Source organism: Planomicrobium sp. CPCC 101079 (assembly GCF_007859275.1).
In the GTDB taxonomy this organism is placed as follows: domain Bacteria; phylum Bacillota; class Bacilli; order Bacillales_A; family Planococcaceae; genus Planococcus.
In genome coordinates, this window is record NZ_VOHC01000030.1 from 57,672 (window position 1) to 244,363 (window position 186,692).

The window sequence follows — 186,692 nt, forward strand, 5'->3', positions numbered from 1 at the left end:
TTTGATAAATGGCAAAACCATTGCTTATTTGGAGGAGATTGTTTGAACGCAAAAGCTTTTTCACTGGCATTATTTTCGATTGTTATATGGGGATCTTCATTTGCAGCCATCCGCGTTAGTTTACAAGGCGGATATGACGCGGGCCAGAACGTGCTTGTCCGCTTTTCGGTTGCCTCCCTTCTTTTTCTTATATATGCGCTGTGGCCCGGGACAAAATTCCGCTTGCCGCAAACAGGTGATGCCGTTCGGATTCTCCTACTGGGCTGGATCGGAATCAGCGTCTATCATATTTGCGTCACGTTTGGCATGGAAACTATCTCAGCCGGAACTGCAGGTATGCTGGTCGGTTCAGGTCCAATCTTCACAGCATTAATCGCAGCGTTCGTATTAAAAGAGCGCTTGACTGGACTTGGCTGGCTCGGACTTGGCATTGGCTTTATCGGCATTCTCTTTATCGCCTTTGGCTCTGCAGGTGCTTCATTGACTTTAACAAGCGGCGCATTGCTCGTGCTAGTCGCCGCTTTTGCCACGTCTGTTTTTTTCGTTTTCCAAAAACCATTGTTCGCCCGCTATTCAGCTATTGAATTGACCGCCTATTTCACTTGGGCCGGCACGTTGCCATTTTTTATTTTTTCACCAGGAATTTTTACAGCACTTCAGAATGCAACGATGGAAGCCCATTTGTCCGCTCTGTACGTCGGAGTTTTTCCAGCGGCTGTTGCATATGTCACTTGGTCGACCGCACTGTCGATGGAAAATGCAAGCTCGGTTTCAAGTCTTATTTATTTGGAGCCGGCAGTCGCCATTATCGTCGCTTGGCTATGGCTTCATGAATTGCCGACCTCACTGGCACTTGTAGGCGGCGTCATCGCTATTGCTGGCGTGATCATCGTCAATGCGCTCGGCAGAAAAAGCCGAAGCGTTTCGAGGAAGACCGCGGAATCTTCTATCTAAGAAGCAACCCAAAAGACAAGCCCCCGAATATACAGGGGGCTTGTCTTTTTAGGTAGTGATTAAATTTACGTTTAAACTGAGGTTAGCCCACTCATGCCAAGGTCTCAACAGAATTCAAATCTTTTGTCGAACTTCTTACTATAAGTTCCGGTTCATACACTTTTGAACTGGCGCTGAAACTGGTTGTTTTCTTATTTTTTGCCTTAACCAAATCGACAATCGCTCCGGCAGCCAGTTCTCCCATTTCGCTTTTCGGATGGGCAATGGAGGTTAATTTCACTTCTGAAATTTCGGCCAGCATTGAATCATCATGACCGACCATTGAAATTTCTTCAGGAACACGGATATTTTTGACGCGCAGCAATTCCAGCAATCTCATAGCCAGTTCGTCGTTATAACAAACCAAGCCTGTTATTGAATGGTTGTTCGAAGCAAGAAGCTTCTCCAATTCCTCGATAGGTTTTGAGTTTTTTTCCTCTGTTTTGTAGGTGATGATGTGAGACGGCTTAATAGGGATATTGTATTGCCTATGGGCTTTTAAAAAACCTTTCATCCGTCTTACCCCTTGTGTATCGTCTGTTTTAAAACAGCCGACAATATTGCTGTGCCCCAGTTTAATCAAATGCTCCGTCTGCAAAAACCCACCTTTTTCATCATCCATGACGATGCTTATCGGCTCTAGTTCGTCATAGTAAGCATTGATCATAATGTAGGGAATCGAAAGTTGTTCCAATTTTAAGTAGTAGGCGATATTCGGATTTGAATAGGCACTCTTTGTCGGCTCGACAATGACGCCATCGAACTGTTGGGAAAGAATTTTCTCCAAAACTGTCCGCTCTATTTCATGGTCGTTGTTTGTACTAAATATACTGACCTGATAACCTTCTTCACTGAGTTTCATTTCCGCACCCCTGATAATTGATGGAAAAATATAATCTGAAAGATACGTAGTTACAATCGCAATGTTTTTCTGGGCATTCGAACTTTGAGTAGTTTCAAACATGCTGCGGTCTGCGCAAAACGTCCCCGATCCCTGCTGCCGGTAAAGCCAGCCAGTCGACACTAAATCGCCAATTGCCAATCTAACCGTATGGCGGCTCACGCCAAACTCTTTCATCAATTCACTTTCCGAACTTATTTTTTCGTTCGGTTTATAGATTCCATCTAAAATCTTTGCTTTTATCGCTTGTTTTACCATATTGTATTTGGTCGTCATAATTATTACCTCAATTCGCAAGAGTTTAAATGGAAGCCGCAAACTCATTCGTACATGTTAAACATACCATATCTTATCGCTAAAGCACATTAATGCATTTCTCCATATGCATAAAGACTTGCCGGTTACTTTACGGCAAGCCTTTTTGCACAAAGTGTTCTTATCGCCAAACAGCTTCGCTCAATTTCAATTCGTTTCTCAGCTGTTTAACGTTCGTATCCTTATCAATAATTACGCATTCAATGTTGACCATGTTAGCGAATTCAAACAGTTGATCAGCTGACACAGCATTTGAAAATACCGTATGGTGGGCTCCTCCTGCGTAAATCCAAGACTCAATCGCTTCACCTAAAGACGGTTCCGGTTTCCAGAGCACTTTGGCAACCGGCAAATTTGGCGTTTCTTCCAACTGATGTTCCGCTTGAACTTCGTTTACCACAAGACGGTACCTGCCGCCCAATTCGATCAAAGAAGCTACTACCGCTTGGCCGCCCTGGCCATCAAAAACCAAACGGGCTGGGTCAGCTTTTTGACCCATAACAAGCGGCTGTACAACCACCTTAGGCTTTGTAGCTGCAATAGTAGGGCAAATTTCCAGCATATGCGATCCCAATACCATTTCATTTTCAGGGTCTAAGTGGTACGTATAATCTTCCATAAAAGAAGTCCCTTTGTTTTCGGCTATTATTTTCATCATTCGCAGTAAAGCCGCCGTTCTCCAGTCGCCTTCACCGGCAAAACCGTAGCCTTCTGCCATAAGACGCTGCGCGGCTAAGCCCGGAAGCTGCTTCATGCCATGCAGATCTTCAAAGTTTGTTGTAAATGCATTGTAATTTCGCTCGGATAAAAATCTCTTCAAGCCTAATTCAATACGGGCCTGTTCCAAAATAGCGTCCCTAATTTCACCTGGCTCCTCAGCTTCTTGAGGCAGATCATACTGCTCTTCATATTCCTTATACAACTTCTCTATTTCTTCCTGAGGCACTTTTTCTATTTCTTCTACTAAATCGCCAATTCCATAATAGTCTACTGTCCAGCCAAATTTAATCTGCGCTTCCACTTTGTCGCCATCTGTGACAGCGACATTGCGCATATTATCGCCGAAGCGCGCTACTCGGATATTCGCTCCTTCTGTAACTGCTATTGACGTCTTCATCCAAGCATCGATTTTTTTTGTGACACCGTCATTCTTCCAATGGCCTGCAACTACTTTTCGGGCAATTCCCATTCGAGTGCCCATAAACCCGTATTCACGGTCTCCGTGAGCAGACTGATTCAAATTCATAAAATCCATGTCAATTTCCTTCCACGGAATATCCCGGTTAAATTGAGTATTCAAATGGAGCAGTGGCTTTTGCAATACCGTAAGGCCTGAAATCCACAGTTTAGCCGGAGAAAATGTGTGCATCCACGTGATGACCCCTGCACAATTTTCATCGCTATTTGCCTCTAACATAACTTTCCTGACATCAGCTGCGTTGGTTAAGATGGATTTGAAAATAATGTTTGAGGTGATATTTTGATTTTTGTTCAATTCTTCGCAAATAATTTTCGAATTGTTTTCAACTTCTTTAAGAACTTCTTCACCGTAAAGGTGCTGGCTTCCTGTCAGAAACCAAAATTCATAAGGTTTAATTTCAATCATGCAATCTCCTCCGATAATTAGACTAGTATGTTCACTTTTTGACTATTTGACCGTATGGCTCGCAATCGCTTCATCACATCGTTCTCGCCGCGGCCGAAATAATCGTGCAGCTTTGTGTATTCAGCATAAAGCTTATCGTAAATAGCGGCATTTTCCGGTATTGGCCGAATGACTTCATCTTTTACTCGCGCCATTTTTCTCGTCGCGTCCAAAATCGAGTCAAAGCCTCCGTTTGCTGAGCCTGCCGCTACAGCACCAAACATGGCAGCTCCCAATGCCGGAGTCTGGTAAGAATCCGCGACTTTTATGACCCGATTGGTTACATCTGCGTATATTTGCATCAGCAATCGGTTTTTATGCGGCAAGCCGCCGCAAACATATAATTCATCGACGGCCAATCCATTCGTTGTAAATGCTTCTACAATTTTCCGGGTTCCGAACGCAGTCGACTCGAGAAGGGTCCGGTAGATTTCTTCCGGCTTCGTCTTTAAAGACATCCCTAAAATTAAGCCGCTTAAATCTGTATCCACCAATACCGACCGGTTGCCGTTCCACCAATCAAGTGCAAGCAACCCCGTTTCACCCGGTTTGTAGATAGAGGCTTTCTGTTCCAGCCATTGGTGGACATTCACGCCTGCGGCTTCCGCTTCTTCTTCAACATAACCCGGTACTGCATTCTTCACATACCAGGCAAAAAGATCGCCGACAGCAGCTTGCCCTGCCTCATAGCCGTAAAAACCAGGAATGATCCCGTCTTCAACGACTCCGCACATGCCCTCCACTTGCTTTTCCTCTTCGCCCAGAAGCAAGGAACAAATCGAAGTGCCCATCGCCATCACCATTTTTCCAGGTCCGGTGACTCCCATCGCTGGCACAGAAACATGCGCGTCCACATTCCCGACCGCTACTGCAATGCCGGCATTCAATCCAGTTGCCTTTGCCATTTCTGCCGTGAGTTCACCTGCTTTGGTGCCGACAGGGACAATATCGCCGCGAAGTTTCGTTTCCGCCAAATTTTCCAGCCGTGGATCGAGCGCCTTGAAAAAATCCTTGCTAGGGTAGCCGTCTTTTTTATGCCAGATCGATTTATAGCCAGCCGTGCAGCTATTGCGGACTAATTCGCCGGTCAGTTGAGAAGTGACCCAATCAGTCGCTTCGACAAAGCGGTCTGTCTTTCCATAAATGTCTGGTGCTTCGTTTAAAATTTGCCAGATTTTTGCTATCATCCATTCCGACGAAATTTTGCCGCCATATCTTGGCAAGAATCGTTCTCCTCTTTGTTCAGCAATTGCGTTCAACCGGTTTGCTTCTTCTTGAGCCGCGTGGTGCTTCCATAATTTGATCCAGCTATGCGGATTTTCCTGCAATTCCGGATGATTGGACAAAGGCTGTCCTGCCTCATCGATAGGCAACATCGTGCAAGAAGTAAAATCTATGCCGATGCCAATCACATCATCCGGATGCACTTTGGCTTGTTCCAACACTTTCGGAATCGAATTATGCAATACTTCTATATAATCGCCCGGATGCTGCAGCGCCCATTCGTGGCCTAAATGAATCGAGGTGCCCGGAAGTTCTTTATCAATAACTCCATGTCGATAAAGTGTGACATGATCGGCAATTTCTCTGCCATCTTCCAAAGAAACAAGCACCGCCCGTCCGGATTCAGTGCCATAATCCACTCCAATTGCATACTTTTTGCCCATCTACTTCACCCCTTCTTTGCTTTGTCCGTAATAGGCGCCCGCGCCATGTTTTCTCAAGTAATGCTTATCCAATAACTGCTGGTCCATGCTGGTTAAAGCGTTGTTGAGCTGATATGTCTGAAGCGCCATTTCGGCCACTTTTTCCAGTACAACCGCATTATGTACGGCCTCTTCCGGATTCTTCCCCCACGAAAATGGTGCATGGCTATGCACCAGTACACTTGGTATTTCATATGGATTGAGGTCTTCGAAAGTTTCAACAATCACTTTTCCGGTTTCTTCTTCATAAGCACCAGCAATCTCCTCTTTGCGCATTTCTCTCGTACACGGAATCGTTCCATAAAAATAATCTGCATGAGTAGTCCCAAGAGCCGGAATGCCTTTTCCAGCTTGTGCCCAACTTGTAGAGAAAGGTGCATGGGTATGGACAATTCCGCCGATCCCTGGAAAATTTTGATACAGAAATATATGAGTTGGCGTGTCAGAAGACGGCTTTAGATTTCCTTCAACCACATTGCCCGAAAAATCAACAACTACCATGTCTTCTTTTTTCAAGTCGGCATAAGCAACTCCACTTGGTTTGATGACGATAAGCCCCAGCTCCCGATTGATACCGCTTACATTTCCCCATGTAAAAGTGACTAAATTATGTTCAGGCAAAGCTAAGTTGGCCTCTAGTACTTGTTGCTTCAAGTCCTCTAACATCCTTGACGCCCCTTCCTTTTGTACGTATATGTTATGATAATAAATTAATCATAATACAAAATGTACGTACATGCAATAAGTGTTGTTTAATTATTTCAATAGTTTTGATAGTTGTTGTGAAAGAAAAATTAAAGCGCAGTAAAACTCTACCTTTCTCGTTGTTCAGACTGATTCATTACAAGTTTAAAAAGCAGCCCAGCTTCTAAAACGTATAACTTCAGTGCAAGCTGTTATTAAAGTTGTATGTTTTAGTGCGAAAAATGCAGCTAACCAGTTAGCTGCATTTCTCATACTTTTTAACTTTTCATAGATAACTTTTACTCAACGCTATTCTTTGCAGGATGGATTCACTTAGCATTGATCAATAATTTGGCACGAATTTTTAAGGACGTAAGCGCATCTTCCGTCACTTGGTCCGCCTTCGCTTTGTCTAAATGCTTCACAAAATCCTCCAAATGCTTGGCAGCCTGGGCGCTGTTTCCTTTCGCCTTGTGGTGCTGCGCTTGTGCGAGGCTGTTTTCCAGCTTTTTCACCAGCGGACCGTTGACGTCACCGCTTTCCACAAGCTCTGCCAATTTTTCTTCAAGCAGCTCGAGACTTGTCGATGTGGTCACCTTCACCGGTTCGCTCGCGTCCGATACGTTGCCTGCAGCGTCAAACGCCCGAACGCTGTATTCGTACGTTTGCGCGTCTGAAAGTTCCGCGTCGCTGTAAGATGTCGACTCGGTTGTGCCTACTTCTTCACCGTCTCGGTAGACTTTATAGCCCGCCACTTCCACGTTGTCGGTCGAAGCGGTCCAGCTCAACTCCACACTGTCGGTCGAAGCTTCCGCTTTCAGATCGCTCGGCGCTGTCGGAGCCGTTTCGTCTGCCGGATCCATCAAACCGACAATTTCTTCGGATGACAGTGCACGATTGAAAATCTTAAAGTCATCGAACTTGCCATCAAATAGATTATGGCCGTCTCTGCTGGACTTGCCCAGATTGTTCATGGTAGTTTCCAAAAGCATTCTTGGCTCCATATTGAAAGTGGAGCTATTGGCTACTTTTTCGCCATCCACATATAAAGCAGCGTCAAAGTCGTTTACCGACACCGCAACGTGATGCCATTCGCCAGTGGAGATGCCAGGTGCTCTAAGTGCGTATTTGTAATTGGCGCCAAGCAGAGTAGAAGCACTGCCAAATTTTTCACTAAAAGGAGTAACGATTGCAAACTCCAATTTTCCAGTGTCTCCTTGTGTACTCAAATACATCGTATTCCGGTTGGCAACTCTGCCCGTATCAGAAGAAAAGTCGAAAATCCGCTGATTTGCTTGCCCTTTATCCACTTGCACCCAAGTCGACATGGTCATGTTTTTAAGATTTAAATCTTGGATCAAGTTTTCAGGCATTTTCACGTAGCCGGTTGAACCATCCAAGTCAACAGCTTCTGTCTTGCCTTCTACAAAATCTGATTCATTGATGGCTGCTCCGCCTACAAGTTCAGCGTCATGCCCGTTGCCGGATGCGTCTTTCACTGTCGTACCCTCTACATCATCTTTATCGAAGGTATAATGGACGACCGGCTTTTTAGCAGGTTCTGGTGCCGGCATGCCATATTTTTCTTGAAGCGCATCATATTCCCCGGTTGTAATCGGAATTACGGTACCGTGGCGTGGTCCTGGCGGCAGCGCATATTCTGACTCCGGCAAAACGTTATTGACCAGCTGCTGGCCGTCTTCCAGATCCGTTGTCCACCGCACATGATACGGCCACGAATCAAGGAATAAATACCATTTTTCTTCTTTCAAATCTTTGAAGATCGTTTGTCCTTCATTGTTTCCGCCATGGCCGATCAAACCACGGTTGCCGCTTTTCGTGCCGGCAATCGGTTCGAATTGGAACCCGTTTTCTTCGATGCCGTCAAGATCGTCAAAAAAGTTCAATGCTTTTTCATAATAGACTTTGTAATTCACTTCGGATTTTGTGAATCGGTATAGCGTATTTCCGTCTTGTACAAAACTTGTGTCGATTGTCGGGAACGATTCATCAATCATGACTTTCGGTTCCGAGAATTCGTAGAAGTCTCTTGTAGTTGCATAGTACATAACATTGTACTGACCGTTCGGGCGTCCGTTCGGATAACTTCCGTAAGTGTCTTTGTCAGGAATAGAAGACGCCCAAAACACCACGTACTCTCCAGTCTTTTCATTATAGATCGCTTCCGGAGCCCACGTATTGCCGCCATTTTCGGGAGCTACTTCGACCATCCGCTGTTCACTCCAGTTTACAAGGTCGTCCGATTCCCAAACCATCAGGGAATGGCTTCCGGTAATCTGAGCCTGGTCAAAGTTCGTGCTTTCCCCCATTTTCAAATCAGTCGCAATCATATAGAATTTGTCGCCTTCTGGGGATCTCATTACAAATGGATCGCGCAACCCTTTTTCACCCATATCGGATTGAATAACAGACTGGCCATTATTCAAAGCATTCCAGCGCAATGGGTCTTTGGCTGTTGCGAAAGAGATTTCCTCCCCGCCTTCATATTCCCCTGTAAAGTAAGAAAAGAAGTAGGCGTCATATTCTTTCTTTCCGGGATCTGCCACTACCGTGACTTCGAATGTTTTTTCAACTTCAGCATCGCCTTTTGAAACGACGGCCGTCAATGTTACAGCCGTATCCGCCTCCGGACGGATTAACCGGCCAACTTCTTTTGCATCCCCGCCGGCTTGTTCTGTCCCTTTGATAATTTCCGGATGGGAAGATTCCCAAGCGATTGATGAACCGTTTTCTCCAGATTCAGCCAATCGAATATTTCCTTTAATATTTTCTTGATTGTAGATGGTGATTGCATCAGCATCCTGTTCCGCGCTTTGCTGGTTAGACAATTCATTTAAGACGGTTACACCGAAAGTTTTAGTTGCAGTCAAGTTTTTGTATGAAAGCGTCGCTGTTAGTTCGACGTTGCCTGCAGGGCCATCTGCAGCTGGGCGGGTAACTTTACCGTCTGCTGCAAGTATTTCAGGATTGTTTGAAGACCAAGTGATCTTCACTCCATGTTTTCCTATTGCGGGAAGCGTTAAATCTTCAGTGATTTTATCTGTTGATGCATCGCTTTCCGCCAAATAATCTGAGACGTCCAAAGATTCATGCGCATCATTTAACACAAGTTTATCGATTTGATCGATTTTGCCTGTTGTTTGAGCAGCTAAATCAGCTACTTGCCCAGCAGTAAGGGCATTGTCGTAAACACGGAAATCACTGATCATCCCTTTATAGTAAGGGTCATTCTGGAAAATCGATTTTCCGATAAAGCCGGAAAAACTTGACGAAGAATCTATAATGTCAGCCAGTTTCTTTCCGCCGGCAGAACCGGACGCCACTCTCTGGCCGTTCACATAAATGGTTATGGTATTGGCTGCACCTGAAAATACCGTTGTGACTACTTGCCAGTCCGAATCTTTCAACCCTTGGCTTCCTCTGACCAACGCTTCATTTCTCCAGCCGGCATTCGATATTCCCGAAGCAATTACGTTGCTGTTGTTGATGCCATGCCGGGGCGTTGTGAAAAAGTAAGCGTTGCCATTTTCAATATCGTTTGACACTTTGCCGAAACCGTAAATCCATCGGTTTTGCCCGTCGTTGCTCCAATTGACCAATGCTGAGACCGTCACATCTTTTAACCCTGACAGTAGATCGGCCCCGTCTTTGCTTTTAGGAATTTCAATGTATCCGCTTTTAGAACTGGAACTGCCGCCATTGAATGCGGCATACCCCACTTCTTCATTTTTTACGACTTGGCCATTTTCCGGATTTTTAAAAATCCCGTCAAACCCCAACCCACTTCCGGAAATATCCGGAACAACCACTTTGTCGCCATCTTTGTATATCGAACTCATATCATAATGCAAAATCAACCCATTGCCTTCTGCCGCATAACTCTGCGGCTGGAAGACAGGAGGAATCGTACTTAGGATCAGAAGGACAATTAAAGAGATTGATAAATAAAATTTATTTTTCATCTATTCACTTTCCTTTCTTAGAAACCAATATAATTTTTATCACCTGCCGGCAGTAGCTCCGGGTTTTGCATTCGATTCAAGATTGAGCGCTTTTTTCTCAGCATCACTTTTCGGTTTAATCGTTTTCTTGTTTTCACTAAGCGTGATGAATACACGCTGGAAAACGATGAACGCCAGCAATAAGACGCCGATTGCAATTTTTGTCCACCATGAACTTAGTGTCCCTTCAAATACAATGAGCGTTTGAATAACGCCTAGAATGAGCACGCCAAATACGCTGCCTGCTACATAGCCCATTCCGCCTGTCAGCAACGTGCCTCCAATCACTACAGCTGCAATGACGTCCAATTCCAGGCCATTGGCGTGCAGAGCATAACCCGACAGCATATAAAACGTGAATACTAAACCAGCTAGAGATGCACAAAAACCGCTTAACGTATAAATCAGTATTTTTGTCCGGCCAACAGGCAAGCCCATGAGAAGTGCAGATTGTTCATTCCCGCCGATTGCATAAATGTTACGCCCGAACTTTGTAGACTTGGCGACAAAGATGCCGATCGCCACCACGACCAAGGAAATAATTACGCTGATTGAGATGAATCCATCGAAAATAGGGAATCTTGCACTAGCCATATAGCTGAAAAACGGATTGGTGATGGAAATGGTTTCAATGCTGACCAAGTAAGCAAGGCCGCGCGCTAAAAACAACCCCGCCAATGTGACGATAAAAGGTTGCAGATTGAAAAAATGAATAAAGCAGCCCATGATAAACCCTAAAGTTGTACCGACCATCAAGGAAATTGGAATAACAATCAAAGCGGATAATTGTCCATCTTGCAGTAAAGATGCCGCCACCATACTTGTTAAAGCAATCACAGATCCGACAGAAAGATCGATACCCCCAGATAAAATGACAAACGTCATTCCCACTGCAGCAATAATCAAAAAAGCATTGTTGACAAACAAATTCAAGAATACTTGAGTCGAGAAAAAGTTATCGTATCGCAAAGACCCAAAAGCATACATGGCCACAAACAAGACCAGAGTGACCAGTACAGGTATATGCTGGGATTTTAGTTTAAGTGATTTCACGGCTGAGCCACTCCTTCTTTTTTAGCCGGCTTTTTAACCATAAATCCGCCCGTAATTTTTTTTCTGAATTCTGGGGATTGCAAAAGGCAAACCACTAGCACGACAACCGCTTTAACGACCAAGTTAACTTCCGGTGGAATTCCGATCGAGTAAATCGTAGTTGTCAGTGATTGAATGATCAGCGCCCCGATAACGGTGCCAGTCAAGAAAAAGCGTCCACCCATAAGAGTAGTACCGCCAATAACCACAGCGAGTATCGCATCTAGCTCATAATAGAGACCAGCATTATTGCCATCTGCTGCAGCTACGTTCGAACTTAAGATAAGTCCGCCAATACCGGCACATACCCCTGAAAATGCATATACCATCAACATGATGTTCTTTGAATTGAGACCCGCTAAACGGCTAGCTTCGGGATTTGATCCAACCGATTCAATAAACAGCCCTAGCGATGTTTTTCGGGTTAGCAGAAGAGCCAAGATATAAACAGCCACTGCTATGTAAATCGAAAACGGAATCATGAACAAATAGCCAGCTCCAATGAACGAGTATGGCTCATAATAGATAGTTGTAATTTGTCCGTTAGTGATCAACTGGGCAATTCCACGGCCAGCAATCATGAGGATCAGGGTTGCCACAATTGGTTGGACGCCTATACGTGAAACCAGTACGCCGTTCCATAAGCCGACCAATAAGGCCAAACCGACCGAAAGCGCGATAGCAAGAAATAGCGGTGCCAAACTATCGTCTGAAATGCCGGGGCGTCCGACAACAAAAGCTGCCATAGCGCCGGACATGGCAATTACCGATCCTACAGACAAGTCGATTCCTTTAGTCGCAATAACTAAGGTCATCCCTATCGAAATCAATAGCAGCGGAGTAACGCGATTCGCGATATCCACTAAACTTCCTGTCAAATGGCCGCCTCTGACTTCAATAGAAAAGAAACTAGGATCAAAAATCAAATTTATGCCTAAAATACAAGCCAACACAAGGAGTGGCCAGAATAATTTAGATTTCATCATGTTACATCCCTCCGGCCATTTTCTTCATGATGCTTTGCTGTGTAACGCTGGCGTCATTATGAATTTCCGATACTTTTTCATGATCCCTCATCACTGCGATTTTTTGGCATGTTCTAAGTATTTCTTCCAGCTCCGCCGAAATGAACACAATCGACATTCCTTCTTCGCTCAAAGAAAGCATCAATTTTTGAATTTCGCCTTTAGCACCAATATCAATTCCCCTAGTCGGTTCATCAAGAATCAGTAAGTCTGGATTGGTAATTAGCCACCGGGCCAAAAGCACTTTTTGCTGATTACCGCCACTTAAATTTTTGATAAGTTGTTCGGGATTCGGTGGGTTGATATTCAATAATTGGATGTAATTGTTTATAAGTTCATTTTGTTTTTTCTTCGGCATGTAATTAAACCAACCTTTTCTTGCCTGTATCGCCAACACCATATTTTCACGGATGCTCAGATCTGCAATAATGCCTTCTTTTTTTCTGTTTTCCGAACAAAAGGCGATGCCATTTGAAATGGCTTTTTTAGGAGAACTTAGAGAAACTTTGCGGCCGTTGACTTTAATTTCTCCGCTGTCAGCCTTATCGGCCCCAAACAGAAGACGGGCAAGCTCGGTTCTGCCTGAACCCAACAATCCAGCAAATCCAAAAATTTCACCTCGGCGGATTTTCAAGTCAAAAGGCTCAACACTTCCTTTTTTGAAAACATTGTTCGCCTCGAGCAAAATATCCCCATCATCTTCTTTTTCTTCAGTTTTATGAGCAATCGACTCAAATTCATTTAGCTCTTTGCCGATCATTTTAGAAACGAGTTCCAATCGCGGAAGATCTTTTGTCATATATTCGCCGACCCATTCTCCGTTTCTTAACACCGTAATACGATCTGTTATTTCGTAAATCTGCTCAAGAAAATGGCTGATGAATATAAGGGCAAGCCCTTCATCCCTAAGCTTTCTCATCACTGCAAACAACTGCTTCACTTCGTTCGCATCCAAACTCGAAGTCGGTTCATCCAATATAAGCACCTTAGCTGAGACATTAAGAGAACGGGCAATAGCCACCATTTGTTGGATAGCCACCGAGTACGAGGAAACTTGCTTCGTCACATCAATATCAAGATTCAGCCTGGCTAGAACTTCCTTTGCACGCTTGTTCATTTCTTTCCAATCGATTCTTCCTTTTTTCATGATTTCACGGCCGATAAAGATGTTTTCAACCACTGAAAGGTTAGGACATAAATTCACTTCTTGGTAGACCGTGTTTATTCCTAATTCCTGAGCGTCTAAAGGCGTTGCTACTTTAAAAGGCTGGCCCTCAAGCTCCGTAGTCCCTTCATCATATGGATAAACCCCAGTCAAGACCTTAACCAATGTGGATTTTCCGGCACCGTTCTCGCCCATCAACGCATGAATTTCACCTGCATATAACTTCAAATTCACATTTGACAGTGCTTTTACCCCTGGAAACTCTTTTGAAATCCCTTTCATTTCTATTACCAGCTTTTTCTCTGGCATAAGTCACGCCTCCCACTTTGTGATGTCAAATAAAATAGAGCTCCCCAAATCCAGAGGCGTCATGTTAGTTAATTGCTATAACATAATTCGGCTCTGGCTTTGAAGCAGCTCCATTCCTTTGTAACTATTTATTAATACTTACGATCCGGCAACAGTTCTGCTGCTTGATCCATTGTATAAACACTTTCTTCTACTGCAATTCTCTTCTCAACTTCCTCGCCCGCCAAATGAGATTCAATAATTTCAACGAGCTGTTCGCCGAATAACGGATTACATTCAACCGTAACGTTCATTTTTCCATCAGCCATTGCTTCGAAAGCTCCCTTAACGCCATCAACACCGATAATCTTGATGTCTTCTGCAGGCTTCAAACCATACTCTTCAATCGCTTGGATTGCGCCGATAGCCATATCATCATTATGTGAGAACAATACGTCGATATTTTCCCCTTCGTCTTTCAAGAAAGCTTCCATAACTTCTTTTCCTTTAGATCGTGTGAAATCACCTGTTTGCGTTTTGATGATTTTGAATTTAGGATGGTCTGCCAACACTTCTTCAAAACCTTCTTTGCGGTCAATCGCCGGAGCAGACCCAACAGTTCCTTGCAATTCCGCAATATTTACATCGCCTTCATGGTCTTTGTACTCTTCAACTAGCCAGTTTGCCGCTTTACGTCCTTCTTCAACAAAATCAGAACCAATAAATGCTGTCCATAGCGAGTCATCTTCAATATCTACTGCGCGGTCAGCTAAAAACACTGGAATCCCTGCTGTTTTCGCTTCTTGCAAAACCGTTTCAAAACCTGTTTCTACCACTGGCGAGAAAACAATTGCATCAACATCTTGAGCGATAAAATCGCGGATTGCCTTTAGTTGGTTTTCTTGCTTTTGCTGAGCATCGGAGAATTTCAGTTCATGTCCAGCTCCTGTAATTGCGCTTTTTACAGATTCCGTATTCGCTGTTCGCCATTCACTCTCAGCACCGACTTGGGAAAACCCAATAGTAAGTTTGTCCGAACCCCCAGAACCCGCTTTCGCTTCACTTGAACTTGAACTTGATCCACAGGCAGATAACAGCATCATTACCGCTACAATTAGCAATACCAATAATCTTGACTTGAACATGTTTTGCATTTCTTTTCCCCCTCTTGTTTTCGTGAATTCCCTTAAGCCAGAGACCGCAATAAAAGTTACAAAATTGATTTTATAGAAAAATCTGGATAAAAGGCTAAAAAATATAACTGTGACCCGTTGGAGCGTTTCTGCGTTTTCTACTTGCGCAGCAAACTGCCCACTCACCCCCTTATGAATACTTAGAATTTTCAAAACAATTTGTACGTACGTTTATCATAAAGCAAACGCTTTCATAATGCAATAAGCAATTTTGTTTTTTCTAAAAAATTGGTTTATTTTTAAAACAAGCTCAATAGCCGCTTTGCATCAAGCTTTCTAACATTAGTGACGAATTAACTTATACGTATGTATTTTATTTATATTAAAATATCTTTAAACCTATACGTATATATCGGCATTGGTTTCCGTTTTTCTTTTCATTAATAATTCCTGCCGTTCGCATTAAAACTTTTGCAATTAAGCTTATAATTTTTCTTATGTTGCTATGTATAATTCAGCCTTTCTTAAAGCTAAACCATTCTCAAGCATTTCTTGTGCAAGACTTTTTTATAGTATAATAGAAGATGGAAGAAATAGGTGCGTTATTACAGAATTTTCTTTTAATTAACTGTAATTTCCTTGTAGATAAGAAATTTCATATCAAAGCATTGTGCGTTACGAAGTAATTTGGCTTCATTGTTTTAGACTTTGTTTTTCCTTTGATAAAACATAAAAAACCACCTTAATGAAGGTGGTTGTTGTTATACCTGTTAATATTTGTCCCCTGTATTTTCCACTCGAGTTTCTTCACCTGTCTTGCGATTTTTAATGATTTTGTCCCCTTTTGGCACATCAGATTCATCTTCATCCGGCGCATTTTGATATGGAGCATCTAAATCCTCATCTTGGCCGCCATCAACTCCCATGAACTTTTGTGCTCTATCCACCACTTTATCCGCTGCAGTTTCATCTTCTTTCGGGCTTTTGGTTGCATCATATTCATCTGAGGCGTTTGATTTCATTGCAAATCCCTCCTTGTTTCTAAATTTTGCGGCAAACTATTTTCTCATTTCACCATTCCCATTCCACCGGTTCTATAATCATTCTATTTACAGAATAGTTAATTTATTAGCACACAAAAAGTTGAATTTTTGTTACACTAAGAATGTAAGGCTACTGCTAATTTTTCAGGAAAATTATCTAAGGAGCTGGGACAATGAATCAAGAACAATTCGATTTAGTGAAGAATGGAAAAGGATTTATCGCTGCACTCGACCAGAGCGGCGGCAGTACACCAAAAGCATTAAAGCTTTACGGGATTTCCGAAGACCAATATTCCAATGAAGACGAAATGTACGACTTGATCCATGAAATGCGGACGCGGGTCATGACTGCCCCTTCCTTCAACTCCGACTCAATTCTTGGAGCCATCTTGTTTGAGCAGACGATGGACCGCGAAGTGGAAGGCAAATACACACCTGACTATCTTTGGGAAGAAAAAGGCGTCGTTCCTTTCCTGAAAGTCGACAAAGGGCTGGCGGACGAAAACAATGGCGTTCAATTGATGAAGCCCATTCCAAATTTAGACGAACTTCTGCAGCGGGCAAACGAGCGGCATATTTTCGGGACGAAAATGCGTTCTGTCATCAACGAACCAAATCAAGACGGCATCCGGCAAGTGGTCGACCAGCAATTTGAAGTCGCTAAGCAAATCCTTGCAGCGGGGCTTGTGCCGATTATTGAACCGGAAGTGAACATCCATAGTGAAAACAAAGAAAAATGCGAAGAGATATTGAAACAAGAGCTTCTCGCTAGCTTGGATCAGCTGGACGAAGACCAAAACGTCATGCTGAAGCTGTCCATTCCAACGGTCAACAACTTCTACCGCGAATTGATTGAACATCCACGAGTCGTGCGGGTCGTCGCCCTCTCCGGAGGATATTCCCGGAAAGAAGCGAATGAAAAACTGGCAGCCAACCACGGCCTGATTGCCAGCTTCTCCCGTGGCCTGTCCGAAGGGGTAAGCGCGAGCCAGTCGGATGATGAATTCAATGCAGCAATCGAAGATTCGATCCAGACAATTTACGAGGCTTCGGTTACTTGATCTTCGTAAGCAGTTTCATGAAATAACTTTTAGCATCGAGATAATAAGAGACAAAACTAAAGGCGTTTCCAGCACCTTATCAGGTTGCTGGAAACGCCTTTTCGATTTCATTTCGGAGCTAGCGCTTTTTGAACTACTTCGCCCAGCAACCGAATTCCTTGGACAATCTCTTCTTCACTTGCGTAACTGAACGACAACCTCAAAAATTCTGTTCCTTCTTCTGGATTTAAGAAGAAGTATTTGCCTGGCACAAATGACATCCCTGCAGCTAATGCCTTTGGCAATAGCTCGACTGTATCGATTCCCGGAACTTTGGCCCAAATAAAATAGCCGCCCTCAGGCACGTACCAGGAAACCGACGGCGGCAAGAACTCCTGCAAAGCCTGAAGCATCGTCTCGCATTTTGACTGATATGAAGCCGCCAGGTGTTTCAAACGTTCGTCAAAATCAATAGTTTCAAGAAATGTCGCCATTGTTGATTGGGCAAACGGATGATGCAAATCTTTCTTGAACCAATTGAGTGTCGTGATTAGTTCCTCAGCACCCGCTACCCAACCAATTCGCATGCCTGGCGCCACTACTTTTGAAAAAGATCCGATATGGAGTACGGAGTTGTGCCGATCCAGTTCTTTTATGAGACGCGGATTCTCTTTAAATCCGAGTTCCCCATAAGCATCGTCTTCTAAAATAAGGAAACCGTATTCTTCGGCAAGTGCTAAGACATGCTCTCTGCGTTCCTGTGACATCGTAGTCCCTGTTGGGTTCTGTGAAGTTGGAATGGTGTACAGGATGCGCGGCAAAGGCAAACCTTGCCTTTTTCTATCCTTCAGCATTTCTGCAAAGATTTCTGTTTGCAGCCCATCCTCGTCCACCGGCACATCCATAAACCGTTCTGTGTAATTCCGGAAAACTTCCAATGCCTCCATATAGGTCGGCGATTCTAACGCAACAAGTGCTTCATCATCCAACAGAACACGCGCAATCAGATCAATCGCCTGGCAAGCACCTGAAGTGACCAAAAGCTCCTCGTCCGAAACCATCACCCCCCGCGCTGCCAACCGCTCCTGGATAATTTTTTTCAGCTCTGGGATCTTTGGGCTTCCAATATATTGAAGCGGCAAATCACCTTCTGCATCAAGCAGATTGGCCACTGACTCCTTTAACTCTTTTGAAGGCACGAGCGCGGGTTCCGGATATCCTGAACTAAGTCGGATACAGCCTTTCGGAAGAACCGATAGCCATTGGCCTGGCGGATCGTTTTTAAAAGCTAACTCGATATCTTTTGAAAAAGGAATTTGTTGTTTCACAGTTGTCGTGCCCCTTTCGCGATTCAGATGTAATATGCCATCTTATATGTCTATACTACATGTTATTCGCAATTTTGAATAATACAATAACTTTAATGCACAGCTTTCACTAGTATAAGTATTGGCTTTGCATTTCAGGACTTTAGAATTTTAATAGTCTCCTCTATTTAGCCTTCCGGATTGATTGCATAAAGAGTATAGTCGAACTGTAACTTTTAGCAGCTTATAACGTTCTCATCTTAAACAGCAATGCGATACCCAAGGAGGATTGACTATGAAGCAAAAAACATGGCTTCGAGCATTGATATTTCTGGCGTTCCTGCTGCTTCTAGCCGCTTGTGGAACGAGCGAGGATGAGACAACAAATGAACCGCCAGCAGAAGAACCTGAGTCTACCGAAGGTTCTTCGGGAGGAATACTTGCCGGTGCAGTGAACCCGACAATTGAACAGGTAGATGAAGACACGTATCGCTATACGTTGAAAAATCAAACGGAACAAGTGAAAACTTTTACATTCACAAGCGGCCAACGATTTGATTTTTCCTTGACAACAAAAGATGGCGAGCAAGCTTTCCTCTTTTCTTCCGTTGCTTCGTTCACACAGAATATGGGCGAAGAATCGATCAAGCAAGCCGAAGAGTTGAACTATGAATTCGACGTTCCTGAAGCGGATCTCGAACCAGGCACTTACACATTGGAAGTTTGGCTGACGCCGGAAGAAGGCCCGGCCTTTGAAGCACAAGCGGAGCATGTAGTCGAGTAATGGTTTCCATGCGTTAAGAAACATTGCGGCAACAATTCAGAATTGAGGTTAATTCTACTAACTTCCGGGAAAAATAAGCAAAACGCAGAAAGGATGATGAGGATGAAAAGCAAATTAGCAGCAGGGCTTCTCGGCATTTTCCTAGGAGATTTTGGAGCCCATAAATTCTACTTAGGCAAAACCAAGACTGGACTTTTGTATTTGGCATTTTGTTGGACAGCCATCCCTGCGATTCTCGGATTTATCGAAGGCGTTTCTTATTTACTCCAATCTGAAGAAAAGTTTCAGGCCAAGCATGGCAGATACTAAAAAGGAATTCGGCATAGTGCCGAATTCCTTTTTCTTTAGAGCTATTTCACGATTCCATAATACACCTTCGAAGTGACTCGGTAAATCATCCAATAAATCGCTGCAAAGGCGATGACAACACCGATAAATGACAAGAGCCAGGTCTTTTCATTGGTGATGCCGAAGATCAGCAGCAATTTCCGGACAATCGGATAAGCAAAAACCACATGGATTGTCGCGATGACGATCGGCAACAGGAACATCCAGACAATCTGCGAACGCGTCGACTCTTGAATCATCTCTTTATCAAGGCCGACTTTCTGCATGATCTGGAATTTCCCACGATCGTCAAAACCTTCGGATACTTGCTTGAAGTACGTGATCAGCACCGTACCGATGGTGAACAGCAAGCCCAGGAAAATGCCGAGGAACAAAAAGCCGCCGTTCATGCTGTACCATTCTACACGCTGGTTTTCCCGCGACTCGTAATGGCCATCCGAAGCCCAACTATATCCTTCGCTCAATTGATCGGCAAGTTTTTTCTTATCTTCCTCGGTGCCAGTCGTATTCCAGCCGATTTTTGCATTGATCGCCATATAACTGTCTCCTGGCACCTCTTTTTCAAAATCCGCTTTGATTTGCTCAATTTGCGAAATGTTTGGCACGACAAGTGCCAGCGATTCCGTCAACGCCATCTCCTCGCTGAATTCGTTTTCGATCGGAGTCAATTGGAAAGTCTGCTCTCCAATAGCCAATTCTTCTTCTTTATACGTTCCGGTCGAGTGGTAGTAAAGTGCTTCATCGTCTGCCAGTGAATACGATTTCCCGGTCATTTTATTGAAATCTTCAAGAGGCAGGACATCCATGAAAACAGGCAGTTCTGTTCCTGGACTGCTTTTTTCAAATACAAATCGATTGCCGTTCAGCCTGCCAAACAGGTTTTGATAGCGATAAGTCTCCATTTCCGTCACTTCAAGGCCCAGTTTTTTTGTATCTTCACGGAACTGGTCTTGAAGCTCGAAAAAGCGTGTATTTATGGCATCGGCGTTTTCAGGGTCTCCGTGAAGCGTCATATTGTTTTCATACGGAAAACGGTTCTCCAATGTTTCTTCTGACCCGATAAAAATAGTCACAGTAGTGGAAACCGCAATGATGACCATTGATGCCAAAATACAAATATTCGCCAGGCCCACCGCATTTTGTTTCATGCGGTACAGCATGCCCGAGATGGAGATAAAAGCGCCAGGACGATAGTAGATGCGCTTGTTTTTCTTCATTGCCTTTAAAATGAAAATCGATCCGGACACAAACAAGAGATAAGTTCCGATGATGACTAGCAGCACAGCCAAAAAGAATTTGGATATCGCGCTAAGAGGATCTGGGATCGTCAGTGATATCCCGTAGCCCCAGCCAAGAAAAATCAGGGAAAGAAGAAAAAGAATGATTGAGCCTTTCGGTTCTTTCTCGCCTTCCTGCTTCCCTTTCAGTAATTTGATCGGGTTCGCAAACGTGAATTGGCTGACGTTATAAAGATAGGTGATTCCAAAGATGCCAACGAATAATGCAACTGTTGCCGCAGCGGTCATCAGCGAAGTCGAATAGCCGATATTCGAAGGCAAGCGCAGCAAATAATTCAACAGCATGAAGACCAGGCGGCCAAAAACCAGTCCCGCCACTAAGCCTGCGGCAATGCTTAAAATGCTTGTAAAAAAGGTTTCGAAAAACAGAATTTTCGCGACGTGTTTCTTCTCGAGCCCCAAGATGCCGTAAAGGCCGATTTCCTTTTTTCTTCTCTTTATGAGAAAGCTGTTTGTATACAAGATGAAAATAACCGAAAAGATGCCAATGACAATTACCCCAATGCCAAACAATGTCGGCAACGAACTCGAACGCTCCTGCACAAACTTATTTGTCATTAAAGAAGCCATCAAATAAAACATCATAATAATCGCAGTTGAGGACAGCAGGTAGGGAATGTACAATTGCTTGTTCGACCGGATATTGCGCAGCGCCAATGAAGAGAAGAAGCGGCTATTCATTCCGCTCACCCCGGCTGGACAAGACGGTCAATGACTGCGAGATGCGGTCCATGAACTCGTCAGCTGATGCATCCCCCCGGTAAATTTCATGGTACACCGCGCCATCCCGAATAAAGAGGACGCGATTTGAAAAACTTGCAGCCCGCGTACTGTGGGTCACCATTAAAATCGTCTGTCCGGTTTCATTGATGCCTTTAAGGATTTCCATCAAGTTTTGAGACGCTTTCGAGTCAAGGGCGCCTGTCGGTTCATCCGCCAAAATGATTTTCGGCTGCGTGATGAGGGCCCGCGCTACAGCAACCCGCTGCTTTTGCCCGCCTGAAACCTCGTATGGGAATTTGTTGATATGGGCTTCGATTCCAAGGTTTTTGACAATGGGTATCAACCGACGCTCCATTTCCTCAATCGGCGTTTTTGACAGCACCAAAGGCAAAAGGATGTTGTCTTTGATCGTGAAATTATCCAGTAAGTTAAAATCTTGAAAAACAAAGCCAAGCGTATTTCTGCGGAAAGCGGAAATTTCCTTGTCTTTGATTTTGGATAATGGCTCGCCGTCCAAATAGACTTCGCCGGAAGTCGCATCATCAAGCGTTGAGATAATATTCAAGAGCGTCGTCTTTCCCGAACCGGATTCCCCCATGATCGAAACAAACTCCCCTGCTTTCACTGAAAAATTGACGGCTGCCAGCGCTTCTGTCTGCTGGTTTGAGAATCTCGCTGTGTATACTTTTTTAAGATTTTTAATTTCTAATAAGGTCATTGCTAACCCCTCCTTGCTCTCAATGATACGACAGGAAAAAACGGGCTGCCTGTACCTAGCCTTACAATCAGATACGCAATCTTACGGTTTCGTAAGATTGCCGATTTTTGGCTAATTCATGTAAAAAGTTCCATAGGTCATGTAAGAAATGCGTTAGTTCATGAAAGAATCTCAAAAGTTCATGTTAAAAGTCGATCAGTTCATGTAAAAGCTCCATTAGTTCACATAAACGATCGCTTCCATCAATCTATTTAATAAAATCGAGTGATTCAGCAAAAAATGCTCCGAATTTCTTCAGGAGCATTTCTTCTTCAGTCAAAAACCGCTAATTCTTTTCTCGACATGTCGATCGACACGCGGGTGCCTCGACCGAATTCCGACTGGATATCGAGCGTGTGGCCCAGCCGCTGGCATATTTTTTTACTGAGAAAGAGTCCGAGGCCCGTCGATTTTTCATGAAGCCGGCCATTTAGTCCTGAATAGCCTTTATTGAAAACCTTTGGCAAATCTTCGGTGCGGATGCCTAGGCCGGTATCTTCAATAACGAGAACATGCGCATTCTTCGGGTCTTTGAAAATAGAAATTGTGCCATGCGGCGTATATTTTAAACTGTTCGACAAAATTTGTTCCAGCAGATTCTGCAGCCATTTTCCGTCGGACAATGCCCGGATTCCGAGCGGCTCGTAATCGAGCTTGATGCCTTTATAGATGAAGAGGATCGAATATTTCTTGATCGCTTTTTTTATAATGTCATCAAGATCCACCTCGGCAAGATCCATTTCTGCCCCGGGTTCTTCGAGCTTTATGTAATTTAGCGCCATATGGGTGTAATCTTCAAGCCGCACCAATTCCTGAGAAATCTGCTTTGCCTCTTTTGCTTGAGAACTTTGGTTCAGTAAACTGATGGCGGAAATCGGTGTCTTGATCTGGTGGAGCCAAAGCGTGAAATAATCAAGCTGGTCAGCTTGCCGATCTTTATGCAAGTTCTCAAGCTCACGCAAGTCGAGAAGCAGCTCCTCGAGTTTTTCAATATATAACCGCTCTGCAGGGTCAGCGTTTTCAGCAACCTCTTTTATATTCGACGCACTTACAGTCTGCAGGCTTTGAAGCAGCAAATAACGTTTGTTAAAACGGATATACTGGACGATTAAGTATGCGAGAAAGAAAAAAGCCGCTAATTCCGTACAATATAAAAAGAGATCAAAAGGCAGCCTTCCCAATACAAAAACCAGCCCGAAAATTCCAATGGTGCCGAAAAATACGAAAAACTGCGCGCGCACTGCCAGCAAAAAGCTTTTCAATACTTCACTTTTTGAGGGTTTATTCATGGGCTGCCTCCTTGTTCAGGGCATAGCCGATCCCTTTTTTGGTCACGATGAAATCCAGCAGCTCGGCTTTTGCAAGTTTTTTGCGCAGCCTTGTAATGTTGACTGCCAAGGTGTTGTCGTCGATGAACGATTCGTCTTCCCATAATTTGACCATGATTTCTTCCCGTGTGACGTATTCGCCTTTTTCCAAAAACAGCAGTTCAAGAATTTTCAACTCCGTCCGCGTCAAATCCACTTCCTGCTGTTCATAGTAGAGTTTAGATTCACCGGGCTTCAGGACCGTTCGGTTGAAGTTCAGGAAATTATCCGATTCGTTAAAATCGTAAGTCCTTCTTAACAGCGCTTGTGTTTTCGCAACCGCTACCGTAAGATCAAACGGCTTGGAGATGAAGTCATCTGCCCCCATCTGGATGGCCATGACAATATCCATATTCTCATTCCGGGAAGAGATGAAAATGATTGGCACTTGTGATGCCTTGCGAATTTCCTGGCACCAATAATAGCCGTTGAACGAGGGAAGCGAAATGTCCATCAGCACAAGCTGTGGCGCATTGTCTTTGAATTCCTCCATTACCCGGCTGAAATCTTCCACTAGGAACGCTTCATAATTCCATTTTTGCAGCTCTTCTTTCAACACACCGGCAATCGTCAAATCGTCTTCCACTATCATAATTTTGAACATCGTCTCATTCCAATCATTCATCAGATTCTTGTTTGCCTGTTTTATGTGCGTTATTCCTTCTCTCAGTTTATCGAATTTCTGCTGGGCTCACCATCAAAAACAAAACCACCCCTGGTTGTGGCTGAAACTCCACAATCAGGGGTGGTCGGGCCTGCTCGCCTCAACTATTCGTCTTCATGAAGTCATGGAAACCTTGCTTGAAAAAGCCATACCATTCCTCTATCTTCTCTTCGGGCGCCGCCTCCAGTGCCTGCAGCACTTCTTTTCCAAACTCTAAAAATGCAGTACCGTTGGCTGTGATGACTTGTCCGCTCCGGACTGCCTGCTGCTGGAGATAGCCGGCTTCGTTGCTGTAGTTTTCGCCGCCTATTTCCTTCAAGTTTTCCAGGAAGTTGCCGGTGTGTTCGATGTTATTCAATAGCCCGTTCTTGCTTAAAAAGACCGTCGCGTCACAAATCGCGCCTACTACCACTTCCCGCTCCATCGCCTTTTCGACAAGCTCCATCACCCGCTGGCTCGCTTCTTTCCGCCAGGAAGTTCCGCCGATCAAAATCAAACCGGCAAAATCCTCAGGAGCTTCCTCAATTGCGTAATCCGGAAGAACAGTAAAACCGCCCATCGACTTTATAGGTTCTTTGGTCAAAGATACCGTTTTCACATTATACTCGCCTACTTCTTCCAGCTCTCCCATCAACGCTGCAGCAAGCGGCGCACCTTCCCAGTCTGCATATCCGTCCAATACCACAAATAAAATCGTCCGCATAACCAGCCAGCCTCCTTTTGAATTTTAACTTTTCCGACTTTTTGACTTTGTTGTATTATAACATAGAAACACTTGTTCGTTGCGCTAGAACTTAAAAATGCCGCACCCGTTTTTTTGGGGGGCGGCATTGGTTATTTTTTAGCTATCCATCCTTTTCACCGGAATCCAAATCTCGCTCGAGACTTTCTGCAAATCCGCCATGTCGCCATTAAACGAAATTTCCGGTCCGTCAACGAGTTCGCAATTGGATGAAGGCAGCCATTCGGAAAAAATTTTCGCCCAAGTCTCCTGCAGCTTTTGCGGGAATGACCCTTCCATACGGAATACCGCCCATTTCCCAGCAGGAACAGCCACGACATCGAACCCTTCAAAACTTTCTTCCAGCGTTGTGATGGAGCCGATCAAGTGGTCAAGCTGCCCTTGCTCTTTATAGCGGCCTTCGTCAAAGTTCATAGACGCATTGACAACGGTTTTAACATCCGTATTGCGCCAGCTTTGCAGCTTCTCACGCTGCTCACTGGTAATAGACTGAGCCATCTTCAATATTACCGGATTTTGCCCTTCAAAAACGATCGGCACGCGTTTTTTGAGTCCTACAAGCTTGAATGCAGCTTTTTCTTCAATTCGGTATTCCATGTCCATTCCTCCTCGGATAGTTAATTGGAAAGTCAGACGCGGAAACAGTTTGAAAGCTGTACTGTTTTTCATATCCGATGGATTCACTCCCGACCATTCCCGGAACGCCCGGCTAAAACCGTCCGCCGAATCGTAGCCATACTTCACCGCCACATCCAGAACCCGTTCCCCTTCTTGCAAATCGAGCGCTGCTTGCGATAACCGGCGGCTGCGGATATAGCCGCTCAAAGTCATGCCCGATAAATAAGAGAAAAGCTTGCGGAAATGGTATTCTGAAACACCCGCTATCGCAGCCACTTCGTCAAAATCGATCTTTTCATCCAAGTGCTCCTCAATATAATGCATTGCTTCGTTCATGTCTTTCAGCATATCCATGCGCTGACCTCCTTTCACATTCCATTGTAAACAGAACAGAAGACACTCATCCGATTTGTAAAGTATAGGAAAAGTCGTTTTGAATTATAATTGTATTTTAATAAAAAGATTTGAAAAGCGCGCGAGGAATTCCTTTGGCGCTTCGTTGTATGAAGTAACAAGGCAAGGAGGGATTCCAGTGGAGGATTTTATCGGACGGTTGAAGCGGCAAGACGAGGAAGCGCTCAATTTTATGATTGATACATATATGCCTTTTTTAAAAGGGATCTGCCAGCATATTTTAGCGAAAAGCTGCGGCCAGCAAGCAGCCGAAGAATGCTTGAATGATGTGTTTTTGACGATTTGGCAGAAAGCTTGCCAATTTGAAGGCGATGTTGCAGATTTCCGGAAATGGGCTGGCATGCTGGCAAAATACAAAGCAATCGACCGTTACCGACGCCTTACAAAACAGCAGAACCGGGAAACCATGAGCGATGAAATCAGAAATGACGGCCATAATCACGATACGGAAGATGAGGTACTGCAAAATGAATCCCGAGAAGAAATGCTGGTCCGGCTGCATGAATTGCCGGAAGCGGACCGGGAACTGTTTTTGATGAAGTATTACCTGGATTTATCGAACCGGGACATCGCCGATGCTCTCTGTGTTACGATTTCAGCAGTTGAAAACCGGCTGTACCGAGGAAAGCGAAAATTAGTGCATTTATTCGAGCGAAAGGAGCGGTTCATATGAGCGAGCTGAACAAGTTTCTGATGACAGACATTGAAGAAATCCCGGAAGCTGACGTTTCAAACTTCGAGAAAAAAGAAATGAAAAAGCGCCTGCTTCGCCCAAAAACGAAACCTCGTTGGATTAAGAAAATGGCGATTGCCGCTAGCATTTTCATAGCCGCTTCAGCGATGACTGCCATTGCCTTCCCTTCTGTGGCTTCACAAATTCCGATTTTGCAGAACATCGTCTCTCATTTTGATGAGGACGAGCTCATGTTTAACCATTTCAGCGAAGTTGCCCAGCCGCTTGGTTTGACTGAAACGAGCAACGGCTCGACCGTATCGATCGAAGAAGCCGTATATGATGGAACGTCCGTTACAATCAGTTTTGCATTGAGAACAGAGGAGAATTTGGGAGAATTCCCGTTAGCCAGCGGTCTTCTTGAAGCTTCCGGCGCGAACGGTTCAGGTTCCTCTATCGCGATGAATAAAGTCAACGACACGACTTACGCCGGAATGATTACAATGGCACCGGATTTTCTGTTCGGTTCGCCCAACACATTGAAAGTCTCATGGGAGCCCGAATCATTCGAAGACTTTGATACCCAAACAAAATTGGTTGGTGACTGGTCATTCGACTTCAAACTCAAAGCGCTCGACAGCAAAGCCGTAAAAGTCGGTGAAACGATTCCGCTTGAAGGTGGCCGCTACAAATTGAACGAACTTCTGCTGACCAAGCTTTCGACAGTCTTAACATTGAACAAACAGGACATCGATGCGGCTTACGTGGCCAATTGGCAATTGGAAGACAATTTAGGAAATACCTATCCGATGCAGTTTGGGACAGGTGATCCAACCAACGAACAATTCACATTTGAAGCGCTCGACCCAGAAGCAACTTCCGTCATCATCAAGCCGCAATTTACAAAAGCCAACCATTCTAACGACGAAGGAAAACCCGTCGATTTACCGCCGATAACCGTAAAGCTGCAATAATAAAAACTCCCCTTGGATTGGCTCTGTCCCTGGGGAGTTTCTCTTTTACACCGTCTCGTTCCGCATCGGATGCGGCTGTGTGATATCCACTGCGTATACTTTGATGCGGTTGACCATCAAATCACGGATGCCGTAGATTGGCCGTTCGTTTCGCTGAATTTCATCGATATACGCGTTCACCTGCTCTTGGATAAACACGCCCACTGGTTTTGTTTTGTAGTCTTCAGCTAAACTACCCGCTGAATACTGGAATGATGTTTCAAAATACAGGTTCGACACTTCAAGAACTTTCAGTGTGTCTTCTTCGGTATGGATCCCCACCACCTTGTAGTAATTCCCGTATTCATCTCGCACCAAGTCGTTTTCCCTGATGTGCTGCATGCTCATATATTTCCAGCTCCTTTCCTGAATCACCTTAAGGCAAATTATGTACCACCTTCTTTTATATACACTTAAAAAGAAGCCGGCAAACCGATTCTTACGGTCTCATCTTTAGCCGCTTTACATATTGATTCGCCAGTTCATTCACCTTAGGCATGAAGGGACTCAAAAAAAAGACAGGTGGTGTTTTAAAAACACTCACCTGTCTGCTTTATACGCATATTTTTGAGAAAAATCGTCCGCCCAATCCCCTCTCTGCCTTGCAATTGAGTTGCTCCACATTTTAAGGTAATCGGTATAAATGATGTTCATTTTTTCAACTTCTTCGTTTGACCAAGCAAGCCCTTCGTTGATGCGCTCAATCTTTTTTGTCATTTCTGAAGAAGTTTTCGAACCTCCTGATTCCAATGATGCCAGCACATGCTGGACTGCTTGGATTCTGTAATGGATTGCAAGATCCCCAAAAAATGCAAACTCTTCTTGAAATCCAGCCGATTCGCTGGAACCTCCAGAAACAGAGGATTGAAGGACTCGCCGAAGCCCTTCGTACTCCACTATTAAAGCTTTCAGATTACGGGTATCGTTTAAAGTGAAGTAATCCTCTTTTACCCAGAGAGCCACCCAATAGACGTCCCACAAGCGATTAAAATCACGCATAAAATAAACGATGGCTGAATCTTCAGGGATGACATAGCCATTAGCGCCGTTGTATGCGAGCTGCAATTGCGCTTTTGATGATGCGCCCATGTCTACCTTCAATCTTTTTGAAGAAAGGACAACATTCTTTTCTTCATCAACCAAAACGGGTACTATTCCTACTGATTCGTTCGGTGCCTGATCGGCTGTATTCGTTTCCTGTGACTCCACTTCTGAAGATGCTGGTTTCGGAATTTCAGAAGGTATTTCTGTGCCGCACCCACTGAGCGCCAATACACCAAGGATTATGAGAATGAAAAGACATAACTTGTCTGCCTCCATTTGCTTGGCTGGCATGACAACCCCTTCTTCCCTATTGTTTCCTTTTAATGCATACAGGAGTGTTCTTCTTTTTTAGCTTTTCACTTTAAAATGCCCTGCTTTTTTTTCTATTCAAATCTCTGGAAAGTGCATAGCGAAAACCTTTGGAATGGCATCAGAAAAATAAGGTATATCAAAGATGACAGGCATTTGGTCTATTAGGTCGTAAGCTTGGTACCAATTAGCTACTAACGCCATCACCGCAACTAAAGTGAGCATCAACCAATTCTCTTTCGTTTTAACAAACATTTCGAACCCTTCCTTCTAATGATTTATGTACGTTGAAATCCGGTTCAGAATATGTGATTTGGCACCTCCATTATATTCCTGAAGTACAATATAGGCAATACAAGAAGTCTGAATTTTCAAATATATTTATCATTCAAATCAAATATTTATGTAAAACATGGTTTGTTTTGTATCTCTATAAATGCTGATATAAGAAAGAGATAAAAAAGAATGAATTTCCTTCATTGGCGCACCCTTCTAACTGATTCTTCGGAACAACTGCGCTAATCAACTAACCTTGAACAGCATTTAAGTTTTTGTTTCAAGCGGGCTTCTGCATCTCCTACAAAATCCGGCTCTTTTCACGCCAAAACCGCCCCCTTCTCCCCTAAGCGCTGAATCTGCTCTTGAAAAAACGGTCGCCGATAAGCGGCTATATCCAAACCTCTTGCCTCCATTTATAGAAAACCATTCTTTAAATACAATTGGTGGAGACAACTCTTTAATATTTCCTATGGTAATTTTCCATTAATATTCACTTGAGCTGAAACCCACATGATTGAATTGCCGTACTATTTAGAAAGACATTACTCAACAGGGGGAACTTGCATGAAACTGAAAATCTTACATACGAACGATGTCCACAGCAATTACGAGAACTTTGCTCGAGCCGCTACGCTGATCAAGCAGCTGAAAGACGACAACACCATCCTTCTTGACGGCGGTGATTTCGCAGACTTTAAAAGTATTGAACTTCAAGGAACAAAAGGCATGGCAGCGCTTGAGTTATTGGAGGCTGCAGGTTATGACGCATTGACCATCGGCAATAACGAAATGTTCAATGGCATCGGAACACTTGAGCATATGGCGACAAACAGCCCATTTCCATTCATCAGCAACAACCTCGCCAAAAAAGACCAAACCGATATCCAGGGAGTCGTAAAGAGCATCGTTTTACAAAAAAACGGTCTGCGGATTCTGATTACCGGCTCTTCGCCGGATCTTGATGTCTTCAATGCGGGACTTGGCGTCCATGTTTACGAGTATAAGAAAATGGTTGTGGATGAAATCAGCCGGAACAAAGGCAAGTTTGATATATGCATACTCCTCAGCCATATCGGAACGGCAGCTGATGAACTGCTTACGGCTTCCGTCCCTGAAATTGACGTCATTATTTCAGCGCATGACCACCAGCTGTATCCGGAAGTGAAAACCGCCAATGGCACCCTTATGAACAGCGCCGGCAATTACGCCGAACACGTCGGCGTTGTCGAACTCGATGTGGCAAACGGCGAAATCAAACTGATCCACTCCGAAACCATATCGACTAGAGACGTTCCGATGGATCCGCAAATACTGCAGATTCTTAAGGACAACAAGGCAAAAGCAATCACCGTATTAAGCGAACCGCTCTATGAGTTAGAGCAGCCTCTTTGGCATGATGTTATCGAAGAAAATCCAATCACCAACCTCATTGCAGATGGCTTGCGGGATATGTTGAATTGCGACATCGGCCTCATGAATAGCGGCATTGTCAATGCCGGCGCATTTGATTTTCTGTCGCATAAAAAATTGATTGAAATCTGTCCTTCCCCGCTTAATCCGACTTCTTTTGAAGTTCAAGGGAAAGATTTAAGTGAAGCAATCAAACAATCGCTTGATGCGCAAGTGTGCTTAGCAGACGGCAAAGGACCTGGATTCCGAGGAAAATTTGTCGGCAGGCTGCATGTCTCCGGAGCAAAAGTTATCCATGACGGAAAAAACGTCCAGGAAATCTTGATTAACGAAGAACCGCTCGCTGAAGATCGCTGGTATACGGTGGCAAGTTCCGATTATCTGCAGCGCGGGTCCGGCTATCCCTCTCTTGCGAACAACCGGAATGCTGCATACCGTGCCGAGGAAATCCGGGATGTACTGCGGCTCTATGGCAATAAAGAAAAATTCGTGGACAAAGCTTTAGAAAACCGCTGGAAGTTTTCTTCAAATATTTTTATATAGATTTTCCAATAAATCCTTGTGATAGTAACCGATCAACTATAAAACCTAAAAAGCAATGCGCTATTTCTTTTGAAAAATGGCGCATTGCTTTTTTAAAGTTTCCTCTATTCCAAAATGGAATTCAATCGCCGCATGTTGAGATTTTTAACTTCCGAAATTTGGGTATACAGTATAAGCGATATTAAAGATATACATATGAGGTGATTTGCAGTTGGGCATAGAAACGATTTTTCAAAATCAGCACACAGAGAAGCTGACTGAGCATAAAAGAACTGATACTGGAAGCTATGGAATGGCCGCCAGTGCAGTGAAAGAAGCAACCGACGCTGGAACGAAAGTCCTTGAAGAAGGCGGCAATGCGATTGATGCCATCGTTGCAATACAGCTGGCCTTGGCCGCAGTTGAAGGCATGAATACGGGAATTGGGGCAGGAGGCTATATTGTTTATTACAACAATGAGGAGAATAAAACCGAAGTGATTCAGGGCCACTCAAAAGCTCCTGCTGCCGTCACTCCCCGCTTGTTCATGGATGAAAAAGGAGAAATTATTCCAGCTGATGAACGCTCGGTCCACGCAAGGGCCGTCGCTGTACCTGGGATGATGAAAGCTCTTGAAGTTGCCCTTGAACGGCATGGCACAATGCCGCTTGAACGCTTGATTGAGCCTGCCATCCAATTAGCAGAGGAAGAATACCGAGTGAATTTCCTTTGGGAACAGACACTTGATTTGTTTAAAGACCGCTTGAATGAAGACACGAAAAAAGTGTTTGTGCCAAACTGCAAACCGTTAAGAGAAGGCGACCGAATCCGACAGCCAGATCTTGCAAAAACGCTGCGGATCATCCGCGATAAAGGGTTCAAGTCGCTATACGAAGGCGAACTTGCCGATGCAGTCGTTGAAACGGTTCAACAAAACGGCGGCTTGTTATCTAAAAAAGACTTAAAGAACTACGAAGTTAAAATTGAAGAACCATTATGGGGCAGCTATAAAGAATATGACCTTGCATTTCCGGCTCCGCCAAATGGCGGCGGATTTACCGTGGCACAGATGTTGAAATTGCTGGAACCTTATAACTTGAGCCAATACGATCGGGATTCATGGCAGAAATACCACTTGATCGCGGAATTCATGCGCCTAGCAATGGAAGACCGGCTAAACTATATCGAAGATCCGGATGTTACGAAAATACCGATGACTGGCCTTTTGCATCCAGATTATTTGGAAGAACGCCGCGAGCTCTTCTCTTTTGAGCGCCGCCTTGATGATGTGAAATGCGGAGACCCTTGGCAATATGAAGACCGGGAAGCTGCAGCACCCCAAAAAGCATCAGCGCTTGAAGCCGGCTTTGAAACCACACACTTTACAGCGGTCGACCGTTGGGGCAATATCGCTTCCTGCACATCGTCGATTGAACGTATTTTCGGATCAGGCATTATGTTACCGGGATACGGTTTCATACTCAATAACGACCTTACGGATTTTAATCCGGAACCCGGCTCAGTCAATGAGCCGAATGCCAACAAGTACCCGGTCAGCTCTAAAACGCCGACCATCGTTTTTCATGAAGGCAAACCTTTCTTTACGCTCGGCTCGCCGGGTGGCCCTACTATTATCGCATCCGTCCTTCAAGTCTTGATTAATGTCTTGGAATACGAAATGGATTTAGAGGAGGCCATCGCCGCACCCCGGATTTACAACTCGCCGAAACTTACCACAGAATGGGAAGACGGCATCAAGAAAGAGACGCTGGAAATCCTGGCACGCATGGGCTACAACCCAGATTACGGCTTTAATAGCGAATCGTCTGATAATCGGATTGGCGACGTTCAGGCTATTTTGATTGATCCACTTACCGGCGATATGTACGGTGCGGCAGATTCTCCACGCCCTGGTGGCGCGGAAGGCCTCGACGAACCGCCGAAAGATTGATCCATATTGTTATCTGTTATAAGAGTGTACTAATTTAACTAAAAATTTATATTTATTTCTTTTACAAGGATTTTCACACTATAGAGCCTTCCTGAAATCACTTAATTTCAGGAAGGCTCTATAGTGTTTTTTTATTTATTTTTCATAAAGTTTATAACAAAAAATAAAATACAAGAATTAATAATATATGTTCCACGAACATCTTACAAATCAATATTTTGGAAAAAAATATAATTTACTTAAGAAGTATAGCCTGTTTTAAATAAAACAAGCTATACTAAAAAAAGAAGACGAGAAAATATTAATTGGAGGATTTATGGAAAAAATAAAAAATTTTATTTTGATATCCCTGTCATTACTTCTGTTTTTCAGCACATCTAATTTTGCAACATGGACGGTTTCTGCTGAAGAAGATGTAACAAAAGTTAATCGCTTTTACTCTGCTGATGAAGTTGTCTCCGGTACAACAATACCAAATGCGCGCGTAACATACGAAGGACCAAACAAACGTGGAGAAAAACAGGAAGTTTTTAGTGCATTAGCAAATAAAGAGGGAGTTTTTAAACTTTTTGTAGAAAGCCATCGACCAGACACCACTTTTAAGATCCATACTTACGATTCTACTGGAAAATATATTGAATCTGATGAAGTCTTTGTATTAAGAGCTTCTCTTAATGCTGCTTTTTCAATATATTATGTGGATGATGAGCCTACATATGTACAAGGCCCAACAAAGAGAATATTGCCAGTTCTTAGATACAATGCAAGTCCAGGTTCAAAAATCGAAATAATAATCGATAACAAGGTCATTAAGAGTTTTATAGTTGAAAGAGCAGGGATTCTTAGGCCGACTGAAGTTGAGCTAGGAGACTTCGTGAAAATGAGGGTCTCAAAAGGGGATATAGTAAAAACTTATGAATCAATGGCCACCCCTCTCAATACATGGGATTATCTTTTTCTTCCATATCCTATTTTCACTTCGAGAGTTACGACATGGTCCGATTCAATCAGCATCTATCTTCCGCCAAATTTAAAATATAGTGGTTTATTTAACAAAACCAATAGCGATTATCCAGCTGAACCTCCAACTCTTTTTACAACAGGAGAAACGGGAATTGTCAAACAATTTTTCAATGAAAACACAACTTTAAAAGATTTAAAGCCTCTTACTTTATACGAAGACGAATTTGAAAACGTAGTTTATAACTATTTTTTCACATTAAAAACTTCAACAAAACCAGAAATTGATCCAGTTTCACAAATTACAAAAGAAATAACTGGATTTGCAACTGCTAGTAGTATAATCACTGTCTTTGATGAACAAAAGAACAAATTAGGAGAAAGTACTGCTGATGAAAATGGCAAATTTGCTGTACCTGTTAGTAATTTAACTCCTGATACAGTAATTAAAATAGAAACAACGATGCCAAATACAGACAAATCCGATTACATTTATACTTCTGTTGAAGAAGTTTACATCGAAGAGCTTTCTGATAACAATGCTTATATTACTGGTCAGAGCTCCTTTGGTACAACCGCTGAAGTCTTTCTTTTAGAACCGGCTTCTCTTTCAAGCAATGCGACCAAAGCTATTGCGGGTTCCACTGCTTTAGCTACAAACTCAAAGAAAAGTATCGGAACATTTACCCTTTCTAATAACTCAACATTTAAATTAAATATTGGAAAACAGAAAGCAAATTCTATTGTTCAAGTAGTATTGAAGGAAGGCGGAAAGTCACTCACTCTCCCTTCAAAAACTGTCAAAGATAAAACAGCACCAGTGATTTCGGGTGCTGCAAATAAATCCATTCCTATTAACTCAACATTTAACGCTAAAACAAATGTGAGTGCAAAAGATAATGTCAACGGCACTCTTACAAGTGCTATAAAAGTAAGTGGTACAGTCAATACAAAGAAAAAAGGCACTTACAATTTAATTTATACAGTCACTGACAAATCAGGAAATCAAACAAAAATCACCAGAAAAATTACAGTAGTCGATAATGTTAAACCTGTAATCTCAGGGGCTGCGAATAAAACAATTCGTTTAAATTCTTCATTTAACCCAAAAACAAGTGTTACTGCTAAAGATAATATTGACGGCAGTTTGACTAGTAAAATTAAGGTGACTGGCACTGTTAATACAAAGAAAAAAGGTACTTATACTTTGAAGTACACAGTCACTGATAGTTCAAAAAACGTAACCACCGTTACAAGAAAGATTACGGTCGATAGCACTAAACCAGTCATTTCTGGTGCTAAGAGTAAAACTATTAAGTTGCGATCTTCGTTTAGTTCGAAAACAGGCGTTACAGCAAAAGATAATTTAGATGGTAATTTGACAAGTAAGATTAAAGTAACCGGAACTGTTAATACAAAGGCGAAAGGTTCATATACCTTGACTTATACTGTTACTGATAAATCCAATAACAAAGCAGTTGTAAAAAGAAAAATTACAGTTAAGTAGTTACACTAAAAAAGAGCTTCTAAGTTATTAGAAGCTCTTTTTAATAATTCCTTCAAACATATCCTGCTAATAATATAATGTTTTACATAACATAGGCGCCCTAAAATTACAATATTTTTTCCAATCATGTTTTAATAATTAATAATAAGAATAATTCAATATCTAGTACTTTATTGTATTACTAAACGACTTTCCTAAAGCACTGTTAATATCTCATTCATTGAAAAAATGATAAGGAGGAACCTTTTTGTATTTACAACCAATATCCGATCATCTTCAAGAAGGTTTAGCAATCCTATTTGTCGGCTTCAATCCAAGCATCCGTTCTTCCGAAACGGGCTATCATTACGCCAACCCAAATAACCGGTTCTGGAAAATCCTGTTTGAAGCGGGACTGACACCGCGGAAATATCTCCCGGAAGAAAATCTCGAACTGCTTTCACTCGGATACGGGCTGACGAACATCGTTTCCCGCCCTACGAAAGAAGCAGCGGAAATTTCCAAAGCGGAATACGCGGAAGGAGCCGCCCTTCTCGAGCAGAAAATAAAACAATACCGTCCGAAAGCCGTTTGTTTTGTTGGCAAAGGCGTCTATCAGCAATTCAGCAAAAAACGCACCATCAAGTGGGGTGTCCAGGAAGAACCGGTCGTACCGGGCGTCATCGAATATGTCGCTCCTTCGTCTAGCGGTTTGGTGCGAATGAAGCAAGGCGAAATCGTTGATATTTATAAAGGGCTGAAAAATTATCTATGAGATTGCGCTAAAGAAGCATAAAATCATGTAACGAAAATAACAGTAAAAAACGATGGATCAAACTTTTAACGGTTTGATTCATCGTAAATAATTCGAAAAATTCAGTTATTTGCAGTTAGAAATATAGGTAGGACTGATTAACTTCCCGTCATTGTTTTTTGTAAAGGACTTTGTGATTCTGACACCAATTCCAAAACCAACTCTGGCAGAATTTCAGGCTTTTCTTTAAAAGACAAAGCTGGATTTTTTTCAGCGGCAAATTCCATAGTTGCTTCCTGCAATGGCAAGGCAGTAGTCAGCAATGCAGGCTTTTTAATGCCCATTTCATTGGTATAGATTGATACCAGGCCACTTCTTTCCATCTTGTTCCATTGATGATTTCTCTGGAAGATAAACATGATAGACCCGTACATGAAGAAATACATATCCAATACACGGTATGTAACAAGTTCTAGAGCTGAGAAGAAGAGTATTCTTATGTAGTCCGGTTTGCTGTATGCGTGCCCATATTTTTTTGAGACAGCGTAAGCACATACTCTCTGCGTAATTTGTAATATCGCTGTAGCTGCTAGCAACATTACCGTCAAAGTCATCAGGTTCCAAGTAATAATCGACCACGCAAAAAGAAACGTTGTTAGTATGCCAATATACCCTGGCAGCAATGAATCGATGAAGACAAAAAAGACGAGCTTGAATCCGAGATCTCTCTTTCTTCTTTTCCGATAAATCATTAATGAGTCTAAAAATCCTTTTTGCCAGCGGATTCTTTGTTTCTGCAAATTCCTAAAGTTATCAGGGACTTCTGTATAACATTCTGCTTTTGGAATAAACACCAATTTCCCTTTGGTATAGACATTTTTAATCAGCTTCTGTACATTGAGCGTGATTTCCATATCTTCCCCAATGGTTTTCTTATATCCTCCAATTTCGTATAATGCAAAAGCTCGAAATGCGCCAAACGCTCCTGATACTACGGATACAACCCCAAATTTTGATTGAACAAATCTTTTCACATAAAACGACAACATATAATCAGATAATTGATATCTTAAAAGCCCTTTTCCTTTAAAGGAAGGTTTTGAGTCTTGGTACATCTGTCCAACATGGACTACCCCGCCTCCGGCGAGAACATTCGGATCTTCCATCGCTTCATTTACATGAGTCAACGCATTTTTCTGCAAAATACTATCCGCATCCAAAGTAATGATGATTTCTCCAAGCGCATAGTCTGCTCCAGCATTCAACGCATCTGCTTTACCGCCGTTTAGCTTATCCAAAACTTTTACATTCGGATAAATGGTTGATACAAAGGTACGAGTGATTGAGTTATACGCCAATTTATTTTTCGGCTGCAGATTCACTTCTTTCAATCCCAATAAATCATGCATCAACTTCATCGAATTATCATTTGAACCGTCATTAATAATAATAAGTTCGAAGTTCTTGTAATCCAAGTTTTGAAATCCAGTAAAACAGCCTGCTAATACCCTTTCCTCATTATACGCAGGGACCAGTATCGACATATATTTCTCTGAAAGATCTTTCCGAACTGTTGTATCTTTTTTCGTTTCCCTTAAACCGATAACCAGGTACATAACTTGAATTGAAAAGAAAACCGCCCATAATATAAACGCCAACACATATATAACTTCCACTCAGCCATCTCCTTATTCCTCTTTAATTTGGTAATATCGAATCCAGTCCACATTCATTTGGGCAGGAAAGACCGTCGTATGGTCAGGTTCTCCAACCCAGTTCCCTCCTACTCCCGTATTGATGAACAGATACATATCTTCTTGCGGCACATAAACCGTACTTGTATGAGTGGGAACACCATCGACAAAATACACAATCTTTTCAGGTGTCCACTCAATGCCATACGTATGGAAATCCGTGGTCAAATCGGGAAACTGTGTCATAGCGTAATCTTTTCCATAAATGCCGTTCACATCATAATGGAGCGTGTTCCAGACTTGTCCGGGCTCTTGTCCGAGAATCTCGACCATGTCAATTTCTGGGTAAGTGTGGATTTGATTGTTCCAAAACCAAATGGCTGGCAGCAAACCTGTCCCAGATGGCAACTTCGCTCTCACTTCCACTTTTCCGTACTTAAACAACACTTTTCCTCTTGTCGTAATTGCACCGGATGTGTAAGGCATTCCTTGCGACATTTCTTCTTTAATATGGATTTTCAACTGTCCTTCGCTTACTTCCACATTTTCTGGTTTGTAATGCTGGCTTCTTGCACCATATCCAAAAGCATCGTCCAGCACGTTCCAGCGCTGAGGATCTAAAGCGTCACCTTCGAATTCTTCGCTCCAAACGATTTTCCACGGCTGTTCAAATTCATTTTCTTCAACTTCTTCAGCCTTTCCATTGTTGAAGTGAGATTCTAAGAACCCATCTCTCAAATTCGCTTCCCCTCCATTCATGCAGACCAACATTGCTGCTGTACAAACCATTTTTCCTGTCGCATTCATTCAACTGGTCAACTCCGCATAAAATTTTTATGTCATTCTTTGTACAACCCCTGAAAGTAGATATTTATAACTACTAAAATTAAATAATTATAAGAACTTTTTCATTTTGTAGGTACAAAGTTAAATTCAGGTTAAATTAATTTAAAATTATAAAAATTACATAATTATTTTTACCTATTAATAATAAGAGAACCTAATTCTAAAGACGAAAGATAACAAAAAAAGCCGGCTTACGAGATTTCACTCCTCGTAAGCCGGCTTTTTCATGGTTCTAATTTTTTCTTTTCTATGGATTCACATATATCCTCCACTTTAACGCTTTTATTTTTTATTCAGCAACAACCTCATTTACAATGGCAGATCGACTCCTTTTCTCACTCTGTCTATGGAGGGAAATACAAGCAAAAAGCTCTCTAGCCAACGGAGTGTCCTGAAAGAACCGATCATCCCAGGAGTTGTTGAAAATATCGCTATTTACAGAGGGTTAAAAAATACATAAAAAAACACAGCCTCATATAAATTGAGGCTGTGTTTTTGATGCCAGTATAGCAAACTTATTAAAACTGCTTTTTCCGTAAACCAACGAGCCAAGACGCTTCATCGTATTCCCAGTTCTTCAAAATCATCTTGGCTAATTAACGAATAGTTGAAAATCCGATTGCCGCTCATTGCCAGTCCTCCTGAAATCCAGTCTCCCTCATAATCATCCCATAGGCGCGTCCTGCCACGTTTTTTTTCAAATCATCCAATAACCGTTCAAGTTCGCCTTTAAATACTTCGTATTCTTCCTTGGCTAAAAGCAACTCGAGCAGGCTCACAACCGAAAATACCGTTCCCCTGCTTAAACTTCCTTTCGGCATTTCCAGCATAATTTCCACTTCACGAAGCTCTACTGGATGGTCGAGGCGAAAATGGTACAGCACTTCCTCGTGTGCGGATTTGTTTCGGTATGGAAACACGACACCAAGAATCGCGTCGAGTTCACTTGCTTTCAAACGGACCGGCCAATGCTCTTCGCTGAATTCTTCGGCAAAGTCTTGGGCAATCTGCTCTCTCAGTTCTTCGTCGATGACTTGATAGAAATTAATAGTTTGCCCGAGCGACAGAAAGTTGACGAGCACCCAAAGCGGTACGTTCCGATGCTTGTCAAAAAACTCCCGAATGGCTGGATATCTGACACGGTCGCGTTTCTTATGGCTTTTGATGAGATTGTAAAGCGTTGAAATGATGCGGTCGCGCTCATGATGGTGCCGAGTATCCAGACTGTAATTTTGGGGTTCGAGAAAACTGTCTGTCTCTCTAAATTTCTCCGAAAATCGGTACGCAATCTTCGATTTGATGTTCTTTTCAAACTTCAATAATTCATTCAACAGCAGCATCCGCAGCTCACGGTCGAAGCGGTACAGTGCATAAATATGGCCAAACTCGGTTCCCGCCCGGTACTGTTCCAGGCCGTAGGGATTAACACGCTCGTCTCGCTCAAGGAAGGGCTCTTTATAGCCATCAATTAATGCATAATAATTCTCGCGCGATAAGATCCGTTTCGCCGCCGCTTTGTCTGGCACTGTCAAGCCCCGATTTTGGAGTATGGTAAGTTGTTCGTCGTGGGAAGCAAAAGCTTTCAAATTCCTCAATCCTTTTTGTTTTCTTCTATCTCTTCACTCTAAATTACCCCGGCCGATTAATAAACCATTAAAATGCTAATCGTCAAATATAGTCTTTTTGTAAACCAATTAAAAATCCCTCTGCCCAAAGGCAGAGGGATTCATGGAAGGAACATAAACTGGAGGATGGTCGTCGACCGCCGTTCGCTCTTGGTTGGTTATCGGTAAAAGGTAAAGTTGTAATGGGGAATGGATTATTGGTTTGCCATTAGCCATCAGAACAATTGCACCGAAGTACAAAGAGGTTTTCCTTCCATGCCTTGGAGAGGAGTCTCACCGCTCCAAGGATCAGAAATATTTCTCGCTGTCGAAATCAAGTTCGATGGAATAATTTTTACTATTAATAGCGTTCGATAGCCGGTTCGCCTGCCGTTCCAAGTCGACCGCCTTCAAGCGATACTCTTCGGGATCAAACATTGCCCGCCGTATGACTGGAATTCCTTCTCCGTAGCCGTATTGAAGCTCCTCCTCGGCAGCAGCTCCAAACTCTTTGTACTTTCTCGCTTTAGCACGCAGCTGAGTCGCTAGTTCAAGTGCTTCGACAATCGCCATTGCCTCGCCGTTGAAATCAATTTCATTATCAATATTGGACCGGTACATTAGTTTATCCAATAACCGAAAGTCTTTTCGAATCTCGTCCATTTCCTGTTCCACCTTAGCAAGTGAACGGACCTGTTTCGGCACTTTACTGCCTTTTTCAACTTCAACGAACGCTACGCGATCCATTTCCTCCTCTAATTCATGAATGCGTTTTGCTAATACACTTTTCAATTTCACGGCTTCTGCAAGCGAAAGATTCGACATGGACAAGTCTCCTTAAACTCGTAATTGTTCTACTTGGTACTAGCGTAGCAGATCGCCTATATATTTACAATTAGGCGAAAATTTTTTCATTATTAGCAGCAAAAATTTTCGGATTCCGCAGTCTTTTATTATCTTTTCCTTCTAAAAAAGCACCGCTCCCTTAAAGGAAACGGTGCTTCTAATTTATTTGCGTCGCGGTCGGACTTCTGTCTGAATATCCTTTAAAAAGGAGATGCCCATCATAATAATAACAAGCGCAAAAGGCAGAGCGGCAATGATCAGCATATTCTGTAAACCTTGCGTTCCGCCAAAGTAAACAACGACTGCAGCAACGGATGACTGAATCAGCCCCCATGTGATTTTTACAGAATTACTTGGATTCAAAAGTCCATTTGTGCTCAACATGCCAAGCACGAATGTTGCCGAATCTGCCGACGTGATAAAGAAAATGGCGATGACGATAATGGTCAGCATGGACATGAACGTTCCAAGCGGGTATTCCGCAAGCACACCAAACGTCGATGTCTCTAGGGTAAAACTTGAGATGGTCGCAATTCCAAGCTGTTCGAGCTGCAGGGCAGAAACCCCAAATACCGAGAAGAAGATGAAACAGACGAGTGCAGGCAGCAGCAAGACACTGAACATAAACTCTTTTACTGTGCGCCCTTTGGAAATCCGGGCGATGAAAATTCCGACAAACGGTGCCCACGAAACCCACCAAGCCCAGTAGAAAATTGTCCAGCCGTTGATCCAGCTTCGGCTTTCTTCATCGAGCGGAGCCAGCCGCAAACTCATTCTAAAAAAGTCGGTAATATAACTGCCGAGTGTATGTGTGAACATGTTGACAATATACATCGTCGGACCCACGATGAACAAAAGAATCATCAATACTGCGGCCAGCACCATATTGATATTACTCAAATACTTGATGCCTCGGCCGATTCCCGACCACGCCGACCAGATGAACAGCACTGTCGCAATAGCAAGCACAATCAGTTGGACAGTGAAGTTATTTGGCGTACCGAACAGAAAAGACAGACCGCCGGTGATTTGTGCGGAACCAAAGCCCAGTGTGGCTGCTACGCCGACTACTGTTGCAAAGACCGCAAGCACATCAACCGCTCTTCCAAGTCCTCCATGCATGAGCTTTTCCCCAAACAATGGAATCAGTGTCGCACTGATGAGCCCGGGCCGTCCACGGTTGAACTTAAAATAAGCAAGAATCAAGCCGACGATTCCATAAACCGCCCAAGCGTGTATCCCCCAATGGAAAAAAGAATACTTCAATGCGTCTTGTATTGCTTGATTGCTTCCTTCTTCTGCCACCGGGCTATTGGTGAAAGCGTGGGAAATTGGTTCAGCGGTTGTCCAGAAAACCAGCCCCATTCCCATACCGGCGCTAAAGAGCATTGCAAACCATGACAACCGGCTGAATTCGGGCTCGTCATCCTTCTTTCCCAGTTTCACATTACCGAAGCGGGAAAACATCATATAAACACAGAAAAGAAGAATGGCGATAACTAGCAATAGGTAGAACCAGCCGAATTTCGCCGTCAATTGGCTTGTCACGTTAGTCGTAAACGATTCCAAGTTTTCAGGAGCAATTGCTCCCCAAAGAACAACAATGAGCGATATTATGATCGAATACCAAAATACTTGTGTCGCTTTTTTCATATTTCACCTCTCAAATAAAATAAATTAAACAATAACTTCAATAATTTTAACATACTTATTAATAGTATAAAAACGAACCTCTTTCTTCCGCTCCCAAGATCTTGTATTTCCAAAGGATATGTATATAGTTGCCCTCAGAAAAATAAACTACTGAAACAGCACCTCAATCCGCAATCCAAGGCTGTAGAACCTTGCGAATCAGGGTGCTGCTTCATTAATTTCCTTCGTCCCTTTACTGATTGTCAAAATCCACTGTATCGTTCAATTCGTTGTCATCTTTATCCAATCTTTCATTGGTCGTGAGTTTTTTTGCGAATTTCGTTATCGTCTTTAATGGATTGCCCGACTCCCAGTATTCGGCTGAATCCGCTGCCACTTTGATCAAGACGACGTTCGGATCATCGTAAGAGGTTTCTAACAGCTTGTCGAAAACCGGATTCCAGTATTGCTTTTTCCGTTCCAAATCTTCACTGAATTCAGCCGTACCGCTGACCGAAACATAGGATTTACCTGAGTACGCCACATTGACTGACGGGTTTGCCAAAATCTCCTGATACTTGGCTGTGTCTTTCATCGTTACAAACCAAAGGTCCCCGTCAAATTCCGCTTCTTGGGTCTGCATCGGACGGGATACCGCCTTGTTATCTGAGATCGTCGTCAACATGGCCACTTCGATGCCTTTTATCAGTTTGTTGACCTTTTCCATTGCCTCTTGAGATGATGAAGCGTTTCCATCCATCCGGGTTTTCCTCCTTTAGAAAAATTGCTATTTTCCTCAATTGCCGGACAACTATATTTCAAAAGATTTCCCTATTCACCAGATTACTAAACGCCTCTGCGCTGAACCGAAAGAAAAATCCTGCAGCCTTTCTCGTCCGCCCACTCCTGCTCTCCCTTCAATTATCAAAATAATTGTAATACAATAAAAATATGTAAAAATGCTGCCAAATAGGAATGTTCAAAAAAAGGAGGAAGTTAATGTGGAAAACTCACTAATCAAACCGGACGACCTTATTACACTTTGGGGAATCATTGTCATAGTTGCGGCCATGAGCATTGTGCTGGAGCAGAAATACAGCTGGGCCGGGAAAATTTCCGGCGCCATCATTGCACTCGTTTCAGCCATTATTTTATCCAATACAGGAATTATTCCGACCGCTTCGCCGGTTTACGACGCAGTCTGGTCGTTTATTATCCCACTCGCGATTCCGTTGCTGCTATTTCATGTGAACTTCAAGAAAATTTGGCAAGAAAGCGGACGGATGCTGCTTATTTTTCTCATTAGTTCTATCGGGACAATCGCCGGAACAATTATTAGTTTCTTCTTATTGAAAGACTATATCCCGTTTCTTGATAGAATCGGTGCGATGATGAGTGCATCCTATGTCGGGGGCGGCGTCAACTTTGCCGCAATGACCGCTAAGTTCGAAGCTCCAGAAGATATGGTGTCGGCCGCCATCGTCGCTGATAACTTGATGATGGCGACATTCTTTGTTATCTTAATGGCCATTCCGACACTCGGTTTCTTCAGAAGTCGCTTTCCGCATCCGCATGTGCAGCAAGTCGAAAAAGAATCGGAAACAGCCGGCGGGAAAACAAATGCAGAAAGCTTTTGGAAACGCCAAGATATTTCTCTAAAAGATATCGCATTATCTATTGGAACGGCCTTTTTCCTCGTAATCATTTCATTTAAAATCGCCGGTTTTTTTGCAGAACTCATCCCTTCCGGAGACGGCGTATCATTTGGCTGGAACCTGCTTAACGGCTTGTTCGGGGACAACTACCTGATTTTGACCACTTTGACGTTTTTGGCTTTGGCATTTTTCCCGCGCTATTTTGACAGCATCAACGGGAGCCAGGAAATCGGCACGTTCTTGATCTACCTCTTTTTCGTTGTCATCGGGATACCCGCTTCCATCCCGCTCATTATCCAGAATGCGCCGTTACTATTGATATTTGTCGCTATTATTGTAACGTTCAACTTGCTGTTGTCTTTAACGGCCGGAAAGCTTTTCAAATATGATTTGGAAGAAATTTTGCTTGTCACCAACGCCAATATTGGCGGACCTACGACCGCTGCAGCCATGGCAATAGCCAAAGGCTGGAAAGAGTTGATCGGGCCTATCCTTGTGGTCGGGACCATCGGCTACATTATCGGCAATTATATCGGCACAACGCTCGGCCTATGGTTTGGAACGATGATGTGATTTCAGCAGCAGGCGTTTTAAAAAGAGAGAAACGTTAATTAGAAACTCCATAAGCCAGCAATAAAGATTATGTATTTTTATACAGATTTCACAAATACCATTTTACTGTCTTGAATTTTTACTTCTTAAAAAGTAATAAAATCCTTTATTATCGAACAAATAACCGTTCATATTTTAGATCCCTATAAATTCTCCTTGTATTCACATTGCATATTAATGTATATTTTATACATTAATGATTAAGGAGGAGAATATATGGCCATGCTTCAGCATGACAACAAAAAGATTTCCCCTTCCGATACATGGAAGTTTTTAATTCCTTCCATTATCGGAGCGTTGCTGTTCTTATGTCCGCTCCCTTATAACGGAGAAGTGAACATTGGCGTCGGGATTTTAGCATCTTTTCTATTATCCGTTTTCGGCGAAACGATTCCCGCATTCATCTTATTCCTACTCGGATTTTCAGCGATCGCCAGTCTAATGGCCACCATTCTGAAACCTGCCTTTGTGAAAAACTCGCCTTTTCTGCGAGCCACTTTCATAATCGGGCCGTTCGGGCTCGCTGTACGGGTGCTCGGTTTTCTCTTCGGCATCATGGCTTTCTATGAAATCGGGCCTGAAGCAATCGCTTCCCGCGCAACAGGCGGGGTCGTCCTGTATGATTTAGCCCCAGTCCTGTTGACTTGGTTCTTGTTCGCCGGTTTCTTATTGCCATTGCTGGTGGAATTCGGGTTGATGGAATTTGTCGGTGCTCTCGTCAATAAGTTCATGCGTCCTGTCTTCACCTTGCCGGGCCGTTCCTCGATCGACGCCATGGCCTCGTGGATGGGCGCGGCGCCGGTCGGTGTTTTGGTGACAATGAAGCAATACGATGAAGGCTATTACACGCAGCGTGAAGCTTCAGTTATTGCGACAACTTTCTCGATTGCATCTGTCGCTTTCAGTTTGGTTGTGGCGAATGTTGTGGGCATCGGGCATTTGTTCCTGCCGTTTTATCTTGCCGTATCGGTCGCTTGTTTTATAGCTGCCATCATCATGCCACGCATTCCCCCGTTATCCCGTAAAAAGGATGATTATTATGCGCCGGTCGGCAAACAGATCGACGACACCATTCCAGAAGGTGTGTCATTGGTCAAATGGGGTTTTGATGAGGCCCGCCTCAAAGCAAGCCGTACTGCAAGCCCGAAAAAATTAATGCAGTCAGGCGTTGAAACTGTACTCGACATCTGGCTGGCGCTGATTCCGTTAGTCATGGCGCTTGGCACAGTGGCTTTGGTGGTCGCAGAATATACACCCTTGTTCAATATCATTTCCTATCCATTGATTCCGGTGCTGACATTGCTTGGATTGCCGGAAGCTGCTGAAGCCGCACCAACTTTCCTCGTCGGTTTTGCCGACATGTTTCTGCCGGCTGTTCTTGGCAGCGGCATTGAAAGTGAATTGACCCGTTTTGTCCTCGCGGGTGTCTCACTGACGCAAATCATTTACATGTCCGAAATCGGCATCTTGATCCTTCGTTCAAATATACCTGTTAAGTTTTGGGAACTTGCTGCCATTTTTATCTTGCGCACAGTGATCACCTTGCCGATCCTTGTTGTGTTCGCCCATCTGTTCCTGTGAACAATCAAAAATCCGCTTTCGAGAAACTAAGGTTTCTCGAAAGCGGATTTTTTGTTTTTTATTTTGCTGACTGAAAATCTATCTTAGTTCGAAACTAGCACTTTTTCCGGTCTCACCGCTTTTTTCAAGCCGACTGTCACTTCATCGCCGACATAGAACCGAGGCGAATACACCGATTCATGGACTGTCCATGTTTCGCCTAAAATTTCTACGGTATAGTGAATTTCATGGCCCTGATACTGCACGAACGTTACACGGCCATGCACTCCGTTCAAAGCTACCATTGACAGCTGCAACTGTTCAGGGCGTACTGGGTAAATGCCATTCTTTTTAAAAGCTTTGGCGACACCCATATCTGACCACAGGCACCGTGGATTGATTTTCGGGATAAAGTTGCCGTCTTGCCATTGCCCCTTAACCAAGTTGCATTTTCCGACAAACGTCGCGACAAATTCTGTTTCCGGCCGCGTATAAATCATTTCCGGAGAAGCGATTTGTTCAATCCGCCCTTTGTTCATGACTACAATCCGGTCAGCAATGGCCAGCGCCTCGCTTTGGTCGTGAGTGACAAACACAATAGAAGCACCGGTTTCCCGATGAAGCTTTTGGATCTCTTTGCGCATTTCCATCCGGAGCTCCACATCAAGCGCACTGAACGGTTCATCCATCAACATCAAGTTTGGCCTCGGTGCAATCGCCCTTGCAAGCGCCACCCGCTGTTTTTGTCCGCCTGACAGCTCGGAAGGATAGCGCTCCGAAAAACTGTCCAAGCCGACAAGTTTCAGCACTTCGCCAATTCGCGCCTGTACTTCCTGCTTGCTTTCCTTTTTCCTGTTCTGGTGATGATTCAGCGGAAATTCAACATGCTCCGCAATCGTCATATGCGGCCACAGTGCAAACGATTGAAAAACCATGCCGATGTTGCGCTTCTCAGGCGGCGTGACTCGTTTTGCTGATGCTACAGTGGAGTCATCCATGACGATGAATCCATCCGTCGGCCCCATAAATCCGGCAAGCAATTTCAATAATGTCGTTTTCCCGCAGCCTGACGGTCCGAGAATTGCGATGAATTCACCGCGTTCAATTTCCAAGTCCACTTCATGCAACGCCGTAAACGAACCGTATCTTTTGGAAACACCCACTAATTCGATCATTTTGTCTTCAGCACCTTTCTATCCCATAGTTTACCAAGCACCATAAACAGCAGTCCCCCAAGCAATATCCCAAGCACCAGAACCGTCGAAAAGGCGGTCGAATAGGTGGAATAGCCCGCCTGCTCATAGCCGAAGATGACAACCCCGACCGTCTCTGTGCCGCTTGACCACAAAAGGCTCGATACCGTCAATTCGGTCAGCGCCATCAAAAACACGAGAAGCGCGCCGCTTAAAATCCCCGGGAACAACAGCGGCAATAATACTTTTCGCCACCTGGCCAAAGCTCTTGCACCAGAAGTTCTAGCGGCTTCGTCCATCGAGGGATCAATTTGCAAAAAAGCGGTATAGCTGCCCCTGATTTGCAGCACCATAAACCTTGTGGCATATGCGATGAATAAAATCAGCGCAGTGCCGTAAATGCCCGGATTCCATCCTGGAACCGGCTCCATCCACATGAAAATCATGCAAAGCGCGAACACTGTTCCCGGCAGTGCATACGGAATTGTGATAAAGAGCTCCGCTGTCTTTGTGCTCCATTCCGGAAATTTAAAGCGGAGATACGCGAGAATTGTTCCTAGGACCAAACAAATAACCATTGTCACTATCGCTAACTGTAGGCTATTCGACAAAGCGGCCAGCGGCTTCATATCGGTGAAAAAAACATATTCGTAATTTTTCAGAGATAGATTTTCTAACGTAAACGGCACGCCGTAAGCGGAAATTAGCGACAAGGCCCCCATTGCGACAAGCGGCATTAAACTAGTTACAAGCAAGAATATCCATAGCACGCTTTCTAAAAATGCTTGCCGAACAGGTTTTAAGAAAATGCGCGGGTTCATATCGCCGCGCACCGTTTCAGTAACCCGGCTGCGCCGCAGCAAGAACCATTGAAGCAAAGTGCCAAACAGTGCAATGACACCGAGCATGACGGATAAAACCGCTGCCCGTGAAAAAGCTTGCGGCCCAAAGCCCACAACTTGTTCGTAAATATATGTGCTAAGAACCCGGATATTTGACGGTGTCCCTAAGAAGGCTGGAATCCCGAAATTATCCAGATTTGATAAAAAGGCAATCAGCCCGCCGCTTGCTATTCCAGGAAGCGCCAGCGGCAGCACGACTTTTCGAAATGCCTGCTTTTTCGACAAGCCGGACGTCGCCGCCGCTTCTTCCAAATCACGCGGAATTTTCCGGAACACATTAACCGTGAACAAATAGACGAGCGGATAATGCGACAGACCGAGCAGCAAGATGATGCCGCCGGTGCTGTAAAGGTTCGGTGCCTGCAGATTTCCTGGCAATAAAGCCAGAAGCGCGGAGACTGGTCCGGATCCGCCGAAAAATTGGGTCCATGCCAATGTTGTAATATAGGAAGGAATGATGAACGGCAGGAAGATGAACAGTTGCATCGCCCGTTTTCCTCTTATATGCACATACGCTACGATATAGGAAAATGCCACACCTAAGACGAGCGCTAAAACCGTCGAGCCCAGCACAATAACCATTGTGTTCTGGACAGTCGACCATGTCGCCTGTTCTTTAAGGATTTCCGTGTAATAATCGAAAGTCAATGAACCTTCATCTACAAAACTGAGCCAGACGAGCCGGAGAACCGGCAGCAAAAATAGCAGAAACACTGCCAGCAAGCCGAGCCCTTTATAGATGTTTTTGTTTTGAAAAAAAAGAGAGAAAGGGGGCAAACCCTTTCTTCTCTCTTCATCCATTTGCTGTTTAATGATCATGGCGTTAGCTCCTTGTAGCCAAATCCGGAGGCGCGGTCATTGGCCGAAAATTTCCCCGAATTTTACTTTGTCGTCTTCACGCGTTTTCAAAAGTTCGCCTGTGTCCGCTTCTAAAACTGTCATTTCATCTAAGGTTTTCAAGCCTTCTGGCGCTTCGATGCCTTCACGGATCGGTGTATACCCCAGCTCCGACGCCAACTCCTGGCCCTCTTCAGACAAGATGAAATCGACAAACGCTTTCGCCGCTTCTTCATTATCGGTATTCTCCATGATGCCTACCGGTTCTGTGATGACCGGCACGCCTTCTTTCGGATACACCAGTTCAACGGGGCTACCATCGCTTTCCGCCCGTGCAGCCAGGTAATCAACAATCATGCCGTAGTTCTGTTCGCCCATCGCAACACCTTCAAGTACTGCGCCATTGCCTTGTGTAATGGTGATGTCGTTCGAACGCAGGCTTTCATACAATTCCCATCCCATTCCCTCTTGTTTTGTCATGACGCCAAGGTTGTATGCCGCAGCGCCAGAGTAAAGCGGGCTCGGCATGGCCGACTGGCCTTTTGTTGCATCGTCAGTCAACACTGCCCAGCTGTCTGGAAGCTCTTTAACGTTTTTCGTGTTAACCACAAGGCCCGTTGCCATAACTTTTGTTCCTGTATAAGCACCGTCCGGATCCACGAAAGCTTCATCGATCGCTTCAGCTTCCGGCGACTTGTATCCCATCAACAAGTCTTCTTCTTTAAAGTTCTCAAACGTTACTGAATCCGCCACCAACAAGACATCCGCCTGGATATCGCCCGCCTGGTTTTCCGCCTGGATTTTCGAAACGACTTCTTCAGTGCCGGAACGGAACGTATTCACTTTCACATCCGGATTTTTTTCAACAAACGCGTTAACAAGCGCCTGCGCATCTGCGTCCGGCTGAGAAGTATAAAAATCAAGAGAACCGGCAACCGCCGAACCGCTTACTGCCTCTGCGCTATTGCCCACTTCTTCTTGCCCGCTTCCACACGCTGCTAAAAGCGCGGTCATCGTAAGAATTCCAACGCCTGAAAAAATCTTGTTCATGTAATTTCCTCCTCTTATATTCCTGGTTTACTGTAATTCCAGTGTAAACTTCGATTGTGTAGGTATTGTTAAGGAAACATTAAGAAGTGTGAGGATTGTGCAAAGAATAATACATTTTTGCTATTCCGCAAAACTGCTGTGCATCGTCTGAAGATGAAAAAGCTGCCTTTAACCAATTAAAAAACCGCACTACCTGGATTGCTCCAAGCGTGCGGCATTGCCTTCTATTCGGTTTTCATCATCCCATAGAGCTTGCGTACAGTATTGACGTTCCGGATAGTAACAAGTTTATAAAGAGGGGTGCCGATGATCTTTGACATTCCGCTCCTCGTGACTTTTTCCCGGTCCACTGACCAGAGAATGGCACCCGGAACATAGTGAACGGCATCGATTTCCGGTTTGATGAACAACTTTTCCATCACGGATTCCGAGTCAACTTCTTCCCACAGAAACAGGACATCACTTTTCATCGCGGTATCGTTGGTCCACTTCACAGGTATTGATTCCGCAATCTTTGAGAACTCATCAAAGTTGTAGACCAGCACTTTGATCTGTAAAGCGAAATGCGCGAAAATCGCCGACTCCAAAATGGTTGTTATGTCATTTTTCGTGCGGCTGGCATCGGTGAAGATGATGTTGCCGGAATTGATGTACGTTTTGACCGCAGACATGCCCGCTTCTTCAAACACTCGCTTCAGCGTTTTCATGTCTATTTTGTTGTTTCCGCCGACGTTGATGCCCCGCAGCAATGCAACATAAACCACAAAATCCCCTCCTTTTTCAACAGCTGGTTTTCATATCTCAACCAGACACAAAATAGACACTTACGAGCAAAGCATCCACTTTGCTATAGTAGCCTCTAGACCCAACTGACTACCGCCTTTAGTTTGAGTTTACACCTCTTCTATCGGTTCGCAACAGTGTATTTCATAGCACTTACCTGTAGGTTGATTTCGTGTATAAACAAGGTCGAGTATACGTATTTTGAAAGGAAGAAAAACATGCACCAAGAAAAAAGACTGCCGCAAAACGGCAAAGAGGGCTTCCTGTATGGCGCCATCATCTGTACATTGACCGTTATACTGATGGTATCATTCAATGCCATTTACTTTGCCGGCACATTCAACAAAGAAATAGCGTTTGCCATTTTGAAAATCATACCGCTTGCTTGGGTGATTGTTATGGTCCTTGAACCGGTTGTAATCGGCCGCATTGCAGAAGCATTGACCGCAAAATTCACTGAGCCGACAGACAGCTTCAACTCCAAAGTCCTGTTCCGCATCCTCTTTACGGTTCTAGGAATGTCGATTGTTATGACATTTATCGGCGATGTCATCAGCAACGGCTTCCATGCTGAAATCTTTGGCAACTGGCTGCGCAATTGGCCGCGGAATTTCGTAATTGCCTTGATTGCCGAAAGTATTGTCATTCAGCCGCTCGCCCGTTTTGCAATGGTAAAACTGCACGAAGCACAAGAGAAAAAAACAACTCCCGCAGCTAACACTCAAATACATGGTCAAAACAGTCTTTGAAGCCAATGCAGCAATCGGTATTCCACAGAAGCGCCTTGGCATTCCCGAAGAAGTTGCTGAAATCATCGCATTCTTATTGACGCCTAAAGCCCAATACATCAATGGCGAAGTGATTGGGATTGATGGCGGATTTACAAACAACAAGTAAATTAAAAGAGCGTTACAAGCAAACCCCTTCTTTCGGCGGTTTGCTTTTTTGGTGTACTCGCTCATTTTCTTGTCGCCGATTCTCCCCTTCCACATATGGTATTATTACCAAAGCAGATATTCATTAAGGAGCTTCTTATTATGATTCAATTCGATAGAACCGATATCCAGAAACAGCTCAATCAGCCAAGCAATGCGTTGAACTTAAAAGCGACCATGATTTTATTGATCGGATCGTTGATTTTGGCTATCGTCCTTGTGATGGGGGTTTTTCTCGATTACTTTATGACAGATACTTTGGAAACCCAATTAGGTGAGCGGGCTTTGAGTGTAGCGGAGAGCATAGCGCTCAATCCAGCCATTGCCCAGGCATTTTCGGAAGATGATCCGGCGGCCATTATCCAGCCGCTCATTTCGCCAATTCAGCAGTCAATTGACGCTGAATTTATCGTAGTCGGCAATATGGACGAAATCCGCTATTCGCATCCGAATCTGGAACAGATTGGCCGAAAGATGGTCGGTGAAGACAACGAACGGGCGCTTCTAAAAGGCGAAACCTACCTTTCCAAAGCGACCGGTTCGCTCGGCAGCTCTCTGCGAGCCAAAGTGCCGATCTACTCGGAAAACAAAATCATCGGCGTTGTCTCTGTCGGTTTTCTGGCGGATGACATCCAAACGCTGATCAGCAACTACAACAAAGAATTGTGGCTGATGCTGCTGGCGATTGGATTGGTCGCGGCCATAGCAGCCATCGGCATTGCATCCTACCTCAAGCACAAGCTGCACGGTCTGGAGCCTGAAGAAATCTCGCGGCTGTTGCTTCAAAAAGAAACGATTTTGCAATCGACCCACGAAGGTATCATCGCGGTCAATTCCAAAGGACAAATCACCCTCCTTAATCACATGGCGCAGCAATTGCTGTTCGGCAGGGATGTCTCGGCTGACAAATTGATTGGAGAACCCATCAGCCAAGTCTTGCCCACTTCCGATCTGCCTGAAATTCTTGCCACTCAAAAAAGCCATTACGATAAGGAACGCCGATATGGCAGCCATGCTGTTTATGTCAATTCGGGCCCGATCTTCTACGAAAACACATTGGTTGGCGCAGTTTCAACTTTCCGGAACAAAACCGAAATTGATCAGCTGACCAAGGAATTATCCCAAGTAAAACAATATGCTAACGCGCTGCGGGCACAGACACATGAATTTTCAAATAAGCTATATACCATCTCCGGGCTTGTTCATCTGAACAAAAAACAAGAAGTGCTTGAGTTTATCCGCATGGAAAATGACATTCAGCAGGAATGGATCCGGCAATTGATCGGCAAAGTTTCAGATCCATTGATCAGCGGCATTTTGCTGGGCAAACTCAATCAGGCAAGCGAACAACAAGTCCAACTGGCCATCGATCCAGACAGCCGCCTTAAAACGCCGTTGAGTGATTTGCAGAAAGATGCCCTCCTTGCGGCAATCGGCAACTTGATTGACAATGCACTCGACGCCGTGAAAGAAAAACCGGCCGAGAACCGGTGCATTTCGTTGTATTTCACTGATGTCGGCACCGATATTTTGTTGGAAATTGACGATTCAGGACCTGGTATTCCAAGTGAATCCGAAAGCAGAATGTTTGATGAAGGCTTCTCATCAAAAACCGGAAGAGACCGGGGCTATGGCTTGAGCACCACGAAGCGCTTGGCCGAGCTTGCCGGCGGTGAACTGCATGCAGAAGAAAGCGATCTTGGCGGTGCCTGCTTTATTGTGTCATTACCGAAAAGGAGTAGAGAAGATGAACGAGAAATTGCACGTTTTGATCATAGAAGATGATTTCCGTGTCGCGGAGATTAACCGCCAATTGGTTGAACAAGTTGAGGGCTATCAAGTGGCTGCTGTTGCAAAAACAGGAGATGAAGCCATGGAATTTTTGAATAGCGGCGGCCGGTTGCCGGATTTGATTTTGCTGGATGTTTTTATTCCGGACCGCAGAGGACTTGAACTGTTTTGGGAAATCCGTAATTCATTTCACCAGATTGGCATCATCATGCTGTCGGCCGCAAAAGAAACGTCCACTGTCGAGGAAGTGCTGCACGGCGGCATTTACGATTACCTTGTGAAACCGGTCGATTTTGAGCGTTTCGAAAAGGCCTTGATTCGTTACCGTGAGCAAAAATTCATGCTTGCTTCAAGCCAGGAACTGGAACAGGCGGATATCGACCGCTTGATCGGCATGCAGCCCGCTTTCCCACTTTCAGCGCCTCCCCATCCGGATGGCTCGTTGCCTAAAGGCATCGACCAATTGACCTTGCTCGGTGTGTTGAACATTTTAAAAGAGTCAGAGCCAGATGGCGTCAATGCTATGGAAACCGGCAAAGCGGTCGGCGTTAGCCGCTCCACTGCCCGCCGCTACCTCGAACACTTGGTTTCCATCGGCGAGGCAAAACCCCAATTGAATTACGGAGAAATCGGCCGTCCTGAAAGACGTTACATTCCGTGGACAAAATGAACAAAACACCCAGAACGATCATTAGTTTTCTTAGTTGAATAATCTTATTTTTCAAATCCCTCTGTGATAAGTTAAATTCTATAACTTTGAAACAAAGGGATTTTAAAATGAAAACTCTTTTGTATGCGTTTTCATTTTTCCCTTGACTTAATTTTTATTTAAAGGGAGGAACTTCTATGTTAAGCATCATTGGTTTAATGACCATTGTAGTCATCGTCGCTTTGCTTATCAGCAACAAGATCACACCGATTATTGCACTTGTTCTTGTGCCGATCGCTGCAGCCTTTGCAGCAGGTTTTAACTTTTCCGAAATCGGCGGCTTTTTCAACAGCGGCATCGAGTCCGTTATGAGTGTTGTTATCATGTTCATCTTTGCCATCTTGTTTTTCGGCATCATGCAGGATGTCGGCTTGTTTGATCCTTTGATCAATAAAATGATTGCGGTTTCACGCGGCAATGTCATCGCGGTGGCTATCGGAACCGTATTGATCGCTGCTGTCGCGCAACTTGACGGCTCCGGCGCCTCTACATTCCTGATCACGATTCCCGCTTTGCTGCCGCTTTACAAACGGTTGAAAATGAATCCTTATTTGCTGTTGTTACTGGTCGGAACTTCTGCAAGCATCATGAACATGCTGCCATGGGGCGGGCCGCTTGGACGGACTGCGGCCGTTCTTGGCGTCGATGTCACAGAGCTGTGGCGTCCGCTTATCAAAATCCAGGTGATCGGACTCGTGCTGCTGGTTGGGCTTGCAATCTTGCTGGCAATCCGCGAAAAGCGCATAATCGCCAAACGCGGTGATTTCAATGAAGAACTTTTCGAAGAAGCCGCTCCACGGGCAAAAGATGCTCAAGACGAGGCATCATTAAAAGCCGCAGCTCTGCGCCGTCCAAAATTGCTGTGGGCTAACACGATTTTGGCGCTAGCCGTAATCGGCGTGCTTGTCTGGGGCATCATTCCTGCAGGATTTGCCTTCATGATCGGAGTCAGCCTTGCCTTGCCATTGAATTACCCGAATATGAAAGATCAAATGGACCGGATCAAAGATCACGCGCCGAACGCCTTGCTTATGGCGGCTATCATCTTGGCAGCAGGTTCGTTCCTTGGAATCCTAAACGGCACCTTGATGCTCGATTCAATCGCCAACGATTTGGTCAAAATCTTACCAGCTTTTGTTGTTCCTTATCTTCACATCATTATCGGATTCTTCGGTGTGCCGTTTGATTTACTGCTCAGTACAGATGCCTATTATTTCGCCCTGTTCCCAATCGTCGAACAAGTCGTGACCGGATTTGGCGTTTCGTCTTTATCCGTCGCCTACACGATGATCATCGGGAATATCATCGGTACATTCATCAGCCCATTCTCGCCAGCCCTTTGGCTTGCACTAGGTTTGGCCGGCCTTGAAATGGGCCGCCACATCCGCTACTCGCTTGCGATCATGTGGACATTCAGTATTGTACTGCTTGGCATTTCTCTCTTAATAGGAATCGCCTAAGCAACAACCCCCGTTCCGGTTTAGTGCCGGAACGGGGGTTGTTTTGTTTGTTATGCTATATGATTAGTCCGGCGGATTTAGAACTGCAAGACCTGCACCCGCCTCCCTGCTCTAGTTCTTCACTTGCGCTACCCAATGCCCTTCAGACACTTCGACAAGATGCGAATTCAACAAATTGTATCGATCCGCTGTCGTTTGTTCAGCCATTAAAGTCCGCTTTTTCTTCGACTCAATTTTCGGATCAGGAATCGGAATCGCGGACAACAGCGATTTTGTATATTCGTGCTGCGGGTTAGCATACAGCTCTTCGCTTTCCGCAAGCTCGACAATTTTCCCGGCATACATAACAGCTACTCGGTCGCTGATGTGTTTGACCATCGACAAGTCATGCGCGATAAACAAATACGTCAATCCCAGCCTGTGCTGCAGATCTTCCAACAGCTCGACAATTTGCGATTGAATCGATACATCAAGTGCGGACAAGGGTTCATCACAGACGATAAAATTCGGCTCAACCGCCAGCGCCCGGGCGATGCCAATGCGCTGGCGCTGCCCTCCTGAAAATTCATGCGGATACCGGAGAGCATGTGAAGCGTCGAGGCCAACCATTTCGAGCAGCTCTTCCACCCGTCTTTTCCGCTCTTCTTTGGACGCGCTAAGCTTATGGAGGTCCAGCGCTTGTCCGATAATATCCAGCACTTTCAACCTTGGATTAAGCGAAGAATACGGATCTTGGAAAATCATCTGCATATGGCGCCGCATCATCTTCATTTCTTTTTTCGACAGCCGGTTGACCGACATGCCTTCGTATAAGACATTGCCGTCTGTCGGCTCATGGAGGCGCAGAATGGCACGACCCGTCGTCGACTTGCCGGAACCTGATTCCCCTACCAGGCCAAGCGTTTCACCGCGCCGGATGAAAAACGAAATATCATCAACGGCTTTAACGGTATTGCCTTTGCCCATATCGAAATGCTGCTTGAGTGATTCCACGTGGAGCAGCGGCTTTACCGAATCATCGCCGATTGCCGCGAGCGGAGTCCGCTTTGCTTTTTTCTTTTCATCAAGGCGCGGCAAAGCGTTCAATAGCTTTTGGGTATACGGGTGCTTTGGACTTTCAAAAATCTCTTCGGTTGTTCCGGTCTCAACAATTTCCCCGTCTTTCATGACCGCTACCCGGTCGCACATTCCTGCGACAACACCAAGGTCGTGCGTGATCAAAATAATGGATGTACCCATTTTCTGCTGGATGTCTTTCATAACATTTAAAATTTGCGCTTGAATCGTCACATCCAGTGCCGTAGTTGGCTCGTCGGCGATCAGTAAGGTCGGGCGGCAAGCAAGGGCGATGGCAATCATGACCCGTTGCCGCATGCCGCCCGAAAATTCGTGCGGGTATTGGTTATAGCGCACCGCACTGTCCCGGATTCCCACTAGCTTCAAAATGTCAATCGCCTGGGCTTTCGCTTCAGCTTTCCCTATCCTTTGGTGCTTCATCAGGCTTTCTGCGATTTGATCCCCGATTCGGATGGTCGGATTTAGTGAAGTCATGGGATCCTGGAAAATCATGCCGATATCGCGCCCGCGGATTTCTTCCATTTCCTTTTCTGTTTTATGGGCAAGGTTTTCTCCCAGAAAAGTAACTTCCCCTTCTTTTATAAAGGAAGGAGGCGATGGCAATAAACGCATGATTGTGCGGGCAGTGACACTTTTGCCGCTCCCCGACTCGCCTACAATTCCCAAGGTCTCCCCTTTTTTAACATCGAAACTTACACCCCGCACTGCTTCGAACTCTTTTTCTCCTGTTTGAAAGGAGACACGGAGATTTTTAACTTCTAAAATAGCTTCCATTTTTCGCACCTGCCAGTATGTAGTAAATAATTGCATTTCCTTGTAATGAACCGTTGACTTCCATTTATATGTAACTTAAACTATACTATACCACTCGGAATTATGCAATTTAGCTGGAAAGGGCGTTATTTTGTTGATAAAAGCTGAAAAAGCACTAACTCGCAACAACGATAGTACTGATTTAATTCGCCTTACATATGAAAAAATGAGCCTGCGCTCTTCCTATAATTTATTGCTGCTCTTACTGGGGCTGCCCGTAACGATAGTTGTTTTTTTCTTCTACTTGTATCGAAAAAATAACGATGCTTTCTATCTCTTGTTAAAAGAGAAGAAGGAATTTCTTCTTGATACGGGTTATCGCGAGCGGCTGAAGCAGGACTTTCGGGAGCAGCTCGTGCAAAAGCATCTTTTCTTCAACAAGCCGATCGATGAACAGGGCCTTGATCAACAGGCAGACAAATGGGCAGACGAAGAACTCGACAAGAAAGTTTTGGAAACTGCACAAGCTGCATACGCCGACCAAGGGAAAAAGCGCGTTACTTTCCAAGGAACATTTCAGGATTTTCTGAAGAGACCCGAGTTTTTACTCTTTTCTTTTGTTCCCGGAATTTTAATGTACGGGCTCATCCTGCTGTACAGCAACTTCTACCTGAAGTACATATTCGAACGCCTCATCATGAGCATCTTCGTCATCTTTGGCGTCGTCGTCCTGGTGTTCACCATTCTGTATCTGTCGCCATTCGATCCGGCGGCAAACTTACTCGGCGAATCGGCCACCCAGCAGCAAATCGATAATTTCAACCGGATTTACGGACTTGATCAATCTTATTTCGCTCAGTTGTGGGATGCTGTCAAAGGCATTGTGACATTTGATCTTGGTTCATCTTATGAAGGAAATGAAGATGTCGCGGCGACTATCGCCGGCAAGTTTCCTGTGACGTTCACGTTGACTATTTTTGCGCTGTTAATGGCGATCCTAATTGCCATTCCCGTCGGAATCATTTCGGCAACGCGCCCGAATTCGTTTCTGGACTATACATTGATGTTTATCGCTCTGATTGGTTTATCGATTCCAAACTTTTGGCAAGGGCTGATTTTTATCCTAGGCTTCTCCATCAATTTGGAATGGCTGCCGGCAACTTACAATCCGTCGAACTGGCTGTCGATGGTCATGCCGGTCGTTGTTTTAGGCACGGCATTGACCGCTTCTGTCGCGCGGATGACGCGGTCTTCCATGCTTGAAGTGATCAATGAAGACTATATCATCACCGCGAAAGCGAAAGGCCTAAGCGAACGCTATGTATTGTGGAAGCACGCATTCGGCAATGCCATGATCCCCATCATTACCGTCATCGGTTTGTTGTTCGGCGGCATGCTTGGCGGCGCTGCTGTCACTGAAAAAGTATTCAATATCAGCGGAATTGGCAGTTATATCGTTGATAAGCAATTCGTTCCCGATATTCCAAGTATTTTAGGCGGTGTTGTTTATATCGCCATAACCATTTCATTAGTCAACGTTATCATCGACCTATTGTATGCATTTTTCGATCCACGCATCCGGTCCAAGATGAAAAAATATTAAAGCAGGTGTCATGATGTCGGTCATCCAGGAAATAGAAAAAACAAATACCGTTAAACGCGTGCTGAAAATGTCGTCCGAATACACACAGTCGAGTTTCACGTCGGTTGTTTCGCTTGCATTGACGCTCGTTCTGCTGGCCAATAGCTTTGACTACAGCACCGGCGGCATCAAACCGGCCTTCTTTGCAATAACAATCGCTTACGCAATTTTTACAGCGATCCAATTTGGCGTCACGCTGCTGATCAAACGGGACCTCATAAAGCTCGGATCTGTCCAAGAAAAGACGCGGCGCTTAGGCTATATCCAATTGCTCAGCATCCTGACTGCAAATGTTTTCACTGCTATTTTTGCGTTTAATCTTCTTAAAAAACAAAAAACACCTGAATACACATTTGCAGTCTATATGGTGATGGCCCAACTTTTCATCATCGCTGTTTCAGCATTGAATTTGTTTAAACCATATGTCGCGGACTTGTTCCCAATCGGAATGCTCGCCTTGCTGATTGTCGTGGCGCTCTACATCGCAGCGCTGCTCCTTGTCGCAAAATATGTAACCGCCGATAGCGCGCATTCGCGATTGATGTTCCTAGCTATTCCGCTAATCGTTACCGCATTAACAGGAAATTTATTCGCTCTCGTGCTCGGATTAAGCCTGATTTTCAAAATCCGGAATCAGAATCGCCCGGGCGTCGGGCAATGGCATCTTGTCTGGGATAAAATCACCCGCAATATGACGGCCATGCTCGGCATGTTTTTCATTGTTTTCATCTTCTCTATTTCCATCTGCAGCTACTTGACGTTCGATTATGCGTTGGCGGTTGAAAACAATTATGAAGCTTTGCTCGAATCGCCGAGCCTGGCGTATCCGCTCGGGACCGATGACTTTGGCCGCGACTTGTTTTCGCGAATTGTATTTGGCGCACGAATTTCACTCACCGTCGGAATCATCTCCACACTTATCCCGGTCGTCATCGGCGGAATCTTAGGTGCTTTCGCTGGCTATTACGGGCGGCGTACCGATAACGTCATCATGCGGCTGCTCGATGTGCTGTATGCCATTCCCGGAATACTTCTTGCCATCGCCATCATCGCCGCGTTCGGCGCGAGCACAACCAACTTGATCATCGCGCTTAGTGTGGGTTCCATTCCTACATATGCCAGAACGATGCGTGCTAACGTCTTGATGGTATCCAATCTGGAATATGTCGACTCTGCCCGCGCACTTGGCGCTGGTGACGCGGAAATTATTTTCAAGCATATCGTCCCTAATTCCCTGGCGCCGATGATCGTTAAAGCCACATTGACAATCGGCGGCGCTGTTATCGCGACGAGCAGTTTGAGCTATCTTGGTCTTGGCGTGGAACCTCATATTCCCGAATGGGGCAATATCTTGAAAATCGGCAGCACTTACCTGGAGTCGCATTCTTACCTGGCCATCTTCCCCGGCCTTGCGATCATCCTGCTGGTTTTATCGTTTAACTTTTTAGGGGACGGATTACGTGATGCCCTCGATCCTAAAATGGATTGAGTTTATTCAAATAAAAGAAGAAATTTAGGAGGAACTTATTGTGAAGAAAAGTTTATTATCACTCTTGCTTGCCCTTGTGTTAATCTTGGCAGGCTGCGTGAACACAAAATCCGATGTTGCCGAAGAAAAGGCAAGCGACGGAGTAACTGAAGGCGAAAAGCCGGTCATCGAAATCTTGAGCCAAAGCGCCAATGAAGACGATGTGAACATTGTCCGTGACCAATTGGTCAAAAACGGCTTCGACGTTAAATTGAACATCCAGCCGGATTACGGCAGCTTCACGGCACAAAAAGAAGCCGGAAACTATGATTTGGCTGTCTCAAGCTGGACAACAGTTACCGGGAACCCGGACTACGCGGTCCGTGCACTTTTCAAATCGGACGGCGCCAACAGCATCATGGCTGACGAAGAAATCGATAACTTGATCGACAAGGCCAGCACACAGACGGCTGACGAATACCAGGAAACCTATAAAGAGCTTGAGCAGCTTTTAGTGCTGGACCGCGCGTACATCGCCCCTCTTTATATCTCTTATAAAACCCAAGGCATCAACACTGAAATTTTAAATGAGGATTCTGTCCGCTTGTCAAAATCACGTGCCCTTGCATGGGAACCGATTGACTTTGTCGACCAATCAAAACGTGAAACTGATCCGTTTATCGTGTCACAGGAAATTTCAACTTTGACATCTCTTGACCCGATCAAAGGAAATGACGGTTCCATCAACCAATTGAACACAAATATGTATGTCCGACTCGTCAACTTAACTGATGACGATCAAATTACAGCTGAAGGTTCTTTGTCCCACAACTTTGCAATGGCGGAAGGAAATTCCGAATACTACTTCTTGCTACGTGACGATATCAACTTTGCTAAAATCGAAGATCAGCAAGCAGTTGACACAGGCGAACGCGTCGGCGGCGATGATGTGATCTTCTCGCTTGACCGTGCATCAAACCCGGATTCCGTTCCGGATCACCGCACATACAGCTTGCATGAACATATCGCCTCAACCGAAACGGTTACAGATCTTGCAGAGCTTGACACACCAACCATTGACGGCGGAACTGTAAGAGAAGCTTTGGAAGCAAATCTGGAAACTGGCATTTCGGAACTGGTTGAAGCTAAAGAAGAGGCCAACAATGCTGAAGGAAAATACCAAGTGGTCAAATTGACGACTACTGAACCATTCCCGCAAGTGTTAAATTACTTGGCCCACCAATCCGCAGGGATTGTATCTAAAAAACAAGTGGAAAACATCAACACATACGATGTTGAATCGTTCGACATCAACAAGGATATCCCTTACGGCGACCAAAACACTGTGACGGAAGGCGACCAGTACGATAACCACCTCTATGCGAGCGGCCCGTACATCCTTTCACACAAAAATGACTACGAAGCTGTATTCCGCAAAAATCCGGCTTATATGCCGGGCACAGAAAACGAAGCGAAAATCTCGAACGTGACTGTCCGCTTTATTGCAGATCCGGACAGCGCCCTTTCAGCACTGCGAAACGGCGAAATCCATTTGAATTACGTGATTCCTGAAACGAAATACAGTGTTGTTGAAGATGATCCGAACTTAGCTCTTCAAAAAATGGAAAGCAACGGCGTGCGCTATATGCTCTTCAATACGAAAGGCCGCGAAGTAGCTGAAAGCGAAGACTTGAGAAAAGCAGTGCTTTACTCCATCAACCAGGACGAATTCATCAACTATTACCAAGGCAATAAAATCAAAGCCGTTTCTACTGTAAGCCCGCTTGTTGATACAGGCAACGAACTTGTAGCAGCCCCTGCAAAAGTTAAGGAATACTTGAGCAGCTATCAGGAAAGCAAAAAATAAACAGCAAAAAACCGCCGGCGGAAGAAGTTTTCGCCGGCGGTTTTTATTTTGTTCTGTTCATTAATTTCTCCAAATCAACTATATCTCATCGTTCTTGTGTTTCTTTTGGCACCGAAGCTTGAACGCCAGTTTTATAATGATGATCAAAACAATGGCCGAAACTACAATTATTAGCATGATTGCCCAATACGGCCAATCGGTTATACTCTTAAGGATCATCCCCGAACTGGCACCCAGAAATGAAAAAACAAAAACAAGAAAACGGTCTGCCTTCGGTGAAATAATTGGTTCTGTAATAAAGTTTTTTGATTTGATCTCATAGCGAGCCATTTTATCCCCCCAGCAGAGCCGATATACTAAACCCCAATATATTCCTCTATACCACTAGCTGAAGGGCAAAAACAATAAGTTGAAATCTTTACTAAAAAGCGAAACGCCTCCTGAAAAAAAAGAGGCGCTTTTCATGCAATATTTTTTACAACGGTCCGTAGTCAATAATTTGAGCGATAATCAGTGAAATGATCGCCACTGAATACCAAACAATCAGCAGAGGGAAGATAAACTTTAGCCATTTCTCCCACCGTACCCCGCCGACTGCAAGCGTAGCCATGAAATAACCGGATGTCGGGTAGAAGATATTGGTGAATCCATCTCCCATTAGAAATGCCAAGACAGCTGTCTGGCGTGTAACTCCGCTGATGTCGGAAAGCCCGCTCATAATCGGCATCGTCACCATGGCTTGTCCGCTTCCGGATGGAATGAGGAAGTTCAAGGCTGCTTGGACAACAAGCATGAATACCGCCGTGACCGAATCCGGCATGATGCCGACGAATTCGCCCAGCGCATAGATGATCGTATCCATGATATCCCCTGCATCAAGAACCACCGCAATCCCGCGCGCAATCCCGACGACAATGGCACCAAGCAGGATTTTCTTAAAACCCTCATTGAACGCATCGGCGATTTCCGAAGATTTTAACCCGGCAACAAGGCCAGCCACAATTCCAATCAGCGCATAAAGCCCCGTCAGTTCCCGGAAATACCAGCCGTAATTCAACAGCCCGAACAACAGGATACCGAAAGCCACGAGCAACGTCAAAGCTGTCCACAGTTGGCGCTTTGTCGCTTTTACAACCGGTAAATCGCCCATTTCGGCATGGTCGTCCTCTTCATCGAAAACAATGCTTAGCGCCGGGTTCTCTTTGACCTTTTTTGCATAGCGCCATACGTACGCCATCCCGACTGATAGCACAACCGCTAAGAGGATGATGCGGTACCACATCCCTGAGTACAGCGGCAGTTCGGCAATATCCTGCGCCACACCTAAGTTGGCCGGGACTGTCAGCGCCAAGGAAAATCCGGCAATGGTTGAAACGAGAACGATTGCTGTCGCCGTAATTCTATCGAAACCCAATTTCAGCACGAGCGGCAAAATCGCCGGCAGATAAATCAGTGACATTTCCACTTGCCCGGTGAACGTCGTAAACAAGGCAAATGGAATCATCAATGTCGGGATAATCCACATTCCACGGTTCGCGAATTTGCTCGCCAACTTGTTTACGGCAAGGCTGATGACGCCAGTCCGCTCAATAACCGAGAACATCCCGCCAATCATGATGATCCCGAAAATAATTTCTGCTGTCTGGATAAAGCCGTCCGGAATCGCAAACATGAATTCGAAGAACGTTACCGGAGATGCTTCTATGTACTGGAACGTCCCCGGTTGAATCACCTCCGCACCGCTTTCGTTCGCCACCCTCTCGAATTGGCCCGCCGGAATGATGTAACTGACCAGTGACGCCAACGCAATCATCAAGAATAAAATAACGAAAATATGAGGCACTTTGAAATTTTTTCTTTTTTCTTTCGGTTCGGCAGTCTGATTTTTGCTAACCACCCAATCCCTCCCTTGTTTTCTGAGTTGTCACTTTTATTGTAACATGCGAAAAGGGGGACCTTTTTTCCTAAATTTCCGCCTTCATCTTTCTCAGGTTATCGAAATTGCACAACACTTCAGCCAACACAAAATTTTCCCGGCGAATAAATACCTGCCCTTCATCTTGTTCTAAAGCAACTCTGTTTTCACGGATCGCTTGATCAGGTTCAACCCATACGGCCGCAGTTCCCGGTTCCCACTCATAATCTTCAGGCTGCTGGCTGGCCTTTGAATCATCCAGCAGATCACACAGGTAATAATGAGAAACCATTTGAAAATATGTGTTCTCTTCGAAGCGGTCTTTCCGCCTTTCGGTAACAACCCCAATTTTGTTTTTAACCTCACAGTTTATGTATCCCGTTTCTTCCGCCACTTCCCGGAGGAGTGCCTCCGCATAGCTTTCGCCTTCTTCCACGCCTCCTCCCGGCAAACCATACGTGCCTCGAGCCGAACGGACAAGCAGGATTTTTCCATTGCGGGTGATCACTGCCCTGGCTGCTGTTCTATGGACTGTTTTTCCAACGCCTTCCGTTTTTTCTTCACTGCTTAGTAATTTTTCAAAATACATAATGCCTCCATAGATAGTTATAGATTTTTACTGGACTATTAAAGCGTATACTGCTTTGCACACCACTATTCTTCCAGTTATTGTTAGTTTATTATATACCTACTCAAACCCTTTATGAAGCCCCCGGAATCATGCAACAAATGCCTAGTGCTTATCTATACAAAATCATTCCGATTTCTTGAAACTTTTTTCTGCAAACCTTGTGAAATCTGTATATCAGTCAAGAATCGGAGGCTTTCATGGAAGAAAACAGAATGATACCTACCTATCAAGGACCAAAATATGATGGATTTTGGCGAACCGCGTTTGTCATCCTCTTACTTGCCGGTGCCCTTATTGGGGTTGCTCTCGTGGCAGCTCCAATTTACTTTTACATGAAGTTTCGAATTGCCTGGCTGTTGATTTTCTTCATCTTCATTCCGTTCGGTGACTGGATCGCCCGCAGTGCGCTTCGGTATCGGAATGGGTTGAAGCGTACAGCAAATCACCGATTCAACGGGTGGTTCCGTTCAAAGCTGTATCGACGGTCATTGCTTCTTCCTATATCATTAGGCAAAGCATCAGGCAGAATGGGTTTAGCCAAAAAATCATGTTCGGGCGGATTGCCAGGCACTGAAGCCGCCTTGGCCATAGGGATTTGCCTTTCATCTTTCGCTTAGCCTGCGCTGGTGTGGATTCCGTATTTTACTGTCAAGACATTAAGAACCCGGCACAAAGCCAGTAAACCAATAGCAACAAGTTCAACCCTCAAATAAAACGCCACCGGGATAGGCTCCCGGCAGCGGTTTTTTGCTTTTCACTATTCTTGTTACGCCAGCTTCTGCCCGCAATTTGGACAGAACTTCGCACCGCTCACCTTCTCGCCGCAGTTTGGGCAGAAATTTGGCGCTTTGCCACTGCCAGTTTGTGCGTCTTGTCCGTTCCCGCCGGCATTTTGCGCATCGCCTGAGCTTTTTTGCCCTTCCATCATTTCCTTCGCGATGTTCATGCCCATCATCATTCCTGCCATATCGGAGGCAGTGTTGGAACCCGAGGATTTGCCCATGGCATCAGCAACCGAAATCTGCTGGTATTTCGAGACGTCGCCCACCATGCCGATAGACGCGTTTTTGTTGATCATGTCTTGGATTTCCTGCGGGTAGTTGAAGCTCATTATCTGGAAACCGGTGACTTTCATGCCGTCGTCCATCATTTCCATGTTGAGGTCATCCAGTATCCCTTTGCCGATTTCGTGGGCATTCGCCTGCAGGTTGAACATGTTCTGTCCTTCTTTGGAAATCCATTTCATCAAAAGCTGATCGAGTACCGCCGTGAGCCGGATTTTCACTTCGTCCACGAGATAGCTGTCGCGGATACCCGCGATTTTATCGATAAAGGTGGTATAATCGGTAACCTTGAACTGGAAAGTGCCGTTTGCCCGGATCGGCATACCGCCTGGCATTCCAGGCGCCGGGATGTTGATCGGATTTTTCGTACCCCATCGGACGACAAACTCTTTCGTGTTAACAAAGAGCACTTCCACTCGCATGCCGCTGTTGAAACCGAAACGGAACCCTTTTAATGTCGATAAGAAAGGCACGATTTCCGATTCGATATCGTAATCGCCATCGTCTTCAAAAATCCCTTCAATTCTGCCGTTGTTCAGGAAGATGGCATCTTGTCCGGGACGAATGATGAGCCGGCTGCCTTTTTTGATTTCCTGATTGGTCCACTTCCAAAATATCATGTCTTCCCTGAACTCATCCCACTCCACTACATCTGAAAATTGATTTCCGAAAAACGCCATATCATTCATTCCTTTCTGTCATTCGAATGGCCGTTAAAAGCTGCGGCCGCCTCCGCTATAGGAACGTCCGCCGGCAGAAGTTCCACCTCCGCCGAAACCGCCGCCCCCTCCTTGTTTCTGAGGAATTCTGCGCCGTGACACGGTTTTGTTCCGGAAGCGGTCCATCTCGCTTCTTACCCGGGTACGATCGTGGTCAACATATGTAGACGGCGTGGTGGTCACACGTCCTCCAGCATTAAAGAGCATCGAACCAACTACCAAACCGCCCAAAAGCAGCGACACTGCAAGCTGGAACCAAGTCCTCAGGAAAATGCTTTCCGGATTGACGCCGGGCCGGTACTCCATATAGCGGCTTGAAGTCGCTACCGTCTCCCGGAAAGCGCCGCCGTAGTCGCCGGCCTGCAAATATGGCACAATCCGGTCAAGAACCATGTCGACCCGGCTATCGTCAAGCCGTGCTTCCGCAGTTCCGAAACCCGCCAAATACACTTCCCGGCTTCCCATGTCGATCGTCAAAAGAACGGCATTTTCCTGGTTGTTCTCAGCCGCCCACTGATCAAAATAATCAGCCATATATGGCTCAATCGCCTTGCCTTCCGTACTGGTCGTCGTCAAAAACAGAAAGTCGGCTCCCTCTTCGCGGCTATGTTCTGCGGCAAAAGCTTCCAGTTCCGTTATTTCCGATTCGGTCAGAAGTCCAGCATTATCATATATGTGCTGATCGGTCGCGGCAGACGTCTCAACACCGCCGATGGCAATAAAAAACAGCATCAAAAATAATGCAACCGCTGTTTTAACGTTCACTCTTCTCACCATAGAACACCTCCTACCGCATACGAGATGGCTTTCATCACCGCAAATGCGGAAGCGGCAATGCCGGTGAACCAGGCAAAAACTTTGGCCCTGCTGATCGGCGGTTTGCCGACCACTTTCCCGGTCTGGCCGTTCATCGCAAAAGTGTGTTCTTTGTTTTCGAAATCATAATAGACCATCCACACCGGAAATAAGGTATAGTACACCTTGCTTTTATTTGCCTCAATTCTTTTATTCGTATAGCTGACAGTTGAGTAGCCCGAAATCGTCGTATTGATAAAGGCATCAATGAACGGCACAATTTTCGATTCCACCCGTGAAAACAGTGCCTCGTCGTCGTAATCGTATTTCTCCGCAAGAAAACCGGCGAGGTAGGGCATCCGGAAGTCTTTGAGCTCTCCATAATCGTAAGGCTCAAGCTTGTCCATCAGCTCGTCGTCCATTTTTTCAGACGCGTCCGCTGGCACTTTGAGGTAGCTGAGGTCAATTTCCCGGCGGACATCGTAAAAATCGGTCTCCGTGTAGATCGTGTCACCCCGTTGATACTGGTGCACTCTTGTCGCGACCGCCGCCACTTCTGCGCTTCCTCCGATATCATACAGCCAGAACGGCACATACATGCCGGTCATCTTTTTGATCCGGTCGCCATGCATAAAGCCGCTCGGGGTCAAGCGCCCATTTCTTGTCCATTTCCGGAAAGCGGCGACAGCTTCTTCTTTGCTGACGGTGAACGGGATCACTTTTGCAGGGGCGAGGTCGCCCGTCAGCCGTTCCGCCAATACAACCGGTGCCCCGCAGAAGCTGCAATGGGTCGCAGCCGTATTGGCTTCTGTCAGGATTACGGCGCCGCAGTTCGGGCAATTGTATTCTTTCACTTCCTCTGGATCGAGTTTCCGCTGGATGTTCTCTTCCGGAAATGTCTCAATATTGTCCTGCCTGCCGCAGTTCGGACAGGACAGCTTGCCCGAATCGCTGTCAAATGCCATATCCGATCCGCAGTTCGGGCATTTATATTGAATGACCATTCCAACTCCCTCCCCTCAAGCTGCAATGAGAAATTGTCCATTCGCTTATCATTGTTCGCCTTTGCCTATCTGGCTTTTTAGCGCCTCCAGCTCATCATCCACGTTGATGCCTGCTTTGAGCGAGTTCAGTTCATCTTCCACTCCCGAATCCGTTTCGTACTTTGCAGCCAGGTCCTTAATATCCGTTCCTGTACTTTTGTTGAGCTCTTGCATCGCCATTGCCTCGTCAAGCTCCTGATTGATCTTCTCTTCCATCTTGTCAAAGGCAGAGATGCGTTCGCCTGCACCATTCACCGACGAGTGGAGGTCGTTCATCTTCTTCTGCGTCTTCGCGATAGCTGCTTTCCCTTTCAGTTCCGCACGGCGCGATTCAAGTTCCCCTATATCCGACTCCAGCTTATCGTGCATCTGGCGCATCTGTGACGTATTCGTGGATGCCAGCTCAACAGCTGTCTTCCGGTCCTTTTCCTTCTCCGCCAATTCAGCTTTGCGCTGCAGGAATTTCCGTGCGTCGTCCTCATTTCCTGCTTCTAGCGCCTTTACCGCATAGCGCTGCATATCGCCAATTTCTGACTGCAGCTCGTCAAGCTCCCGGCGCTCGCGCTTTTCAGCTGCCATGATTGCAGCCGTCTCGGCTTTCACTTTTCCAAGGTCGCTATTTAAATCCCGCAAATACTGGTCGATCATTTTTTCCGGATCCTCTGCTTTATCCAGCATCGCATTGATATTGCTCGCCATTATGTCTCTGAACCGTTTTAAGATTTCCATCAATCATTCTCCTTTTTGTCAGTTTTGCGAAACTGCCTAGCAGTTCCTTATATAATGAAAGATTACCCTTTCCCGTTTCCGGCTAATCATGTAAAAAATCCGCATGGCCATCATGCGGCTTTTTTAGTCGAACTCCTTATTTTGCCCAGTGGTGCAAGAAGAAATACATCAGGATGATAAGAATGGGCACGAGCCCAAAGGTGGCCTCCATCTTAACTCCTCCTCCTTTTGCCTCCATCATATACCTATTTTCAGGAAAAGAGGACATAAAATCTGACTATTCAGTCTTTTGTTTTCCACATGATAAATCCCTCCAAACGGTGAAGTCTCGAGGGATTCTGCAAATTAGCTTTAATTTTGTTCAGTAGAGTTCGCCGTAGTATTGTATACAGCGCCCTTCGCCCGAGGCGGTTTTTTGAAGCTATTGTCCTTGCGGAAATTGCCCATTACTTCCATGGTTTCACTGATGCTGACAAAAGCGTTCGGATCGATCGATTTGATGAGCGGGCGAACAAATGCAAGTTCATAGCGTGAAATGACACTGTACAGCACTTTAACTTTGTTCCCTGAATAAGCGCCTTCGCCATCCGTTACCGTAATGCCCCGGTATAGGTTTTCAAGCAATTCTTTTTTGACAGCTTCCCCCTTGCTCGTAACCACCATGAGGCTGAGCTTATGGTGGCGCGTGTGGATGCGGTCAACGACAAGACCTGTGATGTAAATCGAAGCCATCGTATACATCGCAAGCTCCCATGAAAAGATGAATCCCGATGCAAAAATAACAAGGCTGTTCAAGCTGAACACCAAAAAGCCGAGCGGAATGTCGCGCTTCATCGTCAGCAGCAGGCCGATAACATCAAATCCGCCCCCTGAACCGTAGAAGCGGATGATAATGCCAGCGCCAGCACCGACCAGCACTCCTCCGAACACTGATGACAACAGGACATCCTCCGTCACTTTCATGACCGGGATATAGAGCATTGAAACCGATGTCACGGCAACCGAGAAGATGCTGTTGAAGATAAATACCTTGCCAAGTTTCATCCAGCCCACCACAAAAATCGGGATGTTGAGGATAATCAGCCAAACGCCGGCATTAATTGGCGAAATCAAACCAAAAATCATGGCCAGCCCTGTGACCCCGCCTGATAAAATTTCATGCGGCAATAAAAACAAATTGAACGCAAAACCAAGCAGCACTGATGCCGCGAAAATGACTAATATGCCATATACTTTGTTCACCCATCATTCTCCATTCTTCAATAAATTCACAGCAAGCAAAAACGGAAAAATCAAAGCCGTTCCTGTTTGCCTCGGCCTCTTTTGGCCTTAGCGCAATGTTTCAAATTATAGAATACAAAATAACCTAATTGCAAGCTTTGTCTTCAAGGTTTAACAAATTTCTTAAAAGGCGTATAAAAGGCGTTTCTGCTAATCATAAGCTTAGCGGAAACGCCTTTTCCTGCACGAATTTTCAGGTGGCCCTTCTGTCTTCGCGGCTGTTTTTATAGGTTTACAAATTTCAACCTTGGTTGACCTTAAAATACTTCTGCTTTCTTTATATCCAGTTCATCACCCATCGGTTCTTCATACTGCCCTATCCAGAATTCAGCATCTTCAAAGCCCAATTTTTCAGCATCGAAAACAGGGTCTTTGCCCTCATTCTTCTGTTTTTCGTAGTCCCGCAAAACTTTTAAGGCAGGCTTCGTGAGGAACAAAATGGCGACAAAGTTTAACCAAGCCATACTTCCCATGCCAAGATCCCCTAGAGCCCACGCAAACTCAGCGCTGACGACACTGCCATAGAAAATCATTCCCAACAATACAATTTTCAATACATGAGTTGGCCACTTTAGCTTGACTGCTCGATTCCGGTTGAGAAAGACTAGGCAAGTTTCCGCTTTATAGTAATACGACATAACCGTAGTAAAGCAGAAGAAGAACAATGCAATCGCTAGAAATGCTGCACCAAAGCCAGGCATCACTGATCCTATTGCCATTTGTGTATACGCCGAAGGAGAAGAACCGGGAACATTATTGACAATCGCCTCCCCGCCCGCCGGCATTACATTGTACATGCCTGTAAACAAAATCATAAAGGCAGTTGCCGAACAAATTAGCAACGTATCGATGTAAACCGAAAAAGCTTGCACCAAACCTTGTTTTGCTGGATGTGACACCTCCGCGGCACCTGCATCATAAGTTTCACTGCCGATTCCTGCAGCGTTTGAGAAAGCGCCTCTTTGGACACCTAAAGCGATAGCTGAACCCACAAGTCCGCCGAAAGCGGCATTGGTGCCGAAAGCACTAGAGAATATGAGTGAGACGACGCTCGGCAACTCGGTGATGTTTATCAGCAGAATAATGAGGCACATCACAATATAGATGATGGCCATAACCGGCACGACAATTTCAGCGGCTTTCGCGATTCGCTTGACTCCACCGAAAATAATGATGCCAAGAATAACGACTAGCATACCTCCAGTTATAAGTGGTTCTATGCCAAATGCATTCTCCATTGAAATGGCGATCGTGTTTGCTTGAAGCCCCGGCCATAACACACCCATTACGATCAATGTAATAAGGGCAAAAACAACTGCGTACCACTTGATCTTCAAACCTTTTTCAATGTAATACGGCACACCTCCGCGGTATTGTCCATCTAATTTTCTTTTGTATACTTGCGTCATCGTAATTTCGATAAACGATGTAGCTCCGCCCAAAAGAGCCATGACCCACATCCAAAAGACCGCTCCCGGTCCACCAAACGCAATCGCGGTAGCAACCCCAGCGATATTCCCGGTTCCGACCCTGCTTCCAAGCGACATTGAAAAGGCTTGGAAAGAAGAGACGCCCGCTTTCGATCTATCACGGTTGAACGTTAGTTTCAACATATCCTTCAAAAGCCTTACTTGCAGAAAACGTGTTGCAATGGAGTAAAACAACCCTACTCCTAAAAACAGATAAACCAATGCTGAACTCCAAACGATTCCATTTAACCAATCTACAAAATTCTCCATGTATCCTCCTTTACGCACCGGATCTTCGGTGATGCACTCTAAAAATTTAGTGCATTAACTCCATCTATGAACGCCCTAGTCAGCGTTCCACTCTATACCGCTTGCTGCAGGCACTTTTCAGCCCTCTTTGTCGATAAGGTCAAAATCCACCTTCTTGAAAAACTATTGGTACGTTTGGATAACTTCTATGTATTGCTCCAACTGCTAAGCCTCATCACTTTCATTCATCAGCTTCTGACTGCAGTTCTAAAAACTAAATTTCTTATGTAGTGAAGCACGCATCGCTAAAAGCTCCGGGCCTGGCAGTTTCCGGGAAACACGAGTATTCTTCCAACTGGATCCTCCCTTTCTTAGCACCGGCACGCTCTACCCAATGTTTTGTCAGACTGACTTAATAATTGCAACGTATTCTTAACAAGGGCCCAGGAGTCTTGATAAGTCAGCATTTTTATTTTCCCCAAATAACTTTTTATAAACGCTTCCCTTCAAGTTTTAAGCCAATTGTAACTCGCGGCTTGGTTCATTTAGTAAATAAGGCTCTTTCCGTAAAGCTTGTTACTTCCAATAAACCAGTTGTTGCAGTTCCGGAATATAGAAAAGTGATGAGACTTTCATATAATTAGGTCACTTTGCAAAAAGGGCTGACAATAAATTAAAGAAGTTTTCTTTAACCATCGTGTTAAATGCTTTTTCAAGATATCTATGGACTGTTTTATGTATAGTCGGATCATCCCGCCCATATAAAAGTAGCTTCACTAAAAACCGGCCATGCAAGGAAATCTCGCATGGCCGGTTAATCGGCTGGTTACATTTTGTTTTCAGTTCTGCCATTTTCCCATTTAAAGCGCCTGCTGCTTCCACTTTTCCAGTACCGCTTTTTCTTTCTCTTGGTCCAAGCCCGCTTTTCGTTCGGTTTCAAGGCGCGCGGATTCCCACTCGAGCGTGTCCCGAATGGTTTCATGCAGCGGCCGGAATGCCAGGCCTGCTCGAAGCGCTTTTCTAATATCTACCGTCAGAAAACCCGCCATATTTTCCCGGTCTGGGATCCACAGCGGCATTTCCGACCAATACTGGACAGCGTTCGAAAGAAGGAACTCTTCATCCACCCACACCAATTCGGCATCGCTTCCGGAGGCTGCTTTACACTCTTCTAAAAACTGCGCCATCGTCAAAGGCGATTCCGGACCAGTCGCGTTAAACGTTCCAGTGCTGTCATCTTCAACCATATTGATGATCCACTCAGCCAAATCCCGGACATCGATAAACTGGACTTCCTTGTCCTTTCTCCCGGGTGCCAGCACCTCCCCGCCTTTCGCTATCCGGCTTACCCAATAGTTAAAGCGATCTGAATAATCATACGGCCCGACAATGAGCCCGGCCCGGACGATTAAGTTGCGTTCAGGAAAAGCATGCTCCACTTCTTTCTCGCATAAAAACTTCAACTCACCGTAGTATTCGTAGGAAGCGGGGACAGCTGCTTCCTTCTCCAGTTCTTCCAGTTTTCCCGGCGGCAGCTGGCTGACTGTATGATTTTCATCAATCCCCGGGTTCTCTAATCCCTTATAGACAGAGCCGCTTGAGATGAAGGTATAATGCCCGGCTGCGCCGGCAAGCAGTTTTGCCGATTCCCTGACAGTCCACGGGGCAAAGCCGCACGTATCAATTACCGCATCCCATGTCCGCCCCTCCAGTGCTTTCAAATCCCCGTTCCGGTCCCCTATCAGCTTTTCCGCTTCCGGAAACAACTCTGGATTTTCTTTTCCCCGGTTAAACAAAGTCACATCGTGCCCTTTTTTCAGCGCCGTCTCCGTCAAAAAGCGCCCCAAAAACCGGGTGCCTCCAAGAATCAATAACTTCATCGCCATTCCCCTTTCTTTTCTTCAAGCGGTTTATTGATATTTTTTTGTCATTTCTATTAGTGCATATTCGCTATTGGCTTTCTAAAGTCCTTTTATCTTCCTAGGTGAAATTCTTTCCCTGCTTTGATTAGAGTGTGCGAATAAGTCCTGATTGAAGTTTTCTGGTTTTGTGGATTTACTTTCCGAAATGGCTAGAATACTTTCCGTTCTTTGCGAAATACTTAACGTTTTGACCAAAATACTTTCCACACGCTAAAATCCAAGCAATAAAAAATGCACAATGCTGTTTGGCTTAGCCCTGACAGCATTGTGCGTTTTCAGTTCCCATCTTCACTTCAACTGTTGACACTTTCCTCTTTCAAAGTTAGGCTCTTCAAGTCACTCGGATATTCCGTAATGAGCTGGGTGCCTTCTTTCGTCAGGCAGACAGTGTCGGAGTGGCGGAAGCCGCCGACGCCTGGAATATAGATGCCTGGCTCTACGCAGAAAACCATACCCTCCTGAAGAACAAGATCATTATCATAACGGAGCGACGGTTCTTCGTGAAGGCCAATGCCGATGCCGTGGCCAGTCCGGTGATTGATGTATTCTTCCAGCCCTGCTTCAGCAATAATCGTACGTGCTGCTTCATTGACTTCTTTGGCTGTCACGCCGACTTTTATGAAATCGAGAGCTGCAGCCTGAGCTTTTCGCATGACTTCAAATGCATGGGCCTGTTCTTCTGTCGGTTCACCGATAAAGAAGGTCCGTTCGCATTCAGCCCGGTATCCCTTCAGCCCGACTTGCCGGCTATGGATGACAATTTCTTTCTCTTCGAATTCCCTTGTGTTCGAGAACACATGCGGCATATTCGTGCGGGCAAGACCGGAAGGCGACATCGCAAAATAATCGAGCGTTGCATCTGGATGATGCTCTGCTACTTCCGTGAATAATGCATGTGTGCCGACTTGGTCAAATTCCATTTCAGACATGCCTACTCGTGCATTTTCAATGGATGCTTTAAGCGCGAGACTCACAAGACGCCCGGATTCTTTGATCAGCTCAAGTTCTTCTTCATCCTTAATCGAGCGCATATCGGCAATCTCTTTATCGAGACTGACTGCCTCAAGCCCTTTTTCAACCAGAATGCGTTCTAACTTCACTGGCAATGATGAAAATTCTACTCCGATCTTCGCTCCTTCTGCATACCCTGACATGGCAGTGGCCAAATGCTCCAAGTGCGATTTCCCTTCACCTGAGTGGTGCTTCGTTTCGTGATAAACGTATAGTTTATCTGCTGTAGACTTATCCTTTGCGTGTTCTTCTTCAAGTGATGGGATGATCAAAGCCGTTTCTTTCGGCTCCACTATCAAGACAATCGGACGAGAATAGGTAATAGCTTTCAACCCGCTGAAGTAATACTGGTTTTCGAAATTCATCACAATGGCCGCGTCCAGTTCTTTTTCTTCCAAAATACTCCGTAATTTTTGAATGCGTTTTGCAGTGTTCAATTTAAAACCGCCTTTCCTTTTTCTTGAGTTGATGTAACCAATGTCACAATAATCAAGACACCAATTGCAACCGGAATTGAAATGAGTGCGCTATTGATTCCGAACGGCACGCCGCTGAACTCCCATGCAAGCGTCGTAATGACCCCTGCGGCCATAGAGCAAAGTCCGCCTGCTTTTGTGACGCGCGGCCATAAGAAAACCGCAAGCAAGGCAGGCGTGATGCCCGCTCCGTAAACCGTATACGAGTACATCTGCATGGCCAACACAGTCGGGAAGAACATCGTCAAAACAAAAGCGATAATCCCAAGCACAGGAATCAGCAACTTCGTGAAGATAAGCTTTTGCCTGTCCGTGGCATTCTTATTGACGAAGTTTCCGTAAATATCGTAAGTGACATTCGTTGCGGCAGATAGGAGGTAGGAGTTTCCGGTTGTAACAATAAATGCCGTTACAGCCGCAATCAATAACCCTCCAACAACAGTCGGGACTACGGAAGTCGTGGCGATTAGCGCCATGCCCGGATCGATGTCCGGAAACATTGATCTTGACGCATATGCCAGAATCGCCACTGCCGGTGTAGCAATAAGCATGCCAATAACCCAGCCGGCAGTGCCGATTTTGGTCGTTTTGTCGCTTTTAGAGGCCGAAATTCGCTGATACATGTTCTGGTCCCCGAGCAGCAGAAACAGCACCGGCACATAATAGCCCAGAAACTGGAGAAACGTCAGGCTCCCAATCACTCCGTTGTTTTCAGTCGGCACGTTTGCGGCAATCTGATTCCAGCCGCCGCCGGCACTTATCACAATCGGCAACGCCACCAAGAGACCTATAAGAATCAGGAAAGCGCTAAAAGCGTCAGTAGGTGCAACAGACATCAAGCCGCCAATAGTTGCCAAGAAGATAATGATGACAGCACCGATAATCGTTCCGGTTTCAACCGATACGCCTGTCGCCATATGAAGCACAAAGCCGATTCCTTTATATTGGTAAGACACAATCCCAACATACGCAAGAATGATGATGACGGCAGCCAGCATCCGGGCAGCCGGACCGTATTTCATGCCAAGGATTTCCGAGACGGTGTATTTGCCATAACGCCGAATCTTTGCTGAAATCAGCATAATAATGGCAATCCCGATTATGCTCGGGACCACATAACCGACAGCCGGCCATATACCAAAAGAATAGGCAATCGAATTCGGCCCGCCTGTAACGGTTCCGCTCCCTACCCATGTCGCAAGGAGTGTTCCCATAAGCACCACCGGCCCTAGCGATTTGCCAGCCAATATAAAATCATCGCTGCTTGAAACTTTTCGTGAATAGAAAATCCCCAGAATGATCATGAATACCCCGTATCCAATAACATACCAAAGCAGATTTGGATTGAACGTTAGTTCCATTCCTTTCTCCCCTTTCAGTGACTGATTTTCTTCTGATGGGATTTCCGGTGTCCGAAATTCCACCTTTACTTCCCGCTTATCCTTGGCCCATGCCAATACAGACACTGCACAAATCAGCAAATTGAAGAAAGTTCAAAGCCCGGTTTCTCTACACTGTATGTACTCTTTCTCGTGCCTGCTCTGTCGCCTTATCCTCCTTTCTTGTTGTGCATAATGGTCCAATGATTTCATTATATGATTGAGTTTTATCTAAAGTAAACAATATTCTGATAATTTAATATAAAAGGATTAGGCGGCATTCTTGCCTTTCTTCTTATTCGGATTGTTTCTATTAAAAAAAGGTGCCTGAAAGCCGGAATATATGGCTTTCAAGACACCTCGTTTTTACATCAATTATTCAGTTTCATCAATCGGAGTTGCCTGGTAATTATAATCGGCTGGATTGATTGGCGTAAATCCTTCAGGTGTATAGAACCTTAGCAAGTCTCCATTGACTACCTGATCCGACAGATACAGTTCGTAATTTACACGCTGCTTTAACTTTTCAGCTTCTTCCAGCTGGTCCTCTTCAATCGGCAAGCCGGTTTCGGGATTATAGAAAGTATCATTGATCGCGTAAATTTCCGGACTGACGTAATCGCCATTTCTGAATGCGACCAGTTCCTCATGTTCGTCGGACAATAGGTCCGTGCCGAAATGGACATAGTCTTGCGTTTTAACTCCAAGCAAGTGCATCACAGTCGGCAGAAGGTCGATTTGGCCGCCATACGTATGATTGATGCCGCCTTCGATGCCTGGAACATGGATGAACAGCGGCACGCGCTGCAGCTTGGCGTTTTCAACCGGGGTGATTTCTTTCGAAAGCACTTGTTCCATCGCCTGATTGTGGTTGCTTGAAATTCCGTAATGATCACCATACATCACGACCATCGTGTTGTCAGCCAAACCGGATTCTTCCAAACTCTCAAAGAACTGCTCGATTGCCTCGTCTGCATAGCGGGCAGTCTGGAAATAGTCATCGACACTCGGATCGCCCGTCGTGCCTTTTCCGATGGTCGTCAACTCTTGATCGATATGATAAGGGAAATGGTGAGCCACCGTGATGAACTTCGAATAAAAAGGTTCCGGCAGCGATTCCAGAAGATCCATCGATTGTTCAAAGAATGGCTTATCAAGCACTCCGTACTCTGCCATATCCCCTTCTTCGAGGTCGGTATAAGACTCGATATCAAAGAAATGATCAAAGCCGAACGATTTATAGATCTCAGACCGGTTCCAAAACGTTGCATTGTTTCCGTGGAAAACAGCTGATTCATAGCCTTTGTCTTTTAAGATGGCCGGAGCCGCCTGGTACGTATTTTTGCCTTTAGTAATATAAGCCGAGCCTTTTGGCAGGCCAAAAAGCGAATTTTCAAGCATGAATTCCGCATCTGCGGTTTTGCCTTGCGCCGTCTGATGGAAGAAATTATCAAAATACATTGTATTTTCATCTTCAATCATCGAGTTCAAAAACGGCGTCACTTCTTCCCCATTCAATTCGTAATTCATCAAAAACGTCTGGAACGATTCCAAGTGCAAGTAGACGACATTCATTCCTTCTGCCGCACCAAAATACGCTTCATTTGCGTCCGCGTAGTTGGATTTGGTGTAATTCAGCACTTCGGTAGTATCATCGCTATCCGCCATTACTCGTTGCGAAGAAGACTTCAAGCTTTCCACTGTGTCGTAAATAGCGTAATTATACATCCCTAAATACTTCACAATATAATTTCTGTCAAAACCGCGTGTTAATAATTGCGGACGGTCCCCTTCAGCCATGGCCAAGTTGAAGAACGAAATTGCCAAAGCCGCCGTAACGATCGAAAGGACGGCTTTGTTGCCGAAGTTCCGGCTTTCTTTCTTGATTCTCTTCGAGAACACTAAAAGCGCAAGGAACATCACGTCCACGAAAAACAGGATATCGGATGGCTGGATTAACGTTAAAACACTGCCTCCTAAATCGCCGAAATTCTGTGTCTGGAACAATGTCGGCAACGTAATAAAATCACTGAAAAATCGATAGTAAACCACATTTGAATAAAGAAGAATAGACATTAACGTGTAAATTCCGAGAAGCGATATGTACTTTCGCGTTCCTTTAAAAAAGAGCGACAAGCTTAAAAACAATAGGGCAGAGCCAAGCGGATTAATGAACAGCAGGAACTCCTGAAGCACCCCGTCGACATCCAATTTAAATTGCGTTTTCTGGGATACATATGTCTTCATCCAGAGCATCACAACAGCTAATAGAAAAAGAGGCATGTACTGGTTAAAATTCTCTTTATTCATCAGTTTGATTTTTTTCATATTACACCTTCTCATTATTGAACTTCACAAGACACTTTGGGACATTGAATTTAAAAAAACTTGAAGCCAGATAACTCCAAGCACAGTTTATATAAATAATAACAATTTCCATTTTACTAGAATACGACGCAAAATGACAGTTTAAGGTTCCCTCAAATTATTTATTTTGCGGGATGTACGCTTCACGCCAACCCACAATTTCCTTTTCTTCAATTTGCTTCTCCAGCGTTTCATCCCAGCTGCCCGTCATTCCATTCCAGACGCGGGCATAAAAAACATCCTGCTTCCGGTCGTATAATTGGAATTCGATACACGGAACAAATTCCGTGCCGCTCTCTTCGCAATTTATAATGTCCGTCACGACGATCTGAAAACTCTCTTCAGCACCTAAACTTTCTTCTAAAAGAAGTTCATGCAGCCGGTCCCAGTCCACGGCTCCTTCCGCTGCATAGCGGTAAGGCGAAAGCATTTCTTTGCTCTCTTCACTCTCGTTGCCAGCCGCTGATCGGTAAGCGTCATGCACGGCACTGTATGAGATTAGCGTTCTCCCCTCTTCCATATCTTCTTCGAAAATGCCTTTCTCCAAGTATTCATGGCCTTTTGCCGTAAGCTTATAGCCTGTTTTTTCAACCCCGATCAAGTCCGTGCGCTCCATTTTCTCGATCAAGTCGCGGATAAACAGCTCTTCCACCATCAGCATTTCCGCTAAAGTGGCAGCCCTCCTGATATCCGTTTCCTGAAAAGCCAGGAGCAGCATTTTCATCAAAATGTCCATCTTAAACCGTTTCACTTGGCTGTAAGACACCTCGTATGAAACAACCGGCAATTGCCACCGCTCATTCTTGAGGATCGATACATCCGGGTTCACCAGCAAATTCGACCGCAGTTCCTTCATGAGTTTATCCATGCATTCACCCCCTCGTGCCCGCCAATGCCTTCAAGCCGTTTTTCTGTTTAACAACTTTCAATACATGCCGATACATTTGTTTGGTTTCTTCTTTTTTCGCGCGCACTGTAAACATCTTGGAACTGCCGATCAATACCAACAATTCCTTTGCACGCGATAAAGCCACGTTCAACCGGCGGTAGTCTTTCGCAAACCCGATATCGCCGTGCTTGTTTTGATTGTTGCGCACCATACTGAGCAAGATGATTTCCATTTCGCTGCCTTGGAACCGGTCGACCGTCCCTGTCCGGATCGTCAAATGCGGCAAACGCAGTTCCTGGTCGATCATCCGCTGCAGCCGTTTGACTTGTTCCCCGTAGAAAGAGATGACGCCGACACTTTTCAGATGGTCCGCCGCTATCCTTCCTTCTTGCTTCGCTTCCGCCACCGCATCATTCATTTCCACCAATAGCGCACTGATTTCTTTGAGTTCCGATGGATTATAGAGGCTTTTTCCGCCGCTCATGCGTTCTTCAAAATACGCCGGTTCATTCGGCAGATCAAGCCACATAAGATGATTGCTGCGTTTTACTGAATCCGATTCCAACAAGTGATCCCGATCCCGGTCGGAATCGGGAAGTCCGCATTGCAATTGCTTGTTCTCAAATTTGTAGAACGGCGAGATCGTTTCCATGATATCCGCATGCATCCGGTATTGAATTGCAAGCATCGTTTTGTTTGCCTCGGGCAAGTTCTTATACAGCCGCTCGAATAACGACTCTTCCAAGAGTTTCTCCAACTCCCGCTTTTCTTCAAATCCGCTGTTGTCTTTGATCATTTCCTCAAGCGTTTCCTCCAATGTGTCATTGCCAAGAAGCGGCGGCAATTGGTGGTGATCCCCGACCAAAATGACCTTCTTGCCTTTCAACATCGGCAGCAGCAGTTCCGGCGGTGTCGCTTTTGACACTTCGTCGATAATGACCACATCGAATACCGGGTAGTTGTCGATAAAATCCTTGCGTGCCGAAGCAACGCATGTTGTCCCGATCACATTGGCATGTTTGATGTACAGTTTGCGGATCTCGTCCAAATCATGGTCGTTCGCTTCTTCCAGTAAATCGAGCCATTTTTTCTGGATCGTCTGAAGCAAAGGCAAATGTTTCTGTTCCTGTTTAAAGGATTCCTTTGAAAATGACAGACTGGCCATCTGTTTGGCCGCTTCTTCGTATTCGGGTTCCGGATGTGAAGAAAGGATTTCCTTTAAACGGCCTGATTCTTGTTCTTTGTTCGAAACACTTTCTTGCAGCCGAGCCATGTCCATATCGAGTTCAGTGATCCTTGTTTGATTTTTCTCTGATGCCATCCGTTCTTTGGCTTGTTCAGCTTGATAGTCCTTCAACCGCTGCTCTGCCTGTTCAAAGGAGGCTTTCTCTTTTTCGAGTTCGCTGAGTTCGGCTTGCTGTTCATGAATGGCAGCTTCGATATTGACGGAAACATGCGCTGCATCAGAGAGCTGCCGAACTTGGCGTTCAAGCGGAATCCTTTCAAGCCGCCTTGTTTCCAATTCCTCCAGCCATTTCTGGTCCAAAGCGAAGTAATGCTGTTGCTGTTTCAGAAGCTCCCCGCATAGAACTTTTTTCAATTCCTGAAACGTCCGCTTTGATTCTTCTATATATTCGTCAGCGGTTTTTAGCTTCGCGCCTCTTCTCCATAAATCATTTTGACGCTTGTACAAGCCGGTGAGCGCTTTTGCCAAAACGGCCGGATCGTTCCGCTGCCGGCTTTTCAATACCGCCCTTAACTTTTCCAAGAAACGATCGAGGTCAGAAGAATTGAAGGCTTCTGTTGTTGTACTTGCCTGTAGTTTCAACTCATCAACAGAAATGCTAAAAGGCGCTGTCAACGGTTCAACGTACGAAATCGCAGCAGAAATCAGTTCATTGTATTTCTTCAATTTCCCCCACGCGTCGATTTTTTCACGGGTCACTTCTAATTTATTGATCAAATAAGTGATAGCAGGGATTTCCTCAATCTTTTGCTCAGCCATCACCCGCAACAAGCCGTCGACTTTTTTGAGGCTTTCGGCTTCAAAAAGCACAGCTTTCTTTTCTTCGATAACAGCCGCCGCTTGGTTTCGCTTATCCGAAATCATAGCCATCTCGCGATTTTTGCTTGCCAGTTCTTCTTCGAGCTGTTGCAGCAGGCGTGCACGTTCAAGCTGCTGGATTTTATCCGAGATTCGCATTTGCTCTTCCTGGAACCACTCGATGGTCTTGCTTCCGAGCATTGTTAGAGCCTCGTTGATCAACGCATCAATTGTCTGCAGCTTTTGGGCAAGTTCTTGTTTCTCGTGTACCGCCTTTTCTTTCAGGAGCCCGAATGACATTAGCTTGTTTTGTTCTTTTTCCAAGAGCAGCTGAAGTTCCCGGCTTCGTTCCTGTGCGGCCTTTTTCGCTTTAATTGCTTGCGCTAAACTTTCGTAGACCGGCTGCAGGTCCTGATAAGCTTGTTCAGCAGCTTCCAGTTCCCTTTCCAGCTCAGCTTCGCGGTTTTTACGCGTTTCGTATTGGGACGATATCTCTTTCAGCGTATTTTCTTTCCAATATTGGCCGACATTTTCTTCAATAAACTTCTTGCCTTCTTCTTCGATGCTTTCGGTCCGTCCGACGCGAAGAATACGGATGTCTTTATTGGCCAACAAGCGGCCGAGGGCATTATCAACCGCTAAATTCGACTGCGAAGCAACAAGCGTCTTCAGTCCCTTTTTCGCATTTTGGAGACAAATCTCCGCAATAACCGTTGTCTTCCCCGTTCCAGGAGGCCCTTGAATCACATACAAATCTTCAGCCGATACAGCGCCTGAAACCGCCTGCTGCTGGAACTCATTCAGCCGGTTATGAAAGGCCAGCTTCTCCATTTGCTTGAGCGGTTTGACGGGCGGTTTTTCTTCAAACAGCAGCCGATCGAGATTTGGATTCACCGCGAGGCCTTTTTCCAGGTTCGTGAAGCCTTGCCGCAGCCTTCTGATTTGGCTTAACGCCGCGAAATTACTGAAAACGACTTCTTTTTTATGGAGCGCATGCCCTTTCTCGCGAAGCTGTTTGACGATGCCATTTTGAAGTTCGATCTCCACCATGCGATTGGCAGCTTTTATCACGGTTCCGACATCCCCGTCAATTCCCGTAAGCCGCACGCTTAAGTTTTTCAGCGTTTTCCACTCATTGTCTTTCATTTGGCAGCCGGTCAATGTAATGCGGCTGAAATCATGGCTGAACGCCAGTTTCGAATACGTTGTCTTGATGTCCGGAATGTCCATGCCTTGTTCTTGGATTTTCAAATACCCTTCCCAGCTGCCGATCCGCTTTTTCACATAATCGGAACGTTCTTTTGCCGGCGTCATCCGGTTGATCAAATTGATGAGTGCTACTGGAGCCGGGTCGCGGGAGTTGTCAAAAAAGAGGTGTTCTTCCCGCTGCCAGTTCGTCCCGAGCGCTCCGTACGCTTTCCGGAGCGTCACATTCGTCACAAGCATTTGATGGTTCGAGAAGATGCAGTGAAGGACAATTAGCTGATTCAGTTCTTTTGCTGCCAGCCGGCTGTTCTCGGCCTGGCCGAAAATCAACGCAACCGAAAGCCCGCCATCCGCACTTGAAGGATAGCGTTCGATGAAAACCTTAAAAGGGTTGCCCCCAACAAAAAACGAGCGTTCGTCGATGCCGAACCCTCTCATTTTTTCCGAAGCGGTCTTTGTCATTCTTATGGAAGTTTTATATGCGCTACTATTTGCGTTAAGCATTCTATCACCTGTTCTAAAAACTGAAGAAATTTCTTATCGAATCATTCCATCTGATACGTTTTCCATCTCATCATCATACCATTTTTTTGAGGGATTTATCTTTCGAACTTGTGAATTTTATATCGTGCAATTTCTTCAAGCCACATTAAACACCTATTCCCACTTAACACGAACCCACAAAAAAAGCAGGCCTCTTCGGCTCTGCTTTTCCTATGTATACAATTTAGATTTCCTTTTTTATTCAACGCTTCCTTCTTTCTGCTCCGCAAAAAGATTCTCAGCCGCATGTTTAAATGAGCTCATCAGAAATTCCGTCGCCTCTTGGCTTATCTTCGCTTGTGGATGGATAATATCAAAGCCGTGGTAAGCACCTTTGAACATTTTAAAATCGACCGAAACTCTAGCATTCCGCAAGTTTTCCACATATCGAATTGTTTCATCTCTAAAAGGTTCGATGTCGCCCACGAACGTGACCGTTGGCGGCAAATTGCGATAGTCGGTTTCCCGTGCAGCGGCGGCGTAGGCCGGCACTTCTTTTCCAGATAACGCTCCAAGATAAAGCTTCCAAGCCCAGCGGTTGGTGTCCGAGTTCCAGACATAGGCGTTATTTTCCCTTGCCGATTCCGTCAGCATCCGGTCATCGATCATGGGATACAACGGCATTTGAAACGCAATGTTCACTTCGCCTTTGTCTCGTGCATACAGCGTAAGCGCAGCAGTCAAGCCGCCGCCGGCACTTTCCCCGCCGGCCATGAGCTGGCTGTCCCGAATGCCCAGCTCTTTCGCATGGGTTTTCATCCACAACAACACCTCATAGCAATCCTCGAATGCTGCCGGATAAGGCGCGTCAATCGACAGCCGGTAATCAGGCGCGACTATGACGCATTCGCTCGTTTCAATCAGTTTCTTATACATTTTCCCGCTCATCTCGGGAACCCCTTGCGCGTAGCCTCCACCATGAATCCACAATATGCCGGGGACCTCTTTTTCCAGATGAAGCGGCTTGTAGATGCGTACGCGAATTTTGGAAGCATCTTTCCGGCTGATCCACACTTCGCTGCACTCCAGCCCTTCGACATCTTTCCCTTTAAACGTTTTATCCATCTGCTTTTTGGAATTCTGCATCGATTGAATGAATTTTTCTTCGGTCGATTTCTGCACCAACCGGCTTAATAGCATTCCTCTGAACCGTAACTGCTTATCAACCATTTTGCGTGATACTCTCAAGACATGCCCTCCTATAAAATAAGCTGTACTTATCCAAAGTATAAATTGTCTTTAGAATAATTTCTAACGCTGAGCGGGTATACTACACTACACACAGAACAGGAGGCTGTCTATCATGACCAATCCATCCAGCAACAGAATAGATTCCACTTCAAGAGTGATTGAGGCAACGCCAAAAGCCATTTATCAGGCGTTCATGAATCCCGAAGATTTGGCTGTATGGCTGCCGCCAGAAGGGATGTCGGCCCATGTGGATGTATTTGAACCTCACGAAGGCGGAACTTATAAGATCACCCTTACGTATGAAACCGATGAGGTACATCTTGGGAAGACTTCTGAGAATACGGACGTGACCCAAGGCAGGTTCCTGGAGCTGGTCCCGGACACAAAAATTGTGCTAGCAGGTCAGTTCGATTCCGAGGACGAGGCGTTTTCAGGCGAGATGGTTCAGACCTGGTATTTGGAAGCAGTTGAAGAAGGAACAAAAGTGACCATCATTTGCGAAAACGTGCCGACCGGAATCCGAAAAGAAGATCATGACGAAGGTATGAATTCCACGTTGGAGAATCTCGCTAACTTCATGGGACAATAGAGAGGAATTATTTTGCTGCACAATCCGCTTTGGATGCCTTGAAATCCCAAAAGAGGCGGAAACAGAACCCTAATCCGGTTCTGTTTCCGCCTTCCATCTTTCCTTACACTTTTCTAATCGAGATACCAACTTTCTCCGTTCTGGAAGAAAATTCGATCCTGCGCTTCTTTACCAATTGTTTCTTTAACAAGTTTTATGTCATCATATGAGAATCGATATTTCGCTCGGGTTGAAGGCAAATCACTGCCGAATATAAGGCTGCTTGGGTTTTCACTATACAGTATGGGAATTAATTCCTTTATTTCATCACGTTCATATCCAATCCGGCCAAAGCCTGTTAAACGAATAGGGATATCTGCATTGACAATTTTTTTCAGCTTATCGGTTGGACACTCGTGCATTCCCAGATGATCGATCGATACCTTAGGCAGTGCAAAAATTAATTTTTCCAGATCCTCATCAATTGCCTGCAAATTAAGATAAAGCTCTGTCTTCCAACCGCACAATTTATATACTCTCTCTGATAGCTCTTTGATTTCCTGCGGCGAAGAAGACAAGCCTCTGTATAGATTAAATCTTATTCCTTTTATTCCGACGTTATTTAATTTTAAAATGTCTTCATCTGTTGTATCGATTGGAAGTTGAGTGATCCCTACAAAATTATTGCCTAATTCCGAAATCGCCTCTTTAAAATATTCTTGATAATACCCTTGATATGAGCCTGACACAACGGCTCCACCCGTTACTTCAACTGACATTTCTTTTAATTCTTTTAAATAATCATCCACTGTAAAATAATCTGGAATAAATCCTTGATTTTCTTTAAGAGGAAATTCGGGATCAATAATATGAAAATGAGAGTCAAATATTTTCTGCATAACTACCTCCTAAAGAATAAATGTCAAGATCACTGTTGCAATAATAGCAAATCCCAAACCTATAGGCGTGGCTTTATAAAGCAGATCACTATAGAATTTCTTCGAACTTTCTTCGCTTAAGCCACTGTTGCCGAGTATTAAACTGCCTCCTGTAGAAAATGGCGCTAAAGCTGTCGATTGGGCACCAATGATGATAGCAACCGCAATCAACGAAGGACTAAAGCCTGTTGGAGCTGCTATACCAGCAATCATCGGGAACATAAGCGGCGCAACCACACCCAGCGTACTGCTGAAGATTGACATGATACCTGCAATGATGGTCACAGCAATCGGCACAATAAAGGCCGGCATATTATTGATCATAGAAGCCAATAAATCGATTGTACCTGCTTCAACGGCAACATCAATCAACATGCCTACCCCTGAAACAAGCCATAACGTTCCCCACGGTATTCTTGTCATTATTTCTTTCGGCTTGTCTCCTGCCAGTTTCAATAAGTAAGCTGCTATCGCGAATACAACCGCCAGTAAAGTAATATCTGTACGTGAATTAATAAACTGGATAATTTCATTCTCTGGCATGAAATTAGCGAGCATCGGTATTCCTAAAACCGTTACCATCAGAAGAAAGATCAGTAAAATGTTTGTTTTTTGTATTTTTGTAAACCTTTCCGCTTTTTCAATATTTAATTTAGCGACCTGATTGTTTTTTCGATCAAAAAACATCAATACCAACATGATAAATATCGGATAGATAAATGAAACAATAAAGATATCCGTTGTCAGAAGGTTTGCTTGATCAGCGACTTCGGTTTCACTGAGCAAAGAGTTGAAGAGCACCCCATGTGCACTATACATAAAATTCGCGCCGGACAGCGCCCCCAACGAAACTGCGAATGAAGCATGCAACTTGTTCACTCCTGATGTTTTACACAATGCCATTGCAATAGCACCCATGACTGCCACCGAGGTGAAGAAACCGGCCCCCATCCCTGAAACTAATGCTGTAACAAAATACAAAATCAAAGGCAGCCATTTCGTTTGCTTTCGGAATTTATAAAGCAGTAAATGAGCAATTTTTTCTAAAGTGCCGTTTACTACGGCAAAATTAAAGAAAAGTGCCAAGGTGAAAATGACTAAGAACAATTTGGTCGGAAAGGTTGCCAATAACTCATCAATGGACATTCCCAAAACAAAGCAACCGATTAAATAAGCGAATGCTAGAGCAACTAAACCCGTATTTATATCGAGTTTTTCACCTAGATAAATCGCTAAAACAATAGCCAGTAGAATTAATATAGAATAAAACATATTTTCCTCCTTCATATATTTCTATTTTTTATTGAGTGAGAGTATTTCAAAATCAAGGTGGAAATGCTTTAAATCTCCGCTATACTCTTAAGAACCTGCACGCAATTTTGCATCAGCATTTTTGTCTTGCCCTAAAATGGAAGCCCTTACAAAAAAATGAAACTTTGAACCAGCTTAATAATGGTTGCTTTTACCTATGCATTTTTCATTATAAGCTCAGCACCGATTTATATTTGTACATGTCTCCACGGTAAGAAGAAGCACCGGTCAGAACACAGCCTTCCTTGACCTTCAAGTCAACACTTCTATATAAAATAGGAGAGCCTACAGAAACTTCAAGAACTTCCGAAATTTTTTGATCCGCAAGAACCGCTTCTATTTCGATTTCCCCTTCGGAAAGGGACATATTGAACTTGTTGAAGAATAGATGCGAGAAAGAATAATTGATATATTCTTCATCAGTAATTTGTTCACCATACTTTTTCAAAAGATAACGGTCGTCAAGAACAACTGGGATATCCTTTGAAAGGCGTAATCGTTTTACTCGATAGACTTCATCTCCAGGTTTTACCCCTAATTTTACGTCTATTCCTTCTGGGCATGGCACAGATCCCCTGTATAGCAACTCCACTTTGAAGTTTTTTTCAAAGTACCACCCTTGAAAAAAAGTATCCAATTTAGCGATATCTGTTTTTAACTTGTCTTTTCGAACGATAAAGGTGCCTTTTCCTTGGATTCGTTTTAAAAGACCTTCTTCCACAAGCACTTGAACTGCCTGGCGAATGGTCATTCTGGAAACGCCGAACATTTTTATCAGTTCATCGTCGCTTAAAAATCTTTCTTTTCCTCCTTTGTGCATTTCATCTGCTTTTTCTCTTAAGCTATCTGCAATTTGAACATACTTTGGAATCTGAGTATTGTAATTGCCCATGCGCACCCTCCTCAGGGTTATATCGATTGACTCAATTTCAATTCATCTATACATCTAGATGTCTTGTTTTTTTATTTTAAGGCACCACAAAGCCCGAGTCAATGAAATTTTCTGAATTTTACTCTTTTGTACTGCCGCTGCTCTTCCAAAGCCAATTTTATTAAACATCTTTTAAGTAATATGAGAAATGCCTCTGCTTTCTTTCTTTAACTCTTTTCTTGAAATGTTTTATTCCGTCTACTAGCAGGAATAATCTGGATAAGCCCAGAAACAGTTTAGAATGAATCAACTAATGAAAATTGGAGGGTCAAACTAATATGCCAGTAAATTCGAAAATCCAATATTTTCTAGACCAGCTGAACACCATGCCCGCTATACCAATGGACCAAATAACGCCTGAAGCCATGCGCCGCTCAGAAGCTTCGCAATTGGCTGCACAGCCGAAAGAGCCGGTGGAAAAAGTGGAAGACCGCACCATTCCACTGGCCGGGCGCAGCCTTCCGATTCGTGTCTATACTCCAAAAGGAGAAGCCCCTTATCCCGCTCTTGTTTTTTATCATGGAGGAGGATGGGTGCTCGGCAGCATTGAAAGCCATGACGCCATTTGCCGCGAGCTTGCGAACTTGGCATCGTGTGTAGTGATTTCTGTTGAATACCGCTTGGCGCCGGAACATAAATTTCCTGCGGCTGTGGATGATGCGTACGAATCGCTGGAGTGGATCGCGTCCCATGCGGCAGACTTCGAGATCGACCCTGGCCGGATTGCCGTCGGCGGCGATAGTGCCGGAGGAAACCTGGCGACGGTCGCTTGCCTGATTGCAAAAGAGCGAAAAGGCCCGAATATCGTCCATCAGCTCCTGCTGTATCCATCCGCTGGTCCGGCTGCCGATTACCCTTCCATGGCTGAGAATGCCAAAGGCTATTTGCTGACAGGGGAAATGATGGGCTGGTTCCAAACGCATTACTTGCAGGGCGACGAGGACCGGGCCCACCCTTACTTGTCCCCGATTCTTTCCGAGAATTTGGAAGGATTGCCCCCGGCGACCATCCTTACAGCACAGTACGATCCTTTGCGCGACGTCGGAATCGCTTATGCCGAAAAACTGCAAGCCCAGGGCGTGAAGGTGTTCCACAAGAACTACGCGGATTTGATCCATGGATTTGCGAACTTCTCGGGCTTTGTCCCTGAAGCGCGCCAAGCAGTAGCCGATGGTGCCGAAGAACTGAAAAAATCGTTTGTACAATAAGAAACAATCGATTAGAAAAGCATAAAATCCTAAAAGCCGGAGTCTCTTAAACAGAGGAGACTCCGGCTTTTTTGAATTCCACTTTAGTAGGGAGCCTTCCCAAAACCATGTATCGTACACAATGAGGCAAAACAAAAAATCCCTCAGCGAAACAATATCGCCCGGGACCTGTTTTGTTTTTGAATGATTAACTGCTCCAAGCGCGGCCGGTTATACCGTTGAGCTAATATGAATGGGAGATTGAACAGAACCGCATACACCGCATTTTTCCAAAATGCCCCAATCGGATTCCAAAGCAAGAATAGCGGCGCCGGCAGCATCGCCAGCCAATGTGTCAATTCAGCTCTTCTGGATTCGATGACGAATTGGGTCAAAGATGCGGTATCGAATCCGTGAAGTGCCTGCTTGTTATAGGCACTCTTGAAAAATATGGTTCCCTCCGGGAGACGCCCTTTCCACCCTTTTATCCGAAAAAGCCGCTGCCACAAATCACCATTCAATTCAAAATGGAAGGAGCGAAACAGCCGGTTCTGGCGGACAAACCAGTGAGAAGGAATTTTAAAAGCACAATAAGAAATGCCGAGCTGGAAAATTGTCCATGCAACGGCATCTGCCAACACAAGCCATCCAAGGGATAATTCGATTAAAGGCATTTCCCAATCACCTCGGCACGCTGATTAGATTTGGATATTGCGTCCACACCAATTCCTTATTGGTTCCTTGCCACTTCACGCTCCATAATCTTATCGCTCACTTGCTGGCCGCTGAGTGTGACCATCGGCATGCCTCCGCCAGGGTTTACCGTTCCTCCGACAAAATACAAATTGTCGTAAAGTTCGCTCTGTTTTTGGTGCTTGAAGCCTTTGTTTGCCTTTTTATCAGATACGGTCCCGTAAATAGCGCCGCGGTCGGATCCATAGGTGCGTTCAATATCATGGGGTGTCCAGACATCGCGTGTCACGATATTCTCCCGCAGCCCATGCAGGCCCATGCGCTCCAACTTTTCAAGAACACGTTCTTCAAACTTTATATACTCCTCCGGTGTGAATGGATTCTTTTGGATATACGGAATATGCGGCAAGATTTTTAAGTTCTCGTGTCCGGGAGGTGCTTGTGATGAATCGGTTTTGTTGGTATTGACAACATAAATAGTTGGATCATCCGGCAGCTCATGCTTTTTGAACACTTTCTCCATCTGTTCATGCAGGTTTTCTGAAAAGAAGAAGTTGTGGTGGTTTAAGAAAGGATATTCCTTCTTCACCCCAAGATGCAAGACAAGGCCGGAGCTGGCCGGTTCAAATTTCTTTTCCAGCTTCTGCACAAATTTTTTATCAGCAGCCACCATTTTTTTATAAAACGGGATCACTTCCATATTCGACACGTAGTAATCGGCCGTCTTCACAGATCCGTCTTCAAGTTCAACACCTGTGATTTCCTTGTTGGTGTTTGTGAACACTTGCATCACACCGAGGCCCGTATGGAGCTGGACGCCTTCTTCTTTGGCAAGCTTCGTCAAGCCTTCCGCCAGTTTATGCATCCCGCCCGGCACATACCAGCAGCCTTGGGCATGCTGCATGTAAATCATCATATTCAGTACCGCAGGAGCGCTATAGGGAGAAGAGCCGACATATTTGATGAAATAAGAAAGCATATCCCGCAGATGGGGGTTGCTGATCCTTTTCGAAATCGCCCCATGCATCGTTGAAGTCAGGTCAAATCCTTTTAACGACGGCAGGATTCCTTGCTTGGCAATGACCTCTTTTGTCGTATCCAGGCCCTTTTCAAAGTAGCCCGCTTCCGTCGTGTCATAAAGCCGCTTCGCGTATTTCAAGAAGGCATAATACTCTTTCATATCCTGCCGGCTTAGCCAAGGATTCTCCCGTTCCATCAAACGAAGGTCTCCGTATAAATCCAACACCGTGCCATCCGGAAAGAAAGAGCGCCACTCGCGGTTCAGCCGCTTCATGGGTACGTAATCGGCCATCCGCTTCCCGCTGCCGCGGAAAAGCTTATCGAAAATATGCGGCATCGTCAAAATGGACGGGCCGAGGTCGAAACCGAAGCCATCCTGTTCAAGCCGGTTCAGTTTCCCGCCCAAATGCTCGTTCTTTTCATACAAAGAAACAGCGTACCCGTTTTGAGCAAGAGAAATAGCGGCAGATAGGCCACCGAGCCCTCCACCAATAACGAGTACGGATTTATTAGGATTCGCCATACATGCACCGGCCTTCTGTTCAGTATCGTTTTCTTCTATATAAGTTGAATTAAGGAAATTCATTTTTGCAGATATTCCGCGAAACAGCTGCGCTAAGGAGTTATGCTCCTGCATCGCTTCGCTGGCTTCGTCGCGGGAGCCAAGGACGTGCCATTAATTTTGGCGCCGCCTTGGCGCAGGAGCAATTGTCTTTGCTTTTCCCAAAGCGGCCGAAACGGTGTATAAAAGTGAACGGTCGTTTTACTTATCTGGCCGACTCCGTCAATATGCGGATCATTTCACGTTTAGTCACAAAGTTTTTCTGGGCAAAACAGTCGTAATTGTTTTGGCGGACACTCGCCAGGATTCCTCGATAGACTTGCGCGGAGACTTGAACGGGCATCCGGCTGTCTTTGTCAAAATTTGAAACGCATTCAAGAAACTCGTCATACAGGCCTTCAGCACGATTGGCCAGCCCTTCCCACACTTGGATAAAACTATCGGTGATTTCCGCATTGGCCAACTGGCCAACGCGATAGCCGGCTCGTTGAAGTTCCTCGGCAGGTAGATAGATTCTTCCTTTCTCACGGTAGTCTTCTCCTACATCCCGTAAAATATTCGTCAATTGCATCGCAACACCGAGACTGACCGCTGCGTCCGTGCAATCCACTTTGGAACCGGAAGCGATGATCGGCAAAAGCATGCGGCCGACTGAACCGGCCACGTAATAGCTGTACGTTTCAACATCCTCCAGCGTTTTAGGCGCAGAAAAAGAGATGTCCATCCGCTGCCCTTTGATTTGGTCATAAAAAGGCTCGAGGTCCATTTCGTATGTGTTGAATACCACGCGCAAAGCCCGCCACAGCGGATGGTTGATTTCCTGTTTTTGGCCAAAGCGATCCAGTTCATCTGTTAATTTGTCCAAGGCCGTTAACTGAGCTGCACTTCCAAGGTTTTCATCAACACTATCATCAGCTGTCCGGCAAAATGCGTAAATGGCATAGACAGCCCGGGCTTTTTCCTCGGGAAGCCTTGAAAAGGCATAGTAAAAACTTTTCGAGTGCCGTTTGATGATTTCTTCACAAAATGCGAAGTCGTCTAGGACAGACATTTGAGCAGTCATAGAAAGCTCCCCTTTCAGCGGGTGTGGAATAGGATTCCTTTGTCGTCATGCAAAAGTTCTTCCGTAGCGATTCGTGCGGATAATAAGACAATCGGAACACCAGCTCCTGGGTGTGTGCTGCTTCCTGTAAAGTAAAGGTTTTCGCAATGAGTGGCTTTACTTTGAGGACGCAAATGATTGCTCTGTGCAAGTGTTGGCTGAAGACCGAAAGTAGCTCCGTTATAGGCATTAAAGCGCCGTTCAAAATCAGGCGGCGTCATATACGATTCCGAGACGATCTCCTGTTTAACATTTTCGAAGCCTTTGATTTTTTCCAAGGCATCCAATATATTGCCGCGGTAATGTTGGATCGTTTCATCATTCCATTCATATTGGGAACACGATTTATCAGATACAGGAACAAGAATGTATAATCCGTCTTTCCCTTCAGGCGCCAGGCTCGGATCTAGCTTAGAACCAATATAGACATAAAATGACGCTGTGTCGAGACGCTTTCCTGAAAAGATATCATTTAAATTCCGTTCAAGTTCTTCATTGAAGATAAAGTTGTGGGCATTCGGCACTTCCTCGTACTTTTTGTCCATTCCAAGGTACATCAGGAAGCAAGAACACGAATATTTCATGCTGTCGATTTTCTTATCGGTGTATTTCCCTTTGGCCTTCGGTTCCGTGACCAGATTTTTCATGGCATAAGGGAAGTCGGCATTGCACATCACAAAATCTGAAGGATGGAATTCACCGTTCACCTGAATGCCTATCGCTTGGCCATTGTCGATGACAATCTCGTCCACCGGGGAATTGTAATGGACCGTGCCACCCTTTTCTAAGAACAATCGTTCAAGTGATTGTGCCAGCGTATACATTCCGCCTTTGATGAACCAGACACCATAAAGGAATTCGATCATCGGAATCATTGTGTAGAGAGATGGACCGCTATAAGGAGAAACGCCAATGTATAAGGTTTGGAAGCTGATCATTTGCTTCAGACGTTCGTTTTTAATGTATTTGCTGATGAATGTATCCGCGTTGTCGAACGTCTTCAATTTTAATCCTTGGCGCAGCACCGTCGGATTATAGAAATCTGATGGCTTACGGAAAGGTTTTTGAAGGAAATGCTCTTTTGCGACGACGAAACGGCTGTAAATCTCTTGTATATATTTAAAAAAGCCTTGCGCATCCTCTTCACCAAATGATTCGAGTGTTTTTGTTAACTTAATGAGATCTGAGCTGATTTCGTAATGCTCGTCCCTCTCGCCTTCAAAAAATACGCTGTACATAGGGTCCAGACGTTCCATCGGAATATAGTCATCCGGGTCGACGCCGCATACTTCAAACACTTCACGATAAAGTTCAGGCATCATCACAATGGTCGGCCCTAAGTCAAACTGGTAGCCATCCTGTTGGATTCTATGCATTTTTCCGCCAGGCAGCGCTTCTTTTTCATATAGCGTGACTTCATATCCAGCACATTGCAGCCGGCAAGCACTCGCAAGTCCAGCAACGCCCGCCCCGATAACACTAACTTTCTTTTTCACATGGATCTCCTCAATTCTCACTTTTAGTTGAATGCCTTGTTTGTACAAAGTTTCGCCGAAACATTTTACAACTGATCCTAGAAGACACTTTGATAATGCTTTTAATTCCCCTAACAGAAGATATGAAACCTTATTGTGCGTAATTTTTGTATAATGTTTATATATCATCAGTATAAGGTAATAGAAGTAAAAACACTAGGATCTCATTAAGGAAAGAGGCCAGGCCTAATGAAAACATACCAAGAACATGGTCTCCTTGTAAAAGAAGTAGCCGAACTGACCGGTTTGTCCCGGCAAGTCATCCGCAAATGGGAAGAGCGCTATGGAGTGATCTGCCCGAAACGGCACGAGAATGGCTATAGGTTGTACACATCCCAAGACGTCGGAGTTTTGATGGAAATCTGCAGATTGCGGAACCAGGGCCATTCGATGAAAGAAGCGCTGCACTTGCTCCAGTCGCAGCAGACTCCAGCCCCTGCTCCCCACATGCCATTAAGCGAAGAGGTCCTTGCCCTTTTAAAAAAAGGGGCTATGTACGATGAGGCCGGTTTGTTTCTCTTATTGAAACAAGCACATCACCGCCATGGATTGGAAAAGTTTTTAAGCAGCACCATCCAGCCATTGATGCTGGAAATCGGGAAACTGTGGGCAAGCGGAGAATGGGACGAAAGCCAAGAGACTATCACGAGCCTGGTCGTCCGCGATTTCTTAGTGCAGATCCGGAGAAACTTTGAGCTCGCAGAAGGTTCACCACTCATGCTTGGCTGTTGTTTGCCGTACGAAACGCACGAAATTCCCTTGCACATCATTTTGCTGCAAGCGATGTTGCACGGCTGGCAAACGATTGCCGCCGGCCCTTCCCCAAAGCTGTCATCCATTGAGTACCTGGTAGAACGGCTGCAGCCACAGAAATTATTATTGTCAGCAACGACGACCATGCCGTTCGAACGGAATCCCCGGTTGTTCGACCAGTTGGAGACCATTGCAGAAAAGAACCAATCCACAGAATTCTTTATAGGCGGCCATGGTGTTTTCGACCAAGCGGTTTTTTGGAAGCCGCACAGAATACGGATTGCTTATTCGTTGGGGGAGATTTTTGATGAAGATGGCGATTGATATCGATTTTGTTGATAAAGAGCGAAATTAACCTAAAAAGCCTGTGAAGAAAGCAATGCTTTTCTTCACAGGCTTTTTAGTTAGTAATTAGGTTCACTTCTCGCTTCAAGCGGCGAGAAGCTTGTCTTCAGCGATTTTTTGCATTAAGCTTCACTTCTGAAATCCGGATTTTTTACACGATAGGTCCAGGCGGGTCTGTTTTCAAAGATGCATTCAGAGGCGCTTCCTTTTGGATGGAGTCTGTCATGGACAGAGGCTCCGCGTTTGATGGACTGTAGGCCGGTTCTTCATGGAAACTGATATCCAAGCCCATTTCTTCTTCCTCTCTTGACACGCGCAGCGGCATGAACAGCCCAATGCCTTTCAAAATGAGGAATGTGCCTGCACAGCCAAGGACCAGTGCGGTCCCGACTCCGATTGCCTGATGCATCAGCAGTTCCGGATTGCCGTAAAACAAGCCGTTCTTTCCTGCTTCGTTAACAGCGGTCGTCGCAAACAACCCGGTCGCAAGCGCTCCCCAAATCCCCGCAATCCCGTGGACGCCAAATGCGTCAAGCGTATCATCGTACTTGAAGCGCGATTTCACGAAATGAATGCCGAAATAGCTGACAGGGGCAGCAATCAGGCCGATGATCAAAGCGGCCGGCACTGTGACAAATCCAGCCGCTGGCGTGATGCCGACGAGGCCGGCAATGGCGCCGGTGGCAGTGCCGACAAGAGTCGGTCTGCGGCGGATGCTCCATTCGACGAACAGCCATCCAAGCCCGCCGGCCGCCGCAGCGATTTGTGTATTGGCAAAAACCAACGCCGTCAAGCCATTGGCACCCAGTGCGCTGCCGGCGTTAAATCCGAACCAGCCAAACCAAAGCGTCGCAGCCCCAATCAGGAACAGGACGATGTTATGCGGAGAATGTGACTTTTTCAAATGCTCGAAACGCGGTCCGATGACGATTGCCGCAGTCAGCGCACTGACACCTGACAAAATGTGGACAACGGTTCCCCCGGCAAAGTCGAGTTCGCCAAGCTGCGCCAGCCAGCCGCCTCCCCATACCCAGTGGGCCATCGGGGCATAAATGACGGTTACCCAGACGGCACTGAACAAAATCCAGGCAGGGAATGAGATGCGCCCGGCAATGCCGCCTGAAATAATGGCGACAGTAATCGCCGCAAACGCACATTGGAACATCGCAAATATATAATGCGGAATGGTGTACGTTCCAAATGCCGCTTCAGGCCCTACACCTTGGAATCCGAGATAATCGAAGCCGCCGATAAAGCCGCCGATGTCCGTTCCGAATGCCAGCGTATATCCCCACAGCACCCAAACAATCGTAACAACGAGCAAGCTGACGAAACTATGCATCATCGTGGAGACGACATTCCGGTCGCTTACCAGGCCACCGTAGAAAAGCGCAAGGCCCGGAACGTGCATGAAGATGACAATCGCTGTTGCAACAAGCAACCAAGTCGTGTCACCACTGTCGACTTGCACAGCCGGTGCCGCAGCAAAGGCACTTGCCGCTCCAAAAAAGACCGATAGCAGAACAGCGGCAAGGAAAGCAATGAAAAACTGGCAGCTTTTTTTACCGATCATGTTAACTCCTCCTTTTTACCACATGGAAATTTTTATTGGACTTTGGTGATAATTTGAACCGTGTGTTACGGATGGACATGCGAATGATTTCCGCTTTCTTCGTTTCCGGTTGCATCCACCCCAGCGGCACTCAGGATTCCCGCTGCAGAGACAGCAGAGAGCAAAACCATGGCAAACGGCAAAAGCCTGAGGTTCCGTTTCACATTCGCCGTTTTCGCCGCTTCCTGCCCCATTATATAGAGGAGGCCGAAAACAACAAAAACATAAAAGAGGTCCATTGATATAACGATGAATAGTTCACGCGCTGGCGGTACCATCGCTGCGAGCATGGCCCCCATCATCGCCCCCATGAAACTGGCAGCTGATGCTTCAATGATGCCAACTAAACCGAATAACCGGCCAATCCCAAAAGCGGACAGGAAACTGATGAACACTGACAAGACGGTCGAAACCGCCAAGTCGCCAGGCAGTAGAAACGTAACGATCAAACCGATCGCTGTACTGGAAACCATTCCGTAGGACATAGCCACACATTTCCCCATCGCCGCGTTGATATGAGCTTTCATCTTTTGGCCATTCCAGTAAAAGAACAATGCACAGACAACCAAAAGCAAGGCGCTGATCAGCATCAGCATACACATAACCTCCTTTTTAAAAGCCGGAGGAACCGGTTACCGGCTCCCCAGGACCCTTCATTTGTTTCAATGGCAGCTGTCAAGCTGTTTCATTCCGCACGATTTCGCTTTCGGTGCCGGCCGGGGCAGATCCAAAGCCGGGTTTCGGTCAAAGAAGCCAACGGGTTTCAGCTGGAAGCTTTGGTAAGCGGTCGGCATGACCGGCCAATCCTCTGTCCGGGTAATGTGGTGATGCCCCATTGTGTACCAGACGACAATGTCTTCGTTTTCGATTGGACGGTCCGCTTTGACGTAATGCTCCAAGCTGTCGCCTCCTTTGGACTGGTTCGGGTATTTCCCGGACGCATACATCTGGTCCGGATCGAACTTCGTGACATGCAGGTGGTTTTTGATAAAACCCGCACGCTGGATGACCGTGGCGCTGTCTGCCGCAAACGGATAGCAGTTTTCACCGGTGACGATTTTGTAGCTGACCGGCTGGCCGACATAGTTTTTCGATTCAGGATTCACGATCCGCCAAGTTTTCTGGGTGACGAGATCGATGTTGCTGACAGATTCCGATTCAGTCTTGAAGGTTTTTGCGACCGTGTAGAAGGCGTTGCCGTTCGGGTTTTCCGGACCGGTTTTTTCAGCGACCGTATGGCTTTCCACGAGCGAGTTATTAACGCCGTCAATCATCGGATCGATCCGGAAATTGAAAAAGTGCTGATGGTACGGCGCATTCACTTGCGGAGCAACTTCAGTCCCATATTTCGGCTTTTCCCCTTCATCAAGCGCACCGACATTCAAAATACCGGTCAGCTTCACTTCGCATTCAATCGTGCCGTCCGGATAAAAGGACCAGAAAAAGCCGTAATCATAGTTAGCGACAGTCGCGAAGAACGACAGCACAAGTCGGCGGGAGCGGCGGACATCCACTTGATTGGTCCGCCAGTCCGTATGTTTCCAGGCGATTCCATAGTCTTCCTCGTGCAGGCAGACGGCGTTTTTGATCGTGAACGGTTCTCCTTTGCTGTTGGCCATAACCGCATCGAAATATTGGATATGGCCGACACAGTCGCAGCCGAGCTCCAGTGAATTCGCCAGCTGCCCGATGCCATATTCACCTGCATCGAAGGCATTCTGCCAGTTATGCGCCGGATTCACGTCACTGTATGGGACGACCATTTCCGATAAGGCTGCGCGGTACAAAATCGGCCGCACTGCCCCTTTGTCCTCATAGCCGACCGTATGGAGGACGAGGCCTTCACGCGGCGTAAACCCGAAACGGATTTTCCACTTCTGCCAGTCGATTGAGTGTCCGTCGAATGTAAAACTCGGGCCTTCCGGCTGGATGATGTCGAGCGGTTTGAGATCTGCTCTGACTTCGACCGGGTAGCTTTTAGCTTCTTCCGGCACGTACGCTCCGTCGGTCGGCGGCAGCGGTTTTACGCCGTAGTCTTCAATGCGCACAATTTTCATTTTGTTGACGTCGACCACAGCAATCAGCCCGGTGATCGGATAGGCATAGCCGTTTTCGTTCGCAGCCGGCCGCACCCACGCAAGAGCTCGGACAAGCCGTTTGCCTTCATCTTCCTCGATATTGTAGTAGCCGGCAGACCATGGGTCGACCATGACCAGACTCGGGTCGGTTACGCCTCTTTTAAGCAAAGCCGCCCGGTAATCGGGATCCTGTTTCACCAGCTCTTCTACCATGTCAAACTCATCAAGAATAAATCCAGGCTTGGCGTCCGGAACAAATTCCCATTTCGCCACTTCTTCCGTCTTCAGCGACACGAGCGCTTCATAGGTTTCGTTCGTTTCGGGTTTCAAGATGATAAGCGAAGCCAGCCGGTCGGGCGCTTCGTTTCCGCTAAAATTCAATACAACTTCCTTTGCCGGTTCATGCAGGACCACTTGAGCAAATCGTGCAGAAGGAGCAAGCCCTTGTTTTTCGGAAAGGATGGCGACCGCTCTTGAAATCTCTTCTGCAGTCAATGGCTCGAGTGGATGAATCAGTTTTTCGACTTGTGTAGGTTGTGTTGTCATAAATCAATCTACCTCCATTTTATGTTATGAAAACTAACATTCATTTGTTTCGGTTAGGATAAAACTTATCATAATCCCATTTCCAGCTTAAAAATTGTAAAAAACGAAACCAAATATTATATTTTCTGAATTTTCATGTTATATTTACTAACACGGTATCTCGTTCGTTATTCTTCCCTTTAAATCACGCTGTAAATAAAACAAAAAGGATAACTATTAGCAGCAGCTTTTACTGGCATTCAATTCCCATACATAAATGGTTTTTAGAATCTATTAGTTGAAGGTGGAGATAAAATGGAAAGACCGAAAATGTATTTTCCTTCCCAACCGGAAATTCAGCAGCGCACGAATCAGTATCAGGAACTGAAACCCCTCCATTTGAGTTATGCCCGGGACGTCGCCCTGTTTTATCAGTTCACTACGGATCCCATTTCACCGATCTCCCTTTCATTGATTCCGGACGGCTGTTTTGACCTTCTTTTTTGCTGCGACGAATCACAGCCCGCGGCTTTTCTTTGGACAAGTCCGTACAGCCGGCGGAAACAGCCGGCGTTCATGCCCAATTGCACGTATTTCGGCGTACGTTTTTTTCCGGAACAAAGCTTGTTGAAATTCAAGTTTCCTATGGCTGAATTGCTGGACCAGCAAATCCAATTATTCGATGTGTTTCCCAGCGAGCAAAAGATCATTGAAGAGCTTATTGGCGCAGGTACATTTCAGGAACGCATCCTCGCTTTCATGGCTTTTCTGGACCAGTCCAAAGCCGACCTGGGCAAAGAAATCCGCCTTGTCAAACACGCCATCACAGAGATCTACCGTTCAAAAGGCACAATTAACATCCAGGAAGTCGCATTCGAAGTCGGTTGTTCCGAGCAATATATCCGCAGGCGCTTTGAAGCTTATATCGGGTTCTCCCCAAAGCAATTTTCGCAAGTCGTCAAATTCCAAAACGCCCTTGATTGCTTTCTAGCCGCCGAGCAGCCTGACATGCTGGATATCGTCCACGAAACCGGCTATTATGATCAAGCCCATTTCATCAAGGATTTCAAAAAGTTCATGCAGGTAACGCCCAAGCAATATAAAAAAGAGCAGCAGCAATAAAAAAACCGCCAGGACCTCACTGGTCCTGGCGGTCAGCTTGTTGAAAAGTTAACGTTGTATGAGCGAGCATTCCTTAACCGATAGTTCGCCGACCAGCTGCGAAGCTATTGGCCGAAGTTATTTTGGCCAATAGCTTTGCGACGAGCTTGCGCAGGAGCATATGTTTTAAATGCCGCGGGCGAGCGCCAAGCCACCTCAGCCGCTTCGCAAACCTTGTGCTCCTGCATCGCTACGCTAGCTTCGTCGCAAATGAGTTGGGCAAAAGCAATTTGCCCAACTCATTTCCTGCGGGGTCTCGGCTGTCTCGTCGCTTGCGCTGCCCCGCAGGCAAGACGTTGACCGAAGCAAGCGAGGTCAAGTCTTTGCGACGAAGCGCAGCTGCAGGAGCAGTAGGGTTTTCTCCGCCGCTTGGCTCCCTACCGGGAGAGCAGAAAACACCACCAACAAATTAACCCAAACAATCAGGAGTATAGAGCATCTCTAAAGCGAATGAAAAGAAGTGACATGCAGCGGAAGGCGGCGACTCCTGCGGGAATGGTGCGAGTCCTGAGACCCCGCAGGGAGCGCCAGCGAGCGAGGAGGCTTAGGCCGCACCCCGCGGAAAGCGTCCGCCTGGAGCGCCATGTGAAAAGAGCAACAAGAGTTTCTCGACAGGCTGACCGCCAGGACCTCACTGGTCCTGGCGGTGTTTTGCCGATTTGTTATTTAATGATGAAACCCGCAGCTTCACCATCCCATCTTTGTTCTGCAGTACAGCGGGAATGCTCAATGCGCAAGAAGGCTTGTCTTCGGGAATTTTCCGACGGCTGGAGCCTTCGAATGTCACAGCCTCTTCTTCCAATTGAATGAACCTTTCAGGATTTTTTTCTTAGAATGCAGCTTTCCACTCCATTAGTCGACACGCCGGTCCGCTTTAACGTCCCCTGTATTCCGGACACTTGCGTATTCCCAACACATACCATCTCCGGTAAATCATCGGCAAAGAAGCTGGTTTTGCAGCCCTTGAAACCAAGTTTCGCCTCCCTTTTGCTCAGCCCGGCGCCTCTCAAGAAATAATTTCACAAACTCTGGAGCTCGATATTGGTATACTTACTAGATGACGCTTAAATAAAGCGGGCAAAAAAGGACGGGATGAATTGAGACGATTAACGCCAACAGGCGAATTCATATATACATATGCATATCACGATGATGAAAAAGAATTATGCCATATGGAGATGCGCGCATTTTTCGGCAGAGATACAGAAGAGAAAATCATAAAAAGTGCACGTGACATTGCACCAAACAGAAGCCCATTCATCAAAGAACAGCTTGAAGTGCTGTTTGAAGCTGCGGAGCTATCGGGGATTTTAAAGCAAGCGGCCGGGGTCGACATGGAGACTGCCACATTTAAGGTGATTTTTCCGAAAATCAACGGTCTGGCTTTGGAGGATAAAGTGGATTACTTGGAAAAACGCAATATCGAACGGCAAATCGGCGCCGTCATCACAGGGCGGGCGGATGTCCACTCCCCCGATGTCACTTTCGGGCTGATCCCATTCGGCGGCCGCTGGTATTTTGGCAAGTCCCGGCAAAGTGAATCCATTTGGTTCAAGCACCAACAGAAACCGCGGGAATATTCCACCGCACTTAGTACGAAAGTGGCGCGCGCTGTCGCCAATATCGCGGTCCCAAACCCTGCCGGAATCAAAGCCATTGATCCGTGCTGCGGCATCGGAACGGTATTGGTCGAGGCCTTGTCAATGGGAATCGACATTGTCGGGCGCGACATCAATCCGTTAGTCGTTGAAGGTTCACGGGAAAACATCGCACATTTCGGATTGACGGGCAAAGTCCATTTAGGGCCGATAGCCGACATCACCCAGCAATACGATGTGGCCATTATTGATATGCCCTATAATCTGTATACGCATGCAACGCCTGAAGAACAGCAGGACATCCTGAACCACGCACGGCCTTTCACGGAAAAGCTGCTTGTCGTGACAATCCAAACGATCGACCACATGATCGATCAAGCCGGCTTTACCATCACCGACCGCTGCATCGCGAAAAAAGGATTGTTCCTGCGGGAAATCCTGGTTTGCGAGAGAACGGATGAACGGACAGCGCCCGTTAAAGAATTCCAGGAAGTATAAGAGGTTAATGCAAAGCATCGTTGCGAAACGATGCTTTTTTATTTCATCAATCCTGCCATCCCACGGGCCACACAGAGTTTGAACTGGCGTTTCGTCCGTTCAGCCTGCAGCGAAATCCTCTCCTTCTTCTCTTTCAATGCTGTCTCCCCCTAAAATCGGCACTTAAGTGGAGCTGCTTGATAATAATGTTATTATAAGCTTAACGTAAGGATTATTAATCCTGCTAAATGCATTATCACTTTTAAAATCGATTTCTTTTATTAAGGGGGAACTTTTCATGGGAACTAAAAATGTAATTGAAAAGATATTGGATGTGAAAGAGAAACTTCCCAGAAAGCAAAAACAATTGTGCAATTATCTTTTGGAAAACTATCAAGACATTGGCATTCTCACAGTTAAAGATTTGGCTGTCCTTGCGGGCGTCGGGACCACCACAGTATTGCGCTTAACAAAAGAATTGGGCTATGAGAATTTCTATGACTTGCGAAAAGAATTTTACAATTTGCAGGTGGATGCTGTGAGCAAATGGGACAATGTCCAGGTCTCCTTTCAAGAACAAAATCCCGATCATTCTTTCACCAGCTACAAAACATTGAACGAAGTTTGGGATGAAGGAGTAAAAAACCTTTCCGACACGCTGAATCACCATTTGGTTGAAAACTTCGAAAAAGCGGTCGATTTGATGATGGAATCGCGCAAAATTAATGTTTTTGGCATCCGCCCTTACAAAGCACCGGCCACTTATTTGGACTTGATGTTAAGTGAGTTCAATGCCAAAGTCTATCAATTGAGCAACGACAGCGACTCGTTATTCGACCGGGCTATCCAATTTCAAAAAGATGAAGTGCTGATTCTTTTCGGGTTTGAACCATATACGAAACGCACCATCCAACTCGCAGAAATTGCTGCGGAAAAAAACGTGCCGATTATTTTGTTTACCGATCAGCTTTCATGCCCGATAGTCCCTCAGGCTGCCGTAGTATTGCATGTTGCCGTGTCCCAGAGCCATTATTCTATATTGCCGGTTTTCGCATTGGTCGAAGCCTTGGTATTGGAAATAGGAAAAAGAACTTCCCCTGATTCCATCCGCACTATTAAAGAATTGGTCTCCACCTTAAAATCCGCCGATGTTGTTATTTAGGAGTGAAAACTCCTTTTTTTATTACCCAAAAAGGAATAAATAATCTTTTTTCAAAAGAAAACGTTTACACCCAACCAAAAGGATGATAAATTATAAACAAGTTATCAGAATATTTCTAAAAGGAGAGGTTCTAAATGGTTCAAGCAGAAGTAAATGCACTCAAAAGCAAAACTGTGGAATTCATCTACCTATCTCAAGAAGAATGCATCGAAGCTGGCGGATTGGATATGAAAGGAACATTGCAAGCTATCCAAAAATCCTATGAATTGCATGGACAAAAAGATGTTGTCCAACCTTCAAAACCTGTTATTCGCTGGGGCGGCCCCGAAACAGAGGAAACACGCGGACGCATTATGACAATGCCTTCTTACTTAGGCGGCGATTTGCATGTAGCCGGTATGAAATGGATCCCAAGCATGCCGCAAAACCCGAAAAACCTTGGACAGCCTCGGGCATCTGCCATTATCATCCTTACAGATCCCGACAACGGCTTCCCTCTCGCCATCATGGACGGCACAATTGTAAGCGCCATGAGAACCGGCGCAGCTACTGGCATAGCCGCTAAATACCTGGCCAATCCGAACTCGGAAACGGTCGGAATCATCGGCGCAGGCGTTCAAAGCCGTACCCAATTGATGGCCATTGTTAATGCCATGCCGAATGTCCAACACATTAAAGTTTTTGACTTGAACGCTGAGAAAACTCAAGCATTCGCTGAAGAAATGACGGCCGAATTGCAAGTGAAAGTCGTACCTGCCGCAAGTGCCGAAGAAGCGATCCGCGAATCAGATATTGTCGTGACGGCTACAATGTCGACGTTCCCTTATGTGAAATATGAATGGCTCAAAGAAGGTGCTTTCCATTCCGAGATCTCTTTTTGGGATACAGCTCCAGAAGAAGTTCAGTATTATGACCGGATCATCGTCGATGATTACGACCACGTTGAACATCACGGCGTAGACGTCAGCTACCGCGCCGTTGCAGCCGGATTGGTGAAACGCGAAGAGGTTTCCAATTTGAGTGATATCATGTTGGGCAACGCGCCTGGCCGAACAAACGAGAAAGAAAAAATCATTTTCAATCCGATCGGCATGTCGATCCACGATGTCTCCGAAGCATACCGTGTTTACCAAAATGCGAAAAAACTCGGAATCGGGAACAGCCTTCCTTTGTGGAAGCACCCTCACTGGTCCTGATCCAATTATGAAGGGATGGAACTGTTATGAGCGCATTGAGCAGCACTTTTCAAACACTGGCAAAAAATAAAACCGCCAATAAAATGGCGCTCCGCTATGGCATGCGGTTCGGAGCGAGCCGCTTTGTGGCAGGCGAAAAAGAAGAAGAAGCAATTGAATGTGTAAAAAAGCTCAATAGCAAAGGCTTGCACGCGATGCTGAATTACTTAGGCGAATATGTTTTCACCACCGAAGCAGCAGAAAACGCAACCGTGCATTGCTTGCGCACACTGGAAATGATTCACCGGCACAATTTGCAGAGCAACCTTTCAGTCAAAATTTCTTCGCTCGGCGTGGACATCAGCAAAGAAGTTTGCCTGGCGAATTTAAGACGGATTTTGGATCAGGCGAAAAAATATGGCATTTTCCTGCGAATCGAAATGGAAGACTTCTCGCATTGCCAAGTGACATTGGATATTTACAAAGAACTGCGCAAGGAATACGACAATGTCGGCACCGTCCTTCAAGCCTACCTTTACCGCACATTAGACGATATCGACGATTTAAACCAATACAATGCCAACTTGCGTTTGGTGAAAGGCGCTTACAAAGAAACGTCAGCTGTCGCTTATCAAGACAAAGCAAAAGTTGACCAGAACTACTTGGAGATGATCAAGAAACACCTGGCAAATGGAAATTATGCCGGAATTGCGACTCACGACGACTCCATGGTGGCGGAAATTCTCCACTTTGTCCAAGACCGCGGCATCAGCAAAGACCAGTTTGAATTCCAGATGCTCCATGGCATCCGCGAAGACATGCAAACCGACTTAGCGCAAAAAGGCTATAAGGTCCGTGTATATGTCCCTTACGGAGTGGATTGGTTCGGGTACTTTATGCGCCGCTTGGCGGAACGGCCCGAAAACGTAACTTTTGTCTTACGAAACTTAATGAAATAAGGAGGAAGAAAAATGACAACAATAGCAGTAGAATACAAGAATGCACAAGATACAGATTTCAGCAAAGAGGAAAATGTGGTGGCACTGAAATCGAAAATCAAAGAAACGCGAAACAGCTTAGGCAAGAAATATCCCTACATCATCAACGGCGAGAAAAAGTTTTCGGAAAACGAACTGGTTTCATTAAACCCGGCAAATCCGAATGAAGTTGTCGGTACTGTCAGCAAAGCATCCCAAGAAGAAGCAGAACGTGCAATCCAAAGTGCCTTGCAGGCTTTCGAATCTTGGTCGCGCACACCGGTTGCTGAACGCGCGGACTATTTGTTCAAAGCGGCTGAAGCATTAGAGAAAAAACGGCTTGAACTGGCAAGTGTGATGATTCTTGAAGCCGGGAAAAATTATGCGGAAGCGGATGCAGAAGTGTCTGAAGCAATCGATTTCTTGAACTTCTATGCAACTTCTGCATTGAAATTGGCAAAAGACGACCACAAGCTTATCCGGATCCCTGGCGAAGACAACAAGATGGAATACATTCCTTTAGGTGTCGGGTTCATTGTTCCGCCTTGGAACTTCCCTTTTGCAATTTGCATCGGATTGACGGTATCTGCAGTAGTCACCGGCAATACGGTTTTGTTGAAACCATCTTCGTTGACTCCTGTAATCGCTTATAAGTTTATGGAAGTCATGGAGGAAGTGGGGCTGCCAAAAGGCGTCATTAACTTTGTCCCTGGAGATTCTTCGGATATCGGCGATTACATTACAGGACATCCCCAGACCCGTTTCATCAGCTTTACCGGCTCTAAAGCTGTCGGCCTGCACATCAACGCATTGGCTGCACAAACAGCACCGGGTCAAAAATGGATCAAGCGAGTCAATGCCGAAATGGGCGGAAAAGACGGCGTAGTGGTCGATGAAACAGCAGATTTGGACTTTGTAGCCCAAGAAGTAGTAGAAGCCGCGTTCAGTTTCCAAGGCCAAAAATGTTCGGCAGGCTCCAGATTGATTGTCGTCGAAGAAGTTTACGATGAACTCGTCGAAAAAGTCGTTGCCGTCACCAAAAAGCTCTCGATCGGCACCGGGGAAGAAAATAACCAAGTGGGTCCGGTCATTGATAAAAAGGCTTACAAATCCATTCTGAACTATATTGAAATCGGCAAGCAGGAAGGAAAGCTCGAATTGGGCGGAAAAGCACTTGAGGGCGAAGGGTATTTTATTGAACCGACCGTTATCAGCGGCGTAACCCGCAAAGACAGTATCATGCAAGAGGAGATTTTCGGCCCTGTCCTTGCCATCGCGAAAGCGAAAGACTGGAAAGATGCCATTGATATCTACAACGATACGGAATATGGACTTACGGGCTCTTTCTTCTCGAATGTGGAAGCGCGGCTCGATTTTGCTGCGGAAGAAATGCACTGCGGTAATTTATACCTGAACCGCCGCTGCACTGGCGCTTTAGTAGGCGTTCATCCATTTGGCGGATTTAACATGTCCGGTACAGACTCTAAAGCAGGAAGCTACGACTACATCAAATTGTTCAGCCAAGCTAAAACGGTCACGAAAAGACTTTAAATCTGCATAGCTTCCGCAAGAAAAACCAGTGAAAGGCGGTAAACCGATGGAATATACATTGCCTTTATCTTCAATAATCGCTTTGCTAGTGCCGATGCCCTTGCTTGTCGTATTTTCAATCGTGTCGTTGTTTAGACAATCCAAAGAAACGGAGGACAAGGAAGAAGCCGTCGCTTCTCCTCCCTCCGCGCACCCTATAGCAGAAAAGAGGAACATATCATGAATTACATTACCCTTACGGTTTTTGTTTCATACTTTGCCGTCCTCTTTTTCATCGGGTATTTGGCTTACCGGCGAACCACCAATGTGGAAGACTATATACTGGGCGGCAGACAATTAGGCCCAGTCGTCGGAGGCATCAGCACAGGCGCCTCCGACATGAGCGGCTGGCTTTTGCTCGGATTGCCTGGTGCGATTTACTTGAGCGGGTTATCGGAAATCTGGATTGCGATCGGATTAGCGATCGGAGCATACTTGAACTGGCAGTTTGTAGGCAAACGCATCCGCGTCTATACGCAAGTAGCCAATAATTCCTTGACGCTCCCCGACTTCTTTGAAAACCGGTTCCGCGATAAGTCAAAATCTTTACGGATCATCGCTTCTTCGTTCATCTTGATTTTCTTTGCTTTCTATATTTCTTCCGGTTTAGTCGGCGGTGCCATATTGTTCGAAGCCACATTCGGCATCTCCTATATAACTGCATTGATCGTCGGATCCGTTATTATCATAGGCTACACAATGGTCGGCGGTTTCTTCGCAGTAGCCTGGACGGATTTTTTACAAGGATCGATCATGTTTTTAGCTTTGATCATCATCCCGGTTGCTGCGTTAACGACAATTGGCGATTGGGGCAACTCCGTCAATCAGATCGGTTCAATATCGGCAGAGCATCTGGACGTTTTTGCCGGCACGACCACTTTAGGCGTAGTTTCTCTTTTGGCTTGGGGACTGGGTTACTTTGGGCAACCCCACGTCATCATCCGTTTTATGTCGATGAAGTCGACAAAAGACATTACAGTAGGACGCTCCATCTATACGATTTGGAACGTTGCGGCTCTATTTGGCGCTATATTCACCGGCTTTTTCGGCATCGCTTACTTTGCGGATGCACCACTGGCAAATCCGGAAACAGTATTTATCGAATTTGCCCAAGTGCTCTTTAATCCGTGGGTAACCGGCTTCCTGCTTGTCGCTGTCTTATCTGCAATCATGAGTACGATCAGTTCGCAGCTGCTGATTGCCGCATCGGCGTTATCGGAAGATCTATACAAAGGATTTATCCGCAAAAACGCTTCCCAAAAAGAATTGATGCTGGTAGTGCGGCTAGCGGTCTTGCTCATTTCACTCTTTGCGATCGTATTGGCCTTAAATCCGGACAGCTCCGTATTATCGCTTGTTGCTTATGCGTGGGCAGGGTTTGGCGCAGTATTCGGGCCAGCAATCATCCTTTCGCTGTTTTGGAAAAAAGCAACGAAAAACGGAATTCTTGCCGGCATGCTCGTCGGCGGCATTACCGTCATCGCATGGAGCTTGCTTTCAACTCCGCCAGCAGGCATGGGGCAAGAAGCTGCGGTCATTCCCTTCTATCTCTATGAAATCGTTCCTGGCTTTGTTTTCTCTTGGATCAGCATTGTGGCTGTATCCCTATTCAGAAACAACGTTTCGCAAGAAGTTATCGATGAATTTAATGCAGTCAACGCAAGTAAAATTTAATCGCTTCGAATGATCCATGCAGCATAATTCACAGTCCCAGACTGCGGATATTAAATAAAAAGGCGGTACCAACAACTCTTCGAGTCATTGGTACCGCCTTTTTTTATTCAAAATTTACTGAGAAGGAGTTATAAGCAGGAAAAGGGATACAGACAAGACGTTCAGCTCGAAAACTTGTCTGTTGAGAGATAGTGTAATCCAAGACGCCTTCTGTTATCGAACTCTTACTTCTTTTTGAGGCTCTTTCTTTTTTAACTGTCCAATTCCCAATTCTTTTGCTTCCGCATTGATCGCTTTGAGCAGGCTGAATGTCATCAAAGCAATGATAACCGAAAATGGGAACGCCACGATAATCATTGTATTCTGCAGCGCCTGCAGGCCGCCTGAGTAAAGAAGGACCAGCGCTGTAGCTGAAAGGAAGACGCCCCAGATCATTTTCACTGTATTGCTCGGGATGAGTGAACCGTTTGACGTCATCATGCCAAGAACAAATGTGCCTGAGTCAGCAGACGTGACAAAGAATGTAACAATGATCAGAATGGTTAAAATCGACAAAGCTAAACCGAACGGATACTGCTCCAACAAGCCAAAGAGTGATGCTTCGAGCGGCAATTCAGAAATCGCCGCAGCACCGGTTCTTTCTGCTACAATCGCCGCACTGCCAAATGTCGAGAACCAAATAAACCCGATGACCGATGGGACCAGCAATACGTAAACGACAAACTCCCGGATTGTTCTGCCTCTTGATACACGGGCAATGAAAATGCCTACAAATGGCGACCATGCGATCCACCACGACCAGTAAAAAATCGTCCAGCCATTGATCCACTCGCGGCCTTCGCCATTAAGCGGCGCTAAGCGCAAACTCATATTGACGAATGTCTGAACATAGCTGCCAAGGCTATCTGTAAACAAATTCACGGTAAACATGATCGGCCCGAAAATCAGCACACAAACGAACAAGAGAGCCGTCAACGCCATATTGGTGTTGCTTAAAATCTTGATTCCTTTTTTTAGGCCGGTCGATGCTGAAAGTAAAAACAAAACCGTCAGCACGAGGACGATCACGACTTGAATCCAAAAACTGGATGGAACACCAAACAAATAGGATAAGCCGCTATTGATTTGCGCGGTGCCAAACCCAAGAGTGGTTGCCACCCCAATGACCGTTGACACAACAGCCACTACATCAATCGCTTTTCCGAGGAAACCGTCAACGCGATTGCCAAGAAGCGGGCGCAATGTTTTGCTGATTAACCCGAGCTCACCTTTTCTGAACGTAAAGTAAGCGACTGCCAGCCCGACAATTCCATAAATGGCCCACGCGTGGATGCCCCAATGGAAAAACGTATACCGCATGGCGTCCTTGACTGCCTGGTCGGTTCCCGTTTCGCCGGTTGGCGAACTGATCGCATAGTGGCTGATCGGTTCAGCCGTTCCATAAAAAATCAATCCAATGCCGACACCGGCACTGAAAATCATCGCAATCCAAGTTGGGCGTGAAAACTCAGGTTCTTCATCCTGTTTCCCGAGTTTAATTCGACCAACTGGGCTTAATAAGAGATAGAAACAAACTGCTACAAAAAACACAACAACCAATAAATAGTACCAGCCGAATTTGGCTGTGATAAAAGCCTGCATATTGCCGGTCACTTGCTCCAGCGTATTCGGCATTGTGATGCCAAACAATACAAGCACAATCATAATAGCAAGTGAACTAAAAAAAACACCTGAAACTTTTTTCATATTAAAGTATAGCTCCCGTCTGAAATTATTAGCGGCGGGTTTACTTCAATTGGATAACACATATAACCATGCAAAACCAACATAACTTAATCTTTTTTTTAATGAAGCAATGGTATTTAACCCATAAAACTGTTTCGGCCAGCAAACTAACCTCAACAGTTTTCCACTTAACCAATTGTCCTTAAAAACCTGTCATATCAACCTCTTCCCCTGCTGTTTTAAAGCGGAAGCGAGCGTCATATTTCCAGCCGAAACCGCCCTCTTCCTAATCTATCCCACTTAATTACCGAGCCAGCAATCAATTATACAGGATTTCCATCAAAATTTCATCTGAAATGGTTTAAGATGTCCTGAATTGCCAAATTATTCAGTCCATCAAGCAGTGAAAATGCCCCGTTTCTTCTGGCCTTGAGCCAGGCTGCAGAAAGCGGTTTCTGTATAGTCATGTTATTAATAACCCAAGTTTACTAACAAGAAAGCAGAGGGGAACTGATGCTTCAATTCCCGATCCGCAAAGCCCGGTCTTTGTTCTGCAGCACCGCCAGAATGCTCAATGCGGCAAGCAGGCTCGTCTTCGGATTATTCGGCATCGGATTGTTTTCGACTTGCAGCTTCATCCGGCCGAAATCTCCTTCCGCTTCAATGGTGTGGGTATTCCGCTCGATGGCTGGATCGACGATGACGCGCACTGTCGTTTTCTCGGCCCCGATTCCGGCAAGAGCAAGCACCAACGCCACATTGACATTCTTCGGGAATTTTTCCACGGCTTCATACGCAGAGCCTTCGAATAGCACAGCTTCTTCATCCGTTTCAAGCCCGAGTGATGCTGGTGATTTCCTCGTCGTGATCCCGACTCGTTCCAGCTCGCCAGCCGCTTTGGCTGATTGCAGCAAATCGAGTCCGCCTATTGCACCGGACGGCAAGAAAATTTGCGTGCCTGCAGACTCCGCCATCGTCTTAAGTTCCTCCAAGAACCCGGTATCCTTAAACACGCCGATGCTGCTGACGACGAGGTCTTTCTGATGGGCGGCGACGTCTTTCAAATAGAGGCCCGCCGCTTCCACTGTGGCTGCCTCCACGACAATATCGAGCGGCGCCTCCAAAAACACTTGAAGATTCGTATAGAAGTCAGCTTCAAATTGTTCACTCAACCGTTGTCCGGCTTCCTGATTGCGCCCGAAAATAGCGGTTATCCTCCCGTTGGCCATGTGATTTTGATTTATCTGTTCCAATAAATAAGATGCAATATTGCCTGTTCCGATGATTCCGATGTTCATGGCTGTCCTCCTTATAAAAAATCAGCTTAAATAGTGGTTTCTAATTGGATTGAAGCTATCCCCTTAAACTCCTCCTGTACACAGATACAGTTATCTGAATGAATAAAAACCACACTCGAGGGGATTCTTCCGGGAGTGTGGCAATGCATGGAGTATTTTAGAAATCGTTCAAGATAGTTTTTTGACTTCCTTACAGTTCATCAAATGCTCGGACAGCCGCTTCCGAAACTTGGATATCGTGCTCGACGCTGCTGCCGCTTACGCCGACTGCACCGACGACTTTGCCATCTTTCATGAGCGGAATACCTCCGCCGAACACTACAATACGGCCGTTATTGGTCGTATTCAGGCCATACAGCTCCGCATTTGGCACCGTCGCTTCCGCAAGTCCGGCCGTCGGCATTTTCAAGGCAACGGACGTCCATGCTTTGTTTTGCGCAATGTCAACACTCGCCAGCCACGCATCATCCATCCGGTGAACCGCTACCATATTGCCGCCATCATCGACCACGGAGATCACCATGGCGACCCCCAGATTCGCTGCTTCCTGTTCTGCTGCATCGATCAGTTTCTTCGCTGTTGCCAATGTGATTTTTTCCATTCCTATCGGCCCTTTTCTGTTATCTGTTTTAATCCGCATTGCATCTTCCCAGTTTAACATAGACGGAATATTCATACAGTTCACAGAGGACACTCCTTATAAAACCGTCCCATAAACTTTCAGCAATAGGCATTTTATCGCAGAAGCCAACAGGAGTTCACTTGTCCCGGAGCGACAAAATTCGATAAGCTTGAACAAACCTGCCCTTTACGCACCCGGCCGCAATTCCTGGCCGTTCACCCACTCGCGGACTGTCTCCACAAACGCTTCCGGTTCTTCAATTTCCGGTGTATGGGAACTGTTTTCAAACACATGGAACTCCGCATCCGGAACGAGTCCCGCGTAATACTCTGTCGTTTCCGGCGTGGCTTCATCAAAACGGCCGCATGTGAAAAGGGCCGGAATTTCAATTTCAGGCAGCCGGTCCGTTGCGTCAAAATGCTTCAAGGTCCCGGTGACGGTAAATTCGGAAGCTCCCCACATGAAATTGTAAACTTGCTGGTTCATGTCCTGCAGGTCTTCCTCCATCTCTTTCGGCCATGGGTCGACACGGCATAAATGGCGTTTGTAATAGGCCATCATCGCCTCTTGATATTCCGGAGAATCAGTAGTCTGTTCCCGCTCGCTCCTCTCGATCGTCTCCTGGATCTCCTGCGGAAACTGTTTCAAGTAATTCCGCTGGTCCTGTTCCCATCGCTGCGCGTCCAGCGCCGGTCCCGAGAAAATGACGCTGCGGACGCCGGCCGGCTTTTTGAACAAATAGGAAGCGGCGAGCATCGTCCCCCACGAATGGGCGAGAAGATGGAATTCTTCCAGTTCCAGTGTCTCAACGATTTGCTCCAGCTCTTCCACATAACGCTCCATTGTCCATAAATCCGTGTCCGTCGGCCGGTCCGACTTCCCGCATCCCAACTGGTCATATTGGATTACCGGGCGGTCCGTCCCCAATTGCCGAACCGGATCGCTGTCACTGCTTTTCGATCCGGGCCCCCTATGCAGCACCAATAGCGGCATGCCCGGACCATTGCCGCTGATCCGGTACCAGACATTGCCGCCTGTAACAGGAATAAACCCTTCTTTAACATTTTCCATTCGTCCGTACTCCCTTCTATTTTGGGCTATACATTTACTATTTCCCTCCAAGATGGAAAACCCCTTTATTTTTTGCAGGAGGATGCACAGCTGCAAGGCTTATTAAAACGGTTTCAGTTTGTTCGGTATTGGTGAATTGAAACTGCTATTCCGAAAAACAGCTCTGCTATCCCGCAGGCGCATTCGCCGTTTTGCTCCATAGCAGAAGCTGCATGAAAAAGAAGAGTCAGCCAACTTTCTTGATAGTGTGTAAAAAGGTTCCGGCAATTAAACCGGAACCTTTTTCTTCCTATTGTTATTTCAATAACCTCTTACTTTCCCGGCAAAACCGCTTTTGGAGAAACAAGCCCCGCCTCGACCAGCTCTTCCCAAAAAGCAGCTGGAATCGTGGCCTGCATGGCCTGAAGGTCTTCCTTGATGCGGTCCGGTCTTGTGGAACCCGTCACCACTGCTTTTACAGCTGGGTGGGCGGTTGTAAACTGGAGCGCTGCATCCTTCAAGTTCACGCCGTGATTTTTTGCAACATCCGTAAACCGCTCGACTCTTTTTTTGAGGTCAGGCGTGATTTCCTTGTAATCGAAATAGCCACCGCCAAACAACGCACCCGAGTTGAATGCCCCGCCGATGACGAGCCCGCCGTCTTTTTCCAGCGCCAGCGGCATCATGCGCTCAAGGGCGCGCTCGTGCTGAAGAAGCGTATATTGCGTCGCCGACAAGCTCAGATCCGGATGGGCTTCTTCCAGCTCAAGCGCCACTTCGATCGGCGTTGTCGTATTGACGCCAAGCCCCCACGCTTTAATTACCCCTTCATCCCGAAGGCGGTCCAACACTTTGAACGCGCCTTTCCGCGCTTCATCAAACTTCGTAATCCACTCATCTCCCAGAAAGTCCGGCGAGAGGTCATGCACAAAAACCATATCGAGGCGATCCGTCTTCAAGCGCTTCAGGCTGTCTTCAATCGATTTGAGCGTACCATCCTCCGTATAATCCGTCGCAATCTTATTTTTGCGGCCGTATTCAAACAGCCCCTCTTTCTCTTCCTCTTCGTCCAGGATGATCCGGCCGACCTTCGAACTCAGCAAAAATTCGTCGCGCTTATAGGAAGACAAGATTTCACCAAGCCGCAGTTCAGCGAGTCCCGCCCCATAAAACGGCGCCGTATCAAAATACCGGATGCCTTCGTTCCATGCGGACTGAATCGTCTCCATCGCTTCTTCTTCCGGCACATCCCGGAACATATTGCCGAGCGGCGCAGTTCCGAGGCCGAGCTTGTTCTTTACCGTTACATCGTTTTTCATTTGTAGACACCTCTTTTAGAAAGTTGTTTTTAATCCAAACACATAACAACTATCTACCCGCTGTGGATTTGGGTAAACGGTAGAAGGCAGACTGGGAGAAATCAAAAAGCCTGATTCCCCGTGATGAATATCGAGGAATCAGGCTTTGGTTATGAAAAAATAAATGTATATAGTAGATAAGTTGTCCGTTATCCTTCTCTACTTCCATTATACCGCTAATAAAAAATTATTTATAGACTACTTTTTCCCAAATTCCTGCCCTATACTGTTTTATACCATATTAATCACACAGGAGGCTGATTCATATGAATGACCCTAAAGATGTCTTGGATCCCGGCCCTTTCCTTCACGGAACGAAAGCCCAGTTAAAGCTTGGCGACTTATTGGAACCGCAAAACCCATCCAATTACCAAGAGAAAAGATTAAGTCACATCTACTTCACGGCTACATTGGAAGCTGCGAAATGGGGCGCTGAATTGGCAGTCTCTGATGCCAAAGAACGGATTTATCTTGTCGAACCGCTCGGCGAGTTCGAGAACGACCCGAACTTGACCGACAAACGGTTTCCCGGAAATCCGACGCGCTCGTACCGCTCCAAATCCCCGCTGAAAATCGTCGCTGAATTGGGTTCCTGGCAGCGGCATTCTGATGAAGAGATTGGTCGTATGCTTGCTTCTATACAGGCTTTGCGTGAACAGGGAAAAGCGATTATACTGGATTGATTTTTTAAAGGAATATTCAAGAATGTTTCACGTCATCGAATTGCTTCCGAAATTAACTGAGCCAATTAGCCACCATTTCTTTTTGAAATGGCGGCTAATTTTTTATCATGTATCATTTGTTGGAAATGACAACATTCCCCTTTTTCGCTCCGCTTTCTACATAATGATGCGCTTGGCGCAGCTGTTCCAGCGGGAATATTTGATCAACGACCGGCTTGATCTTGCCGTCTGCCAACAGTTTGTTCAGATAGCGCAAATCTTCGGCTTTATAACCGGCCGCTCCCGCTATGATTTTTCGGTCGCCTTTCTTCGTCGGCAAAAGCCGCCGGAACATTTGGGCAAGGCTCGGATTGCCCATCAGGTAGATGCCTTTAGGCTTCAAGCAGTTGACGGTTTTCGCAAAAGGGCTTTTTCCCGCAACATCGAAAATCACATCATAAGTTTCGCCATTTGCCGTAAAATCTTCTTTCCGGTAATCAATTACGTTGTCCGCACCAATGGATACGAGCATGTCCAGCTTTTCTTCGCTGTCGATGGCCGTCACTTCAGCGCCTGAATTTTTCGCAAGCTGAACAGCCACCGTGCCGATGCTTCCCCCGGCACCGATGACCAGCACTTTTTGGCCGGCTTGGATTCTGGCTTTCCGCAGAAAAAACAAGGCGTTCATTCCGCCTGTCGGAATGGTGGCGGCTTCCTCGAAACTGAGCCCTTCCGGCATGCGGGCGATGGCATAGCTGCCAGGAAGACAGAGATAGTCTGCATAAGCACCAAGCTTCAAGCCAGTTGCACCATATACACGGTCCCCTTTCTTGAATAGCGTCTGCCCAGTTCCCACAGCCTCAACTTCTCCGGAAAATTCCTGCCCCAGTACGTTCGCTCTCGGTTTCCGTACACCGAAAAACAGACGCAGCGGAAGCCGCAGCAACACCGGAAATTTAAAGCTCCGTATCTCACAGTCCCCCGCTGTTACAGTGGATGCGTGAACTTTTATCAGAATTTCAGCGGCTTTCGGCACGGGCTTGTCGAGCTGTTGAAGCTCCAGAACTTCCGGCGGTCCATACTTGGTGCAAACCATAGCTTTCATTTTCTGTCCCCCTTTTTTGTGCAGCGATGCGATAAACCAAATGGAGCATTGCTTACCCGGACACCTTTTCTGAACTCGTCCTCTCCATTGGCCCTTCGAATACCCGCCTCCATTTACTCCTCGTTATACGGCATAGCTTCCAATCCCCCGAGTAACCCGCCTTTGCAGAATGTTGGTTTCTTCCACTCTTCCGGGACCTGGTTGCTCAACCTAGTAACGCTATGGATTGCTTCATTCTCTGATACACACTTTTTTAATCCGTCCGATTCAATGCGAGATTCGAATTTTCCTTCCCTAGTTTTTTATTTTCCGGAAAAACTTTTTGCCAGCCAATCCATAAAGCTGCCAACAAAAGAGCGATATATATGTAAATGCCGTAAGTATAGGAAGCCGCGATGAAATGAACCCCGATAAAGACACCCGTCAGGAGCGAAAGAAGCAGCATCTTCGCGGTTCCTGTATCCTGGGCAAACTCAAACGACGCAGAAAATGGAAAATCGCCTTCATTGACCACTTTGTGCGCAATCAAGGTTTGCAAAAGAGCGCCAAGAAATACAGCAGCCAGATCCGGAACAATTCTCGCTGTGAAAATCCAGACGAAAACAAAGGACACTGCAATGAAAACCGGGAAGTACAATTTTGCGAAAAAGGCTTTTAACGCACCGCTGTGGGCATGTGAGGCCCGCTCGATCGATGCCGCTTTGAAAAGCCAGCTGCCCTTATAGCCTTCTGAAAACTTCAGCATGTAAACAAGGCTCGGAATCATGAAATTGCAGAAGTAGATAAATAAAAACATACTGCTCTTAGAAATCTCTTCCAGCCCTCCTTCCGCCGGATAGCTAAAGACAAAGAGCAACGGGAAGAAAATAGCTATCCCGAGAGCCGGAAAAACCTTCAGCTTGAATTCCCGTTCTTTTTTCATCATAGTTGCAGCAAATCGGAAGAATGTCCGTTCTTCCTTGGAGCGGCAAAAGAGCAGTGCCCCGATTTCATCCAGCCAACTTCTTTTTTGCCTGCGGGTTTTGGTATCGCTCAATAGCTTTTCAAGATTCCGCTCAAATGACGGCATCAATTTTGCATAGCAATAAATGGCAAGGATCGGCACCAATGCGGCCAGTGCGGTAAAAGCCATAAAGTGGCTGGAAAAATCGCCGTTCAGGAAGACTTCAAAAGGTGCTCCGTACCAGAGGGGCGGAATCAGGAGATGCCACCAGCTGAAAACGTACACCGTCTCCACGTTGGCGAATTCAAAAGACCGGATCAATACCTGATACCCCACCACCACTCCGACAGACAGCAGGATTTGCACGTAATTGATGATGTCTTTCAGCTTTTCCCCGTCAAAGAACCGCAAGATAACCAAATACAATAAGGACGTAAGGACGACAACCAACAAAACCGTCAGCAGAAGTTCAATCAGAAAAATCAAGGAAAAAAGGAAGCCGTGTTTATACAATCCCACAAAGAAAGGAATCGCCGTGAAAGACCCAGCCACAAAAGCCATATAAATCATGATATGGACAATTTTTGCCGCGGCAATGGTTTTTCTGCTGATCGGCTTTGTCTGGAGAATGTTCTTGTCCCGGACATCCAGCAGGACAGCTGAAAAATCGGAAATCATGGAAGTCATCAGGATAAAAAGAACGATTCCAAAAACAAGGCTCAGTTGAAAAATATAGTTTTCGCCAATCAGCAAAAACGGGACTAATATCAAACTGTACAGTCCGTATATCCAAAGAGATTTCAGGAACTGGTTGCCTTCTTTCTTTTTGCCGGCATCTTGGAAAATCGTCGGCACACGCCGTTCGTCCATCGTCAATTTGATTTGCAGGATTTTTTCCATTGCCGCATAGTCCACACCGAGTATGGTGAACAATCCTTTAAATATGGATAGAAACTTCAATGATTGAAATTCACGCATCCGCTTTGTCTCCCTGTACGATCGACACGAAATCCCGGGCCTTGCTGCGGTGTTCCGTAAAGCCGGTCAATTGGTTGAAAATCCCGGACAGCGAACCTTCCTTGCTCATTTCCTTCAGTTCTTCAAATGTTCCGTCCGCCACCACTTCCCCTTTCACCAAAAGAACAATGCGGTTGCTGATTTTTTCCACCAGGTCCATGATATGCGACGAATAAAAAATCGTTTTCCCCTGCGCTGCCAGTTGCGCCAGTATTTCCTGGATGACCATCATGCTGTTGGCGTCCAATCCGCTGAGCGGCTCGTCCCAAAACAACAAATCCGGATCATGAAGCAAGCTGGCGATGATCATCACTTTTTGCTTCATGCCTTTAGAAAAGGAAGAAAGCCGGGAATGGCGGACTTCCAGCAAATCGAATTGCTGCAGCAGCAGTTCCGCTTTTGTCTGCGCAGCATCGCGATCCATGCCGTAAAGTTCTCCGGTAAACACCAAATATTCCATCGCCGTCAGGTTGTCGTAAGCTTCCGCATTTTCCGGCACATAACCGATTTTCTTTTTATAAGACGGATCGCCGGAAGAAATATCCTGTCCGAAAACCACCACTTCTCCCTGGTAATCATCAACCAGCCCCAGCATGATTTTTACGGTCGTACTCTTCCCCGCTCCATTCGGCCCTATATAACCGATGATCTGCCCTTTAGTGACTTCGAGGTCGATTCCGTTCAATACATCTTTTCTGCCATATCTCATCTTTAAATTTTTAATTGATAAAACCTTGTCGTTTTCCGCCTCCATCTAAACACCCCTAAACCTAATTGTGTATTTATTCTAACATTTAATTGGTTTAATTTGGGAGTTCGTTCAGATTTAAATTAAATTTAGAAAGCATTTGCTAAAACCGCAAATCGGCTGCTGGTTTAGCTACTCAATTGCTGATCGCTGTTCTTGGTCTTTCCAGTTCTCAATAGTCCGCACGAAGTCGCCTTCACTTTCCCACAATGAAACTTTTTTGATATCCAGCCGTATTGCAGTATAAGAGGTGATGGATCATGAAAAGAAAAATCATTCCATATGTACTGGCGTTTATTTTGGTAGGACTGATTCCCGCTCAAGTATATGCGATCGACTTTGACATTTCGGAAGTCCGGATTGATGTGCAGTTGAACACGGACGGCACAGCGGAGGTCACGGAACAATTTACGTACGAATTTGATGATGATTTTAACGGCATTACCCGAAGTCTGATTGCAAAAAAAGGAACAGCGATTGACAATTTCTCGGCTGCGGAAAACGGCAAGCCGTTAAAAGTGGAAATCGAAGATGGCGTTTACCAGATTTATCGCGCGGGCGACGACGGCGACACGATTGAAATCGAGCTGAGCTACGCTATTACCGACGCAGTCGAAAAATTTGAAGACGGCGCACAGTTTTATTGGGCGTTCTTTGACGAAAGCAACGAAAGCGAATATGGCGACATGACGATTACCGTCACGCCGCCCGCTCCGGCTGAAAATACGGAAACCCTCGGCTACGAGGAAGCCTTCGGCACAGAGCACGTCACAGACGACGGTGCTGCGGTATTCAGTTTGGGCTACGTGCCGGACGGTGAAAACGCCAATGTGCGGGCGATTTTTGAACCTGATCTGTTCCCGGATGCCGCACAGCTCGCCGGCACGGTCCGTGACGATCTTGCCAAAGACCGCGTGAACCTGGAAAACGAAGCGGCGGCTTTCGCCAAGAATCAGCAAACCGCAAAGAACGTCGGGATTCCAGCCATTGCGATTGGCGGCGTTTTGCTGCTGGCCGGGGCTCTAGCATTATGGCTGCGCGCTTCCCAGCGGAAACGGCAAGTCCGCAAGACCCCGTATGAATTTTTTGTACCGAAAGAGTCGATGAGCATTCCGGCGCTGCTTTATTTCACGAACTCGGTGTTCCTGTCTCCGAACGCCATATCGGCAGCCATCATGGAGCTTATGCGAAAAGGCAATATCCGGCAGCTCACGGGAGATCATTTTGAGCTGATCCACCGAAAAACCGATCATGCTCATGAAGCCACTTTGATCCAGCTGTTATTCGACCGCATCGGCGACGGCCAGGAATTCACGCTCCAGCAAGTGGAAGAATTCACGAAAAACGAACTTAATCACGCGGAGTATAACGACGCCATCGCCGAATGGAACAAAGGCGTCAGCCTTGAAGTGAAAGAAAAAGACTACTACGAGAAGCACACGGATCTGCGCGGGGTTGCCGGCATCCTGAGTGCCGTGTTCATCGGACTCGCGATCTATACCGGCATCTACGAACTGTTTCCATGGATGGCTGCTGCCATCGCGCTGGCAATGCTCGCGTTTGGTGTCGCCATCAGCTATTCGCCCCTTACGCTTGAAGGACATGAAATCCGCTTTAACTGGCGCAACCTGAAAGCGGCCATGCAAAATTTGCCCGCGGAGCAATGGGACCGGCTGACGCTGGATGAAAAGCAGCGCGCCTATGCCTACCTGCTCGGCAGCGACCCTAAAACCGCCGAGCGGAAAGCAGCAGCCTTCACTTCCGTTCAAGCGGCAGCTGACGACTCAAGCTTTGTCATGAACCCGATATTCCTGACAGCCATCTTTGTGTCTGCCGGTTCGACCACTACAGCCAGCGCAAGCGGCGGCACGGCCGGTTCCGGTGCAGGAGTCGGCGGCGGGGGCGGCGGATCTGGAGCATTTTGAATCAAGGCATTAAAACAAGTTGCAAGCCGCAACCAGAAATCCATTTTTGTTGGGCCTACTTGCGGCTGATTACATTTCCTATGTTATTAAATGCGGACGCCACCTTCGAAATTTGTTGATTTCAAGGTGGTGTTTTTATTGCAATAAATATTTTCATGTCCCATGAACTTTTTCGGCGCTGCTGTGTCTAATGTATAACAAGAGAGAAATGAGGTGTTGGCTGTGGACGAAATCGAAGTCGCCCGAAAAGCGGTACAAGGCGACGAAGAAGCATTTGTCGCTTTGATGCAACTACATAAAGAAGCGTTGCTGCGGACGGCTTTGGCTTTCCTGAAAAACGAACACGAGGCGCTCGAAGCCCTGCAGGAAACGACTTACCGGGCGTTCAAGAAAATACATACTTTGAAAGAGCCTTCCTACGCAAAAACCTGGCTGATCCGCATCATGATCAATTATTGCCAGGACCAGATAAAAAAAGATAAACGGCATATCAGAAATGGACAAGCTGCCGATTCTTCCGTCTCAGACGATTTGGCGCAGCTTGAATTGCAGGAAGCTTTGAGCACGCTGTCCCCTACCGAGCAGCAATTGATTTACATGAAATATTTTCAGGACGTCAAGATCAAAGACATCGCGGCCATCGAGAAGATTCCGGAAGGCACCGTGAAATCCCGGCTGCACAAAACCTTGCGGCGGCTTCGCAGCCATTTTGAAGGCAAAGGAGAGATTGACCATGTATGAGAAAGAGGAACAGAAATTGAATAATTTCAAAGGCCACTTGGAACAGATCCCTCTGTCTTTAGATGCTGCAGACGACGCCATCATGCAGGGACTCGAGCGGGCAAAGCGCGAAAAAAAGCAAATCCGTGCCAATCGCAAACGGATGCTTTGGAGCCTGGCTGCAGCTGCACTCCTCATTCTTACGTTAGTGACGACAATCCGTGTGTCCCCCGCTTTTGCTAACGCAGTCGCGTCGATTCCCGGACTGGAGAAATTCGTCGAGCTGATCCAAAACGACAAGGGCTTGAGCGCGGTATTTGAAAACGACTATTACCAGCCAATCGGCGAATCGCAAACCATCGGGAATGCGACATTAACAGTGGACGGCGTCATTCTGGACGAGTCGGGAATGAATATTTTCTATACCATTGAATCGACGGTGGACATGGACGACATCACCATCCTCGCGCCTGTTCTGGAGAATCAGCAAGAAGTTCCGCCTTCCAGCATTTCATTCAATCATCCGATTTCCCAGGAAGATTCACCGAAAATCTATCGAGATATCCTGGGCTTTACGTTTGAAGAACCGGTGAGGTTTGAAGATTTAGCATTCACACTTGATCTGAAAACGAAATTAGACGGCAAAGAAGTCGACTTTTCCGTGCCATTCGCAGTGCCCGAGAATGTGAAATCCAGCGTCACTTATGAGATGAACGAAGAAGTGGAAGTGGAAGGACAGAAGTTCACCATTGAAAACGTGACAATCCACCCGCTGCGTGTCGGAGTGAAGATTGCATTCGATCCGGCTAACACAAAAAAAATCCTTCAGTTCGAGGATATGCGCCTGGAGGATGAAAACGGCGAAATCTGGAGCTCTATCTCAAACGGAATTTCGGCCCATGGCGATATCGACGACGGCGAGCTGACTTATTTCCTTCAAAGCAATTACTTCGAGAAACCCGAAGAGCTGTACCTGCGCATCAATAAAATGCAGGCGGTCGATCTGGAAGACGCTTATTTTTTAGTGGATACCGATAAGGAGAAATTGCTTCATAGCCCGAAAGACGGCCGGTTGAAGCTGACCAAGGCAAGCCGGACTGGATTTGAAATGACCATGGAAGTGGAACAAAAACCGGAACACATATATGGAATCGACAAGAAAATCACGGATGCCAATGGCGCCCTCATGGATCTGCAGCATTCGGGAATATCAGATGGATATGATGGCGTACAAACCATTGATATCGGCTTTGAGGACAACGGCTACGCAAATCCGGTGAAAGTTGAATTGTTCGCCTACCCGAATTACATCAATGGCGATGTGAAGGTTGAATTGAAAAAATGACAGTTTTAAAAGGCAGAGACCGGATGAGCGGTCTCTGCCTTTATGGTATTTCCAACTTACATCTATTTGGGCACATACGCATAGACTTTTTCTTCATCCGTAATTTCAAACAACAGCTCAGAAGGAACTTCTTGGGATGATATTTTTTGTTGGCTTATTTTCAAGGGAGCGACTTCTTTCAACGCCTCAAGATTTCTGTATTTCAACGCTTTTACGCCAAAGTGCAATTTCACTTTATAGTTTTCTTCGATATTATTCACTTTGCTTTCAATCACACCAATAATTTTATTGTTTTCAGCAATCACTTCATCTAAAGCTTGGGATCTCGAATTTTCTTCCTGGTAATTCCTTACTGCGGTCAGATAAGGCTCATAACATTCTTCAATGAATTTTATGTTCAACAACACCAGTTCTTGTTTATTGTTGAATGTCTCAATCAGTCTCTTATAATCCTTTATGATTGCAGCTTCGCCCCATTTGCGGACAACTTCATGTTCCTTCAATCGGTCAATGCTTTCGCCTATTCCATTAAGATCCTTATTCAGAACCTTCAAATCCTCAAGAGTGGCCGTGTAGAGATCTTCCACTTTTTGATCTTCCACGCCGCCAAGCATGATGCCGTTGCTTCTGAAGCGCCCAATGACTTCCCGGAAATAACTGAACCTTGCTTCGATTTTTCCAGCAAAGTCATTGTCCCGGTTTTGCAATAACACATCTAATTTTCCTTCGATCTTTTTCAACGAACTCTGGATTTCAATCAATTGCTGCTGCCCGACCACAGCTGTCAGCAGATTGAAACTCGCGTGCGCCACCAGTTTCGGATCGATTTTCTTCACCAATGTCGCTTGTGCGTAAATCCCTTTTACGCCTTCTTTTTTAACCGCCGGGAGATACCCTTTGCCGTCTGCTTTTCCGATAAGATTCATGCTCTTATCCTTTAACCCTTTTACAACTTCAGGACTAAACTCCACCTTGTATGTTTTACGGTCTTGGATGACCCTTGCCCCCGCTTCAAGAGTACGCAGAAGATCCATCTTTAAAATTGCCGGAATTTCAATTTTTCTATATTGTTCTTTTACTGTGTCTTCATTTGGAACTTCTGAAACGCGGGGCACGAATTGTTCATAAGGATCTTCTTCTATAGGAGTTTCTTCTATATCTGGATCAGGTTCTTCAGTTTCTGCTTCATTTTCTTGAATCGATGCCTTTTCGCCATCGGAAGATGCTGCGTTTCTTCCTCTAAGGTAAATAAAAAGAGCGCCTATCAAAATCACCAAAACCACTGCTATTAGAAGGATATTCTCCACACGCTAACCCTCATCTCTTTTAATTTGCTTTGAAATGGATCTAAGCAATATTGTAATTTTTCTACCATTGTAATTACAGCTTGATTCATATACCTGCAAGTAAGTATTACTTATGCCTAGTTGATATGATTATAAGCAATAACACAGCTGCTTAACAGCACGCCGCTTTTAAATCCCCTCTATGGGTATTTGTTAAACTGCACTAGACGGCTTTTTGCTGTTATCACCTTGCCCTTCTAGCGTTTATCTCTATTCCTTCCGGGAATATAAAGAAAAACTGCTAAGAGAGGGGTATTTTATGAGCCAGCACGAATCATCTACACAAGAAACAAACATTGAAAAAATGAACGAACTCGTTGAAGAAAAAAACAAGGAAACGTCGGAAAAACAACATTCCGATCCGCAAGCACAAAGAAACCAATCGTTGCAAGACCAGGCGCACACCCCAGATGAAAACAATAAACTAACGAACAGAAACAATAACCGGACTCCCTGATCTGTTATTTCGGCTTTGTAATTTAAAATTTTTTCCAAGCAGCGGGTTCCGATTTCTATCGCTAAAATCCAAGAATGCAAACAACAACAACGACTAGCAAATTGTTCCTTAAATTGTTAGTCGTTTTTGTTTGTAATGTAAAATGCGCCCTGTTTATTTGGTCTAGGAATAAGGAGATAGCCATGTATATGTTATCAACCAATAGGAGGAGATCATTTTGAGAATTATTGTTGCTGGAGGAGATGGATTTTGCGGATGGCCTACCGCCTTGTACCTATCGAAACAAGGGCATGATGTAGCCATCATCGATAGTATGGTGAGAAGGAAGATAGACGAAGAACTCCGATCCAATTCCATCACGCCGATTGCAAGCCTAGCCGAGCGTACAGCCAAGTGGAAAGAGCTGACAGGAAAAGAGATTCGTATCTATATGGGAGACTTGCAGCATTTCGATTTCCTGAAGCTGGTCATGGAACAGGAAATGCCGGAAGCATTCGTCCATTTTGCAGAACAGCGCTCAGCCCCTTATTCCATGATCGACCGGGAACATGCTGTCTATACCCAAGTCAACAATGTGGTCGGCACATTGAATGTGCTTTACGCCATCAAAGAAATCGTGCCCGACTGCCACCTTATCAAACTCGGCACGATGGGCGAATACGGAACGCCGAATATCCCGATTGAGGAAGGATACCTGGAAGTTGAGCACAAAGGCCGCAAAGACCGCCTCCCCTTCCCTAAACAGCCCGGATCCTATTACCATTTATCGAAAGTCCATGACAGCCATAACATCATGTTTGCCTGCCGGATGTGGGGTATACGCGCAACCGATTTAAATCAAGGTGTGGTTTATGGTTTGTCTACCGATGAAACCGATATGGATCCTGTTCTTGCGAACCGCCTCGACTACGATGGCGTATTCGGCACGGCCTTGAACCGCTTTATCATCCAATCCGCCATTGGCCATGATTTGACCGTTTACGGAAAAGGCGGCCAGACCCGGGGTTTCCTGCATATCCAGGATACTGTGCGCTGCATTGAAATCGCCGCTGAAAATCCAGCAGATCCTGGCGAGTTCCGTGTCTTCAACCAGTTCACAGAGCTCTTTTCGGTTTTGGATTTGGCAAAGATGGTTTTGAAAGTCGCTCAAGAAGAAGGATTGGATACAAAAATCTCCAATCTGGAAAACCCCCGCATTGAAAAAGAAGAACATTTCTTTGAAGCAGTCAATACGAATTTATTGGATTTGGGGCTGCAGCCGCAACTGCTGACAGATGATGTAATCCGCAACATTTTAAAAACAGTCCTTCTACACAAAGACCGGGTCATCAAAGAAAATGTTCTTCCGAATGTGAAGTGGAAATAACGGGAGGTCGCTTTCATGAAAATTATGATCATCACCGAAACGTTCCTGCCCTCGACGGATGGGGTTGTGACCAGGCTGACCGCCTGTATCCGCTGGCTGCACAAAGACGGCCATGAAGTGCAGATTGTGGCGCCGGACCTCGGGGTCTATGAATTTGACGGTGCGGAAGTGAAAGGCGTCCCCGCCTACGCATTCTTTTTTTACCGTTCCAAAAAATTTGCCTTCCCGAATAAAATCGTCAAAAAATACATCAAAGACTTCGACCCTGATGTAATCCATGTCGTCAACCCGGCGGTTGTCGGCTATTCCGGGGTCAACTACGCCAAAAAATTGGATATCCCGTTGGTCGCTTCCTATCATACGAACATCCCCCAGTATATGACGTATTACAAGCTGGGGATGTTCAACGGACTAATGTGGTGGCATTTGCGGAAAATGCACAACAAAGCAGCGGTCAATCTTTGCACGTCCAATACCGTCCAACAGGAACTGACCGAAAGAGGCTTCGAACGGATGCAGCTCTGGAAACGCGGAGTGGATTTGGAAAAATTCAATCCCCGCCATTCCAGCGAGGCGATGAGAAATCTATTATCCGGCGGCAAAAAAGAAAAAATTCTTCTGCTCTATGTAGGCCGCTTGGCGGCTGAGAAAGAAATCGAGAAAATCCGCAGTATATTATTGGGATCTGACCGATTTTGCCTGGCGATTGTTGGAGACGGCCCTCACCGCAGTTCGCTGGAAAAGCATTTCAATGGAACAGACACCGTCTTTACCGGCTTCCTGCACGGGGACGAACTGGCTTCCGCTTTTGCTTCTTCCGATGTTTTCGTCTTCCCTTCCACTACCGAGACATTGGGACTTGTGATTATGGAAGCGATGGCTTCCGGCCTGCCAATCATTGCGGCGGAAAGCGGACCGACGAAAGAACAAGTGGTTTCAGGAAGGAATGGCTTACTGTACGACAAGGAAGATCCCGCTAGCTTCCAAGAAACCATTTTACAGCTGGAAGATGAAAACTTGCGCCGAACACTTGCGGAACAAGCTGTGATCGACGTATCGGAACTGGGCTGGGCAGCCGCTGCAGAACAAATACGCGACATCTACCTGCAAGTGGCTGAAGCCAAAAACAGCGTTTCTTCCAAGCCAGTGGAAACTTCGTAAACGATTAAATTCCGGATTTTGAGAACAGAGGGATCGCATGGAGCAAAAGCAAAAAAGGCGCACGCCTATTCAGACCCTGCAATTCAGCATCATTGGAATTGCAAACGCTGTTGTGGATATCGGTTCCCTGAATTTGCTGCTGTTCTTCTTTCCTACTGACGAACGATGGATGCTGTCGATTTTAAACACGATCGCCTATTCATTAGCAGTGGCAAACAGCTATATATGGAATTCCCTCATCACTTTTCGCCACGCGGCGGAAGGCAGCGCCAAGCAGCGAATCGGCTTTGTCCTGCAAGGCGGCTTTAGCCTTTTGATCAATACCGGCATCTTTTTGGCAGCTAATGAAATTCTTAAGCTTTTCGGGATCCCTGACTGGCTCCGTTATAACCTTGCCAAAGGCATTGCGATGTTCTCATCTTTTACAGCCAGCTTTTTTATGATCAAATATCTGGTATTCAAGGATTTTAAACAGAAGAAATGAACTGATTGGGTTTGGTAATTTTCAAGCAGTTGAATGGACTATCCGAAAACTTCAAAATACTTTCTGTTCTGGGGTGAATACTTTCCATTTCGAATAAAATACTTTCCAAAACAGCCTGTTTACTTTCCGTTCTCAAATTTCTCATCGTAAAGAGGATAACCCAGCACATAATGGGTCATCCTCTTTTTTATTCCTTATCGGGCTGCGCATCCTTCGCTGATGTTGTTAATTCAACTAAATTCTCGCTTCCCTAGCAAAACTGCTTTCGGAGAAACAAGCGCGGCATCCTTCAAGTTCACGCGTGATTCTTAGCGACATCCGTATACCGCTCTACTCGCTTTTTGAGGTCAGGTGTGATTTCCTTGTAATCATTGTCAGCGGTTTTATAAGTTCTTTATTCGAATGGATTCAAGTGGTTCCATCGCTGCATAGAATGGATTCATTATGGTAAATCATACTGTCTAGCTTCAATTGTGTTCGGCGCATGGTTGATCTACACACCCGAATTTGATTTAAACCCATGCTCTTTTGGGTAAACAGAAGTTTAGAATTCTATTTAGGAGGCGCAGCGCTATGAAAAAAACAGCAGTGGTTGCTGGAGCTACAGGAGTTATCGGCAAATATATCATCGATTATTTCAAAGATCAGGAAGATTGGACAGTGATCGGCCTTGCCCGGAATATCCCGGAAGATGAGCCGAACGTCCGCTATATCTCCGTGAATATGCTGGAGCCGGATGAGATGAACCTAAAATTATCCTCACTTGGGGATGCAACTCATTTTATCTACGCGGCCTATCAAGACTATGAAGCGGATCCTCAGCAGCAAGTTGACGTGAACTTGGCCATGTTCAAAAACACATTGGATGCGATAGAGGAAAATGCGCCTGCTCTGGAGCGGGTCATTTTGATGCAAGGAGCCAAAGCATACGGCGTTCACCTTGGGCCGATCAAGACACCTGCCAAAGAAACCGATGCACGCCACATGCCGCCAAACTTCTATTACGACCAGGAGGACTATATGCGGGAAGCCCAGCTAGGCAAGGAATGGACTTGGACCATTTTGCGGCCGGATGTCGTATGTGGATTTTCAATTGGAAAACCGATGAACCTTGCGATGGTCATCGGCGCCTATGCAGCCATTTCAAAAGAGCTTGGCCTGCCGCTGCGCTTCCCTGGAAAAGCCTATCCGTTCCTTGCACAGATGACCGATGCCACGTTGCTCGCACGCTGCACACTTTGGGCAGCATTAGAAGAAAGATGCGCATTTGAAACGTTCAATGTAACAAATGGCGATTTTTTCCGGTGGGAAGATATGTGGAAACAGATTGCCGATTTTTTCGGTATGGAATCCGCCCCGCCGAAACCGCCGATCTCGTTGACACGCATGATGGCGGATAAAGAAAAATTGTGGCAGCAGATGGTGGAAAAGTATGATTTGCAGGACATTCCCTATCAGAAACTCGCTCTTTGGGGATTCGGGGATTTCATCTTTAATTGCGATTACGATGTCATGTCGGATACGACGAAACTTCGGAAATTCGGTTTTTTAGAGTTCGTCGACACCGAAGAAATGTTTTTGAAACTCTTCACTGAGTTCCAGGAAAGCAACGTGTTGCCCCGTATATAAGCAAGCGTCAAACAGCTGTTTACCCAAATCGACAGCAGAAGGAAATCGAATCATTCAAGAAACTGAAAGCATGCTTAAGGAGGATGAAAATTGGAACAGAAACTAGCAGTAACCAATGATGTACTGTTTTTCGCTTTTAAATATGCATTAGGCAGCAGTTCAGATGAATCTGTACTTGTGATTGATACACTCAAAGAAAATATTAAGAGCATAGAAGCAGTTGATCTGAGAGAATATATCCGTGAAATATATGAATTTAGAAATTCAGGCAAGATTACAGATGAAGCGGCTTGGCTGGATTTTGTAGATTATCTTCAGGAAGAATTACAGAGCAGAGAGTAATAAAAAAGCGCTTCAATCACGCTGATATATAGAAATCCGCTTCATTGTTAAATGAAGCGGATTTTTTATGTGAGATCACTCTATACTTCAAATTATGTTTGCCACATGAGGGCATTTAGTTCGTTAAGGCACTCCCGATATGCTCCGATTGACGCTCTATCCGGATTGAACTTTCCGCTCGAACCTCCCCTGTTCCTATAGCCAATTATATTCTTTGCATTGAAGATTATATTCTTTGCATTGAAGATTTTATTCTCCGATAAATGCAAAAGCAGCCAGCGGTTTTATCGGACCTGAAGTTAAGGCATGTTTCAATAACCCCATTTCCGACTCGATCAAGCCCTTCAGCTTTACCGGCATCCGTCCGAAGGCTTCGGTTTTCGCTTCGAAATCGGCGAGAAGCTGCTGCACTTCCCACTCGCCGTCCTGCAAATCAGGCGAATCGATTGACTCTTCAGCCGTGATGGTCCAGCCTGCCTGCTTGGCGATGGGGCGAAGGCTATCCGGCGTGAACAAGGTGCGGACATTCGATTCGCTGGTTTCTTTGAACGCCTCGTACTGGGCCTGGATCAGCACCGACAAGAAATGCGGATACTGGTCAATCCGGCTGACCCGCATGTCCCACTCGGCAAAGCACAACTTTTTGCCCCAGCCCCTCAGTTTTTTCAGAACGGCCTCCAGTTCGTCGGCCGACTGCATATACCAGGAACTATGGGACAAGACGATGGCATCAAATTCTTTTTCCCGGAATTCAATTTTCTCAGATAAAATATCCGTTTCGAAATCCACACGGATGCGTTCGCCCAAGCGGGATTGCTTCAACTTGCCGATTGCATCGCCCAGCGTAATCGGCATGCCGTAATCCGCCGGGGCGATATCAATGCCGTGCACCCTTCCCGCCTCCCCGGCAAGATGTGCTAATACCGCCGTCGTATCCCCTTGGCCGCAGCCGATTTCAAGTATCTTGTCCCCCGCTTTGATCTCCCAGAATTCGGCCAATTTCAACCGGTGGGCTGTCTGGATTTTTTGTATGCTGCTGTCGCCGCCTGCAATGGCCATGCAGGCGGTGATTTCGTCGATTGTTTGTTGGGTCATTAGTGGGCTCCTTTTGTTTAAATGCTGTCAGCTTATCTTATTCTACAGCGGGAGCGGCCAATCCTTTTTCATGAGCAGCTCCGAGTGGACGCTGCCGCTTTTACTTTGCGAATGGAAAAGCCATCTATGAGGCTGCCCGGAAAATGGGGGTTCTTGTATCTGAAGCAAGATTTAACGAGAAGTACTCGGGAGACTTTGAATGGTAAGCTACTTTACTTCATTTCGCTTCCTACGGAGCAACATAGTGCCCCAAACACTTTATAAAGGAGAATAAAATGAAAAACCAAACCTATAATGCTCATGCACCAGATATGATTGTTATTTTCCCTGGGCAACTACTTCTAATTTAAACTGATGAAATTTTCTTTGGTACAAGGCCAATTTTTTATAACACTGAATTGACAATTCTAATATGATTGTTTTTTTACTTTTGGCCTAATAGCAAATAAAATAATTAGTCTATAGACATATATTTTATTTTATTTTTTCTTAACAGGGTAGAGAAAAATGTAATAATATGTTATAAATGTTAAGAATAGAATTGAAAGGGTGTTTGTATTGGGTTCAAAAGAAAAAGTGAAAAAACCATTCTATAAAAAATGGTGGGTGTGGCTAATAGCAATTATTATAATTTTCGCTATCGGTTCTCCAAAAGAAGAAACAGAAAAAGCATCTGAAAGTGTTGCACCTGCTGAAACTGAAGCAGCTGAAACAACAAATGCAACTGAAGAAACAACTTCAACCGAAGCTAAGACTGAAGAAGAATCAGAAGAAGCTGAAGTAGTTGAGGAAGAGGAAGTAGAAGTAGAAGAGATACCGAGAGAACATAAAGCTGCTTTACAAAAAGCAGAATCCTATGCTCAAACTATGCATATGTCCAAAAAAGCTATCTATGATCAGCTAGTATCTGAATATGGTGAACAATTCCCAGAAGAAGCGGCACAATACGCCATGGACAATCTTGAGTATGATTGGAAGGCAAATGCATTAAAAAAAGCAGAATCCTATGCCGAAGATATGGCGATGTCTACATCAGCGGTTTATGATCAATTAGTTTCTGAATATGGTGAGCAGTTCACTCCTGAAGAAGCGCAATATGCTATTGATAATCTAAAATAAAGCATAAAAAAGATACGAGTTATTTCTCGTATCTTTTTTATGCTTTAGATAGTATTGGCCCAGTAAAGCAGAACAGTTCCGAAATAGTTTATAAAATTGAATTACTCAGAGCTTCTAGCAGATTCCAGAGTGTCCCTATATCTAGTGCAACTATGACTACTTAAGTTATATTTTTTAAATGCAATGAAGATCCTTTTCTTTCTTGACTTTGTGAATTTTTTATACATTGATTTTAAACGATGAAACTGATTCTGATAAAGGAGGCAATTTATTTATAGCTTATACTATGTTTGACACATTAGAGCAATTCAGTTCGCCAAAGCAATCTTGATATGTTCCAAATGATGCTCTTCGTGCCAGCACAGTTTCGCGAGTTTCGTTGCGACGCTGATTTCACCGTTCGTTTCGTGGGTAAAGACGCGGTCCAATTGCCCTTCCGTCACATGCTGCCCAAGTGCGACGATTCGTTCGTTCAAGCCTTCCAGCATCCGGATTGAACTTTCCACCGGCAGGTCATTGTCCGGAAGCGCCGCCCATTTTTCCTGATCAAAAGCGGGAACCGTCGGATTCGCATCCGTCAACGCCAGCTTCAGGCGCTGATACATATTGAGCTGCGAATCCGCGATATGATGCACCAACTGGCGGACAGTCCAGCTGCCTTCCCGGTACGTCTTGCTCAATTGCTCGTCATCCAGTCCATCGACCGCTTGCCGCAGCCGCGTGGTATAACTTTCGATTTTCCCCAGCCAGCCTTGCACATCTTCAGCTTTCACGTTTTCAGGAACCTCTAATTTTCCAATGGGAAATTTCACATCCATTTTTCCAACCTCTTTTCCTTATCCGTATTTGTGGAGTCTCGTATTACGCCCAATATACCAATGGGTTTGGATTTTGTAAACTGGCTGACTGTGCGCTCGAATGCAGAGTCCCGATTGCACCTTCCACCCCACTATTTGTAGTTATGGATTTTCTTTCTATCCAGAGCCAGTTTTATTATAACGAGGATATGAGCCGATCAATCATTTAATACAAATAATTCCAAACATTAATTTATTATTTCCTATTATTTACCTTTCTAATCATGTTATAGTCATCTTTGGAAACAGCAATATAGAGGAGGAAATAATAAATGAGTGTTGTATTTATATTATTGTTGCTGGTTGCCTTACTGGCTTTTGCTGCGAGCATCGTGATGTTACTTCTCAGTGCTTTGTTCAAAAAAGGGCTGACTGTTAAGCAAGCTGGCCTTGCGGCGGGTGTTTCATTTGCAGTGATAATTGGTTCTGCTATTGGCGTCGGATTTACAGCAGAAGAAGTTGAAACTGCAGCCGACGTCGAAAGTGAACAAATGGAAGCGCAGAAACAAAAAGCGGACGAGGAAAAAGCTGAAGAACAACGTATTGCCCAAGAAGAAATTGAGAAACAGGCTGCGGAAGAAAAGGAAAAAGCGGCGGCTGAGAAGCTTGCGAAAGAGAAAGAAGCCGAAGAAAAAGCGAAGGCTGAAGAGCTTGCGAAAGAGAAAGAAGCCGAAGAAAAAGCGAAGGCTGAAGAGCTTGCGAAAGAGAAAGAAGCGCAGGAACTGGCTGCAAAAGAAAAAGCAGCTGCAGAAGCAGAAGCCCAAAAAAATAATGAATTGTTCGCAGGATACGAACTTATCGAAGTTGATGGCGGTGAATTGTCTGGATATCGCGAACCTAAAGTTGTTGTAGACATTGGGTATGGGGACCGTGAATATTGGGCATTTACGAATGAACACGGGCAACTGGTGCGTGTCGTTGCAGCCGAAATCATTGTACAGGATGACAATAGCGAACCTGTATTATCGACTGGCAGATATTACTCAGATGAGGCGAAGGTTCCTGGCGTCGAAAGTGATATTTTAGACGAAGGGCATGTCATTGCGGATTCTCTCGGAGGGGTATCGAATGCCTATAATATCACCCCACAGGAAAGCACGCTTAACCGGCATGGTGATCAAGCTTATATGGAAGATGCCATCCGCGATGCAGGCGGTGCGACCGATTTTGAAGCCATCATCACCTACCCGGATACGGAAACGCAGATTCCTTCAAGTTATCAGTATTCGTATACGGTAATGGGCAACGAAGTCGTTGATACATTTGACAACGTGAACCCTGATGAAGTAAACGCGTCACTCGGTTTAACCGACAGTGAACCTGCTGAGTCAAGCCCTGCAGCTCCAGAGAGTGCCCCTGCGGAGTCAGCCCCTGCAAACACAGGCGGAGATGTTTCCAGTGTGGATCTAAACGGCAATGGACAAGTGACGATTAGCGAAGCAAAAGCAGCAGGCTTCCCTATGCCGATTACCAGCAATCATTGGTTATATCAGTATATGGATGATCGAGATGGTGATGGTATGGTCGGCGAGTAAGCCCTAAGAGTATGTACTGATTTGCACTGAAGATTTACTTCCACGGGAGTAGATTTTCCGAAAAAGAAATCCGCCCTCTAGTTGAAGAGGGCGGATTTTTTGTATATGCGGAATGCTGTTTGACACAAGGAAAGGGTTTCTTAATCGGCATTCCGATACCTGAACAAAGATTCGTATGAATGAACCCGGTAATCGGTTTCAAAGGAAGCGCGGCTCCAGATGCTCTCTATAAGGTGAACCTTTTAAAGGTGTGCCTTCGTAAGATGAACGCTTTTTTCTATATCGCTTTAATTATACGAAACACATTCTAAAAAAGGTTCAAAAGTTTAGTGCGAGACTGGATGAAGCAAGCTTCAGCTCACGGAATTGCCTTGGATTCTATATAGAAATGGATGATATACTGAACTCTAGCGGAATACTACGTAAAGGAGAGGGTGGTCCAATATGATGCGATCCTTCCGTTTCAATGGCAGCCGAATTGTGAAAACGGGCATAGCCATATTTTTAACAGCCACGATATGTCTTTGGTTTGGCTGGCCGCCTGTCTTTGCGGTCATCACGGCAATTGTTACGATTGAACCGACTGTCAGCGATTCGATCAAAAAGGGGCTTGTCCGGTTTCCAGCATCTGCTATCGGTTCTGCATTCGCCGTTTTCTTTATTACACTCTTCGGGAACGCCCCGATCACCTATACGCTCGCTGCTGTTGCCACGATTTTAGCCTGTTCCAGACTCAATCTGCATGCCGGCTTGCTCGTTGCCACATTGACATCTGTCGCGATGGTGGAAGTCATCCACGACAATTTCCTGATCTCTTTCTTCATTCGATTAGGGACGACCACTATTGGTTTGCTCGTGTCTACCGCTGTAAACATGCTCGTTTTCCCGCCAAACTATCGGACAGATATTCTAAAAAGCATCCAAAGCATTAGTGAACGTGCCGGGAGCATGCTGGAACACACATTCCGAACGATCCTGTTTGACGGTGATGCGAACCTTCAAGAAGATAGGGAGATCGTTAAGCGGCTGACTACGGAAATCAGGAAGACGGAGAAATTGATCCATTTCCAGCGCGATGAAGCGAGTCTATACCCTTGGGTCCGCAATCGCGAAGCCGAGCTTCAGATGGCGGAAAGGCAATTGCTGTTTTTACATAATCTCGAGTTCCATTTGGATGCTTTGCTTCGCGTCCCTCTGCACGATATCGAGTGGACAAAAGCTGAGCGGGATCTTATCATGCATGCCGTCACGGCGCTTGCGGACGACTTGCGGCATTCCACCAGTTACGACCACGAAAAGCATCAGCACCAATTAAAAAAGATTACAGACCTATTCTGGGAGAACAGCAAAAGTGTAACGGCAAGCGATGCCATGCATCCTACCCTGTTTCCGCCAGAGTTCACGATCCTTTATGAGCTCATCACGATTTATGATTTGGTGGATAAGTTTTTTGATCCGGATAGTGTGAAGGCTGCGAGGGAAGCGGAAATTTGATCTATCGTTTACTGGCACAGTAATTACTTTAATTAATGATTTTTAGATTCTATAACTAGTAATTTCGCAGCTAAACACAGGAAAGCCGTATCCGTTAACCTTTAAGGTCAGTGGATACGACTTTTTCTAGATGTGATTGTAGTTATAATAAGCTGAATTGAGTTTGACATAGAAGACGATTTTTATTCAACTATATTATCAATCATTTATGAACATCCGTTATCTCTTTCATCAATTGAATCCATTCTTCTCGCTTGAAATCATACAACGCCAGCTCCGTTTTTCTCAGGACCAGGTGGATGCTGTCGAACTTTTCATCTGAACGGAATCTCCACCAGCTTTTGGCGTTTGAAGGTTTGGTGCCTGGCTCGTAATAAGTCAACGTGATTTCGGGATCGATGATGTCCTCCACCCGGTCAATATCTAAATAATCAGGCGGAAAATCAATATAGAGACCGAGTGCCGCTTTATGAGGCGTAATAGACCCAATTTTATACGACGATTCTGCATCCTTATTTTCAAGAGCCTCACTCCAAGGAACCGGTTTATTGCTGGCGATTAGATGCCGACCGTCCTCTTTCGGTTCAATCCTGCAATTCGGAAGACTGTTAAACACTTCGAGCATCTCGTTCATTTTTTGTTCTACGGTTTTGTCCACTTTGTTATCCCGTCCTTTTCAATTCATCTATCATCCATAAAGGCTGCAATTCCTTCTAGGCAAGATGCTACTGCTTACTATAAGAAGATTTAAATTTCACTAACTGATATTCTATCACGTTCTCTTAATAGCTCCATGTTCATTTCCTTACTTTTCTAAAATTACGCTTTTGCTTCTCAAGGAACGACACAATTCTCATACAATTTTAGAGATGAATAAAAAGAAAAAGCCACACCCAAGTTGCTGATCCAGCGGATGTGGTAGTATATAAAATAATATTGTATTGTCACAATTGATTAAAATTGTTTCTTACCCTCGAATGTAATTTCTCACTTATAAATTAAGCGAGCATTCATGAATTTTTTTTCGTGAACCGTCATATCTCCTAATGCACGCTTTGCTAATTCTTTAGTGAAATGTATATGTAAGCAGGATATGTCATTTCTATTGTTATTATTTAATCTCTGTTTTAGAGCCCTTGGCCATCTTTCCTCCAAAACAGGCCATAAATTAGAAATTTTTGTATCTTTTATATTAGGATAAGCAATTATTAAAGGTAATTTATAGGTATCTAAAGCTTCTTCAATCTCATAATTTAAAAAACCTCGATCATAATTAGTATCATGTGATAATATTAAAAACATGACTTTGGAATGGCTAAGTCGTTCTCTTAGAACTCTTTGCAAAGTTTCTTTTTTACTTGAATCTCTCACTGCACTTGTTTTTTCGTGACTATCAATATATCTGAAATCTTCTCCTTTTTCTTGAGCCCATATCTTTAATAATCTAAAATACTTAATGTCAGATTCTGTTGGATTTGTTGTACCTTGACCGTCAAAAGCTGCATAAACACCGTTTCTATAAGCCATTCTCTACACTCCTTAATCTATAAAAATTAATTTTATCTTTTTTAGATTCGTGAATTATAATTGAGACGCAAGAAGGGTGAGTAAACTTAATCCTACTTACTTTAAATGTCCATATTAACAATTCTAATAATTCTTGCTCTGTTACCATACTGTATCCTTTAAATCTTGTTATTCCAGAACCTAATAATGGTATTGCTACAGTACGGCCACCATAAACAATATCTATCTCATTCCAAAAATTTATCAAGAAGTTAATATAGTCATTCATGTGTAGATAGGCCCTGTTATTTTCATCAAACTTTGCAAAGGCAGTAAGTAAATAATCTTCATGTTGATAAATGCTTCCCAAATTATATTGCTTATTCTTCCCCATCATTCTATGTTCATTAATATTTATTATTTTTTCATTTAATTTATAATCATTATCAATTAAACTATCAAGATTATTTAAATCCGCAACTACATTCTTAATATACATACCATTTAAAGTTTTATCAGAAATAATCACATTATCTACACAAGTATCGAAATATTCATTAAAAGGAATTACTTTTAATTCATTTTCTTCAAAAATATTTCCTATTTTAATATTTACAACTGAGTTATTAATACTTAAGTTCACGTTATCTGCAAGGTTAGCTCTTATCCACATTATAAAATATGTTATAAACAATAAAATGAATAGTACTATACCTATTGCAAATCTATGTTTATTTGGTATATCAACCGCAATTAAAACAAATGACAAAACCACACTTAAACTTGACAATATAAATAAGTAGTTTTTTAATAGCGTTTTGTCAAAAAAGCTAACTTTTACTTTCAACTTTTTATCCTCCATTATCTGAGTTTATTTAAAACATTTTATATAAAGTAATAGTAGATTACTTTAATAAAAAACTGCGAGTCCATAGTTAGCCTTACTAACTATGGACTCGCAGTCAATTATGTCAATGAACAATATTTGACATCGATGATTGTCTTTAAACATTTAAAGTAAGGCTTATGAAATGTCTTAAAAAATAGATGTAGGATCTTCATCATCCTTATTTTCAACTAATAAGTTTTCCGCTTTTTTAAAATAATCTCTTAAACCTTTCAAATATCCTTTCTCAACTAAAAACTCAAATCTTCTTTCTTCATAATAAAGCCATTCATAGTCATCGCTATATCCAGCACCAACAAATTCCACATACTCAGCGCTTTCTATATCTCGATACAGCTTATTTTCATTGAAAGCATTAACTGTACTTGAAAAGTGGTTATAATCTTTCTTGAAAATGTTAATAATGTATTCTTTTATCTTTTCTAAATATCCCTTTTCAATTGAATTAATGTAAGAGACATAGCCCCTTATTATATTATTTTTTGAATAATCTTCAGAAACTATACTATGATGAATCATGGCTCTCACTTTTTTCTTTAATTCTTTTGAGGCCTTCAAATTCCCATTGTTTACTGTAATGCCATTAACTTTTTTATGTGATCCTGGCGAAAGTAATCTTGTTTTAAAATGATTAATTTTTAAATTTTCATCTATAATTATATCTTCAATAATATTTTTAATTTTTTTTAGCGTTAGTTTATTGTCACATGAAAAAGTTAAATCATCTGCATATCTTGTGTATAGCACATCTCTTTTAGAACACAGACCTGTTAGGCGCCTATCCAACTTATAACAAATTAAATTAGATAAGTAAGGCGAACATACTCCTCCTTGGGGTAATGTGCCATTTAACGTACAGATATTAGTTAGAACATGAGAAATATATGTATTATAGCCTAAACTTTTAAAAACAAGAAAAATTCGTTCTTTATCGATACTATCGAAGAAACTTTCTAAATCTAATTGCAAAATGTATAAACTATACTGATGATAGCGAGCATTTTTTATACTTCCATTTCCAAAATCTTTTTTAAAAGCCATTGATTCATTAGAAACTTTCACTTTTTCAAGAATTTCGGATAAAATCCACCTTTGAACTAACTTCATTGAATAACTGGGAGAATTTATTTCTCTTACTTCTCCATTTTTCTTATCCAAGTAGAATTTTTTATAATAAGATTCACTATTTTGTGATAATAAAAAAAGAAGTTGATTACTAAGACCAGTTAGATACGAGATATCATTTAGATCTTTCATCACAGGTAAATTTAATGCATTCAAAATAAAACTATTAGTAAAATCAGATTTCATACTACCGCTCCTCTTACCAAAAACAATTTTATCTGAAGAAGGTGGAGAACTTCACTGTCGTGGAGTTTTACTCCTTCTTCTGATGAATCAATTCCTTGCTTTACACAACAGGAGACGAACCATCTCCCACATAACTAAACTCCAAAACCATGTACATGTTTGGGCATCTAATCAGTGACATCTAAGAGGAACGGTAATACTTATCGTTAATGATACTAAACCTTATACTATCGTACAACTTGTTTCTATCTTTTATGTTAGTTTCTTCTAAAACTTCAATAACTTTTTGGTAACCTATTTCTGTTAACAAATACTCAGAATTATTCCCCACTTTATTTTTATATATAATTTTATCTTTATATAGAAGTTTTAAAGTAGGTCTAAACATTGTTTCGAAGTCTTTTACACTAAAATCATTTTCTTCGAAAAGACGCTTTAATGAAGCAGACAATTTTTTGCTTTCTATTTTTGTAAAAAAATACAAGATTAATGGTATAAAGTGGTGTAAACCAATTAATGTATTAATTGGTTTATAACTGCTGGTTGCCGCGGAATTTAACTGATGTCTCTTTGTGTTTCTAAAAGCTTTTAAAAGTTGGCTACTTACTACCTTTAAATCATCTTCATAAAAGATTACTCTTTCTTCATTAATTTTTCTTAAGATTTTTACCGGACCCAGCATTATAAAACTTTTTTGCTTTTTACGTTTTTTTTCTATTAAAGCAATTACTTTATCAACAGTGTTGTCGTTATTTGTAAATGCTCCTAACTCAACTAAGGAACCTGGACTTTCACATACAATACAAATGATATCGCTATTATCTGCTAGGAATCTTTCTAGACTTAATAAATCATAATTTTTATCGTGATTTAGCATTTCAATAAATAAATCTTCGGGATAAAGCACTCTAATATTATTGTCTTCTTCTAGTAATATTCTTAATTTATCACGAACAGACTTAGTCTTCTTACTACTCGCTCCCCCACACAAGAAAACATCAATAAAATTTTGTGGCGTTTCTTTATAAATTTCATTATATATTTTACTAAAAGTAGTTTGATGAAAAGTAATATCCCTAGTGTCCAATTCCTTCACCTCTTTAACTTAATCAGTTTATGAGTTTCATTTCGCTTCCCTAGTAACAATATAATATTGATTGTAGTTTATTATCAAAATCGTTTAGAAAAATTACAGTTGCAGGCTCTTCTCTCAAAGTTCTAAAAGTCGCTTCCTCAACTCTTCATCACTAGCATAAATATAGAGCCCCTTCATCCCCCTCTTCATCAACACATTTATTGAATTCAATATGATCTGTTCTTTCGCTCTTTCAACATCCTCAATGCCATCTTTTCCTCTGAATGCTTCGGTATCGCTGTATTTTTCAGTAAGAATCTTCAAGCAATCATTTTGGTCATCATAAGTAACGGATGGCCCCAAAATAACCCCTACGTAATTCAGATCGAAGCCTTGAATCGTGTAGATGGATCCCGCCTCTTTGATTGTCTCCGGCTTTTCTGCCCAGGTGTTTTTGGTATCGGTTAAATTCCAGGGGATTTCGAGATTGTCTTCTCTAATGTAGTACTGCTCGCCGTCTTTCTTATGCTCATAATCGAATGTCGAAACCACTCTGGAGAGACCGTGTTCTTTATTCTTTTCCACTATGGCATCATGCATTTCCTTAGCAGAGTCGAATATTTTAAAGTCATACAGCTCATCTTTTGGTAACTCCAGAATTCGCTTCTCTACAAAATTATCGATCCAGTCGATTACATCGTCTCCAGCATTCATACGGAATTGTTCTTTTAAAACGTAGGGCTCTTCTCTTTGATAGCCTGACACTATTTTCTTGAGCCGCTCCTTGTCCCAATAGCTTTTCAGTTTTAAGACCTGTTTTTCATCGTAGACAACGATAACGACTTTGCTATGCTTAATGATTTCTTCCAATTGATTGTCTTCATTGAATCCATTGAAAGCATCGGCTCTGCTCAGCAATAAATGCGCTTCGTCAACCAGGACAACATCCGCTTTTTCTGTAGTTTTCTTCTGCTTGTTAATGAAACTTGTGGGCTTGTCGAAATTATTCTTTTTAAGGAACTTCACGTTAGCAGCGATGTTTTTATACGTTTTTAGCATCTCTGAATGATTGACGAGCAAATAATTCTTTGTTTGATGAAGATTGGAATTTTTATCAGCCGCTAGCTCTTGGATGCTGTTGAATACAGAACTCAGGACCACACTCTTCCCTACACCGGCTTCGCCCTTTACCATGAAGACAAAGGTTTCATTATCCTTGATATGCTCTTCGCATACTTCCAGGATCTTGGTTTTAAGCTCGAGTTGCGTCATTGTCAGCTCTTTGAAAGGAGAAAGCTTAAAAATATCCCTGTTTTCAATCACATGAGCTGGGTTATTTACCATCTTCCTTTTCAATAGTTCCTTCCATATATCATTGAATATCTCTTTGTCGTAGAATTCCTTGTTATGGTAGTTATGCGTAACGCTTTGCGCAGTCTGACTCTTGTTCTGTAGTCTATAACGGTCATCACCTAAGAAGTAATTAATCAGCTTAGTTTCCAGGTTATAAGTAGCTGAGCGATGAAACTCCTCGTGAATAATAAGGGTCATTTTCTCTAAGTTTTTCCGTTCCTTATTATTTAAATGCGATTTCATTCTATTTTTAAACGCTACCGTTTCCCCAATATATACAGTCGTATTATTGTTAAGAAAATAGACAACTGGATAATCAAAGTAACGCTCACTTTTGATTTGATCTAAGGCACTTCTATCAAAATCCCATGTTTTCAGTTCAACTAATCCCATATTTATCGTGCCCTTCTAAGTATTTATTAGAGTATAAAAGACTTTATAGATGCGGAAAGAAATACCTATTTATAAAAAAAACATAACTATAACTACAATCCAGTTTTTATTACCTTAATATTAGCATTATTTAACTATCTTTTTACTACTTTTGGAAAATTTCTTGTAATTAGTATAGTGTTATTTTTCGTATAGGCTTATAAACTATTAAGATGCTTTATTTCTACGGATTCCAAGTATAATTTGCTTGTATTACTCTAATGTCCTTATTCCTTCTTTAAAGTTGTTGCTTATAATTAATAAGGGGGAAATATGGAGATTATAAATTCTCCTCCATAAGAAAAAGCGAACCCCGATGGATTCGCTTTTGACTATTCAAGTTTGGATTCGTAAATGTGTTCTATGACGGGACTAATCTACTTCTACTACGAAACCATCATCTTCATTATATGGGTAGGAATCTTTAAACCAAACTTTCAATTGTTGATGAGCCTTAATTTTGCTTTCTTCACTCACCGAATTTATTACTCTGCCCAACGCAGCAATAATAACTGCAATATCATCTGTAAAACCGACCACCGGAATAAAGTCAGGTATTACGTCAACCGGTAAAATTAGATAGCCTAATGCTCCTATAATAATCATTCGATCTTTATTTGGCAGATTTGGATCTTTTAATGAATAGTACAATACGACAGCTGCATGAAGTGCTTTAAAGCCAATAATGGCGCCATACTTCTTCACTTTCTCTAAGAATTTTCCATCTGAATAATACTTGCTCTTTCCTTTTACCGCTTCTTCGAATTCAGCGTTGCTGATTTCTTTCTTACTCATTCCAATTCCTCCTCATTATTGATCACTTTTCTTTTAACGGACGTACATATTTGCAAATAAAATATTTAATAATACTTTTTCTAATAATTCATCAATTAATCCTATGCAGAAAAGCGAACCCGTTTGGATTCGCTTTTTCTATATATTCACCAGATTTCTTCCTATCCGATTCTCCCTCAACTCTCCAACTTCAATTCCGCAAAAAGCAAACCCCATTCATGAATTTCATAGTTCCGTGCACCGCTCTGAACAAAAGGATCTTGTTTAACTAGAGCTTCGCACTCTTCATAAGTTTCAGCGTTGAAAATCACCAAACCGCCTGAGCCGTCAACAAATCGGCCGAATGCCGATACATGGCCGGCTTGCTTCATTTCATCCAGAAACGCCAAGTGTGCTGGTCTTTCCTGATCCGATTTTTCCTTATCCACTAAAGGCAACAGAACTGCGTAATGAGTCATTTGATTAATTTCCCCTTTTCGATAGTTTCACTTGCATTAAGACCCCTACTAAAGCTTAATTTTAAAACTCTTCATAGGTGGCCGGGTCCTGTTTGTTCAGTCTGCCATCCGGTCTCGTTAGGCCTGCTATCGCACTCATTTCGGTTTCGCTTAAAGTAAAATCAAAAATATTCAGGTTTTCCCGCTGCCGCTGAGGTGATGTGGACCGCGGAATCGAAACAGAGCCGATCTGGTGATGCCAGCGCAGCACAACTTGGGCAATGGTCTTGTTGTGGTTCTCTGCAATCTTGCCGATCGTTTCATTCGATAGAATGTCTGCTGACTTGGCAAGCGGGCTCCACGACTGTGTTTGGATACCAAGTTCCTCATGCACTTTCCGCTGCTCTTCCTGGTTGAAGAACGGATGCAGTTCAACTTGGTTCAGACTCGGCGTCACTCCGGTCTCCTGTATAATGCGCTGCAGGTGCTCCGGCAGGAAGTTGCTCACGCCGATCGAGCGGACAAGTCCCCATTTCCTTGCATCGATCAGCGCCTGCCACGCTTCCACGTAGTGGTCCTGCCTCGGAAGCGGCCAGTGAATGATATATAAATCAAGGTAATCCAGCTTCGAACGGTACAGCGATTCCTGAATCGCCACCAACGCTTTCTCGTATGTATGATAGCGGCCTGGCAGCTTGGACGTGATCCACAATTCATCGCGGGAGATGCCGCTGCGCTTGATGCCTTCTCCGACCGCTCCTTCGTTCTCGTAATTGTATGCCGTGTCGATCAGCCGGTAGCCGGCATTGATTCCGCTGCTGACAGCGTCCGCTCCTGCATTGCCCCACAGCCCATATGTACCCAGTCCAGTAACTGGCAGTTTTGTTCCATCGTTCAGCGTCACTTCTGGTATTGCTTTTTCCATTGGTTTCACTCCTCTCAATTCTAATTCAAGGTTACTCTTGTATAGTGGTAAAATCAAACAATTCTGTAATCAATACCGTAAAAAAGATTAGTGATAGAATTTATCGTCATCTCTCTACTATAAAACGGCATAGTTCTAAGACAAATAGAATTATTTCTCCTTCCTCTTTAAAACAACCAAAACCGGGTATAGAACATCATACCCATTCGACAGATTCTATTTCCCAAGGAGGAATACGATGCATTATCAACTCACTCTTCACCTAGCAAGCGAAAAGAAGGATTATTACTGGCTGTTCAATAGCCAGGAGGATACGGTGACGATTTTCAATGAAGTGATTGAGACCTTTAAGCATTATGAACCAAAGAACTCGAAAGCGTTCATAAAGGAAAATCAGCGCGAGATTGATGAGACCGGCAGGAGCAATATGGTCCAGATCGAAGTTGTCAAAGTGGATAAAGAAGCCATTATCCGCTCTGCTTCCTATAATGAGATGATGTACGAAGGCCGGCATTTCAAGGCGATCTACAACATCCTTACCAACCGGCTCGGTCCGCCGGAAGAAGAATCAATCGCGTAAAAACTCCCCTTCAGACAATTTCTGCTTGAAGGGGAGTTTTTTATTGAAGCAGCTTACGATTCGATATTCAGCAACTTGATCAACCGGATGACTTCTTGATCGTCACCTGTGTCAACAGAGACCAGTTCTGTATTATCAATAATTTCTTCGTAAAACTCTTTGCCAGCCGGATACTCGCCGTCCCAGCGCAGCGGCACGTTGTAGACATTGATGGTGCCGTCGCCGTTGCCGCTATAGGTGACGGATCCGTCCACCAAGCGGGAGCCCGCCAGCTGGATGACGTCTTCCGGATAGGTGCCGCTGGTTTCGTCATCCGGATTGAGCGGTTCGCCGGCCGGAATGTGCTGGACGTATAAGCCATCGATTTCCTGATTCGCCCCGAGCTGCAGCCAGACTCTGGCGTATTCGATTTCTTCGCTTGAATACTGGGACGAGCTCTCTTCGCCTTTGGAATCGCTCGAAGTGGTGCTTTCCGCATCAGTTGCCACGGTTTCTTCTGAAGGGACTTCATTTTCCTTATTCATCTCCGCTTCCTCTCCCTCGCTTGTTGATGTAGTTTCTTCCGTTTCTTTTTCCACCGGTTCACTTGCCGAACTGCCTTCTGAAGACCCCTTTGCGGATTCTTCGTCCGTATTGCCGGTGCAACCCGCCAGCAGCACCAAAACAGCATGGAAATAAAAGATTCGAGCGATCCTCTTCATCCTCTCTCCCTTTCCTTTCTTTTATATAGCGACAAATTCTATACATGAGAATATTTTTCCTGCTTGAACTTGGAATCATTCAATAAAAAAGATTGAACAGAATCAATCCGTCCAATCTTTTTGGTTCTATCCAATCGTGATGGCGTTCCTGCAGTTCAAAACCCATTGCGGGGCAGTGCAATGCCGCGCCACTCGTTGATGTTGCACTGCCCTTCTTCGTTTTGTCCTGCAGCTATCATCGTACCGTCCCTTCGAAGTCCGACCGTATGAGCAGATCCCGCCGAGACCGCAACGATATCGCGCCAATCACTTACATCGCATTGGCCGTCATTATTTCGCCCAGCAGCCAGCACGGTGCCATCCTTTTTCAGCCCGATTGTATGATGGCTCCCTGCCGCAATCGCCACGATATTGTGCCAATCACTTACATCGCATTGGCCGTCTTTGTTCAATCCTACGGCCTCGACTCTGCCATTCGTTTTCAAGCCTACGGTATGAAGGTAACCTGCTGCTACCGAAACGATGTCCCGCCAGCCGCTTACGTTGCACTGCTCGTACCGGTTGTTCCCGGCACTCGTCACTCTTCCGTTCGATTGGAGGCCGACGGTGTGCCAGTCACCGGCTGCCACCGCTACAATATCACACCACTCGCTTACATCGCATTGCCCTTCATTGTTTCGGCCCGCGGCCACCACCGTCCCATCCCGGTTTATCCCGATGGTTCGCCGCCAACCTGCGGCGATTGCTTTGATATCGTGCCACGAGCTTGTCTCGCATTGGCCGTACTTGTTCCAACCAATTGCTGCCACAGTGCCATCGGTTTGGAGTCCGACGCTATGCGAATTCCCAGTATGCGCGCTGCCTGCCGCCACTGCCGCTATTTCGCACCACTCGCTCGCGTCGCATTGGCCGTATTTATTATCTCCCACGGCCAGCACTTTCCCGTCCGCTTGGAGCGCCACGGTATGGCGGTAACCCGCCGCGATCGGTTCTTTCGGCCATCGTTTCATCTTTAGCGCCGCTTCTTCCGGGAAAACATCATCCATGTTCTGCCTCCTCTAAAGCAATGTATTTTTTCATAAGCATTCCATTTCTTCATTTATGTTTAATCTACCACAGGGAAATGATATTCTCATGACAGTTTAGAAATGAAACATTTTTCTCGCTGTTCCGTATTACTATCAAGGGAGGTTTTTCCATGTCTGGAGATTTGTTTATGTTATTGCCCATCATTTCAATTTTGTTTTCGTTAATTCCGCTTGCGGTGGGAATTTTTGTGGTTGTCGCTTTTCTGAAACAAGGCAAAGAGCGCAATGCGCTTTTGAGGGAAATTGCGGAAGAACTGCGGAGAAGGTGAATTTATAAGGAGGTTAACTATGGCAAAGAAAGGAGGCAGTAAATGATAAAAAGTAAATTGGCACTTTCGGGTTCCGTTATTATTCTAGGTGTCTGCATGTATTTATTTTTCCCCTTCCCGAATAATGTCATGATCGGGGCACGTACTACGTTCATGTCCTTTCCCGTTTACGATCAGGATGGTTATAGTTTACTTGGAATAATCGGCTCTGTTTTGTTTGTAATCGCCATGGTTTTACTTGTCATGGGTATAAAAAAATATCATTTTCGAACAGTCCTGATAGTGGCAATCGTATATGCCCTTCTACCAAATCTTCTTGTTTCGATGTACCAAGAAACATTTGCAAGCGGCATTGCAGCAGTTTCATACGGTGGCGATGGCAAGTGCAGTTTTGAGACTGTCGCTGGCAGCACATCGGATGGAGAATGCACACTTGAATTGAAAAATCGCAGCAACGAGGCGGTGTCATTTAAATTGGAATTTATAGATTCATATCCATTGGAAGACGGCACGCAAATGGAATCGCTTATGAATTTAGCAGGTCCGTTCAGCATTTCGATAAAGGCTAATGATAGTACATCTATCCATTTGAAAGAATTACTCGATGTATCGGATGTCCCAAGACATGTTGAAAACGGAACCTTTTCCAAGGTCCACATTAAGTTGATCGACGGAGATACTTCACGTACTTTATAGCAGGGGTGATTATTATGGGCTTGTTGCGGTTTTTATTTTTCAAACGAAAATGCCTGGTCTACACAGCATTCGGGAATAAGATGTATTTGGAAGCGGCGAACAAATTCACTGAACACGGAATACCTTATGACACCGTGATCCGCGGCAACGCCAATGTCCAGTCAGCTCTAAACGGGGCTTCGCCCAGCTTTAATAATTTCAAGGCGAGTCCATCGCAGTATGATTTCTATGTAGCAAAAGAAGATGAATACCGTGCGCAGCAAGCTCTTCATCGTTGAGCTTGCTTTTATTTTCCCCTCCTCAACCTCAAGGCCGGTAGCCATAGCCAAAATTGAACATGAAAAGAAAGAAGAAAATCACGCAAGCCGCCGGCAGCAAACTCACTAGAACCAGCGTTTTGGCGATCTTTGTCTGAACCTTCATGAACCACTTGATGTAAATAAAAATCAGCAGACCGATGAACGGCAGGAAGATGAAGTTGGAGGCCGTTTCTACCCACGCCGAATTTTCATCCCAATACGCATCCGGTACGGGTGTGATTCCTTCGTATTTGGCGTTGATCCGGTTCGTCTCGGTGACAAACACCGCAGCGATCACGAGATAGTAGGCGCCGATCAGCGTTCTGAGCCACAGCGGCAAAAAACTGTTTGAGAGAATGATAAGCAGAATCAACCCGATGATGATATAGAACCAGGTGTACGGCACACATACCACTCCTTTTTGTGGTTTAGGAATTCCTTTTATGTATAAGGACTCTTTTCTGCTTAAGAAGTTCGGTTTTGGTGTTCAGTAAAATCCTTCCGAACCTTTAGGTTTCGGGAGGATTTTTTTAGGGATTAGTAAAGAGAGCCCAAATTCATTACAATAAAGTTAACAAAAGCATAAATTTCATTGATTCGGGGTGTTGGGTTTGTATAAATTACCGAAAAAGCATTTTTGGCACGGGCGCGTGGACAGCGAAACCGACCGCAACAGTTTCCGTTTTCATCAGACAATCGAATTTATGGACACGTTTGACGTGCCGGAGGGCGCATTTTCCATTATCGGCTTTGAATGCGATGAAGGGGTGCAGCGCAACGGCGGGCAAGCGGGCTCTGCTGACGCGGCAAATGAAATCCGCCGGCATCTGGCAGACCTCCCCTATCATCTTGGCGACCGGCAGACATTCGACGTCGGCTCGGTCATGTGCAAAAACAACGACTTGGAAAAAGCCCAGCGCGAACTTGGCGACCACGTCAGCCGCCTGCTTACCAGCGGCTCAATCCCTATTATTTTAGGCGGCGGACACGAAACCGCGTACGGCCATTATTTAGGGCTGCGCCGCGATGCAGGGCCCGATGCAAGAATCGGCATCATCAACATCGACGCACATTTTGATCTGCGCAAAGCGGAGCGCCCGAATTCCGGGACAATGTTCAGGCAGATTTTAGAAGAGGATAAGAACGCAGGCTATCTCGTTCTTGGCATCCAGCCGCTTGGCAACACGAAAACGCTTTTCAATCATGCGGAAGAACTTGGCACAGAGTACGTTCTTGCGGAAGCTTTGACCATGTTGGAGCTGCAGAACGTACAAAACCGGATTGACGCGTTTTGCGAGAACTACGATCACATTCTGGTCACGCTTTGTATGGATTCCATCACATCGCTTTACGCGCCGGGGGTTCTCGCCCCTTCCCCGTTCGGACTCGATCCGGCGGTGGTGCGCCGGTTATTGTGGCATATCGTCTCCAATGAAAAAGCGCGCAGCTTTGATGTATCCGAAGTGGATCCCGTGTTGGACGACGACGGCAAGACGGCGAAGCTCGCCGCTTACTTGGTCGCTGAAGTGATGGCTGCTTTTCATTGAAGGATGTAGAAACGCTCCAGCCTTAATTGGCTGGAGCTTTTTTGATTATCCGGGGTTGCTGCTCTTTGGAGAAGAAGAAGAGGTGGCTGGAAAAATTTGCTTCATGAAGTTTTCGAAGTTTAACATGAAGTGTTGCGGTTTTAACATGAACTCTTGCAAATTCTACATGGCGAAGCGAGCTTTCTTCATGAACTTTTCATACTTCTACATGATTTTCTCCAAAAGCGTCTCTCCAAGATTAAAAGCAATATGGAAGCTGTTCGCCTGGCGAACAGCTCTTTATTCTTTGAGATCGCTTTTTATAGAAGAAAGTGGGCTGGAAAAATTTGCTTCATGAAGTTTTTGGGTTTTAACATGAAGTATCGCGTTTTCAACATGAACTCTTGCAAGTTCCACATGACGAAGCGAGCTTTCTACACGAACTTTCCCTACTTCTACATGACTTCCTCAAAAATCACTTCTCAAATCCCCAAAACCCAAAGCCATTTTGTAACTTTTCTCCGGTTTATCCGTATCTATAGTATAAGCAATGGCATTTTATTACATTGGAGGTGTTTCTATGCCAACCTGCCAAAATTGCGGCCACCAGTGGAGCTGGAAAACGACATTTAAAAAGACCCTTAAGATAAACAATGGAATGATCTGTCCTTTTTGCGGGGCCAGGCAATTTGCCACTGCAAAATCCAGAATGCGGGTAGGCTCTTTGTGCTCCATCATTGCCCCGCTTCTAATTTTGTCTTCTTATTTTTTGCACTTGTCTGCCAAAGAGCTCATCGCGATAGGTCTCCCATTGACCATTGCCATCATTCTGGCCTCCCCCTTTTTGTATGAATTGTCGAATGATGAGAAACCGCTCTGGTGATGCTGCCCTGCGAATGAAACAGCGCCAACAAAACAGGCTATCGAATACTTCTCGACAGCCTCAACATTAATACCGGTTTATCTCCGGCCCATTTCTGTTTCTCCTATAAAATAGGACTAAGCTCAACCAAAGCATCGGCTTTCAAGATTACACGGCCCACCGATCCTTCAATTTCGATTTTTGTTCCATACGGCGCAGAAAGTTTTTGGAGTTTCTTTAATATGTCCACGTTTTTATCTACGCTTGGCCAGCCCTTTTTATAGCGCGGTTCTCCGAATCCTAATTCGATGGGGTATAAAACCAATTCCTTCAGTTCCCCGTCTTCCATTGTCCAGTAAGGCAAGATGGCGGTCCATATGTCTTTGTTGGTGCCGTAGCCGATTGTGTTGTTTTTTGATCTCGCATCAAAGGCATCTGCTACGGTATGGGAATGGTCCAGCTCGTATTTTTTATAGAAGTCGTCAGGAAGATGGGTCACGGTTTCATTCTGAAAGATGAAATTGCCCAAACTATAGAAGATCGGGCGGTTTTTATAGATTTCGATGCCCCTTATGACGTGCGGCCCATGGCCAATCACGGAATGTGCTCCCTCATCAATGCAGATCCGGGAGAACGTTTCCAGGAATTCAGCAGGCAGCTCCTTGGACGCCCCTTTCATTTCGTGGGCATGGATGCTCACTAGGACGTAATCCGCTTGCCTTTTCGCTTCTGAAATCGCCTTTACGATGCGGTCGACGTCTTTTTGCAGCGGCATGGTGGTTTTCCCCTCTTCCTCACTTTCCCGGAAGAGGTAAGTGCCGAATGAAAAGGAATCGTCGCTAGAGCCCACTTCATAGCCATTTTTTATCTGCAATTTTTTCTCCGCGTTGATTTCCACCGTCTCTGCGATCATTTTCAAATAGCTGCTTTTCTCCGGCGAGATATTGTGGACTGTTTTGAAGCGCAAAGGGTTCACCCCTGGCCTGCCGACCATGTCCGGACGCTGTTCCCCGGCTGCGGCCGATTCATGAAAACTGGAAGTTGCAGCGATGATCGCCACCCTTCCGGAAGGGGTGTCCAAATACTTCGGTTCGCTTGCCTTTGCCAAATTATCGCCGGCACCTGCGTGGACAAAGCCATATTCATTGAGGTATTTTTCTGTCGCCTGCAAGCCGCCATGCGAATAGTCTAGTGTATGGTTGTTCGCCCAGCCAACCAAATTAAAGCCATATTCCTTTATTTCATTCAGCACATGGGGAGGGGCTACCGCCCACGTCCCTCCGCTCACCGCACTTGGAAATCCCTCGAAGTGATGGGTGGTGATTTCAAGATTCGTGAATCGAACATCCGAGCTTTGAATAATAGAAGAAAGTTCGTTAAAGGCAGCATCTTTCGCCGGCAACTTCCTCGTTATAAAACTGTCCCCTGTTGCGGTAAATGAAATCATCCCTATCCACTCTCCTTTATGCGAAATCCTTATTGGTATAAGTGACAAGCAACAAAATGCCCCGACGAATGTTCTGTTTTTTGAGGGATTTGTTCCTTGCATATGTCTGTAGCAAACGGGCATCTTGTATGGAAGACGCATCCCGTAGGCGGATTGAACGGCGAAGGAATTTCCCCTGTCAAAATAATCCGTTCTTTTTTCTGGCCTGGATTTGGAGAAGGGACAGCTGACAGCAGCGCTTGGGTATACGGATGAAGCGGTTCTTCAAACAAACTTTCTGCCGGCCCTTCTTCTACAAGATTGCCCAAATACATCACACCGATGCGGTCAGAAATATGGCGGACTACGCTCATATCATGGGCGATAAAAAGATATGAAAGGTTGAACTCTTCTTGCAGCTCCTCCAGGAGGTTGATGATTTGCGACTGGATGGATACGTCCAGCGCAGAAACAGGTTCATCCAAAATCAGGATTTTCGGGTTGACCACCAGTGCCCGCGCCAGGCCGATCCGCTGTCTTTGCCCTCCGGAAAGTTCATGAGGAAATCGGTAGTAATGATCAACTTGCATGCCAACTTTTTGCAGTATGGCCATCACTTTTTCTGTTCTTTCCTTCTTGCCCCCAAGGCCGTGGATGATCAATGGCTCTTCCAAGATTTCACCAATGCGCTGGCGGGGATTCAAGGAAGTATAAGGGTCTTGAAACACCATTTGCAGGTCTCTTCTCGCTTCGCGCAAATCTTTGCCCGATAACTGCAGAATGTCCCGGTCACCGTAGATGACCTTTCCTTCAGTGGAATCGATGAGCTTTAATATCGTACGGCTTAAAGTGCTTTTTCCGCAGCCGGACTCACCAACCAAACCGTAAGTCTCGTTTTCTTTCAGTTGCAGCGATACATTGTTTACCGCTTTGACCGTACCTTTTGCTCCTCCGAACCGTCCAAGTGAACCCGGCACCAAAAAGTGTTTTTGCAAGCCCTGGACTTCAAGCACTATACTTTCGGACTCATAAGTTGATTGCTTCATATGCATTCACCTCTTTTTTTGCAATTTCGTGTGCATTCCAGCATCTCACTTTATGGCCTTCTGTATGGGCTTCCAGTTCCGGCGCCTGTTGGAAGCATCGGCTGTCTGAAAAAGCGCACCTCTCTGCGAAACGGCATCCGGTTGGCACATTATTCAATGTCGGCACTGTCCCTTTAATCACATGAAGTTTTTCAGGCCGCAGCCCGTCTACTTGCGGAATCGACTGGATCAGCCCTTTTGTATACGGATGGACCGGATTGGAAAACAGCGTCTTCACGTCCGCTTCTTCGACAATCTGCCCAAGATACATAACAACAACCCGGTCGCAAATTTGGGCGACTACCCCTAAATCATGTGTGATGAACATCATCGCCATTCCCATTTCCTTGTTCAACCGGACCATCAAATCTAAGATTTGGGCTTGGATTGTAACATCCAATGCCGTTGTCGGTTCATCCGCGATCAGCAAGTCCGGTTCACAGGCCAAGGCCATGGCGATCATTGCCCGCTGCAGCATTCCGCCGGACAATTGGTGCGGGTATTCGTTCGCCCGTTTTTCCGGCGATGGAATGCCCATCATTTCCAGAAGTTTTATCGCTTTTTCATGCGCTTCTTTTTTTGAGACGTTTCGGTGGAGCCGCATCGATTCAGCCACTTGCTTGCCGATGGTGTATACGGGATTCAGGGCACTTGATGGATCTTGAAAAATCATCGAAATTTCATTTCCGCGAAGATCGTGCATGGTGGAAAGCGGCTTTTTCAGCAGATTTTCCCCTTTGAAAGAAATGGCCCCTTCGTATTGCGCCGTATACTCTTCATCGAACAAACGCAGAATCGACTGGGAGGTGACGCTTTTTCCACATCCGGATTCTCCGACCACTCCTACTATCTCTCCTTCTTCAACCGTAAAGGAGATGCCGTCTACGGCAGTTACTACTCCGTTTTCGGTGTAGAAGTTCGTCTTGAGGTCTTTTACCTCTAAAAGCGGCTGTTTCTCCATAAGTAACCCTCCCTCAATTTAGAATGCCAGCAAATTCACACTTTTGCTTTCCCCATTTTCAATAGCTTGTTTTTTCTATACTTGATTTTTTTATTGCTTGTGACGTGGGGATCCAACAAATCCCTTAAGCCATCGCCCAGCAGGTTCGTACTCAGCACCGCCAAAATCAGTGCAGCTCCCGGGAATACGACCATCCACCATGCGGTATAGATGACTGATTTGCCATCCGACAAAATGTTCCCCCAACTTGGGTCGGGCGTTGGAATCCCGGCTCCTAAAAAGCTTAGTCCCGCTTCGGTGATGATGGCGTCCGCAAAGATAAAGGAAGCTTGAACAAAAAGCGGGGATATCGTATTTGGCGCTATATGGCGGAAGATGATTCGCCATGACTTGGCGCCTTGGGCTTTCATTGCTTCAATATAAGTTTGTTCACGGACCACCAAAGCCGATGACCGGACAATGCGTGCAACATAAGGACTGAATACGACAGTCAAAGCTACGATAATATTGGTCGTGTTCGGTCCAAGTGCAGCCATAAAAGCTATTGCCAGCAAAATAGCGGGAATCGACATGAGCCCATCGCATATGCGCATAAAAACATGATCCAAAACACGGTAATAACTTGCATACAAGCCGATGACCAATCCGATGACTGAAGACAGGACGGCAACCGTCAATCCTACTCCAAGTGAGACTTGTGCTCCGATCACGACGCGCGAAAAGAGGTCCCGGCCAAAGTTGTCTGTTCCAAACCAATGGGTTGAACTGGGTGCTTGCAGCCTTTCAGTTACCACCATTGCATAAGGGTCGTAAGAGGTGAGCATGGGACCCAGTAAAGCAAACAAAACAAGCAAAAACAACGTGATGCTTCCGAACACAATTTGCTTGTTCGCTAAAAAACGTTTGATGAACAAGCTTCGTTGATTTTTTTTCAAGCTCCGCTGGACGTTAAGAAGTTCAATATTTCTGCGAGCAGCTTCCATCTCCACACCTATCTCCCCCCTTCCTATTTCCGGTCCAATCTTACTCTTGGATTGACCACGCCGTATAACAAATCCACGATTAAATTGATCAACACATAAGCGATTGCCACAAAGAAGATGATCCCTTGAATCATTGGATAGTCGCGCCGCTCAATGGAATTGATCGTCAGCTGGCCGATGCCCGGGATATTAAAAATGGTTTCTGTTATAACAGCTCCGGCAATCAGCCCACCGAACGTCTGGCCAATAACCGTTAAAATCGGGAGAAACGCATTTCTGAATACATGGAAATAAATGATTTGGCGTTCTTTCACCCCTTTGGCTCTGGCGCTTTTGATGTAATTGTTATTCAGCACTTCCAGCATCGAAGAACGCGTAATCCGAGTAATAAGGGCAGCCTGCAATGTCCCCAGTGAAACCGCCGGCAAGATCAGGTATTGCAAATGATTCCACAATCCTGTGTTCAAAGGGGCATATCCCGCTACCGGCAGCCACCGCAGGATCACTCCGAACACCAGCATGGTCAATAAACCCAAGATAAAATTGGGAACAGACATGCCGAGCAGGGAGACACCCATCACTGATTGATCGGCAATCGTCCCTCTGCGGCGCGCCGCAAAAATACCGGCTGGAATGGCAATGACTAAAGCAACCAGCTGCGAAATGATGGTAAGTGAAATGGTGGGGCTAAGATGCCCCATGATTGAAGATGTAACGGATTCATCCATAAAATATGAAGATCCCAAATCTACTTGGAGCGCGCCGATCACCCAATTCAAGTATTGCTGGGGCAAAGGGAGATTCAATCCCAAGTCCTCGCGCAATTCTTCGATTTGCTCGGTTGTTGCATCTTCGCCCAACATGATGGTAGCAGGGTCCCCAGGCGTTATATGAATGATTAAAAATACAATAATAGAAACAACAAACAAGACAGGTATCAACGATAAAATCCGCTTTATAAGATACATCAAGTAATCCTTCATAAAAGCAACTCCTTTACCCCTAGTGTTCTTTCAACCTCTACCGGAAAATCGCAAGGTCGAAAGAGGCATTTCATAAGCTGATCCTTCGATATAAACAGCAGCTCAATAGAGTTCATCCAGCACGAGCAACCTCCATTGAGCTACAGCTATATTTCGATAGAATTCCGTTTTAACACTTATAATTACTTGATGCGGCTTCAGCTTTGAATTTCCTTCTTAATACAACGAAACAAATCCTTATTCCTGATTTATTGAGTTACGGTCGTATTCCAGAAAATCGGCCCTTCAAAAATGGTTATCCCATCCACCTTAGTTGTTGAGGCGTAATAGCTGAAGTAATCCCCAACTTTTACTCCTGGCAGATAATCTGTCCATAAGTAATCTTGCAGGTCGTTCCAAACTGCCGTCCCTTCTTCTACCGTCTCGCTCGCATCAATTTCCGCCAGCATTTCATGGAGTTTTTCGTCTTCTGCCCAGCCAAACCAATCAGCACTTATAGACAAATGCTGGGAAGGAGTCGTGACTGTAGATAATCCGACTGACAACAGATCCCAGTTTGCTGGATCGGTGCGCAATTCCGAATATGTCGCCCGGTCAACAACATCCAATTTCACATTCATTCCTGCTTGTTTTAATTGTTCCTGGGCAACAATGGCCGCATAGTAGAGTTGGCTGTCATTGCCTGCCAGAAGCACAATTTCTTCTCCAGCGTATCCGGCTTCATCTAATAATTGTTTCACTTTTGCAGGGTCCGCTTTGTTGAACTCGTCCGCTCCTGCTTCGCTGAACCAGGCTTGGCTATCCGCCATATAGCTTGAATCCACTTCATACAAATCCTCATGCGGCCACGCCGCAAGCATGATTTCTTCGCTGCTTAAAGCGGCATTAACAGCTTGTCTCATTTTCAAATCGGTAAACAAACCTTGTTTTTTGTTAAAGTGGAACGAAGCGTTTCCGTATAAATCGGTATAGGTCGTCACATTCGGATCTTGTGTTAATTGTTCATAATTGTCATAAGGCAGCGAGTCGGCGAAATCATATTCCCCTGTTTGTATTCCGGATAATTGGGTTGTGTTATCCGCTACATAATCGAAGTACAGGTCGTCCACAAGCGCTTCTTTCTTCCCTGATAACCCATCAGCTGGCGTATCCAAAGCTTGATACTCCTCAAATTTTTCAAAGTGGACATATTGATCTTGCTTCCATTCCACAAATTTGAACGGGCCTGTTCCAATATATTCCGTTACTCCGTTTGCACCAGCTGTCTCAAACACTTCTTTTGGCATGATGGCCGCAAACTGTTTCGGTGAAGCAATCGTATCCAAAGTGGATAATTTCGGTTCTTTTAAGGTTAACGAAACTGTGTATTCATCTTTCTCCACAAAAGATGCTTCTTCGCCTACAACTTGACTGGCAACCGAAGACTTTTCCAGCCAACTGTTCATTGAAGCCACTACATCTTCTGCAAGCATTTCCTCGCCGTTGTGGAATTGGACCCCTTGCCTCAAGTGAAACGTATATGTTTTCCTATCTTCACTAAGTTCCCAAGACTCCGCTAACATTGGTTGAGGCTGAAATTCCGAATCCAATGCCAACAATCCTTCATACATATGTCTCGCTACTGTTTTGACCGTGGAGCCCGTACTCATCTGCGGATCGAGCGTTTCCGGCTGCTGCCCGCTGGCCACATGAAGTTCACCGCCAGCAACTGCTTGTTCCTCACCGCTTGCTTTCGGTTCACCTTCGCTTGCCGAACTGCAGCCGGCAAGAGCCAAGGCCAGTGTTAACATAAATGCAATCCAAGATAGTTTTATCGTCTTCATAGTTTTCCCCCTAGTTTTATAAATCCACTTTTCATTTTTGTACTACGAATTGAATGGTGCCGATGAGCCTATATTGCATGTCCTATACAGATTGGCTTCTTTTTGCTAATAAGGGTTCATTTACAGCCTCAGCTCCAACAAGGCCAAGTATTACCAAAAAGGCTCTTTGCGGTCCCACGTAGGAACCGGCCGGATCAAACCATTCCCCTAATGTATGAGTGCCGCCGGTTTTTCCTCCTTTGCCTAATGTGATGGACGGAATCCCCAGGCTTATCGGAACATTTGAATCGGTGCTTCCCGGTCCCGATAATTTCGGTGTAATTCCCATCGCTTCAGTAGCAGCACATGTAACCTGGACAATCACTGCATCGTCAGGCTGTGAACCCGCTGGCCGGTCGCCTATCTTCTCAAGCTTTACTGTCATTTGATCGCTGTTCCATCTGGCATTTTCATCTTCTACGGATTTTTGCACGATTTCCAAAAAACGCTTTTCCAGCTTCAGTAATTCCTCAGGTTCATTCGAACGCAAATCCACATACATAAACGCTTCCTCAGCTATGGCATTTACTGAAGTGCCGCCATGGATTTCGCCAACGGTAAAAGTGGTCTTCGGATTGTCAGGCGTTTCAATATCCGCAATGCCTGCTGCTGCTCTTGAAAGTGCATGGTTGGCGCTAGGCTGCCCGAATGCTCCGAAACTGTGCCCGCCCGGCCCTTGATAAGCCACTTTATATCGGAAACTGCCCGTCCCCTTATAACAGATCTGAGAAATTTCCGGCCCATCAAGAGAAATGAATCCGTCAATATCATCATGAGCATTGAAGAAGGCTCGGACCCCGCGCAAATCGCCTAACCCTTCTTCACCCACCGTTCCGCCAAAAATAATATCTCCAACCGTTTTAATACCGGTTTCTTTAAAAGCGCGGATCACAGAAAGCAACTCTGCCAGCCCGCTTGTGTCATCAACAATTCCCGGGGCATAAAGAATCCCATCTTTTTCTTTTACGGTCGTATCCGTCCCTTCTGGAAATACAGTGTCCAAGTGGGCCGTCACAAAAATTTTCGGGCCATTTCCAGTTCCCCGCCGGATACCAAAAACGTTTCCTTCACTGTCCATTCGGCAATCCTCTAAACCAAGTTCTTTTAAACGGCCTAGCACATACTCCGCTCTTTTTTGTTCTTTGAAAGGAGGAGCCGGTATTTCAGTTATGACAATCTGCTCGCTGATTGTTTGTTGGTGATCTTTTTCGAGAAAAACCATGCCTTCTTTTGTTAATGGATCATATGAAATTTTCCGATAAGCATCTTCCACCTTGATAGTAAACAGTGTGCTTGTTTTCATAATGAACTCCTCCTGATTGTGTATTAGATTTGAAATTGCTTTTATAATCAAACCCCTTTTTATTCAAAATATTAAGACAACTTCAAAACTATTTTTAACTATGATGACTTGTTCAATAGAAATCAACCGTTGCGTAAGATAATCTAACATACATATTTTTTATATTTGAATTATAGTAAAATAGAATTTGAGTTTATCAACAATGAAAGCGATAACAAAAATATGTAAATAACAGCTTTATAGCAGCTTTCAGGCATATTAAATCCTTTTTTATCTGTTCTATTAAAATTATTTTATTTATGGTTTGATAAATTAGTTAACCGTTTGAAAAGTAGAATTAATAATTGGATGGAAGAAAAAATGACATAATTAATAAAAAGTAAAACAAATATCGAATTTTTGAACTATAGATGTTAGAATACATGACATAAGAAAAATAAGAAGAGGCAGGTGAGTCATTTGATTGAATCATTAAGAGAGAAAAAAGTTATGATGATTGGCACTGTGGCTGAGATAACTGGATTATCAGAAAGGCAGATCCGTTATTATGAACAGAAAAAACTGATTTCCCCTTTCAGGACAGCAACCGGCAATCGGAAATACTCGTTTTCCGATATCGAAAAGCTTATCGAGATTGCAGAAAAGGTTGAAGAAGGCGTCCGCACAAGCGAGATACTGGAAGACCTCAATAGAACGGAAAAGAGCTCCATTTCAAACAAAGAACTGATTCAAGGCCAGATCAATTCCCATTTCCGGCAAAGCGGAAAAAGATGAACGTTTTTAACCAGGAGTTCTCGCTCCTCATGAACGCTTATCTTCTCTGCTCCTCCGTCTACATAATGTCCTTCTTTATCGTTTCAGGAAAACATTCAATCACTTCAATTTGCAATCCGCTTGCAGCCAGATTCTATCAAATCACTTCCTAGTCTCCTGCCAGAAATGAGCGAGGCAAGGACGTATTGCCTTTTCCTGCGGTTTCGTTCCTCAATTTAAATCTTAAACAAAAAACCAGCGCCGCCCAAAGGGCGGCGCTGGTTCATCTATCTTCCATTCATTTAGCTATTTTATAAACCCGTGCTTCGTACGGGAATAGTTGTGTCGGGTTCACGTATTCGTAATTGGCCAACAGTAAAGTGGCGTCTTCCGGTGCGTCCCATTCGCAGGCGAATTGCGCCAGGTTGGAGACGACGAGCACTTTCTCATTTTCATCTTCACGCGTATAGGCGTAGACAGCCTCATGGCCAATGTCATGAAGTTCATAGCTGCCGTAAACAAGGACGTCCATTTGTTTGCGCAGCCAAATCATTTGCTTATAGAATGAGAGCACTGATCGTGGATCTTGCTGCTGGGCGGCAACGTTGATCTTGTCGTGGTTCGGGTTAATCATCAGCCATGGCCATGCTTCCGAAAAGCCGGCGTTAAAGCTTGCGTCCCACTGCATCGGCGTCCGTGAGTGATCGCGGCTTTTCGCCCCTAGTAGCGTCATGATGGCTTCATGCTCCATGCCGTCAGCCCGGTTGTTATGATACAAATTATGCGTCTGGATGTCATTGTAATGGTCGAGCTCTGCAAACGGCGCGTTTGTCATGCCGATTTCCTGGCCTTGGTAAATGAACGGCGTCCCTTGCATGAAAAAGTACATGCAGGCGATTGCCGTGGCGCTTTCCCGCCAGTATTCCTTATCATTTCCCCATGTTGACACGACACGCGGTTTGTCGTGGTTTTCGACAAACAAAGCGTTCCATCCTTTGCCTTCGACGCCTTTTTGCCAGCGCGTCAGCACTTCTTTCAGTTTCGGCACATTGATGCCTGTCTTTTCGTCGGTATCCCATAAGCCCAAGCTTTCAAACTGGAACACCATATTGAATTTGCCATGGTCTTCTCCGATCCAATCTTCGATATCCTCCACGTGGACCCCGTTCGCTTCGCCGACAGTCATGATGTCGCGCTTCGCGAGCGTTTTGTCGCGCAGTTCCGCAAGCAGCGGCTGGATGCCGTCGACATTCATCATTTTGTCCCATGCCGGAACATACAGCCTTTGCTCCGGATCAAAGATGTCGGTCAAATCTTTTTTGATGTGGCTGATGGCATCGACGCGGAATCCATCGATTCCTTTATCCAGCCACCAATTGACCATATCGAATAGCGCTTCCCGCACTTCCGGGTTTTCCCAGTTCAAGTCCGGCTGTTTTTTCGAAAACAAATGCAAGTAGTACTGCTTTGTTTCTTTATCGTATTCCCAAGCGGAACCGCCGAAAATGCTTTCCCAGTTGGTCGGGTCGTCGCTCCAGATGTACCAGTCCCGTTTCGGGTTGTCTTTCGACGATTTCGATTCGATAAACCATGGATGCTCATCACTCGTGTGGTTGATGACCAAATCGATGATCAGCTTCATGTCACGTGCATGCACTTCCGCAAGCAAGCGGTCAAAATCTTCCATCGTTCCAAATTCCGCCATGATGTCCTGGTAATCGCTGATATCATAGCCGTTGTCGTCGTTCGGCGACTTGAATACCGGGCTTAGCCAGATAACGTCGATTCCTAAATCCTTTATATAATCCAATTTGCTTGTCACACCGTTGATATCCCCGATGCCATCCCCATTGGAGTCTTTAAAACTGCGCGGATATACCTGATAGGCGACTGCTTCTTTCCACCATATTTTCTTCATACTGATCCCTCTCAAAGACCCGTGGCGCATTTCCCCTTCAATCAAGCGGCCGAAAACCGTAAATTGTGCCAGAGAAGCCAAGACGTCTGTTATTTTCTATAGTACGAAAAGGTTTGTTCCTGCTATGGGCGCCGGCTTCAACGCTGCCCCATAGTTTCGGAAAAACAATTTGCAAGATGTTAGTGTAGCAGAATACGCCGGAATAGCCTACAGATTTTATTATATTTCTGAGTCAAATCGTAAGTTTCTCTCCCGTGTCCCCCCTTTTTCCTAAAAAGGTTTCCTTTTGTATAACCGATGTTGGGTACATGAAAACCCCGAAACGGACACTTTTTCAAAAAAGTTTCCATGGCTCGGGGTTTTCGGTATTTCTGGGTTTTATTTTAGGATATTTCGGGTTTTTCCATTGAAAAAAGTGTATTCTTTTCCAGTTTTTGAAGGCATTAAATTCTGCTTTTTCACTAGCTTCAATTTCCACCAGCGGCTGCGTCTTGCTTATCTTCATTATACACCTAAAAGCGATCGTACGTTCTCATTTGATCTCAAATAATCTCTTTTATCTTCACTATGCAAAGCCATTTGTGGCAAAGGCTTGAACGCCTGTTTCCAAGATATTGCCCCTGTTTTACAAAGCCAATTTATAAACGCGTGCCTCGTATGGCAATAATTGATTCGGGTCAATAGACTGATAGTTGGCAAGCAACAGTTCCCCGTCTTCCGGCGCATCCCAGAGGCAGGCATGCTGTCCAAGATTGGCGATGACTAAAATCTTATCGTTTTCATCTTGCCGCGTATAAGCGTAGACCGATTCATGGCCAACCTCCTGCAGCTCATATGTGCCGTAGACGAGCACGTCCAGTTGCTTGCGGAGCCAAATCATCTGTTTGTAGAACGACAAGATCGAATGCGGATCCCTTTGCTGGGCTTCGACATTGATCGTTTCATAGTTCGGGTTGACTCTTAGCCATGGCTCACCGGTTGAAAAGCCGGCGCGCGCGGAAGCGTCCCATTGCATCGGCGTCCGCGAATGGTCGCGGCTCGTCGCGCGGAGCATCGTCATGATGGCGTCATGCTCCATGCCTTCCGACAGATTGTAATAATACAGGTTGTGTGCGTGGACATCGTTGTAATGGTCCAGTTCTTCAAATGGCGCATTCGTCATGCCGATTTCCTGGCCTTGGTAGATGAACGGTGTCCCTTGCATGAAAAAGTACATGCAAGCAAGCGCGGTCGCGCTCTCGCGCCAGTATGCCTTGTCGTTCCCCCATGTCGAGACAACGCGCGGCTTGTCGTGATTCTCAATGAAGAGCGCGTTCCACCCAAGGCCATCCACGCCTTTTTGCCAGCGCGACAAAACGTCTTTCAGCTCAGGCACATTGACGCCTGTTGTTGCGTCGAGGTCCCATAAGCCCAAATCTTCGAACTGGAAGACCATATTGAATTTGCCGGTTTCCTCGCTGACCCAGTCTTCGATGTGTTCGACAAATACACCATTCGCTTCCCCCACCGTCATGACGTCGCGTTTTCCATATGTCGCATCGCGCAGTTCCGCGAGCAGCGGCTGGATGCCGTCGACGTTCATCATTTTGTCCCATGCTTCCACGTAAGGTTTGCCTTCCGGATTTTCCATATCGGTCAAGTCTTTCTTGATGTGGCTGATGGCATCGACGCGGAACCCGTCGATGCCCTTATCGAGCCACCAATTGACCATATCGTAAAGTGCGGCGCGGACTTCGGGATTCTCCCAGTTCAAATCCGGCTGCTTTTTCGAAAACAAGTGCAAGTAGTATTGCTCCGTTTTTTCGTCCCACTCCCATGCCGGCCCGCCGAAAATGCTTTCCCAGTTTGTCGGCTCATCGCACCAAATGTACCAGTCCCGTTTCGGATTGTCGCGTGAGGAGCGTGATTCGATGAACCATGGGTGCTCGTCGCTCGTGTGGTTGATGACCAGATCGATGATGAGCTTCATCCCGCGTGCATGCACTTCCGAAAGCAGCCGGTCGAAATCTTCCATCGTTCCAAACTCCGCCAGAATTCCTTGGTAATCGCTGATATCGTAGCCGTTGTCATCATTTGGCGACTCGTACACCGGGCTCAGCCAAATAACGTCGATGCCAAGATCTTTTAAATAGTCCAGTTTGCTGGTAACACCGTTGATGTCGCCGATGCCGTCCCCGTTCGAATCTTTGAAACTTCTCGGGTAGACTTGGTAGGCGACTGCTTCTTTCCACCATAATTTCTTCATAGCCAGATTCCCCTCAACGACCTTGGCAAGAACCCCGTTCAATCAAGCGGGAAGAAACCGTGATTTGCCTTGGAGCTGCCTTTTCGTCTGTTATTTTTTCCAGTAATAAGTTTGCCGCTTCGAAACCCAGTTCGTAGATGCAGATGTCCACCGAACAAAGCGGCGGTTTCAAGTGTTTCGATAAAGCGTGGTTGTTGAAGCCGATGATCGAGACATCTTCCGGCACGCGGATCTGCAGGTCCTCCAAATAGCCGATCACTTCATAGGCCACCAAATCGTCATGTGTGACGATGGCGGTCGGCGGCTCTGCAAGTTCGAACAAGCGGCCGATTGCCTGTTTTCCGTCTTTTTGCATATCGTCCTGATTGACAATGTATTGCGCATCGAATGTAATCCCGCTTTCGTCGAGCGATTCCTCATAGCCTTTCAAACGGTCCAGTGATACCACAAAGTCCATGCCCCCGGCGATGAACGCAATGCGCTTATGGCCCAGGCCAACCAAATACGACATGACGTGCTTCGTAATGCCGACATTGTCGTTATCGACATAAGATACAGCATCCGCGTTCGTATGCGGACGGCCGACAACCGAGAACGGCAAGCCGCTTTCCATCAAGTAATCCATAATCCGGTCGCCTACCCGCGAGTACAAGAGGATAATGCCGTCGACTTGTTTTCCCTGATGCATTGCCACCACTTCGTCGTAGATTTCTTCTTCTGTAGCCCCAGTCGACAAGTAAAGGCCATACTGGCTGTGATGGGCGCTGACGGAAATGCCGCGCAGCACTTCCGGGAAAAAGGGATTCTGGAACGCCAAGGTCGTGGAGTTCGCCATGATGATGCCGATTGTCCGCGTTTTCTGTGCCACTAAGTTGCGCGCCTGGAAGTTCGGGTAATAACCTAACCTTTCCATCGTCTCCCGGACTTTTTGTTTTGTTTTCTCGCTGATCCGTGGATTGTCGGCAATCACCCTCGATACAGTTGCAGGCGAAACTTCCGCCTGTTTTGCAACATCTTTAATCGTAATTGCCATATTTTCTCCTCCCAGTTATTTAATCGCCCCGTCTGATACTCCTTTAATAATGGCACGTTGCGCGAAAAAGTAAAAGATGATGACCGGCACGATCGCCAAAGTCAAACCTGCCATCGCCAAATGCCATTGCTTCGTGTATTCCCCGAAGAAAAAGAACATTTTCAGCGGAATCGTTTCCTTGCCCGGCTGGTTGATGACGAGCGATGGCAACAGGTAATCATTCCAAATCCAGATGATATTCAAGATCGCCACCGTGACGGTGATCGGCTTCAGCATCGGGAAAATGATATGCCAGAACACTTGCCAGCGGTTGGCGCCGTCGATGGTCGCCGCTTCATCGAGCGACCGCGAAATATTGTTCAAGGCGCCGTGGTATAAAAAGATCGATAGGCTTGCTCCAAAGCCGATGTACATGAAAATCAGCCCGGCTTGGTTAAGCATTTCAAAGCGGCCGAATACCGTAACGAGCGGAATCATCACCGATTGGAACGGAATCAGCATTGCCGCTACAAACAAGTAGAAAAACACGGAACTGAACTTGCTTTTCGCGCGGGACAGCGCGTACGCGCCCATTGCCGAGAACAAGACAATCAAGAGGACGCTTGTAATTGTGATAAACAGCGAGTTGAACAACGTCCGCAAAAAGTCCAATTCTTCATATGCTTCGATGTAATTCTCCAAATTCCATAAACCGGGCAAAGCGATGGTGCTGGTGAAAATTTCACGTTTTGTCTTGAATGAGTTGACGAACATGAGATAAAAAGGGACAAGCCAGAGAACCGCTAAAACCAGGCCGATAATCTCCATTTTAACATTCCATTTTCTCTTCATTACATCTCAACCTCCCGGCGTTTGTTGATATACACTTGGATGAGAGCCACGAGCGCAACAATGACAAAGAAAATGACCGCTTTTGCCTGTGCGTAGGCAAAGACGTTCTGGGTGAACGCCGTCTGGAAAATTTCCATCGCCACCATTTCGGTCGAATTGTACGGACCGCCGCCTGTCAGCGACAAGTTCTGGTCGTACAGTTTGAAGGTGTTCGACAATGTCAGGAACATACTGACAGTGAATGCTGGCGCCACCAGCGGGAACACGACAAAGCGGAAGCGCTGGACGGAAGTCGCGCCGTCAATCGCCGATGCTTCCAGCAATTCTTTCGGCATGCCTTCCAAATAAGCAATGTAGATGACCATGATATAGCCCGCCATCTGCCAGCTCATCAAAATCGTCAAGCCCCAGAAACCCGTGTTTGTCGTCGACAGCCAGCCTTGCAGGCTTTCCATGCCGATGATTTCACCAATCGCCGCAAACACTTTGATGAAGATGAACTGCCAGATAAAGCCGAGTATCAAACCGCCGATCAAGTTCGGCATGAAAAAGACTGTGCGCAGCAATTTGCTGGATTTCACGTGAGAGGTGACGAGCAGCGCTAAAGACAAGCCGATCACATTGATCATTATGACCGAGACAACTGAGAACTTGACGGTGAACCATAATGCATCCATGAAGCGTTCGTCTTTGAAGACGTTTATGTAATTTTCAAACCCGACAAAGTCACCCGTGACAATGCCGTTCCATGAGGTGAATGAATAATAGACGCCTAGCAGCATCGGGACGACAACCACTAAGGCTAACGCGATTAAGACCGGGGCCAGAAACAACCAGTAAGAATAACTTTTTGTACGCATGTGCAGCCCTTCCTTTCTAATAGAAGACAACCGGTAAAGCGGGATAAATTTAAAACAAAGCAGCCCGCAGGCTGCTTTGTCGAGTGGCCCGGTTTATTTACTCCGGTTCGTTTCCCAAGCTTTTTTAGCCGAGTCGATGACTTCTTCCCAGCTCGCTTCATCGCTCAAGTATTTTTGGATTGAAGCGCCGACTTCGCTTTCGCCCCAGCCAGTCGGATAGCCCATGAAGACCCAGCCGATTGTATTGCCGGCTTCAGATGCATCATAGATCGCTTTCGACATTGGATCTGTGATTTTCGATGTGTCATACCCTTCGTATGCAGGGATGAATTTAAAGTCTTCGACAACCGCTTTTTTCCCGGCATCAGAAGTGTACAGCCAGTCCAAGAATTCTTTAGAAGCTTGAACCACTGCTTCGTCTTTTGTCGAGTTCACACCCCAGTACATTGGGACGCCGACTGGCAGGCCGCCTTCTTCATAGCCTTCAACCGGAATCGGCATCATGCCCACGCCGTTGTCCGCAAGTTCAGGATCGATTCCTGCGATTGAACCGTACACCCAGTTCCCTTGCTGGATAATTGCCACGCGCTCAAGCGAGAACAATTCTTCCACTTGCTGCGAGTAGTCCAATGAAACTGTCGGCTGGACGGAATAGTCGTTTTGAAGATCAAGGATTTTCTTGAATGCGTCGCCGTATTTGAATTCCACTTTATCAGCCGCGAATGCGTCCAAGACATTGTGGTTGAATTCAGGCGCTAAAAACGTGTTTGACAAGTGAAGCCCCGTTACCCAAGCTTCTTTCCCTGGAAGCGCGAAGACCGCATCCAAGCCAAGTTCGTCTTTTTTCGAATCCAGGGTTTTTACAGCTTGTTCCAAGCTGGCAAAATCGGTGATGGACGCTGGATCGATTCCAGCTTCTTCAAACAAGCGTGTGTTATAGACAAAGCCATAGCCTTCTTGGTTGTACGGCAATCCAAGCACCTGTTCTTCCACCGTTACGCCTTCAAGCGTGCCGTCTAATGCCGCGCCTGCAGCTGTCGTATCGCTCAAGTCCGCCAATTTGTCTTTCCAGTCTTCCACGTCCTGCGGTCCGCCGATATTGAAGATTGCCGGTTCGTTGCCGGATGCAAAGCGTGAACGGAGCGCTGCGCCGTAATCTTCGCCGCCGCCGACAGTCGTTATGTCGATGTTGACATCCGGATTCTCTTTTTCGTATAGCTCGACCACATCTTCAAACTGGTCTTTGAACTCCACTTTAAATTGGAAAATGTCGACGGTAACTTTATCGCCTTCTGCCTGTGAAGCTTCTTCTCCCCCGCCGCCGCAGCCGGCTAATATCCCCGCCGTTACAAACAATGACGCCAAAAGACCTTTGCGAACCTTGAACTCTTTCATCTCGAAATCCCCCTTTGAGTGTTTGTGCAAACGATTGCACAATGTGGCAAATAAAAAATCGGAAACTATAAAAGAAAACGTTTCCAACTTAAGATTAGATAAATCGTATCACAGTGTAAACGTTTGCACAATATGTAATTTTTATTTCTTTTACGGAATTCACTGCTATTGCGCAAAACAGCTGCAAAGATATGGACCAAAGGATATTGGGCCATATCTTTGCGACGAAGTGCGCAGCACTGCAACGGTTTTTCATATTTCAAAGCTAGCCAAGTGATGCAGAGACAGGAGCACTTTGTTTTCTCCGCTGTTTTACTCTATAACTTCTAGTGAATTTGCAATAAAAAATTCAAAACAAAATAGATTACTGTGAAATTAAGATATTCCTCAGCTTCGGCGCGTCCAAGGGCTAGGCGCAGCAAGAAGACAGGCGGTCTTGCGAAAGCCAGGACCAAAGCGCCGAAGCTGTATGCAAAAATCAATTTCATTTTTTCAAATTATTTCACTTTATCATAAAAAGCTACTGCTTCATAAGGCCGCAGTTCCAGTTCACCTTCGCCAACTTCCTGTTCGTAATTGCCGATCAAAAGATCACCGGGCGGCCGCGGCATGGATCTGTAGTTGGTGGAGAAGTTGCAGTAGACGGTCAGCTTGTCATCTCCGCTCTTTCTCTCATAAGCGAAAATCTCCTCATCTTCCCTGTGCAGGAGTGTAAAGTCGCCAGTCGTCACAATGTCCAAGGTTTTGCGGAACGCAATCAAAGCCCGGTAATACGTGTAAATCGAATTCACGTCATGCCGCTGCTCCGCGTTGATCTCCGGATAATTCGGATTGACGCCCAGCCACGGTGTGCCTGTCGTAAACCCGCCATTCGGTTCCGCCGACCATTGCATCGGCGTCCGTGCATTGTCGCGTCCTTTGGCGTAGATCGACTCCATGATATCTTCATGCGAAAAGCCCAGTTCGGTCCGTTCCTTGTACATATTATGCGTTTCAACATCCTGGTATTCTTCAATCGAATCAAACCGGACATTGGTCATGCCAAGTTCTTCGCCTTGGTAAATGTACGGTGTTCCTTGCATGAAATGCAGGCACGTCGCCAGCATCTTCGCTGACTCCACGCGGTATTCTTTGTCGTTGCCAAAGCGCGAAACGATGCGCGGCTGATCGTGGTTGTTCCAGTACAAGCTATTCCAGCCCACCGTGTGAAGGGCGTGCTGCCATTTTTCCTTGTTCTCTTTCAAATCGATGAGGCGCAGCGGCTTCAAGTCCCATTTTTCGCCTTCCTGGTCCAGCTCCATATGTTCAAACGTGAAAATCATATTGAGCTCTTTGTTTGCCGGGTCCGTATAGATCCTCGCATCTTCCACCGATGCCCCCGGCGTTTCGCCGACCGTGACGATGTCATAGTGCGACAGCACCTTTTCGTTCATTTCCTTCAGGTGCTCATGCACTTTCGGGCCGTTCATGTAATGCATGCTGCCGTTGCCTTCATCGGCATCCGGGAACAGGGGATCTTTCGATATCAAGTTGATGACGTCCATACGGAAACCATCGATTCCTTTATCGAGCCACCAGCGCATCATGCCATAGACCGCTTCCCGGACTTCGGGGTTTTCCCAGTTCAAATCAGGCTGCTTTTTAGTGAACAAATGCAGATAGTAACGGGCCCGCTTCTCGTCGTATTGCCAAGCCGAGCCGCTGAAGATCGACCGCCAATTATTCGGTTCATCCCGCCAAATATAAAAGTCCGGTTTGGTCTGGAACCACTCGTGCTCATCCGATGTATGGTTGACGACGAGGTCCATCAACAGTTTCATCCCCCGATTATGGATTTCTTCGAGCATCTCGTCAAAATCTTCCATTGTCCCGAATTCAGCCATGATTTCATGGTAATTGCGGATGTCGTAGCCATTATCGTCATTGGGCGAATCGTAGACTGGCGACAGCCACAAAATGTCAACGCCGAGTTCCTTCAAGTAATCCAGCTTTTGGATAATTCCTCTCAAATCCCCAATTCCATCGCCATTTGAATCCATGAAACTGCGTGGGTAGATCTGGTACACCGTAGCTTTTTTCCACCATTCTTCCATGCCATCCCCTCTTTTCCTCGAACTTTCGCCATTCTATCATATGACTGAACATTTTAGGAATTGAAAATATTAAAGATTTTTATTCTTCCCCATTAAAAACCCCTGGCCTGCTCCAAGTTTTCGGGGCAGCTCAGAGGTTTTGCCTTTTTAATCGGCTGTTTTTTCAAAGGTCTCCGCAACCATTTTTGCCACTTTGTCGCTGCTGTCATTTCCGATATCTTCAATCATCATAGCAAGGATGAATTGCGGGTCGTCTTCGTTGTACGCCACAAAATAGCCGTTGTTTTTCCCCTTGTCCCGAGTTGTTGCTTTTATTTCCGCGGTTCCGGTTTTGCCGGCAAGCGGGATGTTTTTAAGGTCAGCCGATTTCGCAAAGCCGTCAGTCACTGCGTTGCGCATGCTGGTCCGCAGAATTTCGGCTTTTTCTGCGCGGACAAGCCCTTCTTTCCATACTTGCGCTTTTTCCTCTTCCTCGAATAAAACCGGCTTGTACACCATGCCGCCGTTCAAGAACGGTCCGTACATCGATGCAAGATGCAAAATGTTCACCAGCATTTGGCCTTGGCCAAACGACGTATCGGCAAGCTGCCCTTCTGAAGTGATAAGGCCGTCGTTCGAGATTTGCGAGGCAGCCAAGTTCAAACCTTCAAACGGCATCGCCTCGCCGAAACCGAAACTTTCCAGTCCCTCCGTTAAGCGGTCGCGTCCTAATTCGAGTGCTTGCCGCGCAAAATAGATGTTGTCCGAATAGACGAGCGCGGTATTCAAATCAACGGGATTCGGTGCGTCATCGTGCAGGCGCGCTATGCGAAAACGGCCCCAGGTCGGCTTTTGCCACGTCTTGCCGGTGATTTTCATGCCTTTGTCCGGGTCAAGCGTGCCCGCTTCCATAGCAATCGCAGCAAATACCGGTTTGATGGCAGAACCCGGCGCATACGATGCGGCAAAGCGGGTGAACAGCGGATTGAGCGGGTCGTTTTGCAGCTTGTTGTAGCGGCTGCTGCTCATGCCCAGGATAAAGTCGTTCGGGTTGTAGCTCGGTGAACTAAGCAGGACAAGCGTTTCGCCCGTATTGGGGTTGACGGCCGCACTCGTTCCGGCCTCGCCGTCCATCGCGTCATATGCCGCTTTTTGCAGTTTGGCGTCGATTGTCAGCTTGACGGTGTCGCCATGTTCCGGGCTTTTCTCAGCGACGTTGATCGTTTCCGCACCGCTCCGCGCTTTTTCGATGACAATCCGTACGCCTTCCTCGCCGCGCAGCCGCTCTTCAAGCGAGCGCTCCAAACCTTGGCGCCCGATCAAGTCTTCTTCTGTGTAGCCTTTGTCTTTCAACTCATTCAGCTGCTCAGCGGTGATCGGGCCGATAAAGCCTGATACGTGGGCCAAGGCTTTGCCATACGGGTATTCACGAAGCGGGATTTCCCGGCGTTCGGTACCTGTAATGGCGAAAATCTTCTCAAGCGTTTGTTTGTTGTTTTTTGCCACTTTGGCGACTGGTACATAATGATCCGGCCGCACCCAGCTTTGGTTCAGCTGTTCATCTATCGCTGCTGGCGTTGTCTTCAGGAGCTTGGCGAGCTCCTCTTTTTTGTCTTCGTCGAAATTTCCTGGAATGATGCCGATTTCATAGCCTGTGCCATTGATCGCAATGCCTTTTCCGTTGCGGTCCACAATCTCTCCGCGATCCGGTTTGGTGATTTCGGTTTTGACTTGATCGCCTTCTTCGAGTTGCGGAAAGATGAATGACGGATCCCATTCCACAAACCAATCATTGTTTTCATACAGCAGCGTCAGCGTCTTTTCAAACTGTACCGGCCCCGCTATGGTTGCAATATCCACTGCAATCGGAAAGTCTGCGGGTTCTTCCGGGCTCCACCCGGTTCCTTCTTCCGGTTTCGTGTAGTCGATCGAAATGCCGGTGACCTCCAGCTCTTCCTTCAATTGTTCCTGCCAGCCGATGAACACATCTTCCCTAAACGCGCCTTTCGTCCCTTCGTTCAAGTACGAATCGTACATTTCCTGGAAGTTGCCCGCTTGCCATAACTTAATGAATTCCTCGACCCGGCCGGTTGGCGAAGATTGCGCGACCGCTTTTTCCTGCTCTTTCGGCGCTACTTGCTCTTCCGGTTGGCAGCTTGCTAAGAGAAATACTGTAGCAAAAAACAGACCGATCCACCTTTTATTCATGGCAGCCCCTCCGCTTTTCTTCCAGTGTATCATTTGACAGAATTTTTAGAAATATATAACGTGATTTTGTGTGTTTCGTGGTATAAAATATATAAAAAGCGTTGTTGGATTCTGGTATTTCAAGGTGCAGAAATCGTTCTGGACGTTCTCCACTCTTATTCGATCCCTTATCAGCATCCTTTCAAGTCCAGCTCCATCCAGAATGCATATTTCCGTTTTCTCGCTCTACAACTTGTGGTTCCCCAACAGAAAAGAGAGGCGGTGCGGCAAATGTTTGAAGAGATGCCTGCTCGGCACTTATTTGGATTTCTTGCGTTGGCTATCGGCATTTCCGTCATTATCATGTTCGAACTATCCGCAAGCGACCGAATGATCGAAGTGGTTTTCCAATTGGTCTTATATGTCTTCGTGCCTGTCCTGTATTTCAGCTATTATTTTCATAAGCAAGGAATTTCCGTATCCGATGTGCTGTTCCTCCGTGGCCTCTTCCGCTGGCTGCCGCTTATTTCCGGCCTCGTTTGTTTGTCGTTCCTGTTTTCGGCAGGGATGCTGTGGTTTCAAATGTACATCCTTTTGCCGGTCGCGCCTTGGCTCGTCGACTTTTTCACCGAGCCGATTCCGCTGCCGGGCGGTACATTGTATGCCGTGTTCACTTTGGCTATCATTACGGTGATCGGGCCAATTGCTGAGGAGTTTATTTTCCGGGGTGTGCTGATGAAGCGAATTCTTGTCAAGACGACCATGTGGAGCGGGGTAATCATCTCGAGCCTTATCTTTGGCATGCTGCACGCAGATATCGTCGGCGCGTTTTTGTTCGGCGTGCTGGCTTCCCTGCTGTATTTGCGAACCGGCAATCTGCTCGTGCCGATTTTATTTCATGCGGTCAACAATTCTGTGGCATCCTATTTGATGTTTGTGCCCGGTGCACGGCCAGACTGGCTTTATATCCTCGACAGTACAGAAGTGTACGCCAAAGCCACGGCATATGCCGCGATGCTGATCTGCAGCGCCTTTTTCATCCTTCTCGCCATTTGGGGACTGTCGCGCGGCTTGGAGAAAAAGCTGAGCGATGAACAGTTCACCAAGCTGCTGGAATCGTATCATGAAACAGAAAAAAACGAGCTTAGAGGCGATCTCTAAGCCCGTTTTTATTATGCCATCAAAAAATCCGTCACTACTTCCAAAAAGCGTTCGCGCTCTTCGACGTTCGGTGCATGTCCCGAGTTCTCGAATTCCACAAAAACCGCGTCCGGAATCAGGCGGGCGAGTTCTTGGCCGCGCTCCGGCGGGTTCAAGCCGTCGTGCGTACCGCTGATGACCAGCGTCGGGGCTTCCACGGTCGGCAATGCTGCCCGAAAATCAAAACCTTCAAGCGCCTTGTTGGCAGCAGCTTGCTGGACAATCGTCAAATCGGATTCGTTAAGGCCCGACTCTTCCTGCCATTCTTCCACGGCGGCAATGTTGTGGAACATGTATTTGAATAAATGCTTCTGCTGCTGCTGCTCGTCCATCCCTTCGATTTCATCGGCGTAGCGGTTAAAGAGCTCCATTGTTGAAGATGTTTTGCCATTTGTCTTAGAAACGACCAGCACCAGTTTGCTGACGCGTTCCGGATGTGCCAGCACCACGCCTTGTGCGATATAGCTGCCCATCGATACCCCAAGCACATGCGCTTTGTCGAGGTTAAGATGGTCGAGCAGCGCCACCACATCCTCAATATGGTCATTCAGCGTAAAGCTCAGCGGTTTGCCGGAACGCCCGTGTCCCCGGCAATCATAGGTGATAACCCGGAAATTCTCCTGGAAATAATCCACTTCCTCCTGGAATGTCTTCAAATTCGCGGTCAGGCCATGAATCAAGACCAGCGGCGTTCCTTCCCCTGCTTCTTCGTAATACAATTCCACTCCATTTGAATCGAACTTCGGCATCTTTTTTCCTCCTTCGTCAAAGTTGATCAAGCGATTTCTTTCTCTAGTTGTATACCCCGTTTGTTTGGAAATAGTTTGGGAACTTTGGACGGTTTTAAGCTCAATCAAAGAAACTTATGGAAAGCTGTTTCGTCCCAACTTAAAACAATTCAGTCTGTTGGTTAAAGCGGAAGCCTCGCTTCCCGTTAATTTGCAATAAAACAGTGGAGGGTGCCGCCAATGAAAAATTTCTTTATGTTCGGGTATTTGCAAGCCCTGTCCTGCATTTTTCCAGTAATCATTTTTGGGGCTCTCGCCGCATCGAAATTGGTTGAAATTCCCGGTTTGCCGCGGTACGATTTTATCTTGCTCGTCTGTCTGGCTGCTCAAGTGTTCATGCTGGCATCGCGGCTTGAGACACTTGATGAATTGAAAGTGATTTGCCTGTTCCACGTTATCGGCCTCGGATTGGAACTGTTTAAAGTGCATATGGGCTCATGGGCGTACCCGGAAGACGCCTACAGCAAGGTGGGCGGCGTGCCGTTGTACAGCGGCTTTATGTACGCAAGTGTCGCAAGCTATATTTGCCAGGCTTGGAGGCGGCTCGATCTGCAGATATACGGTTGGCCAAAACCGCTGTTCGCCGTCAGCATCAGCGCGCTGATCTACGCAAATTTTTTCACGCACCATTTTTCATATGACATCCGCTGGGTGCTGAAAGCTTTGCTGTTCGTGATTTTCTTCAAAACAGTCGTCACCTTTCGCGTCAGGGGCACTGTCTATAAAATGCCAGCGATTTTGGCGTTCTTGCTTGTCGGCTTTTTTATCTGGATCGCCGAGAACATCGTCACCTTTTTTGGCGCATGGCAATACCCGGACCAGCAAGCGGCTTGGTCGCTCGTCCACATCGGGAAGATTTCCTCTTGGTTTTTGTTGGTGATTATCAGCATCATCATTGTGGCACAGCTGAAACGGGTAAAAAGCGGGCTGGCGCAGAATGCAGAAAGCCGGGCGGCAAGATTTCCCGGGTTTCGGCGGAAGACGGTTTCTGAAGATGTTGAATAATAGTGGGACGAGGAAGCTGTTCGCCCAGCGAACAGCCTTTTACTAGCTGGCGTCGCTTGGTATTGGGGGTGAATCAATTGGAAAAATTTTCTTCATGAAGTTTTCGGGTTCTAACATGAAGTATGCAGTTTTATACATGAACTCTTGCGATTCTTACATGACGAAACAAGCTTTCTACATGAGATTTTCCCACTTCTACATCACTTTCTCGAAAATCTTCTCTCCAAAACCAAAAAACAATAAGGAAGCTGTTCGCCCGGCGAACAGCTCTTTATAAATCGGCATCGCTTTCTATAGAAGAGAATGGGTTGCCAAAATTTGCTTCATGAAGTTTTTTGGTTCTTACATGAAGTATTGAAATCTCTACATGAACTTTCGCAATTCTTACATGACAAACCGAGCTTTCTACAGGAACTTCCCCCTCCCAAACAAAAAAAGCCGACCCAAAACGGGTCAGCTCTCTTCTTCACCCAGCCACTTTTTCAGCGAACTGGCTGTTGTACAATTCTTCGTAGAAGCCCCGCTGTTCAAGCAGTTCGGCGTGTGTGCCTTGTTCGATGACTTTGCCTTGGTCCATGACCAAGATCAAGTCGGCGTCTTTGATGGTCGACAAGCGGTGCGCGATGACAAAGCTTGTGCGGCCTTCCATTAAGCGGTTCATGGCTTGTTGGATGAAAACTTCGGTGCGGGTGTCGACGCTTGATGTCGCTTCATCCAAAATCATGATTGGCGGGTCGGCAAGAACAGCGCGCGCGATGGTCAAAAGTTGCTTCTGGCCTTGCGAGATGTTCGACGCTTCTTCATTCAAGATGGTGTCATAGCCGTCCGGCAAAGTGCGGATAAAATGGTCGGCGTGTGCGGTTTTAGCAGCGGCGAAGATTTCGTCATCGCTGGCGCCGCTTTTGCCATAGGCGATATTGTCTTTTATCGTGCCGTTAAAGAGCCAAGTGTCCTGCAAAACCATACCGAAGCTTTTGCGCAAATCATCACGTGACATGTCGCGTGTGTCAAGGCCATCTATTTTGATGCTGCCGCCTTTTAATTCGTAGAAGCGCATCAGTAAATTGATCAGCGTCGTTTTGCCGGCGCCGGTCGGTCCGACGATGGCGACGGTTTGGCCAGGTGCGACATGGATGTTCATGTTCTCGATCAGCAGCTCTTCGCCATAGCCGAAATCGACGTCCTCAAATTCCACAGAACCTTCTGCACGGGTCAGTGTAACAGTTGTCTGTTCTTTCACTTCTTCCTCTTCGTCGAGCAGTTCGAACACGCGCTCCGCCGCAGCCACCGTTGACTGGACGATGTTCGCGATGTTCGCGGTTTGCGTGATCGGCTGCGTGAACTGTTTGGAATAGGTGATGAACGCCTGGACATCCCCGATTGAAATGGTGCGCTGCGTCACCAAGATCCCCCCAACGACTGAGATCAACACATAGCTGATGTTGCCGATGAACATCATCATCGGCATGATGATTCCAGAGATGAATTGCGCTTTGCTGCCCGCTTGGTACAGTTCTTCGTTAACAGCATCAAACTGCTCGCCCGATTTTTTCTCGTGGCCGAACACTTTGACGACTTGGTGGCCTGTATACATTTCCTCGATGTGTCCGTTCAGTTCGCCCAGCGATTTTTGCTGCTTGGCGAAATGCTTTTGAGACCGCTTCAATACCGGGCCGATAACAAAAATCGACAGGGGCAATGAAATCAGCGCAATCGCCGTCAGCAACGGGCTAATCGACAGCATCATGATGATGATTCCGACAAGCGTGACAATCGATGTGATAAACTGCGTCAAGCTTTGCTGCAGCGTACTGCCGATCGTATCGATGTCGTTCGTCATGCGGCTCAAAGTCTCACCGTTTGGCCGGCCATCAAAATATTTGAGCGGCAGTTTTTCGAGTTTCGTGTTGACATCCTCGCGCAAATCATAGACCGTGTCCTGTGCGACGGTTGACATGATAAATTGCTGGATGTAGCTGAACACACTGCTGATGATGTAAAGCCCCGCGAGCAGCAATAAAATCTGCCCAATGCGTTCAAAATCGATTGTGGCGCCTGGCGTGTTCGTGAACTTGCCGTAAGCCCCTTCAAACAATTCCGTAATGGCCAGCCCCATGATTTTCGGTCCGACAATCATAAAAATTGTACTAAGTATGGCGGCCATGAATACTGCGATGAGTTTGTTGCGGCGCGGCTTCAAGTAGACGAGCAGGCGCCGCAAGGTTTTCTTGAAGTTTTTCGGCTTTTCGCCCGGCACCATCATCATGCCGCCAGGTCCGTGGCCAGGTCCACCGCCGCGTTGAGGCTGCTTCACTTTGCTCATGCGATTTCCTCCTCTGTCAGCTGGGATAAGACAATTTCGCGGTAGACTTCATTGGTCTGGAGCAGCTCTTCATGCGTGCCGATACCGGCGATCCGGCCTTGCTCCAAGACGATAATGCGGTCCGCGTCCACTACTGTGCTGACACGCTGTGCAACGAGCAGTACGGTTGCATCTTTTGTTTCGCTTTTTAATGCCGCGCGAAGCCGTGCATCTGTCTTGTAGTCGAGTGCAGAGAAACTGTCATCGAACACATACAAATCAGGTTTCCGGAGGAGCGCGCGGGCAATCGATAAACGCTGCTTTTGGCCGCCGGATAAGTTTGATCCGCCTTGTTCGATTTCCGATTCGTAGCCTTCTGGTATCCGTTCGATAAAATCTGCCGCTTGCGCAATGCGCGCTGCGTGTTCGATTTCTTCCTGGGTGGCATCTTGCTTGCCAAATCTTATATTGTCCGCGATCGTGCCGGTAAACAAAATGGCTTTTTGCGGCACAAAGCCGATTTTCGAGCGCACTTCATCTTGCGACGCTTCGCGGATATCAACGCCGTTAACACGGATTGAGCCGCTTGCGATTTCGTAAAAGCGCGGAATCAGATTAACGAGCGTCGTTTTCCCGGATCCCGTTCCTCCGATAATGGCCGTGACTTCTCCCGGTTCTGCCGAGAACGAGATGTTTGAGAGCGCCGGTTTTTCAGCGCCTGGATAGCTGAATGTCACATCGTCGAACTGGAGCGTGCCGCGTTCACGGTCCGCTTTTTGCGTTCCGTTGTCAACAAATGACGGTTCCATTTCAAGCACTTCATTGATGCGGTTGGCCGATACCGCTGCACGCGGAACCATGATGAACATGACTGATGCCATGACGAGTGCGAACATGATCAGCATGACGTACTGGATGAACGCCATCAATTCGCCGATTTGCAGCGAGCCATTATCGATGCGAATGCCGCCAAACCAAATGATGCCGACGACCGTCAAGTTCATCACCAGCATCATCACCGGCATGATGAAGGCCATTATCTTATTGACCTGTATTGATACGTCCGTCAAATCACGGTTGGCTTTGGTCATGCGCACTTGCTCTTCCGTTTCACGGTTAAAGGCGCGGATGACGCGGATGCCCGTCAAATTTTCCCGGAGCACCAGATTCAGCCGGTCCAAACGTTTTTGCACTTCCTGGAACAAAGGCATCCCTTTTTTAAAGATCGTGATGATTGAACCGGCAAGCACCGGCATCGCCGCTAAAATAACAAGCGACAGCTTGGCGTCTTGCGAAATTGCGAGGATCAAGCCGCCGACCAGCATGATCGGCGCGCTGATGACCATCCTCAGCATCATGATGACCACTTGCTGCACTTGGGTGATGTCGTTCGTTGTCCGCGTGATGAGCGATGCTGTTCCGACTTTGTCGAATTCCTGCAAGGTGAATTTTCCGACATGGTTGAACACCCGGCGGCGCAAATCGCGGCCGAGCCCCATCGCCGTCTTGGCTGAAAAGTAACTGGCAATGATTGAAGCGACGACACCGGCCGCTGACACCAAAAGCATCACGCCGCCGATTTCCCAGATATATCCCGTGTTCCCGGTGACGACCCCGTTGTCGATGATGTCCGCCATCAACCTCGGCAGGTAAAGGTCCGCGATTGATTGAATGAAGACCAGACCGACGACAGCCGCAACCAACCATTTGTAGACGTTTAAGTTTTTCAGGATTTTAATCATTTCAATTGCTCCTCTGTTTCAATCGCTTCGAGCAACGTATTGATGTGTGCATGAGTTTCAAGCAGACCATCCTCTTCCTGCTGTTCCATTGAATCCAGCACCCCTTCGAATATGCGGAGCACGCTGCATTCTTTCATATGAAGTTCCTGGATAAATTCGATTCCTTTTTCACTCACCGACAGCATCACTTCCCGGCGGTTGCCTTCCACTTGCTGCCGCTCGAGCAACCCTTCTTTCACCAAGCCGTCAACCGCTTGGCTCAGCGTGCTTTTCGGCAGAAACGTTTTCTCGCCAATCGTTTTTTGCGTCATTGCCGATTCTGAAATGAGCGTGATTAAAATGGTGTATTGCGGAACCGACAAGCCGTTTTCAGCTGCCGACTTTTGAACAAAGCGGTACAAGTTTTTCTGGACACTCGCAAACGACTGCAGCAGTTCGACCGAGCGCATAATGCTTTGGTTTTGAGTTGGCATTGTTCCCTTCCCTTCCTTTTGGAACAGTTCGAAATGGAACTGTTCACGTTAGTTCCTTAAATGTACTCCTATTGGTTTTTCCAGTCAATTTTGGCGTTCTTCTTGAACAGATCAAAAAGTCGAAACTTTATGCAACTTTTGCTTAGGGAGCCCGTATTTATACAAAAGGAAAAGGAAAAGGAGTGGGGCTTCTTTGTCTAACCAAACTGTGTATAAAACGGATGTTTTGGGCATTGCAAACGGCATTATTTTCATGGCTTTTTTCGGTACAGTGTGGGCAAGTGTCGGCATCATAGGCTTGCGGGAACTGGGCACTCTCTGGCTTCTCGGCATTGCCGTTTCTATCGGAGTTTTTCTTTTTATTCTTGGCATGCGGGTATTCGCTTCTTCAAAACACGCCGCTGTCCGGAAAAGCCCTGAGAGCAAATCACGTGATAAGAAAATCCGGCTTGGCTTCAATCTTACATTTGCAGCAGAAATCGCCTTGATTGCATTGGCGGCGTTCGTTTTAGGAAATGCCGGCTATATGGAATGGTTTTTTCCGGTCATGTGTTTTATCGTCGGGGCGCATTTTTTCCCGCTCGCTTTTCTGTTCCGCGAGAAAGTGCATTACATTACAGGCACACTTCTATGCCTTCTTGCTGCAGCCACGGTGCTGTTTCTTCCCCAAAGCGCAACAATCGGTTCTTATCAAATCACCGCTTGGGCGGCTGTTGTCGGATTTGGGGCCGCATTGATCTTATGGGCGACCGCCTTTTCGATCTGGCGTTCCGGCTTGCCGCTGTTAAAGCAATTACAAAATTAAAACAGAAAAAAATCCGTACGAAGGCGATGGATAGACGCCTTCGTGCGGATTATTTATTGGTTCGTTTCTCTTTTGTGGGCGGCCAACCAGCCTGCCACCCATGCATCAATTTCCGCCTGCTCGCTTTTTTCAAGCCGTTCTATAGAATCCCGTTTTAACCGGACACCGCTCCACGCATAGAACAAAGGCATGGATGTGAACAAACCACCACCATACCCCGCCTTCCATCCTGCCACAAAACCGGCAAGCACTTCCGGATCTTTTTCAAACGCTTTTTTGCCGGCTAGTTCCAAAATCGAGAAAGTGCGGGCAATATCTAATCGGCAATCACCGATGGCGGCATTTGCCCAGTCAAGCACTGCTGTAATGTTCCGGCCATCCGTCAGTACATTCAATGGGTGAAAATCGAGATGAAGCAAAACAGCAGGCGAATCAGACAATGGAATAGCCGACAAGATTTCCGCTTCTTCCCGGGACGGCGTCAGCCAAGACCGAGATTCCACGTCTTGTGCAGAAACCACAATTTGATGGATCCGGGCTTGGATTTTGCCGAATTCCACACCCAATTCCTCTGCACGTTCCGGCCATTCCTTGAGCGCAGCCAGCACCGTTTTCCCTTCTCGCCATTCCATCAGCATCACCGCATAGCCATCAACCACTTGGATAGCGTGGACTTCTGGTACCGGCACGCCGTTTCCAGCGGCAATTTCAATCATCTTCTTTTCCTGGACAAACTGCTCGTACTTTCGGGCTGGCAAAAGGCGCAGTGCATATATACGATCCTCCGCCCCTATTTTATACACTTGGCTGTCCCGTCCGCCTTGCACCTCTTCGCAAAAAACAACTGAAGCAAGCCCAAAACCCCTGAGAATATTAGCGATTTGCGGGCTAACTGGCTGCCCTGTCCGGTTCGGCGCCGCAATGATTTTCTCTACGGTAAATGGCGTGAGCCCGACTTTCTTATTGCGCAATTCTTTATAACGCCCACTGTTCTTGTCCATTTACAGCCTCCTGTCCTCTATTGATTTTCTGTAAGTTCAGTGTAGGCGGCTATATGGTTGCCGTCAACGCAAAAAACACCTTGCTCGGCAAGGTGTTTAAGAAGGCATTTTTAAAGCGATAGAATCGATGCAGGTGGAGCAATATTCAATAATAGACAACGGCAATTTTTTGTTTCGAAACTTTTCAGGGCATGCCCAAACATTTTCAAACACACAGCTGACAATCTCCTCACAGATAGCCGGATCCGCAACAGCACGATAAGAAATCTTCCATAGTAATTGAAAATACCGATCGTATAATTCACTTAACGCTTGTTGCTCACGGTTAAGAATCCTTTTTAGTAAAAGCTCATCTGCAGTAAACTTGCCACACCCCATCCTCAAATCACCCGGGCAGAAAGCACAAAAACCTCGAAACTAGGCTTTTTTGCTTTATTTGTTGATTCCCTCGAATTTCTATTGAAATTGAGGTTATTATATAATTTTATGAAGCGAATAACCTATCCGCAGTTGGCCGAATGCCAAGTCAATGCATGATATGCTCTAATGCTTTATCAAGTGTCTCGTACCGAAATTCAAAGCCTTCTTTTTGCAGCCGTTCCGGCAGAACCCATCGGCTTTTCAGCACCAATTCCGTCTCAGTGCGGATCATGGCAGCCCCCATCTCAAGCATCCAGGCAGGAGCCCGGAAGCCCAGTGCCCGGTTTGCCTGCTTGCGCAGCTCTGTCATCAATACCCGGTTCGACACCGGATGCGGCGACGAGCAGTTGAAAATCCCTTTTAAATGCGGCTGATCTTGAAGAAACAGGACGATGCGGTATAAATCCTCAATATGGATCCAGCTGAACATTTGGTCTCCTGGCCCTTGCACACCCCCGAGCCCAAACCGCACCAAATTCAAATACGGGTTCATAACACCGCCGTCTTCTCCTAAAACAATGGCCGTACGAAGCGCGATTTGACGCGTTCGCGGCAGTTTGAAAGCAAACAGCGACTGCTCCCAGGCCTTCGCCACTTCTACGGAAAAGCCCGTGCCGATTTCACCGGTCGATTCGGTCATCGGCCGGTCTTTTGCATGACGGTAAATTGTCGCCGAACTGGAGTTGATCCAAAGCGGCGGCGCGTTTTCACAGGCATACATCGCATTCCCTAAAATTTGTGTCGTCTCGATCCGCGATTCCAGAATTTCTTCTTTGTTCCGCTTGTTATAGCGGCAATTCACCGACTTGCCCGCCAAATTAATCAACATGTCCGCTCCATCAAGTGCCGCTACGATTCCTGTATGGTCAAGCCAAGACAAGTGCTTCTCCTGCCTTGAAATTATGTATACTTCGTAGCCCTCTTCCAAAAACCTTTTTTCAAAGTAACGGCCAATAAACCCTGTCCCTCCAGCGATTATCACTTTCCGTTCCACGCCAACCCCTCGTTTCCAGTATATTCATACTATACATAACGTATGAGAACGGCAAAAGTTACAGGATTTGGAGATTTCTTAGAAAATATACCCATCTTTTTTTCCAATTCTGAAAAATGATATTAGGGCAGCCAAGAAACGATGGAGTGTTCTTTGCTGCATTGAAACTGGTGTCGTTCTTGCTGTTGCGCGAAACAGCTGCGCTTGCCAAAAGCATCCGGCTGGAGTGCAATAAACCGCTAGCCTACTTTCTCAACAGCATGAAAAAACAGCCGTTTTGTGAACTGACCCAAAAAAGTTAGACAAAAATTTAAGCAGCTTGTTGTGCATGAGTCCGGTAGTCAACCGGACTCATGTTTTTTAATTTGGACTTCATTCGTTTCTGGTTGTAGTACGCCATATAGGTATCCAGTTCCTGGAGGAAGTGCTCCACACTTTCAAATTCCTGCAGATAAAGGAGCTCCGTCTTGAGAATGCCAAAGAAATTCTCAATAACGGCGTTGTCGAGGCAGTTCCCCTTACGGGACATGCTTTGAGTGATGTTTCGATCTGCTAATGCTTTCTGGTATTTTGCCATCTGGTAATGCCATCCCTGATCCGAGTGGAGGATGA

156 protein-coding genes and 1 pseudogene are annotated in these 186,692 nt (G+C 45.5%); 54 read left to right on the plus strand and 103 right to left on the minus strand.

Features of this window, described 5'->3' with window-relative positions; genetic code table 11:
* The first annotated feature begins 42 nt into the window (after window positions 1–42).
* The gene (locus tag FQV28_RS15470) at window positions 43–954 is read left to right on the plus strand and encodes a DMT family transporter (RefSeq protein ID WP_146497411.1); all 912 of its coding nucleotides are present in this window, start codon (window positions 43–45) and stop codon (window positions 952–954) included.
* Between the two features lie 91 nt (window positions 955–1,045).
* Here the strand turns inward: FQV28_RS15470 and FQV28_RS15475 are convergent, their stop codons facing one another.
* The 10 genes from FQV28_RS15475 to FQV28_RS15520 form a co-directional block, all read right to left on the minus strand.
* A complete protein-coding gene (locus FQV28_RS15475) occupies window positions 1,046–2,170 on the minus strand; it encodes a GntR family transcriptional regulator (RefSeq protein WP_146497412.1) in 1,125 nt (374 codons plus the stop codon).
* Between the two features lie 160 nt (window positions 2,171–2,330).
* Window positions 2,331–3,815, minus strand: a complete 1,485-nt coding sequence (gene araA, locus FQV28_RS15480) for an L-arabinose isomerase (RefSeq protein WP_146497413.1) — start codon at window positions 3,813–3,815, stop codon at window positions 2,331–2,333.
* 17 nt (window positions 3,816–3,832) lie between these two features.
* Window positions 3,833–5,521, minus strand: coding sequence for a ribulokinase (locus FQV28_RS15485; protein ID WP_146497414.1), 1,689 nt, complete (start codon window positions 5,519–5,521; stop codon window positions 3,833–3,835).
* Complete coding sequence (gene araD / locus FQV28_RS15490; RefSeq protein WP_146497415.1) at window positions 5,522–6,226, minus strand: L-ribulose-5-phosphate 4-epimerase; 705 nt, start codon at window positions 6,224–6,226, stop codon at window positions 5,522–5,524.
* A 347-nt stretch (window positions 6,227–6,573) separates the two neighbouring features.
* Window positions 6,574–10,227, minus strand: a complete 3,654-nt coding sequence (locus FQV28_RS15495) for a LamG-like jellyroll fold domain-containing protein (RefSeq protein WP_146497416.1) — start codon at window positions 10,225–10,227, stop codon at window positions 6,574–6,576.
* 39 nt (window positions 10,228–10,266) lie between these two features.
* Window positions 10,267–11,319, minus strand: a complete 1,053-nt coding sequence (yjfF, locus tag FQV28_RS15500; RefSeq protein ID WP_146497417.1) for a galactofuranose ABC transporter, permease protein YjfF — start codon at window positions 11,317–11,319, stop codon at window positions 10,267–10,269.
* Window positions 11,316–12,344, minus strand: coding sequence for an ABC transporter permease (locus tag FQV28_RS15505; RefSeq protein ID WP_146497418.1), 1,029 nt, complete (start codon window positions 12,342–12,344; stop codon window positions 11,316–11,318). The genes yjfF and FQV28_RS15505 overlap by 4 nt, the downstream gene beginning before the upstream one ends.
* A gap of 1 nt (window position 12,345) precedes the next feature.
* Window positions 12,346–13,857 (minus strand): sugar ABC transporter ATP-binding protein, encoded by a 1,512-nt coding sequence (locus tag FQV28_RS15510; protein ID WP_146497419.1) that lies wholly within the window; start codon window positions 13,855–13,857, stop codon window positions 12,346–12,348.
* Between the two features lie 131 nt (window positions 13,858–13,988).
* On the minus strand, window positions 13,989–14,990 hold the full coding sequence (locus tag FQV28_RS15515) for an ABC transporter substrate-binding protein (RefSeq protein WP_255472978.1): 1,002 nt from the start codon (window positions 14,988–14,990) through the stop codon (window positions 13,989–13,991).
* Between the two features lie 749 nt (window positions 14,991–15,739).
* Window positions 15,740–15,991 (minus strand): hypothetical protein, encoded by a 252-nt coding sequence (locus tag FQV28_RS15520; protein ID WP_146497420.1) that lies wholly within the window; start codon window positions 15,989–15,991, stop codon window positions 15,740–15,742.
* A gap of 194 nt (window positions 15,992–16,185) precedes the next feature.
* Here FQV28_RS15520 and FQV28_RS15525 point away from each other — a divergent pair, with 194 nt between their 5' ends.
* The gene (locus FQV28_RS15525; protein ID WP_146497421.1) at window positions 16,186–17,073 is read left to right on the plus strand and encodes a fructose bisphosphate aldolase; all 888 of its coding nucleotides are present in this window, start codon (window positions 16,186–16,188) and stop codon (window positions 17,071–17,073) included.
* A 107-nt stretch (window positions 17,074–17,180) separates the two neighbouring features.
* On the opposite strand, the gene FQV28_RS15530 is transcribed toward FQV28_RS15525, so the two are convergent.
* A complete protein-coding gene (locus FQV28_RS15530; protein WP_146497422.1) occupies window positions 17,181–18,380 on the minus strand; it encodes an aminotransferase-like domain-containing protein in 1,200 nt (399 codons plus the stop codon).
* A 274-nt stretch (window positions 18,381–18,654) separates the two neighbouring features.
* On the opposite strand from FQV28_RS15530, the gene FQV28_RS15535 reads away from it, so the two are divergent.
* Both FQV28_RS15535 and FQV28_RS15540 read left to right on the plus strand, forming a co-directional pair.
* Window positions 18,655–19,143, plus strand: a complete 489-nt coding sequence (locus FQV28_RS15535) for a BsuPI-related putative proteinase inhibitor (RefSeq protein ID WP_146497423.1) — start codon at window positions 18,655–18,657, stop codon at window positions 19,141–19,143.
* 102 nt (window positions 19,144–19,245) lie between these two features.
* The gene (locus tag FQV28_RS15540) at window positions 19,246–19,452 is read left to right on the plus strand and encodes a TM2 domain-containing protein (protein WP_222433280.1); all 207 of its coding nucleotides are present in this window, start codon (window positions 19,246–19,248) and stop codon (window positions 19,450–19,452) included.
* A gap of 41 nt (window positions 19,453–19,493) precedes the next feature.
* Here FQV28_RS15540 and FQV28_RS15545 read toward each other — a convergent pair whose 3' ends face one another.
* The 6 genes from FQV28_RS15545 to FQV28_RS15570 all read right to left on the minus strand — a co-directional run bounded on the left by FQV28_RS15545 (window position 19,494) and on the right by FQV28_RS15570 (window position 26,014).
* On the minus strand, window positions 19,494–21,470 hold the full coding sequence (locus FQV28_RS15545) for an FtsX-like permease family protein (protein ID WP_146497425.1): 1,977 nt from the start codon (window positions 21,468–21,470) through the stop codon (window positions 19,494–19,496).
* A complete protein-coding gene (locus FQV28_RS15550; RefSeq protein WP_146497426.1) occupies window positions 21,463–22,230 on the minus strand; it encodes an ABC transporter ATP-binding protein in 768 nt (255 codons plus the stop codon). The genes FQV28_RS15545 and FQV28_RS15550 overlap by 8 nt, the downstream gene beginning before the upstream one ends.
* Window positions 22,231–22,541: 311 nt before the next feature.
* Entirely contained in the window at window positions 22,542–23,558 is a 1,017-nt protein-coding gene (locus FQV28_RS15555; RefSeq protein WP_146497427.1) for a sensor histidine kinase, read from the minus strand.
* Entirely contained in the window at window positions 23,551–24,240 is a 690-nt protein-coding gene (locus FQV28_RS15560) for a response regulator transcription factor (protein WP_146497428.1), read from the minus strand. Before FQV28_RS15560 ends, FQV28_RS15555 begins: the two co-directional genes overlap by 8 nt.
* 160 nt (window positions 24,241–24,400) lie before the next feature.
* A complete protein-coding gene (locus FQV28_RS15565; RefSeq protein WP_146497429.1) occupies window positions 24,401–25,003 on the minus strand; it encodes a type 1 glutamine amidotransferase family protein in 603 nt (200 codons plus the stop codon).
* A gap of 138 nt (window positions 25,004–25,141) precedes the next feature.
* Complete coding sequence (locus FQV28_RS15570; RefSeq protein WP_146497430.1) at window positions 25,142–26,014, minus strand: AraC family transcriptional regulator; 873 nt, start codon at window positions 26,012–26,014, stop codon at window positions 25,142–25,144.
* Window positions 26,015–26,192: 178 nt separating this feature from the next.
* Between FQV28_RS15570 and FQV28_RS15575 the strand changes: the two genes are divergently transcribed.
* Window positions 26,193–26,747 (plus strand): sigma-70 family RNA polymerase sigma factor, encoded by a 555-nt coding sequence (locus tag FQV28_RS15575; protein ID WP_146497431.1) that lies wholly within the window; start codon window positions 26,193–26,195, stop codon window positions 26,745–26,747.
* On the plus strand, window positions 26,744–27,721 hold the full coding sequence (locus tag FQV28_RS15580) for a DUF4179 domain-containing protein (protein WP_146497432.1): 978 nt from the start codon (window positions 26,744–26,746) through the stop codon (window positions 27,719–27,721). Before FQV28_RS15575 ends, FQV28_RS15580 begins: the two co-directional genes overlap by 4 nt.
* Before the next feature lie 45 nt (window positions 27,722–27,766).
* Here the strand turns inward: FQV28_RS15580 and FQV28_RS15585 are convergent, their stop codons facing one another.
* From FQV28_RS15585 to FQV28_RS19305, 3 genes are all read right to left on the minus strand, one after another.
* Window positions 27,767–28,108, minus strand: a complete 342-nt coding sequence (locus tag FQV28_RS15585; RefSeq protein ID WP_146497433.1) for a hypothetical protein — start codon at window positions 28,106–28,108, stop codon at window positions 27,767–27,769.
* A 192-nt stretch (window positions 28,109–28,300) separates the two neighbouring features.
* The gene (locus tag FQV28_RS15590; protein ID WP_146497434.1) at window positions 28,301–29,095 is read right to left on the minus strand and encodes a hypothetical protein; all 795 of its coding nucleotides are present in this window, start codon (window positions 29,093–29,095) and stop codon (window positions 28,301–28,303) included.
* 96 nt (window positions 29,096–29,191) lie between these two features.
* The gene (locus FQV28_RS19305) at window positions 29,192–29,368 is read right to left on the minus strand and encodes a hypothetical protein (protein WP_186763912.1); all 177 of its coding nucleotides are present in this window, start codon (window positions 29,366–29,368) and stop codon (window positions 29,192–29,194) included.
* 588 nt (window positions 29,369–29,956) lie between these two features.
* Between FQV28_RS19305 and FQV28_RS15595 the strand changes: the two genes are divergently transcribed.
* From FQV28_RS15595 to mug, 4 genes are all read left to right on the plus strand, one after another.
* Window positions 29,957–31,345 carry a bifunctional metallophosphatase/5'-nucleotidase gene (locus FQV28_RS15595; RefSeq protein ID WP_146497435.1) on the plus strand — a complete coding sequence of 463 codons (1,389 nt, stop codon included), beginning with the start codon at window positions 29,957–29,959 and terminating at the stop codon, window positions 31,343–31,345.
* A 211-nt stretch (window positions 31,346–31,556) separates the two neighbouring features.
* On the plus strand, window positions 31,557–33,275 hold the full coding sequence (gene ggt, locus FQV28_RS15600; protein WP_146497436.1) for a gamma-glutamyltransferase: 1,719 nt from the start codon (window positions 31,557–31,559) through the stop codon (window positions 33,273–33,275).
* A 316-nt stretch (window positions 33,276–33,591) separates the two neighbouring features.
* Window positions 33,592–35,742 carry an immunoglobulin-like domain-containing protein gene (locus FQV28_RS15605; protein WP_146497437.1) on the plus strand — a complete coding sequence of 717 codons (2,151 nt, stop codon included), beginning with the start codon at window positions 33,592–33,594 and terminating at the stop codon, window positions 35,740–35,742.
* A 247-nt stretch (window positions 35,743–35,989) separates the two neighbouring features.
* Window positions 35,990–36,496 carry a G/U mismatch-specific DNA glycosylase gene (mug, locus tag FQV28_RS15610; protein ID WP_146497438.1) on the plus strand — a complete coding sequence of 169 codons (507 nt, stop codon included), beginning with the start codon at window positions 35,990–35,992 and terminating at the stop codon, window positions 36,494–36,496.
* 137 nt (window positions 36,497–36,633) lie between these two features.
* Here mug and FQV28_RS15615 read toward each other — a convergent pair whose 3' ends face one another.
* From FQV28_RS15615 to FQV28_RS15640, 6 genes are all read right to left on the minus strand, one after another.
* The gene (locus FQV28_RS15615; RefSeq protein ID WP_146497439.1) at window positions 36,634–38,151 is read right to left on the minus strand and encodes a glycosyltransferase family 2 protein; all 1,518 of its coding nucleotides are present in this window, start codon (window positions 38,149–38,151) and stop codon (window positions 36,634–36,636) included.
* 12 nt (window positions 38,152–38,163) lie between these two features.
* Entirely contained in the window at window positions 38,164–38,976 is an 813-nt protein-coding gene (locus FQV28_RS15620; protein WP_146497440.1) for a glycoside hydrolase family 16 protein, read from the minus strand.
* Window positions 38,977–39,641: 665 nt separating this feature from the next.
* Window positions 39,642–40,601, minus strand: coding sequence for an Abi family protein (locus FQV28_RS15625; protein ID WP_146497441.1), 960 nt, complete (start codon window positions 40,599–40,601; stop codon window positions 39,642–39,644).
* A 327-nt stretch (window positions 40,602–40,928) separates the two neighbouring features.
* Window positions 40,929–41,444, minus strand: a complete 516-nt coding sequence (locus FQV28_RS15630; protein ID WP_146497442.1) for a hypothetical protein — start codon at window positions 41,442–41,444, stop codon at window positions 40,929–40,931.
* Between the two features lie 183 nt (window positions 41,445–41,627).
* Complete coding sequence (locus FQV28_RS15635; RefSeq protein ID WP_146497443.1) at window positions 41,628–43,118, minus strand: glycine betaine uptake BCCT transporter; 1,491 nt, start codon at window positions 43,116–43,118, stop codon at window positions 41,628–41,630.
* Between the two features lie 232 nt (window positions 43,119–43,350).
* Window positions 43,351–43,857 carry a pyridoxamine 5'-phosphate oxidase family protein gene (locus FQV28_RS15640; protein ID WP_146497444.1) on the minus strand — a complete coding sequence of 169 codons (507 nt, stop codon included), beginning with the start codon at window positions 43,855–43,857 and terminating at the stop codon, window positions 43,351–43,353.
* Between the two features lie 241 nt (window positions 43,858–44,098).
* On the opposite strand from FQV28_RS15640, the gene FQV28_RS15645 reads away from it, so the two are divergent.
* Together FQV28_RS15645 and FQV28_RS15650 are read left to right on the plus strand one after the other, a co-directional pair.
* Window positions 44,099–45,325 (plus strand): DUF819 family protein, encoded by a 1,227-nt coding sequence (locus tag FQV28_RS15645; protein WP_146497445.1) that lies wholly within the window; start codon window positions 44,099–44,101, stop codon window positions 45,323–45,325.
* A gap of 255 nt (window positions 45,326–45,580) precedes the next feature.
* Window positions 45,581–46,945 (plus strand): YjiH family protein, encoded by a 1,365-nt coding sequence (locus tag FQV28_RS15650; RefSeq protein ID WP_146497446.1) that lies wholly within the window; start codon window positions 45,581–45,583, stop codon window positions 46,943–46,945.
* An 83-nt stretch (window positions 46,946–47,028) separates the two neighbouring features.
* Here the strand turns inward: FQV28_RS15650 and FQV28_RS15655 are convergent, their stop codons facing one another.
* The 4 genes from FQV28_RS15655 to FQV28_RS15670 all read right to left on the minus strand — a co-directional run bounded on the left by FQV28_RS15655 (window position 47,029) and on the right by FQV28_RS15670 (window position 51,670).
* A complete protein-coding gene (locus FQV28_RS15655) occupies window positions 47,029–48,099 on the minus strand; it encodes an ABC transporter ATP-binding protein (protein WP_146497447.1) in 1,071 nt (356 codons plus the stop codon).
* Window positions 48,096–49,838 (minus strand): ABC transporter permease, encoded by a 1,743-nt coding sequence (locus FQV28_RS15660; RefSeq protein ID WP_146497448.1) that lies wholly within the window; start codon window positions 49,836–49,838, stop codon window positions 48,096–48,098. The genes FQV28_RS15655 and FQV28_RS15660 overlap by 4 nt, the downstream gene beginning before the upstream one ends.
* A 36-nt stretch (window positions 49,839–49,874) precedes the next feature.
* Complete coding sequence (locus FQV28_RS15665) at window positions 49,875–50,906, minus strand: ABC transporter substrate-binding protein (RefSeq protein WP_146497449.1); 1,032 nt, start codon at window positions 50,904–50,906, stop codon at window positions 49,875–49,877.
* A 224-nt stretch (window positions 50,907–51,130) separates the two neighbouring features.
* A complete protein-coding gene (locus tag FQV28_RS15670) occupies window positions 51,131–51,670 on the minus strand; it encodes a DUF1697 domain-containing protein (RefSeq protein ID WP_146497450.1) in 540 nt (179 codons plus the stop codon).
* 417 nt (window positions 51,671–52,087) lie between these two features.
* Between FQV28_RS15670 and FQV28_RS15675 the strand changes: the two genes are divergently transcribed.
* The 5 genes and pseudogenes from FQV28_RS15675 (at window position 52,088) to FQV28_RS15695 (ending at window position 56,584) form a co-directional block, all read left to right on the plus strand.
* Complete coding sequence (locus FQV28_RS15675; protein ID WP_370455143.1) at window positions 52,088–52,438, plus strand: DUF2798 domain-containing protein; 351 nt, start codon at window positions 52,088–52,090, stop codon at window positions 52,436–52,438.
* A pseudogene (locus FQV28_RS15680) lies at window positions 52,419–52,586 on the plus strand (SDR family oxidoreductase); the annotation flags it as partial. The gene FQV28_RS15675 and the pseudogene FQV28_RS15680, both read left to right, overlap by 20 nt.
* Before the next feature lie 140 nt (window positions 52,587–52,726).
* Window positions 52,727–54,409 (plus strand): ATP-binding protein, encoded by a 1,683-nt coding sequence (locus FQV28_RS15685; RefSeq protein WP_146497452.1) that lies wholly within the window; start codon window positions 52,727–52,729, stop codon window positions 54,407–54,409.
* Window positions 54,372–55,085, plus strand: coding sequence for a response regulator (locus FQV28_RS15690; protein ID WP_146497453.1), 714 nt, complete (start codon window positions 54,372–54,374; stop codon window positions 55,083–55,085). The genes FQV28_RS15685 and FQV28_RS15690 overlap by 38 nt, the downstream gene beginning before the upstream one ends.
* A gap of 176 nt (window positions 55,086–55,261) precedes the next feature.
* Window positions 55,262–56,584, plus strand: coding sequence for a CitMHS family transporter (locus FQV28_RS15695; RefSeq protein ID WP_146497454.1), 1,323 nt, complete (start codon window positions 55,262–55,264; stop codon window positions 56,582–56,584).
* 111 nt (window positions 56,585–56,695) lie between these two features.
* Here FQV28_RS15695 and FQV28_RS15700 read toward each other — a convergent pair whose 3' ends face one another.
* Window positions 56,696–58,435: an ABC transporter ATP-binding protein gene (locus tag FQV28_RS15700; RefSeq protein WP_146497455.1), complete on the minus strand. Its 1,740-nt coding sequence runs from the start codon at window positions 58,433–58,435 to the stop codon at window positions 56,696–56,698.
* 205 nt (window positions 58,436–58,640) lie between these two features.
* On the opposite strand from FQV28_RS15700, the gene FQV28_RS15705 reads away from it, so the two are divergent.
* Genes FQV28_RS15705 through FQV28_RS15715 form a run of 3 tightly spaced genes read left to right on the plus strand, consistent with a single transcriptional unit; the run spans window position 58,641 to window position 63,391 of the window.
* Entirely contained in the window at window positions 58,641–60,017 is a 1,377-nt protein-coding gene (locus FQV28_RS15705) for an ABC transporter permease (protein ID WP_146497558.1), read from the plus strand.
* A 13-nt stretch (window positions 60,018–60,030) separates the two neighbouring features.
* The gene (locus FQV28_RS15710; RefSeq protein WP_146497456.1) at window positions 60,031–61,545 is read left to right on the plus strand and encodes an ABC transporter permease; all 1,515 of its coding nucleotides are present in this window, start codon (window positions 60,031–60,033) and stop codon (window positions 61,543–61,545) included.
* Between the two features lie 37 nt (window positions 61,546–61,582).
* Window positions 61,583–63,391, plus strand: a complete 1,809-nt coding sequence (locus FQV28_RS15715; RefSeq protein WP_146497457.1) for an ABC transporter substrate-binding protein — start codon at window positions 61,583–61,585, stop codon at window positions 63,389–63,391.
* A gap of 475 nt (window positions 63,392–63,866) precedes the next feature.
* Here the strand turns inward: FQV28_RS15715 and FQV28_RS15720 are convergent, their stop codons facing one another.
* Entirely contained in the window at window positions 63,867–65,288 is a 1,422-nt protein-coding gene (locus tag FQV28_RS15720; protein WP_146497458.1) for a YfcC family protein, read from the minus strand.
* 67 nt (window positions 65,289–65,355) lie between these two features.
* Window positions 65,356–65,895, minus strand: a complete 540-nt coding sequence (locus FQV28_RS15725; RefSeq protein ID WP_146497459.1) for an NUDIX hydrolase — start codon at window positions 65,893–65,895, stop codon at window positions 65,356–65,358.
* A 254-nt stretch (window positions 65,896–66,149) separates the two neighbouring features.
* Here FQV28_RS15725 and FQV28_RS15730 point away from each other — a divergent pair, with 254 nt between their 5' ends.
* Window positions 66,150–66,554: a hypothetical protein gene (locus FQV28_RS15730; protein ID WP_146497460.1), complete on the plus strand. Its 405-nt coding sequence runs from the start codon at window positions 66,150–66,152 to the stop codon at window positions 66,552–66,554.
* A 149-nt stretch (window positions 66,555–66,703) separates the two neighbouring features.
* On the opposite strand, the gene FQV28_RS15735 is transcribed toward FQV28_RS15730, so the two are convergent.
* From FQV28_RS15735 to FQV28_RS15795, 13 genes are all read right to left on the minus strand, one after another.
* Window positions 66,704–67,681, minus strand: a complete 978-nt coding sequence (locus FQV28_RS15735) for an SPFH domain-containing protein (protein WP_146497461.1) — start codon at window positions 67,679–67,681, stop codon at window positions 66,704–66,706.
* 33 nt (window positions 67,682–67,714) lie between these two features.
* Window positions 67,715–68,497: a TPM domain-containing protein gene (locus FQV28_RS15740; RefSeq protein ID WP_146497462.1), complete on the minus strand. Its 783-nt coding sequence runs from the start codon at window positions 68,495–68,497 to the stop codon at window positions 67,715–67,717.
* A complete protein-coding gene (locus tag FQV28_RS15745) occupies window positions 68,491–69,519 on the minus strand; it encodes a TFIIB-type zinc ribbon-containing protein (protein WP_146497463.1) in 1,029 nt (342 codons plus the stop codon). The genes FQV28_RS15740 and FQV28_RS15745 overlap by 7 nt, the downstream gene beginning before the upstream one ends.
* A 48-nt stretch (window positions 69,520–69,567) precedes the next feature.
* Complete coding sequence (locus tag FQV28_RS15750) at window positions 69,568–70,287, minus strand: PspA/IM30 family protein (protein ID WP_146497464.1); 720 nt, start codon at window positions 70,285–70,287, stop codon at window positions 69,568–69,570.
* 351 nt (window positions 70,288–70,638) lie between these two features.
* On the minus strand, window positions 70,639–71,529 hold the full coding sequence (locus FQV28_RS15755; RefSeq protein ID WP_146497465.1) for a YitT family protein: 891 nt from the start codon (window positions 71,527–71,529) through the stop codon (window positions 70,639–70,641).
* A gap of 296 nt (window positions 71,530–71,825) precedes the next feature.
* Window positions 71,826–73,307 carry an alanine/glycine:cation symporter family protein gene (locus FQV28_RS15760; RefSeq protein ID WP_146497466.1) on the minus strand — a complete coding sequence of 494 codons (1,482 nt, stop codon included), beginning with the start codon at window positions 73,305–73,307 and terminating at the stop codon, window positions 71,826–71,828.
* A gap of 839 nt (window positions 73,308–74,146) precedes the next feature.
* Window positions 74,147–75,166, minus strand: coding sequence for an SDR family oxidoreductase (locus FQV28_RS15765; protein WP_146497467.1), 1,020 nt, complete (start codon window positions 75,164–75,166; stop codon window positions 74,147–74,149).
* Window positions 75,167–75,501: 335 nt separating this feature from the next.
* Window positions 75,502–76,656, minus strand: a complete 1,155-nt coding sequence (locus FQV28_RS15770; protein WP_146497468.1) for a M24 family metallopeptidase — start codon at window positions 76,654–76,656, stop codon at window positions 75,502–75,504.
* On the minus strand, window positions 76,653–78,056 hold the full coding sequence (locus FQV28_RS15775; RefSeq protein ID WP_146497559.1) for a sodium:solute symporter family protein: 1,404 nt from the start codon (window positions 78,054–78,056) through the stop codon (window positions 76,653–76,655). The genes FQV28_RS15770 and FQV28_RS15775 overlap by 4 nt, the downstream gene beginning before the upstream one ends.
* 393 nt (window positions 78,057–78,449) lie before the next feature.
* Window positions 78,450–80,402, minus strand: a complete 1,953-nt coding sequence (ltaS, locus tag FQV28_RS15780) for a lipoteichoic acid synthase (RefSeq protein WP_146497469.1) — start codon at window positions 80,400–80,402, stop codon at window positions 78,450–78,452.
* Window positions 80,403–80,559: 157 nt separating this feature from the next.
* Entirely contained in the window at window positions 80,560–81,309 is a 750-nt protein-coding gene (locus tag FQV28_RS15785) for a hypothetical protein (RefSeq protein ID WP_146497470.1), read from the minus strand.
* Window positions 81,310–81,313: 4 nt separating this feature from the next.
* Entirely contained in the window at window positions 81,314–85,042 is a 3,729-nt protein-coding gene (locus tag FQV28_RS15790) for a DEAD/DEAH box helicase (protein WP_255472980.1), read from the minus strand.
* Window positions 85,043–85,321: 279 nt separating this feature from the next.
* Window positions 85,322–86,311, minus strand: coding sequence for an alpha/beta hydrolase (locus FQV28_RS15795; RefSeq protein ID WP_186763913.1), 990 nt, complete (start codon window positions 86,309–86,311; stop codon window positions 85,322–85,324).
* Between the two features lie 115 nt (window positions 86,312–86,426).
* Between FQV28_RS15795 and FQV28_RS15800 the strand changes: the two genes are divergently transcribed.
* A complete protein-coding gene (locus FQV28_RS15800; RefSeq protein WP_146497472.1) occupies window positions 86,427–86,903 on the plus strand; it encodes an SRPBCC domain-containing protein in 477 nt (158 codons plus the stop codon).
* A gap of 113 nt (window positions 86,904–87,016) precedes the next feature.
* Here FQV28_RS15800 and FQV28_RS15805 read toward each other — a convergent pair whose 3' ends face one another.
* The 3 genes from FQV28_RS15805 to FQV28_RS15815 form a co-directional block, all read right to left on the minus strand.
* A complete protein-coding gene (locus tag FQV28_RS15805; RefSeq protein WP_146497473.1) occupies window positions 87,017–87,781 on the minus strand; it encodes an amidohydrolase family protein in 765 nt (254 codons plus the stop codon).
* 9 nt (window positions 87,782–87,790) lie between these two features.
* Window positions 87,791–89,092, minus strand: coding sequence for an SLC13 family permease (locus FQV28_RS15810; RefSeq protein ID WP_146497474.1), 1,302 nt, complete (start codon window positions 89,090–89,092; stop codon window positions 87,791–87,793).
* A 208-nt stretch (window positions 89,093–89,300) separates the two neighbouring features.
* Window positions 89,301–90,023 carry a GntR family transcriptional regulator gene (locus FQV28_RS15815; RefSeq protein ID WP_146497475.1) on the minus strand — a complete coding sequence of 241 codons (723 nt, stop codon included), beginning with the start codon at window positions 90,021–90,023 and terminating at the stop codon, window positions 89,301–89,303.
* Window positions 90,024–90,340: 317 nt separating this feature from the next.
* Here FQV28_RS15815 and FQV28_RS15820 point away from each other — a divergent pair, with 317 nt between their 5' ends.
* Complete coding sequence (locus tag FQV28_RS15820; RefSeq protein WP_146497476.1) at window positions 90,341–91,270, plus strand: alpha/beta hydrolase; 930 nt, start codon at window positions 90,341–90,343, stop codon at window positions 91,268–91,270.
* A 143-nt stretch (window positions 91,271–91,413) separates the two neighbouring features.
* Here the strand turns inward: FQV28_RS15820 and FQV28_RS15825 are convergent, their stop codons facing one another.
* The 4 genes from FQV28_RS15825 to FQV28_RS15840 form a co-directional block, all read right to left on the minus strand.
* Window positions 91,414–91,923: a glycosyl-4,4'-diaponeurosporenoate acyltransferase CrtO family protein gene (locus tag FQV28_RS15825; RefSeq protein ID WP_146497477.1), complete on the minus strand. Its 510-nt coding sequence runs from the start codon at window positions 91,921–91,923 to the stop codon at window positions 91,414–91,416.
* A gap of 56 nt (window positions 91,924–91,979) precedes the next feature.
* Window positions 91,980–93,485 carry a phytoene desaturase family protein gene (locus FQV28_RS15830; protein WP_146497478.1) on the minus strand — a complete coding sequence of 502 codons (1,506 nt, stop codon included), beginning with the start codon at window positions 93,483–93,485 and terminating at the stop codon, window positions 91,980–91,982.
* 244 nt (window positions 93,486–93,729) lie between these two features.
* Window positions 93,730–94,587 (minus strand): phytoene/squalene synthase family protein, encoded by an 858-nt coding sequence (locus FQV28_RS15835; protein ID WP_146497479.1) that lies wholly within the window; start codon window positions 94,585–94,587, stop codon window positions 93,730–93,732.
* Window positions 94,588–94,601: 14 nt separating this feature from the next.
* Window positions 94,602–96,122, minus strand: a complete 1,521-nt coding sequence (locus FQV28_RS15840) for a phytoene desaturase family protein (RefSeq protein WP_146497480.1) — start codon at window positions 96,120–96,122, stop codon at window positions 94,602–94,604.
* A gap of 228 nt (window positions 96,123–96,350) precedes the next feature.
* Here FQV28_RS15840 and FQV28_RS15845 point away from each other — a divergent pair, with 228 nt between their 5' ends.
* Window positions 96,351–97,238: a MerR family transcriptional regulator gene (locus tag FQV28_RS15845; RefSeq protein WP_146497481.1), complete on the plus strand. Its 888-nt coding sequence runs from the start codon at window positions 96,351–96,353 to the stop codon at window positions 97,236–97,238.
* Between the two features lie 172 nt (window positions 97,239–97,410).
* Here FQV28_RS15845 and FQV28_RS15850 read toward each other — a convergent pair whose 3' ends face one another.
* The 3 genes from FQV28_RS15850 to FQV28_RS15860 all read right to left on the minus strand — a co-directional run bounded on the left by FQV28_RS15850 (window position 97,411) and on the right by FQV28_RS15860 (window position 101,495).
* The gene (locus tag FQV28_RS15850) at window positions 97,411–98,832 is read right to left on the minus strand and encodes an ammonium transporter (protein ID WP_146497482.1); all 1,422 of its coding nucleotides are present in this window, start codon (window positions 98,830–98,832) and stop codon (window positions 97,411–97,413) included.
* Between the two features lie 65 nt (window positions 98,833–98,897).
* Window positions 98,898–99,467: a hypothetical protein gene (locus tag FQV28_RS15855; protein WP_146497483.1), complete on the minus strand. Its 570-nt coding sequence runs from the start codon at window positions 99,465–99,467 to the stop codon at window positions 98,898–98,900.
* Between the two features lie 66 nt (window positions 99,468–99,533).
* A complete protein-coding gene (locus FQV28_RS15860) occupies window positions 99,534–101,495 on the minus strand; it encodes a primary-amine oxidase (RefSeq protein ID WP_146497484.1) in 1,962 nt (653 codons plus the stop codon).
* A 294-nt stretch (window positions 101,496–101,789) separates the two neighbouring features.
* Between FQV28_RS15860 and FQV28_RS15865 the strand changes: the two genes are divergently transcribed.
* Complete coding sequence (locus FQV28_RS15865) at window positions 101,790–102,596, plus strand: helix-turn-helix domain-containing protein (protein WP_146497485.1); 807 nt, start codon at window positions 101,790–101,792, stop codon at window positions 102,594–102,596.
* A 670-nt stretch (window positions 102,597–103,266) separates the two neighbouring features.
* Here the strand turns inward: FQV28_RS15865 and FQV28_RS19310 are convergent.
* Window positions 103,267–103,422, minus strand: a complete 156-nt coding sequence (locus FQV28_RS19310) for a hypothetical protein (protein ID WP_186763915.1) — start codon at window positions 103,420–103,422, stop codon at window positions 103,267–103,269.
* Between the two features lie 310 nt (window positions 103,423–103,732).
* Here FQV28_RS19310 and FQV28_RS15870 point away from each other — a divergent pair, with 310 nt between their 5' ends.
* The 6 genes from FQV28_RS15870 to putP all read left to right on the plus strand — a co-directional run bounded on the left by FQV28_RS15870 (window position 103,733) and on the right by putP (window position 111,288).
* Window positions 103,733–104,731 carry a TRM11 family SAM-dependent methyltransferase gene (locus FQV28_RS15870; protein WP_146497486.1) on the plus strand — a complete coding sequence of 333 codons (999 nt, stop codon included), beginning with the start codon at window positions 103,733–103,735 and terminating at the stop codon, window positions 104,729–104,731.
* Between the two features lie 277 nt (window positions 104,732–105,008).
* Window positions 105,009–105,872 (plus strand): MurR/RpiR family transcriptional regulator, encoded by an 864-nt coding sequence (locus FQV28_RS15875; RefSeq protein ID WP_146497487.1) that lies wholly within the window; start codon window positions 105,009–105,011, stop codon window positions 105,870–105,872.
* 134 nt (window positions 105,873–106,006) lie between these two features.
* A complete protein-coding gene (locus FQV28_RS15880; RefSeq protein WP_146497488.1) occupies window positions 106,007–107,068 on the plus strand; it encodes an ornithine cyclodeaminase family protein in 1,062 nt (353 codons plus the stop codon).
* Window positions 107,069–107,094: 26 nt separating this feature from the next.
* Window positions 107,095–108,006: a proline dehydrogenase family protein gene (locus FQV28_RS15885; RefSeq protein WP_146497489.1), complete on the plus strand. Its 912-nt coding sequence runs from the start codon at window positions 107,095–107,097 to the stop codon at window positions 108,004–108,006.
* A gap of 12 nt (window positions 108,007–108,018) precedes the next feature.
* On the plus strand, window positions 108,019–109,575 hold the full coding sequence (gene pruA / locus FQV28_RS15890) for an L-glutamate gamma-semialdehyde dehydrogenase (RefSeq protein WP_146497490.1): 1,557 nt from the start codon (window positions 108,019–108,021) through the stop codon (window positions 109,573–109,575).
* Between the two features lie 219 nt (window positions 109,576–109,794).
* Window positions 109,795–111,288 carry a sodium/proline symporter PutP gene (gene putP, locus FQV28_RS15895; RefSeq protein ID WP_146497491.1) on the plus strand — a complete coding sequence of 498 codons (1,494 nt, stop codon included), beginning with the start codon at window positions 109,795–109,797 and terminating at the stop codon, window positions 111,286–111,288.
* A 213-nt stretch (window positions 111,289–111,501) separates the two neighbouring features.
* Here the strand turns inward: putP and FQV28_RS15900 are convergent, their stop codons facing one another.
* From FQV28_RS15900 to FQV28_RS15920, 5 genes are all read right to left on the minus strand, one after another.
* Window positions 111,502–113,034, minus strand: a complete 1,533-nt coding sequence (locus FQV28_RS15900) for a glycine betaine uptake BCCT transporter (RefSeq protein WP_146497492.1) — start codon at window positions 113,032–113,034, stop codon at window positions 111,502–111,504.
* 497 nt (window positions 113,035–113,531) lie between these two features.
* Window positions 113,532–114,311 (minus strand): aspartate dehydrogenase, encoded by a 780-nt coding sequence (nadX, locus tag FQV28_RS15905; protein ID WP_146497493.1) that lies wholly within the window; start codon window positions 114,309–114,311, stop codon window positions 113,532–113,534.
* A gap of 190 nt (window positions 114,312–114,501) precedes the next feature.
* A complete protein-coding gene (locus FQV28_RS15910; protein WP_146497561.1) occupies window positions 114,502–114,912 on the minus strand; it encodes a GlcG/HbpS family heme-binding protein in 411 nt (136 codons plus the stop codon).
* Between the two features lie 207 nt (window positions 114,913–115,119).
* Complete coding sequence (locus FQV28_RS15915; protein WP_146497494.1) at window positions 115,120–116,004, minus strand: proline iminopeptidase-family hydrolase; 885 nt, start codon at window positions 116,002–116,004, stop codon at window positions 115,120–115,122.
* A 311-nt stretch (window positions 116,005–116,315) separates the two neighbouring features.
* Window positions 116,316–117,302 (minus strand): aldo/keto reductase, encoded by a 987-nt coding sequence (locus FQV28_RS15920; RefSeq protein WP_146497495.1) that lies wholly within the window; start codon window positions 117,300–117,302, stop codon window positions 116,316–116,318.
* A 305-nt stretch (window positions 117,303–117,607) separates the two neighbouring features.
* Here FQV28_RS15920 and arr point away from each other — a divergent pair, with 305 nt between their 5' ends.
* Complete coding sequence (gene arr, locus FQV28_RS15925; protein WP_146497496.1) at window positions 117,608–118,024, plus strand: NAD(+)--rifampin ADP-ribosyltransferase; 417 nt, start codon at window positions 117,608–117,610, stop codon at window positions 118,022–118,024.
* Between the two features lie 112 nt (window positions 118,025–118,136).
* Here arr and FQV28_RS15930 read toward each other — a convergent pair whose 3' ends face one another.
* From FQV28_RS15930 to FQV28_RS15940, 3 genes are all read right to left on the minus strand, one after another.
* Window positions 118,137–119,108 carry an NAD(P)-dependent alcohol dehydrogenase gene (locus FQV28_RS15930; RefSeq protein WP_146497497.1) on the minus strand — a complete coding sequence of 324 codons (972 nt, stop codon included), beginning with the start codon at window positions 119,106–119,108 and terminating at the stop codon, window positions 118,137–118,139.
* 253 nt (window positions 119,109–119,361) lie between these two features.
* A complete protein-coding gene (locus FQV28_RS15935) occupies window positions 119,362–121,029 on the minus strand; it encodes a hypothetical protein (protein ID WP_146497498.1) in 1,668 nt (555 codons plus the stop codon).
* Window positions 121,022–121,822, minus strand: a complete 801-nt coding sequence (locus FQV28_RS15940; RefSeq protein WP_146497499.1) for an ABC transporter ATP-binding protein — start codon at window positions 121,820–121,822, stop codon at window positions 121,022–121,024. Before FQV28_RS15940 ends, FQV28_RS15935 begins: the two co-directional genes overlap by 8 nt.
* A 254-nt stretch (window positions 121,823–122,076) precedes the next feature.
* On the opposite strand from FQV28_RS15940, the gene FQV28_RS15945 reads away from it, so the two are divergent.
* The 3 genes from FQV28_RS15945 (at window position 122,077) to FQV28_RS15955 (ending at window position 125,806) form a co-directional block, all read left to right on the plus strand.
* A complete protein-coding gene (locus tag FQV28_RS15945; RefSeq protein WP_146497500.1) occupies window positions 122,077–123,741 on the plus strand; it encodes a DUF2207 domain-containing protein in 1,665 nt (554 codons plus the stop codon).
* A gap of 222 nt (window positions 123,742–123,963) precedes the next feature.
* On the plus strand, window positions 123,964–124,482 hold the full coding sequence (locus tag FQV28_RS15950) for a sigma-70 family RNA polymerase sigma factor (protein WP_146497501.1): 519 nt from the start codon (window positions 123,964–123,966) through the stop codon (window positions 124,480–124,482).
* A complete protein-coding gene (locus FQV28_RS15955) occupies window positions 124,475–125,806 on the plus strand; it encodes a DUF4179 domain-containing protein (RefSeq protein ID WP_146497502.1) in 1,332 nt (443 codons plus the stop codon). Before FQV28_RS15950 ends, FQV28_RS15955 begins: the two co-directional genes overlap by 8 nt.
* A gap of 62 nt (window positions 125,807–125,868) precedes the next feature.
* On the opposite strand, the gene FQV28_RS15960 is transcribed toward FQV28_RS15955, so the two are convergent.
* Entirely contained in the window at window positions 125,869–127,113 is a 1,245-nt protein-coding gene (locus tag FQV28_RS15960) for a DUF1572 domain-containing protein (RefSeq protein WP_146497503.1), read from the minus strand.
* A 298-nt stretch (window positions 127,114–127,411) separates the two neighbouring features.
* Here FQV28_RS15960 and FQV28_RS15965 point away from each other — a divergent pair, with 298 nt between their 5' ends.
* The 6 genes from FQV28_RS15965 (at window position 127,412) to FQV28_RS15990 (ending at window position 132,591) form a co-directional block, all read left to right on the plus strand.
* Window positions 127,412–127,609 carry a hypothetical protein gene (locus FQV28_RS15965; protein ID WP_146497504.1) on the plus strand — a complete coding sequence of 66 codons (198 nt, stop codon included), beginning with the start codon at window positions 127,412–127,414 and terminating at the stop codon, window positions 127,607–127,609.
* Window positions 127,610–127,826: 217 nt separating this feature from the next.
* Window positions 127,827–128,975: an NAD-dependent epimerase/dehydratase family protein gene (locus FQV28_RS15970; RefSeq protein WP_146497505.1), complete on the plus strand. Its 1,149-nt coding sequence runs from the start codon at window positions 127,827–127,829 to the stop codon at window positions 128,973–128,975.
* A 15-nt stretch (window positions 128,976–128,990) separates the two neighbouring features.
* A complete protein-coding gene (locus FQV28_RS15975) occupies window positions 128,991–130,136 on the plus strand; it encodes a glycosyltransferase family 4 protein (protein WP_146497506.1) in 1,146 nt (381 codons plus the stop codon).
* A gap of 37 nt (window positions 130,137–130,173) precedes the next feature.
* Entirely contained in the window at window positions 130,174–130,620 is a 447-nt protein-coding gene (locus tag FQV28_RS15980; RefSeq protein ID WP_146497507.1) for a GtrA family protein, read from the plus strand.
* A 573-nt stretch (window positions 130,621–131,193) separates the two neighbouring features.
* Window positions 131,194–132,249, plus strand: a complete 1,056-nt coding sequence (locus tag FQV28_RS15985; protein WP_146497508.1) for an SDR family oxidoreductase — start codon at window positions 131,194–131,196, stop codon at window positions 132,247–132,249.
* Between the two features lie 90 nt (window positions 132,250–132,339).
* Window positions 132,340–132,591, plus strand: a complete 252-nt coding sequence (locus FQV28_RS15990) for a hypothetical protein (protein WP_146497509.1) — start codon at window positions 132,340–132,342, stop codon at window positions 132,589–132,591.
* A gap of 249 nt (window positions 132,592–132,840) precedes the next feature.
* Here FQV28_RS15990 and FQV28_RS15995 read toward each other — a convergent pair whose 3' ends face one another.
* A complete protein-coding gene (locus tag FQV28_RS15995; protein WP_146497510.1) occupies window positions 132,841–133,686 on the minus strand; it encodes a class I SAM-dependent methyltransferase in 846 nt (281 codons plus the stop codon).
* A 558-nt stretch (window positions 133,687–134,244) separates the two neighbouring features.
* Between FQV28_RS15995 and FQV28_RS16000 the strand changes: the two genes are divergently transcribed.
* Window positions 134,245–134,805, plus strand: coding sequence for an Ltp family lipoprotein (locus tag FQV28_RS16000; protein WP_186763916.1), 561 nt, complete (start codon window positions 134,245–134,247; stop codon window positions 134,803–134,805).
* Window positions 134,806–135,113: 308 nt separating this feature from the next.
* Here the strand turns inward: FQV28_RS16000 and FQV28_RS16005 are convergent, their stop codons facing one another.
* Window positions 135,114–135,623, minus strand: coding sequence for a YfiT family bacillithiol transferase (locus FQV28_RS16005; RefSeq protein ID WP_146497512.1), 510 nt, complete (start codon window positions 135,621–135,623; stop codon window positions 135,114–135,116).
* Window positions 135,624–136,153: 530 nt separating this feature from the next.
* On the opposite strand from FQV28_RS16005, the gene FQV28_RS16010 reads away from it, so the two are divergent.
* Window positions 136,154–137,197, plus strand: a complete 1,044-nt coding sequence (locus tag FQV28_RS16010) for a DNA/RNA non-specific endonuclease (protein WP_255472984.1) — start codon at window positions 136,154–136,156, stop codon at window positions 137,195–137,197.
* Between the two features lie 447 nt (window positions 137,198–137,644).
* Window positions 137,645–138,691 carry an aromatic acid exporter family protein gene (locus tag FQV28_RS16015; RefSeq protein WP_146497562.1) on the plus strand — a complete coding sequence of 349 codons (1,047 nt, stop codon included), beginning with the start codon at window positions 137,645–137,647 and terminating at the stop codon, window positions 138,689–138,691.
* A gap of 202 nt (window positions 138,692–138,893) precedes the next feature.
* Here the strand turns inward: FQV28_RS16015 and FQV28_RS16020 are convergent, their stop codons facing one another.
* The 9 genes from FQV28_RS16020 to FQV28_RS16060 form a co-directional block, all read right to left on the minus strand.
* Entirely contained in the window at window positions 138,894–139,349 is a 456-nt protein-coding gene (locus FQV28_RS16020) for a hypothetical protein (protein WP_146497514.1), read from the minus strand.
* A gap of 329 nt (window positions 139,350–139,678) precedes the next feature.
* Window positions 139,679–140,218 (minus strand): TIR domain-containing protein, encoded by a 540-nt coding sequence (locus tag FQV28_RS16025; RefSeq protein ID WP_146497515.1) that lies wholly within the window; start codon window positions 140,216–140,218, stop codon window positions 139,679–139,681.
* On the minus strand, window positions 140,208–141,044 hold the full coding sequence (locus FQV28_RS16030; RefSeq protein WP_146497516.1) for a macro domain-containing protein: 837 nt from the start codon (window positions 141,042–141,044) through the stop codon (window positions 140,208–140,210). The genes FQV28_RS16025 and FQV28_RS16030 overlap by 11 nt, the downstream gene beginning before the upstream one ends.
* Before the next feature lie 189 nt (window positions 141,045–141,233).
* A complete protein-coding gene (locus FQV28_RS16035) occupies window positions 141,234–142,415 on the minus strand; it encodes a retron St85 family RNA-directed DNA polymerase (RefSeq protein ID WP_146497517.1) in 1,182 nt (393 codons plus the stop codon).
* A 181-nt stretch (window positions 142,416–142,596) separates the two neighbouring features.
* On the minus strand, window positions 142,597–143,502 hold the full coding sequence (locus tag FQV28_RS16040) for a retron St85 family effector protein (protein WP_146497518.1): 906 nt from the start codon (window positions 143,500–143,502) through the stop codon (window positions 142,597–142,599).
* A gap of 123 nt (window positions 143,503–143,625) precedes the next feature.
* Entirely contained in the window at window positions 143,626–145,236 is a 1,611-nt protein-coding gene (locus tag FQV28_RS16045; protein WP_146497519.1) for a DUF2075 domain-containing protein, read from the minus strand.
* 411 nt (window positions 145,237–145,647) lie between these two features.
* The gene (locus FQV28_RS16050; RefSeq protein WP_146497520.1) at window positions 145,648–146,070 is read right to left on the minus strand and encodes a YkvA family protein; all 423 of its coding nucleotides are present in this window, start codon (window positions 146,068–146,070) and stop codon (window positions 145,648–145,650) included.
* Window positions 146,071–146,246: 176 nt separating this feature from the next.
* Window positions 146,247–146,528 (minus strand): YciI family protein, encoded by a 282-nt coding sequence (locus FQV28_RS16055; RefSeq protein ID WP_146497521.1) that lies wholly within the window; start codon window positions 146,526–146,528, stop codon window positions 146,247–146,249.
* Between the two features lie 61 nt (window positions 146,529–146,589).
* Window positions 146,590–147,432: an aldo/keto reductase gene (locus FQV28_RS16060; protein ID WP_146497522.1), complete on the minus strand. Its 843-nt coding sequence runs from the start codon at window positions 147,430–147,432 to the stop codon at window positions 146,590–146,592.
* A 238-nt stretch (window positions 147,433–147,670) separates the two neighbouring features.
* Between FQV28_RS16060 and FQV28_RS16065 the strand changes: the two genes are divergently transcribed.
* A complete protein-coding gene (locus tag FQV28_RS16065; RefSeq protein WP_146497523.1) occupies window positions 147,671–148,012 on the plus strand; it encodes a hypothetical protein in 342 nt (113 codons plus the stop codon).
* Between the two features lie 53 nt (window positions 148,013–148,065).
* On the opposite strand, the gene FQV28_RS16070 is transcribed toward FQV28_RS16065, so the two are convergent.
* Together FQV28_RS16070 and FQV28_RS16075 are read right to left on the minus strand one after the other, a co-directional pair.
* On the minus strand, window positions 148,066–148,713 hold the full coding sequence (locus tag FQV28_RS16070) for a hypothetical protein (RefSeq protein WP_146497524.1): 648 nt from the start codon (window positions 148,711–148,713) through the stop codon (window positions 148,066–148,068).
* Window positions 148,714–148,868: 155 nt separating this feature from the next.
* Window positions 148,869–149,759: an RCC1 domain-containing protein gene (locus FQV28_RS16075; RefSeq protein WP_146497525.1), complete on the minus strand. Its 891-nt coding sequence runs from the start codon at window positions 149,757–149,759 to the stop codon at window positions 148,869–148,871.
* Window positions 149,760–149,911: 152 nt separating this feature from the next.
* Between FQV28_RS16075 and FQV28_RS19315 the strand changes: the two genes are divergently transcribed.
* The 3 genes from FQV28_RS19315 to FQV28_RS16085 are packed head-to-tail and all read left to right on the plus strand — an operon-like array spanning window position 149,912 to window position 151,044.
* On the plus strand, window positions 149,912–150,070 hold the full coding sequence (locus tag FQV28_RS19315; protein ID WP_186763917.1) for a hypothetical protein: 159 nt from the start codon (window positions 149,912–149,914) through the stop codon (window positions 150,068–150,070).
* A gap of 42 nt (window positions 150,071–150,112) precedes the next feature.
* A complete protein-coding gene (locus FQV28_RS16080) occupies window positions 150,113–150,766 on the plus strand; it encodes a hypothetical protein (RefSeq protein WP_146497526.1) in 654 nt (217 codons plus the stop codon).
* A 14-nt stretch (window positions 150,767–150,780) separates the two neighbouring features.
* Window positions 150,781–151,044, plus strand: coding sequence for a hypothetical protein (locus FQV28_RS16085; RefSeq protein WP_146497527.1), 264 nt, complete (start codon window positions 150,781–150,783; stop codon window positions 151,042–151,044).
* Between the two features lie 28 nt (window positions 151,045–151,072).
* Here FQV28_RS16085 and FQV28_RS16090 read toward each other — a convergent pair whose 3' ends face one another.
* On the minus strand, window positions 151,073–151,471 hold the full coding sequence (locus FQV28_RS16090; protein WP_146497528.1) for a hypothetical protein: 399 nt from the start codon (window positions 151,469–151,471) through the stop codon (window positions 151,073–151,075).
* 205 nt (window positions 151,472–151,676) lie between these two features.
* On the opposite strand from FQV28_RS16090, the gene hutG reads away from it, so the two are divergent.
* Together hutG and FQV28_RS19680 are read left to right on the plus strand one after the other, a co-directional pair.
* Window positions 151,677–152,612, plus strand: a complete 936-nt coding sequence (gene hutG / locus FQV28_RS16095; RefSeq protein ID WP_146497529.1) for a formimidoylglutamase — start codon at window positions 151,677–151,679, stop codon at window positions 152,610–152,612.
* A gap of 559 nt (window positions 152,613–153,171) precedes the next feature.
* Window positions 153,172–153,474 carry a TIGR04104 family putative zinc finger protein gene (locus FQV28_RS19680; protein WP_186763918.1) on the plus strand — a complete coding sequence of 101 codons (303 nt, stop codon included), beginning with the start codon at window positions 153,172–153,174 and terminating at the stop codon, window positions 153,472–153,474.
* A gap of 103 nt (window positions 153,475–153,577) precedes the next feature.
* Here FQV28_RS19680 and FQV28_RS16105 read toward each other — a convergent pair whose 3' ends face one another.
* From FQV28_RS16105 to FQV28_RS16135, 7 genes are all read right to left on the minus strand, one after another.
* Window positions 153,578–154,900, minus strand: coding sequence for a CapA family protein (locus FQV28_RS16105; protein WP_146497531.1), 1,323 nt, complete (start codon window positions 154,898–154,900; stop codon window positions 153,578–153,580).
* A gap of 29 nt (window positions 154,901–154,929) precedes the next feature.
* A complete protein-coding gene (locus FQV28_RS16110; RefSeq protein WP_146497532.1) occupies window positions 154,930–155,925 on the minus strand; it encodes an ABC transporter ATP-binding protein in 996 nt (331 codons plus the stop codon).
* A complete protein-coding gene (locus FQV28_RS16115; protein WP_146497533.1) occupies window positions 155,906–156,925 on the minus strand; it encodes an ABC transporter ATP-binding protein in 1,020 nt (339 codons plus the stop codon). The genes FQV28_RS16110 and FQV28_RS16115 overlap by 20 nt, the downstream gene beginning before the upstream one ends.
* Before the next feature lie 35 nt (window positions 156,926–156,960).
* Window positions 156,961–157,908 (minus strand): ABC transporter permease, encoded by a 948-nt coding sequence (locus FQV28_RS16120; protein ID WP_146497563.1) that lies wholly within the window; start codon window positions 157,906–157,908, stop codon window positions 156,961–156,963.
* 23 nt (window positions 157,909–157,931) lie between these two features.
* Window positions 157,932–158,891 carry an ABC transporter permease gene (locus tag FQV28_RS16125; RefSeq protein WP_146497534.1) on the minus strand — a complete coding sequence of 320 codons (960 nt, stop codon included), beginning with the start codon at window positions 158,889–158,891 and terminating at the stop codon, window positions 157,932–157,934.
* Between the two features lie 248 nt (window positions 158,892–159,139).
* Window positions 159,140–160,714 (minus strand): ABC transporter substrate-binding protein, encoded by a 1,575-nt coding sequence (locus FQV28_RS16130; RefSeq protein ID WP_146497535.1) that lies wholly within the window; start codon window positions 160,712–160,714, stop codon window positions 159,140–159,142.
* An 82-nt stretch (window positions 160,715–160,796) separates the two neighbouring features.
* Entirely contained in the window at window positions 160,797–162,056 is a 1,260-nt protein-coding gene (locus FQV28_RS16135; protein ID WP_146497536.1) for a M20/M25/M40 family metallo-hydrolase, read from the minus strand.
* 489 nt (window positions 162,057–162,545) lie between these two features.
* On the opposite strand from FQV28_RS16135, the gene FQV28_RS16140 reads away from it, so the two are divergent.
* The gene (locus tag FQV28_RS16140) at window positions 162,546–162,830 is read left to right on the plus strand and encodes a MerR family transcriptional regulator (RefSeq protein WP_146497564.1); all 285 of its coding nucleotides are present in this window, start codon (window positions 162,546–162,548) and stop codon (window positions 162,828–162,830) included.
* Window positions 162,831–163,107: 277 nt separating this feature from the next.
* On the opposite strand, the gene FQV28_RS16145 is transcribed toward FQV28_RS16140, so the two are convergent.
* From FQV28_RS16145 to FQV28_RS16180, 8 genes are all read right to left on the minus strand, one after another.
* Window positions 163,108–164,727 carry a glycoside hydrolase family 13 protein gene (locus FQV28_RS16145; protein WP_146497537.1) on the minus strand — a complete coding sequence of 540 codons (1,620 nt, stop codon included), beginning with the start codon at window positions 164,725–164,727 and terminating at the stop codon, window positions 163,108–163,110.
* 625 nt (window positions 164,728–165,352) lie between these two features.
* Window positions 165,353–166,972, minus strand: a complete 1,620-nt coding sequence (locus FQV28_RS16150) for a glycoside hydrolase family 13 protein (protein ID WP_146497538.1) — start codon at window positions 166,970–166,972, stop codon at window positions 165,353–165,355.
* Between the two features lie 13 nt (window positions 166,973–166,985).
* Window positions 166,986–168,005 (minus strand): LacI family DNA-binding transcriptional regulator, encoded by a 1,020-nt coding sequence (locus FQV28_RS16155; RefSeq protein ID WP_146497539.1) that lies wholly within the window; start codon window positions 168,003–168,005, stop codon window positions 166,986–166,988.
* A gap of 15 nt (window positions 168,006–168,020) precedes the next feature.
* Window positions 168,021–168,836 (minus strand): carbohydrate ABC transporter permease, encoded by an 816-nt coding sequence (locus FQV28_RS16160; protein WP_146497540.1) that lies wholly within the window; start codon window positions 168,834–168,836, stop codon window positions 168,021–168,023.
* A complete protein-coding gene (locus FQV28_RS16165; protein WP_146497541.1) occupies window positions 168,836–169,696 on the minus strand; it encodes a carbohydrate ABC transporter permease in 861 nt (286 codons plus the stop codon). Before FQV28_RS16165 ends, FQV28_RS16160 begins: the two co-directional genes overlap by 1 nt.
* A 93-nt stretch (window positions 169,697–169,789) precedes the next feature.
* Window positions 169,790–171,091 (minus strand): ABC transporter substrate-binding protein, encoded by a 1,302-nt coding sequence (locus tag FQV28_RS16170; protein WP_146497542.1) that lies wholly within the window; start codon window positions 171,089–171,091, stop codon window positions 169,790–169,792.
* Between the two features lie 497 nt (window positions 171,092–171,588).
* Window positions 171,589–173,184 carry a glycoside hydrolase family 13 protein gene (locus tag FQV28_RS16175; protein ID WP_146497543.1) on the minus strand — a complete coding sequence of 532 codons (1,596 nt, stop codon included), beginning with the start codon at window positions 173,182–173,184 and terminating at the stop codon, window positions 171,589–171,591.
* Window positions 173,185–173,331: 147 nt separating this feature from the next.
* On the minus strand, window positions 173,332–175,371 hold the full coding sequence (locus tag FQV28_RS16180; RefSeq protein ID WP_146497544.1) for a penicillin-binding transpeptidase domain-containing protein: 2,040 nt from the start codon (window positions 175,369–175,371) through the stop codon (window positions 173,332–173,334).
* Window positions 175,372–175,641: 270 nt separating this feature from the next.
* Here FQV28_RS16180 and FQV28_RS16185 point away from each other — a divergent pair, with 270 nt between their 5' ends.
* Window positions 175,642–176,511 (plus strand): CPBP family intramembrane glutamic endopeptidase, encoded by an 870-nt coding sequence (locus FQV28_RS16185; RefSeq protein ID WP_146497545.1) that lies wholly within the window; start codon window positions 175,642–175,644, stop codon window positions 176,509–176,511.
* 11 nt (window positions 176,512–176,522) lie between these two features.
* Here FQV28_RS16185 and FQV28_RS16190 read toward each other — a convergent pair whose 3' ends face one another.
* On the minus strand, window positions 176,523–177,299 hold the full coding sequence (locus FQV28_RS16190) for an alpha/beta fold hydrolase (RefSeq protein ID WP_146497546.1): 777 nt from the start codon (window positions 177,297–177,299) through the stop codon (window positions 176,523–176,525).
* A 219-nt stretch (window positions 177,300–177,518) separates the two neighbouring features.
* Here FQV28_RS16190 and FQV28_RS16195 point away from each other — a divergent pair, with 219 nt between their 5' ends.
* The gene (locus tag FQV28_RS16195) at window positions 177,519–178,343 is read left to right on the plus strand and encodes a DUF817 domain-containing protein (protein ID WP_186763919.1); all 825 of its coding nucleotides are present in this window, start codon (window positions 177,519–177,521) and stop codon (window positions 178,341–178,343) included.
* Between the two features lie 466 nt (window positions 178,344–178,809).
* Here the strand turns inward: FQV28_RS16195 and FQV28_RS16200 are convergent, their stop codons facing one another.
* Genes FQV28_RS16200 through FQV28_RS16210 form a run of 3 tightly spaced genes read right to left on the minus strand, consistent with a single transcriptional unit; the run spans window position 178,810 to window position 182,860 of the window.
* Window positions 178,810–180,666 (minus strand): ABC transporter ATP-binding protein, encoded by a 1,857-nt coding sequence (locus FQV28_RS16200; RefSeq protein ID WP_146497548.1) that lies wholly within the window; start codon window positions 180,664–180,666, stop codon window positions 178,810–178,812.
* Window positions 180,663–182,387: an ABC transporter ATP-binding protein gene (locus FQV28_RS16205; protein ID WP_146497549.1), complete on the minus strand. Its 1,725-nt coding sequence runs from the start codon at window positions 182,385–182,387 to the stop codon at window positions 180,663–180,665. The genes FQV28_RS16200 and FQV28_RS16205 overlap by 4 nt, the downstream gene beginning before the upstream one ends.
* Window positions 182,384–182,860 (minus strand): MarR family winged helix-turn-helix transcriptional regulator, encoded by a 477-nt coding sequence (locus FQV28_RS16210; RefSeq protein ID WP_146497550.1) that lies wholly within the window; start codon window positions 182,858–182,860, stop codon window positions 182,384–182,386. Before FQV28_RS16210 ends, FQV28_RS16205 begins: the two co-directional genes overlap by 4 nt.
* A 193-nt stretch (window positions 182,861–183,053) precedes the next feature.
* Between FQV28_RS16210 and FQV28_RS16215 the strand changes: the two genes are divergently transcribed.
* Entirely contained in the window at window positions 183,054–183,665 is a 612-nt protein-coding gene (locus tag FQV28_RS16215) for a DUF7010 family protein (RefSeq protein WP_146497551.1), read from the plus strand.
* 53 nt (window positions 183,666–183,718) lie between these two features.
* On the opposite strand, the gene FQV28_RS16220 is transcribed toward FQV28_RS16215, so the two are convergent.
* The 4 genes from FQV28_RS16220 to FQV28_RS16235 all read right to left on the minus strand — a co-directional run.
* Window positions 183,719–184,666 carry a phosphotransferase family protein gene (locus tag FQV28_RS16220; RefSeq protein WP_146497552.1) on the minus strand — a complete coding sequence of 316 codons (948 nt, stop codon included), beginning with the start codon at window positions 184,664–184,666 and terminating at the stop codon, window positions 183,719–183,721.
* Window positions 184,667–184,762: 96 nt separating this feature from the next.
* Entirely contained in the window at window positions 184,763–185,044 is a 282-nt protein-coding gene (locus FQV28_RS16225; protein ID WP_146497553.1) for an RNA polymerase sigma factor, read from the minus strand.
* A gap of 148 nt (window positions 185,045–185,192) precedes the next feature.
* Window positions 185,193–186,080, minus strand: coding sequence for a TIGR01777 family oxidoreductase (locus FQV28_RS16230; RefSeq protein WP_146497554.1), 888 nt, complete (start codon window positions 186,078–186,080; stop codon window positions 185,193–185,195).
* 310 nt (window positions 186,081–186,390) lie between these two features.
* Window positions 186,391–186,692, minus strand: a 302-nt coding sequence (locus tag FQV28_RS16235; protein ID WP_146497555.1) for an IS3 family transposase, incomplete at its 5' end; no start/stop codon positions are given.

What these genes read in the sequence shown, in the direction of transcription:
- FQV28_RS15750 (WP_146497464.1), bottom strand. Translation starts at nt 70,287, where the DNA reads ATGGAAATCTTAAAACGGTTCAGAGACATAATGGCGAGCAATATCAAT.
- FQV28_RS15580 (WP_146497432.1), top strand. Translation starts at nt 26,744, where the DNA reads ATGAGCGAGCTGAACAAGTTTCTGATGACAGACATTGAAGAAATCCCG.
- FQV28_RS15985 (WP_146497508.1), top strand. Translation starts at nt 131,194, where the DNA reads ATGAAAAAAACAGCAGTGGTTGCTGGAGCTACAGGAGTTATCGGCAAA.
- FQV28_RS15885 (WP_146497489.1), top strand. Translation starts at nt 107,095, where the DNA reads ATGAGCGCATTGAGCAGCACTTTTCAAACACTGGCAAAAAATAAAACC.
- nadX (WP_146497493.1), bottom strand. Translation starts at nt 114,311, where the DNA reads ATGAACATCGGAATCATCGGAACAGGCAATATTGCATCTTATTTATTG.
- FQV28_RS15695 (WP_146497454.1), top strand. Translation starts at nt 55,262, where the DNA reads ATGTTAAGCATCATTGGTTTAATGACCATTGTAGTCATCGTCGCTTTG.
- FQV28_RS16205 (WP_146497549.1), bottom strand. Translation starts at nt 182,387, where the DNA reads ATGATTAAAATCCTGAAAAACTTAAACGTCTACAAATGGTTGGTTGCG.
- FQV28_RS15655 (WP_146497447.1), bottom strand. Translation starts at nt 48,099, where the DNA reads ATGATCGAATTAGTGGGTGTTTCCAAAAGATACGGTTCGTTTACGGCG.
- FQV28_RS15875 (WP_146497487.1), top strand. Translation starts at nt 105,009, where the DNA reads ATGGGAACTAAAAATGTAATTGAAAAGATATTGGATGTGAAAGAGAAA.
- FQV28_RS15560 (WP_146497428.1), bottom strand. Translation starts at nt 24,240, where the DNA reads ATGTTCAAAATTATGATAGTGGAAGACGATTTGACGATTGCCGGTGTG.
- FQV28_RS15825 (WP_146497477.1), bottom strand. Translation starts at nt 91,923, where the DNA reads ATGCCTTTAATCGAATTATCCCTTGGATGGCTTGTGTTGGCAGATGCC.
- FQV28_RS16185 (WP_146497545.1), top strand. Translation starts at nt 175,642, where the DNA reads ATGTTTGAAGAGATGCCTGCTCGGCACTTATTTGGATTTCTTGCGTTG.
- FQV28_RS15590 (WP_146497434.1), bottom strand. Translation starts at nt 29,095, where the DNA reads ATGCCAGCCAAGCAAATGGAGGCAGACAAGTTATGTCTTTTCATTCTC.
- FQV28_RS15485 (WP_146497414.1), bottom strand. Translation starts at nt 5,521, where the DNA reads ATGGGCAAAAAGTATGCAATTGGAGTGGATTATGGCACTGAATCCGGA.
- FQV28_RS15930 (WP_146497497.1), bottom strand. Translation starts at nt 119,108, where the DNA reads ATGAAAGCTATGGTTTGCACCAAGTATGGACCGCCGGAAGTTCTGGAG.
- FQV28_RS15475 (WP_146497412.1), bottom strand. Translation starts at nt 2,170, where the DNA reads ATGACGACCAAATACAATATGGTAAAACAAGCGATAAAAGCAAAGATT.
- FQV28_RS15920 (WP_146497495.1), bottom strand. Translation starts at nt 117,302, where the DNA reads ATGAAAAACGATGTAACGGTAAAGAACAAGCTCGGCCTCGGAACTGCG.
- FQV28_RS15900 (WP_146497492.1), bottom strand. Translation starts at nt 113,034, where the DNA reads ATGAAAAAAGTTTCAGGTGTTTTTTTTAGTTCACTTGCTATTATGATT.
- araA (WP_146497413.1), bottom strand. Translation starts at nt 3,815, where the DNA reads ATGATTGAAATTAAACCTTATGAATTTTGGTTTCTGACAGGAAGCCAG.
- FQV28_RS15650 (WP_146497446.1), top strand. Translation starts at nt 45,581, where the DNA reads ATGGCCATGCTTCAGCATGACAACAAAAAGATTTCCCCTTCCGATACA.
- FQV28_RS19680 (WP_186763918.1), top strand. Translation starts at nt 153,172, where the DNA reads ATGCCAACCTGCCAAAATTGCGGCCACCAGTGGAGCTGGAAAACGACA.
- FQV28_RS16125 (WP_146497534.1), bottom strand. Translation starts at nt 158,891, where the DNA reads ATGAAGGATTACTTGATGTATCTTATAAAGCGGATTTTATCGTTGATA.
- FQV28_RS16070 (WP_146497524.1), bottom strand. Translation starts at nt 148,713, where the DNA reads ATGAAGAGGATCGCTCGAATCTTTTATTTCCATGCTGTTTTGGTGCTG.
- FQV28_RS15595 (WP_146497435.1), top strand. Translation starts at nt 29,957, where the DNA reads ATGAAACTGAAAATCTTACATACGAACGATGTCCACAGCAATTACGAG.
- FQV28_RS15565 (WP_146497429.1), bottom strand. Translation starts at nt 25,003, where the DNA reads ATGCGGACGATTTTATTTGTGGTATTGGACGGATATGCAGACTGGGAA.
- FQV28_RS15940 (WP_146497499.1), bottom strand. Translation starts at nt 121,822, where the DNA reads ATGGAGGCGGAAAACGACAAGGTTTTATCAATTAAAAATTTAAAGATG.
- FQV28_RS15665 (WP_146497449.1), bottom strand. Translation starts at nt 50,906, where the DNA reads ATGAACAAGATTTTTTCAGGCGTTGGAATTCTTACGATGACCGCGCTT.
- FQV28_RS15705 (WP_146497558.1), top strand. Translation starts at nt 58,641, where the DNA reads ATGAGCCTGCGCTCTTCCTATAATTTATTGCTGCTCTTACTGGGGCTG.
- FQV28_RS15690 (WP_146497453.1), top strand. Translation starts at nt 54,372, where the DNA reads ATGAACGAGAAATTGCACGTTTTGATCATAGAAGATGATTTCCGTGTC.
- arr (WP_146497496.1), top strand. Translation starts at nt 117,608, where the DNA reads ATGAATGACCCTAAAGATGTCTTGGATCCCGGCCCTTTCCTTCACGGA.
- FQV28_RS15975 (WP_146497506.1), top strand. Translation starts at nt 128,991, where the DNA reads ATGAAAATTATGATCATCACCGAAACGTTCCTGCCCTCGACGGATGGG.
- FQV28_RS15880 (WP_146497488.1), top strand. Translation starts at nt 106,007, where the DNA reads ATGGTTCAAGCAGAAGTAAATGCACTCAAAAGCAAAACTGTGGAATTC.
- araD (WP_146497415.1), bottom strand. Translation starts at nt 6,226, where the DNA reads ATGTTAGAGGACTTGAAGCAACAAGTACTAGAGGCCAACTTAGCTTTG.
- FQV28_RS15815 (WP_146497475.1), bottom strand. Translation starts at nt 90,023, where the DNA reads ATGGGCAATTACAATACTCAGATTCCAAAGTATGTTCAAATTGCAGAT.
- FQV28_RS15570 (WP_146497430.1), bottom strand. Translation starts at nt 26,014, where the DNA reads ATGGATATGCTGAAAGACATGAACGAAGCAATGCATTATATTGAGGAG.
- FQV28_RS16080 (WP_146497526.1), top strand. Translation starts at nt 150,113, where the DNA reads ATGATAAAAAGTAAATTGGCACTTTCGGGTTCCGTTATTATTCTAGGT.
- FQV28_RS15730 (WP_146497460.1), top strand. Translation starts at nt 66,150, where the DNA reads ATGATACCTACCTATCAAGGACCAAAATATGATGGATTTTGGCGAACC.
- FQV28_RS15805 (WP_146497473.1), bottom strand. Translation starts at nt 87,781, where the DNA reads ATGCAGAAAATATTTGACTCTCATTTTCATATTATTGATCCCGAATTT.
- FQV28_RS15685 (WP_146497452.1), top strand. Translation starts at nt 52,727, where the DNA reads ATGATTCAATTCGATAGAACCGATATCCAGAAACAGCTCAATCAGCCA.
- FQV28_RS16210 (WP_146497550.1), bottom strand. Translation starts at nt 182,860, where the DNA reads ATGCCAACTCAAAACCAAAGCATTATGCGCTCGGTCGAACTGCTGCAG.
- FQV28_RS15740 (WP_146497462.1), bottom strand. Translation starts at nt 68,497, where the DNA reads ATGGTGAGAAGAGTGAACGTTAAAACAGCGGTTGCATTATTTTTGATG.
- FQV28_RS15630 (WP_146497442.1), bottom strand. Translation starts at nt 41,444, where the DNA reads ATGTCGAATCTTTCGCTTGCAGAAGCCGTGAAATTGAAAAGTGTATTA.
- FQV28_RS16160 (WP_146497540.1), bottom strand. Translation starts at nt 168,836, where the DNA reads ATGAAGAGAAAATGGAATGTTAAAATGGAGATTATCGGCCTGGTTTTA.
- FQV28_RS16150 (WP_146497538.1), bottom strand. Translation starts at nt 166,972, where the DNA reads ATGAAGAAATTATGGTGGAAAGAAGCAGTCGCCTACCAAGTCTACCCG.
- FQV28_RS15545 (WP_146497425.1), bottom strand. Translation starts at nt 21,470, where the DNA reads ATGAATAGCCGCTTCTTCTCTTCATTGGCGCTGCGCAATATCCGGTCG.
- FQV28_RS16035 (WP_146497517.1), bottom strand. Translation starts at nt 142,415, where the DNA reads ATGAAATCTGATTTTACTAATAGTTTTATTTTGAATGCATTAAATTTA.
- FQV28_RS15915 (WP_146497494.1), bottom strand. Translation starts at nt 116,004, where the DNA reads ATGGAAAATGTTAAAGAAGGGTTTATTCCTGTTACAGGCGGCAATGTC.
- FQV28_RS16130 (WP_146497535.1), bottom strand. Translation starts at nt 160,714, where the DNA reads ATGAAGACGATAAAACTATCTTGGATTGCATTTATGTTAACACTGGCC.
- FQV28_RS15505 (WP_146497418.1), bottom strand. Translation starts at nt 12,344, where the DNA reads ATGATGAAATCTAAATTATTCTGGCCACTCCTTGTGTTGGCTTGTATT.
- FQV28_RS16055 (WP_146497521.1), bottom strand. Translation starts at nt 146,528, where the DNA reads ATGACTCATTACGCAGTTCTGTTGCCTTTAGTGGATAAGGAAAAATCG.
- FQV28_RS16140 (WP_146497564.1), top strand. Translation starts at nt 162,546, where the DNA reads ATGATGATTGGCACTGTGGCTGAGATAACTGGATTATCAGAAAGGCAG.
- FQV28_RS15540 (WP_222433280.1), top strand. Translation starts at nt 19,246, where the DNA reads ATGAAAAGCAAATTAGCAGCAGGGCTTCTCGGCATTTTCCTAGGAGAT.
- FQV28_RS16115 (WP_146497533.1), bottom strand. Translation starts at nt 156,925, where the DNA reads ATGGAGAAACAGCCGCTTTTAGAGGTAAAAGACCTCAAGACGAACTTC.
- FQV28_RS16105 (WP_146497531.1), bottom strand. Translation starts at nt 154,900, where the DNA reads ATGATTTCATTTACCGCAACAGGGGACAGTTTTATAACGAGGAAGTTG.
- FQV28_RS15955 (WP_146497502.1), top strand. Translation starts at nt 124,475, where the DNA reads ATGTATGAGAAAGAGGAACAGAAATTGAATAATTTCAAAGGCCACTTG.
- FQV28_RS15910 (WP_146497561.1), bottom strand. Translation starts at nt 114,912, where the DNA reads ATGGAAAAAATCACATTGGCAACAGCGAAGAAACTGATCGATGCAGCA.
- FQV28_RS15860 (WP_146497484.1), bottom strand. Translation starts at nt 101,495, where the DNA reads ATGACAACACAACCTACACAAGTCGAAAAACTGATTCATCCACTCGAG.
- FQV28_RS15620 (WP_146497440.1), bottom strand. Translation starts at nt 38,976, where the DNA reads ATGAATGCGACAGGAAAAATGGTTTGTACAGCAGCAATGTTGGTCTGC.
- FQV28_RS15520 (WP_146497420.1), bottom strand. Translation starts at nt 15,991, where the DNA reads ATGAAATCAAACGCCTCAGATGAATATGATGCAACCAAAAGCCCGAAA.
- FQV28_RS15635 (WP_146497443.1), bottom strand. Translation starts at nt 43,118, where the DNA reads ATGAAAAAAGCGACACAAGTATTTTGGTATTCGATCATAATATCGCTC.
- FQV28_RS16225 (WP_146497553.1), bottom strand. Translation starts at nt 185,044, where the DNA reads ATGGGGTGTGGCAAGTTTACTGCAGATGAGCTTTTACTAAAAAGGATT.
- FQV28_RS16025 (WP_146497515.1), bottom strand. Translation starts at nt 140,218, where the DNA reads ATGGCTTATAGAAACGGTGTTTATGCAGCTTTTGACGGTCAAGGTACA.
- FQV28_RS15700 (WP_146497455.1), bottom strand. Translation starts at nt 58,435, where the DNA reads ATGGAAGCTATTTTAGAAGTTAAAAATCTCCGTGTCTCCTTTCAAACA.
- FQV28_RS16180 (WP_146497544.1), bottom strand. Translation starts at nt 175,371, where the DNA reads ATGAATAAAAGGTGGATCGGTCTGTTTTTTGCTACAGTATTTCTCTTA.
- FQV28_RS16135 (WP_146497536.1), bottom strand. Translation starts at nt 162,056, where the DNA reads ATGAAAACAAGCACACTGTTTACTATCAAGGTGGAAGATGCTTATCGG.
- FQV28_RS15865 (WP_146497485.1), top strand. Translation starts at nt 101,790, where the DNA reads ATGGAAAGACCGAAAATGTATTTTCCTTCCCAACCGGAAATTCAGCAG.
- FQV28_RS15710 (WP_146497456.1), top strand. Translation starts at nt 60,031, where the DNA reads ATGTCGGTCATCCAGGAAATAGAAAAAACAAATACCGTTAAACGCGTG.
- FQV28_RS15935 (WP_146497498.1), bottom strand. Translation starts at nt 121,029, where the DNA reads ATGCGTGAATTTCAATCATTGAAGTTTCTATCCATATTTAAAGGATTG.
- FQV28_RS15830 (WP_146497478.1), bottom strand. Translation starts at nt 93,485, where the DNA reads ATGGCGAATCCTAATAAATCCGTACTCGTTATTGGTGGAGGGCTCGGT.
- FQV28_RS15510 (WP_146497419.1), bottom strand. Translation starts at nt 13,857, where the DNA reads ATGCCAGAGAAAAAGCTGGTAATAGAAATGAAAGGGATTTCAAAAGAG.
- FQV28_RS15675 (WP_370455143.1), top strand. Translation starts at nt 52,088, where the DNA reads ATGGTCCTTGAACCGGTTGTAATCGGCCGCATTGCAGAAGCATTGACC.
- FQV28_RS15550 (WP_146497426.1), bottom strand. Translation starts at nt 22,230, where the DNA reads ATGACCTTATTAGAAATTAAAAATCTTAAAAAAGTATACACAGCGAGA.
- FQV28_RS15810 (WP_146497474.1), bottom strand. Translation starts at nt 89,092, where the DNA reads ATGTTTTATTCTATATTAATTCTACTGGCTATTGTTTTAGCGATTTAT.
- FQV28_RS15775 (WP_146497559.1), bottom strand. Translation starts at nt 78,056, where the DNA reads ATGGAACTAACGTTCAATCCAAATCTGCTTTGGTATGTTATTGGATAC.
- FQV28_RS16200 (WP_146497548.1), bottom strand. Translation starts at nt 180,666, where the DNA reads ATGAGCAAAGTGAAGCAGCCTCAACGCGGCGGTGGACCTGGCCACGGA.
- FQV28_RS15605 (WP_146497437.1), top strand. Translation starts at nt 33,592, where the DNA reads ATGGAAAAAATAAAAAATTTTATTTTGATATCCCTGTCATTACTTCTG.
- FQV28_RS15585 (WP_146497433.1), bottom strand. Translation starts at nt 28,108, where the DNA reads ATGAGCATGCAGCACATCAGGGAAAACGACTTGGTGCGAGATGAATAC.
- FQV28_RS15965 (WP_146497504.1), top strand. Translation starts at nt 127,412, where the DNA reads ATGAGCCAGCACGAATCATCTACACAAGAAACAAACATTGAAAAAATG.
- FQV28_RS15790 (WP_255472980.1), bottom strand. Translation starts at nt 85,042, where the DNA reads ATGACAAAGACCGCTTCGGAAAAAATGAGAGGGTTCGGCATCGACGAA.
- FQV28_RS16060 (WP_146497522.1), bottom strand. Translation starts at nt 147,432, where the DNA reads ATGGAAAAAGCAATACCAGAAGTGACGCTGAACGATGGAACAAAACTG.
- FQV28_RS15855 (WP_146497483.1), bottom strand. Translation starts at nt 99,467, where the DNA reads ATGCTGATGCTGATCAGCGCCTTGCTTTTGGTTGTCTGTGCATTGTTC.
- putP (WP_146497491.1), top strand. Translation starts at nt 109,795, where the DNA reads ATGAATTACATTACCCTTACGGTTTTTGTTTCATACTTTGCCGTCCTC.
- FQV28_RS15525 (WP_146497421.1), top strand. Translation starts at nt 16,186, where the DNA reads ATGAATCAAGAACAATTCGATTTAGTGAAGAATGGAAAAGGATTTATC.
- FQV28_RS16065 (WP_146497523.1), top strand. Translation starts at nt 147,671, where the DNA reads ATGCATTATCAACTCACTCTTCACCTAGCAAGCGAAAAGAAGGATTAT.
- FQV28_RS15535 (WP_146497423.1), top strand. Translation starts at nt 18,655, where the DNA reads ATGAAGCAAAAAACATGGCTTCGAGCATTGATATTTCTGGCGTTCCTG.
- FQV28_RS15765 (WP_146497467.1), bottom strand. Translation starts at nt 75,166, where the DNA reads ATGAAGTTATTGATTCTTGGAGGCACCCGGTTTTTGGGGCGCTTTTTG.
- FQV28_RS16175 (WP_146497543.1), bottom strand. Translation starts at nt 173,184, where the DNA reads ATGGAAGAATGGTGGAAAAAAGCTACGGTGTACCAGATCTACCCACGC.
- FQV28_RS16220 (WP_146497552.1), bottom strand. Translation starts at nt 184,666, where the DNA reads ATGGACAAGAACAGTGGGCGTTATAAAGAATTGCGCAATAAGAAAGTC.
- FQV28_RS16165 (WP_146497541.1), bottom strand. Translation starts at nt 169,696, where the DNA reads ATGCGTACAAAAAGTTATTCTTACTGGTTGTTTCTGGCCCCGGTCTTA.
- FQV28_RS16170 (WP_146497542.1), bottom strand. Translation starts at nt 171,091, where the DNA reads ATGAAAGAGTTCAAGGTTCGCAAAGGTCTTTTGGCGTCATTGTTTGTA.
- FQV28_RS19305 (WP_186763912.1), bottom strand. Translation starts at nt 29,368, where the DNA reads ATGTTTGTTAAAACGAAAGAGAATTGGTTGATGCTCACTTTAGTTGCG.
- FQV28_RS15945 (WP_146497500.1), top strand. Translation starts at nt 122,077, where the DNA reads ATGAAAAGAAAAATCATTCCATATGTACTGGCGTTTATTTTGGTAGGA.
- FQV28_RS15835 (WP_146497479.1), bottom strand. Translation starts at nt 94,587, where the DNA reads ATGACTGCTCAAATGTCTGTCCTAGACGACTTCGCATTTTGTGAAGAA.
- FQV28_RS15845 (WP_146497481.1), top strand. Translation starts at nt 96,351, where the DNA reads ATGAAAACATACCAAGAACATGGTCTCCTTGTAAAAGAAGTAGCCGAA.
- FQV28_RS15735 (WP_146497461.1), bottom strand. Translation starts at nt 67,681, where the DNA reads ATGGCGTTTTTCGGAAATCAATTTTCAGATGTAGTGGAGTGGGATGAG.
- FQV28_RS15745 (WP_146497463.1), bottom strand. Translation starts at nt 69,519, where the DNA reads ATGGTCATTCAATATAAATGCCCGAACTGCGGATCGGATATGGCATTT.
- FQV28_RS15515 (WP_255472978.1), bottom strand. Translation starts at nt 14,990, where the DNA reads ATGCAAAACATGTTCAAGTCAAGATTATTGGTATTGCTAATTGTAGCG.
- FQV28_RS16110 (WP_146497532.1), bottom strand. Translation starts at nt 155,925, where the DNA reads ATGAAGCAATCAACTTATGAGTCCGAAAGTATAGTGCTTGAAGTCCAG.
- ltaS (WP_146497469.1), bottom strand. Translation starts at nt 80,402, where the DNA reads ATGAAAAAAATCAAACTGATGAATAAAGAGAATTTTAACCAGTACATG.
- FQV28_RS15555 (WP_146497427.1), bottom strand. Translation starts at nt 23,558, where the DNA reads ATGAATAAACCCTCAAAAAGTGAAGTATTGAAAAGCTTTTTGCTGGCA.
- FQV28_RS16075 (WP_146497525.1), bottom strand. Translation starts at nt 149,759, where the DNA reads ATGGATGATGTTTTCCCGGAAGAAGCGGCGCTAAAGATGAAACGATGG.
- FQV28_RS15760 (WP_146497466.1), bottom strand. Translation starts at nt 73,307, where the DNA reads ATGGAGAATTTTGTAGATTGGTTAAATGGAATCGTTTGGAGTTCAGCA.
- pruA (WP_146497490.1), top strand. Translation starts at nt 108,019, where the DNA reads ATGACAACAATAGCAGTAGAATACAAGAATGCACAAGATACAGATTTC.
- FQV28_RS16015 (WP_146497562.1), top strand. Translation starts at nt 137,645, where the DNA reads ATGCGATCCTTCCGTTTCAATGGCAGCCGAATTGTGAAAACGGGCATA.
- FQV28_RS15725 (WP_146497459.1), bottom strand. Translation starts at nt 65,895, where the DNA reads ATGTATTTTGAAAAATTACTAAGCAGTGAAGAAAAAACGGAAGGCGTT.
- FQV28_RS16050 (WP_146497520.1), bottom strand. Translation starts at nt 146,070, where the DNA reads ATGAGTAAGAAAGAAATCAGCAACGCTGAATTCGAAGAAGCGGTAAAA.
- FQV28_RS16085 (WP_146497527.1), top strand. Translation starts at nt 150,781, where the DNA reads ATGGGCTTGTTGCGGTTTTTATTTTTCAAACGAAAATGCCTGGTCTAC.
- FQV28_RS16005 (WP_146497512.1), bottom strand. Translation starts at nt 135,623, where the DNA reads ATGGATGTGAAATTTCCCATTGGAAAATTAGAGGTTCCTGAAAACGTG.
- FQV28_RS19315 (WP_186763917.1), top strand. Translation starts at nt 149,912, where the DNA reads ATGTCTGGAGATTTGTTTATGTTATTGCCCATCATTTCAATTTTGTTT.
- FQV28_RS15850 (WP_146497482.1), bottom strand. Translation starts at nt 98,832, where the DNA reads ATGATCGGTAAAAAAAGCTGCCAGTTTTTCATTGCTTTCCTTGCCGCT.
- FQV28_RS15495 (WP_146497416.1), bottom strand. Translation starts at nt 10,227, where the DNA reads ATGAAAAATAAATTTTATTTATCAATCTCTTTAATTGTCCTTCTGATC.
- FQV28_RS15640 (WP_146497444.1), bottom strand. Translation starts at nt 43,857, where the DNA reads ATGGATGGAAACGCTTCATCATCTCAAGAGGCAATGGAAAAGGTCAAC.
- FQV28_RS16010 (WP_255472984.1), top strand. Translation starts at nt 136,154, where the DNA reads ATGGAAGCGCAGAAACAAAAAGCGGACGAGGAAAAAGCTGAAGAACAA.
- FQV28_RS15785 (WP_146497470.1), bottom strand. Translation starts at nt 81,309, where the DNA reads ATGGATAAACTCATGAAGGAACTGCGGTCGAATTTGCTGGTGAACCCG.
- FQV28_RS15800 (WP_146497472.1), top strand. Translation starts at nt 86,427, where the DNA reads ATGACCAATCCATCCAGCAACAGAATAGATTCCACTTCAAGAGTGATT.
- FQV28_RS16195 (WP_186763919.1), top strand. Translation starts at nt 177,519, where the DNA reads ATGAAAAATTTCTTTATGTTCGGGTATTTGCAAGCCCTGTCCTGCATT.
- FQV28_RS16190 (WP_146497546.1), bottom strand. Translation starts at nt 177,299, where the DNA reads ATGCCGAAGTTCGATTCAAATGGAGTGGAATTGTATTACGAAGAAGCA.
- FQV28_RS15820 (WP_146497476.1), top strand. Translation starts at nt 90,341, where the DNA reads ATGCCAGTAAATTCGAAAATCCAATATTTTCTAGACCAGCTGAACACC.
- FQV28_RS15980 (WP_146497507.1), top strand. Translation starts at nt 130,174, where the DNA reads ATGGAGCAAAAGCAAAAAAGGCGCACGCCTATTCAGACCCTGCAATTC.
- FQV28_RS15995 (WP_146497510.1), bottom strand. Translation starts at nt 133,686, where the DNA reads ATGACCCAACAAACAATCGACGAAATCACCGCCTGCATGGCCATTGCA.
- FQV28_RS16045 (WP_146497519.1), bottom strand. Translation starts at nt 145,236, where the DNA reads ATGGGATTAGTTGAACTGAAAACATGGGATTTTGATAGAAGTGCCTTA.
- FQV28_RS16155 (WP_146497539.1), bottom strand. Translation starts at nt 168,005, where the DNA reads ATGGCAATTACGATTAAAGATGTTGCAAAACAGGCGGAAGTTTCGCCT.
- FQV28_RS16145 (WP_146497537.1), bottom strand. Translation starts at nt 164,727, where the DNA reads ATGAAGAAAATATGGTGGAAAGAAGCAGTCGCCTATCAGGTATATCCG.
- FQV28_RS15660 (WP_146497448.1), bottom strand. Translation starts at nt 49,838, where the DNA reads ATGATCATTAAACAGCAAATGGATGAAGAGAGAAGAAAGGGTTTGCCC.
- FQV28_RS16120 (WP_146497563.1), bottom strand. Translation starts at nt 157,908, where the DNA reads ATGGAAGCTGCTCGCAGAAATATTGAACTTCTTAACGTCCAGCGGAGC.